The organism is Candidatus Nitrososphaera sp. 86-2, from assembly GCF_056726185.1.
Window position 1 is genome coordinate 2,039,260 of sequence record NZ_JBWZON010000001.1, and the last position, 223,265, is coordinate 2,262,524.

Annotated in this window: 254 protein-coding genes, 2 tRNA genes and 1 pseudogene (1 of these 257 running past the window's edge); 137 read left to right on the forward strand and 120 right to left on the reverse strand. The window is 52.0% G+C overall.

Annotation, left to right across the window (positions count from 1 at the left end; translation table 11 throughout):
* Positions 1-130: 130 nt before the first annotated feature.
* The gene (locus tag ACYOR7_RS12165; RefSeq protein WP_479914083.1) at positions 131-556 is read left to right on the forward strand and encodes a twin-arginine translocase TatA/TatE family subunit; all 426 of its coding nucleotides are present in this window, start codon (positions 131-133) and stop codon (positions 554-556) included.
* A gap of 96 nt (positions 557-652) precedes the next feature.
* Positions 653-1,714, forward strand: a complete 1,062-nt coding sequence (locus tag ACYOR7_RS12170; protein ID WP_294804669.1) for a V0D/AC39 family V-type ATPase subunit — start codon at positions 653-655, stop codon at positions 1,712-1,714.
* Positions 1,715-1,991: 277 nt separating this feature from the next.
* On the opposite strand, the gene ACYOR7_RS12175 is transcribed toward ACYOR7_RS12170, so the two are convergent.
* The 10 genes from ACYOR7_RS12175 to rqcH all read right to left on the reverse strand — a co-directional run bounded on the left by ACYOR7_RS12175 (position 1,992) and on the right by rqcH (position 12,520).
* The gene (locus ACYOR7_RS12175; protein WP_479914084.1) at positions 1,992-4,106 is read right to left on the reverse strand and encodes a V-type ATP synthase subunit I; all 2,115 of its coding nucleotides are present in this window, start codon (positions 4,104-4,106) and stop codon (positions 1,992-1,994) included.
* Between the two features lie 190 nt (positions 4,107-4,296).
* On the reverse strand, positions 4,297-4,638 hold the full coding sequence (locus ACYOR7_RS12180; protein WP_294804673.1) for an ATP synthase subunit C: 342 nt from the start codon (positions 4,636-4,638) through the stop codon (positions 4,297-4,299).
* A gap of 125 nt (positions 4,639-4,763) precedes the next feature.
* Complete coding sequence (locus ACYOR7_RS12185; RefSeq protein ID WP_294804675.1) at positions 4,764-4,901, reverse strand: hypothetical protein; 138 nt, start codon at positions 4,899-4,901, stop codon at positions 4,764-4,766.
* A complete protein-coding gene (locus ACYOR7_RS12190) occupies positions 4,898-5,560 on the reverse strand; it encodes a V-type ATP synthase subunit D (protein WP_294804677.1) in 663 nt (220 codons plus the stop codon). The genes ACYOR7_RS12185 and ACYOR7_RS12190 overlap by 4 nt, the downstream gene beginning before the upstream one ends.
* A gap of 4 nt (positions 5,561-5,564) precedes the next feature.
* A complete protein-coding gene (locus ACYOR7_RS12195) occupies positions 5,565-6,959 on the reverse strand; it encodes a V-type ATP synthase subunit B (RefSeq protein ID WP_294804679.1) in 1,395 nt (464 codons plus the stop codon).
* Positions 6,952-8,754, reverse strand: a complete 1,803-nt coding sequence (locus tag ACYOR7_RS12200) for a V-type ATP synthase subunit A (RefSeq protein WP_294804681.1) — start codon at positions 8,752-8,754, stop codon at positions 6,952-6,954. The genes ACYOR7_RS12195 and ACYOR7_RS12200 overlap by 8 nt, the downstream gene beginning before the upstream one ends.
* 4 nt (positions 8,755-8,758) lie before the next feature.
* Complete coding sequence (locus ACYOR7_RS12205; RefSeq protein WP_479914085.1) at positions 8,759-9,385, reverse strand: V-type ATP synthase subunit E; 627 nt, start codon at positions 9,383-9,385, stop codon at positions 8,759-8,761.
* A 29-nt stretch (positions 9,386-9,414) separates the two neighbouring features.
* The gene (locus tag ACYOR7_RS12210) at positions 9,415-9,900 is read right to left on the reverse strand and encodes a DUF5615 family PIN-like protein (protein ID WP_294804685.1); all 486 of its coding nucleotides are present in this window, start codon (positions 9,898-9,900) and stop codon (positions 9,415-9,417) included.
* Positions 9,897-10,496: a CBS domain-containing protein gene (locus ACYOR7_RS12215; protein WP_479914086.1), complete on the reverse strand. Its 600-nt coding sequence runs from the start codon at positions 10,494-10,496 to the stop codon at positions 9,897-9,899. The genes ACYOR7_RS12210 and ACYOR7_RS12215 overlap by 4 nt, the downstream gene beginning before the upstream one ends.
* Positions 10,497-10,519: 23 nt before the next feature.
* Positions 10,520-12,520, reverse strand: a complete 2,001-nt coding sequence (gene rqcH / locus ACYOR7_RS12220; protein ID WP_479914087.1) for a ribosome rescue protein RqcH — start codon at positions 12,518-12,520, stop codon at positions 10,520-10,522.
* 94 nt (positions 12,521-12,614) lie between these two features.
* On the opposite strand from rqcH, the gene ACYOR7_RS12225 reads away from it, so the two are divergent.
* The 3 genes from ACYOR7_RS12225 to ACYOR7_RS12235 are packed head-to-tail and all read left to right on the forward strand — an operon-like array spanning position 12,615 to position 14,446.
* A complete protein-coding gene (locus tag ACYOR7_RS12225; protein ID WP_294804691.1) occupies positions 12,615-12,878 on the forward strand; it encodes a hypothetical protein in 264 nt (87 codons plus the stop codon).
* Positions 12,879-12,917: 39 nt separating this feature from the next.
* On the forward strand, positions 12,918-14,117 hold the full coding sequence (locus tag ACYOR7_RS12230; RefSeq protein ID WP_479914088.1) for an MBL fold metallo-hydrolase: 1,200 nt from the start codon (positions 12,918-12,920) through the stop codon (positions 14,115-14,117).
* A gap of 44 nt (positions 14,118-14,161) precedes the next feature.
* Positions 14,162-14,446 carry a hypothetical protein gene (locus ACYOR7_RS12235; RefSeq protein WP_294804694.1) on the forward strand — a complete coding sequence of 95 codons (285 nt, stop codon included), beginning with the start codon at positions 14,162-14,164 and terminating at the stop codon, positions 14,444-14,446.
* Between the two features lie 284 nt (positions 14,447-14,730).
* Here ACYOR7_RS12235 and pyrI read toward each other — a convergent pair whose 3' ends face one another.
* Positions 14,731-15,192, reverse strand: a complete 462-nt coding sequence (pyrI, locus tag ACYOR7_RS12240) for an aspartate carbamoyltransferase regulatory subunit (protein ID WP_294804696.1) — start codon at positions 15,190-15,192, stop codon at positions 14,731-14,733.
* A gap of 152 nt (positions 15,193-15,344) precedes the next feature.
* Positions 15,345-15,902, reverse strand: coding sequence for a hypothetical protein (locus ACYOR7_RS12245; protein ID WP_479914089.1), 558 nt, complete (start codon positions 15,900-15,902; stop codon positions 15,345-15,347).
* A 171-nt stretch (positions 15,903-16,073) separates the two neighbouring features.
* Between ACYOR7_RS12245 and ACYOR7_RS12250 the strand changes: the two genes are divergently transcribed.
* From ACYOR7_RS12250 to ACYOR7_RS12260, 3 genes are all read left to right on the forward strand, one after another.
* Positions 16,074-16,634: an MEDS domain-containing protein gene (locus ACYOR7_RS12250; protein ID WP_294804700.1), complete on the forward strand. Its 561-nt coding sequence runs from the start codon at positions 16,074-16,076 to the stop codon at positions 16,632-16,634.
* A gap of 284 nt (positions 16,635-16,918) precedes the next feature.
* Positions 16,919-17,446 (forward strand): hypothetical protein, encoded by a 528-nt coding sequence (locus ACYOR7_RS12255; protein WP_294804701.1) that lies wholly within the window; start codon positions 16,919-16,921, stop codon positions 17,444-17,446.
* Positions 17,447-17,659: 213 nt separating this feature from the next.
* Entirely contained in the window at positions 17,660-17,839 is a 180-nt protein-coding gene (locus tag ACYOR7_RS12260) for a hypothetical protein (protein WP_294804703.1), read from the forward strand.
* Between the two features lie 701 nt (positions 17,840-18,540).
* On the opposite strand, the gene ACYOR7_RS12265 is transcribed toward ACYOR7_RS12260, so the two are convergent.
* The gene (locus ACYOR7_RS12265; protein ID WP_294804705.1) at positions 18,541-19,581 is read right to left on the reverse strand and encodes a cupredoxin domain-containing protein; all 1,041 of its coding nucleotides are present in this window, start codon (positions 19,579-19,581) and stop codon (positions 18,541-18,543) included.
* Positions 19,582-19,711: 130 nt separating this feature from the next.
* On the opposite strand from ACYOR7_RS12265, the gene ACYOR7_RS12270 reads away from it, so the two are divergent.
* Complete coding sequence (locus ACYOR7_RS12270; protein WP_294804707.1) at positions 19,712-20,008, forward strand: hypothetical protein; 297 nt, start codon at positions 19,712-19,714, stop codon at positions 20,006-20,008.
* Positions 20,009-20,308: 300 nt separating this feature from the next.
* Here ACYOR7_RS12270 and ACYOR7_RS12275 read toward each other — a convergent pair whose 3' ends face one another.
* The 4 genes from ACYOR7_RS12275 to ACYOR7_RS12290 all read right to left on the reverse strand — a co-directional run bounded on the left by ACYOR7_RS12275 (position 20,309) and on the right by ACYOR7_RS12290 (position 22,951).
* Positions 20,309-21,454 (reverse strand): thioredoxin family protein, encoded by a 1,146-nt coding sequence (locus tag ACYOR7_RS12275; protein WP_479914090.1) that lies wholly within the window; start codon positions 21,452-21,454, stop codon positions 20,309-20,311.
* Between the two features lie 10 nt (positions 21,455-21,464).
* The gene (locus tag ACYOR7_RS12280) at positions 21,465-22,253 is read right to left on the reverse strand and encodes a cytochrome c biogenesis CcdA family protein (RefSeq protein WP_294804710.1); all 789 of its coding nucleotides are present in this window, start codon (positions 22,251-22,253) and stop codon (positions 21,465-21,467) included.
* 64 nt (positions 22,254-22,317) lie between these two features.
* The gene (locus ACYOR7_RS12285; RefSeq protein WP_294804721.1) at positions 22,318-22,602 is read right to left on the reverse strand and encodes a DUF8036 family membrane protein; all 285 of its coding nucleotides are present in this window, start codon (positions 22,600-22,602) and stop codon (positions 22,318-22,320) included.
* Positions 22,603-22,642: 40 nt separating this feature from the next.
* The gene (locus ACYOR7_RS12290; RefSeq protein WP_294804712.1) at positions 22,643-22,951 is read right to left on the reverse strand and encodes an ArsR/SmtB family transcription factor; all 309 of its coding nucleotides are present in this window, start codon (positions 22,949-22,951) and stop codon (positions 22,643-22,645) included.
* Positions 22,952-23,034: 83 nt separating this feature from the next.
* Here ACYOR7_RS12290 and ACYOR7_RS12295 point away from each other — a divergent pair, with 83 nt between their 5' ends.
* Together ACYOR7_RS12295 and ACYOR7_RS12300 are read left to right on the forward strand one after the other, a co-directional pair.
* On the forward strand, positions 23,035-23,880 hold the full coding sequence (locus ACYOR7_RS12295) for a MinD/ParA family ATP-binding protein (protein WP_479914091.1): 846 nt from the start codon (positions 23,035-23,037) through the stop codon (positions 23,878-23,880).
* A gap of 43 nt (positions 23,881-23,923) precedes the next feature.
* Complete coding sequence (locus ACYOR7_RS12300) at positions 23,924-25,354, forward strand: DUF7504 family protein (protein WP_479914092.1); 1,431 nt, start codon at positions 23,924-23,926, stop codon at positions 25,352-25,354.
* An 8-nt stretch (positions 25,355-25,362) separates the two neighbouring features.
* Here the strand turns inward: ACYOR7_RS12300 and ACYOR7_RS12305 are convergent, their stop codons facing one another.
* Positions 25,363-25,527: a hypothetical protein gene (locus ACYOR7_RS12305; protein WP_479914093.1), complete on the reverse strand. Its 165-nt coding sequence runs from the start codon at positions 25,525-25,527 to the stop codon at positions 25,363-25,365.
* A 317-nt stretch (positions 25,528-25,844) separates the two neighbouring features.
* Between ACYOR7_RS12305 and ACYOR7_RS12310 the strand changes: the two genes are divergently transcribed.
* From ACYOR7_RS12310 to ACYOR7_RS12345, 8 genes are all read left to right on the forward strand, one after another.
* Positions 25,845-27,242 (forward strand): DEAD/DEAH box helicase, encoded by a 1,398-nt coding sequence (locus ACYOR7_RS12310; protein ID WP_294804719.1) that lies wholly within the window; start codon positions 25,845-25,847, stop codon positions 27,240-27,242.
* Between the two features lie 41 nt (positions 27,243-27,283).
* Positions 27,284-27,787: a zinc ribbon domain-containing protein gene (locus ACYOR7_RS12315; protein ID WP_294805660.1), complete on the forward strand. Its 504-nt coding sequence runs from the start codon at positions 27,284-27,286 to the stop codon at positions 27,785-27,787.
* Positions 27,788-27,817: 30 nt separating this feature from the next.
* The gene (locus tag ACYOR7_RS12320; protein ID WP_294805659.1) at positions 27,818-28,234 is read left to right on the forward strand and encodes a zinc ribbon domain-containing protein; all 417 of its coding nucleotides are present in this window, start codon (positions 27,818-27,820) and stop codon (positions 28,232-28,234) included.
* A 209-nt stretch (positions 28,235-28,443) separates the two neighbouring features.
* Positions 28,444-29,022: an adenylate kinase family protein gene (locus ACYOR7_RS12325; RefSeq protein WP_479914094.1), complete on the forward strand. Its 579-nt coding sequence runs from the start codon at positions 28,444-28,446 to the stop codon at positions 29,020-29,022.
* Complete coding sequence (locus tag ACYOR7_RS12330; protein WP_479914095.1) at positions 29,012-29,545, forward strand: hypothetical protein; 534 nt, start codon at positions 29,012-29,014, stop codon at positions 29,543-29,545. The genes ACYOR7_RS12325 and ACYOR7_RS12330 overlap by 11 nt, the downstream gene beginning before the upstream one ends.
* Positions 29,546-29,582: 37 nt before the next feature.
* Positions 29,583-29,996, forward strand: coding sequence for an Lsm family RNA-binding protein (locus ACYOR7_RS12335; protein ID WP_294805656.1), 414 nt, complete (start codon positions 29,583-29,585; stop codon positions 29,994-29,996).
* Entirely contained in the window at positions 29,996-31,513 is a 1,518-nt protein-coding gene (tgtA, locus tag ACYOR7_RS12340) for a tRNA guanosine(15) transglycosylase TgtA (RefSeq protein ID WP_479914096.1), read from the forward strand. Before ACYOR7_RS12335 ends, tgtA begins: the two co-directional genes overlap by 1 nt.
* Positions 31,500-32,117, forward strand: coding sequence for an endonuclease V (locus tag ACYOR7_RS12345; RefSeq protein ID WP_294805654.1), 618 nt, complete (start codon positions 31,500-31,502; stop codon positions 32,115-32,117). Before tgtA ends, ACYOR7_RS12345 begins: the two co-directional genes overlap by 14 nt.
* Here ACYOR7_RS12345 and ACYOR7_RS12350 read toward each other — a convergent pair.
* The 3 genes from ACYOR7_RS12350 to ACYOR7_RS12360 all read right to left on the reverse strand — a co-directional run bounded on the left by ACYOR7_RS12350 (position 32,107) and on the right by ACYOR7_RS12360 (position 32,980).
* Complete coding sequence (locus ACYOR7_RS12350) at positions 32,107-32,229, reverse strand: hypothetical protein (protein ID WP_294805653.1); 123 nt, start codon at positions 32,227-32,229, stop codon at positions 32,107-32,109. The two genes, ACYOR7_RS12345 and ACYOR7_RS12350, sit on opposite strands and share 11 nt — an antisense overlap.
* A gap of 80 nt (positions 32,230-32,309) precedes the next feature.
* Positions 32,310-32,603 (reverse strand): 4Fe-4S dicluster domain-containing protein, encoded by a 294-nt coding sequence (locus ACYOR7_RS12355; RefSeq protein WP_075055255.1) that lies wholly within the window; start codon positions 32,601-32,603, stop codon positions 32,310-32,312.
* A gap of 155 nt (positions 32,604-32,758) precedes the next feature.
* Positions 32,759-32,980, reverse strand: a complete 222-nt coding sequence (locus ACYOR7_RS12360; RefSeq protein ID WP_075055254.1) for a hypothetical protein — start codon at positions 32,978-32,980, stop codon at positions 32,759-32,761.
* 128 nt (positions 32,981-33,108) lie between these two features.
* Here ACYOR7_RS12360 and ACYOR7_RS12365 point away from each other — a divergent pair, with 128 nt between their 5' ends.
* The 4 genes from ACYOR7_RS12365 (at position 33,109) to ACYOR7_RS12380 (ending at position 36,315) form a co-directional block, all read left to right on the forward strand.
* Entirely contained in the window at positions 33,109-33,930 is an 822-nt protein-coding gene (locus ACYOR7_RS12365) for a hypothetical protein (RefSeq protein WP_479914097.1), read from the forward strand.
* 2 nt (positions 33,931-33,932) lie between these two features.
* A complete protein-coding gene (locus ACYOR7_RS12370) occupies positions 33,933-34,733 on the forward strand; it encodes a hypothetical protein (RefSeq protein WP_479914098.1) in 801 nt (266 codons plus the stop codon).
* Positions 34,734-34,849: 116 nt separating this feature from the next.
* Positions 34,850-36,112 carry an MBL fold metallo-hydrolase gene (locus ACYOR7_RS12375; protein ID WP_479914099.1) on the forward strand — a complete coding sequence of 421 codons (1,263 nt, stop codon included), beginning with the start codon at positions 34,850-34,852 and terminating at the stop codon, positions 36,110-36,112.
* Positions 36,109-36,315 carry a hypothetical protein gene (locus tag ACYOR7_RS12380; RefSeq protein WP_294805649.1) on the forward strand — a complete coding sequence of 69 codons (207 nt, stop codon included), beginning with the start codon at positions 36,109-36,111 and terminating at the stop codon, positions 36,313-36,315. The genes ACYOR7_RS12375 and ACYOR7_RS12380 overlap by 4 nt, the downstream gene beginning before the upstream one ends.
* Here ACYOR7_RS12380 and ACYOR7_RS12385 read toward each other — a convergent pair.
* From ACYOR7_RS12385 to ACYOR7_RS12395, 3 genes are all read right to left on the reverse strand, one after another.
* On the reverse strand, positions 36,312-36,647 hold the full coding sequence (locus ACYOR7_RS12385; RefSeq protein WP_294805648.1) for a hypothetical protein: 336 nt from the start codon (positions 36,645-36,647) through the stop codon (positions 36,312-36,314). The genes ACYOR7_RS12380 and ACYOR7_RS12385 overlap by 4 nt on opposite strands.
* 79 nt (positions 36,648-36,726) lie before the next feature.
* Positions 36,727-38,151, reverse strand: coding sequence for a cysteine--tRNA ligase (cysS, locus tag ACYOR7_RS12390; protein WP_479914100.1), 1,425 nt, complete (start codon positions 38,149-38,151; stop codon positions 36,727-36,729).
* A gap of 38 nt (positions 38,152-38,189) precedes the next feature.
* Positions 38,190-38,495, reverse strand: a complete 306-nt coding sequence (locus ACYOR7_RS12395; RefSeq protein ID WP_294805646.1) for a Rieske (2Fe-2S) protein — start codon at positions 38,493-38,495, stop codon at positions 38,190-38,192.
* A 102-nt stretch (positions 38,496-38,597) separates the two neighbouring features.
* On the opposite strand from ACYOR7_RS12395, the gene ACYOR7_RS12400 reads away from it, so the two are divergent.
* From ACYOR7_RS12400 to ACYOR7_RS12465, 14 genes are all read left to right on the forward strand, one after another.
* Positions 38,598-39,116, forward strand: a complete 519-nt coding sequence (locus ACYOR7_RS12400) for a hypothetical protein (RefSeq protein WP_479914101.1) — start codon at positions 38,598-38,600, stop codon at positions 39,114-39,116.
* A gap of 57 nt (positions 39,117-39,173) precedes the next feature.
* Positions 39,174-40,412 carry an adenosylhomocysteinase gene (locus tag ACYOR7_RS12405; protein WP_479914102.1) on the forward strand — a complete coding sequence of 413 codons (1,239 nt, stop codon included), beginning with the start codon at positions 39,174-39,176 and terminating at the stop codon, positions 40,410-40,412.
* A gap of 39 nt (positions 40,413-40,451) precedes the next feature.
* Positions 40,452-42,116 (forward strand): methionine--tRNA ligase, encoded by a 1,665-nt coding sequence (metG, locus tag ACYOR7_RS12410; protein ID WP_479914103.1) that lies wholly within the window; start codon positions 40,452-40,454, stop codon positions 42,114-42,116.
* Positions 42,113-42,667 carry a nicotinamide-nucleotide adenylyltransferase gene (locus ACYOR7_RS12415; protein WP_294805642.1) on the forward strand — a complete coding sequence of 185 codons (555 nt, stop codon included), beginning with the start codon at positions 42,113-42,115 and terminating at the stop codon, positions 42,665-42,667. Before metG ends, ACYOR7_RS12415 begins: the two co-directional genes overlap by 4 nt.
* A 2-nt stretch (positions 42,668-42,669) precedes the next feature.
* On the forward strand, positions 42,670-42,804 hold the full coding sequence (locus ACYOR7_RS12420; RefSeq protein WP_294805641.1) for a hypothetical protein: 135 nt from the start codon (positions 42,670-42,672) through the stop codon (positions 42,802-42,804).
* A gap of 75 nt (positions 42,805-42,879) precedes the next feature.
* Positions 42,880-43,593 (forward strand): hypothetical protein, encoded by a 714-nt coding sequence (locus tag ACYOR7_RS12425; RefSeq protein WP_479914104.1) that lies wholly within the window; start codon positions 42,880-42,882, stop codon positions 43,591-43,593.
* Positions 43,594-43,694: 101 nt separating this feature from the next.
* Positions 43,695-44,432, forward strand: coding sequence for a pirin family protein (locus tag ACYOR7_RS12430; protein ID WP_479914105.1), 738 nt, complete (start codon positions 43,695-43,697; stop codon positions 44,430-44,432).
* Positions 44,419-45,024, forward strand: coding sequence for an NADPH-dependent FMN reductase (locus tag ACYOR7_RS12435; RefSeq protein ID WP_479914106.1), 606 nt, complete (start codon positions 44,419-44,421; stop codon positions 45,022-45,024). The genes ACYOR7_RS12430 and ACYOR7_RS12435 overlap by 14 nt, the downstream gene beginning before the upstream one ends.
* Positions 45,025-45,098: 74 nt before the next feature.
* Positions 45,099-46,040: a S1C family serine protease gene (locus ACYOR7_RS12440; RefSeq protein WP_294805637.1), complete on the forward strand. Its 942-nt coding sequence runs from the start codon at positions 45,099-45,101 to the stop codon at positions 46,038-46,040.
* Between the two features lie 52 nt (positions 46,041-46,092).
* Positions 46,093-46,380, forward strand: coding sequence for an SUI1 family translation initiation factor (locus tag ACYOR7_RS12445; RefSeq protein WP_294805636.1), 288 nt, complete (start codon positions 46,093-46,095; stop codon positions 46,378-46,380).
* 58 nt (positions 46,381-46,438) lie between these two features.
* Positions 46,439-46,594, forward strand: a complete 156-nt coding sequence (locus tag ACYOR7_RS12450; protein ID WP_479914107.1) for a hypothetical protein — start codon at positions 46,439-46,441, stop codon at positions 46,592-46,594.
* 134 nt (positions 46,595-46,728) lie between these two features.
* Positions 46,729-47,445 carry a helix-turn-helix transcriptional regulator gene (locus ACYOR7_RS12455; protein ID WP_479914108.1) on the forward strand — a complete coding sequence of 239 codons (717 nt, stop codon included), beginning with the start codon at positions 46,729-46,731 and terminating at the stop codon, positions 47,443-47,445.
* A gap of 115 nt (positions 47,446-47,560) precedes the next feature.
* The gene (locus ACYOR7_RS12460) at positions 47,561-48,154 is read left to right on the forward strand and encodes an Ntn hydrolase family protein (protein ID WP_479914109.1); all 594 of its coding nucleotides are present in this window, start codon (positions 47,561-47,563) and stop codon (positions 48,152-48,154) included.
* Entirely contained in the window at positions 48,154-48,822 is a 669-nt protein-coding gene (locus ACYOR7_RS12465; protein ID WP_479914110.1) for an Ntn hydrolase family protein, read from the forward strand. The genes ACYOR7_RS12460 and ACYOR7_RS12465 overlap by 1 nt, the downstream gene beginning before the upstream one ends.
* Here ACYOR7_RS12465 and ACYOR7_RS12470 read toward each other — a convergent pair.
* Positions 48,809-49,210, reverse strand: a complete 402-nt coding sequence (locus tag ACYOR7_RS12470; RefSeq protein WP_294805631.1) for a winged helix-turn-helix transcriptional regulator — start codon at positions 49,208-49,210, stop codon at positions 48,809-48,811. The two genes, ACYOR7_RS12465 and ACYOR7_RS12470, sit on opposite strands and share 14 nt — an antisense overlap.
* Positions 49,211-49,244: 34 nt before the next feature.
* A complete protein-coding gene (locus ACYOR7_RS12475) occupies positions 49,245-49,475 on the reverse strand; it encodes a hypothetical protein (RefSeq protein ID WP_479914111.1) in 231 nt (76 codons plus the stop codon).
* A 252-nt stretch (positions 49,476-49,727) separates the two neighbouring features.
* Here ACYOR7_RS12475 and ACYOR7_RS12480 point away from each other — a divergent pair, with 252 nt between their 5' ends.
* Positions 49,728-50,768 (forward strand): hypothetical protein, encoded by a 1,041-nt coding sequence (locus tag ACYOR7_RS12480; RefSeq protein WP_479914112.1) that lies wholly within the window; start codon positions 49,728-49,730, stop codon positions 50,766-50,768.
* A gap of 5 nt (positions 50,769-50,773) precedes the next feature.
* On the opposite strand, the gene ACYOR7_RS12485 is transcribed toward ACYOR7_RS12480, so the two are convergent.
* Positions 50,774-51,226, reverse strand: coding sequence for a hypothetical protein (locus ACYOR7_RS12485; protein ID WP_479914113.1), 453 nt, complete (start codon positions 51,224-51,226; stop codon positions 50,774-50,776).
* A 154-nt stretch (positions 51,227-51,380) separates the two neighbouring features.
* Positions 51,381-52,877, reverse strand: coding sequence for an ammonium transporter (locus ACYOR7_RS12490; RefSeq protein WP_479914114.1), 1,497 nt, complete (start codon positions 52,875-52,877; stop codon positions 51,381-51,383).
* A gap of 330 nt (positions 52,878-53,207) precedes the next feature.
* Between ACYOR7_RS12490 and ACYOR7_RS12495 the strand changes: the two genes are divergently transcribed.
* The 5 genes from ACYOR7_RS12495 (at position 53,208) to ACYOR7_RS12515 (ending at position 58,738) form a co-directional block, all read left to right on the forward strand.
* Positions 53,208-53,780 (forward strand): hypothetical protein, encoded by a 573-nt coding sequence (locus tag ACYOR7_RS12495; RefSeq protein WP_479914115.1) that lies wholly within the window; start codon positions 53,208-53,210, stop codon positions 53,778-53,780.
* A 72-nt stretch (positions 53,781-53,852) separates the two neighbouring features.
* On the forward strand, positions 53,853-55,406 hold the full coding sequence (locus ACYOR7_RS12500; RefSeq protein WP_479914116.1) for a DEAD/DEAH box helicase family protein: 1,554 nt from the start codon (positions 53,853-53,855) through the stop codon (positions 55,404-55,406).
* Entirely contained in the window at positions 55,400-57,244 is a 1,845-nt protein-coding gene (locus ACYOR7_RS12505) for a DUF790 family protein (RefSeq protein ID WP_479914117.1), read from the forward strand. The genes ACYOR7_RS12500 and ACYOR7_RS12505 overlap by 7 nt, the downstream gene beginning before the upstream one ends.
* A gap of 62 nt (positions 57,245-57,306) precedes the next feature.
* Positions 57,307-57,412, forward strand: a tRNA-Asp gene (locus tag ACYOR7_RS12510).
* Between the two features lie 1,107 nt (positions 57,413-58,519).
* Positions 58,520-58,738: a hypothetical protein gene (locus ACYOR7_RS12515; protein WP_479914118.1), complete on the forward strand. Its 219-nt coding sequence runs from the start codon at positions 58,520-58,522 to the stop codon at positions 58,736-58,738.
* A gap of 17 nt (positions 58,739-58,755) precedes the next feature.
* Here ACYOR7_RS12515 and ACYOR7_RS12520 read toward each other — a convergent pair whose 3' ends face one another.
* The 6 genes from ACYOR7_RS12520 to ACYOR7_RS12545 all read right to left on the reverse strand — a co-directional run bounded on the left by ACYOR7_RS12520 (position 58,756) and on the right by ACYOR7_RS12545 (position 67,388).
* Positions 58,756-59,940, reverse strand: coding sequence for a hypothetical protein (locus ACYOR7_RS12520; protein WP_479914119.1), 1,185 nt, complete (start codon positions 59,938-59,940; stop codon positions 58,756-58,758).
* An 85-nt stretch (positions 59,941-60,025) separates the two neighbouring features.
* A complete protein-coding gene (locus ACYOR7_RS12525) occupies positions 60,026-61,354 on the reverse strand; it encodes a helicase-related protein (protein ID WP_479914120.1) in 1,329 nt (442 codons plus the stop codon).
* 41 nt (positions 61,355-61,395) lie between these two features.
* Positions 61,396-63,627 carry an argonaute/piwi family protein gene (locus tag ACYOR7_RS12530; protein WP_479914121.1) on the reverse strand — a complete coding sequence of 744 codons (2,232 nt, stop codon included), beginning with the start codon at positions 63,625-63,627 and terminating at the stop codon, positions 61,396-61,398.
* 68 nt (positions 63,628-63,695) lie between these two features.
* Positions 63,696-65,417 (reverse strand): helicase C-terminal domain-containing protein, encoded by a 1,722-nt coding sequence (locus tag ACYOR7_RS12535; protein WP_479914122.1) that lies wholly within the window; start codon positions 65,415-65,417, stop codon positions 63,696-63,698.
* A 123-nt stretch (positions 65,418-65,540) separates the two neighbouring features.
* Positions 65,541-66,332: a hypothetical protein gene (locus ACYOR7_RS12540; protein ID WP_479914123.1), complete on the reverse strand. Its 792-nt coding sequence runs from the start codon at positions 66,330-66,332 to the stop codon at positions 65,541-65,543.
* A gap of 195 nt (positions 66,333-66,527) precedes the next feature.
* Positions 66,528-67,388, reverse strand: coding sequence for a hypothetical protein (locus ACYOR7_RS12545; RefSeq protein WP_479914124.1), 861 nt, complete (start codon positions 67,386-67,388; stop codon positions 66,528-66,530).
* Positions 67,389-67,991: 603 nt separating this feature from the next.
* On the opposite strand from ACYOR7_RS12545, the gene ACYOR7_RS12550 reads away from it, so the two are divergent.
* A complete protein-coding gene (locus ACYOR7_RS12550) occupies positions 67,992-68,705 on the forward strand; it encodes a hypothetical protein (protein ID WP_479914125.1) in 714 nt (237 codons plus the stop codon).
* Positions 68,706-68,937: 232 nt separating this feature from the next.
* On the opposite strand, the gene ACYOR7_RS12555 is transcribed toward ACYOR7_RS12550, so the two are convergent.
* Both ACYOR7_RS12555 and ada read right to left on the reverse strand, forming a co-directional pair.
* A complete protein-coding gene (locus tag ACYOR7_RS12555) occupies positions 68,938-69,744 on the reverse strand; it encodes an inositol monophosphatase family protein (protein WP_479914478.1) in 807 nt (268 codons plus the stop codon).
* A gap of 757 nt (positions 69,745-70,501) precedes the next feature.
* Complete coding sequence (gene ada / locus ACYOR7_RS12560; protein WP_479914126.1) at positions 70,502-71,578, reverse strand: bifunctional DNA-binding transcriptional regulator/O6-methylguanine-DNA methyltransferase Ada; 1,077 nt, start codon at positions 71,576-71,578, stop codon at positions 70,502-70,504.
* A gap of 126 nt (positions 71,579-71,704) precedes the next feature.
* On the opposite strand from ada, the gene ACYOR7_RS12565 reads away from it, so the two are divergent.
* Positions 71,705-72,583, forward strand: coding sequence for a proline dehydrogenase family protein (locus tag ACYOR7_RS12565; protein ID WP_294807795.1), 879 nt, complete (start codon positions 71,705-71,707; stop codon positions 72,581-72,583).
* Here ACYOR7_RS12565 and ACYOR7_RS12570 read toward each other — a convergent pair whose 3' ends face one another.
* On the reverse strand, positions 72,584-74,224 hold the full coding sequence (locus tag ACYOR7_RS12570; protein WP_479914127.1) for an aldehyde dehydrogenase family protein: 1,641 nt from the start codon (positions 74,222-74,224) through the stop codon (positions 72,584-72,586).
* 37 nt (positions 74,225-74,261) lie between these two features.
* Between ACYOR7_RS12570 and ACYOR7_RS12575 the strand changes: the two genes are divergently transcribed.
* Both ACYOR7_RS12575 and ACYOR7_RS12580 read left to right on the forward strand, forming a co-directional pair.
* Positions 74,262-74,762 carry a cupredoxin domain-containing protein gene (locus ACYOR7_RS12575; RefSeq protein ID WP_294807789.1) on the forward strand — a complete coding sequence of 167 codons (501 nt, stop codon included), beginning with the start codon at positions 74,262-74,264 and terminating at the stop codon, positions 74,760-74,762.
* 33 nt (positions 74,763-74,795) lie between these two features.
* Positions 74,796-75,182: a hypothetical protein gene (locus ACYOR7_RS12580; RefSeq protein WP_294807786.1), complete on the forward strand. Its 387-nt coding sequence runs from the start codon at positions 74,796-74,798 to the stop codon at positions 75,180-75,182.
* On the opposite strand, the gene ACYOR7_RS12585 is transcribed toward ACYOR7_RS12580, so the two are convergent.
* On the reverse strand, positions 75,168-75,527 hold the full coding sequence (locus ACYOR7_RS12585; protein WP_294807783.1) for a winged helix-turn-helix domain-containing protein: 360 nt from the start codon (positions 75,525-75,527) through the stop codon (positions 75,168-75,170). The genes ACYOR7_RS12580 and ACYOR7_RS12585 overlap by 15 nt on opposite strands.
* A 72-nt stretch (positions 75,528-75,599) precedes the next feature.
* On the opposite strand from ACYOR7_RS12585, the gene ACYOR7_RS12590 reads away from it, so the two are divergent.
* On the forward strand, positions 75,600-75,824 hold the full coding sequence (locus ACYOR7_RS12590; RefSeq protein ID WP_294807780.1) for a hypothetical protein: 225 nt from the start codon (positions 75,600-75,602) through the stop codon (positions 75,822-75,824).
* Here ACYOR7_RS12590 and ACYOR7_RS12595 read toward each other — a convergent pair.
* The 7 genes from ACYOR7_RS12595 to ribE are packed head-to-tail and all read right to left on the reverse strand — an operon-like array spanning position 75,816 to position 82,913.
* Positions 75,816-78,485 carry an ATP-binding protein gene (locus tag ACYOR7_RS12595; RefSeq protein WP_479914128.1) on the reverse strand — a complete coding sequence of 890 codons (2,670 nt, stop codon included), beginning with the start codon at positions 78,483-78,485 and terminating at the stop codon, positions 75,816-75,818. The genes ACYOR7_RS12590 and ACYOR7_RS12595 overlap by 9 nt on opposite strands.
* A 33-nt stretch (positions 78,486-78,518) precedes the next feature.
* On the reverse strand, positions 78,519-79,175 hold the full coding sequence (locus ACYOR7_RS12600) for a 2,5-diamino-6-(ribosylamino)-4(3H)-pyrimidinone 5'-phosphate reductase (RefSeq protein ID WP_479914129.1): 657 nt from the start codon (positions 79,173-79,175) through the stop codon (positions 78,519-78,521).
* Entirely contained in the window at positions 79,172-80,371 is a 1,200-nt protein-coding gene (locus ACYOR7_RS12605; RefSeq protein WP_479914130.1) for an amidohydrolase family protein, read from the reverse strand. The genes ACYOR7_RS12600 and ACYOR7_RS12605 overlap by 4 nt, the downstream gene beginning before the upstream one ends.
* Positions 80,365-81,120: a GTP cyclohydrolase IIa gene (locus ACYOR7_RS12610; RefSeq protein WP_479914131.1), complete on the reverse strand. Its 756-nt coding sequence runs from the start codon at positions 81,118-81,120 to the stop codon at positions 80,365-80,367. The genes ACYOR7_RS12605 and ACYOR7_RS12610 overlap by 7 nt, the downstream gene beginning before the upstream one ends.
* Entirely contained in the window at positions 81,098-81,574 is a 477-nt protein-coding gene (gene ribH / locus ACYOR7_RS12615; protein ID WP_479914479.1) for a 6,7-dimethyl-8-ribityllumazine synthase, read from the reverse strand. The genes ACYOR7_RS12610 and ribH overlap by 23 nt, the downstream gene beginning before the upstream one ends.
* Entirely contained in the window at positions 81,571-82,260 is a 690-nt protein-coding gene (ribB, locus tag ACYOR7_RS12620) for a 3,4-dihydroxy-2-butanone-4-phosphate synthase (RefSeq protein WP_294808199.1), read from the reverse strand. The genes ribH and ribB overlap by 4 nt, the downstream gene beginning before the upstream one ends.
* A 53-nt stretch (positions 82,261-82,313) precedes the next feature.
* Complete coding sequence (gene ribE / locus ACYOR7_RS12625) at positions 82,314-82,913, reverse strand: riboflavin synthase (RefSeq protein ID WP_294808197.1); 600 nt, start codon at positions 82,911-82,913, stop codon at positions 82,314-82,316.
* A gap of 69 nt (positions 82,914-82,982) precedes the next feature.
* On the opposite strand from ribE, the gene ACYOR7_RS12630 reads away from it, so the two are divergent.
* The 6 genes from ACYOR7_RS12630 to ACYOR7_RS12655 all read left to right on the forward strand — a co-directional run bounded on the left by ACYOR7_RS12630 (position 82,983) and on the right by ACYOR7_RS12655 (position 89,193).
* Entirely contained in the window at positions 82,983-83,954 is a 972-nt protein-coding gene (locus tag ACYOR7_RS12630; protein ID WP_479914132.1) for an arginase family protein, read from the forward strand.
* Positions 83,955-83,982: 28 nt separating this feature from the next.
* Complete coding sequence (locus ACYOR7_RS12635) at positions 83,983-85,311, forward strand: serine hydroxymethyltransferase (RefSeq protein ID WP_479914133.1); 1,329 nt, start codon at positions 83,983-83,985, stop codon at positions 85,309-85,311.
* A 404-nt stretch (positions 85,312-85,715) separates the two neighbouring features.
* Positions 85,716-86,432 carry a P-loop NTPase family protein gene (locus ACYOR7_RS12640; protein ID WP_294807693.1) on the forward strand — a complete coding sequence of 239 codons (717 nt, stop codon included), beginning with the start codon at positions 85,716-85,718 and terminating at the stop codon, positions 86,430-86,432.
* 4 nt (positions 86,433-86,436) lie between these two features.
* The gene (locus ACYOR7_RS12645) at positions 86,437-86,715 is read left to right on the forward strand and encodes a DUF8156 family protein (protein WP_294807696.1); all 279 of its coding nucleotides are present in this window, start codon (positions 86,437-86,439) and stop codon (positions 86,713-86,715) included.
* A complete protein-coding gene (locus tag ACYOR7_RS12650) occupies positions 86,696-86,947 on the forward strand; it encodes a DUF8156 family protein (protein ID WP_294807698.1) in 252 nt (83 codons plus the stop codon). The genes ACYOR7_RS12645 and ACYOR7_RS12650 overlap by 20 nt, the downstream gene beginning before the upstream one ends.
* Positions 86,944-89,193 (forward strand): DNA polymerase domain-containing protein, encoded by a 2,250-nt coding sequence (locus tag ACYOR7_RS12655; RefSeq protein WP_479914134.1) that lies wholly within the window; start codon positions 86,944-86,946, stop codon positions 89,191-89,193. The genes ACYOR7_RS12650 and ACYOR7_RS12655 overlap by 4 nt, the downstream gene beginning before the upstream one ends.
* Here the strand turns inward: ACYOR7_RS12655 and pyrB are convergent.
* Genes pyrB through ACYOR7_RS12670 form a run of 3 tightly spaced genes read right to left on the reverse strand, consistent with a single transcriptional unit; the run spans position 89,188 to position 90,946 of the window.
* On the reverse strand, positions 89,188-90,123 hold the full coding sequence (gene pyrB, locus ACYOR7_RS12660) for an aspartate carbamoyltransferase (RefSeq protein ID WP_479914135.1): 936 nt from the start codon (positions 90,121-90,123) through the stop codon (positions 89,188-89,190). The genes ACYOR7_RS12655 and pyrB overlap by 6 nt on opposite strands.
* Positions 90,124-90,166: 43 nt before the next feature.
* The gene (locus ACYOR7_RS12665) at positions 90,167-90,538 is read right to left on the reverse strand and encodes a DUF1801 domain-containing protein (protein WP_479914136.1); all 372 of its coding nucleotides are present in this window, start codon (positions 90,536-90,538) and stop codon (positions 90,167-90,169) included.
* Positions 90,539-90,571: 33 nt separating this feature from the next.
* Positions 90,572-90,946: a hypothetical protein gene (locus tag ACYOR7_RS12670; RefSeq protein ID WP_294807709.1), complete on the reverse strand. Its 375-nt coding sequence runs from the start codon at positions 90,944-90,946 to the stop codon at positions 90,572-90,574.
* A 62-nt stretch (positions 90,947-91,008) separates the two neighbouring features.
* Between ACYOR7_RS12670 and ACYOR7_RS12675 the strand changes: the two genes are divergently transcribed.
* Together ACYOR7_RS12675 and ACYOR7_RS12680 are read left to right on the forward strand one after the other, a co-directional pair.
* On the forward strand, positions 91,009-91,248 hold the full coding sequence (locus tag ACYOR7_RS12675) for a hypothetical protein (protein ID WP_479914137.1): 240 nt from the start codon (positions 91,009-91,011) through the stop codon (positions 91,246-91,248).
* Positions 91,249-91,280: 32 nt separating this feature from the next.
* Positions 91,281-91,919: an NADPH-dependent F420 reductase gene (locus tag ACYOR7_RS12680; RefSeq protein ID WP_479914138.1), complete on the forward strand. Its 639-nt coding sequence runs from the start codon at positions 91,281-91,283 to the stop codon at positions 91,917-91,919.
* 51 nt (positions 91,920-91,970) lie between these two features.
* On the opposite strand, the gene ACYOR7_RS12685 is transcribed toward ACYOR7_RS12680, so the two are convergent.
* Entirely contained in the window at positions 91,971-92,222 is a 252-nt protein-coding gene (locus ACYOR7_RS12685; RefSeq protein ID WP_294807578.1) for a hypothetical protein, read from the reverse strand.
* Positions 92,223-92,327: 105 nt separating this feature from the next.
* Between ACYOR7_RS12685 and ACYOR7_RS12690 the strand changes: the two genes are divergently transcribed.
* The 3 genes from ACYOR7_RS12690 to ACYOR7_RS12700 are packed head-to-tail and all read left to right on the forward strand — an operon-like array spanning position 92,328 to position 94,079.
* Positions 92,328-92,993: a translation initiation factor IF-6 gene (locus ACYOR7_RS12690; RefSeq protein WP_294807581.1), complete on the forward strand. Its 666-nt coding sequence runs from the start codon at positions 92,328-92,330 to the stop codon at positions 92,991-92,993.
* Complete coding sequence (locus ACYOR7_RS12695; RefSeq protein ID WP_479914139.1) at positions 92,990-93,790, forward strand: competence/damage-inducible protein A; 801 nt, start codon at positions 92,990-92,992, stop codon at positions 93,788-93,790. The genes ACYOR7_RS12690 and ACYOR7_RS12695 overlap by 4 nt, the downstream gene beginning before the upstream one ends.
* A gap of 1 nt (position 93,791) precedes the next feature.
* Positions 93,792-94,079: a hypothetical protein gene (locus tag ACYOR7_RS12700; protein WP_479914140.1), complete on the forward strand. Its 288-nt coding sequence runs from the start codon at positions 93,792-93,794 to the stop codon at positions 94,077-94,079.
* Here ACYOR7_RS12700 and ACYOR7_RS12705 read toward each other — a convergent pair.
* The 5 genes from ACYOR7_RS12705 to ACYOR7_RS12725 all read right to left on the reverse strand — a co-directional run bounded on the left by ACYOR7_RS12705 (position 94,028) and on the right by ACYOR7_RS12725 (position 98,314).
* Complete coding sequence (locus ACYOR7_RS12705; protein ID WP_294807588.1) at positions 94,028-94,960, reverse strand: branched-chain amino acid transaminase; 933 nt, start codon at positions 94,958-94,960, stop codon at positions 94,028-94,030. The two genes, ACYOR7_RS12700 and ACYOR7_RS12705, sit on opposite strands and share 52 nt — an antisense overlap.
* On the reverse strand, positions 94,960-96,390 hold the full coding sequence (locus tag ACYOR7_RS12710; RefSeq protein ID WP_294807590.1) for an amino acid kinase family protein: 1,431 nt from the start codon (positions 96,388-96,390) through the stop codon (positions 94,960-94,962). Before ACYOR7_RS12710 ends, ACYOR7_RS12705 begins: the two co-directional genes overlap by 1 nt.
* Before the next feature lie 51 nt (positions 96,391-96,441).
* On the reverse strand, positions 96,442-96,675 hold the full coding sequence (locus ACYOR7_RS12715) for a hypothetical protein (protein ID WP_479914141.1): 234 nt from the start codon (positions 96,673-96,675) through the stop codon (positions 96,442-96,444).
* A gap of 231 nt (positions 96,676-96,906) precedes the next feature.
* On the reverse strand, positions 96,907-97,920 hold the full coding sequence (locus ACYOR7_RS12720) for a glycosyltransferase (RefSeq protein ID WP_479914142.1): 1,014 nt from the start codon (positions 97,918-97,920) through the stop codon (positions 96,907-96,909).
* Between the two features lie 10 nt (positions 97,921-97,930).
* Positions 97,931-98,314, reverse strand: coding sequence for a CopG family ribbon-helix-helix protein (locus ACYOR7_RS12725; protein WP_294807598.1), 384 nt, complete (start codon positions 98,312-98,314; stop codon positions 97,931-97,933).
* A gap of 97 nt (positions 98,315-98,411) precedes the next feature.
* Between ACYOR7_RS12725 and ACYOR7_RS12730 the strand changes: the two genes are divergently transcribed.
* Genes ACYOR7_RS12730 through ACYOR7_RS12740 form a run of 3 tightly spaced genes read left to right on the forward strand, consistent with a single transcriptional unit; the run spans position 98,412 to position 100,930 of the window.
* Complete coding sequence (locus ACYOR7_RS12730) at positions 98,412-99,338, forward strand: metal ABC transporter solute-binding protein, Zn/Mn family (protein WP_479914143.1); 927 nt, start codon at positions 98,412-98,414, stop codon at positions 99,336-99,338.
* Positions 99,326-100,078: a metal ABC transporter ATP-binding protein gene (locus tag ACYOR7_RS12735; protein ID WP_294807605.1), complete on the forward strand. Its 753-nt coding sequence runs from the start codon at positions 99,326-99,328 to the stop codon at positions 100,076-100,078. Before ACYOR7_RS12730 ends, ACYOR7_RS12735 begins: the two co-directional genes overlap by 13 nt.
* 12 nt (positions 100,079-100,090) lie before the next feature.
* Positions 100,091-100,930, forward strand: a complete 840-nt coding sequence (locus ACYOR7_RS12740; protein ID WP_479914144.1) for a metal ABC transporter permease — start codon at positions 100,091-100,093, stop codon at positions 100,928-100,930.
* On the opposite strand, the gene ACYOR7_RS12745 is transcribed toward ACYOR7_RS12740, so the two are convergent.
* Genes ACYOR7_RS12745 through ACYOR7_RS12755 form a run of 3 tightly spaced genes read right to left on the reverse strand, consistent with a single transcriptional unit; the run spans position 100,920 to position 102,343 of the window.
* Positions 100,920-101,525: a MarR family transcriptional regulator gene (locus ACYOR7_RS12745; RefSeq protein ID WP_479914145.1), complete on the reverse strand. Its 606-nt coding sequence runs from the start codon at positions 101,523-101,525 to the stop codon at positions 100,920-100,922. The two genes, ACYOR7_RS12740 and ACYOR7_RS12745, sit on opposite strands and share 11 nt — an antisense overlap.
* A gap of 41 nt (positions 101,526-101,566) precedes the next feature.
* Positions 101,567-102,133, reverse strand: a complete 567-nt coding sequence (locus ACYOR7_RS12750; protein ID WP_479914146.1) for an NUDIX domain-containing protein — start codon at positions 102,131-102,133, stop codon at positions 101,567-101,569.
* A 24-nt stretch (positions 102,134-102,157) separates the two neighbouring features.
* Positions 102,158-102,343 carry a hypothetical protein gene (locus tag ACYOR7_RS12755; RefSeq protein ID WP_294805567.1) on the reverse strand — a complete coding sequence of 62 codons (186 nt, stop codon included), beginning with the start codon at positions 102,341-102,343 and terminating at the stop codon, positions 102,158-102,160.
* A gap of 88 nt (positions 102,344-102,431) precedes the next feature.
* Between ACYOR7_RS12755 and ACYOR7_RS12760 the strand changes: the two genes are divergently transcribed.
* Together ACYOR7_RS12760 and ACYOR7_RS12765 are read left to right on the forward strand one after the other, a co-directional pair.
* Positions 102,432-103,610 (forward strand): DNA methyltransferase, encoded by a 1,179-nt coding sequence (locus tag ACYOR7_RS12760; protein WP_479914147.1) that lies wholly within the window; start codon positions 102,432-102,434, stop codon positions 103,608-103,610.
* Positions 103,611-103,647: 37 nt separating this feature from the next.
* Positions 103,648-104,571: a ligand-gated ion channel gene (locus tag ACYOR7_RS12765; RefSeq protein ID WP_479914148.1), complete on the forward strand. Its 924-nt coding sequence runs from the start codon at positions 103,648-103,650 to the stop codon at positions 104,569-104,571.
* A 7-nt stretch (positions 104,572-104,578) separates the two neighbouring features.
* Here the strand turns inward: ACYOR7_RS12765 and ACYOR7_RS12770 are convergent, their stop codons facing one another.
* The 6 genes from ACYOR7_RS12770 to pstS form a co-directional block, all read right to left on the reverse strand.
* On the reverse strand, positions 104,579-105,670 hold the full coding sequence (locus tag ACYOR7_RS12770) for a PhoU domain-containing protein (RefSeq protein WP_479914149.1): 1,092 nt from the start codon (positions 105,668-105,670) through the stop codon (positions 104,579-104,581).
* Positions 105,671-105,773: 103 nt separating this feature from the next.
* On the reverse strand, positions 105,774-106,436 hold the full coding sequence (locus tag ACYOR7_RS12775; protein WP_294805563.1) for a phosphate signaling complex PhoU family protein: 663 nt from the start codon (positions 106,434-106,436) through the stop codon (positions 105,774-105,776).
* 42 nt (positions 106,437-106,478) lie between these two features.
* Positions 106,479-107,309: a phosphate ABC transporter ATP-binding protein PstB gene (gene pstB / locus ACYOR7_RS12780; protein WP_294805562.1), complete on the reverse strand. Its 831-nt coding sequence runs from the start codon at positions 107,307-107,309 to the stop codon at positions 106,479-106,481.
* Between the two features lie 68 nt (positions 107,310-107,377).
* Complete coding sequence (pstA, locus tag ACYOR7_RS12785; RefSeq protein WP_479914150.1) at positions 107,378-108,286, reverse strand: phosphate ABC transporter permease PstA; 909 nt, start codon at positions 108,284-108,286, stop codon at positions 107,378-107,380.
* A gap of 4 nt (positions 108,287-108,290) precedes the next feature.
* Entirely contained in the window at positions 108,291-109,289 is a 999-nt protein-coding gene (gene pstC, locus ACYOR7_RS12790) for a phosphate ABC transporter permease subunit PstC (RefSeq protein ID WP_479914151.1), read from the reverse strand.
* 111 nt (positions 109,290-109,400) lie between these two features.
* Positions 109,401-110,855, reverse strand: a complete 1,455-nt coding sequence (gene pstS, locus ACYOR7_RS12795; protein ID WP_479914152.1) for a phosphate ABC transporter substrate-binding protein PstS — start codon at positions 110,853-110,855, stop codon at positions 109,401-109,403.
* 455 nt (positions 110,856-111,310) lie between these two features.
* On the opposite strand from pstS, the gene ACYOR7_RS12800 reads away from it, so the two are divergent.
* The 7 genes from ACYOR7_RS12800 to ACYOR7_RS12830 all read left to right on the forward strand — a co-directional run bounded on the left by ACYOR7_RS12800 (position 111,311) and on the right by ACYOR7_RS12830 (position 116,897).
* Entirely contained in the window at positions 111,311-111,559 is a 249-nt protein-coding gene (locus tag ACYOR7_RS12800; RefSeq protein ID WP_479914153.1) for a hypothetical protein, read from the forward strand.
* 141 nt (positions 111,560-111,700) lie between these two features.
* Positions 111,701-112,204: a phosphohistidine phosphatase SixA gene (gene sixA / locus ACYOR7_RS12805; RefSeq protein WP_479914154.1), complete on the forward strand. Its 504-nt coding sequence runs from the start codon at positions 111,701-111,703 to the stop codon at positions 112,202-112,204.
* 7 nt (positions 112,205-112,211) lie between these two features.
* Positions 112,212-113,762: a Ppx/GppA phosphatase family protein gene (locus ACYOR7_RS12810; protein ID WP_479914155.1), complete on the forward strand. Its 1,551-nt coding sequence runs from the start codon at positions 112,212-112,214 to the stop codon at positions 113,760-113,762.
* Between the two features lies 1 nt (position 113,763).
* Entirely contained in the window at positions 113,764-114,477 is a 714-nt protein-coding gene (locus tag ACYOR7_RS12815) for a dTMP kinase (protein WP_479914156.1), read from the forward strand.
* Entirely contained in the window at positions 114,474-115,217 is a 744-nt protein-coding gene (locus tag ACYOR7_RS12820; RefSeq protein WP_479914157.1) for a dTMP kinase, read from the forward strand. Before ACYOR7_RS12815 ends, ACYOR7_RS12820 begins: the two co-directional genes overlap by 4 nt.
* The gene (locus tag ACYOR7_RS12825) at positions 115,218-116,006 is read left to right on the forward strand and encodes a CHAD domain-containing protein (protein ID WP_294805553.1); all 789 of its coding nucleotides are present in this window, start codon (positions 115,218-115,220) and stop codon (positions 116,004-116,006) included.
* A 387-nt stretch (positions 116,007-116,393) separates the two neighbouring features.
* Positions 116,394-116,897, forward strand: coding sequence for a ribonuclease H family protein (locus ACYOR7_RS12830; protein WP_294805552.1), 504 nt, complete (start codon positions 116,394-116,396; stop codon positions 116,895-116,897).
* Here ACYOR7_RS12830 and ACYOR7_RS12835 read toward each other — a convergent pair.
* Positions 116,886-117,272 carry a winged helix-turn-helix transcriptional regulator gene (locus ACYOR7_RS12835; protein ID WP_294805551.1) on the reverse strand — a complete coding sequence of 129 codons (387 nt, stop codon included), beginning with the start codon at positions 117,270-117,272 and terminating at the stop codon, positions 116,886-116,888. The genes ACYOR7_RS12830 and ACYOR7_RS12835 overlap by 12 nt on opposite strands.
* Before the next feature lie 165 nt (positions 117,273-117,437).
* Here ACYOR7_RS12835 and ACYOR7_RS12840 point away from each other — a divergent pair, with 165 nt between their 5' ends.
* On the forward strand, positions 117,438-117,857 hold the full coding sequence (locus ACYOR7_RS12840; RefSeq protein ID WP_479914158.1) for an arsenate reductase ArsC: 420 nt from the start codon (positions 117,438-117,440) through the stop codon (positions 117,855-117,857).
* Positions 117,823-118,509 carry an MIP/aquaporin family protein gene (locus ACYOR7_RS12845; RefSeq protein ID WP_294805549.1) on the forward strand — a complete coding sequence of 229 codons (687 nt, stop codon included), beginning with the start codon at positions 117,823-117,825 and terminating at the stop codon, positions 118,507-118,509. The genes ACYOR7_RS12840 and ACYOR7_RS12845 overlap by 35 nt, the downstream gene beginning before the upstream one ends.
* Here ACYOR7_RS12845 and ACYOR7_RS12850 read toward each other — a convergent pair.
* Positions 118,506-119,771, reverse strand: coding sequence for a cation:proton antiporter (locus ACYOR7_RS12850; RefSeq protein WP_294805548.1), 1,266 nt, complete (start codon positions 119,769-119,771; stop codon positions 118,506-118,508). The two genes, ACYOR7_RS12845 and ACYOR7_RS12850, sit on opposite strands and share 4 nt — an antisense overlap.
* A 96-nt stretch (positions 119,772-119,867) precedes the next feature.
* Between ACYOR7_RS12850 and ACYOR7_RS12855 the strand changes: the two genes are divergently transcribed.
* A complete protein-coding gene (locus ACYOR7_RS12855; RefSeq protein ID WP_479914159.1) occupies positions 119,868-120,416 on the forward strand; it encodes a stage II sporulation protein M in 549 nt (182 codons plus the stop codon).
* Here the strand turns inward: ACYOR7_RS12855 and ACYOR7_RS12860 are convergent.
* Positions 120,413-120,703, reverse strand: a complete 291-nt coding sequence (locus ACYOR7_RS12860; RefSeq protein ID WP_294805546.1) for a hypothetical protein — start codon at positions 120,701-120,703, stop codon at positions 120,413-120,415. The genes ACYOR7_RS12855 and ACYOR7_RS12860 overlap by 4 nt on opposite strands.
* Before the next feature lie 88 nt (positions 120,704-120,791).
* Complete coding sequence (locus tag ACYOR7_RS12865) at positions 120,792-120,911, reverse strand: zinc-ribbon domain-containing protein (RefSeq protein WP_479914160.1); 120 nt, start codon at positions 120,909-120,911, stop codon at positions 120,792-120,794.
* Between the two features lie 134 nt (positions 120,912-121,045).
* Between ACYOR7_RS12865 and ACYOR7_RS12870 the strand changes: the two genes are divergently transcribed.
* On the forward strand, positions 121,046-121,780 hold the full coding sequence (locus ACYOR7_RS12870) for a PAC2 family protein (protein WP_479914161.1): 735 nt from the start codon (positions 121,046-121,048) through the stop codon (positions 121,778-121,780).
* A 4-nt stretch (positions 121,781-121,784) separates the two neighbouring features.
* Here the strand turns inward: ACYOR7_RS12870 and cbiE are convergent, their stop codons facing one another.
* From cbiE to ACYOR7_RS12905, 7 genes are all read right to left on the reverse strand, one after another.
* The gene (gene cbiE / locus ACYOR7_RS12875; protein WP_479914480.1) at positions 121,785-122,501 is read right to left on the reverse strand and encodes a precorrin-6y C5,15-methyltransferase (decarboxylating) subunit CbiE; all 717 of its coding nucleotides are present in this window, start codon (positions 122,499-122,501) and stop codon (positions 121,785-121,787) included.
* A gap of 43 nt (positions 122,502-122,544) precedes the next feature.
* Positions 122,545-123,327: a methyltransferase domain-containing protein gene (locus ACYOR7_RS12880; RefSeq protein WP_479914162.1), complete on the reverse strand. Its 783-nt coding sequence runs from the start codon at positions 123,325-123,327 to the stop codon at positions 122,545-122,547.
* 29 nt (positions 123,328-123,356) lie between these two features.
* Complete coding sequence (locus ACYOR7_RS12885; RefSeq protein WP_075055108.1) at positions 123,357-123,587, reverse strand: Lrp/AsnC ligand binding domain-containing protein; 231 nt, start codon at positions 123,585-123,587, stop codon at positions 123,357-123,359.
* An 86-nt stretch (positions 123,588-123,673) separates the two neighbouring features.
* Positions 123,674-124,075 carry a hypothetical protein gene (locus tag ACYOR7_RS12890; RefSeq protein WP_479914163.1) on the reverse strand — a complete coding sequence of 134 codons (402 nt, stop codon included), beginning with the start codon at positions 124,073-124,075 and terminating at the stop codon, positions 123,674-123,676.
* A gap of 59 nt (positions 124,076-124,134) precedes the next feature.
* Positions 124,135-124,617: a hypothetical protein gene (locus tag ACYOR7_RS12895; protein WP_479914164.1), complete on the reverse strand. Its 483-nt coding sequence runs from the start codon at positions 124,615-124,617 to the stop codon at positions 124,135-124,137.
* 48 nt (positions 124,618-124,665) lie between these two features.
* Positions 124,666-124,920, reverse strand: coding sequence for a hypothetical protein (locus ACYOR7_RS12900; RefSeq protein ID WP_479914165.1), 255 nt, complete (start codon positions 124,918-124,920; stop codon positions 124,666-124,668).
* Between the two features lie 100 nt (positions 124,921-125,020).
* Entirely contained in the window at positions 125,021-125,314 is a 294-nt protein-coding gene (locus tag ACYOR7_RS12905) for an NADH-quinone oxidoreductase subunit I (protein ID WP_075055106.1), read from the reverse strand.
* Between the two features lie 335 nt (positions 125,315-125,649).
* Between ACYOR7_RS12905 and ACYOR7_RS12910 the strand changes: the two genes are divergently transcribed.
* Complete coding sequence (locus ACYOR7_RS12910; RefSeq protein ID WP_479914166.1) at positions 125,650-126,969, forward strand: TiaS agmantine-binding domain-containing protein; 1,320 nt, start codon at positions 125,650-125,652, stop codon at positions 126,967-126,969.
* Here ACYOR7_RS12910 and ACYOR7_RS12915 read toward each other — a convergent pair.
* The 3 genes from ACYOR7_RS12915 to ACYOR7_RS12925 form a co-directional block, all read right to left on the reverse strand.
* A tRNA-Met gene (locus ACYOR7_RS12915) sits at positions 126,967-127,065 on the reverse strand. The genes ACYOR7_RS12910 and ACYOR7_RS12915 overlap by 3 nt on opposite strands.
* Positions 127,066-127,106: 41 nt before the next feature.
* Positions 127,107-127,298: a hypothetical protein gene (locus ACYOR7_RS12920; protein WP_479914167.1), complete on the reverse strand. Its 192-nt coding sequence runs from the start codon at positions 127,296-127,298 to the stop codon at positions 127,107-127,109.
* 14 nt (positions 127,299-127,312) lie between these two features.
* On the reverse strand, positions 127,313-127,489 hold the full coding sequence (locus tag ACYOR7_RS12925) for a hypothetical protein (protein WP_294807879.1): 177 nt from the start codon (positions 127,487-127,489) through the stop codon (positions 127,313-127,315).
* Between the two features lie 41 nt (positions 127,490-127,530).
* Here ACYOR7_RS12925 and hisI point away from each other — a divergent pair, with 41 nt between their 5' ends.
* The 4 genes from hisI to ACYOR7_RS12945 all read left to right on the forward strand — a co-directional run bounded on the left by hisI (position 127,531) and on the right by ACYOR7_RS12945 (position 131,598).
* The gene (gene hisI, locus ACYOR7_RS12930; protein WP_294807876.1) at positions 127,531-127,866 is read left to right on the forward strand and encodes a phosphoribosyl-AMP cyclohydrolase; all 336 of its coding nucleotides are present in this window, start codon (positions 127,531-127,533) and stop codon (positions 127,864-127,866) included.
* 159 nt (positions 127,867-128,025) lie between these two features.
* Positions 128,026-129,243 carry a threonine synthase gene (locus ACYOR7_RS12935; protein WP_479914168.1) on the forward strand — a complete coding sequence of 406 codons (1,218 nt, stop codon included), beginning with the start codon at positions 128,026-128,028 and terminating at the stop codon, positions 129,241-129,243.
* Between the two features lie 9 nt (positions 129,244-129,252).
* Positions 129,253-130,584: a ThiF family adenylyltransferase gene (locus ACYOR7_RS12940; RefSeq protein WP_479914169.1), complete on the forward strand. Its 1,332-nt coding sequence runs from the start codon at positions 129,253-129,255 to the stop codon at positions 130,582-130,584.
* 261 nt (positions 130,585-130,845) lie between these two features.
* The gene (locus tag ACYOR7_RS12945; protein WP_479914170.1) at positions 130,846-131,598 is read left to right on the forward strand and encodes a hypothetical protein; all 753 of its coding nucleotides are present in this window, start codon (positions 130,846-130,848) and stop codon (positions 131,596-131,598) included.
* A gap of 2 nt (positions 131,599-131,600) precedes the next feature.
* Here ACYOR7_RS12945 and ACYOR7_RS12950 read toward each other — a convergent pair whose 3' ends face one another.
* From ACYOR7_RS12950 to ACYOR7_RS12965, 4 genes are all read right to left on the reverse strand, one after another.
* Complete coding sequence (locus ACYOR7_RS12950; protein ID WP_479914171.1) at positions 131,601-132,200, reverse strand: hypothetical protein; 600 nt, start codon at positions 132,198-132,200, stop codon at positions 131,601-131,603.
* Positions 132,201-132,306: 106 nt separating this feature from the next.
* Positions 132,307-132,582, reverse strand: a complete 276-nt coding sequence (locus tag ACYOR7_RS12955) for a hypothetical protein (protein ID WP_479914172.1) — start codon at positions 132,580-132,582, stop codon at positions 132,307-132,309.
* A 61-nt stretch (positions 132,583-132,643) separates the two neighbouring features.
* The gene (locus ACYOR7_RS12960; protein WP_479914173.1) at positions 132,644-136,033 is read right to left on the reverse strand and encodes a DNA polymerase II large subunit; all 3,390 of its coding nucleotides are present in this window, start codon (positions 136,031-136,033) and stop codon (positions 132,644-132,646) included.
* A 4-nt stretch (positions 136,034-136,037) separates the two neighbouring features.
* Positions 136,038-136,790, reverse strand: a complete 753-nt coding sequence (locus ACYOR7_RS12965) for a phosphoglycerol geranylgeranyltransferase (RefSeq protein WP_479914481.1) — start codon at positions 136,788-136,790, stop codon at positions 136,038-136,040.
* A gap of 228 nt (positions 136,791-137,018) precedes the next feature.
* On the opposite strand from ACYOR7_RS12965, the gene ACYOR7_RS12970 reads away from it, so the two are divergent.
* Positions 137,019-137,267, forward strand: a complete 249-nt coding sequence (locus ACYOR7_RS12970; protein ID WP_294807748.1) for a hypothetical protein — start codon at positions 137,019-137,021, stop codon at positions 137,265-137,267.
* Positions 137,268-137,321: 54 nt separating this feature from the next.
* Positions 137,322-137,984, forward strand: a complete 663-nt coding sequence (locus ACYOR7_RS12975; RefSeq protein WP_294807746.1) for a helix-turn-helix domain-containing protein — start codon at positions 137,322-137,324, stop codon at positions 137,982-137,984.
* Here the strand turns inward: ACYOR7_RS12975 and ACYOR7_RS12980 are convergent.
* Positions 137,911-138,399: a hypothetical protein gene (locus ACYOR7_RS12980; protein ID WP_366137921.1), complete on the reverse strand. Its 489-nt coding sequence runs from the start codon at positions 138,397-138,399 to the stop codon at positions 137,911-137,913. The genes ACYOR7_RS12975 and ACYOR7_RS12980 overlap by 74 nt on opposite strands.
* Before the next feature lie 520 nt (positions 138,400-138,919).
* Here ACYOR7_RS12980 and ACYOR7_RS12985 point away from each other — a divergent pair.
* Positions 138,920-140,104 (forward strand): Cdc6/Cdc18 family protein, encoded by a 1,185-nt coding sequence (locus ACYOR7_RS12985; RefSeq protein ID WP_479914482.1) that lies wholly within the window; start codon positions 138,920-138,922, stop codon positions 140,102-140,104.
* On the opposite strand, the gene ACYOR7_RS12990 is transcribed toward ACYOR7_RS12985, so the two are convergent.
* Complete coding sequence (locus ACYOR7_RS12990; RefSeq protein ID WP_479914174.1) at positions 140,099-141,607, reverse strand: DNA-directed DNA polymerase II small subunit; 1,509 nt, start codon at positions 141,605-141,607, stop codon at positions 140,099-140,101. The two genes, ACYOR7_RS12985 and ACYOR7_RS12990, sit on opposite strands and share 6 nt — an antisense overlap.
* Positions 141,608-141,703: 96 nt before the next feature.
* A complete protein-coding gene (locus ACYOR7_RS12995) occupies positions 141,704-142,021 on the reverse strand; it encodes a hypothetical protein (protein WP_479914175.1) in 318 nt (105 codons plus the stop codon).
* Between the two features lie 158 nt (positions 142,022-142,179).
* Here ACYOR7_RS12995 and ACYOR7_RS13000 point away from each other — a divergent pair, with 158 nt between their 5' ends.
* Entirely contained in the window at positions 142,180-142,944 is a 765-nt protein-coding gene (locus tag ACYOR7_RS13000) for a hypothetical protein (RefSeq protein WP_479914176.1), read from the forward strand.
* A gap of 54 nt (positions 142,945-142,998) precedes the next feature.
* A complete protein-coding gene (locus ACYOR7_RS13005) occupies positions 142,999-143,139 on the forward strand; it encodes a hypothetical protein (protein ID WP_479914177.1) in 141 nt (46 codons plus the stop codon).
* Between the two features lie 5 nt (positions 143,140-143,144).
* On the opposite strand, the gene ACYOR7_RS13010 is transcribed toward ACYOR7_RS13005, so the two are convergent.
* The gene (locus ACYOR7_RS13010; RefSeq protein WP_294806653.1) at positions 143,145-143,618 is read right to left on the reverse strand and encodes a COX15/CtaA family protein; all 474 of its coding nucleotides are present in this window, start codon (positions 143,616-143,618) and stop codon (positions 143,145-143,147) included.
* 124 nt (positions 143,619-143,742) lie between these two features.
* Here ACYOR7_RS13010 and ACYOR7_RS13015 point away from each other — a divergent pair, with 124 nt between their 5' ends.
* Positions 143,743-144,108, forward strand: coding sequence for a response regulator (locus ACYOR7_RS13015; RefSeq protein WP_294806655.1), 366 nt, complete (start codon positions 143,743-143,745; stop codon positions 144,106-144,108).
* On the opposite strand, the gene ACYOR7_RS13020 is transcribed toward ACYOR7_RS13015, so the two are convergent.
* Positions 144,092-144,274, reverse strand: coding sequence for a hypothetical protein (locus ACYOR7_RS13020; protein ID WP_294806657.1), 183 nt, complete (start codon positions 144,272-144,274; stop codon positions 144,092-144,094). The genes ACYOR7_RS13015 and ACYOR7_RS13020 overlap by 17 nt on opposite strands.
* 93 nt (positions 144,275-144,367) lie before the next feature.
* On the opposite strand from ACYOR7_RS13020, the gene ACYOR7_RS13025 reads away from it, so the two are divergent.
* The 4 genes and pseudogenes from ACYOR7_RS13025 to ACYOR7_RS13040 all read left to right on the forward strand — a co-directional run.
* Positions 144,368-145,324 (forward strand): adenylate/guanylate cyclase domain-containing protein, encoded by a 957-nt coding sequence (locus ACYOR7_RS13025; protein WP_479914178.1) that lies wholly within the window; start codon positions 144,368-144,370, stop codon positions 145,322-145,324.
* A 112-nt stretch (positions 145,325-145,436) separates the two neighbouring features.
* A complete protein-coding gene (locus ACYOR7_RS13030; RefSeq protein WP_479914179.1) occupies positions 145,437-146,306 on the forward strand; it encodes a hypothetical protein in 870 nt (289 codons plus the stop codon).
* A gap of 123 nt (positions 146,307-146,429) precedes the next feature.
* Complete coding sequence (locus ACYOR7_RS13035; protein ID WP_479914180.1) at positions 146,430-146,864, forward strand: hypothetical protein; 435 nt, start codon at positions 146,430-146,432, stop codon at positions 146,862-146,864.
* A 161-nt stretch (positions 146,865-147,025) separates the two neighbouring features.
* Positions 147,026-147,529 (forward strand): annotated as a pseudogene (locus tag ACYOR7_RS13040) (transcription factor); the annotation flags it as partial.
* A gap of 190 nt (positions 147,530-147,719) precedes the next feature.
* On the opposite strand, the gene ACYOR7_RS13045 reads toward ACYOR7_RS13040, so the two are convergent.
* Positions 147,720-148,409 (reverse strand): uracil-DNA glycosylase, encoded by a 690-nt coding sequence (locus ACYOR7_RS13045; RefSeq protein WP_294806671.1) that lies wholly within the window; start codon positions 148,407-148,409, stop codon positions 147,720-147,722.
* 49 nt (positions 148,410-148,458) lie between these two features.
* Between ACYOR7_RS13045 and ACYOR7_RS13050 the strand changes: the two genes are divergently transcribed.
* The 4 genes from ACYOR7_RS13050 to ACYOR7_RS13065 are packed head-to-tail and all read left to right on the forward strand — an operon-like array spanning position 148,459 to position 150,480.
* Entirely contained in the window at positions 148,459-148,815 is a 357-nt protein-coding gene (locus ACYOR7_RS13050; protein ID WP_294806674.1) for a helix-turn-helix domain-containing protein, read from the forward strand.
* Positions 148,816-148,836: 21 nt separating this feature from the next.
* Positions 148,837-149,013, forward strand: coding sequence for a tautomerase family protein (locus ACYOR7_RS13055; protein ID WP_294806676.1), 177 nt, complete (start codon positions 148,837-148,839; stop codon positions 149,011-149,013).
* A gap of 40 nt (positions 149,014-149,053) precedes the next feature.
* On the forward strand, positions 149,054-149,863 hold the full coding sequence (locus ACYOR7_RS13060) for a carbon-nitrogen hydrolase family protein (RefSeq protein WP_479914483.1): 810 nt from the start codon (positions 149,054-149,056) through the stop codon (positions 149,861-149,863).
* A 35-nt stretch (positions 149,864-149,898) separates the two neighbouring features.
* Positions 149,899-150,480, forward strand: a complete 582-nt coding sequence (locus ACYOR7_RS13065) for a PH domain-containing protein (protein ID WP_294806681.1) — start codon at positions 149,899-149,901, stop codon at positions 150,478-150,480.
* Here ACYOR7_RS13065 and ACYOR7_RS13070 read toward each other — a convergent pair.
* A complete protein-coding gene (locus tag ACYOR7_RS13070; protein ID WP_294806684.1) occupies positions 150,477-150,611 on the reverse strand; it encodes a hypothetical protein in 135 nt (44 codons plus the stop codon). The genes ACYOR7_RS13065 and ACYOR7_RS13070 overlap by 4 nt on opposite strands.
* Positions 150,612-150,671: 60 nt before the next feature.
* Positions 150,672-152,744, reverse strand: coding sequence for a DNA topoisomerase I (topA, locus tag ACYOR7_RS13075; protein ID WP_479914181.1), 2,073 nt, complete (start codon positions 152,742-152,744; stop codon positions 150,672-150,674).
* Positions 152,745-152,862: 118 nt separating this feature from the next.
* Here topA and ACYOR7_RS13080 point away from each other — a divergent pair, with 118 nt between their 5' ends.
* Together ACYOR7_RS13080 and ACYOR7_RS13085 are read left to right on the forward strand one after the other, a co-directional pair.
* Positions 152,863-154,029: a thiolase domain-containing protein gene (locus tag ACYOR7_RS13080; protein ID WP_294805433.1), complete on the forward strand. Its 1,167-nt coding sequence runs from the start codon at positions 152,863-152,865 to the stop codon at positions 154,027-154,029.
* Between the two features lie 8 nt (positions 154,030-154,037).
* Positions 154,038-154,415, forward strand: a complete 378-nt coding sequence (locus tag ACYOR7_RS13085; protein WP_294805435.1) for a Zn-ribbon domain-containing OB-fold protein — start codon at positions 154,038-154,040, stop codon at positions 154,413-154,415.
* On the opposite strand, the gene ACYOR7_RS13090 is transcribed toward ACYOR7_RS13085, so the two are convergent.
* Positions 154,412-154,921, reverse strand: a complete 510-nt coding sequence (locus tag ACYOR7_RS13090; protein ID WP_479914182.1) for a hypothetical protein — start codon at positions 154,919-154,921, stop codon at positions 154,412-154,414. The genes ACYOR7_RS13085 and ACYOR7_RS13090 overlap by 4 nt on opposite strands.
* Positions 154,922-155,011: 90 nt before the next feature.
* On the opposite strand from ACYOR7_RS13090, the gene ACYOR7_RS13095 reads away from it, so the two are divergent.
* The 10 genes from ACYOR7_RS13095 to ACYOR7_RS13140 all read left to right on the forward strand — a co-directional run bounded on the left by ACYOR7_RS13095 (position 155,012) and on the right by ACYOR7_RS13140 (position 165,900).
* Complete coding sequence (locus ACYOR7_RS13095) at positions 155,012-155,176, forward strand: hypothetical protein (RefSeq protein WP_294805438.1); 165 nt, start codon at positions 155,012-155,014, stop codon at positions 155,174-155,176.
* 106 nt (positions 155,177-155,282) lie between these two features.
* A complete protein-coding gene (locus tag ACYOR7_RS13100; RefSeq protein ID WP_294805440.1) occupies positions 155,283-155,900 on the forward strand; it encodes a hypothetical protein in 618 nt (205 codons plus the stop codon).
* Between the two features lie 122 nt (positions 155,901-156,022).
* Complete coding sequence (locus tag ACYOR7_RS13105) at positions 156,023-158,161, forward strand: winged helix-turn-helix domain-containing protein (RefSeq protein WP_479914183.1); 2,139 nt, start codon at positions 156,023-156,025, stop codon at positions 158,159-158,161.
* A gap of 298 nt (positions 158,162-158,459) precedes the next feature.
* Entirely contained in the window at positions 158,460-161,204 is a 2,745-nt protein-coding gene (locus ACYOR7_RS13110; protein WP_479914484.1) for an adenosylcobalamin-dependent ribonucleoside-diphosphate reductase, read from the forward strand.
* 80 nt (positions 161,205-161,284) lie between these two features.
* Positions 161,285-162,130, forward strand: coding sequence for an SDR family oxidoreductase (locus tag ACYOR7_RS13115; RefSeq protein ID WP_294805447.1), 846 nt, complete (start codon positions 161,285-161,287; stop codon positions 162,128-162,130).
* A 59-nt stretch (positions 162,131-162,189) separates the two neighbouring features.
* Entirely contained in the window at positions 162,190-162,330 is a 141-nt protein-coding gene (locus ACYOR7_RS13120; RefSeq protein ID WP_294805448.1) for a hypothetical protein, read from the forward strand.
* 181 nt (positions 162,331-162,511) lie between these two features.
* Positions 162,512-163,636: a hypothetical protein gene (locus tag ACYOR7_RS13125; protein ID WP_479914184.1), complete on the forward strand. Its 1,125-nt coding sequence runs from the start codon at positions 162,512-162,514 to the stop codon at positions 163,634-163,636.
* A 91-nt stretch (positions 163,637-163,727) separates the two neighbouring features.
* Positions 163,728-164,753 carry a hypothetical protein gene (locus ACYOR7_RS13130; protein WP_479914185.1) on the forward strand — a complete coding sequence of 342 codons (1,026 nt, stop codon included), beginning with the start codon at positions 163,728-163,730 and terminating at the stop codon, positions 164,751-164,753.
* 40 nt (positions 164,754-164,793) lie between these two features.
* On the forward strand, positions 164,794-165,612 hold the full coding sequence (locus ACYOR7_RS13135) for an NAD+ synthase (protein WP_479914186.1): 819 nt from the start codon (positions 164,794-164,796) through the stop codon (positions 165,610-165,612).
* A gap of 36 nt (positions 165,613-165,648) precedes the next feature.
* Positions 165,649-165,900, forward strand: coding sequence for a hypothetical protein (locus ACYOR7_RS13140; RefSeq protein ID WP_294805455.1), 252 nt, complete (start codon positions 165,649-165,651; stop codon positions 165,898-165,900).
* Here ACYOR7_RS13140 and ACYOR7_RS13145 read toward each other — a convergent pair whose 3' ends face one another.
* The 4 genes from ACYOR7_RS13145 to htpX form a co-directional block, all read right to left on the reverse strand.
* Positions 165,901-166,251, reverse strand: coding sequence for a Rieske (2Fe-2S) protein (locus tag ACYOR7_RS13145; protein WP_294805457.1), 351 nt, complete (start codon positions 166,249-166,251; stop codon positions 165,901-165,903).
* 38 nt (positions 166,252-166,289) lie between these two features.
* Positions 166,290-166,898: a DNA protection during starvation protein gene (gene dps / locus ACYOR7_RS13150; protein WP_294805460.1), complete on the reverse strand. Its 609-nt coding sequence runs from the start codon at positions 166,896-166,898 to the stop codon at positions 166,290-166,292.
* 90 nt (positions 166,899-166,988) lie between these two features.
* Positions 166,989-167,357 (reverse strand): Sso10a family chromatin protein, encoded by a 369-nt coding sequence (gene sso10a, locus ACYOR7_RS13155; RefSeq protein WP_366137526.1) that lies wholly within the window; start codon positions 167,355-167,357, stop codon positions 166,989-166,991.
* A 152-nt stretch (positions 167,358-167,509) separates the two neighbouring features.
* A complete protein-coding gene (gene htpX / locus ACYOR7_RS13160) occupies positions 167,510-168,433 on the reverse strand; it encodes a zinc metalloprotease HtpX (protein WP_479914187.1) in 924 nt (307 codons plus the stop codon).
* A gap of 198 nt (positions 168,434-168,631) precedes the next feature.
* Here htpX and ACYOR7_RS13165 point away from each other — a divergent pair, with 198 nt between their 5' ends.
* Positions 168,632-168,841, forward strand: a complete 210-nt coding sequence (locus tag ACYOR7_RS13165) for a hypothetical protein (protein ID WP_294805464.1) — start codon at positions 168,632-168,634, stop codon at positions 168,839-168,841.
* A 60-nt stretch (positions 168,842-168,901) separates the two neighbouring features.
* Here the strand turns inward: ACYOR7_RS13165 and ACYOR7_RS13170 are convergent, their stop codons facing one another.
* Positions 168,902-169,192 (reverse strand): hypothetical protein, encoded by a 291-nt coding sequence (locus tag ACYOR7_RS13170; RefSeq protein ID WP_294805466.1) that lies wholly within the window; start codon positions 169,190-169,192, stop codon positions 168,902-168,904.
* 116 nt (positions 169,193-169,308) lie between these two features.
* On the opposite strand from ACYOR7_RS13170, the gene ACYOR7_RS13175 reads away from it, so the two are divergent.
* The 5 genes from ACYOR7_RS13175 (at position 169,309) to ACYOR7_RS13195 (ending at position 173,438) form a co-directional block, all read left to right on the forward strand.
* On the forward strand, positions 169,309-169,743 hold the full coding sequence (locus tag ACYOR7_RS13175) for a hypothetical protein (protein ID WP_294805468.1): 435 nt from the start codon (positions 169,309-169,311) through the stop codon (positions 169,741-169,743).
* Positions 169,744-169,824: 81 nt separating this feature from the next.
* Entirely contained in the window at positions 169,825-170,682 is an 858-nt protein-coding gene (locus ACYOR7_RS13180) for a mechanosensitive ion channel domain-containing protein (protein WP_294805470.1), read from the forward strand.
* A 204-nt stretch (positions 170,683-170,886) separates the two neighbouring features.
* Positions 170,887-171,084, forward strand: a complete 198-nt coding sequence (locus ACYOR7_RS13185) for a hypothetical protein (RefSeq protein ID WP_479914188.1) — start codon at positions 170,887-170,889, stop codon at positions 171,082-171,084.
* A 127-nt stretch (positions 171,085-171,211) separates the two neighbouring features.
* Entirely contained in the window at positions 171,212-172,855 is a 1,644-nt protein-coding gene (locus tag ACYOR7_RS13190) for a hypothetical protein (protein WP_479914189.1), read from the forward strand.
* Between the two features lie 154 nt (positions 172,856-173,009).
* On the forward strand, positions 173,010-173,438 hold the full coding sequence (locus ACYOR7_RS13195) for a hypothetical protein (protein WP_479914190.1): 429 nt from the start codon (positions 173,010-173,012) through the stop codon (positions 173,436-173,438).
* 100 nt (positions 173,439-173,538) lie between these two features.
* Here ACYOR7_RS13195 and ACYOR7_RS13200 read toward each other — a convergent pair whose 3' ends face one another.
* Positions 173,539-174,417, reverse strand: a complete 879-nt coding sequence (locus ACYOR7_RS13200) for a cupredoxin domain-containing protein (RefSeq protein ID WP_479914191.1) — start codon at positions 174,415-174,417, stop codon at positions 173,539-173,541.
* 246 nt (positions 174,418-174,663) lie between these two features.
* Between ACYOR7_RS13200 and ACYOR7_RS13205 the strand changes: the two genes are divergently transcribed.
* The 3 genes from ACYOR7_RS13205 (at position 174,664) to ACYOR7_RS13215 (ending at position 176,352) form a co-directional block, all read left to right on the forward strand.
* On the forward strand, positions 174,664-175,344 hold the full coding sequence (locus ACYOR7_RS13205; RefSeq protein ID WP_479914192.1) for a N,N-dimethylformamidase beta subunit family domain-containing protein: 681 nt from the start codon (positions 174,664-174,666) through the stop codon (positions 175,342-175,344).
* A 179-nt stretch (positions 175,345-175,523) separates the two neighbouring features.
* Positions 175,524-175,829, forward strand: a complete 306-nt coding sequence (locus ACYOR7_RS13210; protein WP_294805482.1) for a hypothetical protein — start codon at positions 175,524-175,526, stop codon at positions 175,827-175,829.
* Positions 175,830-175,956: 127 nt separating this feature from the next.
* Positions 175,957-176,352 (forward strand): DUF6766 family protein, encoded by a 396-nt coding sequence (locus ACYOR7_RS13215; protein WP_479914193.1) that lies wholly within the window; start codon positions 175,957-175,959, stop codon positions 176,350-176,352.
* 95 nt (positions 176,353-176,447) lie between these two features.
* Here ACYOR7_RS13215 and ACYOR7_RS13220 read toward each other — a convergent pair whose 3' ends face one another.
* Entirely contained in the window at positions 176,448-176,945 is a 498-nt protein-coding gene (locus ACYOR7_RS13220) for a hypothetical protein (protein ID WP_479914194.1), read from the reverse strand.
* Positions 176,946-177,079: 134 nt separating this feature from the next.
* Between ACYOR7_RS13220 and ACYOR7_RS13225 the strand changes: the two genes are divergently transcribed.
* Positions 177,080-177,319, forward strand: coding sequence for a hypothetical protein (locus ACYOR7_RS13225; RefSeq protein WP_479914195.1), 240 nt, complete (start codon positions 177,080-177,082; stop codon positions 177,317-177,319).
* Between the two features lie 134 nt (positions 177,320-177,453).
* Positions 177,454-178,380, forward strand: coding sequence for a proteasome assembly chaperone family protein (locus ACYOR7_RS13230; RefSeq protein ID WP_479914196.1), 927 nt, complete (start codon positions 177,454-177,456; stop codon positions 178,378-178,380).
* Positions 178,381-178,444: 64 nt separating this feature from the next.
* Here ACYOR7_RS13230 and ACYOR7_RS13235 read toward each other — a convergent pair whose 3' ends face one another.
* Positions 178,445-179,125, reverse strand: a complete 681-nt coding sequence (locus ACYOR7_RS13235) for a cysteine hydrolase family protein (protein WP_479914197.1) — start codon at positions 179,123-179,125, stop codon at positions 178,445-178,447.
* 141 nt (positions 179,126-179,266) lie between these two features.
* On the opposite strand from ACYOR7_RS13235, the gene ACYOR7_RS13240 reads away from it, so the two are divergent.
* Positions 179,267-180,037, forward strand: a complete 771-nt coding sequence (locus tag ACYOR7_RS13240; RefSeq protein ID WP_479914198.1) for a glycosyltransferase — start codon at positions 179,267-179,269, stop codon at positions 180,035-180,037.
* Between the two features lie 15 nt (positions 180,038-180,052).
* On the opposite strand, the gene ACYOR7_RS13245 is transcribed toward ACYOR7_RS13240, so the two are convergent.
* Both ACYOR7_RS13245 and ACYOR7_RS13250 read right to left on the reverse strand, forming a co-directional pair.
* Positions 180,053-181,345: a glycosyltransferase gene (locus ACYOR7_RS13245; RefSeq protein ID WP_479914199.1), complete on the reverse strand. Its 1,293-nt coding sequence runs from the start codon at positions 181,343-181,345 to the stop codon at positions 180,053-180,055.
* A gap of 47 nt (positions 181,346-181,392) precedes the next feature.
* Positions 181,393-182,379, reverse strand: coding sequence for a bile acid:sodium symporter family protein (locus ACYOR7_RS13250; RefSeq protein WP_294807957.1), 987 nt, complete (start codon positions 182,377-182,379; stop codon positions 181,393-181,395).
* Positions 182,380-182,656: 277 nt separating this feature from the next.
* Here ACYOR7_RS13250 and ACYOR7_RS13255 point away from each other — a divergent pair, with 277 nt between their 5' ends.
* A complete protein-coding gene (locus ACYOR7_RS13255; protein ID WP_479914200.1) occupies positions 182,657-183,748 on the forward strand; it encodes a DUF2795 domain-containing protein in 1,092 nt (363 codons plus the stop codon).
* Between the two features lie 17 nt (positions 183,749-183,765).
* Positions 183,766-184,338: a DUF2795 domain-containing protein gene (locus ACYOR7_RS13260; RefSeq protein WP_479914201.1), complete on the forward strand. Its 573-nt coding sequence runs from the start codon at positions 183,766-183,768 to the stop codon at positions 184,336-184,338.
* A gap of 85 nt (positions 184,339-184,423) precedes the next feature.
* On the opposite strand, the gene ACYOR7_RS13265 is transcribed toward ACYOR7_RS13260, so the two are convergent.
* Entirely contained in the window at positions 184,424-184,564 is a 141-nt protein-coding gene (locus ACYOR7_RS13265) for a hypothetical protein (protein ID WP_479914202.1), read from the reverse strand.
* A gap of 144 nt (positions 184,565-184,708) precedes the next feature.
* On the opposite strand from ACYOR7_RS13265, the gene ACYOR7_RS13270 reads away from it, so the two are divergent.
* A complete protein-coding gene (locus ACYOR7_RS13270; protein ID WP_479914203.1) occupies positions 184,709-184,834 on the forward strand; it encodes a hypothetical protein in 126 nt (41 codons plus the stop codon).
* A 1-nt stretch (position 184,835) separates the two neighbouring features.
* Here the strand turns inward: ACYOR7_RS13270 and ACYOR7_RS13275 are convergent, their stop codons facing one another.
* Together ACYOR7_RS13275 and ACYOR7_RS13280 are read right to left on the reverse strand one after the other, a co-directional pair.
* Complete coding sequence (locus ACYOR7_RS13275; protein ID WP_479914204.1) at positions 184,836-185,285, reverse strand: DUF6328 family protein; 450 nt, start codon at positions 185,283-185,285, stop codon at positions 184,836-184,838.
* A 109-nt stretch (positions 185,286-185,394) separates the two neighbouring features.
* Positions 185,395-185,709: a luciferase domain-containing protein gene (locus tag ACYOR7_RS13280; RefSeq protein WP_479914205.1), complete on the reverse strand. Its 315-nt coding sequence runs from the start codon at positions 185,707-185,709 to the stop codon at positions 185,395-185,397.
* Between the two features lie 92 nt (positions 185,710-185,801).
* Here ACYOR7_RS13280 and ACYOR7_RS13285 point away from each other — a divergent pair, with 92 nt between their 5' ends.
* Positions 185,802-186,080 carry an Lrp/AsnC ligand binding domain-containing protein gene (locus tag ACYOR7_RS13285; RefSeq protein ID WP_479914206.1) on the forward strand — a complete coding sequence of 93 codons (279 nt, stop codon included), beginning with the start codon at positions 185,802-185,804 and terminating at the stop codon, positions 186,078-186,080.
* A 60-nt stretch (positions 186,081-186,140) separates the two neighbouring features.
* On the opposite strand, the gene ACYOR7_RS13290 is transcribed toward ACYOR7_RS13285, so the two are convergent.
* From ACYOR7_RS13290 to ACYOR7_RS13300, 3 genes are all read right to left on the reverse strand, one after another.
* Positions 186,141-186,716, reverse strand: coding sequence for a hypothetical protein (locus ACYOR7_RS13290; RefSeq protein WP_479914207.1), 576 nt, complete (start codon positions 186,714-186,716; stop codon positions 186,141-186,143).
* A 134-nt stretch (positions 186,717-186,850) separates the two neighbouring features.
* Entirely contained in the window at positions 186,851-187,783 is a 933-nt protein-coding gene (locus tag ACYOR7_RS13295; protein ID WP_479914208.1) for a D-glucuronyl C5-epimerase family protein, read from the reverse strand.
* Between the two features lie 204 nt (positions 187,784-187,987).
* Entirely contained in the window at positions 187,988-188,449 is a 462-nt protein-coding gene (locus ACYOR7_RS13300; RefSeq protein WP_479914485.1) for a YidH family protein, read from the reverse strand.
* A gap of 141 nt (positions 188,450-188,590) precedes the next feature.
* Here ACYOR7_RS13300 and ACYOR7_RS13305 point away from each other — a divergent pair, with 141 nt between their 5' ends.
* The 3 genes from ACYOR7_RS13305 (at position 188,591) to ACYOR7_RS13315 (ending at position 192,388) form a co-directional block, all read left to right on the forward strand.
* Positions 188,591-189,079: a universal stress protein gene (locus ACYOR7_RS13305; protein WP_479914209.1), complete on the forward strand. Its 489-nt coding sequence runs from the start codon at positions 188,591-188,593 to the stop codon at positions 189,077-189,079.
* Positions 189,080-189,277: 198 nt separating this feature from the next.
* Positions 189,278-189,919 (forward strand): PepSY domain-containing protein, encoded by a 642-nt coding sequence (locus ACYOR7_RS13310; RefSeq protein WP_479914210.1) that lies wholly within the window; start codon positions 189,278-189,280, stop codon positions 189,917-189,919.
* 1,605 nt (positions 189,920-191,524) lie between these two features.
* Positions 191,525-192,388 (forward strand): ligand-gated ion channel, encoded by an 864-nt coding sequence (locus ACYOR7_RS13315; RefSeq protein WP_479914211.1) that lies wholly within the window; start codon positions 191,525-191,527, stop codon positions 192,386-192,388.
* A 322-nt stretch (positions 192,389-192,710) separates the two neighbouring features.
* On the opposite strand, the gene ACYOR7_RS13320 is transcribed toward ACYOR7_RS13315, so the two are convergent.
* The gene (locus tag ACYOR7_RS13320) at positions 192,711-194,144 is read right to left on the reverse strand and encodes an Nramp family divalent metal transporter (RefSeq protein ID WP_479914212.1); all 1,434 of its coding nucleotides are present in this window, start codon (positions 194,142-194,144) and stop codon (positions 192,711-192,713) included.
* Between the two features lie 506 nt (positions 194,145-194,650).
* Positions 194,651-195,550, reverse strand: coding sequence for a chitosanase (locus ACYOR7_RS13325; RefSeq protein WP_479914213.1), 900 nt, complete (start codon positions 195,548-195,550; stop codon positions 194,651-194,653).
* A gap of 81 nt (positions 195,551-195,631) precedes the next feature.
* On the opposite strand from ACYOR7_RS13325, the gene sso10a (ACYOR7_RS13330) reads away from it, so the two are divergent.
* On the forward strand, positions 195,632-195,925 hold the full coding sequence (gene sso10a, locus ACYOR7_RS13330; protein ID WP_479914214.1) for an Sso10a family chromatin protein: 294 nt from the start codon (positions 195,632-195,634) through the stop codon (positions 195,923-195,925).
* Between the two features lie 192 nt (positions 195,926-196,117).
* On the opposite strand, the gene ACYOR7_RS13335 is transcribed toward sso10a (ACYOR7_RS13330), so the two are convergent.
* The 6 genes from ACYOR7_RS13335 to ACYOR7_RS13360 all read right to left on the reverse strand — a co-directional run bounded on the left by ACYOR7_RS13335 (position 196,118) and on the right by ACYOR7_RS13360 (position 199,876).
* Positions 196,118-196,450, reverse strand: a complete 333-nt coding sequence (locus ACYOR7_RS13335) for a hypothetical protein (RefSeq protein ID WP_479914486.1) — start codon at positions 196,448-196,450, stop codon at positions 196,118-196,120.
* Between the two features lie 232 nt (positions 196,451-196,682).
* Positions 196,683-197,603, reverse strand: coding sequence for a zinc ribbon domain-containing protein (locus ACYOR7_RS13340; protein ID WP_479914215.1), 921 nt, complete (start codon positions 197,601-197,603; stop codon positions 196,683-196,685).
* A 504-nt stretch (positions 197,604-198,107) separates the two neighbouring features.
* Complete coding sequence (locus ACYOR7_RS13345; RefSeq protein WP_479914216.1) at positions 198,108-198,257, reverse strand: hypothetical protein; 150 nt, start codon at positions 198,255-198,257, stop codon at positions 198,108-198,110.
* Between the two features lie 207 nt (positions 198,258-198,464).
* Positions 198,465-198,968, reverse strand: coding sequence for an Lrp/AsnC ligand binding domain-containing protein (locus ACYOR7_RS13350; RefSeq protein WP_479914217.1), 504 nt, complete (start codon positions 198,966-198,968; stop codon positions 198,465-198,467).
* Complete coding sequence (locus ACYOR7_RS13355) at positions 198,937-199,191, reverse strand: hypothetical protein (protein ID WP_479914218.1); 255 nt, start codon at positions 199,189-199,191, stop codon at positions 198,937-198,939. Before ACYOR7_RS13355 ends, ACYOR7_RS13350 begins: the two co-directional genes overlap by 32 nt.
* Before the next feature lie 340 nt (positions 199,192-199,531).
* Complete coding sequence (locus ACYOR7_RS13360) at positions 199,532-199,876, reverse strand: hypothetical protein (protein WP_479914219.1); 345 nt, start codon at positions 199,874-199,876, stop codon at positions 199,532-199,534.
* Between ACYOR7_RS13360 and ACYOR7_RS13365 the strand changes: the two genes are divergently transcribed.
* The 3 genes from ACYOR7_RS13365 to ACYOR7_RS13375 all read left to right on the forward strand — a co-directional run bounded on the left by ACYOR7_RS13365 (position 199,854) and on the right by ACYOR7_RS13375 (position 204,647).
* Positions 199,854-202,238, forward strand: coding sequence for a chitobiase/beta-hexosaminidase C-terminal domain-containing protein (locus tag ACYOR7_RS13365; protein ID WP_479914220.1), 2,385 nt, complete (start codon positions 199,854-199,856; stop codon positions 202,236-202,238). The two genes, ACYOR7_RS13360 and ACYOR7_RS13365, sit on opposite strands and share 23 nt — an antisense overlap.
* A 248-nt stretch (positions 202,239-202,486) precedes the next feature.
* Positions 202,487-202,651 (forward strand): hypothetical protein, encoded by a 165-nt coding sequence (locus tag ACYOR7_RS13370; RefSeq protein WP_479914221.1) that lies wholly within the window; start codon positions 202,487-202,489, stop codon positions 202,649-202,651.
* 1,312 nt (positions 202,652-203,963) lie between these two features.
* Positions 203,964-204,647 (forward strand): winged helix-turn-helix transcriptional regulator, encoded by a 684-nt coding sequence (locus ACYOR7_RS13375; RefSeq protein WP_479914222.1) that lies wholly within the window; start codon positions 203,964-203,966, stop codon positions 204,645-204,647.
* Between the two features lie 4,500 nt (positions 204,648-209,147).
* Here the strand turns inward: ACYOR7_RS13375 and ACYOR7_RS13380 are convergent.
* Positions 209,148-209,273 (reverse strand): hypothetical protein, encoded by a 126-nt coding sequence (locus ACYOR7_RS13380; protein ID WP_479914223.1) that lies wholly within the window; start codon positions 209,271-209,273, stop codon positions 209,148-209,150.
* Positions 209,274-209,923: 650 nt separating this feature from the next.
* Here ACYOR7_RS13380 and ACYOR7_RS13385 point away from each other — a divergent pair.
* From ACYOR7_RS13385 to ACYOR7_RS13395, 3 genes are all read left to right on the forward strand, one after another.
* Positions 209,924-210,379 carry a DUF7144 family membrane protein gene (locus ACYOR7_RS13385; protein WP_479914224.1) on the forward strand — a complete coding sequence of 152 codons (456 nt, stop codon included), beginning with the start codon at positions 209,924-209,926 and terminating at the stop codon, positions 210,377-210,379.
* A 999-nt stretch (positions 210,380-211,378) separates the two neighbouring features.
* A complete protein-coding gene (locus ACYOR7_RS13390; RefSeq protein ID WP_479914225.1) occupies positions 211,379-211,561 on the forward strand; it encodes a hypothetical protein in 183 nt (60 codons plus the stop codon).
* Between the two features lie 151 nt (positions 211,562-211,712).
* Positions 211,713-212,207: a hypothetical protein gene (locus ACYOR7_RS13395; protein WP_479914226.1), complete on the forward strand. Its 495-nt coding sequence runs from the start codon at positions 211,713-211,715 to the stop codon at positions 212,205-212,207.
* A gap of 399 nt (positions 212,208-212,606) precedes the next feature.
* On the opposite strand, the gene ACYOR7_RS13400 is transcribed toward ACYOR7_RS13395, so the two are convergent.
* Both ACYOR7_RS13400 and ACYOR7_RS13405 read right to left on the reverse strand, forming a co-directional pair.
* Positions 212,607-213,089: a VOC family protein gene (locus tag ACYOR7_RS13400; protein WP_479914227.1), complete on the reverse strand. Its 483-nt coding sequence runs from the start codon at positions 213,087-213,089 to the stop codon at positions 212,607-212,609.
* Positions 213,090-213,180: 91 nt separating this feature from the next.
* Complete coding sequence (locus ACYOR7_RS13405; protein WP_479914228.1) at positions 213,181-214,005, reverse strand: serine/threonine protein kinase; 825 nt, start codon at positions 214,003-214,005, stop codon at positions 213,181-213,183.
* 468 nt (positions 214,006-214,473) lie between these two features.
* Here ACYOR7_RS13405 and ACYOR7_RS13410 point away from each other — a divergent pair, with 468 nt between their 5' ends.
* A complete protein-coding gene (locus tag ACYOR7_RS13410) occupies positions 214,474-214,806 on the forward strand; it encodes a hypothetical protein (protein WP_479914229.1) in 333 nt (110 codons plus the stop codon).
* A 421-nt stretch (positions 214,807-215,227) separates the two neighbouring features.
* Positions 215,228-215,566: a hypothetical protein gene (locus tag ACYOR7_RS13415; protein ID WP_479914230.1), complete on the forward strand. Its 339-nt coding sequence runs from the start codon at positions 215,228-215,230 to the stop codon at positions 215,564-215,566.
* 1,532 nt (positions 215,567-217,098) lie between these two features.
* On the opposite strand, the gene ACYOR7_RS13420 is transcribed toward ACYOR7_RS13415, so the two are convergent.
* Positions 217,099-218,334 carry a cation diffusion facilitator family transporter gene (locus ACYOR7_RS13420; RefSeq protein ID WP_479914231.1) on the reverse strand — a complete coding sequence of 412 codons (1,236 nt, stop codon included), beginning with the start codon at positions 218,332-218,334 and terminating at the stop codon, positions 217,099-217,101.
* Between the two features lie 185 nt (positions 218,335-218,519).
* Positions 218,520-218,702 (reverse strand): hypothetical protein, encoded by a 183-nt coding sequence (locus tag ACYOR7_RS13425; protein ID WP_479914232.1) that lies wholly within the window; start codon positions 218,700-218,702, stop codon positions 218,520-218,522.
* 2,034 nt (positions 218,703-220,736) lie between these two features.
* Here ACYOR7_RS13425 and ACYOR7_RS13430 point away from each other — a divergent pair.
* On the forward strand, positions 220,737-220,931 hold the full coding sequence (locus tag ACYOR7_RS13430) for a hypothetical protein (protein ID WP_479914233.1): 195 nt from the start codon (positions 220,737-220,739) through the stop codon (positions 220,929-220,931).
* 77 nt (positions 220,932-221,008) lie between these two features.
* On the opposite strand, the gene ACYOR7_RS13435 is transcribed toward ACYOR7_RS13430, so the two are convergent.
* Positions 221,009-221,434, reverse strand: coding sequence for a hypothetical protein (locus tag ACYOR7_RS13435; RefSeq protein ID WP_479914234.1), 426 nt, complete (start codon positions 221,432-221,434; stop codon positions 221,009-221,011).
* A 132-nt stretch (positions 221,435-221,566) separates the two neighbouring features.
* Here ACYOR7_RS13435 and ACYOR7_RS13440 point away from each other — a divergent pair, with 132 nt between their 5' ends.
* Positions 221,567-221,776 (forward strand): hypothetical protein, encoded by a 210-nt coding sequence (locus ACYOR7_RS13440; protein WP_479914235.1) that lies wholly within the window; start codon positions 221,567-221,569, stop codon positions 221,774-221,776.
* A gap of 514 nt (positions 221,777-222,290) precedes the next feature.
* Positions 222,291-223,265, forward strand: partial view of a thermosome subunit beta gene (thsB, locus tag ACYOR7_RS13445; RefSeq protein WP_479914236.1) — the 5' portion only. 687 nt of this gene lie beyond the right edge of the window; 975 of the gene's 1,662 nt are visible here — the first part of the coding sequence; its start codon is at positions 222,291-222,293; its stop codon lies beyond the right edge, outside the window.

The window sequence follows — 223,265 nt, forward strand, 5'->3', positions numbered from 1 at the left end:
TGCTCAGTTAATTTAATTGTTTGATGATCTTTTGGTGTTTTTATTCTCCTATCAGAGGCTTAGATTAACATGGATTAGTCAACGTTATTAGCCGGCGTTTCGGACGCGTTCTTGCTGCTGATATCATAGAATGGCCTATGAAAACGTGATTCTTGTTGTAATATTGATGGGAACGGTGTTTTTTGGCGCAAAAAAGCTGCCTGAACTGGCCAGATCGCTTGGACGGGCGCAAACGGAATTCGAGAAGGCCAGAATAGAAGCCCAAAGAGAGATTCGCAGCTATAATAATGAGGATGACAATACAAATGCTGCAGCAGGCCAAAGTCCCGGCGCGCCTGAAAACAAAGGCGCAGGTATGGAGGCAGATAACGTCACTGCTGCCACCACCAAAGTGTCGGAATCCAACAATAATTCATCTCTGGTTGTCACTGCAGCAGCCGCCGATATTGACAGGGTAAAGCTCCAGAATGCTGCAAAAAAGATCGGAGTCGAAAATCCTGAAAAGTTGTCCGATGACGAGCTGAGGGACGCCATACGAAACAACCTTGATCTTTGACCGGTCGTTATTTCCACAGAGACATCATGTGCAAATTCCCGCGCCGGCCGCAACCTAATGATTTTTATAAAGCGCTGGAAGCATTGAGGGCTGCGCATGGCTAACAAGGTCAGCATTCCAAGCAAGATCTTTGGCACCGTTCTTGCCCACAGCATGAGGGGCAAGATGCTTTCAAGGACTGAGCTCCAGACCCTTGCAGAATCGAGGGACATCGAGGAGCTCGTGACGAGGATGAAGAACACTATCTACCTCGATGCGCTTGCAAAACTGACCAAGCCGTACACCGCGGAAAAGGTGGAAGGCGCGCTGCGCGAGCACCTTGTAAACACGCACGCCAAGATGGTCACGCTGTCGGGCGGCGCAGGAGTGCTCAACGCGTATTTCGTTAAATACATCACTTGGAACCTGAAGATTATCCTAAAGGGCAAGGCCCTTGGCAGGACGTACGAAGAGTTGCTTCCTAAAATCAACTTGAGGGCAGAAGAGCTCGTCGGCAGGCGCGACCTCGTGGTCAAGGCGCTTGTCGCAAAAGACTTTGACGAGGCCGTCGCGTCATTGCAGGGAAGCGAGTTTGGCGAGGATGCAAGAAAAGCAGCGGCAGTCTACAAGGAGAAGGGCGATGTCAGGGCGTTTGACACTTTTCTCGACCACGCGTTCTACAAGTCGCTTGACAAGTCCATGTTTGGCGAGTCGCCGTTGCAGGACGTGCAAAAGCTAGTGTCAATAGATATCGACGCCTACAACGTGCTTGCGGTCCTGAGGGCCAAGTACTGGGGCCTGCCGGCACAAGAGACAAGCGACCTCATTGCTACCACCACGACAAAGATGGGCAGAGAAACGCTCCAGAAGATGATAAACGTGGAAAAGGTGCAGGAGGCAATCGGCGAGCTGTCAAACACCTCGTACCGCGACCTGATACCCAAGAGCGCCGAAAACGACATTGACGCGATTATGCAGCTTGAGGAAGGGTTTGAGCGAGTCTCTGTCAGGAGAATAGCGGCGTCGTACAGGACGGTATTCACGCTCGGCAACATGCTTGCTACATTGAAGCTGATGATGCTAGAGATACGCAACCTTGCGGCAATCGCAGCAGGCGTCGAGCAAAAGATACCCGTCGACAAGATAATGGCCAGCTTGGCCAAGACTACCTTGCAGTAAATAGTATAGTAGTAGTCATTTCCATCTTTTCAGTCCCGGTATAATAGCGCGGGGCGCACACACACATCTCTTTTGCTTTTTGCGCAGCAAAGACCGCGGCATATTCGTAAAATCATCATGTCATCATCATTAGCTGTAGGGAGTTATCTTGATTCCCTGCTCGTCTGTCCGGTAAAACCCGTCGCCAAGCGGCATACACGCTCTGCAGCTCTGGCACCCGTTTGAAGAAAAAATAAGGCTCTAACATGCACAGGCGAAAAAGGCAAAGAAGAAATGCTTATTGCTTCTTCTTGCCGTCTTCTTCCTTCCACACCAGGTTGGTGTAGAGCATGTTCGGCACGAGTTTCTTGAAGGTGACTCCGTCCGACTTGTACCATTTCGGGAACCATTCGTACAGGTGAAGCCTGATGGTCTGGATGTAGACTATCAGACCCTCAATCATCATGATGCCGATGTTGCCACCGATAAGGATCGCAAGCCCGCCTCCGTGCTCAAACGAGTTGTTCACGGTGACAAGGAGCGCCGAGTGCACGAGGAGCATGATGCCAAGCCGGGAGTACGAGATTGTGTTGGCGAGCATCTCTATAGTCCTTACCATCACGGTCTCGACTACGATGCCGACCATGCCACCGTGCGGCGACTCTTTGCCCTCCGCCTTCAGGTGCTTTTCCTCCTTCATGCCGCCTATGATTGTGATTGCGATGCAGGCAAAGATGATTGGGGGCGCTGCCCTTGCCACCATGCCTACCGTCACCCACGGAAAGACATCGCTTATCCAGGGGATCGGCCCGTACGTCTTGTTTGACAGGAACATGCCGATGATGTCGTACTGGGCGCCGATGGCAGTCAGTATGAGCGAGACCACCGCAAGGTACTGGATTATGGCAGGTATGTCGTGCGTGTATACCATCAGCTTGTGGCCGAGGCGCCAGTCCGCCCTGAGGCGGAGGATGAACGCCATCAGCAGGTGCGCTATGCCGATGGCTATTGATATGGAAAGTATCTTTACCACTTGTTCAAACGTCAGTTCTGCCACGGACAGCAGGCCGATGAACGGGAGTGCGTTGGCAAGGCCGGAAAGCACTGCAAGCTTGGCGAAATGGAACCCAAACATCTCGCCCGTACCAAGGCCGCCGACGGCCGCCGCAAGGCCGCTTGCCGCCACCAGCGTGCCCCACATCTTTAGCCGGCCGTTTCCGCGTATCCGGAACAACATGCCGAGGCCAAAGAGCAGGATGCCGTGCCCAAAGTCCGCAAACATCAGGCCGTAAAACACCGGCCAGACAAAGGAGATTATTTTTGTAGGATCGGTCTCGCCGTACCTCGGCAGGCCCTGCGTCTCGGTGACTACTTCAAAGTTCTTGGAATATCCCTTGTTGTAAAGGAGGGTCGGCATCGTGGGCTTGCCGGCATCTTGGAGGTCGATGGTCACGCCCGTGTCCTCGACGACAGAGACATAGTCGCTTCCGGCAAGTTTCTTGAACTTGCTTTCCATATCTGCCGGGATGTAGCCCTCTATTATAGCAAAGTTTTTCGTCCCGCCCGGCTTTCTCGTCGTTTCAAGAACATCCTTTGCCACGCCGGCGGCCTCGCGCAGCGAAAGTGCCTTTGTGACTATGGATGCTTTTAATTTTACAATCTCTTTGTCCAGCTGCTCTACCTTGGTTTCGAGCTCCTTGACCTTGGCGCTGGCTTCAGAAAAAGCCACGTTGGGATTCTGGGGCATGTTTGCCGGTATCTGGAGCGGGTTGATGCCAAAGCTGCGCATCACCTTTGCAATCCTTTCCGAGTCCTCTGCAGAGCCGACTATGGTGAGCGCCGTCTTTTTCTCTCCCAAGTTCGTAGAGTATACTGCAAGGTCTTCAAGGCTCTTTCTTATCTCGGCCTCGTCGGTAGAATCGATGACATAGATGCCGGCGTAGAATTTTGAAAGGGTGCCAAGGCGCGCCAGGTCCATGCTGAGGCTTGCCGCGTTCTCGGTGAGCGCCTTCAGGTTTGAATATTCTTCAAGCGACTTTTGCGCTATGCTGCGCTCGCCGATTATCTTGCGCGCGCCCTCCAGCTCTTTTGCGGCCCTGTCCTCAAGGTCGGCGATAAAACCCTGGATGTTGTCGACCTGGTAGTCGGTCTTGCCCTTTGGCGCACCCTTGAACATTGTCGCAAGCACGCCCGTCTCTGCGGGGATGCCGAGCGCCTTGATGACTTCGTCAATGTCCTGGTAGAGCTTTTGCGCCTTTAGGAGGAGGTCGTCGTAGTACGGGTTGATGTGCTCGGAAGCAGAAGGAGCCTGTATTGGGTGGAACCATTCAAGCTCGGCCAACTTGCTGACGGCAGCTTGCGTTTCCATCCTCGGCAAGATTATTGTTGCCTTTTTCAGCTTGGCTAGCCCCATGATACAGTTCAGCATGAAGAAAAGACGATCTCTTTAAAATCCTTTCCCTGAGATGCAAGCAATACACACAACAGATGTTATAGTAGAAAATATGAGTTTGGAGTTTGAAAATGAAAAAGGAAAGGAAAAAGAGAGAGCGTGCGCGTGTCCGACTTTTGTGTGTCGGCTGCAGCTGATGATGTTCTTCCTCTTACTGGCCGAGGATGATGAACATCATGACTATACCGTAGATGGCGATTGACTCGACCATACCTACGATAATGAACACGCTGGACTGCATCTTTGGGTTCTCGCTGATGGCCGCAAGACCTGCCGCGCCCACAAAGCCAAGACCAAAGCCAGCACCAAGTGCTGCCAGACCGAATGCTATACCCGCAGCGAGGAACTTGAACGCGTTGCCACTCGTGGCTGCAGCGGCTCCACCTGCTTCCTGCGCATAGGCAGCCGGGCTTGCAAACGCAATGCCTGCAAACACAACTGCCGCGAGAATTGTCAAAAGTGAAAGTGCGCCTCTTACCTTCAGTTGCATCATTAGGGCTTTGGCATGAAAAGCCCTATTTAATGATAACTAACGTGTGAGTGCTATAAACAATAATGTAAAATTTACATGCAAAAAACGGTACAAGAAAACACAAGTAGGAAAAGAAAGAGGTTTTGCTAGACCTTTGACAGCGCCTTGCGTTTGCTCTGGGCAATGTCTTCCTTTATCTTTTGCTCCAGAGAGTCGCGCTCGGACTTTAGCTGCGCCTTGGCCTTTTCAAAGTGGCTTGAAATGTCGTTATTATTATTGCTCATGTGCTTGTTGTCGCCCCTGCCTCTGCCAGCTTTTTCCTGTCAAGGACTACTTTAACCTTCTTGATCCTGACAAACTCTTCCCGCTCGCGCTCTTCGAGCGTCGCCTTGATGAAGTAGACTGCTTCCTGGTACTGCGGGATGATGATGTATTCCAGCGCGTTGATGAGCTTTTGCGTGCGCTCTAGCTCCTTTGCAAGGCTGAATATCGCGTTCTCGTATTCTGCGGCCTTGCACACGGACGGGAGCACGTTCTTTATCAGTTTGGACGCCTTGTCGACCGACGCGTTCGTTTCAATAAAGCCGTAAGAGAGGTGCTGGCTTCCCTCGCGCGTTTTCACGGTAAGGGTCGGTATCTTGACGTCGACTATTCTGCGCACGTTGACGTCGGTCTCCATCACGCTCGGAGTCGAGTCTGAAATCGATTCCAGTGTGGTGGTGCCAAGCGTCATGTACGCGTTGTAGACTGCAGAATAAATCTCGCCGAGGGGCGACCAGATGTCTTCTCTGGCCTTGTTGGCCTCCTCTATCATCTCGTCTATCTTTTTCAGGAGCACTTCGCGCTTGTCGTCGAGGATCTTGTGCACCATCTTGGCTACCTGCATCGAGCGCCTTATCTTGATGAGCTCGATTTTTGTTGCAGTCACCCTTCTTGACGACATGTTGTCACTTGCTGCCGCCCTTGTAGTACGCCTTGATGTGCTTTTCCTTTATCTTGGTCAGCTCTGCCTCTGGGAGCGTCGACAGCACTTCCCATGCTCTGGCAAGCGTCTCGTCGAGGTTCCTGTTCTCGTCTGCAGCCTGCTTTAAGAAGTGGTTCTCGAACATGTCGCCTGCATCTAGATATTTCAGGTCAGTGCCTGTGAGGCCGGCGCGGCCGACGATTTCTGCCAGCGCACGCACTTCCTGAGCCCTAGAGTAGAGGTCGTACATCTGGTTTCCCACCTCCGGGTGGTCGGCGCGCGTCTTGCCCTCGCCAACCCCGTCCTTCATGAGCCTCGAAAGCGACGACAGCACGTTCACCGGCGGGTAGATGCCCTTTCTGAAAAGGTCGCGTCCAAGCACTATCTGGCCCTCGGTGATGTATCCCGTAAGGTCGGGAATGGGGTGCGTGATGTCGTCTGCCGGCATCGAGAGGATCGGCACCTGTGTGACAGAACCGTTCTTGCCCTTTATCCTGCCTGCGCGCTCGTAGTTGTTTGCAAGGTCTGTGTACAGGTAGCCAGGGTAGCCCTTTCTGCCGGGCACTTCTTCCCTTGCCGCGGAAATTTCGCGCAGCGCCTCTGCATAGTTGGTCATGTCCGTCAGTATCGCAAGCACGTGCATCCCAAGGTCAAACGCGAGGTACTCTGCTACCGTCAGCGCGACTCTTGGCGTGATGATGCGCTCGATTGCCGGATCGTCTGCGAGGTTCAGGAACAATACGGAACGTCTTAGTGCGCCCGACTCTTCGAGGCTGCGCTTAAAGTATTGTGCCTCCGAGTACTGCACGCCGATTGCAGCGAAAACGACCGCAAAGTCTTCCTTGGTGCCTACGACTGACGCCTGACGCGCAATCTGCGCTGCAAGGATGTTGTGTGGCATTCCAGAGCCTGAGAATATCGGCAGCTTTTGTCCGCGTACGAGCGTGAGCATACCGTCGATAACCGACACGCCGGTCTGGATGAACGACGTTGGGTATTCTCTGCGTTCAGGGTTCATCGGCTCGCCATTGACGTCGAGGAACTTGTCGGCGATTGGCTCTGGGAGGCCGTCGTTTGGCCTTCCTAGCCCGTCAAACACCCTGCCTAGGAGCTCCTGCGACACGGGCATCTCCATGGTCTTGCCGAGGAACTTGGCCTTGGTTCCTGATACTGTAAGGCCGGTCGTCCCCTCAAAGACCTGGACCACAGCCTTGCCAAAGCCCACTTCGAGGACCTTGCCAAGCCTGCGCTCGCCTTCCGCCGTCTCGATTTCAACCAGCTCGTCAAAGGACGCCTTGGTGATGCCGTCGATGACCATAAGCGGGCCCTTGATTTCTGCTACCTTTGTATATTCAATTCCAGATGCTGTTTCAGGCAACTACTTTAACCTCCTCTGTCTTGGTCGCTGCGCCTCCCAGTTTGCGGAAGCCCTCCTCAAGGGCCTTGTCTAGGTCCGCCAGCTTTGACAGCTGGTCTTCGGGTATGTCGAACTTGGCTTTCAAGAGCTGCGGGATTATCGGCATTGCACGAATGTCTGCAAGTGAGACTTCTGCTTTCAACGCCTTTTGTGCTTCCTTGAAGAACTTGACCATCAATTTTACCAATTTGACTTGTTTCTCTGGACTGCAGTAGGTGTCTATCTTGTCAAACGAGTTCTGCTGGAGGATGCCGATTTTTATCATCCTTGCCACTTCGAGCACCAGCTTTTCCTCGTCCGGCAATGCTTCAGGCCCAAGTAGCCTGACGATTTCCTTCAGCGTGTCTTCCCTCTGCAGGATGTGATACGACTCGCCACGGAGCTCGTACCAGTCGCCGGACACGTTTTCCTTCCACCACTTTGCAACGTCCTCAAGGTATCCAGAGTACGACTGCATCCAGTTGATGGATGGGTAGTGCCTTGAATACGCAAGCCTCGTGTCAAGCGCCCAGAAGGTCTTGATGAACCTGATAGTGTGTGTCGTCACCGGCTCGGTAAAGTCTGCGCCTGAAGGCGACACTGCGCCTACCAGTGTCACAGAGCCTGCCCTGTCGGGAGAGCCAAGGGCGCGCACGCGTCCTGCTCTTTCATAGAACTCGGCAAGCCTTGACGCCAAGTATGAAGGATAGCCTTCCTCTGCCGGCATCTCTTCGAGGCGGCCCGACATTTCACGGAGCGCCTCTGCCCACCTGCTCGTAGAATCGGCCACGAGCACGACATCATAGCCCATGTCGCGATAGTATTCTGCCATGGTTACGCCGGTGTAGATGGACGCCTCTCTTGCCGCCACAGGCATGTTACTGGTATTGGCAACAAGCACGGTCCTTTCCATGAGCGACCTGCCTGACCTCGGGTCGATGAGGTGCGGGAACTCGACGAGCACTTCGGTCATCTCGTTTCCGCGCTCGCCGCAGCCGATGTAGACTACGACTTTAGAGTCGGCCCACTTGGCAATCTGGTGCAGGGTCACGGTCTTGCCCGTGCCAAAGCCTCCCGGGATTGCGCCTGTTCCGCCCTTTGCAATCGGAAAGTAAGTGTCAATGATGCGCTGGCCTGTCACGAGCGGGACGGTCGGGTCATAGCGCTCGGCATAAGGCCTTGGCTTGCGTACCGGCCACTTGTGGTACATTTTCAATTGCGCCGTCTTGCCGTCCTTTTCAGTGGTAGCGATGATGTGCTCTATGTCATAGTCGCCTTCCTGAGCAATGTCAGTGAGCTTGGCGCCCTTGGCGTGGTCTGGCGGGACCAGAATCTTGTTTACCAGAAGCGGCGTCTCCTCGACTGTGCCAAGGATAAAGCCAGGGCCTACTTCGTCGCCCTTTTTCATCACCGGCTTGAAATGATATTTCTTTTTCATGTCGACAGGAGTTGTCTGTATTCCCCTGCCGATGAACGCGCCCGATTTGGCTGCAATTTCGTCAAGCGGTCTCTGGATGCCGTCGTATATCTTGCCTATTACGCCCGGGCCCAGGAGCACGGACAATGGTTGCCCGGTGCCGACCACCGGCTCGCCTGGCTTTAACCCCGATGTTGACTCGTATACCTGGATGAATGCCACGTCGCCTGTCAGCCTGATGACTTCGCCGATGAGCTTTGAATCTCCTACTTCGACCGTTTCGTACATCTTTGCCGCGGACATGCCGTCTGCCTTGACTGCAGGACCGCTAACCCACACAATGCGTCCTTTGGCTACCATACTATTATTCCTCTCCTGCCTCTCCTCTCAACATTCGTGCAATATTTTTCCTTATTAAAGGTTTGAGTCGCTCGATCCTCGAATCAAGCGTGTTGTCAAACGACATCGTGCCGTCTGCCGATTTCACCCGGACGCCTCCTATTGCGCTTATCGGCTGGTCTGAGACCTTTACCTTGAACTGGGGGTTCTTTTTCGATAGGTCCGCGACTATTTTTTTCACCTGCTCGGCGTCATTCTTGTTGCATTCGACTATTACTTCATCAGAGCCAACAGAGGGAACGCTTTCCTCGACTAACTTGGCCAGAAGTGACCGGTAGCTTTCGTCCTTGCTAGACGACGCAAGCCACGACTTGGCGCGCTCAAATGCCTCGTTGACGTCGGTCTCTATCATGAGAAGCTCCTTGTTGCGCGCCGACAACCTGCTAGAACCCACTATCTGGCGCTTTAGGTTCTCGGCCTGCTTTTTGGCAGACTCGATTATCCTTGCGCGCTCGGCGTCAAGCTTGCTCCTTGACGCCTCAAGGTTCTTTAGCGATTCCTGGTAAGCCGAATCAACTTGCGAGATCAACTCTGTTTCTTTTTGAGATAAAACTTTGTTTATGGTTCGCTCTAGGGCAGAATTCGAACTCATACTGAGGACTCTGCCCGTTCCTCGTGATTTTAACCTTTTGATGCTGCGGCCAGGCGGTCCTCAAGGGTCTTGGCAAAGGCCCTTATCCGCCCGAGGTGGCCCCCGTCCCAGTACACCTTTCGGCAGTCCGCGCACTGCCAGAACCCCTCGTGCCGGGCAAGGACGGTCGCCGGCACCAGCCCGTCCACCTCCTCCGGCCTTTTCTGGGCTAGAGCGCCGTTGCATGAGGTGCACCTAGAGCCCATCCGGGAAAGGTCCGCAGAGATGCCCAGTTTTTCGAAAATGTGCGCCATGTCTTCAAGGTCACTTGTACCTTCCACGAGCACGCCCTGCCTGCCCTGCTTCATCATGCGCTTGAAAAGCTCCTTGTCTGCCGTGAGGATTACCCTGCCCTGCTCGGCTGCAAGGCGCAGTATCTCGTTGTCGCTTGTGTCCGGCACGTATAGCGTGTCAAAGCCGAAAATGCGCATCTTGCGGGCGACGCTACCAAGCATCGCGTCCGCAAGGAACTTCATGCAGACTCGGGGGGCGTAGCCTCGCCGCGGCACACTTCGCAGACAAAAGTGCCCTCGTCGAACTGCAAGAGGTCGGACCACTCGCCGCACTCGTCGCAATAGCCGGACACCTTGCCCGCCGGCCTCCCAAGCTCGCCTCTTATAATCCCGGCCTTTTCCGACACGACGTCGACCAGGTCAGGGGTAACGGCGATAACGTCAGAAGCGGAAATTATCCCAACCAGCCGGTTCTTGTACACCACGCCCAGGCGCTTTATCCCGTGCTTGCGCAGAAGGCGCGCGGCCTCGGTGATGCCCTCCTGGCTTTCGATGGTGTGCAGGTCCCGCATCACGTCACCTACCTTTATCGCGCTCGGCTTGGCGTCTTTTGCGACTGCCTGCGTCACGATGTCATAGTCGGTTACCAGCCCCACCGGCTTGTCGTCTTTGTCCATTATGATGATGCTGCCAATGTTTTCTGCCTTCATCTTTTTCGCGACTTCGTGCACGGTGTCTTGAGGGGATGCGCTGATGACGGGACTGTTCATGATGTCGCGTACAATCACGCGCGTAGTCATGTTTGCGTCGGCGTGCTCCCTGACTGGCTTTTTTACCACGTGAACTGTTGTGCGGCGGCATTTTAATTACTTTTGCTGCTGGTGCCGCCAGCAGCACTGCCGCCACCCTTCGCTGCAAACGAGATTTTTGATTGGCCCGTGGGAAGTGCGCGCACAAAGTCGTCCAGGCTGATGCGCTTTACCATCTCTGCAAGCTCTTCCTCCTTCCCATCGTCCGCTGCGGCAGCAGACACGAGCGCCGCCTTGGCTTTTTTTGCAGCGCTCATCGGGTCAAGCCCGCCCTGCAAGAGGACGGCGTACACCAGCGATCTCTTTTTCACCGCTTCTTCCGGCCCGCACACGAGCGCCTGCCTTTCGCTCACCAGCTCTATTCCGATTGCCAAGCGGACCTCCACTCCCTTGACATAGCTTCTCTTGCCCTCTATAACGAACGAGCCCTTGGGCAGGAACTGGCCCGTGGGCGCCCCTTTCTTTATCTGCTCGGGAAAGACCCAGTAGGCGTCGGCGCTAGAGAGGCCGTCCTTCCAGGCCCTGCTAAACGACACGGTCGCCTGCGCGACTTGCGCAAGCGACTGCTCCAGCTTTCCCTCCCTTGCCGGCGCCGCGGCGTTTTTCACGATGAAAAACGGCGAGCCGTGCACCTCGGCGTGAAAGACAATGTCGTCCTCCGTCAGATGCTTGCGCACGAGGGCCGAGTTGGACGACGCGTCGCGCCCTCCGATCGCAAGCAGGCCGTCCCCAGTCACGAACCATCGGTAGCGCTCGTACCATTCCTTTGCGGCCTGCTTTTGCACGACCATTTTCTTGTGGATGGCAGCGGTCTGGCCGCGCAGCTTTTCAATCTGCGCAAGGAGTTTTGCGCGGGCTTCCTCTATCGAGGCGTTGCCCCGCTCCATCTCTTTTGCGCGGGCAAAGAGCATGGAACTCAGTTTTGCAAGGTTCTGCTGGACCTCGATGTTTTCGCCGGCCACCTGCACGTACTTTATTCCCTTTTCTATGACGACTGCGGCCGAGTTTGCCGCAAGCACGCCCTTTATCGCGTCGTCGCCCGGATTAGAATATGAAACCGCCATCAATTCGCCGGCGAGCTTGCGTATAGCCGCCGCTTTTTGCAGCACCTCCTCCTTGGCCTTGTTCTGCTCCGCAAGGTCATGCTCTAGGACCGCAATCTGCCTGTCGATTTCCACCGTCCTTGAGCTTTTGCCGATGTCCAGTATCTCGTTGCTGAGCACTTCGTCAAGCGCCTCCATGTAGGTGGGCACCTTTTTTGCTTCCAGCTTTTTGGCTTCCTCCGTGATTATCGGCAGCGCGTCTACAGGTTTTCCGTCCTGCATGATGACCACCGGCTCGTGGTTCCTGCCGGCGCTGACATCGTCTACGAGCGACTTTATCGTGGAAAATATCCTGCCCACCTCCTCGTCTGCCAGCTGCCCTGCCTGCCTTTGCGGCTCGATGCCTGCCCTCTTGGCAACCTCCTCCACGAATTTCTTGGGCATAGAAAGCCCCCTGCCTATCCAGCGCAGCACGTCAAGGTTTTTCGCCTCGTTTCGCAGCGCAAGCATCTGCTCAAGTGACAGCGCAAAGACGTCAACTCCTCTCTGCGGAGGAAAAGCGTACCGGAGGCCAACCTTGAGCGTGCGGTGGCGCACCTCTATCGGCCGCAATATGGCAAGAATCTGCATTTCAGAGTCGCAGATGATGATGTTGCCGTCGCCAAAGAACTCGCAAACCACAATCCGCGCCTGCCCGTCCAGCCGGCGCAGCCGCAGCGTGGCGATGCGCTCGCTTCCGGCCTGCTCCACCGACTCTACGCGTGCCCTTTCCAGCTCTGCTATTGCGGCGCGCTCTAGCGAATTGTCCTCCACCGGCTTGAACTTTAGTTTCGTAACCCAGATGCCCCTTGCCGACAAAACTAACATGATGTCCTCCTGTGTCGGGTGGTGCAGGCGCAAGAGGAGCGAGTCCTTTGTCACGGCGTTTACCGCCGAAATATAGTGCCCGGAGGCCACCCTAGCGCCTATCTCGTTCACGAGGTAGCGCAATTCCACTCCGGAAAGCTCCATGCTCGGTATTAGTGAGAAGGCGACAATATTAGTCCTCGGGTGCGCTCTCTGCCGCAAGCAAGGCTTAAATTAATTTGGGACGTGGCTCTCCTCTGTGTCAGGCGGCAGTGGCGACGACGACAGCAGCAAGAACCCGGCAAACATAATCGGCAGGGTGTATGCGGTGAGCACGCTCCTTGCCGTGATAATCGCGGTGCCGGCGGTTGCAGTCGCGGTGATAACGCACTTTGTGTTCCAGGCAGAGATCGTAGTCACGCTTGCGGCTTCGCTGATCGCGCTTTTCGTGTCGATGGGTTTTGGCATCAGGCTCGCCAAGCGCTTTGCAAGGGCGCCCCAAAAAAGCGGCAGTGGCGCGTGAGACGGCTAAACTTATTTACGATGTTGCGTAATTTGTCTCATGAATAGTGGAAATGACACGTTTTTCGTGCGGATAAATGGGGTGCTGCCTGACAGCGGCAGCAGGGAAGGAGGACAAGGAGGAGGGGCGCACACCTCGATCTCGGTTTTTTCAGGAGGTTTTCACCTGCTGGTCGACGCCGGCGGCGGGGTGGCCGACAGCGTGAAAAAGGGTGCGTCGGACCTTGGCTACAAGCAAGAGCCGGACGCAATACTGCTGACGCATAGCAGGCGCGAGCACGTAAGCGACCTACCTTCTTTTCCCGGCAAAAAAATATTCTGCACGAGCGAGTGCGCGGACCAAGTTGCAAAAGAACACCAGATTGACAGGTCGCGCTTTGCGACCGTAGCTGCCGGCCAGCCGTTTGAGGCAGGCCCGTTTTCCATAGTGCCGCTTGCGGCAGACAACGCCGGCGACAGCCCGGGTTTTCCCGGCTCGCTCATCTACGTCATCAGGGCAGGCGACAGGAAGGTCGTGGCAGGATGGGACTTTATCAAATTGCAGAACGCCGACGCAGAACTGATGTGGGGCTCTGACCTCGTGGTGCTCGGCACAGAGACGTACAACGACCACCCCTCTACGGGCATGATTTCAGTCACGCAGGCGTACCACTTGGTCAAGGCGTGGAATGCCAAGGACTGCTACATCCTGCATTACAGCGGCGAAAAAGACCTCGAAGACGCCAAGAACCAGTGGCACCGCGGGCCGGCAGGGCCGCTGCCCCCGGAGGAGCTGCAAAAGGCGATAGACGATTATTTGCAAATCTCCGGACTGGAGAACAGGACCAGCATCAAAGTCGCCCGGCAGGGCATGGTGTGGAGGCCGGCCGCTACTGCCGAAAGCGCCGGGGAGGACAAGGAGCCGGTGGGAAGCAAGATCGAGATCGAGGCCTTGGAGAAATACGTGTTTGGCATCGAGAAGATGCCGGGCAACAAGCTGATGTTCATGCTTGAAGACAGCATAAGCAGGCAGGAAAACGAGTTTGTCAACCCGAAACGCATGAATAGCGACGGCAACTCGCTGCATGCCGACGGGATAAAGAGCATGATGATGAAGGGGCCCGAGCTTGATCTGGTGCTGTCCGGTACAACAGTGAAGACGAGCATCATAAAGGGCAAAAAGCCGCTGTTTGCCGGCGATATACGAGTGAGCGAGCGCGACGCAAAAAAGCTGTCAAGGTACATCCGGGAGAACTTTTAGAGATCTGGAAAAATGGTCATATAGCCGAAGGCCGAAGTTTCGCCGTGGCCACTATCAGCCTGAAACGCGTCGCGATGCAGCTGTGCACATGCACGTGGATAGAGATAATGACAGGTGCAGGCATAACGCTGTACCTCCTGTACATGCAGAACTATGCGCTTGCCGCAGTCACGGTCGCGGCGTTTGGCCCGCTCATCGGCTTTCATTTTGCAATCGACAGGATAAAGCCGGGCAAAGAAGGCAACGGGTGGAAGAAGGAGAACAGGATAGTAAAGATAAGGTCGCTTTCAGGTCAGCAAAGTTATCCTCTGTTTGAGAGTAAACATTAGGCCACAAGAAGCATCTGGGTCCCAGCCGACCTGCTCATTGGGTGGCAAGAATAGCAGCTGCCGCACCTTATGCAGGTGTGCGGAGTCCTCTTGCTGCAGTTGGTACAGGACCTGTACGAAAGGTTCTGGACAGGCAGGTATTCGTGCATGTGTGTTGATTGCAAAGAGCCTAGCGTGCAATAAAAGCAATGGAACACCGCGGGGAGAGGGGGGGGGTGGAGGGTATGCTAGAGATGACCGCGTATAGCAGAGGGGTTCCTTTCAGGAAAAAAGCCCGCGGCCTCTCAAAACACCAGTTCATCGACAGAGATTATGCGGGCACAGTAGCGGCATTTCAGCACCAGCTTTTCCTTGTCGATGACGTCTATCTTGGATTTTATCTCCTCGCCCGAGTTTGTTATGCACTTCAGGTTAGGGCACCGGAAAATGCCAGAGATGGAATCTGGAAGCTGTATCTTGCGCTTTTCCACCAGTTTGTAGTCCTTGATTATGTTGATGGTAGCCCTCGGCGCGATGAGGGCCAGCTTGTTGGTCTCGCTAGTCTCAAGGTAGCGGTTCTCGACCTTGATTATGTCCTTCTTGCCGTGCTTGCTTGAAGGCACGTTGAGAGCCACGGTCACAACGTTTCCTTCCCTGCCCGTTATCGCAAGGGCGCTAAGGACGAGGAGCGCCTTGCCGCCCTCGATGTGGTCGATGACTGTCCCGTCCTTTATCCTGCGGACGAGGAGCTGGCTTGCCTCGGACATGTGTATGGAGAAGCACTGGCTGCGGATAATATATCAGCGTATCGATATGCGCACGCGTGTGTATGGGAGGTCAATTGCAGCCAAGGAGGATGGCGGCAGCTTGGCGTATGTAGATTGCGAGCCTGAGGGACCATCAATTATTGATTACTGGTTCACCGGGCTTTCTTTTTCCTTGCGGTATGCTTTAGCTTGACCCCCACCTTTCTCGAAGCGGACTTTGCCTGTTTTGTCATTTTCTGAACATTTTTCTTTAATTTTGGGATCTCTTTCTTTGCCATTTTTCTTGCCGTGATCTGGGCCTTTTTGCTTGTCTTTGCTACTGCCTTTGCCCCCTTCTTTGCCACCCTTGTCGTTTTCGGCGCGGACCTTTTAAACTGTCCGGGAGTCTTTTTCGCTGCGCTGGCAGCCTTGGCAGCTTCGCTCACCGTTTCGTCCATGGCCTTTGCAGTCTCGCCTATCACGCCACTTTTCTGTATCTCTTCTGCAGCGCTGGCTACATTGCGCGTCGTATCTCTCGCCGCTACTGCGGCATCCCTTGATGCTTCTGCGATTTCGGTAATAGCACCGCTTTCAGTAAAAGTGCCCACTGTGTCACTGACGGCCCTAGAGACATCTTTTATCTTCTTTGCGACCTCCTTTACGGCTTCTGCAGTTTTTTCAGAGTCAAATCCTTCAGCGGAATTTGTCGTGTTGTTTTTTGTTGTGGTCAACGCGTTTTATGCGGAGTTATGATATAAAAGAGGCATGATTTTTTTCTAGGTTTCTCTAACAGTGCATTTTGAGCGTGTACTACTCTGCTTATCAGATCCGGTACGCGGCGAATAGAACTTCGTTGCTAGTGTCATCGGCAGATTCATTAGTTTGCTTGGGTAATTTTCCGTGTGTTACGCCTGACTAAACTGGATCCCGGCGCGCATGTTATGCTACTCTATGATAACGACCAAGCTCGTGACGAGATGGCAACACATTACATTAATGAAGGAATAGACAAGGGTCAGCTTGTCATCTATGCCTCCGTTGAAGCGGAGGATCCGGTGCATCTGGCCAAGCTGGCCTTGGCAGTTCCTGAGTACGAAGAAAACATTGGCCAAGGCAACCTCCTGATAGTTAGCTTGAAGCAATGCTATGAAAATGCGCTGGCAGGCAACTTGAGTCCGTTTGAAGACATCAAGGGTCTCATAGAACAGTCGGTAAGGAAAAGGCTCGCCGGTGGAAGAAACGAAGAGACGTTGGTAGTAGCGGACTGTGCAGATAAACTATCCAAGAATGAAAAGTTTGAAGAGTGCGGCGACGTGGAGAAATGGTGGAACGATACTTGTGACAAATGGGCGGAAAACGATCTAAAAATTGCGGTCATTTGTCCGCACCTGCGCCCGATGCTGGACTATAACGAACAGTGCTGGATAGCTGCCAACCACAATACGACCGTGCAGGTGCCGTAAAACGCACACACATAGAGAGATAGAGACACAGCACATTCATGCCACGGTTGCAGAGGGAGAGTCTTTTTGGCCGGATTGCTTACACACGCATTCTAGAGGCTCAAGGCCGGATTTTGTTAAAAACAAACCGTACGTGATGCGTATGTATGTTCGTATAGAAGTACCTATCAGCAGATTGTAACCTAATTTCAGTCTAGAATGTTATAGAATTCTTTCACTGAACTAATATTCGTGCATAGAGTGAAACTGATTAATAGTCGGAAACCAGACTACTAACATAATAAATGTCGGCCAAACTCGAAAACGAAAGCATCACTTTTCGGATATCAGGAGATATTTTGCTTGCCCTGCGGCAGTTATCCCAGGAGGAGGGCACGAGTCTTAATACGCTTGTCAACAATGTGCTGAGAAGCTACGTCGATTGGGAAAGCATAGCAGTGAAGGCAGGTTTTGGAGTGTTCCAGAAAGAGGTCGTCAGAGAAGCCATCGACGCTCTTGACGAGCAGACGCTCGACAGAATAGCAACAAAAACTGCGGACGCGTACAAGGACATGCTGCTTCTCATGAAAGGGTCTCTTGATCTGGACTCGTTCATAAGCGTGGTGAAAGACAGGTCAAAGAGGGCAGGGTTCAATTTCCGCGAATTTGAGGAACCCGAAGGAAAGAAAATCGTACTCCAGCACGACATGGGCGCAAACTGGTCGATTTATTCTAAAGCCTATTACGAAAGGGTCATCAACTCGATAGGCTACCCTCTAAAGGTGGAGGCTACAGACAGCTCGATCGTAATATTCATACCCAATGAAAAATAAGCGCAATAGCACATAACATGTGTGTATAGTGGCAATAGTCTGCTCGATTGATCGTTCGGATGGGCGAGGGAAGAGTGCTCCTTCTTCTCCAACGTTTTGCATTATCGTACAAAAGGCCCCGGCGTACTACTTTGCAATTATTTGTAGCAGCTCTCACCGGAAAAGTGCATTGTACTCACGTTCCTTTTTATCAATACAACCTTAACATAAAACATGATCAGACCATTTGAAACAAGGCCGGCTCAGCCCGACAAGTACAGGCTTCCCACAAAATGCTCATTTTGCGACAGAAAAGCGACAACAGAGGCGTTCTTCCAGCTTGAAAACTGCCTGCTGGTCCAAAAGTACTGCGACGAGTGTTTGCCAGATGCAGGGTACGAAATGCCGTCATAAGGGCGTCGGAAATCGACGCCAGCTTTTCCGAATTAGGACAAAAGATGCACAGTAATACGTTTTTCGTGCAGTTATAGCGCGACATAACGCAACTCATTAGTAATTTAGGGTGCAAGATAGTTCAATGCTTTGGCAAATCGTGTCCGCGCTTGTCGCGATAATCCTTATCGTGCTTCTCCTAAAGTTTCTGTTCGGCATAATCTAGCTCTGCAACGATTGCATTTTGATTGGCTAGCACGAATCTGCAAACTTTTGCTGTTCGTGCTAGATAATCATATTATTGCAATGTACTCCTGACTCTTTTATTTTATGCAGCCGAAGACGATGCAGAAGGCTTTGTTAGTTCCACACACGCACATATGCCTTCGTGCCCCAGAATAACGGATCAGGCAGCCGGTGCTTTTCATGGCATAGTGCCGGCTCCCTGACCTCCGCTTTTCGCTCCGGTCCCGTCACTGCCCTGTAGTTATGTATGATGATACATATTTTTGTGGCGGCAAAAAAACTAACAATAGTTCTCGACTAGACTTTCATGTTTTTCCTAATGGGTTGTTGAAGGTGAAAGGGCACAGTGCGCCAGCTAGCAGCTATATTTTGGCGACAAAATTTTTTCATGACAGGTGTTTTGTTTTTTCTTTGCGCAAATGCGTGTATATGCAGGCCAGTAAAAAAAGAAGAAGAGTGGGCGGACCTCCGGCAGGCTAGCCTGCCGGCAGGTTGACCTTGCCATTCTGGAAGAGCTCTTTGCCGTCCTTGTCCTTGAGCGAATCCACTACGCCGTAGATGCCAGGCGGGAAATGCCCTTCGGTAAAGTGGTTGCCCGTCGTGCCTTCATTGGTGGCGATGTATAGGGAATGCAGCTGGTTTACCATCACGCTGACAGAGACATTCGTCCAGGTCTTGTTGCCGTCTATTGAGATGTCCATCCTTCCCGGAATTGAAAGAGAGGAGTTGGCGCTTGTTATCTCCAGCGTAGGAGCCACTTTTGATCCCGTCTGGTTATGGGTCAAAGTTGTCGGAAGGGACGGCTGTGTAACTTTGAAATTGGACAATCGGTGGGTGTGAAAATCAGAGCCGTTAGCGTTGACCATAGTGATGTTCGCGTCAAACGACTTGGCAGTGCCGTTTATGACTTGGAGGCTCCACCTTCCCGAGAGGAGCTCCGGCGAGACCGTGTTGCTGGTGATGTTAGATCCAGCCGCCCATGACGCGATTGTCCCTCCTATTGTGAACGTTGTCGTCTGGGAACCATTTCCAGTCGCATTGCTGGTAGCGCTGCCGCTGCCGCCGCCACCGCTATTGTTTGAGGCTATCTGGATCGTTCCTATCAACCACGGATGGATTTTGCAAAAGTACGGGATGGCCTGGTTTGGTTGCCCCTTCACCGTGACGGTGGCGTTCTTTCCGGCGGCAATGACGCCGGAATCAAATCCCGTTGGCCCCTCCTCGGGAGAGCCCTGCACCGCGGTGTGGGTAGCGTTATCGTTGTTGACGAAGGTTATTTTTGAACCACTCTTGACGGTTATCGGATCTGGAACGATAGGGTGCTTTGCCGTCTTGTCCGCTGCTCCTTTTGATATTACGACCATGTTCTCTACGGCGCTGGCCGGCAGAGGCTCCTTTGGCCTTGAGGGATCTTGCTGCCCCCACGCATACCGGGACTCGGCTGCTATGGCAACCATGCTGACAGCGACGAGAAATACAAAGGCAAGACGCATCATCATGTTATTTGGGACATACATGGCAAAATTAGGACGACATGATATTAACGAGATACGGATACGGCTTTTCCACAGCATATATGCCGCATCTCGTGTATGCGCAGACAGGTGGCGAAATGCCATTCTAGTCCATGCCGGGACATGGATAACATTGAACAGCAAGATTGATTATTCGGAATTGTATAGAAAAGTTCCTGTGGGATTGTTCAACCGCTGGAAGCCAAAAGGCAAGATGTACAGCCTGAAATGCACGCAATGTGGTGCAGGCTTTCTCTCCAGCTACAACCTAGACGCACCGATATGCGGCAAGTGCTTGCAAAAGGCCAAGTCTCTGGACTCGACCGTCGACCACGAGAAGGTCTGCGTAAAGTGCGGCAACTCGGGCGTGATATACGGCAAGGAGTTGTGCCACGCCTGCTACTTTGGCTTTAACAAGCAGCAAGAGTAGTTCACAAAAAGGTTGCCAAAGCGTTACAGAACGGCATTAATTTTTCAAAGGGGAGAGTCGCGGCGTCGGCAACACACATACATGGTTTTCGACGCCGCGGAGGGAGAACGGGATGCTCGGGAAAGCTTCCATTCTCTCCCCTTTTGCTGTCTAGCAGGCAAAGCTGGAATTAAGGAGCGCGCTTGTCTTTGGCAGGCATGACCATTTGATGCCATTTGACGGTATCGAATGTCATAGTACCAATTTTACATAAAACGAAGAGTTTTCTTGTGGGCGGAACAAGCTTTCCTCCTTTTCCTCTTACCCGAAGGTAAAGGTGTAGATCTTGAACCCCTCTCCCGTCACGTCTATTGTAAGGGTTCGGTCGGCGTATCCCCCGTGCGTCGCAAGGCTGTAGAGGCGCTGGCCGTTGATGTCAGCCGTGCCGTCTTTGTTTACGTCGGCGCCCCGGTCGGCTCCCACTTCGTGGCCGTCTTCCGATATGTGCACCTTGCCGGTCCCGCCGGCGACGATGTTGACTGATTTTGCGGAATAGTCTAGCACTATCTTGCCCGTGTGGCTTTTCAGCTCCATGCTGTCCGCGTTGTTGAGCCAGTCGCCGGAAAGGTAGATGGCGTTTGGCCTGATGTCTCCGGGCAGCGCGTATTTCACGATCTTGCCGGGATCAAAGCCCTCTGGGTTTCCAAGGTTCTCCCGGGCGTACTGGTAGCCAAAGTAGAGCTCGGGCGTGTTTATCCGGCCAAAGTCGACGCTCTGCGCGTTCTCCGGCTTGGCCGTCGATGACGTGTCTATGGTCGCGTTCTGGCCAAGGTCCGCCGCTCGCTCCTGCAGCAATGATTGGATAACCTTCTCGGTCTCGGCGTAGTTGCCCTCGCCGATGTGGTCGTAGCGGATGAACCCCTCGTCGTCCACGAGGTACTTGTGCGGCCAGTAGCGGTTCTGGTAGGCGTTCCAAGTGCCGTGGTCGTTGTCCTGCACCACAGGGTACTTTATCCCAAACTTTTCAACCGCGGCCTGGACGTTTTGCGGGCTCTTTTCAAAGTCAAACTCGGGCGTGCTGACGCCTACGATGACCAGACCCTGGTCGGCGTACTTTTCGTACCACGCGTTCAGGTACGGGATCGTGCGGATGCAGTTGATGCAGCTGTACGTCCAGAAATCGACTAGCACCACCTTGCCCTTCAGGTCGGCAAGCTTGAACGGCTGCGGCGAGTTGATGTAGTTGGAGATGCCGACGAACTCTGGCGCCTGCTTGAATTGTGATTTGTCAATATGCGGTTTTGCAGTGAGAGTAGTGCTGTTGGCAGCCGCCGGGATTATTGTTCCGCTCTGGCCTGCCGGCGCCTTGTTGTTCAGCGCGGGGTTGTTGAAGTAAAACCCAAAGCCGGCGATGAGTACCACTACTGCGACTCCGACGGCAAGGGCGCTTGCGTTGTCCCTGTTCATATTATTATTCTCAACCTATTCCCCTTTCCATGTTGATTATCTGGTCTGCAAGTGGAAAGTTGGCAAGAGTCGCCAGCTGGTTAGTGAACACGAGTATGCCCAGCAGGATGAGGATGCCCCCCATTATAGGGTTGAAATACTTTAGGTGCTTGACCATCCTGCGGATTATGCCTGTCGCCTGCGAAAAGAACGCGCCCGTTATCAGAAACGGCACGCCAAGGCCGAGAGAGTATGCAATGAGCGAGTTGTACGCGGCTCCCGGCGAAGTCGCGGCAAGGGCAAGCGTGCTTCCGAGGATAGGCCCGACGCACGGCGTCCAGCCAGACGCAAACGCGGCGCCAAAGACGAACGACGTGATGTAGCTCGTCTTGAATCTTGGAAGGTTTGTCATGCGCTTTTCAAAGTTGAGCCTCGCAAATCTCGTGGAGAGTATCAGGTAGGCTCCAAAGGCCATGATGACTATGCCGCCGACGGTCTGCAGCGTGCCCTGAAAGCCGGTGCCGACTCCTGCCAGCACAGAGTTGAATATCACGCCGAGCACAGCAAACACGAGCGAAAAGCCCAACACGAAATACACGGTGTTGAGGAAAATGTTGAGGCGCGTCGAGCGCTTGAGCGTGATTGACGATCCCGCGCCGGCTGCTGACTGTTGTCCTTGGTTCTGGTTCTGGTTCTGCACTTCCGAGAGCGTCGAGCCGGACAGGTACGAGATGAACGCCGGCAGTATGGGCAGTATGCACGGCGAAAAGAATGACCCCGCGCCGGCAAGCGCGGACACCAAGACTCCTGTCTCTACCATCTATGCGGTGCTTGGCAGTTTTTGCTGATATACTTTTTTCCAGATCTCCACCAGATTATTCTAGTCAGAACGGCCTGACTGTGACCTTTAGCAGGGTGGCGACGCCTGCAAGCTCTGCAATGTGCACGCCTGCAAAATACGGCAACAGAGGCTCAGCGTAGAGAGGGGCCATGGCAAAGTACGCGTAGACGGCTATGGCGTTGTGGAGGACTAGCATACCTGCAAAGAACAGGAGGCCGAGCGTGAACACCGCCCTCGTGTTGAGGTATATGCGCCCGTACAGTGCAAGCAGCACGGCCAGTATCCCAATGTTTACCAGGCTCACGGCCGCGCTGACGTCCATCAGCATCACCAAGGTACTACAATGAAGCGCAGTTGATTCATCTTATTTACTTTTTTCCAGATCTTTTTTCAATCGCGGCCATTACCTCGTCAAACGCGGCGATGTTGTGTTCCAGGTACGGCGATATGAAGTACAGCACACCGTACTTTTCACCCGCCTTTGTCACCATGTTGTTCTTTTCAAGCACGTGGATGTGGTGCTGGATGGCCTTGTAGTCGAGGCCCATCGCCTCCGCAAGCTGGTTCGTGTTATATGGCCTTTCTTTGAGGAGGCTGATTATCCTTATCCGGTTCTCGCCGCCCCGGGAGCCGGCAAAGAGGAACCACAAGAGGCGCCGGGCGTCCGGGTCGGCCATATGCACCACCTTGGCGTACAAGGCAAGAGGATTTAAACTTGAAAACGGGAAATTGCTATATGATAGCCTGACGCATAGACGCCATGACCAAGTGCGTCGCCTTTCATTCCTACAAGGGAGGCACTGGCAAGACGACGATTGCGGCAAACTGCGCGGCTCTTTTGACAAAAAAAGGCTCCAAGGTGGCGCTCCTTGACCTCGACGTCTATGCTCCAAGCCTCTACACCTATTTTGAGAGCGAGCCGGAAAAGTGGCTCAACGACTACCTCCTTGGCGACGCCGCGGTGGAAGAGGTCATGACCGATGTCACGGATACCGTCCGGAAATACGACAGCGACAGAAACGTAAAGGACGGCGGCAGGCTGTGGATCGGCTTTTGCAACATGAAAAAAGAGGAGGTCTACAAGCTGGACAGCAGCACGGCGGAATCGTCAAAGTCGCAGCTGCGCCGGTTCATACTGTTGCGCGAGCAGCTCATCTCAAACTATAGCCCAGACTATATCATAATCGACACCAGTCCCGGCATTCGGTACTGGTCTATCAACGCGCTCGCAGTGGCCGACGCGCTCTTTCTCACCCTGAAGATGGGTGACATCGACATCGAGGGCACGAACAAGCTCGCGTCCGAGATTTACAGCTCGCTGACAAAGTACGGCACAAGGTCGTTCCTGCTCCTGAACAGGGTGGCAGGCTATTGCGTGCCCGATGCCCACTTTGCTGGGAGCACAGGAGGCGGAATGACGATAGAAAGTGAGGATATTGCCGGCGCGCTTGCCGGCAAGACTGGCATGGAAGTGATTTCTTCGATACCGTGCTACTGCGACATACAGTTCAACAGAAAAGAGTTCCTGACTGCCCTCGTGCAGCCGGGCCACCCGTTCACAAGGCAGGTGGAAAGGCTCATCGAGGCGGTGCAGATCAAAGTTTAAGGCTGGCGCTTTGATTTCTACTCATGTCGAGGGCACACGGCGTTTGGTAAAAACCGCGCATGATGATGATAATGGAGAACTGATTCCCGGCCTGCGCCACGTTTTCAGAGGCGCGCTCCCAAAAGGAGCTTTCTTGCTTGCCGGACCTGCCGGCTCGGGCAAGACCATGTACTGTATGCAGTTTCTGCGCGACGGGGCCGCGGAAGGGAAGCGCTGCGCGTATGTCAGTTTTGATCCGCTCCTTTCCAATGAGAGGTTCAAAAAGCTGCCCGGGAGCCAGGAGGCAATAGTATTCGTTGCGCCCACCGCTCCCTTTAGGAGCGGAAAAAAAGACATAGACGCTGGCAGGGCGGCGACGCTTCTGGAGCAGGTGTGTGGGGCCATTGTTTCTGCCGGCGCGCCGGCAAAAGTTGCCGTTGATTCCATAACCCATCTCCTCCCTTATTTTTCAGAACGGGAGGTGCTGGAGATAGTCGCCGGGCTCGCCGGCGCCTTGAGGAGCTCCGGCGCAATGGCAGTTATCACGCTCACGACCCCTCCGGCAAGGGACCTTTACGACACCGCCGCGTCGCTCCTGGACGGCACGCTCCAGCTAAAGCTGGAGGACGACGGAGAAGGGCTTGCAAGGAGCCTGCGGCTGCTTGCGGTCAGGGGAGCATACCACAACCCGGCGTGGGCAAGGTTCTCTATAGCGCAAGACGGTGCTCTTGTTTTCGGACAGAAAGAGAATGAACAGACAGAGCCAAGGTGCAAGCTGTGCGACAAGCCTATCGCCGGCAAGGTCGCCTACGATTCGGACGCCCCGTTCCATCCGCACTGCCTGGAAACGTACAGAAAGCTGAGCGACATCTACGGCGCAAGCGTAGTCTATGCCATTCCAGCCGGCGTGATAAACGCCAGCTTTTTCTTTATAGACATCGTCGGGCTTTCCGATCCCTCGCTGTCGGTTGAAAAGCAGATCAAAAAGATAGAGAACCTCAACAGGCTCATCGGCTCCTGCGACGCTGTCGCCAAGATGCCAAAGGACAAGCGGATAATCCTCCCCACAGGCGACGGCATGGCCATCGGATTTCTGACAAACCCCGAGCTCCCCCTGCAGTTGAGCATGCAGCTGCACCGCAAGCTGGGCGCTTTCAACAAGAGTGCAGGAGCCGGCGAGGCCATCGGCGTCAGGATTGGGCTGGGCGCGGGGCCCGTATTCGTAGTGTCTGACATCAATGGCAACCAGAATGTGTGGGGCCCTGGCATCGTCCTTGCGCGCAGGGTGATGGATATTGGCGACGACGGGCATGTGCTCCTGGCAGACAGCCTTGCGGAGCAGCTGGTGAACCTGAAGGACGAGTACAGGGCGATGATAAAGCTGGTGAGTGCGAAATTCACGATAAAGCACGGGCAGGCGATAAGGGTGTACTCAGCGTCGTCCACGGGTTTTGGCAACCCCGACATGCCGGCGAGGCTTTTGCCAGCCAGCTAGTTAGCTAGCTAAGCCCTAGCGAAAAACTCTTTGCCGTACAGGCTCGTGAACTTTTTGAACAAGAGCGCGCAATCCAAGGAATCAAAGGCATAGTCCAGCCTGTCAAGCGTTTCTTTCACTTTTGCAGGATGCGCAATCGCCTTTCCGCACACGGGACAGATTGTCTTGTTCATTTACTTCCCCTTGCCTGCCGCATAGTCCCCACTGACATTCATCGTCCTTTTATTCACCGCCAGGGCGACTGTCTCATGGTTGCTACTCTGCCCGGCAGACATGTACATATTATACAGGTACAGGCATGAGGCGCTACTAAAGCGTTAAAGCCGCTGTTAAGGGCACACAACGGTACTTAGCTAACCTTATATCCTTGTCAGCGGCAACAAATGGTAGACAAAGGTTTTACGGTTTAAAACGGAAACGTCCGTGCGACTTTTGTGTCAAAAAAACACACGAACACAACGAAAAAAGAGAACAAAGTGAAGAATTGAAAATGACGAAGACGTTTGCAGAATTGGGTCTGAGCGCAGAATTAAACAAGGCGCTCAGCGAGAATGGATTTGAGGCGCCGTTTCCTATACAGGAGGCAGCTATACCCCTTGTTTTACAGGGTAAGGATGTCATAGGGCAGGCGCACACAGGAACCGGCAAGACGGCAGCATTTGGACTGCCCATATTGGCCCGCGTAAGCAACGAGGGCCCCGTCCAGGCGCTGGTGCTTGTGCCGACAAGAGAATTGGCGGTCCAGGTAACTACAGAGATTAGCCGGTTGGCCAAGTACACGGGAATAAGGGCCGTAGCCATCTACGGCGGACAGAGCATAAACATCCAGAACGAGAAATTGCAGAGGGGCGTGCAGATAGTAGTAGCGACGCCCGGCAGGCTTATCGACCACATAAAGCAGGGCTCGATAATCCTTGACGACGTCAAGTTTGTCGTTATGGACGAGGCTGACAGGATGCTTGACATGGGATTCATTGACGACATCAAGTTCATCCTGTTCTACGTCAACGAGGACAGGCAGACATGCCTCTTTTCGGCGACGATGCCGCCAGAGATCCTAAGACTGGCAGAGGAGTACATGAAGGAGATAGAGCACGTCCGGCTCAACGAGGAGGAAGTGACTCTCGACACGATAGAGCAGTCGTACCTGGTGGTGGAGGAGCGTGAAAAGTTCAGGCACCTCTGCGACTTTATCAAAAAGAACAGGGACGCCAAGGCTCAGACAATCGTGTTTGCCGCTACAAAGCAGCGCGCAGACAGAGTAGCGCACCAGCTAAAGAGAGACGGCTTTTCCGCAATTGCCATCCACGGCGACCTCACGCAGAGGCAGCGCGACCAGGCTATGTTCAAGTTCCGCAAGGGAACAGAGGACATACTCGTGGCGACTGACATTGCAGCAAGGGGAATCGACGTGCCGGCAGTCGGAAACGTCATAAACTACGACATCCCTGACGACCCCAACGTATACTTCCACAGGATAGGAAGGACGGCAAGGGCTGGCGGAGAGGGCAAGGCCATCTCGCTCGTGTCAGCAGAGAGGACAGCCGACATGGATCGCATACTTGCGCAGACCACGCTTCCAATACGCAAGCTCAACGACGAGCTAGGCATCGCAGTACCTGTTGCGCAGCCACGCTCGTACGGAGGCGGAGGATACCGCGGCAGGCAGTCGTACGGCGGCGGTGGAGGTTATGGAAGCCGCGGCTATGGCGGCGGAGGATACGGTGGTGGCGGTTACGGCGGAGGCGGCTATGGTGGCAATAGAGGCTACGGTGGCAACCGCGGAGGCGGCTATGGCGGCGGAAGGCGCGGCGGTGGAGGTTATGGGCAGCGCCGGGGCGGCTATGGCGGCAACAGACGCAGCGGGTACGGCCGCAGCAGCTACTGAGCGGGAATCGTTTTTAAGTCCCGCAACTCTTTCTTTTTCTAATGTCTTTTGGCGTCGACACGCTTGGCGGCCTTGCGGAGAAGCTAAAGCAGCTGTCAAACGACACGCAGAGCATGTACGAGGCATTCATCGACGCCACACAGCTGTACAAGCAGGGCAAGATGAGCGAAAAAGAGTATTTTGCAAGGATAGGCGACTACCTTGTCGCCACTTCGGCGATGAACTTTCTTGCCATCCGAGTGATATTTGAGATCAAGGGCGCGATGGACAAGGGCACATCGCTAAAGAGCCCGACCGGCGGAGTCGCGACCACCGGCCCGCCGCAGCAGGCAGGGTTTGGCATAGGAGGCTTTGTGAACGCCGGAGGGTCTGCAGGTCCGTCGGCGGGCTACACTCTCCCGTCGCCTCAGAGCGAGCCTACTTTCAAGCCGGTCGACATCGAGCTTCCAAGGCCCAAGGCCGCCGGCACGAAAAACTGCGTTTTCTGCGGAGCGTCGATACCGCAGCACGCCAAGTTCTGCAGCAAGTGCGGCAAATCACAATAATATTAATAGAGACTTTGCGGAAAACCACTTATGGCCAAGGTCTTCAATGGCAGGTCTGCAACCGACGAGTACATGTCGACGCACTCGCTCACGTTCTCCACGCCCGAGATGACGCTCAAGAAATTTGCGCTGTGGCTCGGCGAGCAGGTGAACGCGCCCGGCAAGGGGCAGGTGCCCCGCCTCATGGTGTACGTCGAGGAAAAGGGAGAGAAAAGCGACTTTGAGGTTGCGCCGGACGTGAACGACACGTTCAGGCCGACGGGTGCCGTTGCGGACATGTACGGCGACATGCCGGCTGCGGCAACAAGTGCCGAGCATTCGACTCCGCCGCAGCTGACGCCTCTAAACCGCGAGACGCTAGAGCCAGAGAGCAAGTTCTGCGTGAGCTGCGGGCAAAGGCTCAAGGCGAACGCGAAATTCTGCAACAAGTGCGGAAGCATTCAGTAGCGATGCTTGTTTTTTTCCTGTTCTCTTTCCTTCATCTTCAGGTAACACTCGTTGCACACCGTCTTTGAAAAGAGGAAATTAAGCGAGTAGAACAGTACACGCCCGCAGGACTCGCAGGTGCGCATGTGTAGTTACTGTAACATGCCGTCGGATAAACCTAGCAGCACGAGCGAAAGGCAGAATAGCACAGGGCGTACAACAGCAGCTGGTTGAAAAAAGCAGTCAGGTTGGTCATCACTGGGAATCCCGGCGTGGGCAAGCATACAAGCGCCAGGATTGTTGCCAAGGAGCTGCAAGCGGAAATAGTCGACATCAACAAAGTCGCGCTGGACAATGGCGCTGTGCTGGAAAGCACCGGCAAGGGGATTGAAGTCGACACGAAAAAGGCTGGCAAGCTGGTTGCAAGCATCCTGAAAAAAAAGAAGGGCAGTTTTGTAATAGTGGGCCACCTTGCGCCGTACGTCATTAAACCGGCAGGAATAGACATGGTGGCAGTGCTTCGCAGGTCGCCTCCAAGGCTGGAAGAGACGCTACTTGAGCGCAAATACGTACGAGAAAAAGTCAATGAAAACGTCTCGGCCGAGATACTTGGCATCTCACTCTACGATTCGATAAAGGCGTTTGGCAAGCGCAGGGTGGCCGAGTTTGACACGACGGGTAAGACGCCGGAGCAGACTGCGGAGGAAATAATCGCGACTCTGAAAAAGGAAAAGCCCCGGCGCTCCGGCTCGGTGGACTGGCTTGCCGTGGTATCGGAGGAAGAGGTGCAAAAGTTCTTTGCCTACTAAAAGCCGCATAAGCGACGAGGCAGTCAAGGCAAGGACGGGAAAGGACTGGAAGCAGTGGTTCTCGCTCCTCGACAAGGCTAGTGCAAAGGACAAGAGTCACAAGGAGATAGCAGAATACCTTGACAGCACAGGTGTGTCGGGTTGGTGGGCACAGATGATAACAGTGACGTACGAGCAGGAGCGTGGACTGCGCCAGGTACACCAGAAAGCCGACGGCTACTCTGCAAGCGCAAGCAGGACATTCGTAGTTCCGATCAGTGTCCTTTACGGCTACTGGGCCGATGAAAAGTTGCGCAAAAAATGGCTTGACGAAAAGATCATAGTCAGAAAGGCGACAGAAGACAAATCGATGAGGATTACGTGGCCGGACGGAACCAGCGTAGAGGCCAACTTTTACGCCAAGGGCGACAAAAAGAGCATGGTTGCTGTGCAGCAGAACAAGCTCGCCAACGCCGCAGATGTTGTACGCGTCAAGGAGCTCTGGCATGGCGCTTTTGGCCGGCTGGAAACGCTTCTGGCCTAAAAATTCGTATATATACAACCGAGCAATTGAGAAAGGCATGGCAGCTGTTGTTACAAGAAAATTTGGCGAAGAAACGCTTCAATTCATCGGCAAAAAGGTGGCGGTAGAGACTTCAGATAGCAAGGTTTACAACGGGACGCTTGCCGGCCTCGACGACAAGCTCGACATCGTCCTTGACAACGTCGAGGGCCACGGCATTCTGAAGGTCATCCTGAACGGTGCGTTCGTCAAGGAGGTCCGCCTGATGGAAAAGCCATTTGACTTTAAGGCGCTTGCAGAGAGGCTGGAAAGGGCGTTTCCCGGCCTCGTCAAGATCCGCGAGGACGTCGGCGCAATCATCGTCATGGACAAGATAAAGGTGACGCAGTCAGGCGTAGAGGAAGGCTCGGGCCTCTCTGCCGACAGAGTCAGGTCCATCTTTGACTCGTTTATGAAGGAGACAAAGAAGTAGTGGTATTCGAGGTCCGCTATACGGATCTTGCGGCAAGGATAGGCAGGCTCTCGACTCCCCACGGCGAGGTGGAGACGCCGGCATTCGTCCCTGTGGTCCACCCGGTAAGGCAGACAATCAGCCCGCAGTTTCTAAAAAACATGGGCTTTACGCTCGTGATTACAAACGCGTACATCACGCTAAAGCACTACGGCGACGAGGCGAGAAAGCGCGGAATCCACGACATCATCGGCTTTGACGGCTCGGTGATGACCGACTCTGGCGGCTACCAGGTGTTAGAGTACGGGTCAGTGGAGGTAGAGCCGGCTACGATGGCGCAGTTTGAAAAAGACATCAAAAGCGACATCCCAATACCGCTCGACAAGCCCACCGGTTATGGCCTTCCGTACGGGCAGGCAAAGGAGTACGTCAGGATTACGCTTGAAAACTGCAAGCAGACGCTGGACGTCGTCGGCGACACGGACGCGGTGTGGGTCGGCCCTGTGCAGGGCGCCGAGCACTTTGATCTGGTAGAGCATTCGGCGCAAGCCCTTGACGGCATGGGGTTTCAGTTCATGGCGCTTGGAAGCCCGGTCGAACTGATGGAGGCATACGAGTTTGCGACGCTTGCGCGCATGATTGCAAGGGCGAAAAAGGCGATACCGGCAAAACCTGTGCACCTGTTTGGCGCGGGCCACCCGCTTACCATCCCGCTTGCGATTGCGCTTGGCTGCGACACGTTTGACTCGGCGTCGTACATGCTGTACGCCAAGGATGGCAGGTACATGCACGCAAACGGCACGGCGCGAATGGAAGAGATGACGTACTTGCCCTGCCAGTGCCCTGTCTGCTCGTCGTACACCCTCAAGGAGCTGCGCGCCATGCAAAAGGATCAGCGCATGATAGAGGTTGCCAAGCACAACCTGCATGTGCTAAAGGCAGAGGTCGACATGACGAAGCAGGCTATAATGGACGGCCGGCTGTGGGAGTACGTGATGCAAAAGGCAAGGGCGCACCCCAAGCTCTTGGAGGCGGTGCAGCTGCTTGGAGGAGCAGAATTTGACTTTATCGCTGACGGCACGCCGCTTTTCAAGGAAAAGGCGATCTTTTTCTTTGATCCTGTGGACCAGCACAGGCCGGAGGCGAGGCGCTTTCGGCAGGCCGTCTCAAGGTTTACAACGGCCAAGAAAAAGCTGGTCATGTTCCCCGAAGGCGAGGTCCATCCCTTTTACGCGACGAGAGGCTTCAAGGCGCTTGCCAAGAAATTCCCGGACGCGCAAATTGCGACATACAACCCGTACCTCGGAATCATCCCGGCGGAAATATCCGACGTGTTCCCTGCGTCGCACAACCTGACGCCGAGGGTAGAGAGGCGTGCAAGCGACTACCAGTCGTTTGTAGAGTCGCTTGCGGCATTTGTGAGCAAGTTTGACGAGGGGACAATCGTCGCCGACGGCTTTATGAAGCAGGCCGTGCAGGAGGCAAAGCTAAAGGCCCGCGTAGAGGATTATTCAGATCACGTGATTGACAGGCTATAGGCTTCCGTCTACCCCGGCTGCCGCAGTCCGGCAGCAAAAAGAGATTGCAAGAAAGGTCGTCGCAAGAGATGACTACAAAGACATAAGGCTCGTGTGCGGAGTCGATGTCTCGTACCGCGCAGGCGTGGCACACTGCTCGGCAGTCGTCATGGATGTCGCAGACCTGAAGATAGTAGTCGAGCAGGCAGACACGAAAAGCGAGATCAAGCACCCGTACATACCCGGCCTCTTCATGCTGCGCGAAGCTGGTCCCGTCCTGCGCACGTTAAAGCGCCTGAAGCGTTACGACCTCGTCATGGCAGATGGCCATGGGCTGTTGCACCCGCGCCGATGCGGCCTTGCGTGCTACATCGGAGTCATCATGGACAAGCCGGCGATAGGCGCGGCAAAGAGCCTGTTGTGCGGCAAAGTGAGGGACGACGATTATGTCGAGCTTGGCGGCGATGTGCTGGGCTACGTAATAGAGGGCCAGAAAAACCTTTACGTGAGTGCCGGCCATAGAGTGTCGCTTGAATCCGCCGTTGCCCTCGCCAAAAGCATGACAAAGAAAGGAGAGTGGCTGCCAGAACCTCTACGGCTGGCAGACACGAATTCTAGGCGTTGATGATTATCGGCTTCTTTTCTTCTTCTACCTGTTCCAGTTCTCGCTCTGGTTCCGGTATCTGCTTTCTGACCTTGTGCTTGCGCAACTCTTCGTAGTACATATAGTCGCACATGGCGGTATGATCGCTAAACTAGTAGATATGAGTTTAGTTTTTTGAAAAAAGGAAAAAGAGAAAAGAGTGTGGATGGACTTTTAACCTTCTTCCCAGCCCTTGCTGAACACACCGTTCTTGTGCAGCGGGACTGGCTGTCCTGGGGTGTATTCCATCGGCCTCATCCAGAATATAGCGTGTGTTGGGCACACACCGACGCACGCTCCATCGGAGATGCATCTCTCTGGATAGAAGACAAATGCCTTACCCCTCTTCCATCCTTCCACCGGCTTGACTCTGAGCACATCTGGACCGAGAGCGGTGCAGATTTCTACGCAGAGCGCGCAGCCGATGCATCTTTGCTCATCGACGTCTGGAAGTATAGCAATTGGCATCTATTAATTCACTGAACGTTGTCAGTGCTTGAAACTATTTAAACTCTATGCATATCCCAAAACGCTGTTATAACTTTCTTGCAAGTCGAGAGGACAGCAGGCGCTAATTGATGAAAAGATGAAAAAGAAAAGGAAAAAAGAGTAGTTTTTCTTGCTTACTTGCCGCCCTGTCTCAGGACGTCAACCTGGCCACTGTGCAGCCAGTCCTTCAGCTCCTCGTGGGTCGGCTTTGCATCGTGCTTGCCTGCCAAGTGAAGGTGCAGAAGAACGTAGTTAACCTGGTTGAGCAATGGCTTGTTGGACTCGTCACCCTTGCGAGCCTTTGCCTTCAAGTCAGCTGGAACTGTCTTCCACCAGTCGTCAAATTTCCTAACCATAGTGCAACTGTTGCGAATGCAACTTAATAAGCGTTATGGGGTTTTGTAAACGGTGTTATAGGGTGAAAATCCTCGCGCATGAAGCAACATATAGGGACATGCCGGTTTGAAGCACGCGCGTACAAGCCATGCCTTTCAAGCTGGAAGAACTGCATAAAGCACAACAAGCTTACCGGCAGTTTGTAGAGAATAATCCACCGGCGCACCATGCGCGCTACATATTCCCGTTTTTCACCGGATCGTATTTTTCCTACCGCAAGGTCGACGTGCTACGCGTTGTTGCGATAGCCAAGGCGATCAACGACAATAATCCAAGTTACCTTGACATCGGATGTGGCTATGGGGATTTCCTGAAAAGGGTAAAAGAGTACCTGCCAGGCGCGTCAGGCGTCGAAAAGGAAGGAGGGATATTCTACGCGCTGGGCACGGACAAGCCTGACTACATCGAGGTTGCGGCTGTTGAATCGTTGTCAAGGCCGGTGGACGTGGCGTTTGTCGGGTGGATGGAGCCGGGCACAGACTTTCGCAGGCAGGTGGCAAAGATTGCAAAGTGCGTCATTACGACGTTTGACGCAGGGGGCCAGTGCGGGATAAACGGCGGCTGCGAGTACGACGAGTTTGGCTTGCAGCAAATAGCGTGGTGGCGCACGCCTTCGTGGATAGATGTAAACGCCGAGCTGATGAACCGCTATTACACGAGGATGCCGGAAGAGAAAAAGCAGCAGCTTGCAGCTTTGCGCAGCGCGCACAACTTTTGGTACGTCTATGCAAAGCCAGAGCTTGCCGGCAAGATAAGGGAGGTGCTTGTGTCACACGTAGCAAGAGAGGACGCAAAAGAGGAGGAGCGGTACGATTTCGAGTCCGTGCTGGACGAATGCGGGTTTGGGTACAAGGAGGAGCTTGCAACGGTTACGAGCGCAAAACGCCTGTGGGAAGTGATCCTTGACTAGATATGCCGTTTGTCACCAGCGACCTGCAAAAAGCAATGGAATCATTTGCGCAGTTCCAGAATAATGCAGTATCGCCACACCACGTACGGTACAGCTTTCCGTTCTTTGCAGGCACGTATTTTTCCTACCGCAAGGTCGACGTGCTACGCGTTGTTGCGATAGCCAAGGCGGTCAATGAAAAGCCAAGTTATCTGGATGTCGGATGTGGCTATGGCGACTTTTTGAAAAGAGTGAGAGAGTATCTACCTGATGCAGAGGGGCTTGAAAAAGACATCGGCATATTCTACGGCCTCGGCATGGAAAAGCCGGAATACATCAGCATAGCCGACGCGCATTGGATTGACAGAAAATACGACGTGATTTTTGTGGGCTGGATGGAGCCGGGGCAGGACTTTCGCGACCCTATTGCCAAGAGCACGGACATCATCGTCACTACTCTTGATCAGGGCATCAGCCTTGCGGCCGAGTTTGACGGCCACGGCTTTGAGCGCGTCGCCTGGTGGCGTACGCCTTCGTGGGAGGACGTCAACGTCGAGATCATGAACCGCCACTATACGAAAATGCCGGAGGAAAAGCGTGTGCAGCTGGCAAGGATGCGCGGCGCGCACAACTTCTGGTACGTCTATGCCAAGCCAAACATGGCTGCAAAGGTAAAGGACGCCCTGGAAAAGCAAGTCGCAGTAGAGCACCTGCTAAAAGAAAGGTACGATTTCGAATCCGTGCTGGACGAATGCGGATTTGGGTACATGCAAAAGCTGGAAAATCCTGCTGTACAAGATCCGCTGTGGCAGGTGCGCTTTTAGATCAGATACAAAAGTACTAACGCCCAATGACGCGGTTCCACTGGAAGCACACCCCCTTCCCCTTTTAAATTAGCAAGCTTTAAAGCGCCTACAGACAGAATGCAGCTGTAAACAGATTGAAAGTTAAGGTAATGGGGGCCGCAAAGGAAGTCGGCCGTTCCGCTTTTCTCGCAAACTGCAACAACACGAACATACTGATGGACTATGGCGTGCTATTAAAGAGGGAGCCGGTTTTCCCGATGCACGTCAAGCCAAAGGAAGTCGACGCCGTCGTAATCACGCACGCGCACCTCGACCATTCCGGGTTTGTTCCGTCATTGTATCTTTCAGGAACCACAGACATACCAGCATTAGGCACGCTGCCGACATTTGAACTGTCCGAGCTTTTGATAGAGGACATGATAAAATTGTCGGGTTTTTACCTGCCGTTTGAATACATTGACGTCATGACCATGCTAAAGAGCTCCAAGAAACTGCAGTACAGGGAGCCGTACATGGTAAACGACGCCAAAGTGACATTATATGAATCAGGCCACGTGGTCGGAGGCTCGACTGTCACGGTGGAACACGAGGGCAAAAAGCTGTTCTACACCGGCGACATCAACACCAGAGGCTCAAAACTGCTCCGGCCGGCGGACCTCGACTTTGGGCCGATTGACATGATGATAATAGAGAGCACGTACTCGCAGAACGAGCAGACGCCCCGCGAGCAGTCAGAGCGGGAATTGATACAGTTCTGCTACGAGGTGATCGAGCGTGGAGGCACGATGTTCATCCCATCTTTCTCTGTTGAAAGGGCGCAAGAGATAGCGTGTGTTTTAGAGCACTATAACTTTAAGCACAAGGTGGTCATGGACGGCATGGCGCTCAAGGCAAACGAGATAATGGGAAGGCACCCCGCGTTCCTGCGCGACCCAGAGATGTTCAAGCGCGCAATCGGAGGCGCCGAGTGGATAACCGGCTGGGGCAGGCGCAGGAAGGTCGTCCACGAGCCGTGCGTCATAATATCGCCGGCGGGGATGCTGGTCGGCGGTTCGGCCATATTCTACACGCAGGAGATGATGGGAAGCGAAAAGAACGGCATCGCCCTCGTCTCGTACCAGGGGGAAGGCACGCCGGGTAGGATGCTTCTTGACAAGCGCGTGGCAAACTTTGACGGCAAGATGAGAAAATGCTACGCCGACGTCAAGCGCTTCGAGTTTTCTGGCCACAACAGTAGGAGCGAACTGTTCGAGATACTGGACCGCGTGAAGGGAAACCCCAAGGTGCTGACGGTGCACGGCGATGGGCCCTCGTGCGAAAAGTTCGCGCAGGAGATAAAGGAGAAATACGGCTATGACGCACGCGCGCCCGAGCAGGGCGAAGTAGTTGAAGTATGATAACGAAAAACACCGACCCGTACAAGATGAAAAAGTGCGTCACTTGCAAGAAGGACATTGCCCTCAATGAGCGCTATTTCGCGTATCCACTGTCGCTCCAGCAGATGTGTCTTGACTGCGCAGAGAAAGAGATACCGAAAACCATAGAGGCGCTGCAGAAGGACCTGGAAAAGATTAGGCAGGCAAAGACAACAACATCCTAGGCCGTCGCCGCTTTTTCTTCCTTCTTTACAGGGGCTTTTTCGACTCCACCGACTGCCGCGCCGGGGTTGACGTAGGTGTAGCCAAGCTTTGTTATCACCTTGCCGTGGACTGCGCCAAACACCTCAAGGTCTCCCTTCTCGTTCACGGCGTTTCCCTTGACGATTCCAGTCATCCTGCATGAGCCGCCCCTCACGAGCACGTTTCCGAGCACCTTGCCCTTTAGCTCTAGGTAGCCCTTGTTTACGATGACGTCGCCCAGCACTTCGCCTATGAGCATACCATCTTCCTCAAAGGTCACAGTGCCTACGCGTTTGCCGTCCAGTATCTTCATCGGCTCTTGCTACATGCCGCCTCTGTTTCACATTAGTGCTAGTGTCCACAATGATGCACCAATGTGTGAAAAACTACTACTATTGCTCCGGCCGCTCGGCCTTCTTCCAGACCGTCCGGCCCTTGTGGTCCATTAGCTCGACAGAGCGCGCAAGCAGTTTCTTGCGGATCTCGTCTGCCTCCTTGAACTTTTTCTCGGCTCGCAGCTTGTTGCGCGCTGCCACCATCTCCTCTATTTCTTTCTGCTCCTGCGCGCCCGTCTCTGCCACCTTCAGGCCCAGAATTGACATCATCCTGCCAAACGCCGGCGACGCTGCTTTTGCCATGTCGGCCGTCAATTTGTCAGAGGCGGCATACTGGTTGAGCTTTGTCACAAACTGCATAAAGGCGGTGAGCGCAAGCGACGTGTTCAGGTCGTCGTCCATCGCCGCGTCGAACGCTTTTTCTGACTCGCCGGCCAGCTTTGCCACTGCTTCTTCGGCCTCGCCACCACTACTACTATTACCTCCGCTGTTCCCGGCGGCTGCCGACGCAAGCTCAAAGGCGCACGTCTCTATCTGCCGCCAGCGTTGCGTCGACTCTTTCAACAGTTCGTCCGTATAGTCGAGAGGCTTGGCATAGTGCACGGATAGGCAGTACAGGCGCAACGTGTTCATCCCCCACTTTTCCAGCGCCTTTTCAATCGTGACAATGTTGCCAAGAGACTTGCTCATCTTTTGCGAGTTTATTGTGACCATGCCAGAGTGCATCCATATTTTTGCAAACTGCTTGCCTGTGAACGACTCGGACTGCGCGATCTCGTTTTCGTGATGCGGAAAGACGAGGTCGTGGCCGCCGCCGTGGATCTCTAGCGTGTTTCCCAAGTACTTTAGCGCCATCGCCGAGCACTCGATGTGCCAGCCGGGCCGGCCCTTGCCCCACGGGCTGTCCCAGAAAGGAGGCTCTGAGGAGAACTTCCAGAGAGCAAAGTCCATCGGGTCTTCTTTTGACGAGTCGACCTCTATCCTTGCGCCGGCCTCTAGCTCCTCCACCGGCTTTCTTGACAGCTTGCCGTACCCTTCAAATTTCCTGACGCGGAAATACACGCCGTTCAGTGTGAGGTAGGCATAGCCCTTGTCCATCAGCCCCTGTATCAGGTTTATCATCTCGGCTATGTGTTCTGTCGCCTTTGGGTGCACGTCAGCCGCAAGCACGTTCAGGCCGGCGAAATCGTGGAAATAGGCGTCGATATATCTTCTTGAAACATCCTCCGCTCTTTTTCCCTCTGCCTTTGCGCGGTTGATTATCTTGTCGTCGACATCGGTGAAATTCTGCACGAACTTTACTTCATAACCCTTTGACATCAGATAGCGTCTGAGCACGTCGAAGACAATGACGGTTCTTGCGTGGCCAATGTGCGAGCTGTCATATACCGTGACCCCGCAGACGTACATCCTGACAGTATTATTGTTATTGTCTGGCTTTAGCTCCTCGGCATTTCGCGTCAGGGTGTTGTACAGCTTCACGGCAGTTGTTAGCACTGCAAAAAGGGTCCTTTTATCTTTTAGACGTCGATGTATATGTCGTTGCCCTTGACGTCCACTTTGTATGTGGTCATCTTGACTCCTTCAAGAAAGTCGAGAAGCTCGCCAGTCCTGATGTTATAGTGCCACGAATGCCACGGGCACTCGACTACCTCGCCGTCAACCTTGCCGGGCGCAATGGGCTTGTCCTGGTGCCGGCACAGAGCCTCCAGCGCAAAATACTTGCCGTTTGAGTAAAAGAGCGCAATTCTCGTGCCGTTGACGTTTACCTCCTTGCCTCCGTTCTCTTTGACCTCTCCCTGGGAGGCCACCTTGACCAGCGTCAATTTATTCAGAAACAGGATTGCAGGCTGGTTATAAATTCCATAGGGTAGAATTTGGCTCCGCCACATCTAAATACGGCTTGGACAGCTTTACAGAGGCAAGCGATGTCTTTGTCGTACAAGGCGATCATGGCAGGCGTGGCAGCCTTGATAGTGATTGCAGCGGCCATGGGGATATTGGGTTATGGCAATACGATCTACCCCATCGACAGGGCATTGGGCAACCTTGCACGCGCCGAATCAGCCCAGACACCGGAAGACGTGGCAAAGTACGTGCTTGCCGCAAAAGTCGACCTGCCAGTCAAAGGCAACCCCGTGTGGTCGTTCCCGACACCAAGGACCGACTTTGGTCTGATACAGATGGACCTTGACGGCATAGTTTCAAGGGCAACCGCCGTGGCCAACGTTGAGCCGCATTCCAGCGCCTACAACACGGGCATGGAAGATATGCACCTGACGCTTGATTCGCTGCAGCAGAACATCATAGAGGCGCTCCCGTACATGTACGTCAGCACGACCAACATGATGATAAGCGTGGTGTGGATCGCCATCATAATTGGCCTGTTTGCGGTCATGAGGCGCGGAAGGGCCAAGTACCGCGAAGAGTACGAAAACAGCCAGTAAAAGTAGTGGTAGCAGCAGTAGCAATTCTTATACCCAAACCGCGTACCGCGTATTTTGTTGCCGGGAAAAATCGCAGATCCGGGCCTTGCGCAAAAGGGCAGGCTGTCGCACGAATGGGCGCGCTCGCGCATGTCCATCATTGAAAAAATAGTGAGCAAGAGCGACAAGGGCAAAAAGCCCCTTGAAGGTTTCACGGTCGGGTTCTGCCTGCACGTCACAAAAGAGACATCCGTGCTAGTAATGGCGGCAAAGAGGCTGGGCGCAAAAGTTGCGCTGTGCTCTGCAAACCCGCTTTCGGCGCAGGACGACATCGCAGCGTTTCTGCATAAAGAAGGGGCAAGCGTCTTTGCGTGGCGGGGCGAGACCGAGCAAGAGTACCGCGACTGCATAAGGGAGGTGCTTGCTCTTGGCCCCCAGATAATCACGGACGACGGAAGCGACATGCACGCTTTTGCTCACAGGGCAAAAACAAGGAGCATAATCGGAGGCACAGAGGAGACCACGTCGGGCGTCAAGCGCCTCCTGGCGCTAGAAAGGTCGGGCAGGCTAATGTACCCCGTCGTTGCGGTAAACAACGCCAGGACGAAATACCTCTTTGACAACCGCCACGGGACAGGCCAGAGCACCCTTGACGGCATAATGCGCGCGACAGGCATGTTCCTGCCGGGCGCGCATATAGTTGTGTGTGGCTACGGCTGGGTGGGAAAAGGGGTGGCTGCAAAGGCGCGTGGCATGGGTGCTGCGGTGACCGTCACCGAAGTCGACCCGGTGAAAGCTCTTGAAGCCAAGATGGATGGCTTTGAGGTCACGACCCTACTTGCCGCGGCGCCGCACGGCGACCTGTTTGTCACGTGCACGGGCCAGACAGGCGTGATAAGGAAGGAGCATTTTGCAAGGATGAAGGACGGCGCGATTCTGGCAAACACTGGCCACTTTGACGTCGAGATAGACGCACCCTACCTCTACTCAAGTGCAAAACCAGAGGAGGTGAGGCCCGGAGTCGAGCGGTTTGACATTACTGGCGGCAAGAAAAAGCTGTACCTGCTGGCAAAGGGCAGGGTGGTGAACCTCGTGGCCGCAGAAGGCCACCCGCCGGAGGTCATGGCGCTATCTTTTGCAAACCAGTTGATGTCCATCCTGTACGTCGCCAAGAACCACGAAAAGATGGAGAGAAAGGTCTACGGCGTGCCGGAGGAAATAGACATTGCAGTCGCAAAGGGCGCCCTTGACGCGATGGGCGTCAGGATAGACGAAATGACGGAGGAGCAGAAAAGATACCAGAATTCCTCTGGGTGATAGGTTAAAATCCTCTGGGCGGGTGGAACGGTCATACATATGCCGGAGAGCAAGAAAAGCGCGATTATCACAAGCGCCCTGCCGTACGCAAACGGCGAGATCCATCTCGGCCACATCGCCTCCACGTACCTGCCGGCAGACATTTTCACGCGCTTTTCAAGGCTGAGTGGGCGCGAGGCTTACCACGTCTGCGCGTCGGACGACTTTGGCACACCCATCCTCATAAAAGCCGAGAAAGAGGGCAAGACGCCGGGGGAGTACGTGGCGCACTGGAACAGGCGCGACTATGACGATTTTACGGCGCTTGGCATCTCGTTTGACTTTTTCTACCGCACGAGCTCGCCTGAGAACGTCAGGTTCGTGCAGTACGTCTTTGCGAAACTGCGGGAAAACGGCCACATCTACGAGCACGATGTCGTGCAGTTTTACTGCGAGTTTGACGACAAGTTCCTGCCTGACCGTTACGTCGTCGGCAAGTGCCCGTTCTGTGGCGCCGAGAACCAGTACTCCGATCTGTGTGAAAAGTGCGGGCGCGTTCCTGACGAGATACTGGACCCAAAATGCGCCATCTGCGGCCGGCCGCCGGTGAAAAAGCACAGCACGCACTATTTTTTCAAGCTCTCCAACTTTTCTGAAAAGCTAAAGGCATGGCTCCTCTCGAACCAGAACCTGCAGCCGGACGTGAAGAACTATGTCATCAACTGGATAGACGAGGGCCTGCAAGAATGGGACATTACCCGCGACCTCTCGTGGGGGGTGCCAATACCGCTTCCCGATGCCAAGGGCAAGGTGTTCTACGGCTGGTTTGACAACCACCTCTGCTACATCTCGACGATGTCCAAGTTCATCGAGGACAAGAAGGGAAGAGACGGCAAAAAGTTCTGGAACGAGTCAGAGATATACCACTTTATCGGAAAGGACATCGTCTACCACCACTATTTGTTTTTGCCGGCGATGCGCCTCGGCATGAAAGAGGAGTACAAGCTGCCGGACTGGATACCGACGCGGGGCCACCTCATGCTCCAGAACCAGAAAATATCAAAGAGCAGGAACTGGTACATAGGCCTGAGGCAGTTCCTCGACGCGTTTCCGGCAGACTACCTCCGGTTTTACATGGCGTCGATAGTGACGTACTCGCAGGACGACCTGAACTTCGACTTTGACGGCTTTGCAGAAAGGATAAACAACGAGCTCATCGCAAACGTGGGCAACTTTGTCAACCGCGCCCTCTCTTTCACGCAGAAAACGTACGGAGGCAAGGTTCCTGCACCCGGCGAGCTTGGAGAGGATGAGAGGGTTGCAAAAGGCATGATCGAGTCAACCGTCAACGAGGTAGGCAGGCTCTTGTCTGAAAACGAGACTGACAAGGCCCTCAAGAAAATAATGGAGCTTTCGACCCACTTTAACCAGTACTTTCAAAAGAAAAAGCCGTGGAGCGACAAGGAAACTGCCGGCACGACTCTCTATTTTGCGGCCAACGCGGCAAGGACGCTTGCAATCCTGCTGGAACCGTTCATACCGTTCTCGTGCGAAAAGATCTGGGCGCAGCTGAACCTGCAAGGAAGCGTGCACGAGCAGAGCTGGCAGTCGGCTGCGGAATTTGCGGTGCCGGCGGGCCACCAGCTTGGAGCGGTCGGGCCGATTTTCAAAAAGATAGAGGCAAAGGAAATAGAGCAGCAAAAGGCAAAGCTGGGTGTGAAATGAGCAAGTACAGGCGCGGCCTCGTGGCAGGCCGTTTCCAGCCGTTCCACAACGGCCACCTCGCCCTTGCAAAACAGGCGCTTGCCGAATGCGACGAGCTTGTCATAGTGATAGGAAGCGCGCAGTTCAATTTCATCGAAAAGGACCCGTTCACTGCCGGCGAGCGGGTGCTGATGATACGCGCGGCGCTTGCCGAAGCCGGCGTCGACCTGTCCAGATGCTACATCATACCGGTCGCAAACGACGAGAACAACGCCCGGTGGCTTGCATACCTCCGCTCTCAGGTCCCCCCTTTTGACGTTGTTTACTCTGGCAACGACTTCGTGGGCCACCTCGCCCGGTCGCAGGACCGGTCCCTTGCCGTGAGAACGCCGGAATTTGCCAAGAGAAAAGAGTACAACGGTACGAACATACGCTCGCTCATCATCGCAGGCAAAAAAGAAGAGTGGAAGCACCTCGTCCCGCCGGCGATAGCAAAGGCCATCGAAGATGTCGGCGGCGTCGAGAGGATGAAAGTGCTCGCAAGGTCGGATTCAGACCCGGCAAGGTGGTAGACGTGGTCAAAGGCTTGAGGGCGTGTCCCATCTGCCCGGGCTGCGGCGGCAAAAAGTTCCGGATAATAGAGCGCAACGACGATGCCGGCACGGTGACTGTCGAGTGCACCTCATGCGCAAGGCGTATAACGGTTTAACAGAATTTCATAACGTTGTTAGAAGTTTTCAAGTCGATGGCTTAACCTGATTCTGCCAAAGGATTGCCAGAGCACATGTCCGGAGAGATCCTAGACTACTGGCCGATCTTTAGCATACTCTTTAGCTCGATGGGCATATCGTTCGTGTTCAAGGACTATATCGCAGACCTGCTTGCGACCGTGGTCATAAAAAAGACCAAGGACATCAAGCCCGGCACCAGGATAAAGGTCACGGGAGCCGGCCTTGGCACCACCAAGGGCGACGTGATGGACATCGGCCTCTTGAGGACGACCGTGATGGAAGTGGGCGACGGCGAGCGCCTGCCCTCTGTCAGGACCGGCAGGCTGATAAAAGTTCCCAACTACATGCTCATAAACAACCCGGTCATGGTCTACGGTGATACCATCATAGACGAGGCAGTCGCGTACGTCCCCCGCCCGTACCCTGACACGCAGCTTTTGATAGACAGCATGAAGGACGCAATCGTTAGCAACGGCCACGGCCTTATCGAGGTCGGGCTGTACCAGAAGGACGACAGGCTCATCATCCACGGCGTGTTCGAGGTCCAGACGAGCGAGATGGGCGACGAGCGCAGCAAGATCCTCAAGGACTTTTTGATAAAGAGCAAGCAAATTAGCAACGGTGGCAGTAGTAGTAGCACTGCCGGCACCGCTGCAACAGAGGTTCCCAAGGTTGAGGCGGATATAGTGACAGTGCCGACGCAGGATGCCAAGCCGGCCGAGGAAAAGAAGGTTGTCATCCCGCTTGCAAACGCCGAGCAGGATTGAGGTTACGGTGGTAAGCCACGGCCTACTTGGAAAGGTCTTACAAACCCACTTAGTCAGAAATTGCTACCATGCTTAAATAACGCGCTTGGAATGAATATTGCGTGATAAGAATAGTCAGAGCAGGCGAGCACTTTCATCACCAAGAAGATGACTGGCTGTCAACGTACTGGCACTTTTCGTTTGACTTTTACCGCGACCCGCAGAACATGGGCTTTGGGCCGCTGCGCGTGTTCAATGACGACGTGATAAAGCCGAGCAAGGGATTCGGGTTCCACCCGCACCGCGACATGGAGATAGTCACCTATGTCATCGAGGGTGAGCTTGAGCACCGCGACGACAGAGGCAACCACGGCGTCATCTCTGCAGGCGAGATACAGAGGATGACTGCCGGCACCGGCATTGTGCACTCGGAATACAATCACTCCAAGGAAAAGCCCCTCAGGCTTTTGCAGATGTGGGTGCAGGCAGACAGGCGAGGGCTTACTCCTTCGTGGGAGCAGCAAAAGTTTGATGCAGACGAGCGCAGAGACCGGCTGATTCCGGTTGTAGTCGCGCAAGGTGCAGACAACAACGACGCCGGCAAGGCAGTCCACATACACCAGGATGCCTCGATGCACGTGTCGTCGCTTGGCGCCGGCAAGCAAGTGGAGTATGCCCTTGCGCCGGGGAGAAAGGCGTACGTCTTTGTTATAGACGGCGGTGCCACAGTCAATGGCCAGAAGATGCAAAAGCAGGACGCCGCAAGGATTGAAGACGAGAGCAGGGTAACGATAAAGGCTGATAAACGGGTAGAGCTTTTGCTCATAGACCTTCCGGGGAGATACGATGTCAACAAATAGTGATGAGCTCAAGGTGCTTGGAGTGGCCGGCAGCATGCGCGACGGCTCGTACGGCAAGCGCGCGCTCAACGTGGCGCTTGAAAGCGCCAAGAGGCATGGCGCGCAGGTGCGCCTGCTAGAGCTTGCCAAGGCGGACCTTCCGATATATGCTTCTTCAGGTGCGAGCTCGTCGCCGGCGCTTGCAAGAGTGACTGCAGACGTGGAATGGGCTGACGCGTTCATACTTGCGTCGCCTGACTACCACGGCTCGATCTCTGGCGCATTAAAGAACTTTCTCGACTATTTCTACGAAGAGTTTGCGGGAAAGGCGTTTGGCTATGTCGTAGCGTCGCACGAAAAAGGGCTGACGGTGATGGACCAGATGCGCACGGCGGTGCGTCAGTGCTACGGCTGGAGCCTGCCCTACGGCGTGTCTGTAAACGGCGAGCAGGACTTTACGTCAGGCCAGCTGTCAAATGCAAGGATAGAGCAGAGGCTGAACATGATGGGCCGCGACCTAGTCACATACGGCCGGCTCATCAGGGGCCAGTTCCTGCAGGACCTTGCGGGAAGCGACAGCGAAACGTTTGCAGCGCGCTACCGCCAGGCGTGACCGGGTTTCCGTACAGCCGGTCGATTTAGCCTCTTTTGTGCTATAGGAACGCATGAAGAAGGTGGCAAAACAACGTGTTACCAGTTGACGAAAACACACTAGTAAGCGCGGTGGACAAGGTGAGCGGGAGCGTCGTGAACATTGCAAGCGTACGCATGATGCACGACCAGCTGTTCCGCGTCTTTCCTGTGGAAGGTGTCGGCTCGGGCGTCGTGATAGACGAGAAGGGCTACATCCTGACCAACAACCACGTGATTGACGACGCAGAGCGGCTGAAGGTGACGTTTGCAGACGGCAAGGTGCTACGCGGCAAAGTAGTCGGGTCGGACGAGGCGACAGACCTTGCGGTGATTAAGGTAGAGTCGGAAGACCCGCTGCCTGCAGCCTCGCTTGGCGACTCGGCCGCGCTAAAGGCCGGCCAGATTGTGATAGCTATAGGCAACCCGTTTGGGCTGACTGGCGGGCCAGCGGTGACTGCCGGAATCGTAAGCTCGCTGAAAAGGAGCATACAGGCAAGGACCGGTGTGCTTGAGCTGATACAGACCGATGCAGCCATCAACCCGGGCAACTCGGGCGGACCACTTGTCAACACCAAGGGCGAAGTAATAGCAATAAACACTGCCAACATGCCGTACGCGCAAGGGATTGGCTTTGCAGTTCCCATCAATACCGCCAAGGCGATACTGAAGGAGCTTGTGGAGAAAGGAAAGGTGAGCAGGCCGTGGATAGGCGTTGCGTCGGTGAAGGTGACTCCGCAGCTTGCACGTCACTTTGGCCTTCCGCCAAGCTCTGCCGGCGCACTGGTCGCAGGAGTAGAGCCCTACAGCCCGGCGGACGACGCGGGGCTGAGGAGAGGCGACATCATTGAGGAGATAGACGGGAGCGCGGTTGACGACCCGTCGCAGGTGGCGTCGCACGTCAAGGGCAAAAAGCCGGGCAACAACATCGCGGTGACTGTGAACCGCTATGGGCGGCAATTCCATGTGGGCGTGGAGGTGGACGAGCGCCCCTCCTGACCCACTTTTTTTTCAAAAAGGTTTTTGAGTATAGGAGTCCTAGTTATCCTCAGTGTCTGACGATTTTTCGATGGACGAGCTCGTAAAAGAGCTTGACAAGGAGCGGGCGCGGATAATAATATCTAAAGACATCCGCAAGTGGAACAAACCTAGCACGGTAATCTCGGGGCTGCACGACCGCAAGGACGCGCCAGAGATCACGAGGAAGCTAAAGACAAAGATAGGGACTGGAGGCACATTCAAGGACGGCCAGATAATACTGCAGGGCGACCACAGAGACACCGTCAAGAACATGCTAGTCTCGATGGGCTTTGGCGAGGATTCAATCGAAGTAATGTAAAATGGAAGCAGGCAGGCAACGTAATTCTTTTAATTTTTTGTTGTGAAAAACGCGCACTATGCAAGACTATAACGGCAACATACCAAAGGATAGGGACAGGTCTGGCATACCAGTCGTCTGCAGCAAATGCAACGCGACGTTCAGCAGCGACTCGGCGTACATGTACCATTACAACCAAGAGCATGAAAAGGATGAGGGACGACAAATAAACTAGGATTTTTTATCTGCTGTACTCGCGTACCGCCCGACCTGCTCCGGTGCTTTATAAAGAAGCAGTTTTCCACGACTTACCAACTAACGATATTGCTACTTTATCATTTATATCTTCAATTTGTCTATAGACCCTAAGTGGAAAAGGACGCCGAAGTCGTGGCACAAAAGCTAGAGCAACAAGCTGACAGCAGCCAGAAGGAGGTTGCCAGCGGCAAGCAGGTGCTGGTGCAGGACGAGAATGCATTCTCGGCAGACGACCTCCACGGAAACGACACAAAGGTACTTTCGCTTCTCAACGAGGAAGAGGGCTCCAACTACTCTTTCAAGGGCATCATGCGCAAGCTCCACATACACCAGCAGAGCCTCTCAAGGGCGCTCCACAGGCTGGAAGAGATGGGCCTGGTGGAAAAGTCGCAGACAGGCTACAGGCTGAGCAAGGTCGGAGAGACTGCTGCCGCAGCGGCAAAGACAGGGAGAAGCATAATCGCTGTGCCAAAGGGCAGGGAGTACATGCAGTTGCTCCAGACGTATGTCCCGGTGAACATCAGGCCGTTAGAGATCGTGCGCGCGCTCATCGGCAAGTGGTTCCGCAACCTCCGCTGGGTCGGGCTCATTGAAAGCGGCACTGGCTTTACCTTGCAGTGGGCAAGCGACGACGGCTCGTTCCAGATAAACCTCAGAATGGTTTCCGACTATGTCGTCATCGAGACGAACGCAGCGTCGGAGAAGGAAAAATTGCAGGCAATGGTTGGCTCGTATGCGATATATGAGCAGATAACGAAAATCCTTCAGGACCGGCTTGCCCCGGCGAACGCGTACGTGCTGCGCCGCGGGCCGGCGCAGAACAACTAGCTTTTTCGCATTATATCGTGACAGAGTAGTAGAGCTGCCTGTTCAGGAATAGCAGATGTGACCACTTTATCGCATCCGCGGTCAATTAATCGCCTGCATTCCATACTATAACCAAATGACAACGATAGTCGGCATCAAGACCAGGGAAGGGGTCGTGCTCGGCTCCGACAAGAGGGCGAGCAAGGGCTTTTTCATCGGGTCCAAGATAACGCAGAAAATAGCCAAGATAGACGACACGCTGGCAGTTGCGATAGCGGGCCAGCTGTCAGATGCAGAGTACCTGATAAAGGTGGCCAAGGCCGAGCGCAAACTGATGGAGCTCCGCAGAGGCTTCCCGCTCACTGTCAAGGAATCCGCGCGGCTGATAGCCAACCTGACGTACTCGGGACTGAGAAACTACCAGCCGTATTTCGTGGAGTTGCTAGTGGCAGGGGTCGACGGAGAAGGAGGGCATGTGTACACGGCAGACATGAGCGGCGCAGTAATCGGCGAGGACTTTGCCTCATCCGGCTCGGGCTCGCCCATAGCGTACGGTGTTCTTGAGAGCTTGTACCGGAAGGACATCACAAATGAGGAGGCAAAAGAGATGGCGTCAAAGGCAGTCGCCGCGGCGATGGAGCGTGACCCGGGTTCTGGAAACGGCATCGACACTATGGTGATACCGAACGTGTTGACAGCTACAGTCAGTAGCAAGGGGGCGTCTTCATAATGGCAGAAGCTGGTGGAGCAGGAGGATTCAGCAACCGCTACCCATCGTTCTATGGGCCCGAGGGCAGGCTCGTGCTGGTGGACAGCGCGCTGGAGGCAGTAAACAGAGGCTCGACTACGATAGGCATAAAGACGCCAAACTTTGCGCTCCTTGCAAGCCACATAAAGCCCGCAAGGCCGCTGATGGAACCGACAGAAAAGGTGTTCCCCATCGATAGCCACGTAGGAGCGACGGGCTCAGGGTACATCGGCGACATCTTGCAGCTCATAGACGAGCTGAGGCTTGAGGCGCAAAAGCACAGACTCTCGTTTGAAAGCCCGATAGACATCGGCTCGCTGACAAAGCACCTCGGCGGATATCTGCACAACTACACCATCTACGCGGTGAGGCCACAGGCGGCGTCGGTGATAATCGCAGGCGCAGACCAGACAGGGGTGCACATGTACCAGGTGGATCCAAGCGGCACCTACTTCCGCGGGGCCGGCTTTGCAATAGGCCAGTCGGCAGACAGCGCGCTTGAAGTCATACAGAGAGAGTACAGCGCCGACATGACCGTGGAGCAGGCGGCGCAACTGAGCAACAGGGCAATAGAAAAGGCGCTTGGCGAACGCCCAGTAATCGAGACGGGCGTGGTAACTGCAAAGGAGGGCAAATTCAAGAAGCTGTAGGAGAGCCCGGCTCTTCTTTTTTTGTCGCCACTGCCGGCGCAGTGATGCTTTGGGGCCGCTTCCACCGACCGACCCAGCGCGCCAGCTCTTTTATTATCATTTCAAGCTCTTTTGCCTGCACAGTCAGGCTGTATTCCACCCTTGGCGGAACCTCAGGATAGATTTTTTTCGTCACGAGACCTTCCCGTTCCAGCTCCAGCAGGCGCTCTGACAGCACGGTGCTGCTTATGCCTGCAAGCGCCCTCTTTAGCTCGTTAAAACGTATCGTCTCTTTTGTGCTGAGGTTCTTTATGATAAGAAGCGACCAGCGCTTGCCTAGGACCTCCCAGATGTCGATTACCTCGCATGTAGCACCTTGCTTTGGGTCTGTTGCTGGTTTTTCGGACATACCTAGTAAGAATTACCTACCTACTAATAAAAGTTTACGGGGTGGTTATTGCCGAGCGCCGGCCTGTCTCAAACGCCACCATTATGGCTTCTCTGAAAAATTGCTCGGCGCTCTTGTCGCCAGATGAGTCTTTTATCTGCTGCGCACGCCTACCGAGCCACAGCGCGGACGCGACGGCCGCCGCAAGCTCCTCGTGGATTCTCGAAGGGCTTTCGCCGCCTGGCCAGATCTCGTGCAGCTTTTGTACGAGCTCTGTTTTTGACAACGATTCAGGGTCGCTTTCTTCTAGGTATTTTACCAGCCGCCACATTTTCTACCCTATAGGAGAGACATGAGCTCCTTGTCTACTTTTTCCTGCATCGCCTTGTAGCATGCGTAGCGGCTGTTCCAGTGCGAGAAAAAGCGACGAAGGATATGGCATCAACTTGCCCGCTTGCCTTCCTTTCCTTTCAATCATCTCTCTCAGGTGGAGTTTTTCTCCACACTGCCTATATGGAAGAAGAGTACTGAAGTATCAGTGTTGTCGAAAGTTGCGGCAGTCACCGCGGCGTCGTTATTGATGATACTTTTATCATTATCCGTGTTTTCCGTTTCTGCTCACGCGCAGGGTACCACAGTGCCTGCCGAGCTTGACAAGCCGTTCAAGCTAAAGATAGGCCAGCAGGCCGCAATCGACTCTGAAAAGATTACAATCAGCCTGCTCAACGTCACCGAGGATTCAAGATGCCCGTCAGACGTGGTGTGTATATGGCAGGGGCAGGCAAGCATCAGGGTTTCAGCCGAGGTGAACGGCACCGACGCAGGGCAGTTTGCCCTGACCATCGGCGGCAACGAGAAACCCTCCGCGGCATTTGGTGGCGGCCGGTATCTGGCCAGACTGTCAAGCTTAGAGCCGTACCCTGTGAGCACGAACCAGACAAAGCCGGAGGACTATGTGGCGACCCTGACGGTTTCCAAAGCGACGGGCGCAAACAACTCTGACAGGGTGTACGTCAGGGCGGCTGGCGGTGGAGTAGCAGCGATTTCCGGCTGGAACCTACAGAGCGGCAAGGGCACGCTTGTGGTCCTGAGCCGCGAACCAGCATTTACTCAGATGGCAATTGCGCGCTTTACGCCCACGGAGGCACAGTGCAAGAGCCCCGGTGCGAGGGAGTGCATAGATGGGCACATAGTCGACGCAAGGGGAATCGATGGCGACCTAGTTCACTTTGAGCTGTTGCCCGGCGGCAACACGCTTTACCTGGCGGCAGGCGGGAGCGAATACACGCTTGACGTAAAGCAGGTAAAAGCAAGGCCGCAGCAGGGCACTGTCATATTGTCGGAGGGGCAGCGCGACGGGCCGCTCCTCGTGCAGGAGGTGGGCGCCGACTATGTTAAGGGGCTCAACTACGTAGAATACCCACTTGCGCGGCCGGACGGCATCCCAGTCACGCTACATGTTGGCGACACTGCAAGCAACGGCTGCACCGTCATGCTCACGCTCCTAGAGACGCAACAGCAGAAGGATAGTGCCGTGTTCTCAAAGACCGTCGACTATGGCAGGCCGTGCCCGCTGTAGCGACGTCAGGTTGGGCTTTTTCGCATCGGCAGGACCGAGAGTGGGTGGTCCACCTTCCCCTGCAGATACTGCGCCGCGCCGTGCTTTAGCAGCTCCAGCGTGAACTCGGGGTACGCCTCAAGGTGCGAAAGCAATTCTCCCTTTCTGGAGTCGCGCCGCCACGACTTGTCAGAGTCAAGGTACTGCCGGAAGAGTTTCATCCTGTCCTTGATGTCGATTTCGTCTAGGCCGCAGGCAAGCAGCATGCCAAGCCCTGACAACCGAAAGCACGGCACACCATTGAGCTGGAATATGCGCGGACCCCTTGTCGCCGGGACCGCCCCGTCCTGCTCCACTATGCCGCTTGGGATGAGGCTGGCGTTGAGCTCGGTGTACGTGTGGGTGTATGCGTTGCGAAGCGACATGCCGAATTTCTTGGCTATTTGCCTTGCCAGAACCCTCTTTGTTATGCTGGACACCTGTTGGGCCATGCAGACAATTATGAACCGTTGGTAGGCTCCCCTCTTACGCAGCATTCCCCCAGTACCCGGAAAGATCCAGACGTTGCAGGGAGGAGAAGGAGGGACTGTGGCTAGCATATGCCCACCAAAAGAGGATGAAACATCCTCCTACTTACTCTGTCACGTACGCCCTCTCGCCGTGCTGCGCAAGGTCGAGTCCGACTTCCTCTTCCTTTGGAGTCACGCGAATGCCCCCAGGCCATACTGCGTCCATTATCTTGATAATGACAGCGGTGATGCCCATCGCCCACGCAAGGGCTGCAAACGCTCCAACTGCGTTCTGGTACAGCGCCGCGGGGTTGCCAAACGCAAGACCATCGTGTCCCCACGGTGTGAACCTCTTTTCTGCAAAGATTCCTGTCAGAAGGGCGCCAGCAAGGCCGCCGACACCGTGTACGCCCCAGGTGTCGAGCGCATCGTCCCACTTGCGCTTGTTCTTGAACGCGACTGCCGCATAGCAGACTATGGACGCCAGTATGCCTACGATTATCGCAGACATGGGCGACACAAAGCCGGATGCCGGCGTGATTGCCACCAAGCCTGCCACTGCGCCAGAGGCTGCGCCGATTGTAGACGGCCTTCCTGTGTGGCCCCACGATATGAGCGACCACGTGACTGCTGCCATGCCTGTTGCAATCTGGGTTGCGACAAACGCGCTTGTTGCATTCGTTGCTGCCGCTGCGGCCGAGCCGGCGTTAAAGCCAAACCAGCCAGTCCACAGCAAAGCTGCACCGAGCACTACGAGGGAGATGTTGTGCGGCTCCATCGGAATCTTGCCGTAGCCCAGCCTGCGTCCAAGCATTAATGCTATGACAAGCCCGGACCAACCAGATGTGATGTGGATGACTGTTCCGCCTGCAAAGTCTAGCGAGCCAAACGCCCCACCCCAACCAGCAGTATATCCAGGGTTCCTGCCATAGTTGTCAGGCGCAAGCTGCCACGTCCAGTGAGCGGCAAAGTCGTACACAAATGTAGCCCATATCACGATGAATATGATAAAGGCGCTAAACTTCATGCGTTCTGCGACTGCCGCCACGATAAGCGCAGGAGTGATGATGGCGAACATCATTTGGAATATCATGTAGGTCTGGTGCGGGATCGTGGTTCCGGTTATTCCCCCGTATGCGTTTGACGGGACATCGTGGAGAACGTTTTGCAATCCAGCCCAGTCAAGCGTGCCGATAAAGCCATAGCCGCCTGCGTCAGGGCCAAATGCGAGGCTGTATCCGAACAGCACGTACTGTATCGCGATTACGCCGGTTGTTATGAACACCATGTGCAGCGTGTTCACCGCGTTCTTTTGCCTTGCAAGCCCTGCGTAGAATATTGCCAATCCTGCGGGTGTCATCATGAGCACGAGCGCAGAGGATGTCAGCATCCACGCGTTGTCGCCCGTGTTGATTTCGCAGGGCACTAGGCTTGGCGCGCCAGTAGCATTATCGGTCACCGTCTTTAAGGTGCCGTCGTCGTTCTTCTGCCAGCAGTGGTATGGCACTGCAGGGTCGTTTGGTGCGTACGCAAAGGCGTATTGTTGCTGTGAAAGTCCTAAAACCACTAGGAATGCAACTATTGCTAGGATTGCATACAGACGCCATTTGGGTTCAGGCATATTTGCGCTAATTCACGTCTGGGTATATAAAAAAATGTTTAATTTTTGTGATAAACGATTGATAAAAGATCACGGCAATGGCTTTATGATAATTATTTTTACAGGAAACTGTGAAAATATCTCAATCTTGCATATATTCTGATCACTTTGTTTTTGTATGTGGAATTCTGGCATTACTTTCAAGATCAAAGAGCGATTTTACTATTTATTGCACTTGTCCAGAAATAAGCAGCGATTTTGGCGTCATGGCAGTAGTTGTTGTTCTGCCGGCCCCTTAGATATGCGCATAAAGGATTAATGCGCGACGAGGGTAAAAGATATTGACCTACCTTGCAAGCGCCGGTTGCAATACCGCGCATCAATTCTCGGTACAAGGACAATAGAATCTGTTCTAGAGGGATAAAGGAGAGGTGCATAATCAAGTCGCTGGCTAAAAGCCCGGGCCAGACCAGGAACTCGGTTGCAAGGGACATGGCGCGCGAGCTTGGCCTGCCGTTTTCCAATTCGTACGGCTATGTCTTTAAAGAGCTTGAAGGGTGCCTCGTCCCAAACGGGCTAGTGCAAGAGTCCGGCCGCAAAAAGACAAAGATGGGGCCCAGGGTTCTGCAAGAGTCTGGGATACCGTCCTTCAGCCTCACCGACGCGGGCATGATAGTCGCCGCTTCACTGGACGAACTGGAGCTTGAGAAAAGGGTAGAGATGGTGGAAAAGTGCCTCACTTCCCAGGCTATCTCGGACCCAAGTGGGTTTCCCTTTTACGAGTCCGTGCTTGCGCGGTTCAGAGGCAACCCAAAAGCCAAGTTGCAGCTGATAGAGACAGGGGTATCGGAATTCATCGAGGGCAAGATAGCGCACCCGATAATTCCGCTCCTGGAAGAGGGCAGGGAGCAGCAGGCGAGATGATGATGATTATAAAAAAAGGAAAGACGCTGGGATGCAGTAGGCTTTTAATGCTTTTTTGCTAAAATTTTCTCTGTGCTCAGAGCTGTACTGAGATATGACAGGGGCACCATAGTAATCGAGGGCCTCGCACACATACCGTTTGCGACGCTGGACCCTAGGATAAACGCGCTGCGAGCGCAGGCCATGTACTATCCAAATATTGTAGAGTATCTGAAAGAAAGCGGCATAGAATACGACGACCGCGTCTATTTTTCAGACGCTTTGACTTTCTTGCCGCTTGACCATCACTATAATAACAACGATGACTTTTCATCACCGTCGTCATCATCATTATCATCTCAACCGTCGCCACTACCGTCCCTAAGGGATTATCAGCAAAAGGCATTTGATAACTGGGTGAATGCCGGCCTGAGAGGATGCGTTGTCCTGCCGACTGGTTCCGGCAAAACCCTTGTCGGCGTCAAGGCGATAGAAAAGGCAAATGCCGCATCTCTGGTGGTCGTCCCGACGCTGGATCTGGTGGACCAGTGGACGTCCGTCCTTTCAAGATATTTTGCTGCCGACTCGAATACGACGAAAAAGATAGGAAACCTAGGAGGCGGAGTGGAAGACATTCAGCCAATCACGGTGTCGACGTACGATTCGGCGTATCTGCGCGCAGCGTTCCTTGGCAACAAATTCAAGCTCGTGGTATTTGATGAGGTGCACCATCTTGCAGCGCCCGGCTACCGGACGATAGCCGAGCAGATGGCCACTCCTTTCCGGCTGGGGCTCACCGCAACTATTGAACGGGAAGATGAACTCCACAGGGATTTGCCAAGGCTTGTGGGCGAAGTAGTCTTTCAAGTCAGCCCCGATGTTCTTGCAAGGCAGAAACACCTTGCCCAGTACGAGGTTGAAAGGAGGAGGGTGGAGCTGCTGCCGGAAGAGCTTGTCGAGTACAAGGCAAACATGCGCAAGTACCACGAGTGCCTGAACAGGCTAGGAGGAGTCGTAGGAGACTCTGCGGTAGCTCGTTATATGATTTCTCTTGAAAAGCTGATAATGATGTCAGGGAGAAACCCGCTGGCGCGAGAAGCCCTACTGGCAAGGAATAGGGCCACAAACATCGCGCTAAACAGCAAGGCCAAGCTGGAGGAGCTGAAGGAAATCCTTGCGGAGAACAAGGGTGCCAAGACGATTATCTTTACGCAGCATAACAACATGGTCTACGAGATATCCGACAGGTTCCTCATACCGTTCATCACCCACAAGACTGGCAAGGACGAAAGGCAAGACGTCTTGAAGGGATTCAAGGACGGCCGCTACACGGCCATCGTCACGTCCAAAGTCCTTGATGAAGGAGTCGACGTGCCGGACGCAGAGCTTGGCATAATCGTCAGCGGGACAGGGAGCGCAAGGGAGTTCATACAGAGGCTTGGAAGGCTGCTCCGGCCAAAGACGAGAGGGACAACAGCAAAAGACGACAATAATGGCAAAAAGGCCAAGTTAATCGAGATAATCTCCTCTGAAACCAGAGAAGAAACGATCACAAGCGCCAAGAGAAAGAGGGCCCTCAAGAGAGTCCAAGAGAATTATGATAGTAGTACCGCAAACGAGGAGGCGTACGGCAACAGCGTATGCTAGCCGCGCCTTTGCTCAGGGTCAGGACGACAAGAAGCGGGATCATCGTTCCGCTGTTTTGCACCCAGGATGTAGAAGTGAATTTGGCCAAAAGACTGATTCAAGAGTTTGAAGAAGCATGGAAAAATAGGGAAAAAAAGGCCGAACTTGACGACAGGATATCTAGAGTAGAATCAGAATACAACATGGATTTCAAGCTCGTACGTGGGATGTGCGCGCTCCTTGGAAGGAGATGCACTTTTGCAAGCGCGACCATATCATCATCTCCCATCAAGAGCAGCAACGTTGGTGTCGACACAAACGTCGCTCTTGCCGATCCTACCACAGTCAGAAAAGCATTGTTTGAAGAATCTTCAAGGCGCGGGTTTGCGTTGACCGAGCTGGAAAGAAAAGAGATTGTCGATTTGGTCGCGTCAAGGTTGCATCTTTCCGCAGACGCCGTTGCAAGCATCATGTGGGGCGATCTAGATGACAACTTGGTCCTTGAGAAATTCGACGTCATTGACGCAAAATCGCTGGTTGGATGGTACAACCTTGCGCTGGTCCAGACCTTGCTTTTCAATTGCACGAAACTAGAATTTTCCGTTTCCGGCGGCCTGAACTGGAAGCGCATTTTGAGGAGGGTGAAAAGGCTTGGCCTGATGTATTATCTGCAGCAGCAAGAGCAAGAAAGCCATGACCAGAGCAGAAAGAAGAGGATTGTCTGCTCGGTCGAGGGCCCCCTGAGCCTTTTCAGGTTGACTGACAGGTATGGAGCCGCCCTTGCCAAATTGCTTCCATCGATTGTCTTTCTTTCCAAGGGAAGGGGCGACGAATGGCAGATCAATGCATGGATCATGCGAAGGACGATGGAAGGAAAAAGGACACTGTACGAGTTTAACCTGTCAGATTCCAACGCTCCGCCGCTGCTAACAGACCCTTTCTATTATTATCACAACAACAGCAACGATGAAGGCAGCAATAGAGAAAGAGAAAGAGAAGAGCAACTACGGCTTTCTCCAGACTATTTTGACAGCGCTGTCGAAGAAAAATTTGCGCGCAGATTTGAAGCTGCCGCAACAGCAGGCTGGAAGCTGGTAAGAGAGCCTGACCCCTTGATTGTATCTGACGGCAGGGCCTTTATCCCGGACTTTATGTTTGAGAAATATGGCAGAAGAATCTATCTCGAAATCGTCGGGTTCTGGACACCAGAATATCTGGAAAGAAAGCTAAAGAAACTGGCAGACATTATCATCGGCAATCATAACGCAGCGGAAGAAGCGATAGACCTGTTTATTGCACTGAACAGGGATTTGGCGTGCTCTAGTGCAGTGTTGTCATCGCTTTCCTTCCACATTATTCCCAAAGACCGGCTGATACTTTACGGAAACGATTCAGTGCCGGTAAGACCCATACTGGATTATTTGAAATCCATCGACAAAGAAACCATGGAGCGGAGCATCAACAATCTCGATTTGAAAGCAGAGTTTGACCGCGCAAATGACGTCATCTCGATTGACGAGATTGTTATTATCAAGAGTAAGGACAGAAGCAGCGGCCATATTTCTTTGCCACCAGAAGTCGCGGTGAAAATTGCGCTGCGGGATAATGGCGACAAGTACATGGAAGTGGGAGGGACGCATCTTGTGTCAAAGGCAAAGGTAGACAGCCTGAGGCCTCTTCTGGCAGGGATTAGCAAGTTCACAGACGGGTGCGCAGTCCTTGCCCAGAACGAGATTCCAGAACCGTGCCATGCAGAGCTTGTGTCAAAGCTTGGCTATGATGTGGTGTGGCAGAGCATGGATCCAGATTCGGCGGTCATTGTAAAAAGAAACAATAGTAAAGAGAGCAATGCGGCCTGATCGCTCTTCCTAAAATGACCAAAACGTTTTAATTGCTTCCAGAAAGTGTTTGCCTTACCTGCGCCCGGGTAGTATAGAGAAGCCCGGCTATCAGCCGGCCTCGTACAGTCCGGTCCAGTATGGGGGACTGTCACTCCTCCGACCCGGGTTCGAATCCCGGCCCGGGCGCTTACAACTTCTCTGATTTTTGCTTAGAACTGGCCTATTTACTTTGTCAATATAGCGGAAACCGCTATCTACCATAACTGTAGCGTTACCACCTATAGTAACGCCGTTACTGCCCGCAGTAACGCCCAATCCTCCCATCTCAAAACCATTCTTTACTAAAAGAGGAATTTCCAAATCATTCAGGACAAGTAGTTTCCGTCTTATGCCATACCGCAACTTCCTAGCATAATCTTTTGATACGGAAATACTACCATCTAGGAACATTAATTCGGTCTTGGTCAATAGTGCAAGTTTAAAATCCTGAGCCATACTTTCGTCACTATTCTATGGCCTTTCGAGCTATTTATCTCGGAAGGCTATTCTCCCCATAAACTACTAAAAAGATAGACAGTAGTGGAGCGGGCGGATTAGACAAGGCTAATTTCTCTAACTCTCGTCTATATCTGGACTTTCTTTAACAGTAGTTGAATGTCCTGTCTAGGAGTAATAGCGACAGCTACAGCCCTGCGGAAAGCCTACTTGACTATGGACGAAAAGGAGAGGCTTATTCTTCTTATCCATCTAAAGAATCACAATGCTTCCGAAGCTAGGACAGGCGCAGACTGCAAGTATTGTGATGATAATTACAGGTCTTCTTTCTTACTAGGGCAACTGTCAGAATAGAGTTGTCCTTTTTCTTCTTTCTCCTCTTACTCTATACTTTTTACTCCTCGTAGACGTAATAAGAAGAAAAAGAAGGCTACTGCCAATCTTTAACAATTTTCCAATATCCTGATTTTACTTCTGCATGAACTTCTTTTTCTTCCCACTTGACGTATTTTATTGTCGTAAAAAACTCTAGCAAGTCCGTGTAGTTCATAGGTATTCGTTGAAGTTCGCCAAAATCAAAAAGTATCGAATGACGCTCTCTTTTTCGCTGGATTTTAACTCCGTCTCTGTTTAGCTGGTTTCGAATCTTCTCTAAGAATTCTTTTTTGACTTCATCATCAAAGTATGTTTTTCCCTACTATTACTTTTCGACCTATGATCAATCATATGACCAGTCATAGCAAAATAGAAGATTGCTCTAGGACACAATGTTAGTATACACCATTATGATATGTCATAATGAAATATCCCAATTTGAATGACGAAATAGACAAGAAGATACTGGTCTACCTCAAGAAGGAAGACTGGCCTGTGACTACCGAAATGGTCGGGAAAGCCTTAGGAATGAGCTGGAACACCGCTCAAATTCATCTTTACAAGTTGCAAGCCGATGGTCTGTTAAGAGGGAAAAGGGTAGGTAGACAGAACCAGTGGATGCTTGTAGATAGAATGAAATGATAATTCAATTGTAGAAGCTAGGGAAAATAGCAGAATGTATGCTTGTCTTTTCGCCTAAAGTGTCTCGGATCTTCCTCTGTGAGCTGCTTTGCTTTCCATGTTGAATGACCTCTTTTCCAATCCTTATTTCCAAATCCGCTAAATTCGGGAAGATTCCTGATGTGCTTATAGATTGCGTCAGTTGTTACGCAACGTTTCGTATTTCCTTTTCCCATAATGAATATTCTTACTATTTCTTTTTGAGATGATCTTGTGGATTTACCCCAATTGATTTCCTCTAGCATTGGTTTCATAGTATCCACGTAAAGCTTAAGCTTGAAAGCCAATTCATTAAGGAGAGTATCGTCAAGAGACTTTAGCTGCCCATCCCACTTAATTCTCTCATATACCTTTGTCCAATTTCTTCCCCATTTCTCAAAGTTGGCATCTGGCAGATTGGAGAGTACCTGTTTAGATTTTCTCCTGAGCGCGTTAAGGATAATCATATTCCTATTCTTACTGGCCTCTATGTGCAATCCCACCTCAATGAATTCATCTCTCGTGCTAAACCAGATCTCGAAATGAATGCTTTCGTTAGCAAAAGAATATTTTATGACTCTACCTTTGGGATCCATTCTAAACTTAGCGTTGGGAATCAAACCTTTTTGTCTAATTATTTGGTCGATTTCTTTGGCAGCATCAAAAATACTTGAATATGACGATGTAATGGGAATATCGAGCTTCTCACTAACCTTAAAGAAATTGCATTTTGATTTGTCAACTAGAATGATGCCAATTTTCTTATCCAGAAAATGCTCATGCGCCCATTCAAGGAAATCCTTCTTGTCCTCTACATCGCTTTTTCTAAAGGCGACATAAAATTCAACAGGTACTGTCCTAGATTCTATCATTCGTGTTATGGTGTTTAATGGAATGTGCCATCTGTAATGAACTGCTTCGAGGAAATCCTTTCCATTGCTTGAAATTAGAGCGATGTAAGCCAGCAGTTGACCAAAAGTTGCCCCTATGCTAGTAAGACTGCTAGTTACCTTGCATTCTACTATCCTTAGTACATTTTGTTGTTCGTCATAGGAAACTAGGTCAAAGGAAGATCTCTTGAATGGAAATTCAAGGGAGTCATTACTAAAGTATTTTGCCAGCGGTATGGCTATCTCGCTTTTTTCTCTTTGGGTAATGCTACTTTTTCGTCTAACGCTAGCCATAAGATTTAGAATCTGCTAATGTAGGGTTATTATTAAATTTGAGTAGTTATCACTTCAAAGAACCATTTCCGTGGCCTCCAAGATACTAGAGCGCCGTTTCCTTAAGTGCCAGCATAACTTTTTCTGAAAGCTTCTGCCTATCTAGGATAACCGCATTATCTGCTATATTTGGTCTAAATAGCATTAACCCTACTGCTCTATCTTTTGGATTCCTGCCAATCCTACCCAATCCTTGAATCAGTCTTCTTTTAACGGTCGTCGCATGCGTGAATTTTTTGTTGTTGTAAATATCTAATAGATGAGGCTCAGGATAAGGTGAATCTGGTATTATCAACAACTGAAGGTCACGTATTGTTATTCCTTCCCAGAAAACTGAAGATGAACTTAAAAGAATACCGTCTTTGGTACTTTTGAATTTCTCAAATATGGACCTTCTCTGGTCCCCGTTAAGACCGCTTCTTATGTTACTGACACGGTCATTCGAGATTACATGGTTAAGATATGAAAACCATTTGTCACAACCTTCGGTGTTATTCAGAAGAATTAGAGATTTTCTTTCAGCTCTTCTCAATGCATTTATTGCAATTTCAATTTTATCCTCAAATCGAATTGTCTTATTCAGAGCAAAATATGTAATTTTGCCTTTTGCACTTATTGCAGATTCCACGGGAAATGGTTGAATATCATCTACTGGAATATTGCAATAGAATTCTAATTCCTTATTATCTAACGGAGTTGCCGAGAATAGAATAAGTGCATTTCTTGGGGTAAGAGATCTTTTTGATGGATCCGCATACAGGAGCTTTATTTTGCATTCACTTTCATTTGCTATTATGAATCCAATCCAACTACTCAACTCTTTCTTGATGCGAATTGCGCTGGCTTTGAAGCGAGGATTCTTTATCAATATCTTCAAGATATCACTACAAGCTTCGATAGACAAGGTTGAAGCTACAAATTTCTTATCATTAAGGTAACGGTAAGAGATATCATTGAAGTAAGGATCATTCCTGTCTAAAAGAAAAGTCTTAACTATGTTAGGATTTAGCTCATAAGCAGAACGAAGATTATGAGCTTCATCAACCATTGCAATATCATATTGTGAATTATCTTTCAAATATTCTGCTAATGATAGAACATTGGGGTGTCTGGGAAATTTTACTTTCGTATTTTGTTCAACGAAATCTGATTTTAGTTCGTCGTTTGGTACAACAATGCAACTCTTCACTCGCTCATTGAAAAGATAATGCGCAACCAGTGAAATTACATGCGTTTTTCCTGAAGCGGGTGGTGCAGAAAAGGTAGCAACTCGCTTTGGAAGACTGTGAAGATACTGATAAAGGATGCGCAAAAGCTCTTTTTGCGGCTCCATAAAGGAACCAAACTCCTCATAGACTTTTGACTTTGATTCCATGAATGTCAACCAATCGATAACTGTTGGAGGAAGGAGCATGTCTAGATATGGAATATTTTCTTGCTCATTGCGGATTCTCTTGGTAGGCCAAATTTGTTTGCATAATATGCATACCCTTGCAGATAGTAGATTGGAGAAGGAAAGCGAGTCATATGACCACTTGCCCTTCCCATAAGGCATAGTTTAAAGACGTACGATACAATATCTTTGGAATTCCAGTCGTGATTAGATGCATCAATTATCTTTAGCTTTATAGGGGTAGGGCAGCCTCTTTTCATCGCTCCCTTTTCAATAGTTCTTCCAGTGAGCAAATAGAAGGTCTTATCATCTGCTTGCAGAGCAACTCCTTGGGGTGCGTTCTCCTGCCCTTCAATAGGGGATCTGTTTATCTGGTCCTTAGTTTGAGCCATCTTACCAAATCTAGGTAGTGATTTCGGAATCCAGGTTTCGAAAAAGCGCAACTGCTTTTCATCAATTATTTCCGTTATAGCATATTCAGAATGTTCTGATAATTTCTGAAGCTTATCCCTGAGATTAGCCGTCAGCTGTAGTCTATCAAATGAAAACATATACAGAACACGCTTTCCTTTGCCAAATTCTATTAATCTGTCCAAAAGCTGTTCCTTTTCTGCCACGGAAACTGGGCCGCGCTGCTCGATTACCTTTCCATCACCGTGCAGTATTATTGCAAAAATGAGCGATTCATCATTTTCTGGATTTGAGTATGTGTATACACCAATTACATATGGAGAAACAGGAGGATCATTTAATAACCAAGGATCTTGCCCGAATTTCAAGCTCAATTCCATTATTATCTGCATAATCGAATCCCTATTGGCATTCTTTGAAACTATCTGTTGATGAATTCTACCGTATTTATTTTGAATAATTTTCTTACATTTATCATAGAATTCCTCATCAGGCTCGCCCTCATCTGTATCTATTGCGATCATTAGCTCATGATCAGCAATTTTATTGTCATTGAAATCGATAATATCGCGAGTAAACTCTAATTCTGCCGCATTTCGTAACTTGTATTCTTCCTTTAAGTCAATTAAAAATTGTTCTATATTGTCATCTTTACTTTTAAGATGAAGGAGAGCTTTCATGTCTGGCATAGGGTTGACAAATTGGATATTCTTTCCAGAATACTTCCTATAAAAATCGAGGTCATAAGGGGGATTCACTGTCAGGCTTTTATTACCAAACTTTAGAGCTATTTCTTGAGCAGGAATAATTTGATTAGTTACGTCTAGCGCTTGGGTAGAGATTTCCAAGAAGGTTGGATAAATGTCAGGGAGGTTTTCTCTTAGGCTCAAATCTATTTCGAGTAGAGTGCTGTAAATTTTCTGAAGTTGATTCTTGCAATCTGGATGAATTGTTCCCCATACTTGTGTCCTTTGCCAAGAGGGAATCCTCCGTTCCAAATCCTTGAACGTATGTCCCACTGACAGAACTTCTGGAACATGATAGCGCAACTCCTTCTTTTCGTACCCAACTTCATAAACAACCAAAGGCTGATTATCGTCTAGTCCCGTTACTCCATAGTTCTCTCGAAGATACTGAATAGGTGATTTGTTGCTGCCTGGTGGTGCATCTTTTGCTCGATATTTCCATGTTATCTCCTTTATTTCTTTGATTGAGGGGCCAGGATAGCTTCTGCTAACCTCCGCCGCCTTTCCGCGTAGTAAGGAATTAACATAATTGATGAAATCTTGGGAAGGATTGTAAAAATCAATTTTCACTTTTCGAGTAGTTTCGAATCTCTTTTTTAGGCATTGAATCTCAACTAGTAAATTTTTGAAAGAGCGTAGCTCTGTCTCTCTATTAAGTAGCAGCGCAGGTGTATTTTGAAATTTATAGAGCGTCCTGTAATATTTTTTCGAGTCAAGAATGCCTGTTTCGTTAATCAGATTCGAATCAAAGTAGGGTTCATCTCTGATAATATAAGGAGCTAAAGGGTGAAATTTATAGTAATTCTCAGATAGAATGGTAAGCGCTACATCTACAAGTCGATTAACTAGAGCTTTATAGTTTTCAAATTCATCAGTAGTGACAATGCTGTTTCGTTCAGATTTGAGTTCAATATTGAATGTACCTACTTCTGGTATTACAACAGAGTGTCCCTTAAGGCGCTCTATTGGCTTGGCTAATGATTCTATTTGGCCTTCGACTGACACAATAGGTTTCTTTTCAAGTTTAGTTAATCTCTTAGCCAGAGATCCTAAGACCTGATAAAGCTGAGGCTTGTTAGATGGGTTAGGAGAGATCATAGGGCTGTAAATGAAGACAGGCAAGGGCTCATGTTTTATCAGTGGAAAAAGATTTGTGTGAAACATACCTACTTCTCATACTCCGAGAAGGTGCTTTTAAGATGAGAGACTACTTCAGAAGCTTGGACATACTTTATTCTCATCTTTAGTCTTTCACTGAATATCTTATTGTTAACATACTGTTTGAACCTGCTATCAACTAGGACTGCTGCTCCGAAATCATCTGGACCTCGAATAATCCTTCCTATACCTTGCTGTAATCTCATAAGCATTCTTCGTACACCATATTGATAGGAATAGACTGCCTTTGAGCCCACAGGAGGTCGAATAAAAGGCGGCGACATAATTAAGGCAAGTCTTAGCTTGTTTATGTTGATACCCTCCCAAACCGTTGACGATGCTGAAGCAAGGGAAATTTGATGATTGCTCGCATATGTTTCTAATTCATCGTTATTCTGAATTGAGCTGTCGATGAAGAAGAGTTTGTCAGAGCCAAAGGTTGCTGAAAGTATATCTCTAGCGGTTTTCTGATCCCTGTAGTTCTTAAAAAGGAGTAGTGCGCGTTTGTCAATACTCTTCAGTATTTCCATGCTTAGCTGTGCGGCTTTATTGAACTCTTCTTGCTTTCTCGTATCACAAATATCTTCTACTACAAGAATCGACAGTTTTCCAAACCAGCTGTCCACCTCAGGTATATGATTAGAGTTTCCAGGAGTCACTAGAAGATTGGAGTCATCATAATGTCTTACTGTACAAGAATGTGCATGAATTTTGGTATCTCCTGGAGTAGCCGTAGCAAAAATAACTCTAGCAGAGCTAAATCGCTTTCGAATAATGTATTCTATTGTATTTTCATCCCAACGTGATATTATTTCACTCGAATCGATGTCATCAGGAGCGTAGAAGTCCTTTCGTATATAGAATTGATAATTACTTGACTTTTTTGCCCTCTCAATGAAATAAAATATCTGCAAACATTGAGAACGTGAGGGTTCAGGAAGTGCTCTTATTGCCTCCTGAAGCTGCTCTGAATTCTTTTCTGTCAGAAGATCTTCAGCTAAATGTTTAATGTATTCTGCAGATATTACACTATCGTGTTCATCAGGATTGACAGACCTTTCAAATATCTCAGTGTAAATATTAAGGAAGTTTGCAATGAATTCGTAAAATGGAGTTTCTGATTGATTTTTCAAATAGAAGTCCTTAATGGGCCCAAATTGAATAGATACTTGATATGCCTGTTCCTTTGCATTTTCAAAACTATGGGAATCGTCAATGACTATTAGATTGTACGGTTGTTCTCTTGACGCTAAAAGGAATTTTGAGAAATTTGTAATGACTAGCGATTGCTTATTGTATTCATTTTCTGTTTTGATTACATCACAACCAATGTTTGTTGGTATGCAGAAATCCTCCTTGTTATCATTGCAACACCAAACTTGAGCTTTTCCTTTTAGTAGAGGGCAATCATATTCGCTTATGCCATAAATTAGCGAGGCACTAGAGTTCTTGGAGAATTTCTCTAAATCTCCTTTTATTCTTCTCTGTGCCTGTTTGGTCGTGGCCAAGATCGCTACCCGTAACCCAGATTCGGCTGCCTCTGTAGCAACAGGAGAATAGATGATTGTTTTGCCCATACCCGTTGGCAAATCTATCAATACATCTATACCAGAGTTAATTCCATTCACTACTGCAGTAATACTGGAAACTTGATAGCTTCGTTGTTGAGCCTTCTGATATCTTTCTAGTATAGAATCTAAAGACAACTTGCTTTCAGTAGATTTGCTCAATTAATATAGAATTCTGTTATAGATAAATAAATCACTTTTGGTCTAAGTAGGGAACTGTTCCCCCTCTAGGATATCTGTCCTATTCTTTGGAGTTATCGTAGCACTCACAAATGTCCATGTGCTCTACCTGTGGGGAATCCCTGTGACCTTGTAGAGCATGCTAGGACGGCCAGAAGTATGGTGAGGCTCCCCTTCGATTCTTTCTTGAGTGAGTAGTATATCTACAAGGGCATCAAGCGTCTTTGTATCTAACTTTGACTTCTTACTCAGCTCGCTTCTGCTTATGCCATTTGTCTTCGCCTCTGCAATGAATCTGAAAATTCTTTCAAGCGGTTCCTCAATAGAATTCATGGAAGCATGACGTGGAGCACTCATCATTGTGATTACTTCTTCAAAGGTCGCAAGCCGTTTCTTTACGTACTCTATAGCCCATACGACATCTTCCTTGTCTACTCCTAAAGTGGCATCATAGTAGGCTCTAATTTCTGAGGCGGTTAGTCTTGCTATCCTATGAATACATGATAGCCTGACTACGAAATTTGGCAGGTTGCCATAGTAGCCCTCCTTTACTCCCAGTTCTTCTTTTTCGATTTTATCTTCTACCTCTGCCTCATATGCATCGTAGAGTAGCTTGGCATCAACATGCATCATTAGAGAGACCGTATCTGTTCTCTTGGTCAAAGCGTCTAGACTATCACCGCTGGACCACTTTAGATGATAGCTCTCTTTTATCTCCTTGAATGTTGGGTAAATCCCAAGATACTTCGAGAGGCAGGCTAGCGCCTCCATGATTCCTCTTCTTTTGTGATTAGAGAAAGCGAGTAATTCGCTTGCATTCTTTGTCTGAAGGATATAGCCGTATTTCTTGGACTTTAGGAAAATCTGTTTGGCATTTCTCTTTCCAGACGCTTTCAAATAATTTTTGAAATCTTCCAAGTTAAAAAATTCTTGACTTGAGAGGCTGTCACTCCTCTGACCCGGGTTCGAGTATTCATAATAACTGTGCGTTTCTGCGCCGTAACTGAATCTATTGTCTTCTCTCTAAACCCTTTTTACCAGTAAAGAAGCCTATTTCAAAAAATATCAGGTCTCTTCCTAACTTAGCTTTGGCTAGTAAATTCCGGTTCTCATGGTGAATCCTTGGGATCGAGTACGCGCCAGCACCCGGTCTGCACAGTCAAAACATAATCCATCCTGCTTGCTCATAGCCGTAGCTATCCTTCTGCCCTCGTCGGTATAATGGGACATAATAGAGAGAACCTCTCCGCATATCCTGCAGCTCCATTTGAGCCAACCTGCAGGAGGAGCCTCTTCAGGTTTGCTCAAGAGTCTTGACACCGACTCCTTCTCGTGGTCGGCTAATGCGGCTCTCATTAATCCTATCACATCCTTATTAGTGAGATAGCCTTGTTTGTCGAATTTCACAACATATTGCTGGAGTGATGACGATGGGGAGCGGGCATCGAGGACGTCGAGGATCATAGACTGCAATGCCAGAGGATTGCACCGTCGCATCTCAAGGAACTTCTGGTAATGTTCTTGGACAAAATTTGGGTCGAGAGCGTAAAGGGCCACGACTTCGTCCGGCCGCTTGCCCTGCCCGAACGCGGTATACATTACCTTAAAGATCTCATTCGCCGGCGGTATGGCAGCCTTTATAGTATTTTCACTCTCTTCCTTGCGGCTGCCTGCACTAGCCAGTTGCTCACTTGAGTGACCATCTGTCTTTGCATCGACATCAGCACTAATGTGCTCAGTAACTGACTTGGGTGCCTGCTTCCCGCGTTCAGGTTCTGCCGCACCAAGGTACTTTGAGTCCACAGGTGCTGGAGCGCCATCAAACGTTCTTGAGGCCGCGGCCTTTGACCGTAAAACCACGCGCTTTACTGCTCTCCAGTCCATATCGAGCTCATCTGCCACCCTTTTGTATGAAGGGTCCTTGTCGTATAAGTCCATGATCTTCTTTTCCATTTCTGGCGTCAGTCTAGACATCTATGAAGTCATCACCTGCGCTTTTTCCATGTGTGTAATGTATGCAAATGCAGGCATTTGTCTATTCACGAGAAGGTTGTAGTTATCTGCCGCAAAACTGCCGACGGGCAGCGTAGAACTGGCCTGAGCCACCCTATCTCATGAAAGTCACACAAATCTTTGTAGATTATTATGTCACGGCGCCAAGCTACCTTTACGATCATTCTTTGAGCATGCTCTGGCGTGCGGCGACTCCCAAGTGCATATGCATGCCTTTCCTGCCTTCACAGAGTTACTTTTATCGACACAAGCTGGAGGTAGCGGCTGTGTCCCTTGTGCTGCAATAGGAGAAAAGAAATCGTCCTGTTTATCATATGACGTCCCCTATTGTGGGAAATTTGCCAACGAGATTGAGAAAGAGTAATGATTTTTAATGCATCCCTCACAGCAGGCATATGTCTAAAAAAGCCGGTCAGACGACCGCAAAAAACATGAATTTTCATTTAACGACATCTCGGATGCAATTTCCTACCTATGTTCTTGTCCTGACACCATCTACTACGAGCCGAGTACACGCTTTCAGACCAAGAGGTATGGGTCACCATGGCGGGTAAAAGAAAGAGAATCGAGCTCTTCACGGACGAGCCACTATCGAGTTTTCATGATAGCCTGGGCTCCTGCAATAACGTCGGCGCAACCTTTGACCTCACTCGAAAAACTATTGACTCTATCAATTATTGGAACAGAGAGATGATTCGAGTAGTGGTCAAAGATGCAGCAGAACATCTCGAGAAAATGGGCATAGAACCCCACACCATATCCAGCAGGTTGACTCGTGAGCTAAGGGGCGCCGTCAAAGGCCGTACTATCCGAAATGCACTCGACGAAAAGTACAAAGATCCATCTAAAAGGCGCAATCGCCCATTGATATCCAGCCTTGAAATGCACGAGATTGAACAAAAGGATGCGGTATTTGCGGCGCTAATGCCGCAAAATGCAACTAGCCAAACTGCCCATGCTCCGGTAATGAGCGTTCCTTCTCGAGCAGCTACTATTGCCTCAATCTCGGGCGCGGTCGCTCTATCATGGACCATACAATCTGAATCAATTATACAGTGGCCGTCCTCTATGCCATTGCCAGAAGAAATCCCGAGCTCTGCTCCTGCAGCATCTACTGTTGTCGATGGTCAAGTCTTTGTGCCGAGAGAACTAGCAAGGCGACTGAACGAGACCTCGCTCCCTATCATATCTGGCTATGTTGTCACTGTTTCCAAGGGCGTTGCAGTGGATGTAAGGTCTGATTATCCTGCTGGTTAGATCAACCAATATCCATCGGCGAAGATGCAGCTCGTTGCGATAGTGGAGCTCCAACTAACCTAGAGAATGTGGCGCACCTGAAAGAGATTTCCAATAAGTGTCCGTAGTCGCATTGAGAACATCTAAACGATCTCCTTTTCACTCAAGCTCATGAGCCACTCCTAAGTCGCTCTCCAGCGAGTCAGATGTGAGGAATAATGAGCATGTAGCAAGGTTCCCAACAAATTATTCACTAACTATTCTTGAAAATTGATTCAGAAAGACTGTATAATATGCCGTTGGTATTGTCCTCGGCAAGTGCTACAAACGACATGCGTGTCCTGGTGTCAAGGCCTGCATCAAGTTCCTTGCCATCCTCAGAGTAGAGTTTTCCACCTGCCTCTTTTATGATTAGATAAGCAGCTGCAATGTCTGTCGGCCGTATCTTGCCACGAAGGTCAAGAGATGCATCAAGCCATCCGCGCGCAAGAAAGCACATCTCTAAGGCAACTGCGCCAAAGAGCCGTACATGTTTTGCTTTACTCATTACAGGCGACAGCCTTCTAATTATGTCATCATCAATACCGGACACATTCATTGAAACAACAGTGTCCTCGCCGGCCTCCCTTACCTTGATCCTTTTTCCATTGCAAAATGCACCCCTGCCCTTTGACGCGTAGTAGAGGTCTCCGCTGACAAGGTCTATCACAGCAGCGTGCGTAACAGTGGAAAGCCGAAAATCAGTCGCATACGCTAACGAACAGCAGTAAAAGGGGATCCGTCGCGACGCATTAGTTGTTCCGTCGATTGCGTCCATTATTACGACGCCGGTCTTTTTTCCTTCAATCCTTCCGCATTCTTCGCCAATAATCGTAGAATCGATGCCTCGTCTTCTCAAGACCTCGATGGCTGTTTTTTCAGCCAAGATGTCGATTCGCCGCGAAATGTCACCTCCTGCCCCTCTTCCTACCTGCCTGTTGCCCTGCACAGTCCCGGCGATGCCTCGCGTGTGGGCATGAACCTCCCGGCAGGCATCCTTTAGGGCGCTTATTATCGTCATCACCACGGCACTTGCCGCACCTTGATAATTATACGTTCATTTTTGCGTACGAGCCTACAAAGGCTAGGTACTTACTGTTATCACAGCTGTTGATAGCCGCCAATCCATCATGAAATAATGGCGTTCAAGAAAGAAAAAAGGAGGATCTCGTCGATACATGCTAACTTGCGAAGATTTTCTTTCAAAGTGAAGGGACGTCGTATTCTGCCTTGGACAAACAGCTGTCACAATATCTCCGCATTACAATCACATCTTTTTCTTGAAAGAATGCCTTTGTTGTAGCAATTTCTGAACAGGTATGGCAATAGAAAGGGTTGGGTTTACTTTTCCTTTGTTCTACGGGACTTGTCACAAAATGCTTGAACATTCATAAAATACTGAAAAAGTAAATATTTAAGTTAATATGCGGACACTAATCGAAAAAATCAGATAGAACTTACATTCCTGATCATAATACATATAGAAATTATAAGCTGCTCAATACGGTTTTTCTTCGTGCTTTTATTCTCTTATTTCCCTTCTTTCGCAAATGTCAACACAACATACCGCAACAATAGGACGGCGGCAGGAGAGACAATCCGAAGTGACTTGCGTTACTGAGAAACATTCCGGGCGGCAATACCCTTGGTTCCGTAGAAGCTGACCGCTTTCGCAAGATATGGCATTAGCCCATCCATGCGATCTGCAATCCAGCACCGAATTAACCGCAGCATGTATTTGGTTATACTGACATGCCGAAATCGGCCGCGAGATTCTCTTAATCCCTGCGCCTTTCTCTTTTCAAGAGCGCACGCTTTCGCTTCACGCCCCAGCGATAGCCCGACAGCGCGCCGTCGTTTCTTATGACACGGTGGCACGGGATTGCCACCGCAAGAGAATTTTTAGCGCACGCCTGGGCCACAGCTCTGACCGCTTTTGGAGAGCCGATGCGGTTTGCGATGTCGGCATAGCTTGCAGTCGAGCCGGCCGGGATTTCGCATAATGCTTGCCAGACGCGCTGCTGGAACGCAGTCCCGCGGATGTCCAGCGGCAGGTCAAGCCCGAGCGCCGGCGCCTCGATAAAGCCGACCACCTTTGCGATGACCTGCTCGAATTTTGCGTCGCCGCCGATGAGATTTGCGCGGGGAAACATGTCCTGCAGGTCGCGCGCCAGTTCGTCTGGATCGTCGCCCAGAAGGATTGCGCAGACGCCCCGTTCGGTCTGCGCGACGAGGATAGACCCGAGTGAGCATTCGCCCACTGCAAAGCGTATATCTGTTCTTGCGCCGCCGGCGCGGTAGCTTGAAGGCGTCATGCCCAGCACCTTATTAGAAGTTTCGTAGAACCGCCCGTTAGATCTGTATCCTGCGCCGTAGATGGCCTCTGCCACCGTGCCGGTGCGACCAAGTTCATCCCGGACGCGCTTTGCGCGGTGTGCCATCGCGTACTCTCTCGGCGTGAGGCCGGTTACTGCCTTGAACACGCGGTGAAAATGGTGCGTGCTCATTTTTGCATTCTTTGCCAGCTCTTTGAGGCTGGGCGCGCTCTCTGACTCCTCGATGAGCCGGCAGGCTAGAGCGACTTTGGCCGCATGTTGTTCTGCCAGCATGGGCTGGTCGGGCTTGCAGCGTCTGCAGGGGCGCAGGCCGGCCTTCTCGGCGTCCTGACGCGTCGCATGAAAGCGGACGTTCTCCGGCTTTGCCAGGCGGGAGGGGCATGAAGGACGGCAGTACACGCCAGTGGTCTTGACAGAGTAGTAAAACGCGCCGTCTGCTCCATGGTCGCGGGTGACGACTGACGCCCAGCGAGGGTCGCCTTGTGTCGTGGCTGCAAATTGCGCGTTTTTCAGGGTCATGTTTTACAATTATCTACAAAACAGATTTAAGATTATTGACGGCTTTTTGCTTTCAAATCCATGCGCTGATGCACGTCTCCACTCCTTCTGACGAATAATTATATCGATGAAACGGGTAGGTGTACCATGACTGCGCAGACGCTCCATTCGCACAGCTACGACTCTACCCTCATGGAGAGGCTGCTGTTCCGTGTCGCAAAAAAATGGGTCGCCGGCTACTCTGCCAACGATGCAATAGGCGCGGCCCAAGATGCCAACAGGCGGGGCATGTCGGCGATACTCAACTTTCTCGGCGAGGACGCTGGCGACAAAACACAAGTCGAGCTTGCAGTCAGAGAATACCTCTCGCTGATGGACCTGATGAAAACAAAGAACATCAGGGGCTGCGTGTCTGCCAAACCGACACAGCTTGGGCTTGCAGTCGACTATGACACGTGCCTGCGAAACTTTTTCCTGCTTGCGAAAAAGGCGAGCGAGCTGGGCCAGTTTCTGTGGATTGATATGGAGTCGGCGAAATTCACAGAGGACACGATAACCATCTACCTGGAGGTATTGAAGGACCATCCCATGACGGGCGTGGCGATACAGGCGTACCTACGCAGGAGCGGCGCGGACATCCTGCACATAATAGAGCACGGGGGCAAGGTCAGGCTGGTCAAGGGCGCGTACCACGAGCCGGAGGAGCACGCCTTTGCCACTATAGAAGAGGTCGACCGCAACTACTCGCACCTGCTAAAGATGCTTGCAGAAGGCGGTAGATTTTTCGCAGTCGCCACCCACGACGACAGACTTGTGAATGAAGCTATCAATCTTCATGCAGACAATTGCGAATTCCAGATGCTCATGGGAATCCGCGACGAGCTAAAGTCGCGGCTGATCGCAAGGGGCCTGCCGGTCTCGGAATACATCCCGTACGGAAGCCAGTGGCTTCCCTATTCTGTACGGAGGCTAAGGGAGCGTAAGCGCAACCTGCTCCTTCTTGCAAGGTCGCTTGTACAAAGCTAGCTAATCTGCTATGGTCTGGCTCTGCTCGCGCATGAATTGAGTGAGGTAGTGCGGGCCTCCTGTGTTCTTGCCTGTTGTGCCGGAATCCTTCCAGCCGCCAAAAGGCTGGCATCCCACCATCGCGCCCGTAGTCGCGCTTGCCTGCCTGTTCACATACACGACTCCGGCCTCGATGAGGTCGAGGAACTTTTTGACCTCGCCCTGGTTGCCAGTAAAGATGCCGGCGGTAAGGCCATAGTCCACGTCGTTTGCCATGCGTAGCGCGTCGTCGAATTTCTCATAGTCGGTGACGCACAATATCGGCACAAACATCTCCTCCTGAAAGAGCCGGTGCTTTTTCGGCAGGCCCGTGACTATGGTCGGCGTTACGTAGTAACCGTGCTTTAGCTCGCCGTCCTTCCGTACGTGGCCTCCCGCAAGAACCTTGCCGTCTCTGCCGGCTAACCGGGCGTACTGCTGGTACTTTTTGTAGGCGCCCTCGTTTACGACCGGCCCCATGAATGTGTTCTGCTCCAGCGGGTTTCCAACCGGCAGGCCCTCTGTCTTTTCCACCAGCCGGCGCAAAAATTCGTCTTTGACCTTCTTGTGCACAAAGACGCGCGAGCACGCGCTGCATTTCTGGCCAGAATAGCCAAACGCTGCCTTTAGAACGCCGTCCACCGCCTTGCCAAGATCCGCCGTTTCCGTGATGATGGCAGGATTCTTGCCCCCTAGCTCTGCTATCAGCGGCCTAGGCTTTTTGCTGCTGAACTGCCTGCCCATCGAATAGCCCACATCGCGAGAGCCAGTGAACACTATCCCAGAGACATCCTTGCTCTTGACAATCTCGGCGCCCACAGTGCCGCCAGGGCCGAATATCATGTTGAGGGCGCCGTCCGGCAGGCCCGCCTCTTGGAAAATCTGAATTATCTGGAATGCGGTTATCGGCGCGTCGCTTGACGGCTTGACCACCACGGTATTGCCCGTGACAAGCGCCGCGGTAGTCATGCCGGTCAGTATCGCTGCCGGAAAGTTGAACGGAGCTATAACACCCCACACGCCATAGGGCTTCATGACGCTCTTGCTCTTTTCGTTTGGCTGGGCGCTTTTCATAGGCGCCTCAAAGCCGTTGTTACGCTCCACCTCCTCGGCGTAGTAGCGCACAAAGTCTATCGCCTCATCCACATCGCCTATGGCCTCGTAGCGGTTCTTGCCGTTCTCGTACGAGACCCATGCGGCAAGCTCGAACTTGCGCTCGCTCATAAGGTCTGCCGCCTTTCGGAATATCTTTACCCGCTCTTGCCAATGGCTTTTGCCCCAACCTTCTTCTTCAAACGCCTTTTTGGCAGATGCAATTGCCTGCCTTGCATGGGCCGCAGTCCCCGCCGGCATGTGCCCGAGCACTACCCTCGTGTCTATTGGCGAGGCGTGGGGCGCGGTCTTGGCTGTCAGTACCTGCTTGCCCCCTATCACCATCGAGTATTTCTTGCCAAACTCTGACCTTGCGGCTTCAAGCGCCCGCTCGTATCTGTCGTGGAACTGGCCTTCCGCCTTTTCGGCCAGAAACCGGCGCAGGGTATGCTCGTTTTCAAACATTCCTGCCGGAAATACCGCAGGCGACCTTAAAAACGATGACTTGGGTTGGTTAACTATGTTCATCATGGCCTAAATACCGATTTGCGGAAACAGAGACACATACATGAAAAAGCAAAAGGAGCGCCCCAAGCCTAGGTTTACGAGAAACAGGGTTATGGTATATGGCGCGATTGCAGCAATAATTTCGATTGTAGGGTTTTTTGGCTATCGCGCCCTCGTGCCGGCTAATAGCACCGCGCCGGTGCTGGCATTTCCCCAGAACGACTATATCAAGGCCACCCACAGCCAGAGCGGCTTCTATTACCTCAGCCAGACATCGGGCGCCGTCAAGGGCATAAGGAACACTGGCAACAGCGGCACGCAGATTAACCCCAATTATGTATATTCAAAGGGCGACCTAGTTTCGTTCCACTTTATCAACGAGGACTATGACACGCACTCGAAGCACAACTTTAACATCGACGCGTTCAACGTCCACACCCAGGATCTTGGCTATTTTGGATCCGAGACGGTGAGCTTTGTGGCAGACAAAGTGGGCAACTTTGACTATTATTGCACAATCCACCCTGAAATGAAGGGCACCATAACAGTGGAAGGAGGATAAGTTAATGAGTCAGCATGACGGGATGTGGTTTGCTTGAGCAGCGACGACGACCTGAGCGCGCCGAGAAAGAGCATCCTGAACCTGCTGGACGACTTTATCGAGCAGATACAACGCATAAGAAAGGTAATGCTTGGAGTCTCTGTCTCTGCTATTGTCCTTGCGCCGCTGGCAATAGCGCTTTCCGCATACCTCTTCCTCCACCCTTCGTTCTTTGCAGTACTTGAGATAGAGAACGACTTTGGGTTGGTGCTGAGTGTGTTTCTTGGCGCGGTAAATGCAATTTCGCTCATTTGGCTTGCGACAGGAATACGCCAGTACTACTCCATTAGCGCATGGAAAAAACACTATGCAGAGTACCAGAAGGAAAAGGAAGAAATGGACAAAAAGATAGCGTCCAAGTTCGGCCTAGAGCAGGATTAGCATCGACATCATCGACATAGTATTAGTATCAGCTGAGCCGGAGCCTTTATCGTCCTTTCTCCGGGGGAACATGCGCTCGTACGGCTCCAGTATGTCCCTGCAAAACTGCAGGCCCTTTTGCGTGGGCCGGTAGATGGTCACGGTGCGCTTGCCTGCGGTGGACTCTTGCCTCTCGATGAGGTCGTTTGCCTCAAGCTCCTCTAGTATTGGCTTGTGTTTTTTCAGGTTCAACCCGCAAAAGCTGACAAGCGCCGTCTGATTAAGCTCGCCGTATTCTATCAGTTTCAGTATGATGTCCTTGACAATGTATATCCTGTCACGGTACGAGCTAGGCGAGCCGGACATTGAGCGCTATCACGAGTGGCTGCAATATAAGCCCATAGAAAAGATTACTAATTGCTTTCGCCAAGTGTACGTGTGAGCGCCACCAGCAACAAGTCGAGGATGCTCCTGCTCCTCATGATAGCCATATCGCTCGTGTTTTTCATGGCAAGCTTTGTGGCGGCCGCGATCTCAAACGAGCAGCAGCCTGCCCCTTCTTCAACGGCAGCGATGACGCCAACTCCTGAGCAGGCCGCCGCGCTCAAAGGCTGCATGGCGGTGCGCACGGGCGAGAACATGCTTACCGACTGCTCACCCTGATAACGATGATGATGACGAGCACGAGCGGCAAATGGTTTCCCTTTTTATCAGGCCCTTCTTTTGCGAGCAGTTGTTGCACGCTTTTCTGCTGCACACGCTGCACGTGCCGCTGTGGCTCGTGCAGGCGAGCCGGCCGCATATTTCGCATCTAATGCTGTGGCGTGCGCAAAAGGTGGAGTTGCAGATGTAGCATAGCGCGCGGTGGTCCATACACGCTGGCTCCAAGCACGCCTTGCAGTAGGCAAGATGGAGGTTGCACATCAGGCTTCCGCAGCTGCACGCCGAGCCGGACTCTAGTGGAATGGAGCAGGCAGAGCAGCGGCCCCACGTGCCCCTGCCGGTGTACGAGCTCCACCGCACGTCGCCTGCATGCTCTTTTTTATCGTTTACAATCATCCTTGCGCGGTACACTGTTTCGACGAGCCAGCCGGCGACCGCAAAGCCAGACTTGCTCTTGACCTGCGCAAGCGCGTCGTGAAATTTTTCGTTCTCCTCTTGCTCCATCTCGGCGAGCTTATCCTCAAGGGCCTGCCTGTCCGTGTGCAGCTGTTCTATCTTGCGCCTCGTGGTGACTGCCTTTTGCTTTTTCGTCTCTATCCGGTTCTCTATCGATATCAGCCTCGATTTTTTGGCCTTTTCCTTCTTTAGCTGCCTATGCAACCTTTCCTGTTCCTTTACCGAGTCAAGCTCGGCATTTAGCGCCTCCTGCAGCCGAGCAATGCCTGCGTCGATGTCAGCCATCTTCGCCTTCGGCCTTGACTGCTTTTCTGCAAGGTGCTCTATCCGCTTTTCCTCCATGATGACGTCGAACTTAGCCTGAAGGTCCGCCCTGAGAGTTGCTGTCCTCTTTTCAAGCTCGTCCTTCCATTTTTCCGCCTCGCGCCTTGCCTCTGTAGGAACCACCCTCTGCGGTACGAGCGTGTGCGCCGGGAGCGGAACAAGCTGGCCGTCAAACGCGGCAAGCTCCTGCAACTTGTCAAGCGAATGCTTGGCAAAGCCCTTTTCAAAGACGGAAGCGCTCAGCTCAAAGACAGGGTGAAAGACCTCCTCCTGCTCTACCGATAGGACCTTCATTGACCTGACATTGTTGCCGAGCTTGGCAAAGCTTTGCAGGTTCTTTGGCTCGAATTTTTTCTCCAGCTGCATAAACGTAGAATGCTCGCCTGATGCTGTCAGGACATCGTTGCGGGTTGTTTCTTGCTCTGGCATTGCAGCGGAAAGCTGAACTTCTTCTTTTTCTTCTGCCGCTGGCCCTTCTGTTGATATTTCAACTTTAGTCTCGGCCTCCTCTACTGCTGTTTCTTGCACTGCTGGCCTAGCCTCCTCTTTCATTTCCTCCATAAGCTCGGCTATCTCGCCATTCTCAAGGGGCCCGCGGTGGTAGGTGAGCGTCCACCTTGACTTTATCACGCCCCGGAACTTGGGGTCAAACGTGTTGCAGAAAAACTCGCCGGCCTTTAGTCGCGAGATCTCTTTTTCTGCAAACGAGTCCAGCTCCAGCCCGACACTCACGCGCTGTATGTCACGCTGCGCGCCAAGCCTGCCTATGAACCGCACGTTGGCGTTTGAAATCACCTTGTAGTCGAGGTCGACCGCGTTCTGGCTTGCAAGCAATAGCCCGAGGCCAAACGCCCTTGCCTGCTTTATCAGCAAGAGGAGCAGTTTTTTGGACGGAGGCTCCCTGACGGGCGGGCAATAGCCTGCTATCTCGTCAAAATACAGGAGGTAGCGCAGCGTCTGGGCGCTTCCTTGCTTTATCAGCCACTGGAACAGCTGCTGGAGCACAAGCTCTACAAACAGGTGCTTTTCCTGCTCTGACTGGATGTTGCGCAGGTCAAGCACGTTTATCGACGGGCCCTTCATCAGCTTGGAAAAGTCAAGAGAATCTGCCGCGGACCACGAGCGCAGCTTGGGGTCTGAGATCAGCAGGTTTATCCGGGTAGCAAGCTTGCGCCGGTCCTTGTCGCCAAGGACGTCAGATACGTGAAGTGAGCCCACCGTGCTGATTGGTGGGCTCTCTATTCTCCTTATCAGGTCCTTTACCGTAATTGACTGGCCGGACTTCCAGGCATCTTCCAAGAGGGCAGAAACGAAAGTTATCTCTTTTCTGTCGCCCTCGCTATAGCCAGCAAGCCTGAGCAGGTTGTGCGAGGTGAGGTCGAGAATGTCGGCAGCTGCCGACACGTCATTTTGCAAAAGCCTAGAAAAATCCTTTGGGCCAGAGAGGTCCGGCGAGATGCCGACCGGCAGGCCGGCAGATGACTTGGGTGTGAATATCCGTACCGTGACGGTTCTTGCAAATTCCGCCGGTGCGTCTGGCCTGACTGCAAATTCTTTCATCCGGTCAGAGTATGCCTTTTGCAGGCTCTTGGTGTACTCTGTCCTGTCTATTTTCAGCGCGTCGGCCTCTTTTTCAGACCATTCTGAGAAATCAAAAGTCGAGGACTTGAACGCAAGGTTGCCGATGTCGCCCTTGGGGTCGATGGCAAAAGTCGGGATGCCCTGCAATGCGGCTTCCTCTACGAGCACCTTTGAGAGCACGGTCTTGCCAGAGCCGGTGGCGCCAAGGATGATGGCATGCCTTGTGAGCGACGCTACATCGATCTCGAACTTGCTGCTGTTGTTGTCGTCGCCGGCCTTTCCTACATGGAATCTGGGCATCCGGTTTTCAGTGCGGGCGCATGTTAAAAAGTGCTATGGATTTTTACCCATCCTGTAAAAGAGGACGAGCTCGCCGGCTCCCGTCTTTTGCACGCGCACAAGACGGAATTTCGGGCCTTGCGATATGGCGTCATAGCCGTCGCCTTCGACGAGCGTGGTGGCAAGCCGGCCGCCGGCGACCCTTGGCGCTATAGTTAGTATCAGTTCGTCTGCAAGGCCGAGACTCAGAACAGACCAGTTGAGCTCGCCCCCACCTTCGACCAGGATTTTCTTGAATCCCATCTTCTTTTCAAGTTTAGAAAAGAGTGCCTTGATATCGACTGCTTTGTCGCCCGCCACTGTGACCTCGGCGCCGGTTTCCCTTATCCTCTCGATGTCGGCTGCGCTTGCCTGCTTGCTTGCGGCAACCAGTGTCCTTATTTCGCGCGCGGTGCGCAATAGCTGCGAGTCGCTTGGTATTCTGCCCCTGCTGTCTACAATCACGCGTACCGGGTTTCTGCCCCTGACAAGCCGGACTGTCAGCTGCGGGTCGTCGACAAGCACCGTCGATATTCCCACCACCACCGCGTCAGAGCCGGCGCGAAGCCTGTGGACCCTTTTCAGGTCTTCCTTTGACGAGATTGTAGAGTCGCCTGAGGCCGTCGCTATCTTGCCGTCAATCGTCATCGCGGCATTTACCGTAACTTTCATGATAACAGCTCTCCTGAAACGAGCCTGCCGGCGGCCATCACGGCGCGCACTGTGTCCTTGCTAGCCCTGTGTACGATGGCCGCGTAAGGGTCATGCATGGGATAGAGGTCGGCGTGCCTCTTGTCTATGAACAGAAGGTCCGCTACTCTGCCGGGTGCTACCCAGCCGGTGTCAAGGCCAAGCATCTTGGCCGCATTTGCAGTCGCCATCTTGATCAGTTCCCGAGGCTCAATAAAGTCGCCCTGCGCGTGCGATGCCTTCCATATGTAGTCCATCTCGCGGAACATATCCGGCGAGTTGAGCATCACGTTGTCCGTGCCTATAGCGACGAGGCAGCCGCGCCTTGACATCTCTGCGACGCGGGGCAGGCCGGCGCCAAGGATGCCATTTGCACGCGGGCACACCACGATGCCGGCCTTGCCTGCTGCAAGCGACATCTCGTCGCCGGTGGCGTGTGTCATGTGCACCAGTATGTCTGGCTTTAGATGGCGCATTATGCGCTCGACTTCGCTCTTGCCGGTGTTTTCTCGGGAAAACTGGACCGTCTCGGCCGACTCGGCCGCGTGTATTGCAACTAGCTTTGCAGCCGCAATCTCGCCGTACTGCTCAAGAGCAGCATCAGTGTTCTCGTTTGCGCCGCTGATGCCGAGGCCGTCGGCGTTTTCCAGCACCTGCTTTGCGGTGGCAACTGCGTTTTCTGGCAGCCCCTCTGTTCCCGCGGGGTTGGCATAATAGTGGTCGACCCTGCCGAGCGCGACGCACTTTATCGGCAGGCCGGCTATCGCGCTTTTCAAGAGCTTGATGCCTTCGGGCCCGCCCTCGCGGAAATCAGCAAACGTCGTTATCCCTTTCTGCAGCATAGAGACGGCCGAGCTTTTTATCATCGCGGCAAGGTGCGCTGGCGGGCTCTTTTCGAGGATCTTTTTCTTTGCCCCAAACACAGGGTGCACCCTCGCGTCAAGCTTGTTTCCTGCCGAGATGTCCTTGCCAATCGAGTCGGCAATGTGGGTGTGCGCATTGATAAAGCCGGGCATAACGAGAAAGCCGCCGGCGTCCAGCACCTTTTTTCCCCGAACAGAAGAGCGGCCTTCTCCCGCGCTCTTGATGATTCCTTTTTCGATCTCGATGTAGCCGCGCTCTATGTGCTCTAGGTTTTCGCCAAGGAGAATGCTTGCGTTTTCAATTACTACTAGCATCGTATTTCATAGATCGTCTGGATCTTGCCTTCGTCGCGCATGTCGCGGATCGTGTCGAGGGCCTTTGTAGCCGCTTCTGCGGCCCTTCGGCCGTTTCTGCCGATGCCGATTCCGCAGTTGAACTTGACGTCAAGCCCTGCCGTCACCTTCTTTATCACGCTGTCGGCCTGCGCCCCTGTCACGCCGTTAGAGATTACCATAAAGTTGTCGCCTCCTAGAAAGAACGTCAGCGCATCGAGTTTCAGAAACTCCTCTGCCAGCCTCCCGTACAGCTTCATAACAAGCGCCGTTACTTCGTACGGCGACAGCCGGCCGGTCAGTTTCGTCGAGCTGTCGACATCGATGTGCATTATCTGCGCCGACATCTCATCGCCGGCTGCTGCTACGGAGCCGAATATCCTTGCCTTTACGTCGGCAAGCCTGTTCTCCTTCCTTGCGCTGTACGCGGTCATGCTGGCTTCAAGCGCGGTCTTGCCTGCCCCGATTGCCATCGACATCTTTAGGTCCTTGTAAAGGATCGCAAGTGCGTGCGCGATTTCCGCGTGTTCTGCGACCGACATGCCGTTTGTGATTGCGAAATACTCGTCAAAGCGGTTGAAATAGACGAGGGAATCTTTTTCATGGAAGAGGCGCTGCATATCGTGGTAGATTCTTGCCTGCAGCATCTGCAGCTGCGCCTCCCTGTCGTAGCCCAGCGTGAGCGTCCAGGGGCCATAGCCCTCTATCCTAATGATTGTAAGCTGAATCATCTATTACCACCACAGTTCCCCGGCCTGCCGTTTTTTCTAGCTTTGCAAGGCGCATCGCCATGTTGACTGCCGCATTCACAGCACGAGCAGGCACAATATCTTGGCGTTCCCTTGCCTGCTCTGCAGTCATGCCAGGACCGGTTATTCCTAGCGCGACCGGCTTGGCGTACTTTAGCGAAAGATCTGCAATGAGGCGCGATGCGTTTTCCGCGACAATATCGTCGTGGCGCGTGTCGCCCTTTATTACGGCGCCCAGCGTGACAACTGCGTCGACGCTGCGCTTTTTCAGCAATTTCTCGACTGCAAGCGGCATGTCAAAGGCGCCGGGCACGTACACGACGAAAGAGACCTTGGCGCCGAGCCTCTTGGCCTGCTCTTTTGCCTTTTCCAGCATGTGGAGCGTTATCTTGCTGTTGAACTCTGATACCACTATTGCAAGCTGCAAACTTTCTATGCCACCTTGGCTCTCTGGTGAGCTTCCTTAAGTTCGCTTGCCTCTACAAGAGGAATGCCGGATTTCTTGGCGTACACCAAGGCTTTCTCTATCGATAGCGCCCCGTGGGTCTGTGAGTCCATCATCTCGCATATTGCCACCGCCGGCGTCATGTTTGCCAATTTCATTAGGTAGACGCACAGCTCCGTGTGGCCGTTCCTGTCGGAAAGAAGGTTCTTTGCGGCTATCAATATGGGCACATGGCCGGGCGCCCTGAAGTTTCTGGCAAAATCCTCTATGCCGCCATTGTCTATTCTCTTGCAGACCTTGGCCATCTCGGATATTGTGAGGGCCCTGTCACGGTCGGTTATGCCTGTGAATGTGTCGCGGTGGTTCACAGAGATTGAGAACGAGGGCTTGTCGCCGTACGCCGCCCTGCCCTCCACCAACCTTGAAAAGACAGGATTGACCTTGCCCATGCTTGCTATCATGTCGTGCATATAGACGAGGCCCAGCTTGCTTGTCACTTCGTTTGCGATTGCAAGGCAGAGAAGACCACCGGCGTCCTGCCTCATTGCGGCAACATGCGCAGGGGTGGCGTGCTCTGCGGCTACTACCATGTCAATCTCGTTTTCGCGCCCCTTGTCGTCGTGGACCAGCACAAACCTGCCGGCCTTGAGCGCCTCTATGGCTTCGGTCAGTGGCAACAGTGAGGCTTGGCAGCATAGTTATTAATACATTACTAAAAGAATGGTAACTACTAGTGTTTTGGTAGGCTCTTGCTTACGTACTTGCTAAGGACGTCCGTCTCGATATTTACCTTGTCGCCCTTTTTCTTTAATCCAAGCGACGTCATATCCAGCGTATGAGGTATCAGCGAAACAGAGAACTTTGCCCCATCGACATCGACCACGGTGAGGCTGATGCCGTCCACCGCTATCGACCCCTTTGGCACGAGCGCGCTTGCGAGCGCCTTGCTGTCGAGCTTGAACCACATCGTAGTTTCTGACGGTTTTTCGATTTTCTCAACAATGGCCGCGGTGCCGTCCACGTGGCCTAACACGAAATGCCCTTCCAACCTGTCGCCGACTCTCATACTGCGCTCGATGTTCACCTTGTCGCCCGGCTTTATCCCGCCAAGCGACGTGCGGCGCACAGTCTCGGCGACCATTTCAAACAGCGCCTCGCCTTGTTGCAGCTTCGTCACCGTGAGGCAGGCGCCGTTTATGCAAACGCTGTCGCCCACCTTGAGGCCTTTTGCCATCCTGCCAAGTTTGATGCTGATGGCAGTGTCGGCGCCCTTTGTCGCCCGTGCAACAGACCTTACCTCTGCAAGGCCCTCCACGATGCCGGTGAACATGTACTATCAGCTGTGCAGCGAACAGGGGATAAAAAGATTGATTTGCCATAGCCGCAAACCATCTGTGGCATGTGCAACACTGCCGTGTTTTTCGGCGATGAGCTGGCCCGCTACGGGTTTGGCGGGTCGCATCCGTGGGGTACAGACCGCATCTACGCGTTCTGGTCGAAACTGCAAAATGAGAATATTGCAAACATTGTTGTCGAGCAGCCGGAAACGACGACAGAGGAAGCCGTGCTTTTGTTTCACGAGCGCGACTATGTTGAATTGGTAAAAATGGCATCGAAACAATGCAGGAGCATCCCCCTTGACAGGGGCGACACTCCGTCTTTTCGCGGAATCTTTGAAACAACGCTGTACGTCGTCGGGTCGGCGCTTGCGGCACTTGACATGGTAATGCAGGGAAGGGACAGGGTAGGAAGGAAGATAGAGCACGCGTTCGTGCCGATAGCCGGTCTGCATCACGCAAGGCGCGACTCTGCCGGCGGCTTTTGCGTCTTTAACGACGTCGGAGTCGCAATAATTCAGGCGCGCAAAAAGTACGGGATAAAGAGGATAGCGTACGTCGACATTGACGCGCATCACGGCGACGGCATTTTCTACGAGTTTGAAAGTGATCCGCTGCTGTTCTTTGCAGACGTGCACGAGCACGGCATCTATCCGGGCACCGGTTCTGCCAGCGAGACAGGGAAAGGCGAGGCAACACGAACGAAATTGAACATACCGCTTGAACCCGGCTCCGGCGACAGCGAGTTTTTCAAGGCGTTTGCAAAAGTGGAAGAGTTTGTCGACTCGTGCAGGCCAGAGTTGATATTCCTAAACTGCGGCGCAGACAGCCTTGCCGGCGACCCGATAACTGACCTGCGCTACAGCGCACGCGCGCACGGCCACGCGGCGCAAGTGCTGCACGACTTGGCGCACAAGCACTGCAACGGCAGAATAATCGCTGTCGGCGGCGGGGGCTACAACCGAGCAAACATTGGCGCCGCGTGGACAGAGGTGGTCAGGGCGTTCGCGGCCAAAGAAGCGATATACTATTAAGGACATTCCGGCCCACAAAAAGCCAACTATGAGTGCGCGTAAAGCCTACAGCGAAGTCCTTAGTCTGATGCGCGAGCATCACAAGTGGTTCAACAGGTCAATCCCGCTTATCGCAAGCGAGAACATCCCAAGCCCCGCCGTGAGGGAGGCTGTAATATCCGACTTTGGCAACCGCTATGCTGAAGGCTGGCCCGGCGAGCGCGTTTATGCAGGGTGTGTGTACATCGACCAGGTAGAGGTTATCTGCAACGAACTTGCGAGAAAGGTGTTCAGGGCCGAGTTTGCCGACTGCCGCGCGACTTCGGGCGTCGTCGCAAACCTTGCAATTTATGCCGCGTTTTCAAGCCCGGGCGACTGGATGATGGCAGCGTCCATTCCGTCAGGAGGGCACATTTCCCACGGCAAGAAGGAGCATGCCGGGACCGCCGGCCTCGTGCACGGCCTCAACATCGAGCACTATCCGTTTTCAAAGGAAGAGATGACAATCGACGTCGACGCCACAAAGAAAAAGATAGAGGAAATGGCCCGCGACGGCAGGGCGCCGAGGATGGGCATGTTCGGCGGTTCATTGTTCCTGTTTCCGCACCCGGTAAAAGAGCTTGCCGGTTTCATGCACGACCACGGCATGTACATCAACTATGACGGCGCGCACGTGGCGGGATTGATTGCAGGGGGCGAGTTCCAAGACCCGCTGCAGGAAGGCGCCGACTCGATGACGATGAGCTCGCACAAGACGCTGTGGGGGCCGCAAGGTGGCATCATTGTATCATATGAAAAGCACGCAGAGGCGATAAAGAAGGGGATATTCCCGGGCAACACGTCGAGCCACCACCTGCACCATGTCGCAGGCAAGGCGATTGCGCTGGCAGAATCGCTGCAGTTTGGCAAGCAATATGCAAAACAAGTGATAAAGAATGCAAAAGCTCTTGCAGAGGCGCTTGCAGGGTACGGCTTTGGCGTACTGGGGGAGAAACGCGGCTACACGATGTCGCACCAGATAGCAGTTGATGTGACAAAGTTTGGCGACGGCGGCACCATCGAAAAGGATCTGGAAAAGGCAGGCATCATACTCAACAGGCAATTATTGCCGGGCGACATCAAGGCCGGCAGGCACTATATGCATCCGGGAGGCGTGAGGATAGGCGTGCCGGAGGTAACTAGGCTCGGAATGAAGGCCGGCGAGATGAAGGACATTGCCAAGTTCATAAAGCGCGTCGTCGTTGACAAGGAGGACACAAAGAAGGTTAACAAGGACGTTGCATCATTCCGCAAAGAGTTCCAGAAGGTACAGTACGCCTTTGACAATGCAGTGGGCGCCTATGAGTACATCAGCCTGGTAAGCGGCAAACGCAAATAACTAGAGTGGCAGGCTCTCATTGAGCATCAGCGTCAAGAGCGCCGCTCTCAGCTCCTTACCATACGCCGCCTGCTTGGAGTAGACCGCGTTCTTGCAATTCATACCAATTCTCTGCGGCCTATAGTCACATTTAGTTCAGCTTTTTCTCTGAAGAAGAGGTGTTCAAATGAAATGTCACATAATGACATTACATGTGTTAACATGTTACAACATACCCCCTCCCCCTAAGGTGCTAGCTGGGTTATAGGCAAAGCGGCAGGTTCAGCTGTATGCTCAATCGCAACCAAACCTTGCAATATTTCTGCTCAAAATGCAATTCATTGCTAAAATGCACAACGACAAACGTCGATCCTAGTAAGATTATCGAAGCTTGTCCCCATTGCGGAAACCTGCTGTCTGAGACCTTGGAGGTCCGCCAGTCCAAACAAAAAGAGGTGCTGTTACCAGAATTCCAGATAGCACAATCAATCCCGGTCCTCACTTTCGGCCTGAAACAACTGGATGCTTTCTTTCTAGGGTCAAGGATAGGCGATATCCTCTGCATCATAGGGCCAAAGGAAACAACTTTGCTTGCAAGCAGGCTGTCCGTACGAGCCTTGCTTCCAAGGCGACTGGGCGGCCTTGAATCGTCTGTTTTGTTCATCGACGGCGGGAACAATTCCGACATTTACCAGTGCGTGAATTTTGCCAGACAGTACGGCCTTGATATTAAAAAAGTCCTCGAAGGAATAGTGGTCAGCAGGGCTTTTACCATCCACCAGCTGGCGTGGCTCATCATTTACGAGCTCCCAAAAGCCATAGAGCGGTTTGGCTCCAAGCTTGTCATCATTTCCGGTATCCTGACCCTGTTTACCCAAGATCCGCAGGTGGATCAAAAGGAGGCAAGACGTTTGTTTAGGGAAGTTATGACAGCAATAAAGAGGGTTTCAGACAGGGCGCTCATAGTCATCACGACGGACAACATGCTAGGGTACAAAGACATGTTTGCCAAGCTCAAAAACAGGATCGAAATCCACTATGATGATGCAGAAAGCGACATCAGACTTGTCTCCTCAAATTCGTACAGATCCAAAGAAATCATCCTGCCAGAAAAGGCCCTGAGGCTTGTCAAGGTGGAATAAAAAAATGGGACGCACCATACCCGCATTCCGGCTTGCACAGATGTACGAAGAGGCAGAATGGAAGCCGTTCAGGAGCGCCCTTTCCAAGGCAGAAAGGAAAGAGTTTGACAGGATGTTTGCCACTTCCCGGCTTTACATCTCTGCCTGTTCCTACGCTGCAAAGCCGGTAAGGATACAACCGATCTTCATGGCCATCATCTTCCACCATTACAAGCAACTTGTCAAGATCAGCGAAAAATTAGGCACAGAGGAGGTCAGGGTCAGTGAGCCTATTTCCAGATAAGGACGTACTGCCCAGAGAAATCGAGTCTTGGAAGGGCTTTGCTGACAGCCTCCGGGCAGAGGACAGAAAGCTGTTCACGACAATGCTGGCCAACTGTCGCATCTATGCAACTGCCATCAATGCCAAAGGAGAGCCATTTCCCACAGAAGCCCTGCTGATGGCTCTGGTATTCCAGCAGCAGCGGATGATAAACTGGCTCATAGAGCAGGTAAGAGCAAGGAAAAGCGCATGACGGTCAGAGGATGGCTGCTTGATGCGTATCCGTCAAAAGACAAGATGGTCTTTTGGTTCAAGGAGGAAAAAAACGGCAGGACGCTCAGGCTTGAAAGTAGCTGGACACCTTCGATATACGTTGCCACTGATGACAAGGCTGACCTCTTGTCAGTCCTGCGGAACATCGACCTGCCGTCCGCAGTCAGGGCGCATGAAATAGTCTCCAGGTACGAGCGGGTGACGGACAGGGAAAAGTCGCAAGTCCTGCGGCTGGAGTTAAGCCGAGCAGACGTGGCGACGCGGCTTGCAGAGAGGATAGAGCTTCTCGGCCCGTTTGGCAAGTTCAGACTGTACAACGTCGACCTTTTGCCGGCACAGTCATACTTTTACGAGCACGAACTTTTTCCGCTGGCGTATTGCGAGGTCGACCCCTCCAGCCCTATCTTCAAGTGGGATGTATTGGATGATGTCTGGTACACCACCTATGCGGTGCCTGCACTAAAAATCCTGACCCTTGACGTCAGCCCAAGAAAGGAAGCCAAGCTTCCAAGGTTCAGCGACAGGATAGCGTCGGTCACTCTCAATGTAAAAGGCGGCGAAAAAATCATAATCGAGGCCGAATCCGAAATAGAGATCTTTCAAGAGCTGGAGAGGGAAGTCGCAAGAATTGACCCCGACTTTATACTTGTACAAGACGGCGACTCTTTTGTCTTTCCGTACCTCATCCACAGGGCGACAGAAAACGGCATTTCTCTTTCACTGAGCAGAGAGGCCACGCAGCTGAGAAAGCCAAGGAAAGAAGGGACATCGTACTTTTCGTACGGCAGGATACAGTTCAAGCCCACTGCCGTCAAGTTGAGGGGCAGAATCCACATCGACACCCGCAACTCGTTCACGCTGGATGAGACAGGGCTGCACGGCCTGTACGAGATAGCGAGGATATGCCACATGCCCCTCCACACTGCTTCCAGGGCCTCGATAGGCAAGTGCCTAAGCGGCCTGCAGTTCTACCACGCACACAAACGAGGGCTGCTTGTACCGTGGAAACCGGTCTTGGCGGAACATTTCAAGACCTACGGGGAATTGCTGGTTGCAGACAGGGGAGGTTTCGTCTTTGAGCCGAGAACGGGTGTCTACGAGCAGGCGGCAGAATTTGACTTTGCTTCCCTCTACCCCTCCGTAATGTACTGGAAAAACATCTCTGCCGAGACGGTCAGGTGTCCCTGCTGCCCCGACTCCAAGGAGAGAGTTCCAGAGCTCGGCTATAATATCTGTCAAAAAAGAAGAGGGATCGTCCCGGAGGCGCTTGAAATAGTCATTAGGAAACGAGCCCAGTACAAGGAACTGAAAAAGAACACAGCAAACGACGCGCTAAAGGCAGCTTACGACGAGAGGCAGTCCGTGCTGAAATGGATCAACGTCACGTCCTTTGGATACCTTGGATTCAATAACGCAAAATTTGGCAGGATAGACGCCCATATTGCGGTCTGCGCTTTTGACAGGCAGCTTTTCCTCCAGGCTAGCAGGACAGCTGAAAGGATGGGCTTTAGGGTCCTGCACGGCATAGTCGATTCGCTATGGCTGCAGAAGCAAGACGCGACTACGGACGATTACGCCGCATTGAAGAATGCGATAGAGCAAGAGACGGGCTTTCCAATTTCCTTTGAGGGCGTCTACAAGTGGATAGTATTTCTCCAGTCCAAGGAAAGCGACATGCTCCCTGCGGCCAACCGGTATTTCGGAGCTTTCCAGGACGGAAGCCTGAAGATCAGGGGGATAGAGGCCAGACGGCATGACACCCCTCCTCTTTTCGTAAAGTTCCAGCACGACATCCTGGAGATAATGGCAAGGGGCAACAGCATCGCGGATGTGCGATTGCTGATGACGGAGGTCCAGCGGGTTTTTGACGACTATGCCGGCGCCATCAGAAACGGCAAGGTTCCTGCGGATGACATGGTGTTTACCAAGCAATTGTCAAAAGACGCCGGCCAGTACCAAAGGCGGAACACGATTGAAAATAATTCGATTTCCCAGCTTGACAAAGAAGGCAAGAGCCTGAAGGCTGGACAGATATTGAGATACGTGATTACCGACTATTATCACGGCAGATATACCACTCCTGCAGAATTCTTGGATGAAAAGACGCGAATTGATCGAGAGAGATATGTCGAGATTCTTGCAGAAATGTGCAATTCTGTAACCGAACCGTTCGGCCTACGGGTAAAACCCACTGATGGCAAAAAAGGGTGCCAGCTGCAACTATAGCGGTGGGCTTTCGTTGAGCATCAGCGCCAAGAGCGCTGCGCGCAACTCTTTTCCGTACGCCGCCTGCTTGAAGTAGACCGCGTTCTTTGTATGGTCAATAGAATGCGAAATTTCATCTAGCCTCGGAAGCGGGTGCATAACCGCGACATCCTGCTTTGCCTTTTTCAGAGTCGCGCTGTCAATCGTGTACGAGCCCTTCACTTTCTCGTACTCTTGCACGTCGGGAAAGCGCTCGCGCTGGATCCTTGTCACGTACAGCACGTCGGCGTGCTCAAGCACGTCGTCAAGGTCATTATGCTCTTTTATCTTTAGCTTGCCCCGGATGTCGTATATCGACTCTTTTCTCACTGCAAGCGACGGCGGCGACACGAGGTGCACGTCGACGCGATAGTTGGCAAGGCCGTACAGCAATGAATACACGGTCCGGCCATACTTCAAGTCGCCCACGATTGCAATCGATAGCCCGTCGATTCCGCCCTTTTCCTTCATGATTGTGTACAAATCGAGCAGCGCCTGCGTCGGGTGCTCCTCGCTTCCGCTCCCCGCGTTTATTATCGGGTTTGTCGACAGCTCGGCAGCAAACCTGCTAGAGCCGTCCATCGGGTGCCTAAGCACAATGACGTCAGAGTAAAGGTCGATGACCCTGATGGTGTCGGCTAGGCTCTCGCCCTTTTCCACTGACGACGACTTTAACTCTGAAATGCCTATGAAACTACCCCCAAGCGACGCCATCGCCGCCTCGAAACTCATCCTTGTTCTGGTGCTCGGCTCGTAGAATATGTAGCCAAGCGTCCTTCCCCTCCCAAGCTCCCCGCGCTCGCCCGGCTTCATCGTCCTAATCTTGTCAGTCGCCGAAAAGACGTACTCGAGGTCGGCCTTGGAGAAGTCCTTTATCGAGACGATGTCGCGGTCGTAAAAGTGGTTGGGCATTTCTTATTCTTTTGAAAAGAATGGCTCGTAATAAACCCTTTAGTCACAGGCCTTTCATGACGATCGCGTCTACCAGGAACCTGCTCAGCGCGCCTGCATTGATCTCCTTTTCGCTTACAAATTCCAAGTACCTGACCTGCATCTTGGGCCCGCCGAGCAAAAGCCCATCCGGGTCCGGCAGGTGGAAGCCGTGCTCAAAGTACAGTTTCACTTTGTCTTTTGCCGGAAAGATGCCGCAGAAATAGCCGACGGCAGGATGCCTGTGGCCTATTGCGTGCCAGCCGGGATAGCCTGTCTCCGAGGCGCCCTCGACAGTTTTCTTGATTATAGTGCGCAGCCGATTTGCTATTGCCCTCACCTCCGACGTGTGGCCCTCAAGCTCTTCCTCGGGCGAAATGGTGCGCTTTGGCGGCAACGACACCTGCTGCAGTGAAGCGGAGGATAAAGCTTACTTGTCAAACGCGCCTGCGACGCGCTGGAACTCTGAGAGGAATTTCTTGGCCTCCATGTCATCCTTGTAGTACAGAGCAAAGCTGGAGACGTACTTGCCGATGACAAGACAGTACTCGCCGTTCTCGTTGTCCTTCTCAAACTCCAAGTAATCCAAATCTTTGGGCCCGCCCTTGTACCCGTCGTCATAGAGCACCGCCTGCATGAGGTTCACAATGTCGTAGAACTCGCCGTACTTCATGGCAAAGTCGATGGAGAGGCCAAAATCCGACGACTCGACGTGGAGCGAGAACTCGCGGTTGTTCTTCATCAGCGAGAACGAAAAATAGTTCAGCTCCACAAGCTCCGGCAGGCTTTCGTCTGCTTGCTCCATATTTTATACGCCCCCTTGGTAAGGGAACAGTTTATTTTAACTGTTGTTCATGGCTCACCTCAATGCCCGCGTCCTTTGTTTATGGCCAAGTCTCGCTAGAGTTCCAGGTAGAGGCAGGCAGGAAAGCGAGGGCGATAGTGAGGTACCGCTATTACGCGCAAGAAAACAGAGTTGAATATATCTCAATAGACTACACCGACTCAAAGTTGAAAGAGAAGGTCGAAGGCGACCCGGCGATAAGGGAGAAGATAAACGAGTATGTAAGAAAACTGCTCTCAAAGAGGAATGAGGGCCTCTCTTAGTGCTTAAATGCACATCTTGGCTAGGGACTCTTATGAAAATTGGAATCATCGGCTCCGGCGAGGTGGGGCAGAGGCTTGGCGACGGCTTTATCGAGCTTGGGCACACTGTAAAGATAGGCACGCGCGACCCGCAAAAGGTGGCTGCGTGGGTCGAAAAACACGGCGACAAAGCTTCTGCAGGCAGCTTTTCCGAGGCCGCCGCGTTTGGTGAAGACATGGTTGCCATAGCGACACTGTGGACCGGGACGCAGAGCGCGATTGAAATGGCCGGCCCGGCCAATTTTGCAGGCAAGGTCGTGATGGACGTTACAAACCCGCTCGACTTTTCCTCGACTCCGCCAAAGCTTGCAATCGGCCACACCGACTCGGCCGGCGAGACCGTCCAGCGCCTGCTTCCCGATGCCAGAGTTGTCAAGGCGTTCAACACTGTCGGAAACCCGCTCATGCTGCACCCTGACTTTGCCGGCGGCAGGCCGACCATGTTTGTGTGTGGAAACGACGACAGCGCCAAAGATCTGGTGCGCGACATTGCGTTTTCGCTCGGCTGGGAGACCTTGGACGTCGGGGGCATTGAAGGGTCGCGGTTGCTAGAACCGCTTGCGATGCTGTGGGTGGTCCACTATTTCCGCACGAAAAACGGCAACCACGCGTTCAAGCTGCTTAGAAAATAATAGCGGCATGGCCTGCACTGGCGCCGGGGTATGCCCGCGCAAATTCCGGCTCTAGTGCAGCATTTCTTCCCTGTCGTGTCGCTCCTTTTGCGTCCGGGCCTCTTCTTCGGCCCTGCGCCACTCGGCGACGTGCCAGTCGTATTCCTTCTTTCTCCTGTAGCTGGCGTGCGCCACGAGCGCCATCAGCGCAAGGAATATGGCTGACCCGGCGACGACGGAGGCCATCGCCACCGGCGACATGGGATGAGGCGGCGCGCCTGACGATGCTGCCCCTGACACTATCATTGCAACGAGGTCCAGCAATTTGCCTCATAGTATTATCCACCGCGGAATAGATAAAGCTGTGCGTGCGTGTGTGTGCGCAATAGGTTCATATCCCCTGCACCCATCGCGAGCATGTTACAGTAATTGGCGATCTACCGTTACACCGTCTACAAGAGCCCCAACATAGGGATTTTCGTCAGGGCCAACGACAAGGTGATGCTCATCCCGCACGGCTTTGCCGAGACAAAGACGGAAAAGCTCTCCGAGTACCTGCAGGTGGAGGAGGTCTACGCGTCGGTCGCCGGCACGCGCCTCCTTGGCCCCATGACGGTGATGAACAACAACGGGATACTGCTCCCGCCCATCGCCGAGGAGGACGAGGTGCAGTTTTTGCGCGAGCGCACGCGCTTGAAAGTTGAAAGGGTAAGGAGCAAGTTCACCGCTGTCGGCAACCTGATTGCGGCAAACGACAACGGCGCGATTGTCTCGCCGCTGCTTGAAAGCGAGGTGGACGAGCAGGTGCGCGACGTGCTCGGCGTGCCGGCCGCAAGGATGGAGGTAGGTGGCTTTGTACAGACCGGCTCGATGATAGTGGCCACGAACGCCGGCGCTGGCGTGCACCCAAAGGCTACAGAGGAAGAGGTAAAGGCGGTGTCGGAGGCGCTGCAGGTGCCGGCCGAGCCATTGACGATTAACGGCGGGGTCCCGTTCCTGTCTTCCGGGATAGTCGCAAACACGAGAGCGGTAGTGGTGGGAAGCCTGACCAGCGGACCGGAACTTGTCATGCTGAGCAGGATTTTCCAGGCATGATAGTTGAAGTCCTGTGCGTCGGAAACGAGCTATTGTCAGGAATCACGCTCAACACCAACGCGCACTGGATAGCAGGGCAGGTCGCGAAGGCAGGCGGCACGGTCAGCAGGGTGACGGTAGTCAGAGACGAGCTGGGCGCCATTTCAGATGCGGTGAAGGAGGCGCTTTTGCGCCGGCCTGACATACTGGTGACGACGGGCGGCCTCGGCGCAACCTATGACGACATGACCCTTGAAGGAGTCGCGCGGGCGCTGGGCAGAAAAGTGATGCTCGACGATACCGCGGTGGAGATGCTGAAAAACAGCTACAAGAGGCGTCACCTGCACTACAGGATAAACAAGGTCAGGCTAAAGATGGCCACAATACCTGAAGGATCGGAGCCGATTGAAAACCCGGTGGGTAGCGCGCCTTCTGTAGTGATAGAAGACGCAGGCATACAGGTGTTCTGCGTGCCGGGCGTGCCGGTGGAAATGAAGGCCGTTTTCAAAAAGCACATCCTGCCACTCGTGAAAAAAGGCGTCGGCAGCTTTATTTCAAAAGAAGTGAATTATTTCGTCACGGGAGTATCGGAGGGCATGATAGCGCCGGCGCTCGTAAAGATAGTGGATTCAAACCCGCGCGACGCTGTATATTTGAAGACGCACCCGCGGGGCTATTACAGAAAAACGACTCCGAGGATAAGGGTGCACCTTGTGTGCAAGGGCGCCGAGGAAAAGGAGGTGGCGGGGATGCTTGCGCGCATTTCAAAGCAGATATTGAAAGACATTTCAAGGCTGGGCGGCAAGGTGGAAAAATGATATGATCATCAAATACGCGCTGGCAGGCATAGCGGCTGGTGCGGCAAGCGCGACATACCTCGTGTTCTACTACCAGCCGATACTGCTCAACGGCGCAATACACGCGGCGATTTTCGTGTCCGGCCTTGTCGTCATGTACATCACAAAATCGCTGACTGCAAAAAAGGCCGGCGCTTACGTAGCCGGCGCGCTTCCGGTGCACCTTGCGATACACTTTGTCGTGATAAGAGACCTCACTCAGCTTATCGGCGCAAGCCACTTTTTGCTGAACTTGTCGTCCTTGCCGTGAACCACGGCTTCAAATAGCGTCTTCAGTTGCTTGGTGACTCTGCCGGGCCTGCCGCCGTCCCTGCCAATAGTGCGGTTGTCTATCTCGCCCACCGGCTTTACCTCGGCCGCGGTCCCCGTGAGGAACACCTCGTCTGCGACGTACAGCTCGTCGCGGGAGATGTTGCGCTCCTCGCACTGGATGCCGTTCTCTCTTGCGATTGCGATTATGCTTTCCCGGGTTATGCCGGCGAGCGCGCCTGACGACGTCGGCGGCGTTGCAAGCGACCCGTCCTTGTTCACTATAAAGACGTTCTCGGCGCTTGCCTCCACCACCATGCCCTGCGGGTTGAGCATTATCGCCTCGTCAAAGCCTGCCTTTATTGCCTCGACGCGGGCAAGGGCAGAATTGGCATAGTTTGCCGTTGCCTTGGCGTGCATCGGCATCGTCCTTGGGTCAAGGCGCGCCCACGAGGACACCATGAGCCGGGCGCCCTTTTCCTCGCCACCGCCCTTGATGTACTCGTCCCATTTCCAGACTGCTATTGCCACTGACACCTTGTTTGGCATCGGGTTAACTCCCATCTTGCCATAGCTGTAGAATGCAATCGGCCTGATGTAGCACTCGTCCATGTTGTTTGCCTTCACGGTGTCAACCGCCGCCTGCTCCAGCTGCTTGCGGGTAAAGCCGAGGTCCATGAAATAGATCCTGCCGCTGTCGATGAGCCTCTGCATGTGGTCCTGCAGGCGGAATATGGCGCTGCCGCCGTTTTCTGTCTTGTAGCAGCGTATGCCTTCAAAGACGCCGGTGCCGTAGTGGAGGCCGTGCGTCAGTACGTGGATTTTCGCGTCGCCGTGGTCGACCAGCGCGCCGTTAAACCAGATCTTGCCCTCTTCTGTCATTATTTCGACACACTCCCATGCATCCTGACCCGGGTGTGGTGTATCGCCTTTACCGCCTCTGCCACGCTGTTTGCCTTGTCCTCAACCACTATCAGTATCCTCGACGTCTCTTCCTGCGCGTCGAGGTTGAGTATGTTGATGTCGTGCTCGCTGACGTTGCTCGACGCAGTCGACGCAATTTTCGGCACGCGCCACATCTCGTCGCCTATCAGCGTGACTACGGCCCTGCCGTACACTATCTCGGCCTTTTGGTAGTACGCTCGGAAATGCCGCTCGTGTCTGCGCACATAGTCGGCGTCGAGAAACAAGAGGCGCGTCATCTCTGTGTCGTCCTTGACGTACGGCGACAGCTTTACAAACTCGTGGTACTGCTTGTCGCTTTCCAATGAAGCAATCAGGTGCGACGCCGCTATGGTCTCCATCCTTACAATCGCGCAGTTCTTCTTGCCCGTCACTATCTTTATCGGGTTTGACGCGTCGTCGGACGGCGGCGTGCGCTTTATGACAGTCACGCTGTCCGGCTTGGTCATGTTCGTCACGACAAGCGGTATGTCGAGGTCATTGTCGTCTATTTCCTTTATCGCAATTGGGTCGAGGATCTTCATCCCAAACATGCCGGCGATCCTCGCCTCGTTGTACGAGAGGTACGGCACAAAGTCGAGGCCGTCCTTTACTATCTTGGGGTCAGCACTGAGCACCGCGCTGTCCTTTTCAAACGATATTTTCGTGTCGTACTTGTCGCTCAGGATTATCGCAATGTCCGCCGCGGTCCTGTCAGAGCCTCCGCGCTCGTACGTGGTCTCCAGACCGTCGGCAGTCTTGCCGATGAACCCGCCCATCGACACCACGTCGTTTTCCTCTATCAATTCTATCAACCGGTCGGCACTCTGCCTCGACTCGTCTGCCATAAAGTTTGCAGCCTCAAAGTTGTCGTCGGTAATAATGGGCCAGTGCTCTATGGGAACGTGCGCCGCCTTTATCCCGTTTGCCTGCATCACGTAGGCCATAAGATAGGACATCGTCACCTCGCCGCTGTACGCAAGCGTGCGGGAGCGTATCACGTCCACAAAGCGCCTGTTTTCAGCAGCGCCCTTTAGCGAAATTATCACCTGCCGGTAAAACTTGTCAAGCTGGTCGAGGAACTCTTTTTTGCGCGCCTCGTCGAGGTGGCGTGCCGCGATGCGCTCGTACACCTCCCTCAGCACTTCTATCTCTACGGGATTTGAGGAGGCGTAGTTCCTGCCCACCTTTATGGCGACGTCGGTCATCGAGCTGACCTTGCCTTCGTACTCTATCAAAGGGGCAGAGAAAACGGCCACGGCCTTGGACTCTTTCATTATCTGCTTGAGCCGGTCCATTATCCGAGGGATGAGCACCCCGTCGGCGCCGAGCGCGCTACCGCCAAACTTGGCAACCGTTATCGCGGTCAATTGCAGAGGCTAAAGTGCCAGCTTCCCTATATTAAAGATGAGTGCCAACAGTCATCTAAGAAAAGAGCGCATCCTGCTTACCACGAGGTCTGACGCGGGGCCCGCTATGTCAAACAGCGCGGCCTCTATCTCTTCCACTGACGAGCACGGCGGCTCGAAGCGGATGTGGTATTTTTCTGCGAGGTGATATAGCAGAACCCGGACGGCCGGCGCTTCAAAAGTGTCCAGCGTCCTTTTCAGCGCATCTTCTATCTTTTTGCAGTCGCCTGCATCAGAGATAGACACACTGACCGGGGAAAGGCATCTTGATATAAATAGATTCTAAAAAGGCAAATTTTCGGGGCTCATATCACTGATAAATATACGGGCGTCGCCAATGCCGGGCGTGCAAGAAGAAGAAGAGGACCTTTGCATAAGGTGCGGTGGCGAGATGGTCCACATAGGGTTCAAGATCTACCGCTGCCGGGTGTGCGGCCACGAGGAAAAGCCAGAGGACGTCATGTGATCTTGATAATTTTACTTGGAAAGATTGGAAATGATTTTTGCGGCTTTTTGCGCGCCCGACGCGTCAGTCCTGTCGTTATTGCGCCGGCCCAGTTTTTCTTCAATCAATGATTCAAGCCTGTTAATGTCTTCGTACGTGTAGCCGAGGCGCTTGGCTCCCTCTTCCTGCTCGAAATGACCCTTTATCGGGATGAATATCCCCGGCGTGCCGTACGCAATCGACTCGTCCATCGTTGACCGGCCGGCAAGGGAAACCACGAGGTCGGCCGCGTATATCAGCTCATGCAGGTTGTCCACAAAGCCTAGGTTGCGATAGTCCGGCGACTCTTGGACCTGCAATGACGGCCCGGGTACAACAACCAAATCAACATCCAGCTTTTCCCGCAATTTCCTGTGTGCGGCAAGCGACCTTTCAACCAGGTAGCGGCCCGCATCCGTGCCCCCGACGCTTACCACGATTGTCTTCCTTGAAAAATTGAAGCGCTTGCGCAGCGTGTCGCGGTCGGCAGTCGCCTCGCGCACTATGGGTCCGACGTACGAGACGTTGTCCCGGTCGTCGCCTACGTCCGGGATTATTACGCGGTCGCACTTTTTCATCATTTCCTTCATGGCGCCGTTCATCTTTTTTTCAACGAGCGATGCCGCGCCCTTTGTGAAATGCGTCTCGGTGATGTCGGTTATCAGGATGCGCTTTTTCTTTGCCTCTTCTGCCACTGCTATCGACGCAAAATCCTCGTCGCTCACGACCAGCCCTTCGTGCTCTGCAAGCACGTCTTTTGCAACCTCTTTGCATTTCTTGTAATAGGAATAGTAGCTCATCAGCCATCGAAAAGAATGCTGGAGCTGGCCGTCCTGCACGATAAACTTTTCCGGCCTGTAAGCGTCAACCACCCTGTAGCCCTTTTTCTCTATGAGCCGGGCGGCACCTACACCAGATATGAAGAGGATTTTGTCGCCCTGCAACTTGTCGGCAACAGCGATGTCGCGCGTGGCGTGCCCAAGGCCGATTGGACTTGCAAAAAACAAAAGCATGTCGTTACATTGAGATGAGTTTCACGTGGTCCATCTTTTTGTTGGACTGGAACTCTTTGGTCATGCGCTTGACTCCTTCCGCCTCGCCCTTTAGCAGGAACACCTCCAGGCACCTGTCGCCGTGGATCTTGCTGTGCAGGTGCGTCTGTATCAGGTCGTCATAGTCGTGCTTCATGTCAGTCACCTGCTTTTCCGACTCTTCGTTGTGCACCACCATGAGAAGCGCGTTGATAAAGCCCACGAGGTTCTGCCTGTCCTTCTCCTCCGCCGCAAGCTGGCGGATGCCTGCCCTTACTATCTCTGACCTCCCGGAAAAGCCGAGGGCTTTTTGCAGGATGTCCATCTCGGCCAGTATGTCGTTGTTAAGCGATACGCTTACTATGGGCAACGGATACATTTGTTATTAACAACTTTATAAATACTTCCATAGCAATTATTAACAAAAGTATATATTCTTAATAACCATAGAGAAGGCGTAAAATAACATGAAGCAGGGCAGGGTCGCGCTTGCAGCAATCGCGGTTGTCATACCGCTTGCGATGGTTGCCACGCTGTACACCGGCGCGCAGCAAGCAAGCGCGCCTGCTTCCCAAGAGGAAAAATTGAAGGTGGTGACCTCCTTCTACCCGCTGTACGACTTTGCCTCTCACGTCGCCGGGGACCGGGCGGAGGTGTCGAGCCTTATCCCTCCGGGCATCGAGCCTCACGACTGGGAGCCAACCCTCGGCGACGTGACAAAGGCAAGGAACGCCGACGTGTTGGTAATAAACGGCGCCGGCTTTGAAAGCTGGGCCGCAGGCATTGGCGCAAAGACACTCGTCAACACGACAGAGGGCCTTTCTCTCGGGCCTGTGCAGAAAGATGTGGAGGGCCACATGGGCGTGAACCCCCACGTATGGCTTGACCCCGTCCTTGCCAAGCACCAGGTCGAAGTCATACGGGCTGCGTTTGCCAAGGCGGATCCGGCAAATGCAGGCTATTACGATGACAACGCCAGAAAATTCTCATCCGAGCTGGACGCGCTCGACTCTACAATAAGGCAGGAGCTTGCGTCCTGCAAAAGGTCGGACTTTATCTCGTTCCATGACGCGTTCAAGTGGTTTGCAGAGAGGTACGGGCTCGTCCAGCACAGCATTCAGGGAGTGTCGCCGGAGGGCGAAGTGCTGCCGCAAAAGATACAGGAAACAATTCAGCTTGCCAAGTCTCTTGGAATCAAGGTCGTCTATTCCGAGGACCTCGTGGACAGCAGGCTGTCCGACGTAATAGCAGGCGAGATCCCGGGCGCAAAGGTCCTGGTGCTGAGCCCCGTCGAGGGCATCAGCAGCGCCGAGAGGGCGGCCGGGATAGGGTATATGGAAAAGATGAAGGAAAACTTGGCAAACCTGAAGGAGGGGCTTGAATGCACAACGTAGTGGAGCTTAACGGCGTCTCGTTCTCGTACGGGGGCACGCTCGTGCTTGACAACATCACCTTTGCGGTGGAAAAGGGCGACCTGCTCGGCATGATAGGCCCAAACGGCGCCGGCAAGACGACGCTTTTTTCCTGCATGTTGGGCCTGCTTGGAGGCTACAGGGGGACCATCAGGATATTTGGCGAAGACATCAAGGGCAACAGGAAGGTGTTCCAGCGGATAGGCTACATACCGCAGAGAAAGAGCATCGACTCGAACTTTCCAGCCACACTGGAAGAGATAGTGTCGCTTGGCATTACAAAATCAAAGAAGGAAAGGAGCGACAAGGAGCGCATTGCGGCGGCGCTTGACACGGTGGGGCTCCTTGCCCTCAGGGAGAGGAGAATAGGCGAGCTTTCCGGCGGCCAGCAGCAGCGCGTGCTCATCGCAAAGGCCATAGTGAACGAGCCGGAGCTTCTGATACTGGACGAGCCGGCGACCGGCATCGACCTTGAAACGCAGAACCGCTTTTATGCGCTTTTGAAAAAGCTGAACCAGGAGCAAAATATAACGATAATCTGGTCGTCGCACGACCTCGACGCCGTGAACAAGCTTGCGTCGCGGGTGGCGTGCGTCAACAGGAGCATGTTCTTCCACGGCAAGACGCACGAGTTCTTTGAAAACCCGGACCTGCTAAAGGCGTACTCGGAGTCGAGTATGCAGGCTCACATGCACATGCACGATCACGACCACAATCATTAGGTGAGAAAAAATATGGTTCTAGAAATCCTCGAATTTGGCTTTATGCAACGCGCGCTCATCGCCGGCGTCGCGGTCGCCATAACGACATCTGTGATAGGGCTCTTTTTGGTGCTCAGGCGCAACTCGCTCTTTGGCGACGCGCTGTCGCACGTGGCGTTTGGCGGGATTGCAATCGGGCTCGTGGCCGGCATATACCCGCTGTGGACCGGCCTTGCGCTTTCCGTCGCCGGCGCGCTCGGCATAACAAAGCTGAGGCAGTCGGCCAAGATACCGGCAGACGCGACGGTGGCGATACTCTTGTCGTCCGGTCTTGCGCTTGGCATCCTGCTTGTCAGCGCGTCTGGAGGCTTTACGCTCGACCTGTTCAGCTTTTTGTTCGGGAGCATCCTGCTTGTCAGCGTCAACGACACGCTCGCCATCCTCGCCCTTGCTGGCGCCATACTTGCCATCGTGATAACGCTGCACAAGAAATTCATGTACATCACGTTTGACGAAGAGCAGGCAAAGGTGGGCGGCCTGCCGATTTCAAAACTGAACTACCTATTTGTCGTGCTTGCAAGCGTCGCGGCGGTTGCGTCGATGCGCCTCGTGGGCATACTGCTCGTGTCTGCGCTGATAGTGATACCGAACGTCACGGCACTCCTGTTCGGAAAAGGCTTCAAGAAAACCGCGCTGATTTCAGTCGCCGTGTCTGTGTTTTCGGTGCTTACGGGCATCGCAGTCTCGTACGCGTTCAACCTGGCGCCGGCAGGCACGATAGTGCTCGTGTCAGCCGCGGTGTTTGTCACGGCCCTTGCCGGCAAGCAGTTAACGAAAAAAAGGCAGGCAGAGGAAGAGCTGGCTAGAAGCTAAAGTCCCCGCCGCCACCAAAGTCGCCGCCACCGTAATCTGCGCCTCCGCCGCTGTCCATCCCGCCGCCGTGATCACTGCCACTACCAGCATCCGCCCCTGCTCCGGCGTCAGCACCGGCACCTGCACCAGGGTCGACACCCTGGTCGCCGGCAAGCGCCGTCTCGGTCGGGGTCAGCGCGGCACCCATGAAAGACATCATGGACATGAAGAACATGGCGTTCATTATGCCGGAGAAAAGCATGAACGGGAGCCACATCCTGTCGTTCTGCATCGAGTTCTGCAGCTGCTGCGTCTGGCCGTTAGAGTACCACTGCTGGAACTCTTGGAACTTGCGCTCTAGCTCCTGCTTTTTGGCCACGAGCACGCGCGTTCCGGTCTCTGTCACTGCCAGCTCCTCCTTCTTGCCCCCAAAAAAGCCCTTTTTCTCGGTCTTTGTCACTAGGCGCTGGGCCACTAGGTCGTTTACTATCATCTCCACGAGTGCCTTGTCAAGCTTTGTGACCTTGGCTATCTTGCCCACCGATTTCACTCCCCTTGAGATCGCGTCAAGGACCATGAAGTGGTTGGGGCTTTCGTTTACCGATGATGATGACATATTATATCCTCTTCCTGGTATTATCTTCGCTGCCAGCTGATTTAAATTATTTCCCCGGATCTTGCTTCGTTATAATGGATGGCGCGGTACAGCGCCACTATGGACGCCGCGTTCAGCACCTTGCCCTCAAGTAGCATCTTTTTCACTTTTTGCAGCGGAACAAAGCGCACCTGCGAAATCTTTTCCATGCTGCCCAGCTTTTTTTCGCCGGTGTTTTTCAGGCCGTAGGCGGCAAACACGTTGCCCGTCTGCTGAAACATGGAATAGTCAAGTGTGTACGAGCCCACCTTGGCCATCTTTGTTGCGACATAACCTGTTTCCTCTTGCAGCTCGCGCCTTGCGGCCGCCAGCGGCGTTTCGCCCTTTTCGATATAGCCGGACGGCACCTCTAGCTGATACGAGTCCACGAGGTGCCTGTAGCTCTTTATAGTGAGAATGCTGCCGTCATCCGCAAAGGGCACGATTGTGGAATAGTCGAGGCGCCGGCCGCGTATGTAGGTCTTTTTTCTGCCGGCAAGGTCCAGCTCGTCCTCGTACACGGACAGGTAGCGGTGGCCGTACACCTGTTTCGACGACAGAACCTTCCAGCCTTCCGGGGCGTTTTTCACGCACCCAGTGCCGCGTCATCGGGATTAAAAGATCTCGCCCGTGTCCTTTCTTATCCCACCAAGGCCCGTCTTGGCCTTCTGGGCGCATTCAAGGCAGACTCCCGGGGAGAAGGGAAAGTCCCGGGTGCAGTTCTTGCACACCGGCCTCTTGCAGTCGGCGCAGTCAAGCGTGGCCGTCCTCGCGTTGCAGATGTAGCACAGAGTCGTCATGCCATTGTTTCGCAAGAGTTGCGTAAAAGGTTGTTGCTGCTGGCAGGGGCGATACCGTTAAATCCTGTGGCACTTTCCAGATTTTCGAATGGCTGCCGCTGTCGCTGCAGGAAGGCAAGGTCGCATTTTCGCCTGCACCAGCAAGACGGAAAAAGAGTGCCTCGACAGGATGTTGTTTGCCACCGGCAGGCTGTACGGCGAAGGGGTACTTGCGATAAAAAAGGGCGACCCGCTCTTTCTATTGAACCTTGACACCGACGTGCTGTATGGCACTTTTGCGGCGGTCTCTGCCGGAAAAAAGGACATAGAGCCTGCGGCTTGGGCCGGCAGGTACCCGTACCAGGTGAGGGTGGAAAAGATGCAGGACGGCAAGGTGCTCTCGGTAAAGGGCGCAAAAAAAATCCTTTTGCAGATGGGCCTTTCTTGGCGCGACGCGCTGCCGCCCGCTGCCGCAGAGGCTCTTTCCAGCTATCTGAAAAACCCAAACGGCAATCTTGTCTCGTTTGAGAAGGACGAGGAAGACGAAAAGCCCCGGCTGGAATCGACTACGCTGTGGGACTATCCCCGGCAGAGCTACGGCAGGACGCCCAAGGGGAGCAACAAGTACGCCGGAGTCACGCCGGCTTTTGCGATATACAACATGGTCAAGCGCTACACCGACCCGGGCGATCTCGTGCTCGACCCGATGGCAGGAAGCGGCACTACGCTTGACGTCTGCAAGGAGGAGGGCAGAAAGTGCAGGGCGTTTGACATTTCGCCGGTCAGGCCAGAGATAGTCCAGAATGACGCGCGCAAAATCCCGTTGCCGGACGAAAGCGTAGACATGGTGTTCATCGACTCGCCGTACGGCGACAACATCGACTACAACGACCAGCCCGGCAACATCGGCAAGATCTCTGCGGAAACTGACGAGTTTTACGACGAGCTGGAAAAGGTGATGGCAGAATGCCACAGGGTGATGAAGCCCGGCAAGGCCATAGGCTGGGTGATTGGCGATCAGTGGGTACACAAGAAATTCACGCCCGTCGGATTCAAGGTGTACGAGCGCCTGTGCAGGCATTTTGAAACTGTCGACATAATCTGCCTTGCCAGGCGCGGCCAGACGTCAAACACCGGTGTTTGGCACAATCGGGCATTGCGGTTCAACTTTTACCTGCGGGGCTTCAAGTACCTCTTCATAATGAAAAAGCTGGACGGAAGCAGCGGCCTGCCGTCTGACAAGAAAAAGAAAAAGGTCAGCTGGACCCAGTATTCGAGAAAAAAATAGCCATAATGCAAATAGTCTCTGTCCAAGCAATGAAGGGTTGTACAAAATAGCAGCGGCGCTGTCGCTTGCAGCGCTTGCGGCCTTGATCCCTGCCACAACAAATCTGGCGTTTGCAGAAGAGAAGCCGGAAAGCCGCACGGTAGGAGTGTACCTCGTCAACGTCGGCAAGACTGACCTGCAGGCCGGCTCGTACGACATTGACTTTTACATCTGGTTTGCCTCGGACAACCCTAATGCCAACTTTACAAAAAACGCCCCGCGCTTTGATTTCATGAACGCGCTCAACGCCAACGTCACGCCCTCGCTGGTGGAGACGAACTATTACGAGGCGCGGGTAAAGGGCACGTTTGTCAAGAACATGGATTTCAGGAACTACCCGTTTGACACGCAAAAGCTAACAGTTGAGGTCGAGGGCTTTGAGCCGGTGGAAAAGCTGGTGTTAAAGCCGGACACTGCGTCAAGCGGCTTTGACGACCTGATAAACGTGCCTGGGTGGACGCTAGGTGGCAGCAGCTCACAAGTCGTCGACCACCACTACCGCGAAGGCACGTTCTCGCGCTATGTCTTTACGTTCGCGCTAGAGCGCACTCCTCTGTCGTCTTTTCTAAAGACGGTTTTTCCCATTCTGATAATAACCACGATAGCGATGCTGGCCTTCTGGATGAGCCCTGCCCATTTTGGGGCAAGAATCGGCCTTGCATCGTCGACGCTCCTTGCGGCCGTGGCCGCGCACCTGAGCGCGGCAAGCCAGCTTCCGCCGATAGGCTATCTCACTCTCATGGACAAGGTGATGATAGTAGCCTATGCTTTGTTCCTGAACAACCTGCTGTCGCTGGTGCTGCAGACGAGGCTTGTCGACCAAAAGAAAGAGCAGGAGGCAATGAAGGCGAACGTCAGGATGCGCAGGCTGATGCCAGTGATAATAATAGTGATACTGGCAGTCCTCGTCCCATTTGCCTGATTGACTGTCACTTGCGGGCGGTGCTACTCTTCTCTATTACTTCTTCAATCGTCTCATTGAGCGCAGCCTCTGCAATGTCGCTTGCGTATTCCGCGGTGCGCCTGATGTCCTCAAACACAAGTTTCAGGCTCGCCGGGTCGCGGGACTTTTCCACGGACACCAGCGCGTCCTCCTCAAGCGGGTGCACGCCTTCCACTTGGTCGACAGTCTTGTCTGCCAGCTGATAGTCCCGGCGCAGGAGCGCCTCGACGGAATCGCCGAGCACGGTCAGTGCAAGGTAGCTCATCTTTTCTATCTTTTGCAGAGTCTCTTTCGGTATCTTGTCCTTCAGTTTCGTGGCCATCTCTGCGATGCCGCACGCGTGGTCGGCCACGCGCTCGATGCTCTTTACGGCCACGCGGTAGCTCAGGCAGTCCGACGGGTTCTTTAGTCCCATCTCTCGCAGCACGCGGCCGTTCTGCGTCGCCATCACCAGGTTCCGCAAGACGTAGAGGCTGAACCGGTCGACTTCGTCGTCGGATTTTATCACCTCCCTTGCAAGCTCTAGGTTCAGCTCTGAAAGCGCGGTCATGGCATCTCGGTGCATCGACGAGGCGATGAGGTACATGCGCCTGATGGCCGTGTTGACCGAAAGCTCGGGCAATGACAACAATACTTGTAATGTAATAATGTCAGAGGCGTCGGCTATCATCTCGGTGCCGACTAGGTTGCGCCTCACCACATCCCGGACGGCGTCGCGCAGCGTGGGGTTTATCCGGCCCGCCTTTAGCTTCAGATGGATGATGTTGTAGCCGGCGAGGTACATCGACACCACCTTGCGCCGGAGTGAGCTTTCGCCCTCGCTTGAAACTATTATCGCCGTCGCCTCGGCAAGCGACTCTGCCGGGCCGGTGTTCGTTGGGACTATGGAAAGCGAGTTGTCAGTCTCGCGCACAAGCGTCACCTGGTCGCCGGCGTGCAGGTGCATCTCCTCTATCCACCTCTTTGGCAGGGAAAGCACGTAGGTGGACCTGCCGGTGAACTGCACCTTGCGGACTTCTTTATGGTCTGCTGCTGCCGTCGTGCCGGCGGCAGTAGTAGCAGTTGCTGCTGTTCTCAATATGTGTTGAGGATCGAGAAGTTGTGGATAAACGGTTTACGAGAATAGACTATGGCGTGCTATACGCGGCCACGTGTTCTATAGACACTATATAGTAGTGCCCTTACCGGCGCGGACTCGAAGTTCCGGTCACGATGTAGTATACGGAATCGCCGATGTAGCACGCATGGTCCGCTATCCTCTCCAGGTAGCGCAGGATGAGCAGGCTGGAAACGTAGCAGCGTGGGTCCTTCACCAAGTCGTTAGAGCCCTTTTTCGTGCTTGGCGTTATCGCCTCGCGCACGTATTTCCTGTACAGGGCGTCGACCGTGTCATCCATCTCGTACAGCTTTTGTGCAGCTTCCCTGTCCCTTAGCTTTAGCGCCTCCACGCTTGCGTGTATCATCTTGCGGGCGGTGTCGGCCATCTCCATCACGGGGCCCTTGTCGCAATGCGACACCGAGCCCATCATCCCCATCACGTCGACGATGTCGTAGGCGTAGCGCCCAAAGCGCGAAAAGCCGTACGAGATCTCGATGCACGAGCGGATAAAGCGCAGGTCGGTGGCCACCGGCTGGTACCTGGCGATAAGCTCCACAGCAAGCTCAGTCACCTCGTCCTGCAGCACCCGCAATTGCTCCGACCACTCGAATATCTTTTGCGACTTGTCGCCGTCGCCCTTTTCATACAGCTCGATGGCGGTGTCGACAGAGCGCACGGAAAGCTCGGCCATGTCCATTATCAGGTTGCTCATGCTGCGCAGGCCATAGTCGAGGAGCCGGGTCATGATGTGAAAATACCTTTGTGGTGTATATGCTTCTTCTTGCTATTACCCGAACTTGCCAGAGATGTACCGCTCGGTCAGCTCCTTGTCCGGGTTTTCAAATATCTGCTTGGTCGGGCCGTATTCGACGAGCTCGCCCAAGTACATGAAGGCGGTGTAATCGGAGACGCGGGCGGCCTGCTGCATGTTGTGCGTGACAATTATCACGGTCAGGTCTTTTTTCAGTTCGTGAATCAGTTCCTCTATTTTCGAGGACGCTATCGGGTCGAGGGCGGACGTCGGCTCGTCCATCAGGAGCACTTCGGGCTGCATCGCGAGGGCGCGGGCTATGCAGAGGCGCTGCTGCTGGCCGCCGGAGAGGCTGATGCCTGGCTTGCCCAGCTCGTTTTTCACCTCTTCCCACAGCGCGGCCCCCTTTAGGCTCTCCTCCACTATCTCGGAGAGCATCTTTTTGTCCCTAATGCCGTTCAGTTTCAGCCCTGCAGCCACATTGTCAAAGATGCTCATCGTGGGAAACGGGTTTGGCTTTTGGAACACCATGCCAATCCTGCGCTTTATCAAGACAGGGTCGGTGCCCCTGCCGTAAATGTCAGTGCTGTCGAGAAAGACGCTCCCTTCCACCCGGGCGCCGAGGGTCATCTCGTTCATGCGGTTGAGCGAGCGTATGAGGGTGGTCTTGCCGCAGCCGGACGGGCCGATGAGCGCAGTAGCCGTGTTCTCCTTGACATCAAGGTTGATAGACTTTAGCGCCTGCTTGTCAAAGAACCAGGAATTGAGGCGCTGGACCGAGACCTTGTAGCCCGGCTTTGGCGACGCTTTTTTTTGTGAAACCTGATAATCTGGATTAGTACTACTGACATACTCCTCACTCGTCATTAAAGTCCTTTTGGCTTTTGGCTAATTATCGATTGCCTAAATAGATCACATAGCGCACTATAGAGCCCTTAGAGCTTGAGGGTTGGGGCTCTTCCGCCCGTGCGCCTCAATACAAAGAACCTGAGCGCGAAGGAGAGCGACAGCACTATCAGTATCAGTATGAGCGCGGCGCCCCAGCCGAACGAGTGCGCGTGCTCGTACGGAAGCGAGGCGAGGCGCCATATCCTGAGCGGGAGCGCGTCGACGGGCCCGGAAAAGCCCTGGAAGAACAAGCTTGTGCCTAGAATAGTCATGATGAGAGGCGCAGTCTCGCCGGCTATTCTGGAAATTGCAAGGACAATGCCTGTCAAAACGCCGCTTTTTGCGGCCATCAGCGTGATAAAGAGGGTCACCTTCCACTTTGGTATGCCAAGCGAGTGGCCGGCCTCGCGGACAGAGTTTGGCACGAGCTTCAGCGTCTCCTCCGTCACGCCGACCACGATGGGTATCATGATTATGGATAATGCAACGGCGCCGGCGGTGATGTTGAACGACCCTATCGTGAGCACGATCACGATGTAGCCCACTATGCCGATGACTATAGACGGCAGGCCGGTCATGACGTTGTTAAAGAACCGCACCGCGCGGGCGAACTTGTTGTTCTGGGCGTACTCGGAAAGGTAGATTCCCGCAAGGACGCCCACCGGAACTCCTATGAGCGACGTCAGCGCGACCACGAGGAGCGTGCCCTGTATCGCCGGCGCTATCCCGCCGTCTCCCTCTATTATGGAGCCCTGCGGCTGCGTCAGGAATTCCGCAGTGATGGCGCCCATGCCGTTTTTGACAACCTCGACAAGGATGCTCCCAAGCGGGATCATCGCCGCCGCTATGCAGCCGATCGTAACTATTGTGAACAATTTGTTCACGAGCTGGCGCCGGGCGTTTGTGCGGACCACTGCGTCCTGAACTATCTTTTTGCGATCCTGCCTGGAGTGCATGTTATCACTCTTTGGCCCCCGGGGCTACCTTGACCATCCTCGATACGAGGATCTGCGCGCCGATGTTTATGGCCATCGTGAGTATGAACAGCGTCGCGCCGAGCCCGATGAGCGCGGAGGCGTGCAGCGGCGACGCGGCCTCGTTGAACTCGTTGGCTATCAGGCTGGAAAGCGTCTGGCTGGGAGCGAACAGGCCGTCCGGGATTGCCGCAAGCCCCACGGTGTTTCCGATGACCATGGTGACGAGCATCGTCTCGCCTACGGCCCTGCCCAGCCCGAGGATTGCCGCGCCGAGGATTCCGGCCTTGGCGTACGGAAAGATAAAGTGCCAGACGGTCTCCCAGTGCGTGGCGCCGAGGCTGTACGCGGCTTCCCGCTGCGAGTTTGGCACGGCCCGGAGCACCTCGCGCGAGATCGCTGAAACGATGGGAATTATCATGATGGCAAGAACGATTCCGGCAGTAAAGATGTCAAGCCCGAACGGGCCGGGGCCAAAGAACGACAGGGACTGGCCGAACGTGTCGTACAGTGGATTCTCGATGTAGTCGAGTATCCAGAACCGGAATACGAAAAGCGCCCACAGGCCGTAGACGATGCTCGGTATTGCCGCCAGGATTTCAACTACAAAGCCTATCGGCGTGCCAACTTTAGAGGGCGCGATTTCGGTGATAAACACCGCGATTCCGAGGCTTATGGGCACGCCTATCGCCATGGCGATGCCCGAGCTTGCAAGCGTGCCGATGACGTACGGAAGTGCCCCGTACGACTCCCTGCCTTCCACGGGGTTCCAGCTGGTGCCCGTAAAGAACCCGAGGCCCTGGTAGAGAAGCACGGGGAGCGAGCCGTCGGCCACCGCAAAGACCACCAGGACGAGCATACACAGGGTGTACGCGGCGCCTCCTATCACTACCCACTTGAAAAGGCCGTCGCCCCTGCGCTTTTTGCCCAGAAAAAACGAAGAGAGGAACTCCTTGCGCTCCTTTCTGGACTCTGAAAAAGTCATGTTATGATGAGGTTAGGTAAGGCCGGAGCGTATTTGACGGTTCCCAACGGAAAAACCGTAGCTGAAGGTGATCTATATAGCGGAAAAAGAAAAAGAAAGAGCAAAGGAGGGCTAGAGCCTGCCCAATCCAAAAGCCTGTCCCTTGAAGCGCGCTATGCCTATCACCGCCACGAGCGACGCTGCAAGCACGAGTGCCGCAACCACGCCAAACTCTGGGACGACCGACGCGGCCTTGATGCTGACCGGCCCTGTGCTTCCGTCGGGCACGGTGAACTTTATCGTCGTGTCAGTTGCAGTCGAGCCCACCTGCTGGAAGGTCACTTCCTGACCCCCTGCTGAAACTACCTGTATGCCGTCTATCATGGCCTTTGGCAGCGTCAGCTCCACGTCGCCGGGCTTGTCAAAGCCGACATCGATTGACTGGCCAGCGTTTACCACAATGTTTGTGATCTTGGCCGTTGCCGAGCTGAACATGACAGGATAGCTCTTGCCTTCAAACGTGGCAGACACGGTGGAGGAAGAAGAGGACTGCTGCGCCGCCGGCACGGGCTGGCCTTTGTACGTTAGCGATGCAAGGGTCTGCTTGTTCGCCTGAACTACGTTGTCAGGCAGTGGCACGTACGAGAGCTGCTCGGCGTACTTTTGGCCGTCTGGCCCTATGGCCCACGAGACAAAATCAACGATAGCCTTGGCCTTTTGCGGGCTGTCCACCTTTGGAGTCGTGCTCATCTCCTTGTACAGCAGTATGTAGGAGAAGCTTGCAATCGGGTACGAGTTGTCGCCCGGTGCATCGAGGAGCGAGACATTGGCCCACGAGGCGTCGCCTACCGGGAGCGAGGTTGCCGCCGCTCCCACGGCCGCCTTGGTCGACGCAAGGGTCGGCTCGACAAAGTTGCCCGCCTTGTTCTTTATGTCGGCATAGGTCATCTCTGTCGTGAGCGCGTATGAGAGCTCTACGTAGCCTAGCGAATAAGGCGTCTGCTTTATCGTGTTTGAAACGCCTTCGTTTCCGGGAGCGCCTACGCCCGTAGGCCACTCGACGGACTTGCCGGCGCCTACTTTGTCCTTCCACTCTTGGCTCACAGTCGCAAGGTAGCTTGTCCAGACAAACGTCGAGCCGGAACCGTCCGCCCTGCGCACGACTACAATGTCGCGGTTTGGAAGGTTGACTCCCTGGTTATCGGAGACTATCTGCGGGTCGTTCCACTTCTTTATCTTGCCTAGGTAAATGTCTGCAATGACAGGGCCGGTGAGCTTTAGCCCCTTTGCGACTCCCGGCACGTTGTACGCGGCCACCACGGAGCCGATAGTCTCGGGTATGTGGACCGCCGGGCCCGGAAGCGCACTCCTCTCGCTTTCAGAGAGAGGCGCGTCGGATGCGCCAAAGTCGACTGTTTTTTCGGTGAACTGCTTTACTCCCCCGCCGCTTCCTATCGATTGGTAGTTCAAGCTGACATCAGAGTCTATCTTCTGGTATTGCACCCGCCAAGTGTCTATCAGCGGGAATGGAAATGTCGCGCCAGCGCCGTCTATAGTTATCTGTCCTTGCGCATAGACCGACAACATCGGTAGGGCAAGAACGGCGGCGAAAAATCCGGCAATAATCGTTTTTTCAAGTCTGTGCATATGACGCAAGTGGAACAGCCTCCTTCTAATGGGTGCCCGACGTAATTCACATAATTCATGTAGTTTTTGATTACCGGCAGCTGCGCCTGCGTGTGTGTATATGCTGCAAAAAGCATTTCTGTAATCTTGTTCGTGCCGGCGCAGAAAATTATTTCACAAAAACGATTAAGCCGAGGTTGATGGCATTACCCGCGCGGGCACCTTTGTTGGGATGAGGGGAGGGTTTGGCTGTCCGGGGTGCCATTCAACCTCAACATCGTCTCCTGACATACTATCTGGAAAAGACAAAAAGCTACCCAATATAGAACACGGGTAAGCTGTAGGCGCTCTTTGATCTATGTGTTGACCATCGGCAAGGAATATGAGCACATTGCACTAAACAACTGGCGGCTACTATGCAGCAAGCAGTAACTACTACTACATCTACAACAGCAATAATAGATTCAGAGAGGCATTTTGCGCTTTGCGAGTCGTGCTTTTGGTGCGCGACCGTGTTATTTGGCAAGGACGCGCCGGCGTGCCCGTCGTGCAGAACAAAGGGAAACGTTTCGATGATACCGCTTGCAAGGGACGAGGAGTACCGCGTCAAGCTGTCGCCTCGCGCCGGCATAGAGATGTCCTTTTCAAGGACGAAAAAGGTTTGACCCTAATACTGACGCAGATTCTAGAATGTCTGCCACTTGTAACAAGATAGAAATCACTTCAGGGAAAGGGAGTAAGGTTATACACCAAGAAATGAATCTATATAGACAAGTTTGATATACGCGCCGGCTTTATCAGCTGCCGTGGAGCTTTACATCCTGCGCCACGGCGAGGCGGGCAAGAGGCTTGCCGCCGGGGGCAAGGATTCCGAACGCCCGCTCACCGTCACAGGCGAAGAGGATGTAAAAGAGATAGCCGGCGCGCTCGCCAGCCTCGGGGTGAAACTCGACTTTGTGGTGTCAAGCCCGCTTGTAAGGGCGAGCCGGACCGCCGAGATTGTCGCCAAGAAACTAAAGATCAAGAAGAGCAAATTTGAGCTCTGGGACGAGCTAAAGCCGGAGGGAAGCAGGCAGGCCCTGTACGGCAGGCTTGCGCGGTTCAAACCCGGCGATTCCGTAATGGTCGTGGGTCACGAGCCGCACCTCTCAAGCCTCATCTGCGACCTGGTGCTTGACGGCCAAGGAAGCGGGCGCATAGCCTTGAAAAAGGCCGGCCTTGCCAGGGTCGGCGTGACTACGCTTCGGCCAAAGGCCAAGGGAGAGCTGCGGTGGCTCTTGACGCCCCGGCACATGAAGAGGATGGTATGACATCATCATGAAAGTCTCTGTCGTCGACCTGGGCTTTAACTCGGTCAAGATGGTCAACTATGACGTCAAGCGCGACGGCACCTTCAAGGCGTACAGGCAGGAAGGCGTCAAGGTAAAGCTGGGAGAGGGGCTTGGCAGGGGAGGATATCTTTCCGGCGAGCCGGTGGAGCGCACTATTGAAGCATTAAAGCTGTTCCGCGACGTCATCAATTTCGATTCAATACGGCACGTGCTTCCGGTGACTACCAGCGCAGTGAGGGACGCTTCAAACCGCGACTCTTTTCTCAAGCAGATCCGCGAGGAGACGGGTTTCCAGTTCAAAGTGCTCTCTGGCCGCGAGGAGGGGTTCTACTCGTACGTGGGCGCGCTGGAATCGACCTGCATACCTACGTCGCTCTTTTTTGATCTGGGAGGCGGGAGCCTGGAGCTGGTCTACACTGAAAATTACGGGATAAAAAAGGTCGAGTCGTACCCGCTTGGCGCGCTGCGCCTGTCAAAGATGTACGGCGACAAAGATGATGACGGCTCGTTTTCAAAAAAGGCGTACGGCAAGATGGAGGAGCGCATACTGGACACGCTGCCGGACAGAAAGGAGCTTGGCGCAACAAGCGTCGACACCACGCTGGTGGGAGTCGGAGGCACCTTGCGGGCAATTGCGCGCTATGAGCAAGAGCTTGCCGGCTATGAGCTTGACAAGATCCACAACTACCGCATGGACCACTCTTCCGTCTCTGCGATAGCAGGCGAGCTGTACGAGATGGACAAGGGCGACTTGGAGGAGGTAAAGGCGATAGGGAGCAACAGGGTCGACACGATTGTCGCCGGCGCGGCGGTGATCTCGCTACTCATGCAAAAGCTCGGTTTTGACAAGGTGGTAGTCAGCGCAAGGGGCCTGCGCGAAGGGATACTATCTGTGTTTTTGCGCGACCCAAAGGCGTTCTACAACAGCGGCGGGATGACTGCCGAGCGGGCCAAGGCGCACGTCACGTTTGCGTGCCAGCAGGAGGCGCTCCCGCAGTACGCGTTTTCGCTTGTCAAGCCGCTCGTGTCTGCGGGCCTGCTCAGGGAAAAAGAGCGGGCGATACTGGGCCACGCGCTCAAGGAGATGGCCACCCTTCCAACCGTCACCAACCTGAGCAACCTCTTTTACCTGCTGATGGACGAGGACAGCGCGTTTCTCACGCACAGGGAGCAGCTGATCCTCGCGCTTGCAATAATCCACACCAAGAAGGAAAAGACGGTGGACTGGCTGTTTTCAAGGTACGGCTCTATCCTGGACCCGCAAAACAAAAAGTCGATTGAAAAAATCGCGGCGTGCATCGCGCTCTCGGAGATCTTGGAGAGGACAAAGGTGATGGCGCGCGTGTCGACAAGCGGCAAAAAGGTCGCGATAAAGATCTTGCAGGGCGGCAAACAGGCAGTCCCGGCGACGCTGCTTGCAAGCGCGCTGCGCAATTTCGAGCGCGCTTTCGACGTCAACGCAAGCTGCCAGGTCGCGACAACAAACGGCTCCTCCGCATCAAAAAAGCATCGTCAGGAGGTCAGGGTGATCGCATGATATGACTGTTAGCAACAAAAACCGCGAAATACCGGGCAGGCTGATAATAGTGGAAGGCGTGGACGGGTCCGGCAAGTCCACGCAGATACGCCTGCTTGAAAAGTGGTTCAGGTACATGGGTCTGCCGGTGTTCTTTACCGAGTGGAACTCGTCAGAGACGGTGAAGGAGATAACGTCCAAGGGCAAGAAGAAGGCCCTGCTGACGCCGGTGACGTTCAGCCTCCTGCACGCCACCGACTTTGCCGACAGGTACGAGCGCCACATCCTGCCTCTCCTGCGCGCGGGGTACATTGTGCTTGCTGACCGGTACATCTACACGGCGTTTGCCCGCGACGTTGTCAGGGGCTGCCACCCGCGCTGGGTGCGCCACATGTACGACTTTGCGGTCAAGCCGGACATCTCGTTCTATTTCCGCGTGCCGGTGGACGTGGCGTTTGACAGGATAGTTAAGAGCAGGCCAAAGCTGAAATACTATGAGGCAGGCATGGACCTGAACCTGAGCAACGACCCTTATGAAAGCTACAGGATATTCCAGAGCAGGATTGTGGAGCAGTACGACTCGATGGTCGGGCCGGAGAACTTTGTCGTTATTGACGGCACGGCTGACATCGAGGAACAGCAGAAGGTCATGCGGCAAAAGGTGACGGAGCTTTTGCCGAGGCAGTTTTTCCGGGGCAAGCAGCAACAACAACAGCAGGAGGTGCCCGCAGAGTGAGGCGCAGCAGGGCGACAACTCCGGCGGCAGCAAGGACGCTCCAGTTCTACGGCCACGGCATACCCTACATCGGCGACACCGAAGTCAAGGGCAGGCTCATAGTGATAGAGGGGCCTGATGCGTCCGGCAGGAGCACCCAGATAGGGCTGATAACGGCCAAGCTAGAAGCTGCCGGCCATGCCGTCTTGAATACTGGATTAAAGCGCTCAGAATTGATAAGCGAGGGGATACTGGAGGCCAAGACTAATTTTGCCGGCAGAAAGACGCTCTCGCTCTTTTACGCGGCCGACTTTGCGGACCAGCTTGAAAACAAGATAATCCCGGCGCTGCGCGCAGGGTACATCGTGCTTGCCGACCGCTATATTTACACGCTGCTTGCAAGGGAGGCGGTGAGGGGCATCAGCAGGCGCTGGTCGCACAACCTGTTCTCGTTTGCGATAGTTCCCGACCTCGTGTTCTACCTCGACGTCACGCCGGAGGAGCTTGTCCACCGCGTCTTTCAAAAGAACGCGTACCTTGACTATTACGAGTCGGGTGCCGACATGGGGCTTGCTGACGACATGTTCGAGTCTTTCATGAAATACCAGGCCATGATAGCCAAAGAGTTCCGCAGGATGCAAAAACGCTACAACCTGGTGATAATAGACGGCAACAGGTCGATACCGGAGACAAACGCCGACCTGCAAAAGCGCATAGACGCTTTTCTGGAATCGGCGCGTCCAAGCAGGGCGCTTCTTTAGATGCCTGACGACGATGGAGGTACGCAGTTTGCAAAAAATCTCAAAACAAGCGCGGCGCGCGTAAAAAAGAGGCTTGCCGCGTACCTGGACGACCCCGGCGACGAGGAGAACGTGCACGCCATGAGGACATCCCTCCGGCGCCTGGAGGCGGCGCTTTCTCTCCTGCCGAAAAAAGAGCGCAAGAGGAACAGGAAACGGGCAGACGCGTGCAAGGCGTTTTTCCGCGCCAACAGCCGCGTGCGCGACCTTGACATAGTCAGGGCGAGGGTCACAGCGCTGGGAGGCGAGCAGCAGTTTGTTTCCGCGGTTGCAGGCAGGAGAAAGGCCGCTCTTGGCTGGGCGCTTGCGCTGGCGCGGTCCGTGGAGAAAAACAAGACGGTAGCAGCAAAGAACATCGACGGGGACGAGCTTGCCGCAAGGATGGACAAGGTCGCCGGGAGGCTGACCCTCTCGATAAAAGAGCGCCTGCCGGTGGTAGCCGGCGACGGCAGCAAAAAGGAGGAGCTCCACGAGCTGCGCAAGGACATGAAAAAGCTGCGCTACGTGCTGGAGATCCTCCCTGCCGGCCGCAGGAAAAAGCACGGCAGGCAAGTGGCACAGGCCGTCGGCGGCAACAGCAAGAGCGCCGTCGCAAGGCTCAAGGAGCTGCAGGCCATGCTCGGGCAGATACACGACTGCGACATCACCATAGAATACCTACAAGGCGTCAAGGGCGCGGAGGCGATGCTGCAGAAGGAAAAGAGTGAAAGAGATGCGCTTTATGAAAAATTTACAAAGACGATAAGCTAGGCACTTGCGCATCTTGCGTGCATTATGCTGTCCAGCATTGTTGGGCCGAGCGCATGTCCGTCCGTGCAGCTTTTCCTCGCCGGAGCTCAGCTCTGCACGCGTTGCATGTAGATCTACAGCCCGAACGTGTTCTATGTCGGGCAGGCTTTTCTTTTGCGCCCCCTCAAGTGTCCCTGCTATCCTGTGCGTATGAGGTTGACTGGAAACCCCGAAAGCAGAAGCGCACGCGCCATAATGACGCTGCGGGGCCACACCATCAACCTCTTTTTCCCCCATGTTTCTTCTATGTTTCTTCTATATGATCCCCGTTGTCAATATTGCTTCTACCTGCGGCAAATCCTCTCTAGGGAATATGCTCATATACTATCCGCAACCCATAGAGAGTACGTGAGGCAGCACTCAATCATCATAGATGCTGACGCCTCCCCGTCCGGCTACATAGCCTGGTACAACCATCATACCGAGAAGGGTACGATAAAGCCCGTCCGCCCCTCGCCAAGGAACGAGCGGTTTGGCGTGCAGCGGATGGAACTTTTGGCAATCTATTTTGCGCTCAGGGACAACCTTGCGCACATACGCAGGGCCTTCAGGCGCTCAAGCAAGAGGCGCATAGTGGTCGAGGTGAGAAGCGACTCTAAAACAACAGTGGACCAGCTGCGCGGGACGACGGAGATAAGGGACTCGCTCATGCGCAGGATTGTTTCTGTCATCGGCAGGCTCCTTGCGGGCATGGACTGCTGCACGACCATAGTGTTTGACCACCTTGAGCGGTCAAGGAACATAGCCGGGCTGATGCTTGAGCAGAGGAGGCGCAAGGAGCGCGAGCACATGATGGCCATGCTCTCCTCGTACGACATGACGGGGTTTGTGCCGTTGCCGCTATGCGCCTGAAGACGACGATGATGACCACTTTTTCATCCACTGGAGCAGGCGGATGACGGACTCGACCAGCTCCTGACCCTTTGCGGTCAGCCTGTACTCTACGCGGGGCGGGATCTCGCCGTATGCCCTACGCTCCAGTATCCCGCCTTTTTCCAGCTCTTTGAGCCGGACTGCAAGGGTCTTGCTGCTAATCCCCTTTATCGTCTCCCGGAACTGCTTGTAGCGCACCGGCTCTGTGGTGCAGCATAGCGGTATCAGGATCTCAAGCGTGCCCCTTTTCGTTATTATCCTGCGCAGCTGTGCGGTTTCCGACATGAGAGAGGCAGCGTCATAGCCGTCAAAGCTGCAGCCGTTGACCATCGGCAGTTTATTCTTGGTTTCCATCTCTACACCAGCTGTATTTGTTTCCTCTTTACAGCTTAAATAGTTTCTCTAGTAAAGCATTAGCATGGAAAAACAACAGGATGAAAAAAGCTGCTGCTGCAGCAAGTGCGAATGCGACGACGATTGCGAATGTTGCTGTTATTGCTGCAGCTGCTGAGCATATACATGAAGGAAAAGATCGTGCTCTTTGTGTGCGTCGAAAACGCCGGCAGGAGCCAGATGGCAGAGGGCTTTTTCCGGAAATACGCGCCAAAAGGCTACAGGGCGATAAGCGCCGGGACGCGGCCGGCGCAAGAGATAAACCCGCTTGCGGTGCAGGCCATGAGGGAGGCAGGAGTCGACATCAGCGAACAAAAAAGCAAGGTGATAGACGACGACACGATACACAGGTCGGTCAAGGCGATAAACATGGGCTGCATGGACAGATCGGAATGCCCTCTCCTGCTCCTGAACAACAACCCCATCGACTGGAGCGTGGAGGACCCAAAGGGCAAGCCGATTGAAAGCGTGCGCCAGATCCGCGACGACATCGAGAGAAGAGTAAAAGAGCTTGTCAGAGACCTCGAAAACAACAACAGCAGCTAGGCTGGCCTCGAACAAAAAGAGGTTCCTTGCCGAGCTGGCCGGCACGTTTGTAGTGGTTGTCCTTGCCACCGGCTCTGTAGTTATTGATGCCAAGCTCGGCGGCATCCTCGGCACGCCCTTTGCCGCAGTGTGCCCCGCGATAGCAGTCGCGCTGATGGTGTACGCCTTTGGCAAGATATCGATGGCGCATTTCAACCCCGCCGTGACGCTTGGCTTTCTGATAACAGGACACATAACCCTGCGCCAGTTCCCGGTGTATTTTGCGGCAGAGGTAGCAGGCGCTCTCTTGGCAAGCGCGTTTGTCGCACTTGCGATAGGCACGGAGGCGCACCTAGGGGCAAACGCGCCCGACTATTCGTTTCCGCTCCCGCTCATAATAGCGGTTGAGGTCCTTGCCACCGCGCTCTTGATGGCAGTCATCTATGTCGTTGTGCACACAAAAGGTTTGAAAGGTTTCAGCGGAGTCGCCATCGGCGGCATCGTGGGGCTGGACATACTGTTCCTGTCTTTTGTTTCCGGCGCATCCATGAACCCGGCAAGGTCGCTTGCGCCGGCGCTTCTCTCCGGGTCTGTCTCGGATTTGTGGCTGTACTGGACGGCGACATTTGCCGGCTCTGCCATGGTCGCGGCGCTTGCGCGAAAATTCCGCTAGCCGGCCTTTTCTTCAGTCTTGCTACTGCTGTCGTCGCTCTGCATCCTTATCCTGCTACCGAACCTGATGATGTAAGGCGCAAGGAACGTCGTGACTATCGTGATGACGCCGAGCAGCGGCAGTATGGTGGAACTGATGGCTCCTACGTCCTGCCCTCCCTTGACTACCACGAGCGACAGCTCGCCCTTTGCAGCAGACATGCCAAAGCCTGTCCGAAGCGCCGTGACGCTGTCGTATTTCGCCCGGGTCAGTATGCCAGTCACTATGAGAAACTTGGCTCCAAATGAGGTGAATATCAGTATGGCGGCAGGCAGGATGTAGGCGGGAAGCGTCCTGATGTCCATGAGCGCGCCGATGGAGACAAAGAATATGGCGGCAAACATGTCGCGCAGAGGCAGGGTGAGTATCCTTGCAACTGCCGCGCTGTTTGACTCTGCCACGAGCACGCCGGCGAGAAATGCGCCCGTCGCCACCGACAGCCCGATTCCGTTTGCGATGAAAGAGAGCCCGAACGCGAGGCCGAGGATAACAATCAATAAAAGGGCGTAGTCGTTCGTCTTGCCGGCCCTGTCGATTATCTTTGGGAAAAAGCGCGACCCAAGGGCCAGAACGCCTCCTATGAACGCGGCCACTATGCCGATTGAAATTGCAAGGTTCAGGGGCTCCACGTGGCCGCCGTTTGCCGCGACTGATTGCAGGATTGCAAGGATGCTGATGGCCAGAATATCCTCCACCACCGTTATTCCGAGGAGCAGTATGGACGACTTGTCCTTTATCATGCCCAGCTCCTCAAGTATCCTTACGGTCACGACGGTGCTGGTGATTGAAAGCGCGAGGCCGAGGAACAGCGAATCATAGAACGCAAAGCCAAGGTACTGCGCGATAAAGAACACCAGAAAGAGCGTGCCAAGCGTCTCTGCTATCGCCACCACGAATGACACCTTCCCAACCGACCGCAATTTTGCCATCGGAAATTCCGTTCCCACCACAAATAGAAGCATGATGATGCCGAGCTCCGCCAGCACGTTAATTGTGCTGACATCTCTCACCAGGCTGAAGGGCGGAGTGTAGGGACCGATTAGTATGCCGGCAAGTATGTAGCCTATCACCATCGGCTGCTTTAGCTTGTACGTGATGGCAATCATGATGGCCGCGACTACCATCACCACCGCAAAGTCCTGGACGATGAAATCCGTCGGGCCGTTTCCGGGCGCGAAGAAATGCGGGAAAATCGCGGTTCCGATTGCGGCGGTCTGGTTCACCGCACTACCTAAGCTTGCCAAGAATAAAAACAAGCTTGTGCGTATGTGCACGTGTGTGCGTGTGTTCGTTTTTAGGTGGGTAGGTTTCATAGCAATATGGCATTGCGTTTTAACATAAGGCGCCGGCTGCTCTTTTTGGCGATTGGCGCCATCGTCTTTTTCGCGGCATACTCGGCCGGCGCGGGCGTAAAGATGACGCCGGAGGAGGCCAAGGAGGTCCGCGACTCGTTTTCATCGCAGATAGAAGACATCAACGATGTCGGCATATTTGCAAACAATGTCAAGATAGCGCTCGGCATGTTCGTGCCGGGGCTCGGAATCGGCCTCGGCGTATTCTCCGGCTACGCCACGGGCAACGTCTTTGCCGCCCTTGCGCAGAACTCGCCGGCGCTGCAGGGAATACCTCCCCAGCTCATACTCGTCACCCCGTTTGGCGTGATGGAGGTAATCACGTACGGCCTTGCGATGTCAAGGAGCGGGATTCTCGTCTATTATTTCGTGAAAAAGAGGCCGTGGCGCGAATATGTTGTTCCGACTCTGATAGAGCTTGGAATCGCTGCCGCTATCCTGCTTGCAGCTGCAGCAATAGAATGGTGGATGATACAGGATCTTGGTGGGCAAAACCTAAAGCTGGAAGGGTTCTAGTCCTCCGCCGGTTCGGGGCCTGCCGCGCTTCCGCCCTTTAGGCCGTACTTCTCGATAAACTCGGCTGCCTTGGCCGCCACTTCGGCCCACTTCCACCTCTTGACGCTCATCCTGCACAGGTCGACCTTCCACTGCTCCTTGCGCTTCATCCATCTGTACAGCCGGAGGTCCCTTCCGTACTGGCTTTCGACCACCACCAGCGCGACTATCAGGTTGTCGCTTCTGTACAGGTCGTAGCCGTCGAGCACCTTGAACGTGGCGGAAACTGGGTAGCGGGATTCGCTCATATGTGTGCAGGCTTTGTCGCCGCCGGCTTTAAGCGTTGGCGAGATAAGAACAACAAAAAGAGAGAGAGGGAAAGGCCCTGATGATTAATTACTGGCCCTCGCCACATGCAGGGCAGGTCTTTTGCGCCTTGGGCATCTTGGCCCCGCACTCGGCGCAGTATTTCATTGAAGCCTTGTCCTGTTGAGCCATGCCAACAGACTTTTCCATTGACATTACGGCTTTTACAAGCCGTTTTTAATATATAAATACAGTTTACAAACGCGTTGGACTGTTATGCAAGTATCAATATTTTCGCACAGCATGATTGATATTTATTGTGGCAAAAGGCGCAGGAATGCATCATGATAGGCTCCAAGGTGCACAGGACGCCCCGGCTTGCCGGCCCGCCCAGAATAGTCGCGGCTCTTCCGGACATGGGAAACGTCGCCGGGATCGGCCTTGCGTACCTTGCGAAAAAGCTCGACGCCAAGGTCTTTGCCGAGCTGTACTCGTTCTGGCCCCCCTTTGTGAGCTACAAGGATGGAATCGTCGATTACCAGCAGGCCAGCTACCGCTTTTACGCCGTTGACGAAAGCGACCTTTTGATATTCACCGGCGACTTTAACCCTGCAGACCCTAGGCGCCTGTACGAAGTGTGTTATGAAGTATTGGGGATGGCGCAGCGCATGAACGCAAGCGTGCTCTACTCTATCGGCGCCGCGCTCAGGCAGCCGGGCGTTGGAGGAAAGGTGCTTGCGGCCGCCAACAACCCCGCGCTCATGCAGCCGTTAAAGGACGCCGGCGCCGAGATGTTGCAGGGCGAGGGCCAGATCTCCGGCTTTAACGGCCTCGTGCTCGGCCTTGCCAAAGAGCGCGGGATAGACGCGGCGTGTATGCTGGGGGAAATAGACAACCCGAACATCATACAGCCAAAGGCAGCGCAATCGATTTTGCACGTTTTGCTCAAGCTGCTGGGCCTAGAGTCGTTTGACATGGCGCAGCTCGACGAGGAAGAAAAGAGGAAGAACTTTATGGAGCAGCAGATCGGCTACCTTGAAAAAGTGATTGAAAGGGGCGAGCCTCCAGGTGTCGCCTGATCTGTCAAAACTCTAGGTACGTCTGCCTCTTTACCTGGTCGATGACCATCGCCGACAGGTCAGAGAACTCTTTTCCCTCAAGGTCGCTTGCGACGCCCTTGAACGTCGTCTCCTTGTCGGTCGTCAGATGCTCAAACACCCACACCTTTAGCTTTTGCGTGTCGATGCCGTTTGCCTTTAGGAATTTTGCAATTTCGGACTGCATGAAGTGCTTTGACAAATCGCGCGGCCACGGCCTCGGCAAGAGTATCACGCTTTTTCCGTCCTTGACGGCCTGTACTAGGTCCTTCTTTTTCTGCTCAATGTCGCCCGTCACATGGAAGGTGACGATGAACGCCTTGTCGGTAGGCACGCGGGATTTTGCGGCTGCGACCTGGATGGAGCTAATGCCGGGGATTATCTGCACGTTGTCGTCGCCAAATATTTCCAGCAGGCGGTCGACCACTTCTGATTCAGAGAAATTGACGTCGCCGGTGAAAGGCACGGTGCAGTACTCGCCGTCCTTCATCCTCGCATAGACGCCCTGGTACACGTCCTCCTGCGATTTCATCGTGACTTCAAGCACTTCCTGCCTGCTGCGGTCGATAAAGCCCTCTATCGTGGCAAGCGTGTACTTGTAGCCGACGACGTATCTTGATTTCCTGACGGCCTCTTTTGCCGCATCGGTCACGTACAGGGGCGAGCCGGGCCCAACGCCTACCACGAACAGCTTTTTTGGCAACAAGAGTGGGAAGGAAAAATGCCTTCTTTAATTATTGCTATTTTTATTTTTCTGCCATGATGTTCAGGCGCATGTAATCAAGCAGCCATTTCTTCTGCAGCGATTGCCTCTCGTATTCATCAAGGTACGCCTCAAGGAATCTGTCCTGATGGACTGCAGGCAGGCGCGCCAGGTGAGCCCTGACGACTGCGGTCTTGACAAACGTCGAGAACTGCCCGCGGCTGGCAAAGGTCACCGGTGCCGCAGAAAGTCCGGCTTTGGCATTTCTGAACCCGGCCTCGTACAGCAGCTTTTCCGTGTCGCCCGGCGCCGCAAAATTCCACGGATTTTTCCACCCTGCAAAATACCGCTGGAACGGATCGCTCGACGCGACCCTGTCAAGGATTGCGATGGCGTTTTCCAGGTTGCCCTGCCCGCCGCACTGGGCCAAGAGCTCGCCTCCATCCTTTATCAACCCGGCAAAATTGGCAAACACCGCTCTATGATCGGCTATCCAGTGCAGGACGGCGTTAGAGAAAACCACGTCCACCTTTGCAGGCAGTTTTACGCTTGCAATGTCTGACTGCATAACCTGCACGTTATTGCAGTCGCGCAGGTTAGCCTGCGCCTGCCGGACCATGTTCGGGTCCATGTCCACCGCGTAGACTATCCCTTTGGGCACCCTGGCGGCAAGGGCTCTAGTCGGCCGGCCAGAGCCGCAGCCGGCGTCAAGCACAACCTCGTCGCCCCTCCATTTTTTCCTGCGCTGCAAAACGCCGAGGGCCCACCCTTCCTGCACGCTGGAAACCTTGTCGTACGTCTGGGCGTCCCACGAATCATCGTCCATATAGAAGAGGCTACTGCTCTACGGCCTTATTATCTTGCGACGACCATCGTGTTTGTGCTGCGTACGCCCTTTATCTTGCGCAGCTCCCACGAGACGACGCGCTGGACTTCTTTTTCGTCCGGCTCCTCCACTACTGCCATGATGTCATATTCGCCGTACAGCTCGTAAACCTCCTTCACCCCGTCGAGTGCTTTGATCTCTTCGTGCAAAAGGCCCTCAACGCCGGTGTCGGCATTGATTAAAACGAATGCTTTGGTCATTTATCGGTCTTTATTGGTTATATGCGGCTCCAAAGCTGCACATATAACGCTTTTGCTTGGACAGGTCTTTTATCGATAAACCGTTTTTACCTTTGGACAGTTCTTGAGAAGAAATGTCTCGCAGGCAGCAGCAATCCCAGAACCGACAGAACAATGAAAACAACTTGATGAACATGATCGTTTCCCGGCGGCAATCCGCCTGCCAGATGCAATGCCCAGAAGACAGGGTAGTACCAGAGGGTAAACCACGCCCATTTTTCGCCCCTTCTAAAAGCATAGAGAGTGATCATGACACCAAATATGCCGGTTCCGGTCGTCGCGACGCCAAGGGCCCGCAGCAGCAAACCCTCTTCTTCACCGGGGCCTGCAGCCTGAGGATATGCGGCAACTATTATTCCAAAGCCAAGGGTCGCAATGCCAGTGGCAAGAAGCAATATCCAGCTAGACTTTAGCAACCGCGTCTCTTGCTGCATCGCCTTTGGGCTCATGCCATCTCAAGCTCGACAACAAACGATTTAAAATGATCCATGGAACGGCAAAGCCGCTACTATGCCGCCGTTTTCACAAGGTTGATGAGAGGAGTCCAGTCCATGCGCTGGAACTCCAGCGGGTCCTTGGCGGGGTACGTGACCCAGCCCTTGACTATCGAGAATTTCACAGTTTTCGTGGTGTCGCCGAGGTTGAGCTTTACCTTGAGGAGCGTGCCCCACCTCTTTTCTTCCGAGGTGACGTCCATTATCTGCCGGAACGGCACCTCGAAATTGTCCGGGCTCTTGTCGAGGTCCTTCTCAAGGTCCTTTGTGCTATACCCTTCCGCCGGCCGGAAAACGTTCTCGCCTTCCTTGAAGCGGTTCAGCTGCCGGTGGGAATGCGCATCGTGCGCCCGGTACGTCATCTCTGTCTTGGATATGAACGCAAGGCGCCGGTCGGTTATCACCAACATCCCCTCCCTGCCGCGCTTTAGCAGGCCCTCCTCTTCTTTCCAGATCCAGAAGAGGTGCGCCTTTATCTGCTCGTCCCACTCGACCAAGTCATTCTAACAAAGCAAAAGTGTGCTAATTAAAAGTAATTGTGTGGATTAACTGCCTACTATTACCAATTTGGCCAGTTTCTTTTTCAAGCCATGCAGGTCTTTTTGGAAGTCGTATTCTTCCAGCGAAACCTCGGTGGCGATCCCCTTTTTGTTGAAGTGAATTTTTGCCCAGAGGTTGCGGCCGACAGTTTCAAACAAGGTCTGGGCTATTTCTTTTGGGAGTTTTTTGCCTTTGGATGTGCCGGTAGTGGAATAGTAAATTGTTGCATCCTTGTCCTTGTCGTAAAAGCCGATTTCCATGTTGTTGCGGCATATCTCCTGTTATGATATAAAGCGTTTCTCAGAGAGATAATGTCTGGTAAAATCTAAAAAAGAAAGAAAAGAGAAGAGAAAGAAGGACTTAACCTTCTTCCCAGCCCTTCACGAAGAGGCCGTGCTTCTTCAGTGGGACTGGCTGTCCTGGGGTGTAATCCATCGGCCTCATCCAGAAGATTGCCTTTGTCGGGCAAACGCCGATGCACGCTCCATCGGAGATGCATCTCTCTGGATAGAAGACAAATGCCTTACCCCTCTTCCATCCTTCCACCGGCTTGACTCTGAGCACATCTGGACCGAGAGCGGTGCAGATTTCTACGCAGAGCGCGCAGCCGATGCAGTGCTGTTCAGAAACATCAGGAAGTATTGCGACTGGCATCTAGTTCACTGAACGTTGTCAGTGCTTGAAACTATTTAAACTCTGTGCCGTCTGTATAACAGCGATATATGATTCGCGGTGAAAAGAGAGGCTGATCAATGCAGGCGTTGCGGGGCACCGAGGGATATGTAGCGGAGTAAACCGCCACCAATGGTCGTGGCTCTGTTCATTTGGCACAACGCAGGGGGCCTGCATCTTTTCAGCCAGTCTAGCTGGGCAGATAGACTAGGCATACATCGACATTTGTATAATATATAGAGTTCTCATGTACGCTTGGTATTCTTCCGGTCCCGGCCATACACTATTAAGCCAATTTCTGCCATCCTGCAAACATCATGACGCTCCTCCACATCGCCTTTGACGACACCGATTCTAGGGCGGGTCGGTGCACGACCCACCTTGCGTTCCGGGTCGCAGAGGAGCTGAAAAAGACGATGGGGACAGAGCTTGTCGATTATCCGTTGCTAATACGGCTCAACCCCAACATCCCCTGGAAGACTCGTGGCAACGGGGCAGTCTGCCTGCGGGCAAGAGTAAATGACGTAGGCAGGGCAGTCGATTATGTCAGGCAGGCGGTGGAGGAAGGCTCTGCAATCGGCAGCGGGGCAAACCCGGGCGTGGCGTTTATGGAAGGCGAGGTTTTGCCGGAAAAATTGAAGCAGTTCAGCGCCTTTGCCATGTGCGACGTGTCCAGCCGGCAGCAGGCCGAAAAGGTGGCAAGAGAATGCGGGATAAGGTTCTGGACGTTTGGCAACGGGCAGGGGCTCGTGGGCTCGCTTGGGGCGATGGGCTGCGCCCTCGACGGCGACCACACGTTTGAGCTCATTGCGTACCGCACGCCGGAAAACTGCGGCACGCCACGGGTCGTGGACAATGACAGTATAATCAGGTTCAGCAAGGAAACATTCCCGTACACGTTCAACAACTATGACCAGAACCACGAAAGGGTGCTTATTGCGCCGCACGGGCCCGACCCTGTGTTCTTTGGCGTCCGGGGCGAAAGCCCGGAGGTGGTGCAGTCGGCCATGTCCAGGATTGCGCCGTCAGAAGAGCTGGAGGGCCACATGGTGTTCCGCTCAAACCAGGGCACCAACATGCACCTGCAGAACGAGCTTGATTTGCGCGCGGCCAAGGCGTACACGGCAGGGTACGTCAGGTGCAGGGTAAAGGGCAGGCCGAACGCGATAGAGGGAGGGCACGTGATGTTTTCGGTGGAACAGGCCGGCGCCGAGATGCCGGCGGCAATATACGAGCCGACCGGCCTTGCAAACGTCGCAGTCGCGCTCGCGCCGGGCGACCTCATCGAGATAGGAGTAGGTGTGCGCAAGGGCACGACTCTACATCCCAAGATACTGAACGTCGAATACTTGCTGGTAAAAGAGCTGGCGCCCGTCTACGACATCGCAAACCCGCTGTGCAAAATGTGCGGAAAGCGCATGAAGTCGGAGGGCAAAAACAAGGGCTACCAGTGCGAAAAATGCAAGTTCCGCGACCAAAAGGCGCAGAAAATAATGGTGCAAAAAGAGCGGGCGATAAAGCCTGGGCTGTACGTGCCTACGCCCAAGGCGCACCGGCATCTGACCAAGCCGCTGCACAGGTACGGCATGGAAAAAAAATCAGGATTACAACAGCAACATACAATGCATACAAAGTAGCGGGGGGTGGATTTTCCGGAAAAAGATGTTTTCCTGTTGAACCACCGATCTGCGGGTTATGAGCCCGCCGGGATGACCTGGCTTCCCCACCCCGCTGACAGCATTTCTACGGCGGGGGCATATATCTCTGCCTAAAGTCAGCGCAGGGAGCGATTGGAAATGCGCCTGCGCACAAACGCGATGACCGCGACTATTGCCGCAGTCACTATTACCGCGTACGCGATTTTTATCGCGGCGTCGTACGCGTTGCTGCAAGCCGGCTGCTCGCACAGCTGCTGCAAAAGAAGCAGCATGTCCGGCATCATGCCCATCATAGCAATTGCGTGCACCTAAAGGTTGCTAGCTAGGGTTCCCCCTCTTCCCCTTGCCGCTCTTGTTCTTGTTCTTCTTCCTGTTGCTGGCGCGCTCTTGCCTTTTCCCGCATCTCTGCAAGGCGCGACGCAAGCCACGCCTTCCAGTACGCGTCAAAATCAAGCGACGACTCGGCGGCCAAGGCAAAGATGCTTCGCAGGACAAACAATATAGGTTTATTTCTCCGCCTTGCGCGCTACGAACTGTCACATGAACGTCAAGTCTGCCGGCGACGTCGACTTTGCCAAGCGCGGGGGCGTGCTCCCCGTGATAGTGCAGGACCGCAGGACAAAGGACGTGCTGACGCTCGTCTACGCCAACAGGGAGGCGCTTGAAAACACGATAAAGACAGGGAACGCCTGGTTCTGGAGCACGTCGAGGAACAAGCTCTGGATGAAGGGCGAAGAGTCAGGAAACGTCCAGCCGGTGCACGAGATCCTGATTGACTGCGATTCGGACGCGCTCTTGTACATCGTGGACTCGGACAAGCCGATGTGCCACACCGGCGAGCGCACTTGCTTCCATAACATGCTGGAAAAGCCTTGATTTTTTCATGTTTCCTGCATCTGGTGCGGCAAAAGCCTAAAAAATTGCAGGAAATTTTCTGTTAAGCATTACAATATCAATGCACTAGAAAGTTAAGCAATACTTAAAATGTGCTTAGAGATGTTCTAATAACAAGCATTCAGAGAAAGGGCGTAAATCATGGGAAGTATCAAGTCATTAAGGTGCAGAGAATGCGGCAGGGAATACGAGCCGCAATTCCGGTACGTTTGCGAGGATTGTTTCGGCCCTCTGGACGTGACGTACAAAGACGTGTCGATAAACAGGCACACGTTTGACCTCAGGGAAAAGACCTACTGGCGATATTTCGAGCTCCTTCCCGTCGCGGACAGGGCGAACGTGGTCAGCCTCAACGCGGGGCTGACTCCGCTGCAGCATGCGGACAAGCTGGGCGGGCGCCTAGGATTGAAGAACCTTTACATCAAGAACGACTCGGTCAACCCGACGTTCTCGTTCAAGGACAGGCCCGCCGGAGTCGCGGTTTCAAGGGCCAAAGAGACGAAACTAAAGGCAGTAGGGTGCGCGTCGACTGGCAACCTTGCGTCTGCGACAGCTGCGCACGCTGCAAAGGCAGACCTGCCGTGCTACATTTTCGCTCCTTCTGATATTGAACATGTCAAGATAGCGCAAGCGCTTTCGTACGGCGCCGAGTTTGTCGCAGTGGAGGGCACGTACGACGACGCAAACAGAGTCGCCTCGATAATCGGCGACTCCAAGGGCTACGGCATCGTCAACATCAACATGAGGCCCTACTACGTGGAAGGGTCAAAGACGCTCGCGTACGAAGTGGCGGAGCAGCTTGGCTGGGAGGTGCCTGACAGGCTGATAGTGCCTGTAGGCTCGGGCGCGATGCTCAACGCGATTTGCAAGGGTTTTGAAGAGCTGCACGCCCTTGGACTGATTGGAAGCGTCAAGAACCTGAAAATAGTGGCGGCGCAGCCGCACGGGTGCGCGCCGGTGGTAGACGCGTTCAAGCGCAACTCTGACGAAGTGATACCAGTAGAAAGGCCGGAGACGATAGCCAAGAGCCTCGCAATCGGAGACCCGGGTGACGGCATCTATGTGCTGAAGCGATTGAAGCAGTACGGCGGCCTTGCGGAGGAAGTCGGCGACGACGAGATAAGGGACGGGATAATGATGCTTGCGCAGTCTGAGGGCATATTCACAGAGCCGGCCGGCGGCGTTTCAGTGGGCGTGCTGAAAAAGCTGGTGGAAGAAGGCAGCATAGAGAAGGACGAAAAGGTGGTCTGCTATGTCACCGGCAACGGGCTCAAGGCCACAGAAGCAATTATAGGGGTGCTGCCGAAACTTGTCGCTGTCAAGCCGGACGCAGCCGCTGTCTCGGCGATGATCGGGTGATATTATAAGATGGCAAAAGTGGAATTTACAGTACCGTCGGTATTGAACAAGGGCCAGGGAGAGAAAAAGCTCCCCATAGAGGCTCTGGATCTGCAAGACGCGTTCAACAAGGTGTCGGAGCAGATGGGCGACGACTTTAAGCGCCGCGTATTTGACCATAACGGCAAGCCCCGCTCGCTCATCAACATCTACGTGAACGGCAAGAACATGCGATTTTCTGGCGGCATGACGACCGCGCTCAAGGACGGCGACAACGTCTACATACTGCCGGCAGTGGCAGGAGGCGCCGAGCTGACAAGCGAGGAGCTGCAGCGCTATTCGAGGCAGGTGATGCTTGAAGAGATAGGCTTTGAGGGGATGGAAAAGCTCCGCGCGGCCAAGGTGTGCGTCGTCGGTGCCGGAGGGATAGGAAACCCGGTGGTGACGCAGCTGGTGGCGATGGGAGTCGGCAAGCTGCGCATCGTCGACAGGGACGTCATTGAGATAACAAATCTGCACAGACAGCACCTCTACACGGAGGACGACATCGGCAGGGTAAAGGTCGAAGCCGCCGCTGACCGCTTGCGCAAGATGAATCCTACCGTCGAGATCGAGCCTGTGCCAACGTCAGTTACGAAATACACGGCGGAGAGCATCGTCAAGGGCTTTGACCTGATAATAGACGCGCTGGACAGCGTCGACGCGCGCTATGCGCTCAACGACGCGTGCATCAAGCACAATATCCCGCTCATCTACGCGGGCGCTATCGGGATGCTCGGCTCTGTGACTACAATAATCCCGAACAAGACTGCGTGCCTGCGGTGCCTGTTCCCGGCGCTCAACGAAGACGAGATGCCGGCATGCAGCACAGAAGGCGTACATCCGTCGATACTGTACCTGGTGGGCGGAATCCAGGTGTCAGAGGCGGTCAAGATAATAACGGGCCAGCAGCCGACGCTTGTGAACAAGCTGCTGTACGTCGACCTCAACGAGCTGTCGTTTGAAAAGGTCCAGATAGCAAGGCAGGACGAGTGCCCGGCCTGCGGGACGGCGCGGACTATAAACGGCCAGCAGGTGACAGCAAAGGAGCTGATAATCGAGGAGTTGTGCGGCAGGGACCGGGGCAAGAGGACATGGACCATCACGCCGGCAAACCCCGTGCCGGTCAACCTTGGCGGCATCAGCAAGACAGCCGAGACGCTCGGCTACCAGGTCAGGACGCGAGGGACGCTCGGCATCACGGCGACAAACGCGGGCAAGATGTCTGTAAGCTTTTTGTCGAGCGGCGCGGCGACCATAGTTGGCGCAAAGGATGAAGAGGAAGCGGTAGCTGTTTACAACAATTTCATAAAAAGCGGCTAAAGCTACTAAAATAAGCGCCATCCTTGCATATTTTTTTGGTATGCATTCAATAGTTAAATAGTTCCGACAATTCCGGAAACATCCTCTGTAAGAGGATCAAATATGGCAAATCGTGGATTGGATCTTTGGGCTAGAATTCTTGCCGCTAGCGTGGTTGTGTTACTGGTTGGGGCGCCTGCATTGACAGCGGCCGCTAGCGCAGATAATAATAATAATTTTTCAGCGCATTTGCAAGGCAAGGGTGAGTCTTCGCCCGTTTATTTGGCCGATAAGAACGACAAGGGTGGCGGTGACGGGGAAGGCGATCACGGCAAAAGTGGAGATAATAAACACAGTGGTAGCAGCAGCGGTAGTGGTAGCAGCAGCGGTAGTGGTAGCAGCAGCGGTAGTGGTAGCAGCAGCGGTGAAGGCGACACGAGCAACGATACTACTACGAGCAACAACAGCAGTAGCAGCAGTAATAGCGGAAGCGACGACTCTGGCGACGGCGCTACAGACAGCCACGAGGGTGAAGGAACAACCGACAATGCCGAAGATAATAGCACTTCGCAGGTGACGCCTGTTGCGCAGAAAGCGCAGCAAAACGACGAGCAACCACAGAGTCCTCCGGAAAATCAAACCTACCCTGAAGACACCTACCCAGACTCGTATTTTTACGGCAACCCGTTGAAAAAGATGGAATTGCAGAGGTACTTGATCCTAGACCAAGAAGGCAATGCTGTCTCTAGTGCCAAGCCCGGCGACAGCATCAAGATAGCGGCGAGCTACAAGAATCTGCAGCAGAAAGAACAGAGGTACGCGCTGATAACGCAGATCATAGACCAGAACGGCATCACAGTGGATGTAAGCTGGTCCATAGACACGATCGAGGGCGGAGGGTACGCCGACTGGTCCAAGTTGTGGAAGCCAGACAGCCCGGCTGAATATACGATAAAGACCATCGTCTGGAGCGGGGTCGGCGAAAATCCGATGCCGCTTTCAGATATTAACGTGATGGCAGTCGTGGTGCAGTAAGCTTACTGGCCTGTTCGTTCTGTAAAATAATAAAATGCAGTCTTGCCGGGCACGAAATAGGTCTGATTCTGTATTATTCCTGCGGTCTCGGAGTCAGGGTCAAACCATCTCGTTTCCCACCTCTTTTGCAGACCGGTAGGCACTCCATGCACGAAATAGATAGAGTCCTGCATCATTCCTGCGGTCTTTGTTGGCGGGTTGTCAGATATTATGACCGGGGTGTAAGGTAATGGCCAGCAGGTATCCATGCTTACTTTTGTCCCGTTTTTCAAAATGGCACTGAAATGTTTGATTTCATTGAAAGGATAAAGCTCGTTAAAGGGTTTTAGATCCGCGGGCGGGCACTGGTCTGCGTCCGCGGTGTCGTTCCCTAGATATGTAAATGAAATACCGTGAAACGCGTACTGCTGGTTGGGCACGAACGGGATTTCTGCTTCATCATAGGTGTGGTTTCCTTGGGTAAATGTCTGACTCGCCTGCAACCTTGGCGGGCCGGCAGTAGGGTGTAGCGGCCTGTTGAGCGTGGTTTCAAAATAGAGGCGCATAACAAGAGCGAATAGCCCTATTCCCGCGGCCATAGCCACGCTTGTGCGGCTTTTCAATATGATTTCTCTATGATTTTACGAAAATTAAACTTCAGGAACTTTGTTAACTGACATTTAATTATTGCAATACTATAGAAGGCGCTGCTTTACCTCGAAGAATTTCTCAACTCAACTTATTAGAAGTTGCCGGAAGATTATTTTTATGCAGTGCAGTTAGGATGCCGCCAGCGGATATAGCAACGATACCCACAATTAACAAAACATTTACTATTTCTGGATCTATGTTTCGATATGTCGGAGGCGATTTGCATTCGATGCAAGCCTTGAAAAATGCGTCAGACTCTTCCTTTGATAAAGGAATGTGTAATTGAGATAATCCAACGCCTAACAATATTGCTGCAATTTTCGAAATGAAAAGCAGTTTCGGAAGACGGTTCACCGCGTGACTAGATGCAGTATTGTGATATTTATTCCAGAGTTTGCGGGCAACAAAAATTGAGTCATGCCATAAACTCTGTCAGGCTCGACTGCACCTTCTTTTCCTCCTGGAATATCAGCTTCAACTCTGTCGATATGGACTCCACCCTGCTCTTCAGGTACTCGTTTATCTTGTACTCCTGACAAAAGCCGGTCGCAATGCCGAGGTACTTTTCGACGGCGCCCCTCGTCACTGTCTGCGTCAGCTTGTTGCCACATTCCGTGCACTTGCCCACAAGCGGCATCCTGCGGAACTTTTCGCCGCAGTTTGTGCACCGGAACGTCTGCGAGGAGTACGAGCGCATGTTGCCCATTATGTCCGGCAGTATGTGCGTCGTCAGCACCATCGCGGCGACCTCGTCGGCGTCCACCGCGCTGATGAGCTTTGCTGTGTCAAACTGCATCTTTAGCTTCTCGTCCATCGTGTTCAGCGTGGAATAGGCGCTCCTCTGCTCCTTCGTGGTCAGCCCGGCGGTGGGGTGCGTAAAGCCGTAGCCGAAAAACTGCGTCTCCTCTCCAATTCTGCCCTTCACTATCTCTATCATGCTTGCCACGTCTGCCGCCTTGGCCTGCTTCCACGTCGCCTCGTAGAATTCCAGCGGGTACGATGAGGCGATGTCGACGTTGTGGGCCTGACGCTGCACCTCGTGCGGCAACACAACGGGCTGTATCAAAAGTGGCGCGTCCATGAGCCCGCCTATCTTGTCCGGCAGAAAATCAAACGAAAAGTTCAGAAATGCATCCATGAGGAGCATTATAGAGTCGGCGTCGCCGTCGCAGTCGCGGCGTTTGGCCGAGTGCCATATCGGCGAGCCGAGACACACCTGCGAGTCGGTAAACCCGATAATCCGACCCATGATGCCCACCGACGTGTGCGGCGCAAGGCCCACCACTAAATGTCCGACAAGGTCGCTGACGGCGTCGACGTTGTAGAACGGCTCTTGTTCGTACAGCTTTTCCAGCTCTTCATCGATGAATTTCGCCGCGTTCACGAGGTGCCTGGCCGAGTCGCGGGGAATGATGACGTCCTGCATCATCAATTCCACCAGCTGGTCAGATGAAATGAGCTCGCGGCCTAGGTAATCGCGGTTATAGCCAAGCTCCTTCAGCTTGTCGACGCTTACTCCTATCCACGCCGGGACAAAGTGGGTCAACGGCTCGTTGGTTGCGTCAAAGCGGATTGTGCCGTCCTTGAAGGCATGGAGCTCGTGTTTTTGGCGCAAGATGCCCTTTTCCAGTGGCTCGGCGGCCCTGTCGCGGCTCATCATGGATTTCACTCCCTTGAGCGGCTGCTGCGCCCTGACGCCCAGCTTTTTCTCGGCCATCTGGAGCGCCGCTTTTAGCGGGAAATTCATCGAGGCGTACGTCCTGGCGTCTCTGTTGCAGCGCGGGCATTTTTCGCCTTCCTCCACGTCGCCCTTGCAGATGGGACACTGGCTGCGTAGCATCGTCGACGCGCCGCAGGTGCGGCAGTGGGTTCCAAGCGACGGCAGGCGGCAAGTTTCGCAGTAGCGGTTTGCTATCTGCGTAAAGAGCGACTCTTCCTCGCCGCATGCCTTGATGATGTCCCGCATCGCGCCGCCCTTGGTGCCTATCGGGAACAGCACGTGCACAGGGGGCTTCATCTTGCGCTCGGCGGCCTTTTCCGGCCTGCCCACCCTGACTGCTATCGACGACGCGAACTTTTGCATCACGGCGACGCCGGACGATTTTGTGACATAATCAATAGGGTCCTTGGCGTCGTCAATGACAGGCCCGGACAGCAGGATAGAAAGCGACTTTGCCTGTTCCGGATCGTCAAGCACTAGTCTATTATTTGAAACAACAGAGTGGCTTGTACCCAGCTTTTCAAGGATCGCCTTGAGCGCGGAGTCGTTTGGCAGCTCTTGCAGCCTCTCCTTCAGGTAGAGCAGTTCCGGTAATGCAAGAACGTCAAAGTAGAACGAGTGGTGCGGGTGCAGAGGTATGCCGAGTTTTTTGCTTATCTCAAACGCTTCGTCGACTGTCGGTGTTATCGTCAGCGGATGCTCGACTAGCTGTATCAGCCTGTCGCGCTCGATGCCAATTGAAACGTCGGAGGCGAGTTTTGCGCGCAGCTGGAGCGCCCATATCTCCTCCACATAGCTGGCGGGAGGAAGCTGCGCGTTGTTTTCCAAAAAGTCGCCATAGCTTATCAGCATGTCGCCCATGTACAGGATCTTTTGCACTTTTGTCCGAATCTTTTCGGCCTGCTCCACCGAGCGCACGGCAAGCACGCGGCCGTCGTCCATCCTTACCACCGGCGGCTCGACCGTGTCTACGAGCGCTATCGTCGACGCCTTGCCGGGTATGTCCATCTTGATCTGCGTGCCGGCGACGATTGCATAGTTCAGAAGCACGGGCACCGCGGGGTGTATTCCCACTGTCGCAAAGCCGGTGTTGGGCGACCGGCCGTAGCGCAGGCGGAACCCCCCCACCTTTTTCACCATGGAAAGCACCGGCCTGCCGGTGATGACCTCCGACATCCTGTGGTGCGCCGCGTCGTCGTCGCCCGTCTGGATTGCGCCTTTCAGCTCCTTGAGCCACTGCCAGCCGTCCAGCTTGAGCGTCTCGACAAGTTTCAGCAGTTTTCGGCTCCTACCGATGAGCCCATCATTCATCACCCTCAGCGCGCCCCCGCGCACCCTGTCGGTGGCTATCCTCCTCATGCCCTTGTGGCCGACCACGTCCACGGGGTCGGTGTCGACACCGTCGAGCTCCACCGGAAGGCTTGCTATGCACTTTATGACGTCCTCGTCGAGCACCTTGAACTGAAAGCCCATGACCTCCCTTTCGTATATCCTCAACTCTTCTACGAACCGGCCGGTTTCGTCGTCAAACGAGTTTGCCTTGTACGTGTCAAGGCCGGCCACCTTGCGCGCGTGGTCCGCAATCAGCATCGTCAGTGCAGCTTCCGTGCCGCCTGCGGAGCGGATTGGCCCGGCAAAAGACACCGACAGGTACTGCGACCCGTCGGCGTTGTTCTTTATCGTGACGTCGGATATCCCCTGCAGCGGGGCGACAGTCACGCCCTCTGTCACCACCGCAAGCGAGACCCTGACCGCGTTGTCAAGCCGCGTGCGCAGGTCGCCAGTGCCATACTCCCCCTTGGCGATCTCCTCCGCTATCTTTAGCGCCGCCTTTTCCTTCGTGGTCTGGCCGAGGAGCGCGCGCAGCCGCTCGGCGATCTCGATGTTGTGCATCTTGGCGACTCTGTCCGACAGGTCGAACGCTATCTTGGGTTCCACGACGTCGGCGACGTCGATTCCCTTTCTGCGCGCCTTTAGCGCGTGCTCGTAGTATTTCTGCACGCTTGCCAGAATGTCGTGCTGGTAGCGCCGGTAATAAGCCGGCATCCTGATGTCGCTGAGCCGGGCCTCGCCTTCGGAGATCATAATCTCAATGCGCCTGACGCATAGCCTTTACCATGGAAGATAACTTTTGCTGCCAGTCGCCGTCCTTCTCTATCATCGTGCCCACCACGATGATGTCGGCGCCTGCCTTGGCTATCTGGCCCGCCGTTTCCGGGCTCTTTATGCCGCCCCCGACGATGAGAATCCCCTCGTAGTACTTTCTCACCGCGGCTACCATCTCGGGCGTGACGTTCTGAGACGCACCCGAACCTGCCTCAAGGTAGACGAACCTCATGCCCATGTACTGCGCCGCCAAAGAGTACATGACTGCGAGATTTGGCTTGTGAAACGGTATGCCCCTTGCCCTGCCGACGAACCAGGCCGCCGTCCCCTCCCCTACTATCACGTACGCAGTAGGCAAGGGCTCGATGCCGTGCTTTTTGACCGCAAGGGCGCCAAGCGCCTGTGCCCCGGTGATAAAGTACGGGTCTTCAGAGTTTAACAGCGAGCTAAAAAGTATCGCGTCGGCCTTGGGTGACACGCCCGTGACATTTCCGGGGAACAATATCACGGGTATCTTGATTGCGCCCTTGATGTCACTTACCACCTTGGCTAGCTCCATCTGGTCAATTGCCGAAGATCCGCCGACCAGTATCGCAGAAGCGCCGGCCTCCTCTACCTTCCTTGCAATAGATGCCGCATCTGTCGAATTATTTTCAGAGTCAATTAATGGAAAACAGATCGTCCCGTGCTTCTTTATCTCTTCCCTGAGATAATTCTCTATCTTTCCTACTGCCACCGTTGTTCCAGCCACGCCTCCATTTGAAAGTGGCCAGCCATTTTAAAGTTTGACATGGTTGCAAAGTTTAATAGCATATACGCTATACAAATCTGTATAGCAGACATGGCCGAGCGTGATTCCAAATCTAGCAAACTTTTGATGGAAATTATAGCAAATTCTTTATTTACACCCAGACAAGTTTCCATAATTTCTAAAAGGCTGCAGGGTGGGGGGAGGCCGCCAAACATGACTTCGGGTGCGTACTACAGGCAGGTAAAGCAGTGCCGGGACAAGGCAATAGCCGTCCTTTACAGCGCAATACTTCTGCAATCGTCGGGGGCCTTGCAGCCGGAGGCGTTGAGCGCGATGGCCCGCCTTGCGGACCAGCTGAGCGTGATATTTGCTTCAGAAGGCAGTGACATTTTCGATCAGGCACGCTTGGAAGACGTGATGTCCGTGATGGATGCGCTGGTAAAAAGAGTGTGCAAGTTGTAAAACAAGTTTGGTCCGTAACATTAAATCACGGTTTCTGCACGCAAATGTTGTGACATGATCCTGGATCTTCCCCTTAACATCACTGTCGACCTTGGAGTCGTGATATTGGGCGTGCTCTTTTATGCAGGCGGCCTTGTGACCGTGATGGCTCTGCGCAGGTTTAGGGAAAGCGCAAAGCGTGACAACAGCAATAACAACAATTATCACGCCGACGATGCGGTGGTGGAGGCTGTCGTCCTCGAATACACCCGCCGGCTGAGAGACTATGACCGTGTGATAGCCGAGATGCGCACGAAACTTGACATAGTTGAGGTAAAGACGCAGGCGCTCGTACAGCCTCCTTCTCACATCATCGTACAGCAGCCAACAGTATCACAGCAGCAAGCGCCTCACGCGCAACCCGTGAGTGAGCCTGTAACAGTCACGCAGCATCCGCCGGACATCACTACGGCACAAGTCGAGAGCAGTCAGAACGGCACGGTCGACTATATCCTCAAATTATTGGCGGACAGGCCCCGCACCTCAAGGGAGGTCCAGCACGCAATAGGTAGGACGAGAGAGCACACCGCCCGCCTCATGAAAAAGCTGCACGAGAGTGGCCTAGTCAGCAGGGATGTCAACAGCAAGCCGTTTCGCTACAATATCACTGAAGCCGGTCGTACGAGATTGGCGAAGGACGAGAAGCCTGCGGTTCAGGCGCCCGAGATCCGGCAGTAACAGCAGTAGTAGCAGGCTTAGCTGTCCTGTAGACCCACTCTTTTCCCTGGCGGTTCCTCACGAGCCGGCCTCGCTCGGCGTACCGCGAGAGGTAGGTAGAGACGATGCTGAGTTTTATGGGCTCGTTGTATGTGTCCTCATACAGCTCTAGAATGTCAGACGAGGTAAAACTGCCGTACGGGAACTTGCCCTCTACAAGCGCCCATATCCTGTCGCCCACCGAGGCGGGCGGTGCCCTGAACTCGTTCTCAGGATTACGGTTGTTGGCGCCCTCGCTATTCTCGATGTTGAGAAGGTCCATGAACTCTACTATCTTCAATATCTTGTCCTTCGAGATGTTGCCTTCCAGGGAGAGGTTGTACTTGCTCCCTTCGGCGTCCTCCAGCTCGATTCGGAACTTTTTCCTTCCCGGCAAAGGTTGTAGCTCAGCTGTTAACACCTTGACACTTAACAGAGCTTGTGTTACTGTTGATAACAATCAGCTTAGCTGTTGTTAGCTTGACATGAGACGCGAGCCTTTTTCGTTAACAAATCCTATCAGTTAACCAATTTTCTTGTTGCCAAGCGCCCTTTTCCAGTTCCAGTGGAAACAAAGGGGTCCCCTTTGCCAGTGTTAACAGCGCTAACCGACACCTTAACGCTCCAGTGGAAACAAAGGGGTCGTTTCTGGCTCCTTTTCCACCTTTTCGATCAGTAGTGTTAACCGAATGTTATAATCGACTATTGCCTGCACAACAGCCACCCCTATCTTTCCTGTCCACACCTCCTTCTCATCAACTCCATCTTGCCATCTGTACAAGCTGATACGATAACTAGTACAAGTTGATTTGAGGGTTTAAAACGGCCCTGTTAACGTAACTGTTAAGACAACCTTAACAAACCTGCATTCTGGAAAGGAAAGGTAGGGGTGCGGGTGTACGAGCGACATCGACAACATATTTGACAGGGCTGCAAGCGGCAAGTCGCTCGTCAAAAAGAGGGAGACGCTCACCATCGACTATGTGCCGGAAAAACTGCCGTTTCGCGACCAAGAAGCGGCGGCGCTTGCGCAGGTACTGTCGACCGTGTTCAAAGGGGCACGCCCGTCAAATTTGCTCCTGTTTGGAAAACCAGGGACCGGAAAAACTGCGGTCGTGAAAACCGTGGTCGACAGGCTGGTCAAAAAATCCGGCGAGCTTGGGATCACCGTCAACGTCCCTATAATCAACGCAAAACTTGCCAACAGCGCGTACAAACTGCTCTTTGAAATCGCGGAAAACCTCGGCCTGAACAAGGAGGAAAAGAAGGTCCACTTTACCGGGCTTTCGATGGGCGAAGCCACTGACAGGATACTGCAGTTCATACAAAAGAAAAAGATGCATGTCATACTTGTCATCGACGAAATAGATTCACTGGTGGACAGAAACGGCGACGACGTGCTCTATTCCTTCACGAGGGCCAACGAACGCATGGGCAAAGGAGGCTTTGTCAGCCTGATAGGCATTTCAAACAGCCTGACCTTCAAGGACAAGCTGGACCCACGCGTGAGAAGCAGTCTCTCCGAGGAAGAGACCGTGTTCAACCCGTACACCGTGGAGCAGCTGAGGCAGATACTGTCAGAGCGCGCAAAACTGGCGTTTACTGAAGGCGCAATAACGGAAGCGGCAATCAACCTGTGCGCGGCCATGGCCGGCAGGGAGCACGGTGATGCGCGCAAGGCAATCGACCTTTTGCGCGTGGCGGCAGAGCTTGCCGAGCGGGAACACTCTGCCAAGGTGGAGGAAAAGCACGTGCGGGCCGCGCAGGAAAAGATAGAGAAGGACACCAACCTCGAAGTCATAAAAAACGCCACGACTCACACCAAGTTCGTGGTGCTTGCCATCACAAAGTCAAAGAACGGCAACACCGGCGAGGTGTACGAGGTCTATTCGTCGCTGTGCCGGCAGGCCGAGCAGGAGCCTCTCACCCAGCGCAGGGTCACCCAGATAATAAGCGAGCTTGACCAGCTGGGCCTGGTTTCGACGGATGTGGTGAGCCAAGGGCGCTATGGCCGGTCGCAAAAGATCAAAGTCGCCGTGCCGCTTGCGACGGTAAGGGACGCGCTTAAGGACGACCCGACGTTTTCAGACCTCTTGTCATAATAAAAGATTATTGAAATCCTGCTTGAACGGCTGCATCGTCGCTAAATTAACGACGATTGCGATGCCTGGCGACGGCGTGATGCCCATCGTCTGCTGGAACTTTGTCTGCGCCTGCCAAGCGCCGGAATTCACGACGAGCGTCCCGCGGTAACTATCAACATCTGTCACATGCACGTGCCCCGCGTGGAATATGTCGGGGATCTCTGTCATAACCATCATGTCCTCGCTTTCAGGCGCGACCGGCGTGCGCCCGCCGTACGTTGGCGACAAATGGCGCGCTTTCAGCAAAACTTTCATTGCCTCCGCCGGCCGCTGGTAGCTCATGCCCGGCGTGGTCGCAATCACGTCGTCGAGGCTCTGACCGTGGAACATCAGCACCTTGACCCCGTTGAGTTCCACGTACGCCGGGTTGCCAAGCATCGTGCAGTTCTCCAGGCCGTACAGGCCGCCGGACGTCGCCTCGGGAAATATCGGCTGCGGCAGCGCCCTTCGGCCGGGGTCGTGGTTGCCCGGGATTATGAAGGTCTTGATGCTTTTTGGGATCTTTGAAAGCAGTTTCGTGGTATGCGCCATCTGGGCCTCTGCGTTCATCATGAGAAGCTCCTTGTCTTGGTTTGGGAATATGCCGATGCCGTCTATCAGGTCGCCACCGATGCAGAGGAACTTTATCTTGCGGACGATTTCATCGTCGTCATCAGAAGCCAGCCAGTCGAGGAAGCGCAGGAACTCTTGCTGCATGAAATACTTGCTTCCGACGTGCAGGTCCGATATCAAAACCGCGTATGCCTCCGACCTGCTCTTGTTAGGCAGGTGGTCCGGTATGTCCGGCGAAAAGACGTTTTTTATGGCAAGGCCAGGCGTCCCCTTTGCGTTTTCCAGTTCCAGCATGACCACCTGGTCGAGAGCGAGGTTTGCCGCCTGCTTTTTTGCGTCCTCCGACATGGCAGTCACCGGCATCCTGCCAGTGTAGTCGTCAATCTCTAGCTCTATGCCGTTTTTCTTGGTGCGCCTTGACATCAAGAGGCCCGACACGACGTACGTGCCAGCGCTTCCGAGGCTGCGTTCGCCAGCAGCCGCCGCCTGCTTTGGGCCTCCGCTGCCACCCCCCCCTCTTTCCATCTGCTTGACGGTGGAAATCTTGGTCATCCTCTTGCTGTCCGGCCTCTGCGCAAGGATGCGCATCGTCTTCTCGAACCTGCTCTTGAACAGAGACGCATAGCCGTCGACTCCCTCGCCGGTGTTGACGTTGGCAGTCGGGTCGACTAGCACCTTGGCGACCTGCTCGGCCGGCGCAAGCTCCTGCTGCCTCCCTGGGTTGACGATGCTCTTGATGTCGTCTACAACTATCATCTTGGTCTGCTTTTTCTGCTTGATTATCTCCTGGATTGCCTTGAGCGCGTCCGTCTCTAGCCCCTTTAGCATGGCAAACGCGTCGGGGTGGATCTGGTAGCCCTTGCTGGTGGCATACGACAGGGCGCTTTTAATCTCACTTTGCAGTACCAAGAAACCGTTTTCCTTTCAGCCCCGGTCCTTAATTACATTTCTCTCTCCTCTTTCCTGCGGGTCAGGCACGCACACACACAGCAACAGAGGACTCGCTCAGGAATTCCGTACCAGCAAAGCCACGCACCTTGAAAGGTCGCCCATCTTTGAATAGGAAAAATCCTTTCTGATGTGGAATTGCGCCCTCGTACCTTCCAGCACGATTGCAAGAACCACCAGGCCCTCTGGCCCCAGTATAGTTTCTAGCGCCCTTTCAAACAGCTCCGGCCTGCTCGCTATGGCATCCTGCAGGGACAGCTCATTGCCCAGATAGTTTGCCTCCAGCTCATCTTGGAAAATGGCAAACGTACTCTCTCCAAAAACCTCCCTTAGGCGCAAAATGATGTCCTGTGCAACGTCTTTGGCGGCTACCAAAGATTCCCTTAATAGGGGAGAAATAGAATAAAAGGTTTTACACAGACATGCAAATATTACAAAATTTTCTCTGACGAGCTGTTAATATCACATGCAACCTGAACGATAGGAGATCGCCCCTATAAAATTTAAATATACATATGAATATACGTCAGCGCTTGTCCTCGTCCTCCTCCTCTTTTCAAGAAAGGCAGAACGATGTTGTCTGCCCGCCTAGGCAGCAGCAGGATAACAGTCCCGAGATTGAATCAATCTCCTCTTCTTCCCGGCGCGGGCTTTTGCAGGCGATGGAAAAGCTGGGCATTAACACCAAGTCGCTGGAGCCACTCACGCTCGAACAGCTACACGACCTCTTTGGCAGGTTGAACAAGCTGACTTCTTCCAACAACAACAATAATTCCTCCTCCGACGACCAGAAGGAAAGATATCATCATCCTTTGCACATGGACGGCGACTCTGCTGCCGTTCTGTCACCCATCGACAAGCAGATGCTAAAGCTCCTGCTTGCGTCAAACGGCGAGGTCTCGTCGATGACTTTGTCCAAAGAGCTGGGAGTCCCGCTCACGACTATCCAGAGAAGGCGCAAGCGGCTCGCAGGGTTCCTGGACATCTCTTTCTCCCTTGCATTAAAGAGATTCGACCTGCGCTCGATCACTTTCTTTATCGCGGCCGAAAACGGGTCGTCGTCAAACGTCGCCAAGGAAATCCTGACTTGGCCGAGCGTAATGTCGGTGGCAAGGACGCTGAGCAACAACAACATCGACATAAGGGCGGACGTGGTCCTAAAGACGAACAAGGAGATCATCGATTTTTCCGAGAAGGTGAAAATGATGCCCGGGGTCAGAGAGGTCTTTTGGACAGAGTCGATAGAATTGATAGGAAAGAACGACGACATGCTTTATTCCAAAATCGACGCCGCCTGACAGCGCCACCGCAACAAGTTTTTTATGCAATGCCACCGGATAAAAAACAAGGCGATGAAAAAGTTCTGCGGCAGGTGCAGAAAAGAGCTCCCTGCAGACTCGAAATACCTACTTTGCGGCGACTGCCACAAAAAAGTCGCGCTGGCAGAGGACGACAGGGAGTTTTTTGAAAATTCGCGCGTGCACTGGCGCTAGAGTTGCTAGCTCTGCTTTCTCCATACCCCGACCCACAGGAACGTCAGCAGGGCAAACGCAAACACACTGATGCCGGTCGAAAGGTGGCTTGCCACTGCTATCGGGTACAGGTGGGTCGCCACAGTGATAAAGCCAAGCGCAATCTGCCATGAGACGATGCCTGCCGCGATTATTGCCGCCTTTTTGGCCCTCTTTACTCCTGAAGGGACGATTATTGCAGTCGCGTAGATAAAGCCGGCGGTGATGACCGCAACCAGCCTGTGCACGTACTCTACAAGGTAGCGATCTTCAGGTGCGCCAAAGAACCCGTTTGGGCACAGCGGCCAGTCGGTGCAGGCAAGGCCCTTTTCAGTTATGGGGCCGGAGCTCAAAAACACGCCTATGAGCATGACCGAATAGACAAGACCTAGCGAGATGAACGCAAGGACGATGACCGACCTCTTTAGCCGGGGTTCCTCGGCCGCTGTTTTTTCTGTCACTGCTGCGGCGTTTTTGGCCCCTGTCCAATTATTAACCTTGCCACCACGCACGCACACACACGTACCTGCGCTCTAGATCTTTTGACCTGAATGCTTAAAGGAAAATTATGCGAAAATATGTCGAATGAGGTCGGTCCTCCTCGTCGACCAGAAGCAGTCGACTGCCGGGCTGGTCAAGACATACCTGTCGGCCGACGGCTATGAGGTCGACCACACGCCCGACCCTTCAGAGGCGCTGGAATACGCAAGCAGGTCGCAGTACGGAGTCGTGGTGACTGACCTTGTCATGAGAGGGATGTCTGGCATCGACCTGTACCAAAAGATAAGGTCCCGCGACGTGCAGGTGCGCTTTGTGTTCATGCTGGTCCTGTCAGCCGACGTCCTCCGGCTCATGGGGTCACTGGAGAGAAGCGACGTCATAAAGAAAGAGCCGCTGTCGATGAACGAGGTGATACGCAAGGTGCGCGCCGCGTTCACGAATAGTCGCTAAAGATGCTGTTCACGTACGAAGCCAGATCGTCGCGCAGCTTTATCACCTTGGCGCGCTTTTCGCCGTCCAAGTCCGTCATCAAAAGCGCCTCCAAGCCCTCCACCAGGTACTTTATGTTCGGAAGCGTCAAAAGCACACGCTCTTCCTCCTTTTGTTTTCCGCCCATCCCGCCGGTATATGCGTGGCACTCGTTATTAATCATCACGCCCGTACAAATGAGTTTAATAGCCGCACTGCGCTCCAAATGCGGCATAAATACATGTCTTCTTCTGACCCGCCCGCGCCAAACTCGCAGCGGCAGATAATAATCAACCTCCACAGCTCCGGGATAGAGCCGGACATAATCGCCCTGCAGCTTGACATCGACAGGGAGCAGGTGGACAGGACGATAGCCGAGTTTGTAGCAGAGGAGGAAAGAAAGCGCAGTGCTGCAAGCGCGACTGCCGGGGCGCCGTCGTTTTCGTCGTTTGAGCTTGCCCAAGTGGTGGACACCGAACAGGCAATCAAGCTCGCACAGGAGCGGGTGTGGCGCGCGCTGCGCTTTGAGTCGCAGTTCAACCTCTCGACGGAGGAGACAAACAGCATCCTGGAAAGGTTCGCCAAGTCCAAGGTCGGATTCGTAATCCTGCACATCGACATCGTGGGGTCGACGAAACTTTCGATGACCACCCCGGCGGACAGGCTTGCCACCATAGTGCAGGCGTTCACGCAGGAAATGTCCATGCTTGTTTCCGCCTACGGCGGGTACGTGCTGAAATACGTGGGCGATGCTATCTTGGCGTTCTTTCTTGCCGACTGGAGCAACCTGCGCGTGCCGTGCGCAAACGCGGTGTCGTGCGCGCAGGCGATGATAAAGGTGATGCGGCAGGGCATAAACCCGATCCTCAACCAGTACGATTATCCCGAGCTGAAGGTGCGCGTCGGAATTGACGTGGGTGACAACGTCGTGGTGCAGTACGGGTGGGACACCATGACGCTTGAGGACGGCCGGCAGGTCAGGCACCCGCACTTTGACATCCTCGGCTACACGATAAACGTGACAACCAAGATGACCGGGATTGCCAAGCCGGACCAGATAGTGATAGGCCAGTTCGTGTACGAGGCGCTGTGCGACGAGACAAAGGAGGCGTTTTTCCCGGTGCAAGTGGACCCGGACAAGTGGGACTATGTCAGCGACTATACCGGCAAGATCTACAAGCTGTACGGGAGCAAGTAACCTGAGCACAGTCAGCTGAGCAGCGAAAAAGCGCACCTGTCAAGTTTATAGAGTGGCAAGCAAGCGCCCTTATGTACAATTCCGGCTTTACAACAGCTGCGCAACACGCCGTATGAGATCAAGCATCATCATCGTCTTCTTTTTTGCAGCAGCTCTGCTGGCAGTAAGCAGCGTGTTTCTGAGTTTTATCGGTAGTGGCGGCAGCAGCGCATCCGCGTACCCGCATCCCTTGCTAGGAAACCCGCACAACGCAGGCATGGGAATAGTGGGCATGTCCATGCTCTCGACATCGTACAGCAACTGCAACATCGAGCTTCCCGCGGCAAGCCCCGACAAGTGGGGCGAGTCCGTGACGTTCAAGGTCCCGCCGGGAGTGGCCGATGTCGTGCGCGCCGGCGAGCCGGATAAGCCTGCCAACTACCACATCGCGTTCGAGGGGGACGACGGCCTGTACTACGAGGTGGGGATCTATTACGGCGACTGGTCGAGGGACTCTGGCATTGGGTACAATGCCACCCGGTTCCAGATGGCGTGGGGTATAGGCGGGATTCTGAGGGGGACTTCAAGTGCCCCGGTGGTCGCCGGCCACACGCTAGAGCTCTCGATACTGTACGGACCGGACAAAAAGTGGCAGGTGCGTATGGACGACCTTGACGATTCCAGGCCGGCCCAGACGGTGGACATTGGGCGTCCGTCGATGAAGGTCAAGAGCGACTACTTTACGTTCGTCGAGGCGGGAAGCTTTGCTCCCAACACCAACACGCAGAGGCTGGGGCTGGTGGAGGTGCTGAACATCCAGTACGCCACCAAGGCAACCGGCAGCGACAGCAAGGTTGAGCTGAGCGCCTGGACAGGCGGGTATCTGCTCATGAACTGCTCGCCGGCCAACAGCAACTACGGCGTAACGTACCTGGGCAGCACCGGCAGATTCAAGATCGGGTATGAAGGGGCTACCACGAAAAACGGGCACCAGTTCTGGTAAAAAGAATATTTGATAGATCAAAAGTCCACCTTGTTTATTATTTGCGCGTTCGTGCCGCAAAAAATGGGCAGCACGATACGACATAGTAGTAGTGGTAGTTTAGCCTGCTGCCTGCTGGCAGCAATGGCAATAGCATGTGTGGCATATCTGCCTTCTAATTTCTCTGCGGCCGGCGAGATGCCGCAGGATAGCATCAAGCTCGCGTCTCTGTCCGCGTATGATTCCAACCACGATTATCTGGGCAAAGTCGATGGCATTGTTTTCAAGGCCGGGGAGCCGGTGTTCATCGAGGCAAACTTTACAAATCAGGGAGACCCAGCCGGTGATTATTATCAGGTTGTCATCGAGGTGCGCAATGACGACACTTCTGAAACTGCGGCTCTTTCCAGTGTCAAGACAAATTTTGCAGGTCAGGCCGGCAACATGACGGTTGAAACGTACTGGAAGCCGGACCATAAAGCCGATTATACCGTACTGGTTTTCCTGCAAAAACTTGAGGATCTAGGAAAAACGCCGGTTCTGCCTCCAGTGGCCTCTGTGCGAGTCCAAGCAGTGTGAATTGCACGGCTTTTGTTTAAAAAGCGGCTGCCCGGCTAGTTTTTCAGCAAGCCGTCTGCCTATATATCCTGCTTTCGCGGTAGAATAACAACCGAAAACCACGCCAATCTCAATAAATTTCAGAAACTATATATCAGAAATTTGCGCAATTATTCCTCTAAATGCACGCGATGGATTACGAGGACTCTTTCGTCAAGATAGCCGGCCTCATAGGGGGCGAGGAATACGTCAAGGTGTCACGCGCCCTACTCAACACCGAGGACGTCACCGACGAGGAGATAGCAAGCGCAACGGGTCTAAAGATAAACATCGTGCGCAAGGTCCTGTACGACCTGTTTGGAAAGGCGCTGATAACCGGCATCAGAGTCAAGGACGAAAAGAAGGGCTGGTTCGTCTACCGCTGGCGCGCCAAGCAGGACCACGTCGACAATTTCATTGAAAACCAAAAGAAAAAGATCCTCGACAGGCTGCACAAGCGCCTGGAGCACGAGGACTCGACCGAGTTCTACCACTGCGGCAACCACGACTGCCCGCGTGTGAAATTCGACGTGGCAGTCGAGCTGTTCTTCAAGTGCCCCAACTGCAAGGGCCCGCTCAACATGGTCGACAACAGCAGGGTCAAGGAGGCCTTGCGCTACAAGATAGACCAGATAACCACCGACATCATCAACTGCCGGGCCAACGCTGCTGCAAACAAGGAAGCGGAGGAAGCAGCCAAAGAGGAACAAGAGGCGCAGGAAAAGGCAGCCGCTGCAAAGGCAAAAAAGAGCAACAGCAAGACAAAGGCCAAGGCGCCTGTCGCCAGCGATAGCAAAAAGGCCGCCGCGCCAAAACCAAAAAAGAAAAAGTAAGTGACTAGACGAGCAACGACCTTGCGGTCGCAAATATTTCTGCCCACATCTCCCAAGTGAGCCTGCCTGTGTTGGTGTTCTGCCTGCTTGGGTGGTACGAGGCAAGAAGCACTCTGCCTGCGACCCTGTGCTGGGCACCGTGCGAAAACGCTAGACCCCTTGCGCCAACCGTCCTGCAGTAGGCATCAAACGCTATCCTGCCAAGCGCAAGTACCACCTTCACGTTTTTCAAAACAGCAAGCTCTGCCTCCAGATACGATGCACAATTTGACAGCTCTTGCGGCGTGGGCTTGTTGTCCGGCGGCGCGCACCTTGCAGCGGCGGTGATGTATGCGCCAGTGAGTACCAGCCCGTCGTCCAGCGCACGGCTTGTCGGCTTGCTTGCAAACCCCGCTCCGTGCATCGCCTTTGCGAGCCAGTCGCCCGAGCTGTCGCCGGTGAACATCCTGCCGGTCCTGTTGCCGCCGTGCGCGGCCGGCGCAAGGCCGACTATCAGGAGCCTTGCGTCAGGGTCGCCCCAGCTTGGAAGCGGCCTTGCCCAGTAGGTTTCGCCAGAAAATCGCTTTACTTTTTCGCTGCCGACCTTGCGGATGTATTTCGCAAGCCTCGGGCATTTTTTGCAGGCAACGACCCTGCTGTTCAAAAGCTCAAGCTCGTCACCAGCGGCGTTATTATTCACAGAGACCGGTTGCAAACAACCCCCGAATAATCTTTTTATCACCCATCGAAACCTTCGTTCACGTTTGTCCAGTTCCGATAACGGCATTGCCAACGGAAGAAGCGAACTGACGTGGATCGCCGGCGCGGTGGTCCTGAGCGACAACCCGCCGCAGCAGCTAAAGTTCTGGCGCAAAAAGTTTGGAGTAAAGCAGGCCGACCTTGCAAAAAGGATGGCCATCACCCCCTCGGTCCTGAGCGACTACGAGAAGGGCAGGAGGCCGTCGCCCGGCGCCAACTTCATCAAGCGCTACCTTCAGGCGCTGTACGAGCTGGCGCAGTCCGGCGCAAGACCTGTGCAGGAAGAGGCAACAACAACAACAGCAGCAGCGACTCAATCGCCAATGACGGCAGACGCCGCTGTAACTATAAATCAGCCGTAGGCTATTTTTCTTGCCGTAGATATGCCCCTCATCCAGGTGTCAATGTACCCCGGCAGGACAAAAGAGCAGAAAGACGAGTTTGCCAAGGCGATAACCGACGCGGCAGTCAGCATCCTAAAGACGAAAGCAGAGCACGTCATCGTGGTGTATGAAGACAACCCGAGAGAAAACTGGTTCCAGGCCGGCAAGCAGCTCTAGCCTTTTATCCCCCGCAGCGCGAGTGTAAGCAAAATTGATGATATCGGTTGCCGTAGTGCAGATGAAGTCATCGGAGGACAAGCAGGACAACCTGCGCCGGTCAGTCGCGTACATCGAGCAGGCCGCGGCCGGCAAGGCACACATGGTGTGCTTTCCCGAGTTCCAGATGGCATTTTCGCCCGGCACCCAGACCGCGGCCGAGCTGTCAAGACTCGCAGAGACAGTGCAGGGCAACTTTGTCACTACCTTGAGAAAGGCTGCAAAGGCCGGCAAGATAGAGGTGGTGGCCGCGATGTACGAAAAGGGCGCCGGCAACAGGGTCTATGATACGGCAGCCGTGATTGGCAGAGACGGCGCAGTAGCATCAGTGTACCGCAAATTGCACCTGTACGACGCGCTAGGGTTCAAGGAATCGAAAAAGCTCATGCCCGGCAAAAAGCTTGTCAGTCCGGCCAAGACTGCGGCAGGCAAAATCGGCGTCATGATATGCTACGACATCAGGTTTCCAGAGCTGTCGAGGCTCCTTACGATAAAGGGGGCAAGCGTACTCGTCGCGCCCTCGGGGTGGGTGCAGGGTCCGATGAAGGAAGAGCACTGGCAGACGATGCTAAAGGCCCGCGCGATTGAAAACGGCTCGTACGTGGTTGCGCCCGACCAGGTGGGCAACATCTACGCCGGCAGGAGCATGGTCGTCGACCCGTTTGGAACAGTACTCTTGGACATGGGCCAGCGCGAGGGCATGGAGATAGTAGAGCTTGACATGGCCAAGGTGGCACAGGTAAGGCAGTCGCTCCCGCTGTTGAAGAACCGCAGGACCGACGTCTATTCCCTCTCTAGCAAGAAAGGTTAAGAGGCATTTTCTGCAATAATATGCTGTCGTTGTAAATGTTTGGCAAGGACAAAAAGTTCAACACGGTCCTGACAGACAAGGGTGAACTGGACGAAATAAAGAAAATAGCGGATCATCTTGACAAAGACGAGACGGTTCTGGTGGTCGCAAGGCAGTCACGGATAAAACCAGGCGGTTCGCTGACCACGCCGAACATAATATTCGCGACCGATAGGAGGCTGATAATCCGCGACCCGAGCTCACTGGGGTTCAGGCAGAGCATCGAGGACATCAGCTACGACAGGATAACGAGCGCAAGGCTCGATCAGGGCGTGCTTTCGTCGAGCATCATCCTGCGCGCCCCCGGGCTCAGCACGATTGCCGAGAAAAAGATTGACGGGGTCGTAATGGGCAGAGACAGCAACGAAGGGCAGATAGAGGCTATACCGAAGGACAAGGCCGAAAAAATAGTCGAGGCGATAAACAAGGGGATACAGAGATCCCGGGCTCCAACTACCATAGTCAACGAAGCTTCGGTCGCCGACGAACTTGCCAAGCTTGCAAAACTGAAGGAGCAAGGCGTATTGTCGGAAGAGGAATTCCTGCGGATGAAAGAGGAGCTCTTGAAAAAGGGTTAGCAGCTCAGCGCAAGGTAGTGGTCGTTATGGCTCGTGCGCCATTCTATCTTGCAGTCGTGCTTTTCGACAGGACATGAAAAGCGCTCGCCGCAGTGCTCGCACATGTGTGAATGGTCGCTTGCAAAGCTCATGCGTGTAAAAAGCTCTGTTTTTCTTATCAAGGCTGCGCAATGCGTCTAGCGAGGCTCGCTCTATCCCTTTTTTCTTTCTTCCTTGTAGGGGCACTGCATGTTGACGCAGGTGTTCCACCGCCTGCCCCTCCTGCCAAACGCGACAGAAATTATCGGCCAGCCGCATTTGCAGGTTTTTGAAACCCTGATTCCGCCACGCTGCGGAAGCGGCGCGCTCGCCCTACAGCCTGATGCATAGTCTGAGCAGCCTACAAACCGTTTTTTTGTCGTCCTTGACTTTATGATGCGCAGCTGGCCCTTTTTGCATACGGGGCAGCCGCCAATGACGACGACGTTAGACTGCGCAGCCGCAGCTGCGCTTCCAATCTGCTTTCCAATCGTAGCACCCTGCTCCCGGAACGTCGCAAGCGACTCGACCAGCCTTTCCACCGCGTACCCTATCACGTCGGCAGGCTCTTTTTCCCCTCGCTCCACGCCTTCCAGCTGCTCCTCCATCGAGCGCGTCAGTTCCGTCGACACTATCGCCGGCGCGTGCTCCCTCATCGACTCGACCACGGCAAAGCCAAGGTCGGTCGCTTCGATTCCCCCGCCCTTTTTTGCAGCTGCGATGTAGTTGCGCTTGAACAGCGTTGCGATGGTGTCAGCCCTTGTCGCCTTTGTCCCTATCTTTTCCTCCTCCATCTTGGCAAGGAGCGATGCCTGGCTGTAGCGCCACGGCGGCTGCATGAATTTCTCCTCCATCATGACCTGACTGTTTGCAAGGACGTCGCCTTGTTGCAGCGCTGGCAGCGCCGACTGCTCCAGGCTGACGTACGGCCTGTACAGCGCCGTCCAGCCGTCGTAGATGGTCGTCCTGCCCTCTGCAAGGAACACGTGGCTGTTGACATTTATGGAAACGTCCGTGCGCTCTGTAACTGCCGGGTCGCCAAAGGTCGCAAGGAACCTTTTTGCAATCAGGTCGTATACCTTGAATTCCAGGCCAGAAAGCCGGGGCACGACGCCGGTGGGATAAATCGCCGGGTGCGCAGGGTCCGACATCAACCCCTCGCTTGGCACAAGCCGGCCCCTTGAGAGGAGCATCGACGCCGGTTGGCTATACAGGGAGATCCCTGCAAGCCCGGAGAGTATCTTGGCATAGTTTATGGACGGCGGAAGTTTCTGGCTCGACGTCCTGGGGTACGAGATGAGGGCGCGCAGGTACAGCTTTTCTGCAATGGCAAGGGTATATCCCGGCGAGAGCCGGAACAGCCTGTATGCCTCGCGCTGCAGGTCGCCGGTGTTAAACGGTGTTGGGGGCCTGAGCGTAGATTTTCTCGCAGATATTTTGTCAACGGTGCCGTCTCTGCCGGTGCACGCGTCAACTATTACGCGCGCCTCTGCAAGCTTTTCTACCCTTGGCTTTTCATAGCGGGCGTGCACAACCTGCCCGTTTTTCTCAAAATCCGCAGTCAGCACCCAGTAGGGGTCAGGCACGTGCAGCCGGATTTCCGTCTCTCTGTCGGCCGCAAACGCAAGCGTGGGTCCCTGCACCCTGCCTATCGACAGATTCCTGTAACCTTTGTTATTGCTGCCGGCTTTGAACGACTGCGCAAGCGCCCTTGACAAATTGACGCCGTAGATAAAGTCGAGCATGTGCCGCGACCGGCCGGCCTCCGCAAGCCCTCTGCTCGGCCTTGCAAGCGCCGCAAACGCCTCTTTCACTTCGTCGTCAGTGAGGGTCGAGAACTTGGCCCTCAATGATTTTTCATATTTGCCGCCGCACGCGTATTCCAGTATGCTGTGGCCTATCACCTCGCCCTCCTGGTCATAGTCGCACGCGTGGATGAACGAATCGGCGTTTCTGGCAAGCGAGGATATCGCACTGATGAATCTTGCAGCCCTTACACCCTTGCCCTTTTTTTCATCTATGGGCGCCCATTCCAAGTCGAGCACGGGATAGATGCTCCTGTTCTTTGTCCTGTCGGAAACCCCGTACAGGTGGCCGGACGCAGAGCACACCCTGTAGTCCCTGCCCGCGTACACGACCTCAAAGACTGAAATGCCGCCGGCAGCTCTGGTCTCCCTTGCGCCGCCGAGAGCCGACGCGATGCGCCGGGCAGCGTCAGGCTTTTCGCAGACCACCAGCGTGTACAACGAGACACGATCTGCCACAGCGTGTGTATAAAGATTATACACGCCGGCGTTGATTCCTGCCCAAAAAAAGTAATCAAGATATTTATAGTGCAAAACGGGTAGTTTCTCTTACATACCCATGACAAACAAGGTTTGCGTTCTCGGAGCCGGCAGCACGAAATACGGGAAATTGAACGAAAGCATCATCGAAATTGCCATGTCTGCAGCCAAAGACGCCATCGAGTCTGCAGGGATAACCCCCAAGGAGATCCAGGCCGGCTACATTTCCAACGTTTTCGGAGTCGCCGACAAGCAGGTGCACATGGCTCCTGTCATCATGAGCAACCTTGGCATATCGCACGTCCCCGGCCTCACGATAGAGTCGGCGTGCGGTTCCGGCTCGGTCATGTTCAGGGAAGCCTACGCCAACGTCGCGGCGGGCTTTTACGACTGCGTCCTTGCGCTCGGCGTCGAAAAGGTGACGCACACGGGCACGACGCAGAGCACCACTCTGTTTTCGTATTGCTCTGACTTTTTCTACGAGGGTGGAAACGGCGCCTCGTTCCCCGGGCTCTTTGCTTCTATGGCAAGGGCCTACATGACGACCCACAAGGCCACGGAGGAGGACCTTGCGCACGTGGCAGTCAAGAACCACGAAAACGGCGTTCTGAACCCAAAGGCGCACGTGAGGAAAAAGATCACAGTCGACGATGTGTTGAAATCGCCGGTGGTCGCATCGCCATTGAAACTTTTGGACTGCTGCCCGTTCTCTGACGGCGCATCAGCAACCATCCTCTGCTCCGAGGACTTTGCGAAAAAATCAGGCAGGCCGTACGTCGAGATAATTGGCTCTGGCCGTGGCGCCTCTCCCGCTGCCGTACAGGGCAGAGAAGACATTACCACAATCCCGAGCACTGTCGCCGCGGCAAAAGCGGCATACAAGATGGCCGGCATCACCCCGAAGGACATTGACTTTGCAGAGGTGCACGACTGCTTTACAATCGCTGAAATAATCGACATCGAGGACCTTGGCTTTTTCCCAAAGGGCAAGGCGGCCCACGCAGTGAGGGACGGCGCAACCAGGCTCACAGGCGAGATCCCGGTAAACCCGTCGGGCGGGCTGAAATCAAAGGGCCACCCAATTGGCGCGACCGGCGTCGGGCAGGTAGTCGAGGTGTTTGACCAGTTCACCGGCAGGGCAGGCGAGCGCACCGTGAAGGACGCAGAGATTGCGCTGACGCACAACTTTGGCGCCACAGGTGCAAGCGCGGCCGTGCACCTATTCAGAAAAGTGGACAGGAAGTAGAGAGGCATATGGACGCACACGGAGTCCGCGAAAAGTTCATCGAGGTAGCGAACAGGAAAAAGATACTGGCACACAGATGCGCCAAGTGCGGCCACACGATGCTAGAGACGGTCATGTTCTGCGAAAAGTGCTCGGCAGGCAAGTTCGAGGACGTCGAGCTGGAAGGCGCCGGCACCGTAGTGACTTACACAATCCAGGCAGTAGCGCCGGCGGGCTTTGAGGACGCCGGCTCGTACGCGTGGGTGGTGTTCAAGATAGACAACGCAAGCATCCGCGCGTCAGGATTCCTGCCAGGCGTCAAGGAGCCGAAGGACCTGCCCGTTGGCGCAAAGGTGAGGGTGGCAGGCTTTGACCAGCACCACGGCCTGCTGCTGGAGAAAGCCTAGCTATCGGTCACGGTAAATTCCTTTTGTATTACGAGGTGCATGTTCCTGGCTACCACCGCATAGGTACCTGTCTGGTTTAGGGACAGCGATTCTGCAAAGTCCTTGGAATGCCAAGTCATAGTAAATTCTGACGGGTTTGTCACGATAGGGCAGAACAGCAGCGCACCTGCATACGTGCCGTTAAACTCCAACACTGTCGTGCCGCTTCTCAGGTTTACAATCGAGATGCTCTCAGGATAGGCACAGCCTCCTGCTATCTGGACAACAGAAAAGTCGAGGTTTTCGCCAATCCTGTAGGCTTGCTTCAGTCCGTCGACCCTCATCTGCAAAAGCGGCGTATAATCATCCTGATTGGGCAGCGGCGTTTCAAACATCGGTACTATTGGTACGTGAAAAATCGCAAAAACCAGCAGGAATTCTATTCCAACAGCAAGGCCAGCCGCCGCAGCGGCACCACTACCAGCAGACATCACCCGGCATTTTTCAAAAAGCCACCATTTGAGCATATCCAGCCGAAAAGTCTAGTTTATTCATATCAATGGTAAAAAAACGTCAAGGGAACTTTTCTTATTTCTCTTTTCTTTAAGAACAACGGAATGATGTCTGCTGACGTAGTGTGCGGCAAGTGCGGCTCTGTAATCTACACGATGCGAATGCTAAAATCGGTAAAGGACGCGCTGCGCGCCACCAACAACCGCTGTCCCGTCTGCGGGGCGGCGCTCAACCCTGCCGACTTTTCAGTGGCCGCGACAAAGCGGTAAACCACCCTTTTTGTTGTAGCTTAGCTGTTTTGGCAGCTTTTTGTGCACATCCTTCAACCCTGTGCCTTAACCTGAAAACCCGCCGCAAAAAGCGCAGAGTAGGCCGATGGTAGAGCGCCAGCAGTTAGTGAACCAGCTAAACAATGCCACTGCGGTTGTCTACAACCAGCTGGGCAGGCTAAAGACGCTTGACAAGAGGTTCGCCTCGATGGAGTCGCTGTATCTGCAGCAGATAACGGCAAGCATCAAGACGGGCAACAACCCGCGGGCAAGGATCCTGGCAAACGAGCTCTCTAACGTGAAAAAGCTGCGCAGGACGACGCAGCACACCGGCATGGCGCTTGAGGCGCTCGTGATACGGTTCTCGACCATGAACGAGTTTGCCATGATACTGGACACAATCGACCCGACGGTCGACATGATAAAGGGCATCCAGGCAGAACTCTCCAAAGCTATCCCGGCGGCAAACGACGCGCTCTCGGAGGTCTCGTCCGTGACTTCTGACGTGCTGGCAAGTGCAAACGTGCGCGCCTCTGACACGAAAATCTCGACGCCCATGGACGCTGACGCCCTGAGCATCCTCAACGAGATAGAGGGCGCGCTAGAGACCGAGGCAAAGGCCAAGCTCCCCGAGATACCGGCCAACATGCCGGTGGTGCACCGCGAAGGAGAAGCGGAAGGGAAAACAGAACAAGAAAGGCAGCAGGAAGAAGTGCTGGCGTAACAAAAAAGAAGGCTGAAAAGGTTGACCTTTTGGTCTAAAAGGCCCACGTAGGGCCAGTAGTACTGTTAGTAAAAAATATTTTACAAAGGAGTTTTAATCATTTATGTTGGTTATGAGGCGCAATGGAAACGGAACCGAGTTTTGACTATTCTCAACAGCAAAAAGAGCCCCGCAAGGGCGGCGTGCTGGAATCAGCCTCCAAGCGCGTCAGGATGATATTTTCCGTCATGGCAAGCCCGAACAGGATAGACATCCTCCGCATCCTGAACACCAAGGGCCCACTGACATACTCTGAGCTCAAGGCTCTGGCAGGTTTCAAGTCAAAGAAAGAGTCGGGCAAGTTTGCGTACCATCTTAGAAAGCTTTTGAGGCAGCTGCTGGTCGCGCTGAACAAGGCCGAGCGCCGCTACACTATTACCAATTTAGGCAAGCTTGTGCTGTCTCTTGCCCGGCAAATAGAAGAGCGCTCGATAATAGAGAGCGGCAAGATGTACGTGAGGACGGGCAGGCAGACGATAGAGGAGTTCAACTCGCACAAGATAATACAGTCGCTGGTGAGGGAGGCCAACCTGCCCCTTGAACAGGCGCACAAGATTACCGAGGAGGTCGAGAACAAGATCTACAAGTTCCAGACGGCCTACCTCACGTCGTCGCTCATCCGCGAGACGGTCAACTCTGTATTGATAGAGCACGGCCACGAGGAATACAGGAACAAGCTTGCGCGCCTCGGCCTGCCGCCGTCAGACATCTCTGAGATGCTGGCAAGCGAGGAAGCGACTAGGAGCGGCGCGGCAGGAGTGATGGCCAGAACCGCAAGTTCCGTGTTCTCTGAATACCTCATTTTTAACACGCTGCCAAAGGACATTGCCGACATGCACCTTGCCGGCGAGATACACATAGCCCAGCCGGGCTCGTGGGGGCTCTTGCCTGACACGCTGTTTGTAGACCTCTCTGACGTGGACGGTGGGCTGGACCTTGCCGGCAGGTATCCTGCCGTGGCGAGGCTTGCGTCCATAAAGACGGCCGACGACATGCTTGCGGCCCTTCCCGTCCTCATCGCGCTCTTGTCGAGGGAGGCTTCTGCAGAGATAGTCATTGACGGGGTCGCGCCGGCGCTTGCCAAGACAAAGGACGCCGACGACCTTGCAGCAAAATTCGCAAGGGCGCTTGCAGCGGCATCTGCTACTGCAGCAGCCGTCGCAGGCCAGCAGCAACAGCAACAGCAGCCGCTTGCGACGCTGGTTGTGCCCGGCGACACGGACACCAAACAGCTGAACGCCCTGCTCGACGGCTACCGCCGGTACGTTGACGCGACGCCCGTTCCCCGCGCCGGCCTTGCGATAACCCATGGTACCAAACTGAAGGACAGCTTGGACCACGTCACGGCGGCGGTGAGAAGCGGAGGCATCGTAACCATCGGGAGCACTGCCAGGTCGTCAGGAGGGATACGCAAGACGACAGCCGGCGGCAAGGGCTCATCTTCTTCACCTGCAATGTCTCTCCAGGCGCTTTCGATAAACCTGCCCCGGCTCGCCTACGAGTCAAACAGGGACGAGACCTATTTCCGGGCGAAACTGGCGCTTGCGATAAAGCCGTCGCTTGCGGCCATGGCGATGAGGAAAAAGGCTGTCATGGAAAACGCAAGGCGCGGGCTCCTACCCGCATTCTCTGCGGCCACCCAGTCGATGCAGCGCGCCACTTCAAGCATAGTCATAAACCTGACTGGCGCCCGCGAGTCGGTGTTCAGCATACTTGGCCACGACGAGGCCAACAGCGGCGAAGAGGTGATGCAGAAGGTGCTAAAGACGGCAGTCGAAGTGGCTGCGGCGCAGGGCAAGCAGCTGGGCGAGGATTCCTGCGGCATCGCAATGGTAGTGGACGACTCTGCAGCCCGCTTTGCCGCCCTTGACTCGGAAAAGTACGGCAAGGTCTCGCTCCTCCAGTCGCAGAACACCACCAGCTATTCCCAAGGAATGACGCTAAATGGTAGTGGTGGCAACAAGGAGCTTGACAAAAAGCTGGTCGCCGAGTGCTCTGCAATCGACAGGATACTGAACGGCGGGCTTGCGGCCACTGTGGACGTCACTGACCTTGGCGCCGGAGATGCCAGGGGCGCAATCGAGGCTGCCGCGATGGAGCTTGCGTTCTTCCGCCCGAGGGTCCGGCTTGCCGTGTGCGCGACGTGTGGCAGGAAATGCAAGATATCTGCAGAAAAGTGCGAGTCCTGCAAGTCGCCGCACCGGCTGCTGACTACGGCATAGCTGCACACGCCTCCTTCCGCCGCACCTTGGAAGGCAGCGCAGCTGCGCTGCCCGCCGTATCTTTTTTCCATAATTTTATGATAGAAGCAGGGGCGGTGGCTTTGCGACTGCGGCAGCCGGCAGGCGCGGAAAATTGCCGGAAGGTTTCCTGAATTTTCTTGGAAATATCATACGATTCTGTTCGATTTCGTCGCCGCGGCCCGAATTAATAGACAATTGTGCATTTTCGCTGATACACGAGATAGTAAAAATAGCACAAAAGAGTATAAGTACGAGTGGTTGCGTGGTAAGAAACGGGATGGCGGGAGTTACTGAATTTAATAATTCACAGGGAAACCTGATCTCGAAAATCAGAAAGCGGGACGGACGCATAGTCAGCTTTGAACAGTCCAAGATTTCAAATGCGATTTACAAGGCGCTAGTGGCAACCGGAAAGCCGGACTACCCACTGGCGGAAAGGCTCGGCGTAAGGGTATTCCAAAAGATGGCGCAGCAGGGCTATGGCTCTGAAAAGGCAGTCGCCACCGTGGAAGACGTGCAGGACATGGTCGAGTCCATACTGATAGAGGAAGGGCTGTCTGAAACGGCAAAGTCGTACATACTCTACAGGCACGAGCGCAGGAAGGTGAGGGACGAAAAGATGAAGGTCCTGAACAAGAAGGACCTCGACGAGGTCGACAAGGCGTTTGACATCAACTCGCTGCGCGTGCTTGCGGCGCGCTACCTTTTGCGCGACGAGAACAACGAGATAACCGAGAGCCCCAAGCAGATGTTCGAGAGGGTCGCAATACTGGTCGGCATCGCAGACGTGATGCACGACTCGCAGGTGTTCAACCTTGCAGGCGGCCACGTGCAGGACGCGGAGGAGGCCGAGAAATACTGCCACAAGCTTGCCGACTTTGACATGAAGCTAAAGATAGGCGAATACTGGCTCAACCGCTACCATTTTGAGGCGATGGTGCGCTCGTACATACACGGCGCAAAGCAGGGCCAGATGAAGGTCAGCTTTAAAGAACTGCTGAGGCTGGTGGCAGAGGGCAAGATGGCGGCGTACGGCGACCGCATAAGGGAATACTATAACCTCATGATATCGCGCGACTTTTTGCCAAACACGCCGACGCTCATGAACGCCGGCGCAAGGCTTGGGCAGCTGTCTGCGTGCTTTGTGCTCGACATGCCTGACGACATGAACAGGATAATGAAGTCGTCGACTGACGCGGCAATGATATTCAAGTCGGGAGGCGGAGTGGGCATCAACTACTCTGACCTGAGGCCGGAGGGCGACATCGTCGCTTCGACGTCCGGCGTCGCTTCCGGTCCGACGTCTTTCATGAGGATAATCGACACAATCACCGACGTGGTAAAGCAGGGCGGCAAGCGCAGGGGCGCCAACATGGGCATCCTGGAGGCGTGGCACCCCGACGTCGAGAAATTCGTGACGGCCAAGACAAAGCCGGGCGTCTTTGAGAATTTCAACGTCTCTGTCGGCATCTGGGAAGATTTCTGGAAGGCACTTGTCAGCAAGGACGGGAACCACAAGTACACGTTGAGAAACCCACGCACCCACGAGCCGATGAGGCAGATTGACGCGCAGCAGCTGATAGACCTAATCGCGCTTTCCGCGTGGAAGAGCGCCGAGCCGGGAATCATATTCTTTGACAACATCAACAAGTACAACCCGTGCATAGACGCCAAGGGCGGGCCGCTTCGCGCCACGAACCCGTGCGGCGAGCAGTCATTATATCCATACGAATCGTGCAACCTAGGCTCAATCAACCTTGCAAACTTTGTAAAGCGCAAGGCAGACGGCATGTACGAGTTTGACTGGCAGCGCTACGAGCAGGCGGTAAGGCTCTCCACGAGGTTCCTCGACAACATCATCGACATGAACAAGTATCCAGTCGAAGAAATCGAGGTGAACACCCGCGCGACTAGGAGAATCGGCCTTGGCATCATGGGCATTGCAGACCTGCTGTTCCTTCTCCACATCCCATACAACTCGAAGGACGGCTATGAGTTCATGAACAAGCTCGCCGAGGCTGTGTCATATTTGAGCATGGACGAGTCCGTGGCGATTGCAAAATCGAGGGGCCCGTTCCCGATGTTCAAGGACACCGACTATGTCAAGGGCAAAATCCCGGTCGCAGGCTATTACGAGCTGCCAAAGGAGACGCACACCTACGAATGGACTACGCTCATTGAAAAGATAAAGAAGAGCGGCATCCGCAACTCGTGGACGTCGACCATTGCGCCCACAGGCACGCTCTCCATGATAGCCGATACCGCAAACGGCGTCGAGCCGGTGTTTGCGCTCGTCTACGAAAAGCGCGTGACGGTTGGCCGGTTCTTTTACACCGACAAGGTGTTCGAGAACGTGCTAAAGGAAAACGGCCTGTACTCTGACGAGATACTGACCAAGATAGCGAACAACTATGGTTCTGTGCGCGGCATCTCCGAGATCCCAGAGTGGATGCAGAGGACGTTTGTCACCGCAATCGACATCCACTGGATGGACCACATCATGGCGCAGGCGGTGTGGCAGAAATGGATCTCCAACGCGATTGCCAAGACGATAAACATGCCCGGCGACGTGACTGCAGAGGATGTGAAGTGCTCGTACCTGCTGTCACACGAGCTTGGGTTAAAGGGCGTCACTGTGTTCCGCGACGGCTCGCGCCCGGAGCAGGTATTGCACATCACCGGCAAGAACACCGGCGAAAAGCAGTTTGCAGTCAGGCCGAGCAGGTACATCGCCGACTATGTCAAGAACAACATCGGCGAGCCCTACGTGCTGGAGCAGATGCAAAAGATCCTGAAGGAGCAGGGAGTCGACGACGGCGCGATCCCGCAAGCGGCAACAGCGATGGCAGCAGCGGCGCCGGCGCCTGCCGAGGTGCCCAAGAAGGCGACCCAGCCGGCCGCGATGCAGGTCATGTCTTCAAACGAGGACACCACCTGCCCATCGTGCAAGGCCCGGCTCGTCATCACCGAAGGGTGCAACATCTGCATCGAGTGCGGCTTTAGCAGCTGCGCTTCGGGGTAAACTTCCCCTCCTCTCTTTTCTCTCTTCTCTCTTTTTAACAAGACTATTATCCTGCAAACTGCAAATGTACAAAATATATTATGACGATAATGGAAGGCAGGGTCTGCCTTGTCACGGGAAGCACGTCCGGCATCGGAAAAGAGATAGCGGCCGGCCTTGCCGGGATGGGCGCCACAGTTGTGCTTGCAGGCAGAAGCAGGGAAAAATGCGAGGCCGCGGTGCAAGAGATCGCTGCGCGCGGCGTTCCAGCAAGCCAGCTTTCCTATTTCGTGGCGGACCTCTCCTCGCAAGAGTCGGTGCGCCAGCTGGCAAAAGAGTTTATCGACAATTACGACAGGCTGCACGTGCTCGTGAACAACGCCGGCGTATTTGTGCAAAAGAGGGAACTGACGGCCGACGTCATCGAGCGCACATTTGCGGTGAACCACTTGGCGCCGTTTCTGCTCACAAACCTGCTGCTTGACAGGCTCAAGGCGGGAGCCCCTTCAAGAATAGTCACCACAAGCTCTATCGCCCACAGGGGAGCCAAGATGGACTTTGCCGACCTGCAGATGAGCAAAAGCTATGGGAGCATACGCGCCTACGGCCAGTCCAAGCTGGCAAACATCCTGTTCACCCGGGAGCTGGCAAGGCGTTTGCAGGGAACGGGCGTGACTGCAAACTGCTTCCATCCCGGGGCGGTCAGGACGAACCTCGTGCGGGGCTCCGGATACGGCCTTGTCTGGGGGGCTGCAAGCGTGTTTTTCACAAGCCCAGAAAAGGGTGCAGACACCGCAGTCTACCTTGCCTCGTCACGCGAGGTAGAAGGCGTCAGCGGCGAGTATTTCGTAAAGAGAAAGCAGGCCAGGGCGTCCGACCCTGCGTACGACAGCGATGCTGCAGAAAGGCTGTGGGAGGCAAGCGAGAAGCTCACCGGCCTAGCTTAATGACGATGCTGCTGCTAATGCCATTCCTTATATGCCATATCGTACATCTACACATTGTAATGGGATTTCTGGACAAGCTACGCAAGAAAAAGGATGACCAGATGCCGCAACAGGCCGCGCAGGGCTCGGATGGTACTGCAAGCGAGCAGCCAAAGCGCGTCAAGAGGTACACGTCCGACGGCAAGCCCGTGTATGAATAGGAAAATAGTAGACGATACAATACACAAACAAAAACGACACGTCAGGGGTTTTCCAAATTTCTCAGGGCAAACCCTGCGTTTTGACGTGTGATTGCGCGTGCAGAACAAAACCGCTGCTCTTATGCCTAGAACAAGATTACAGAAAGACTTTAAAATTTAAACTATAACTGTTGCCATCAAAGTGATAAGGGAATTGGCAGGTGCGCTGTTCCTTTTCGCACTTTTCTCCGGGAACGTTGCATCTGCACATGCGCAAAGCCAGACCCCAACCCAGACGGCGACGAATATCAGCGGGAGTTACAGCAGCGCCGGCTTTACGATAGAGTTCCCAAGCGGCTGGAACGGCACGCTTGAAAAAGACGGAAGATACCCCGTGGTCAGCCCGCCGGCGCAGGCCAACACATCGATGAGTGTCGTCGCGGTAAACAGGCTCGAAGTGAAGAACCTGATAATGTCGGGGATTTCCGCCGTCCTGCCGCCACAGGAACCGACGAACATAGCCGGTGACGAAAAAGGAGAAGGAGCGGGAGAAGAAGGACAATGCCAGAGAACGCTTGCCGAGCTTGTGCCGGTAAACGGCATCAACGTGTTTCATACTATTGTGGAATGCCCCACTACTACCGCCGGCGGCAGTGGAGGAGGGATAACCGACAGCTATATCTTTTTCACGCTGACCAAGTCGGTTGCAGTCGGCTATTTTGCCCCGTCCAAAGACGCGTACGAAAAGTACCTGCCCAACTTTACGAGCTCGCTGCATACGGTCAGGGTGGACGAGCCGGCCAACCTCCGGTCAGGACTTGAAATCGTCCTTGGCATCACGAAATTCTACAAAGAATCCATAGACATCCAGGCTTCCGCCAGCAACAATAGCAGCAGGGTCAACATGGTCATAGGAGCCTCATCAAACAACATCAACGCCGCGTTCGACGAGGCTGGCAAGCGCTTCGTGATAAGAGTCAACAACGTGCAGGCAGCAGAGCAGGGCGGCCGGCTGCTGGTGCCCGTAGACAAGACTCTGCGCGGGCCATACCAGGTGTACGTGGACGGCGCGCCCACGCCCGACCCGCTCGTGATAGAGGATGCCCAGACAAAAGAAAAGCTCGTCCTTGTAGAGTACGGTGAAGAGGCACGCCAGATAGTGATCGCCGGGACGCAGGTGGTCCCGGAATTCCCCCTGCACGCTATAGGCATACTTGCAGCAGCCCTTGCCGCTTTAATCCTGTACCAGCGCAAAAAACAACAACAGCGGCCTGAGATCCAAGAAAACATACGCGTTTCTGCCCGGCCTGACCCGTCTCCCGGGTAGGCTAGGATATATAGTAGTAGTTTTTCTTTCTTAATCCTGCAGCAGCCGGACGGGTCGCACACTATATTTCTTGCAGGCTGTTCTGGACGCATTGATTAAATACAAAATTGAATCCACAATGCCCGGCGGCCACATACACACGCACATGATAATAATGCAGCTAAAGTCGACCCAGCAGGAAGAGGCGTTCGCAAACATTTCAGCTATAATCGACGAGCTGCACAAAAGCCACGGATACAGAATAAGGGGGCACGAGGTACACCAGACCCGGGAAGTTATGGCCAAGACGACGCTTGCCGAGAGGGCGGAAATGGTCTCGCGCTTTTGCGCGCAAAACGATATGCAATACCTTGCGTACCACTCGCCGATACTCGGCGGGAGCCAGAACGTCTGGGAGGACAGATGGCGCAAGAAGGTCAGAGAATCCGTCGCGCTCACAATCCAAGAGGCGCAGGCAGTCCGAAAAGAGGCCGGCCTCCAACCAGACAAGAAGGTGGTAATAGTGTTCCACCTAGCAAGCTATGTGCCTTTGAAAGAGATGCCAAGGACGCACAAAGAAAAGCTAGCGCTCTATCATGCCGCGGAGCAAGAGTTTCTGGGATTATTCGCCGAGCAGGAGACGGACGGCTGTGTACTGGCTGTCGAAAACACGTACCCGAGGCGCAGCGGAGACTCGTCAAGCGTCGGGCCGTTCCACCCGCTGGAACTGGGCCGGACGATGGAAAAGCATGGCGTCAGGACGGCCCTCGACCTTGCCCACTACCAGCTGTATTCGAACTACCTGAGTCGCGGCGGCAGCGGCAACGTTGCCGGCGACCTTGACAGGGAAAGGTACGGACGCGCCCCCTCGTGGGAAAGGTGCATAGAGGCACTTGCAGGCTCGCTTGCGCTCCTGCACATCAGCGACGCAAGAGGGTTTGAAGTCAAAGGCGAGGGTCTCCCGGTCGGAGCCGGCGAGATACCCTTTGCACAAGTGCTTGGCGCCTGCAACTCGCTTGGCAGGGACCTGCAGGGCACTATTGAACTGAACCGCGGCCACCTGCAAAAAGGCCGGCTCCAGTTTGAAAGCGCCAGGTGGCTTTTGGAAAACGTCCCCGGCGTGTTCAAAGAAACCTGAGAGAGAACATACATTAATACGAGAACACTCGTAACTGGCCTTGTCATTGAATTCTGACTCGCGCGTGCTTGCCAGGCTGACCGGCAGCGGCCTTGACCGCGCCAAGACCGCAAAAAGCATCGAGAAGTTTATCGCCAGCTGTATCAGGTCCGCGAGGGCAAAAGGGGGAATAGTGGTGGGTCTCTCTGGCGGCCTCGACTCTGCCGTGGTGGCTGCGCTGTGTACGAGGGCGCTTGGCGGGAGCAGGGTGCTCGGCCTCATCCTTCCCGGCGCCTCGACCCCAAACGAGGACGTGGAGGATGCGGCTGCGCACGCCAAAGAGCTTGGCATCAAGCACCAGACAATCAACATAGAGCCGATAGTCGAAAGATACATGCAGGTGCTCCCGAATGACAACAAGGTCGCGCGGGGCAACCTGACTGCAAGGGTGCGCATGTCAATACTCTACTACCACGCGTACATGGACGGAAGGCTGGTCGCAGGCACGAGCGACAAAAGCGAGATGAGCATCGGCTATTTCACAAAGTTCGGCGACGGAGGGGCGGATATGACTCCTATAGCCGGCCTGTACAAGACGCAGGTTAGGGAGCTAGGCAAGTACCTGGGCGTTCCTGCTGCAATACTGCAAAAAAAGAGCAGCCCTAGGCTCTGGGCCGACCACACCGCGGAAGACGAGATAGGGATGAGCTACGAAGAAATTGATCCCATTCTCTACATGCTGCTGGACAGGAAAAAAACCGCAAAGGAAGCGGCGGCAGCACTCGGCGCGCCAGCTGACAGGGTGAAAAGGGTGCAGGAGATGGTCGCCAAGAGCGCGCACAAGCGCGCATTGCCGGCCGCGCCGGCAAAAAAACTGTAACAACCATTTTATTTTCTTGCATGTGTAATCTAATGCGTGCGCAAGCCGGTGCTTTTGATAGACGACGCAAACGAGTCGATTGAAGCAATCAGGCTGTTTCAGGAATCCGGACAGCAATACATCGAGTACCACATCAGAAAATTCGAGGAGAGCTGCTGCGGCGAGCTTCCGACCACCCGCGCCCCGTCGGTCTTTGCCCCCGAGGGGATATTCAAGGGACTGGAAGGCGTCAGGGAATATCTGTCGGTTGAAAAGCAGCCGGACACGGGCGAGAGCGCGTACTGGTAACTACAGGTCCACGTACACAGAGCCGTCTTTTTCGGCCACCGGATACAGCACGAGGTCGCCGGACTTTCTCCACTCGGGCGACTGCTCGACCCACGTGGCCTCCTTCTTCCACGACTTCATGTTCTCCAGCCTGCCGGTGAACACGTTGTACTCGTAGCCGTGCATATGGCAGACGATGTTGTCGCCGTTAAAGTCGCCCTTTGCAAGCGACGCGCCCCTGTGCGGGCAAGAGTTGTTGCAGGCAAACAGCCTGCCGCGCCTTTTTCCGACCAGCACTTCAACGCTGTCGACGGCAAAAACTTTCCAGCAGTCGTCAGGTATCTCGCCGCTTGAGCACACCCTGTGAAGCATCGTGACAAAAAAAGAGAAAACGGAGCGGCCGTATTAACCTAGAGGTGTATCAGGCTTCCCTGCGACCCCGTGTGCGGAGACTGTCCTGCGAACTTTCTCCTGAAATGCCCTGACGGCCTCTTTGAGAGAAGCTCTATGAACCACGCCTCGTGCTCGACTTCTTCCTGCATTATCCTCTGAGCAATGTCGTACGTCCTTGGGTCCTTGCCTGCCGTCATGTCGCAGACCTCGCCCCACGACCTTATGGCGCACTGCTCGGCTTCCAACAATACTTTTAGAATGGAGTTGATGTCCTCCCAGTTGTCGGGAAGAAATGCGTCCGGGCAGCCTGCTTGGTCTGCAAACTTGCGTATGTCCCTTGGAAGCGAGCCTCCAAGCTCGTACAGCCTTGGGACCATCGCCTCAAAGTGGTTCCTGTCCTCTATCCTTGCGTCCTCAACTATCTCCTTGATGCCTTCGCCTTCAAGGCCCGTGCAGTGCATCCTCAAGATGGTGTAGTAATAGTACGTCGTGAACTCGGCGCCGACTCCTTTGCGGATAAGGTCCTTCAACTTGTCTACGTTGACGCCATTTTTCTTCAGGACTTCGAGCGCGACGATGTTCGGTACTGGCTTTGTCGTTTTGGCATAATCCTCAGCATCAGACATTAAGAGGAATAATGTCGAAAATAATTAAAGAGTTGCGAACTTTTGCGCTCTTTTTGGCATTTCTACTCATGCGTGTTTTTTTGTTTTCTTCTAGGTGTAGCTGTTGACCACCTGCGATGCTGCCGCAGCGGCTGCTGAGCGCTCCTCCTCTTCAGAAACACCGCTGCTGCCGTTAAGCTTTAGCATCTTTTCCGCACTTGTAAAGTGCGCCAGGTACTCCCTTCCCTTTTCGGTTATCAACAGGGACCTGTCCGGCAGCTCTTCCAAGAGCCCGCTCTGCCAAGCCAGCTCCACGTAGCCTTGCAGCATAGAGTGGGACAGGTTGGCCTTGTATATCACGTGCGTCCTCTTTGTCTTTTGCACGCAAACTTGAAGTATTTCTGCAATTATTGCGTGCATACTCCGCGGTTTCATTAAACTCCTTCTATGGGAAAACACTGTTGAAACTTCCTTTAACATGGCACTATAGTTACGATACAGAAGTTATTATAGTTATTGGGCATAAGCTCTATAGCTGACACTTGTTATTAAATTTAATTGAAAAGTTGGGTATTTACGTTACAATCACTGCGCTAATAGAACATATTGCTCACATGACACGCCAAAAGTTACTATAGCAGAGATTGCATCTCCATGAGCCTCCTTACGCGCTCTTCGACGGGCGGGTGCGTTGAAAAGAGGTTCGAGAGCGAGCTCCTTGACAGGGCGGGCATAATGAAAAATGTGTTGAGGTTCGCAGCCTGCTCTAGCTCCCTCTGAGGGACTGCCTTCATCTTGCCGCTTATCTTTAACAGCGCGTTTGCAAGCTTTTCAGGCTTGCCCGTCATCTGGGCCGAACCTTTGTCCGCGGCAAACTCTCTGTACCGCGATATCGCCCGTATGACCAAAAAGCTCACAAACCACGTTACTGCGGCAACTGCGATTACTATCAACATTGCGCCTGCGCCGTTGTTGCCTCCTCTGCCTCCTCCACCACCGCCGTATCCGTAACCGTAGCCGCCATATCCTCCGAACATGGCGCTGAAAAGCCCAAACCGCATGAGGGTGAACGCGACTATGGAGAAGAGGCTTGCAAGCGTGATGACAAGCACGTCCCTGTTCCTTACGTGCGTAAGCTCGTGGGCAAGAACGCCTTCAAGCTCTTCGTCGTCGAGCGCGCTCATGATGCCGGTGGTCACCGCGACCACGGCGCTCTTGGGGCTCTTGCCAGTAGCGAAGGCGTTTGGCACCTGCGTGTTCATGATTGCGACCTTGGGCATCGGCAGGCCGTTTTCTGCGGACAGTTTCTCCACTATTGCGTACACCCTTGGCTGCTGCTCCTTTGAAACGACCTTGGCGCCAGAGCTCCACATGACTATCTTGTCGGAAAAGTACCACTGCGCAAGGACCATCAGCCCCCCGATTATGGCGATGGGTATGTAGCCGACGCCGAGGTAGGCAAGCACGCCCAGAAACACCAAGTAGAGCACTGTCAGGATCGCAAAGCTCAGGATCATCCTGGCTGTGAGGCCGGTATCCCTTTGGAATTGAGCCATACGTCTACGTGTTACCTTGCACATTTGGACAAATAAGGCTACTGCCGCAAACACGCGCGCACCAGCAAATTCACTTGGAAGCAAAAAGTTATAGATCTTTGAGCTAGAGGAGAACGTCATTAGCGCAAGCTCGGTTTTTGATCAAGCATTTCGAGCTAGGATTTCTTTAAAGCTGGCCTGCCAGTTCATAGCGAAAGCATGTTCAAGATAATGTCGCTGATAGTTGGCGGGATTGTGCTCATGGCAATGGGCGTTTACGTGCTAGGCACTGCCGGCATACAGTTCCCGAACATCCAGTGGCCGCAAATCCAGCTGCCAGACGTGAACTGGGTGATAGTTGGCTGGGTCGTGCTGGTTGGCGGGGTGGTGTCTGCCGGTACGGGGCTTGTCGCGTCGCGCCTGACATGAGAATTTTTTTCTGCCTAGGCTGGAAAGGATATGTTTTAGAAACTCCGTCAATTTTTGTTATCAAAAATACTTTTCCCTTATCCTGCGCCTTTCTAGCTCTTCTGCATACTGCTTGAGCGTCTTTACGTCTGGCGTGAGCACCATGTCCTTGTGCGTGGCAGGAGGATGCGAGATGCGCAGCACCGTCGCTTTCAGATACTTGTTGTGCTCGCTTTCCTGCGCGCAATCGCGGGAGCAGAAAAAGCCAAACATGTAGCTGTTCCGCGCAATCGTGTAAAAGAAAGTGTCTGGAAGGTCGGCGTCGCACCGCAGGCACCTTGTCGCATCCATCTGTGCCTTTGCAAGATGCATCGCACAAATATCAGCATTGTGAAGTTTTGCTGTTTTTTAGCGGCTGCTCGCTGTTCTCCCGATAGAGAAACAAGACTACACTAAAATCCTCAAAATCTCTCGGATGTCATCGAGAAATGGACAGAAAATTCTTGACAGGATTATTCTTCGGGCTGGTTATAGCTACTACCGCGATATACGCATGGGAAGCAAAATCGCACATCATCGATAATCCAAACATCGAAGGGCCGTTCTTCTTGATAGTGGCCGTCCTGCACATTCCAGTCGGATACTGGGTCGTGAAAAACAACTCCAACCTTGCCTGGGCGACGATGCTTGTCGGGACGATTGCGATAATCGTAATTTTCGGCATAAGCAGGTCCGACGCCGCCTTTCTGGTAGGAAGAGACGGCCCCGGGGGTTTTGGAAGCCTGAGCGTGATCTCAAAGGTGCTCCAGGCCGGCATAGTCGCAATATCCTTCTGGGCAATAATTGACAACAGAAAGAAAGATGGCAGTCTAATTCAGGCTCAAAGGCCGAGCCCGGGCCTGGCGAATCAAAAGAAGGACTAACTAGCAGCATAGCGGCCGAATAATCTTACAGAACCTCGCACGCTGGCTGTTTATTACTCGCAGCGCTCCTTGAAAGCACATATGGCAGCAGCTGCCGCAAGCCAAGATGCCGTCGGGCACTCCGGCAATCCAAGCGTCGTACGGCAGCTGACCCGGCTAGTCCTGACGACGCTCTTGATAACCGGCGCGACGTGGCTTGGCCTCTACCTTTTTGAGCAGCTTCTTGCGCCCGACCTTGGGATACAGCACGTCCACATGCAGCTGACGGGAAGTGCAATCACCGCGGCCGTGTCGTTCGTCCTCATCTATGCCGTCAGGCGGATTGTGCACCAGAACGTTGCAAGGCTCAACCCGCACTTTTCCAACATTTTTTCGTTCTTTGTGATCATCATCATCTCGCTTATTGCGGCAGTAGTCCTGATGCACCAGTGGGGCATAAACCCGCAGGTGATACTGGTAAGCGGCGGGCTGACAGCGGTCATAACGGGCATCGCTCTGTCTGCCATAATGGGCAACATCTTGGCAGGCGGGCTTGTGCTGACTGCCTTTCCGGCAAAGGTGAGCGACCGCGTCTTTATGGTGGGGGACAACATCCACGGTGTAATCGACGACGTGCGCCTGATGTACACAAAGATAATCACGGACGAGGGCACGGAATACTATATACCAAACAGCGCTATAGTGCAGGGATCCGTCAGGATAGTCAAGGAAAGGCCGCTGAAATACCTGCTGCCGATCAGGGAAGGGGAGCACATACAGGTGATCGCATCTGCTGAAAGATATTCTGGAACCGTGTCCAGGATAATGCCCAAGTTCTTTTTTCTGGCAAGCGATGGTGATGCGGACAAGGAGATAGTGCTGGCAATCGCAAACCTTCTGTCGGGCCAGTATGTGATAATAAAGGACAGGGCCGGAGGAAAACAGGCACTCGATTTATAGCTATATTATTTCCCTGTGGGAATGTGTCACAGCAAAAAACACACAAGGGAGAGGTCTTGCGCCTGAATGTCAAGTCTAACAGGAATGCACGCAGACGCTAGACCTCAATAGAATATAGGTACAAGCAGGCTAATAATCTCATCTAATCTGATATATCGACGCTACGAATATTCTCTTTTATAGAAGAACATTCGTCTATATGCTATGGGCCTGCTGACGTGGATCTTGATTGCCGTGGTTATAATAGTGATAATCGGAATAGGCGTCGAGGCGTTCTTTTCTGGCCTCATATCCGGGGCAGAAAAGCTAGGCAACAACCCCGTCATCAAAAACGCGACGGACGAGGGCAAGGATTTTGCCAAGGGTGCCATCCAGAACGCCACCAGTGGGATAGTAAAGTGACTTTTTCCGCCTTGAATGCACGCTGACCTGCAAAAATCACACGTCAAACGCAAATTATGCAATTTGGTGCATAAAAACGGCCATAGCTAAGACTAACTCGTAAATACTCTGTACAAAATAATTCTTCATGGCAGGGGATATCGGTAGTAGTAGCAGCCAGCATGGAACTGCCGGCATTAATGATGATAATAATATTGCAGGCCGTCCTGCACAAGGACATTTCCTATACGCAGACTATACTCCGCTGGAGGATGATAGGAACCTTATCGGGATGTTAAAGAGCTTTGTCTCTCTGACTTCGCAGGTAATACAGCGTCACGAGGTAGACGTGAAATGCATGTCCCTGCTTGACGGTTCCGAGCTGTTGCGGAAGGAAATCGTCTCGGCCATAAGGAACGCCCGGGCCGCAGCCACGGACATTATAGACAGGTTCTATGAAAAAAATTCTGGCATCTTTTCGTCCGTTGCAGGCTTGCAGTCTGCAGGCGGCAACACGTTTCTGACCGACGCCAAGACCTCAATCGCCAGGATGCTGACCGACGTCGAGACAAGCTCTTCACAGCAGCAAGAGAAATACAAGGAGAACATACGGTCGGTGATAAACGCAAACCGCACCGCGGCAATAACTGCCGTGCAGAACTGGCTGTCCGCCGAGAACCGCAATTTTCCCCGGCCAGTCCTCGATAGTCTCTCAGTCGAGCTGGCGGCGCACATCGACCCGGCAACAAACAACAATAGCTACAAGGTTGTCCGCACCGCATCGGCGTCTATTGCAAATATCGCAAGCAACAAAAAAGAAGAAGGAGAGGAAAAAAAGAAAGGCAACGAAAAGGTGACAGCAGCCGCCACTGCTGCATCCACTCTACCAACACAGTTTTCGTACGTGTTCGAGTTTGCATCCACAGGCATAGAGTTCTGGAACTATCGCAAGAAGGTTTTTGATTTTGGAACAAGAGACCTGATGCTTCCCGTCGGCATGAAGCTTCCAATGTCGGAAAAGGTCAAGAGCACTTTTCGGTTTTCTAAAAAGGAAGAGCAGACGGCCAAGGAGGAGCCGCAGTTTGCAAAGGCAGACGACCTGTACATATCCTCCGTGGCCTTGCGCGGCGAGAAAACCTTCGAGGTGGGTCTGGCATCCGACATCGCTTCCGGGTCTGCGGGAGAGGGAGGCGGCAAGGGCGAGTTTTTTACCGTCGCCTTTGATATGGCAAGCTTGGCAAGTGATTCTTATACGCGTACTGTCAATCTTGCTTCTCCGACAATCCGCCCAAGGATATACTATACAAACAACAAGGAGCAGGCTACTGCGGCAGCAGCAGAAACGGATCTGCTTCAGACAAGGGAGATCGAACAGGCGACCGACCTGTACAAGCTGGTGGCGTTTGGCAGGGCAGTCCTTGAAAAGATGCGGCTCTTGCAGGAACCTGGCATCTTGGCTTCAAAAGGCAGGCTGAAGCTGCTTGCGGTCGAAGAAAAAGACGCGATAGCTGCTGCCGCGCCGGGGCACAGCGCCGGCGCGGCAGGCTCTGGCGTCATGGTTTTCGTCGAATACTCTCTCCTTTTCGACCTCCTTGAAGCTCTGGCCCGGTCATTTGGTCCCGCGGTTGGCAAGCTGAAAGACAAGACGCCCGTGAAAGAAGAGCTGATACTGCGGCAGGAGCTGGAAGGAGGGCAGAGAAAGGAATTTGCCGCCAAGCTTGACGACCTCAGAGCGCAGCTGGGAGAAACACCCTACGGCAAGTTGATGTTCCGTACCGTCCTCGGCGCGTAATGGTTTTGCATATGCAAGCTTGCAAATGACACGTACGGGCCTGCCTCGCGCCGCATGCCTATAGGAATATGGCAAATATCTCCGATTTCCTATAGATATTCAATCCGCCTGTTTTTATAGCAATTTTTGTGAATGTTGTCATAAGAAGAAGCATATGGTCAAGGTAACAAGGTCCGTCTCTATAGAGATAGAAAAAAACGGACAAAAAATAATCCTGGGCCCGGACGAGATTGATGACATCAAGAGGCAGCTTGACGCTGCCATAAGAGAAAAGGGCCGGGAGTTTAGGGCAAACGGGATAAAGATGGTAAAGGTCAAGCGAAAAGCAAGCAAGAAGCAGGCGCCTTCCTCTTCGGGACGCGCAGCAGCAGTAGTATACCACATGAGCGACATGAAAAAGAAAGAGATAATGGACAACGCGAACAAAAAGCTGTCTGACACGCCAAAAACCCTCTCGGCGCTCCTGGACGGCGTCTCTTATGTTCCCAATTATCTGCCCGTGATAAGAAAGATGGTAGAAAGCCAGCACAATGTTGCAAAAAAGCAGGTGGGCAAGAGGACGCTGTACTACCTAAAGAAATAGCAAAATATGCGTGTACGGCCGCAAGTGTAAAAACAAAAAGGTGGAGCCTGCAACGCGGAAGCTGCAGGCCGCCGCAGAATATCCTCTGCATTTTATTATTTTATTGCGCTCCAACCGGAGGCAGCGCGAACGTATCAGAGACAGGGGCAGGCAGGTCGGCATCGTTTACTGCGACTATTGAAACTCGGATGTTGTATGTATCATCGTTTATTAGCACGGGGCCTTGGATGTGATACGCGCCGTCGCTTGCGACCCCTTCGTTGTCCGTTAGGTCAGGCCCCCAGCTGACAAACTGGTCGGTGCTGTTCGTTGTTGATATGGCGGGCACAAGCTCCAAGTCCAGTATGCCGTCTGAATCGTCAAACTGGTCGCTGTAAAGGGTCGATGTTGAATTCGAAATGGTCACGTTGTACGTGAGACTCAGATCTGGCGGGATTACGGCGGCGCTCTCGTGCGGCACGAACGACAGCGTCACCCTTGCCAGCTTGCTCGGGCTAAACGGCAGCGCGTTTCCGCCAATCAGCATATCCATGTTGCTTCCCTGCTCGAAACCACTTCCCACTTTTATCCTACCCTTTGACGACGGGTTTGTGCTGTCGTGGTAATCGTAGGTTCCCGGCACACTGAACGTGTGCGTGAAAAAGCCTCCGGGGGCTATCAATCCCGAGTCAAACGCGGCCCCTTGCGGGGCGGAGCTTTCCACAGTAACAGAATGCTCTGACTGGTCGTCGTTGAACCATACGACGGTCATGCCGGTTGGTATTGAAATCGTTGTAGGCTGGAATGGCGCAACGCCTAGGTCCGTGAACGGAATCCTGACCGCATACGAGGGGTCTTCTCTTGCCTGGGAGTAGCCCGGCTGGGGGTTGAACGTTGTTGTTTGCGAGAACGCGCTCTGGACTGGCGCCGCGGACAGCGTCGTAACAAGAATCGCAGCGACTACAACAGCAACTGCGCTACTGTACCTGAGATCGAACATGAACAGTAAAGCACCGTATCGCCTATAAGCATGAGAGGAGCGACGTACTGGTGGCTGCCTACCAGCAAAAGCAAAGTTCGCTCGTCATAGACTGTACGTCGCCTCTTTGTGTACCGTAAAAATCCAAGCTAACTTATCACCAACCGGGCAAGTACATGCAGGTTGTCTTGGTTTTTTTCAGTTAACGAAGTTAAGGCAGGCATTAATTGGCTCCAAGCGTAGTTAACGTAGATGATGCGCTGATCCATGGAGAAAAGATTCCTGTTTGGTCTTGGCGCCGTCTGCTGCGCCTTGGTAATTTTCCTCGTGCTGGTGCCATTTTCGTCTCATCACCCTCACCGGCTCATCGCGGTTATCAGGCCGACATTCACTTTTGCAGCCTACCAGCCCCACGGGTTCTACGATTATTACCGGGGAAACTGCAAGGCACGCTGCCTGACGGTGCCGCTGAACCCAAGAGAGCGCACGGGCACGATGGAATACGCAGGAAGCAACAACGCCCTAAAGAAGATAGAGTCGCTTGGAATCAGCGATGTGCTGACCGACGAGCAGGTCGCCAAAAACCCCTCGATTCTGACAAACTACTCAAAGATCATAGTCCTTCACAACGAGTACGTGACTCAGGCAGAGTTTGACGCGATAACCCGCCACCCTAACGTCCTATACCTGTACCCAAACGCCCTCTATGCGCTGATTTCGTACAATCCGACAGCCGGAACGATAACCTTGGAAAGAGGCCACGGCTATGGCGGCATAAACGAAGCCTTTGGCTGGAAGCCATCGATGAGCACGAAAGACGAGTACAACACCAGCTGCAAGAACTGGAAGCTTGAAAAGGCGGTAAACGGCGTCGTCCTGAACTGCTATCCCGAGTCTGACATACTGCACGACGCAAAACTGTGGCTCGTGATTGCGAACAAGAACTAGCCGTTGGTGCAGTTGCGCATCTCAGAAATCAAAATTTCATCGGCTGGACATAAGCGGCTGCAGTCGGCCCGGATAACCTCTATGGTGCGTCTATACTATAGACTTGTACATTTCAATTTATTGGAATCTGTGTTGCAAATCTTGCTAACTCGTTAATACTATGGCTTCCAAGTCACCACATGTCAGAAGAAAAAAGACAATATGAAGAAGGTGCTGCAGGAACTGACACAGCAAAAAAGAAAAGTGATCCGCTAAAAGATTCCCAAGGCAAAGAGCCGATGACTCCTGCCAAGATACAGGAGCACGAGCCCACTGCCGTGCAGCGAGATTCCTCTGACCAAAAGATCGTTGAAAAGGGTCAGGAAGGGACCGACCCGGAGCGGGCAAAGGAAATAGCCCGGAGCAAGGGAATGGCAAAGGGAACGGCGGGCGCATGGAAGACCGGCGACGAATACGAGCAGGGCTCCGCTGGTACGAGCTCGTAAAATAAATAAAATCAGTCAAGCGGTGCAGAGCTCCCGGTGCGACCGGTAGCTTTGCATATTTTTCTGTCTCTTGCGCTTTTCAAAAAAACTACGCGACTCATTATATTCAGAATTGCATAACTACTTCATGTTAGACATTTTCAAAAAGAACAAGCGAGGGTACCTATGGGTCACACTCGGCTTTTTCCTTGTCAGTCTAGCCGTTCACTGGACTTTTGCATGGTTTGCGTACGTCCAAGCGCAGCGGGAGCACAATCAGCCTATAGAGACAAGCGGCTACATTTACGAGACTGTGCGCGACACGATGGAAAATTGGCAATCTGAATTCCTGCAGCTGATATGGCAGGTCGCGGGCCTTTCGTTTCTATTGTACGTTGGATCTCCGCAATCCAAGGAATCAAGCGACAGAATGGAAGCAAAGATCGACCTGCTTGCCAAGAGCCTAAAAGATCTTGCAGAGAATCCAGAGAAAGTGAGGAAAACGCTAAACGAAATCGACGAAAAGTATTACAAAAACAAATGACTGGCTGACCGACCGGCCTGAACCGATTTGCCAGACGCGGCAAGAGCCTGCATATCCCCGCCGTGCCCCTTTTTCCTGACTTCCCGTGAGGTTGTCTAGCGTGTTACTGCCCAGTGGTACGCATCTTCTGAATCAAAGTGGGCGGTACAGTTGCTTCCGTCGTCTAACGTGTACGTGATCTCTAGCGCAAACAAGTTTCTCTTGCTCTTTGGATGCCACGATCCCGACCTCTCGTAATCGATGGTTCCCCCTTCCACCCAAGTGACAGGAATCCCTATTACTCCTGCCCACCAGCCTGAATGATCACCGTCGCGTGCAAGGCTAGCCAAAAGCGAGGTCTTGCGCTTCAGTTTGCTTGACCCTTCCACGTTGTCCAAGTGTTCTTGCTTTGCCTTGTTGACAAGTTTCACTACGACTGCCCTGACCTCTTTTTCTCTCTTCTCGTCGCCGCCCAGTTTTATCGTCAGCACCAGCCTTCCAGATTCAAGCGAATTGAGTGACTCTGCAGGGGCCGGTGTGCACTCAAAGTCGACGCGGTACGGGCACGAAGCCGTGTCGCTGGAATCAGTACCGTTCCATTGCGCGTCTTTCATATGCTAAGATAGGTTGTTTGAACCTTAAAGACAATCGAAAACTGACCCCGACCGTTGCCAAGGCTTGCTTTCTACAAGGCGCTCGCGCCTTTTTGTTCACAACTGTTTTAGATTATAATTGGCATATTAAGGACATGATGGCCAAGCACGAAACTACCAAGCTTACAAACTCTACATACGACATAATAAGAGCTCTCGAAAAGGATGCAGATTTTCTCTATTCTACCGTCGACAAGTACATTGATGATGCTAACAAGGATAACCGCTCCGATCTCATCGAAGTATGGAACACGATGAAGCAGGACAAGGAAAGGCACGTACAGATGCTAAGAGAAGCACTTGCCAAGGAAGCAAAAGAAGAGCGCCTAAAGTAAGCAGGTGAAAAGATACTCTCAACAACGACAAAATTTTTTTGTACAACCTTACAATATTAAAAAAAGCTTGTCGGGTTAATTGGCGATGCGGCTAACAGAGAAATACTTTGTCTTCCTAGATCATACACACGGATATGGCTAAAAGAGGATTTGCAAGCGAGACAACCGTTCACGAATCTTATGACGGCAAGACCAGAATAAAGCAGTTCTTGCGCGTCAGGGCTACTGCTAATAATAATACTGCAAATTCAAAAAGGCGCGTCTCTTTACGTCCTTCGCTCATTGCAGGCTTTCCCGGCACGGGGCTTGTGGGTTCTATATCGGCCAACTTTATAATTGAAAGAGCTGACATGCACCAGATAGCGTCTGTCGACTCGGAATTCATATTGCCTACCGTTACCTACATCGGCGACAAACTGAGACACCCCTTCCGCATTTATGCCGATGAAAAGGGTTCGCTATACGTCATAGTTTGCGAAGCCCCGCTGATGCCGGATGGAATTCACAGTATCATGGACCTAGTGGTGTCGTGGGCAATCAACAACGGGATTAGCGAGGTGATAACCCTTGACGGCATACCCGTCAACGGATGGCCTGCGAAAAACCGGGAATCTATGGTTCTGACCAGCCATTCTGATAACCAGCGGCAGCAGCAATCATCATTACCATCCGCTCCAGCATCATCAGGTGATGACAATAACAATGATGATGACAATAATGAATTAAAATCCTCATTCTCTCCTTCCTACCATCACAAAAAGACCACTCTGATAACAGGCATGTCAGCAGGGCTGCTATCGTCATGCCTGTCACGCGATATGGCCTGCAGCGCAGTTCTTGTCCCGACAGCCAGTGGCGTGCCTGACCCCGAGGGAGCGGCGCTATTGCTCCAAACGATAAGTGAAATGCCAAATATTCCACTTGAGTTAGACGTCAATCCTCTTTTGAAGGAGGGCAAAGAGATCAAACGCAGGCTGACAGAAACCATAGCAAGCCTTAGGCAGCAGGAAGAAGCACAAACGACGCCATATCCAGCGGGAAGATCGATGATGTACGGCTAGCAGCTGGCATATACATATGATCTTCTCTCCTGACGCAAAACTCGCTGGCAACACACGCTGCCTGCTATTTTTCGTAAAGATGATGATAGTAGTAGTCCTTTTCTGGCACCTGCTGTCCAATTTCCTTGAGAAGACTTTTGCTGTCTAGGACTAGACCAAAGAAATTCTGGACATCTTCCAAAGTACATTTGTACCTCCTGGCCTCCATTGACGCAGTTGCGTCAGAAACAAGTATCACATCGTAACCTAAATTGAAAGCATCTCTCAGGCTAGTTTCAACGCATATCGACGTATCTACTCCGCAGATGAAGACGGTGTCGATTTTTAAATCACGGAGTTTCTTGTCAAGATCCGTGCCGAAAAAGGCTGAATCCCTTCGTTTTATTATTACGTTTGGCGATGACGTATCTATGGATTTTTTGATGCTGTCGATAATGTCGGCATCCCATGTGTCTTTCACGGATATCGGAGCGCTATTGATTCTCTCTTCTCTCGGTTTAGGCAGAAACTTGTGCGTTTTTGTAAGCAGGTCGACGCCGGATGGCTCTCTTACGGCCATCATGTAAAAGACAGGAACCTCTTTGTCTCTACACAGATCGATCATGTTGCGGATATTTGGCAACGCGCGGTTATAATCAGAGATATTTATCCCTAGAATATCATACGAGCCTCCTTCTGACACGAAACAGTTCTGAACGTCTATCACTAGCAGCGCCGGATGGATTTCTTGCCCTTTCAGCAGCATCTGTTGGTACTTTTTCAATCATCAGTTATACGGGTTATCCTGCCGTCATTCTATCCTTGGTTTGATCGTTGTTGCATCCATTCTCTTTCTGTATTGCAGCATCCTTAACGCTTAACTGTGATGGTGCTCATAGGATCTCATGTGTCAAAGGCTGAATCTTTTTCCAACAACGGCAACAATAAAAAAGTGGCAGTAATTTTTTGTACCAAAAATTCCGCACGCACTATTGAAAATGCGATAGCGAATGTAAAGCAGAGTTCGTACGCTCCAAGCATTATCGTCATAGACGGTTTCTCAAACGACAACACCGTAGAGCTGGCCAAAAAAGCGGGCGCGACTGTTGCAATAGAGCAGCCCGAGCGCAAATTCCCCGGCAAAGGCATAGCAATGAAGGCAGGCTTGCAGGAAGCTGACAAGATGGGAGCGCGTGCGGCGCTTTTTTTGGACGCAGACATAAAAAATCTTACAAGCGAATGGGTAGACACACTCGTAGAGCCTGTAGTGGAGCAAGGATACGATATGACAAGAGGCTTTTATGAGCGGCATCCAAAAGACGCAGCCGTAACAAAACTGATAGCAAGGCCCATGATTTCGATTTTTTTCCCAGAGCTGTCCAATTTTGAGCAGCCGCTTAGCGGCGAAGTCTGTGCCAACATGCGAGTCTGGGCAGATCTACTAAAAAGAAACCCTCCTGACGGCTGGGGAATAGACGTCTGGTTTCTTATCGAAGTGGCAGTATTGGGACATAAGGTAAAGGAGATATTCATGGGCAAAAAAGAGCATACCTCATTTGACGCTTACAGGGAAGATGTTGGCAAGCTAAGCAAGATGTCGGAGCAGGTCTTGTTTATGATATTGCAGGAAGCAGCAAAGCACAACCGGCTTGAGGCATACAGAAAAGTAAGCACCTAGGTCGCAAGGTGATCATCAAGCTGATTCCGCACGCCTTTTTCCTTCTTCTTCCTTTGGTGCCGCGGCGGCAGAAGAAGCAGCCAAGAAAGCGCTTATCACGCTTTTTAGATTCCTGTTAAAGTTGCTGACAGAGAATCTTGAAGCAATCTCTCCCATCCTTGACCTTTCCTGTGGAGAATCAGACGACGCCAGCGCTCTTTTGGCAATTATGTCGGCAGCCTCTTCAAGATTGTGAAACTGATATTCGCTTGGCACGAATTCAGTGTTGCCGCCTACGCGAGGCACTACCGGGATGAGCCCCGCGCTCATTGCCTCCACTATGGCTATCCCAAAGGGCTCGCCGGCCAACGGATGCAGAAATACCCTTGACTGCTTCATCAATTCAAGTAGGCGCGGAAAACTCACGTCTACTTCAATGTGGACATTATCTTGTAGGTTGCTGTCATCTATCATTTGCTTTAGCGTCTCCAGGTATTGCTGGTCGTCCTTCGAAATGTTTCCTGCAAGTGTCATTTTGACATTGATGGTTTCTCTGTCTTTCTTCAGTATGCCAGCAACCTTGATTGCATTTTCAACTTGTTTGTCAGGACTGAATCTCGATAGCACGAGTATCGAATTTTCCTCCCTCTTGCCAGAATGGGTAAAGACCTCATGAAACTTTTTCACGTCCACTGGAGGGTACACAACTACCGGCTTGACTTGTGTGTACCGGTGCTCTATTGCCTCTCCGCTAAATTGAGAGTTTGTAAGGACGACGGTTGCATGCCGCATCATCTCGTCGTACATCCTGCGGGCATTTGCCAGCATCTTGCGCCCCGGGTCTTTGTCTGCAGTCAGGTGGTCTTGCGATGTCCACTTGTTTATGAATTTCATATAACCGCCACCATCATCATTACCCTCGTCTACAAGTTGCGGCAAAAGCGGAAAGTGGCAGTATGTAATGAAATTTTTTCTTCTTCTTGAATCTGTCCTTCTCCTACTACTGTCGTCGCTATTATTATAGTACGGCAAGAGGTCGCCATGCGTGTTTATTACTAGATCATACCCGCTGTCGTCGCCGTATACCTTTGCGGCTGCTTTGCTGTGCGAGTCTGCCTGCAAAAGGGAAAATATGTCAATCCTCTCTACGTTTCTAATCGACAGGTCCGAGATTCCAAAATCTTTCTTTATCTCGTTGATGTTGGGTTGTGTAAAAGATGCAAGATCAACCTGAAAACCCATCTCGTTTAGCGTATTGATGGTGCAGAGCGCCAGATACTCGCTTCCTCCGCCTGCGTTCAAATCGTCATGGACAAGTTTTGCATTCATAAGATGTGCATCGCTACAATACTTTTCGTCATCATGCGCTATATGCATTATGAGACGCTCTTTGCCTGTTGTTCTGCAATGATCAGTTTCTTGAGTAGCAGTATCAGTCCATAATATGGCAGGTTATAAAATGCGGCAAGAGCTGCATAGTTCGGGCCAAAGAATTGAGAGGCAAAAACAACCACCAAGACATTATTCACATAACTCATTACAACTATGCCTGTTGCAATCAATTCTTTCCTGTTCCCTTTTTTGCCACCGGCAATACGACCGGTAAAGTAGCCTATCGCACTATATGCTGCAAAGAGGATAAACGAAGCAGTAATCTCGACAAACAAAAACTCGGGTTTTTTGAAAAAGTAATTTGAAAATTCTCCAAAGATGCCGAAATTGATGAGGGCGATAAATATGATGGACGCTGGCAACGATCTTTTGTCAACTTTCTTGGCGACTGTAGGCCACCGTTTCTTTACAAACCAGCCAGCAGCAATTGGTGTAAAGAGCGCGGTGACTAGCATGAAAATCATCTGCAGTATTGGTATCTTGAACTGCGAGTTGCCAAGCAATGAATACACGATGGCGGGAAGCACAAACGGGACTGCAAGAGACGTAACAATTACCATTGCAACGACCAAAGACAGTTGCCGCTTGTTTTTTTCTCCCTCCAGAGTAACATTAATCACAAACGGTGCTCCAAGACCGGTTGAAACGCCTGACAATAATAGCACCGGAATTGCTAACGGCTCGTAGACGATTTTTGTAATAGTATACATCAAAAATGGCAATACCAATAGCTTGGTTATCGATAGAATGGCAAGCGTTTTGGGGGCCTTGAATGTTGAGGCAAGCTCACCAAGATCCATGCGTATGAGGTTTAGAAACAAAAGGCCGCCAAGCCATACGAGCAGGTAGGGTTGAAAAATGCGCCCCACAGAAGGTACAAGGACGCCGGCAGACATTGACGCCACGATTGCTACAAAAAGCAAGATGTCGTTCTTGTCAAACTCGCTTTTTGGAGCATGTTTTTCAACCATGATACCAAGTAGTCAGATCATCGGCATGATATATCAGCACGATAGATCATTTTATTATAGGATAGTTTGGCGAGACGGGAGAAAGAAGAGATGGAAAAAGAAGGCGTAGCCTGGCCGCAACAATAATGCGCTTTTTGTCACATGCATGAGAGCTGCTATATTGCTGTGGATTGTTAATCGCACGAGTTAGCGACAAAAACTGCTTCCGTACAGACTGCTAAGTCAAAATGATGCAGAGAGAAGATACTCATTTATTCTATTTTTACTAACCTTTAGAATGGCCGAGAAGGAACGATCTCAGGTTATAGAGCAAGGAGACATTTTCTTTTTTTACAGGCCAAAGGTCGGCAAGGAGGAAGTGAGAGGAATAGAGGACACGCAGAGGTTCTACATGGTCACCTCGCCGGAAGAAGGAAAACAGAGGCTCTTTGTTCTGGGTCAAAAGCAGCTGCCAGAAATAGTTGAAGGCAAGTCTACTTCAGAGGAAAGAAACTGGGCGCTCAACGTGCTTACCACCTCAAACGCAGAAGACATACGAAAGGAGCTGCTCCCAGTGCAGTACGAAACGGAAACAAAGGGCAAAAGGACCGTAGGGCCTGCAACGCCGGCCGGCGAAGGCAAGTATTCCATAGTGAAGCATGACAATCACACCGAGCTTGCATACGTCCTGGAACTGCCCTCGGTGCCCGGCCCGACGCAGAGCGAGTTTGCGATAAGGAAAGAGGCAAGCTATATCATTTCAGTCAAGAACCCGGACGTACAGGTGCCCGGCTTCAAGGCATTTGAGGAGAGAAAGCCGGAGTATTCTCAGCGCATGAAAGAAAAGTTCGGAGACAGGCGGTGGATAAATGTGGATGACCCCGGCCTGCTGAACTACGAAAACACTCAAGTGCTGCTTATCGGCGCAAGGAAAGGAGATGTCGAAGAAGAGCTGGGCATCGACTTTAACGAGGAAAAAGAGACGGCCAACACTGCCGAGCTGTTCAACGAGCTGAAGATCAGAAAGGACCAGGTCCCGCTAAAGTCCCTGCTGAAAGGCGAGTTTCCCGGCAAAGAAGAGATGCAGTCGTCGTCATCAAAGGAAATGGAAGTCAAGCATTTGTCGGCTAAAAAAGCGCCTGGGAGGAAAGGAGGAAAGGCAGGAGGGCGCAAGGCTGCGGCAAGAGCGCCGTCTGCCGCAGCGCTATCAAAGATACTCGCCGGCATGGATTTTCCAAAGGGAAAAGATGAGCTCGTCAGGATTGCCGAGGCAAACGCGGAAAGGATGGAGGATGCGCAAGGCGTTATAGAGACAATACGCGAGCTGCCGGAAAAGAAGAAGTACAACAGCATGGCAGACGTGGAAAAAGCCCTTGGGAAGATAAGGTGAGGGGATAGTAGATAGAAATGTCACAGTTCAAGTGCGAAATATGTGGAGATGGCTTTGAGCAAAAGTCCCGGCTTGAAAGGCACATGGAAACGGCGCACCCTGCAAGGGCGCCGTCCGCCGCGGACTTGGAAAAAGCGCTGTCCGGCATACAATATCCCAGCACAAAAGAAGAGCTTGCGGCCCACGCATCGCGGCGGCAAGAACCGCTCGATGACGAGCTTCAAAAACTCGTAGAATCGCTTCCGAGCCGCACATACCGAGACGCCGCAGAAGTTGCAATCGCGCTGGGAGAGGTAAAGAAAAGGCAGGGAATCAGGAGCGCAGAGGAAGTTGCCGAAAGCGAGGCGCCAAGTAAAAGGGGTGGGAGGGCTGCGGCAACAAGCGCCACGTCGGCTGCGGCCGTTGCAAAAGCCCTCGCCGGCGTGGATTTTCCAAAGAAAAAGGGCGATCTAAAAGAGTATGCTCAGAGGCGTGTCCTAGAGTCCGGCCTTGATGATCCGAAAGCCATAGTGGACATGATAGGCACGCTGCCAGACAGGGAATACCGCAGCATGTCCGATGTAGAGAAATCTCTGTTTGCAGAGGCATGACGGCAAAAAGCCCAAGCAGGCTTTTGTCGCGGTTTGAAAGAAGAAGAATATGCGCAGACACACACATTTGTACCGCATATGTAATTTACACGTGCCATGCCAGCCTTGTTTTGGAGAGCAAGGCCGCAAACGGCGACAGCACAAACATCAGCAGCGCGTACAGGAACACTCCGTTGTCGTCATAAATGATCTCTGGAAACTCGTCTTTAGAGTACCTTGTCAACATTGTCCGCCTACCACTCTGCACAGAGAACAAGTCTCTATAAAAGCACATCGCATGTAGAATTACCAAATATTAGATACAAAAAAAGTTTGCATGACTGTTGAGGTCCAGCTTCCTTTACATATCCATAATGTCTATAGCTGAAGCGTGACTTTTTGCGAATTTTACTGCTTTAACTGCAATCAGCCGGCAGACGAACACAGGGACGGAAGCTGCCGCAACTGCGGCAAGCCTGTTACCCGGCTGGTGGAAAAGAACCCTGCAAAGACGTGATTCACTTTCTTTTCCGGAAAAAGATGTAGACCAGCACGTACGGTATCGCCGCAAGAAGAAATGAAAGGTCTCCCACCATAGGCAAGAGAGCTAACACGAGGCCGAGGTACAGCGTGACTATCGCGGGGACCACACCAAACAGCATAAACCTGTGGCTCCTTTTCTTGAATTTTTCAAAGTCGGTATAGGGGTACTCTAGGTGATGATAAATCACCGGCATAATGAACAGAAATACGGCCACAGTTATGGAATAAAGCGCGACGAGGAGAATAATCCTGTCTACGACATCAAAGTCTGAGGGGACGTTTATTGAGATGTTTAGGAGAAAACCAAAGAGGATGCCTGAAAACGTGGTCAAAAGCGCGCTTTCGCGCAGTACCGTATCATAGTCTCTCAGGAGACGGTCAGTAGTCTTGCCGTCGTCTTTATCATCTTCATCGGGTTCATCCACTATGCGGTTTACTCACCACTCGTATTTCTGCACTCGCCTGCATCCGCGCGGTTTTACTTATGTATATCTGCGCAAAGCGCAGAAGCTGTTTCGCCAGGACTTGAAGATCTCATTTCTTCCTCTTTATCAGGCGCTTGTGCTGCAAAGAAAAGAGGTCTATTACCGCCTTTACGTCTTCGGGCTTTTGGATTTCATGGCTCACCCACCCGGATTTTGGAATAACGTGGTGGGGCATCACCTTTCCCTCGGATACGAGCTTCTTGCTGATTCTGGCTGGGAATTCCAAGTCGGCTATTTCATCGCCGTGTATGTGGCCCATTTCCATGTCGTATACGTAAAATCTGGTGGTCGCAAAATCGTGCTCGTGCATCGTAACTCCCTCCCAGCCAAGAAGCTCTTGCTTTATGGCTTCACTTGGTGACACTGTCTTCTTTCATCCCTATACTTTTGTACCGCACTGCAATTATTACCCCTTTCGTACACAGTTTAATATTCGGCTAGAGTAACTCTTTACCAGTGTCTGGAGCCTACATACTCGTCAATACGCGTCCTGGCGTGGAGAAGCAGGTGATAGACGAGCTGTCGCAGATACCCGGCGTCGTCCATGTCGAGGGCGTCTATGGAGGTTTTGACATAATCGTCAGAGTCGAGTTTTCCGCGGATGGCATGATGACAAGGACGCTGGACAGGGTCAGGAGGATAGACGGAATAAAGTCTACCCTGACGATGTCATTTATTCCCGGGCAGCAAAAGAAGAGGCTGGATGCAGACCACTTGGGCCCTCCATCTGATTAGGGCGGCAAGGCGTCAAGACAAAAAAATCTATTGTATCTTGCCAGAACAAAAGGATGATGATCACCCTTCCTGTCTTGCAGTTTCTTTTTCGTTCATTATTGCACGGAAACGGTGCACTATTCTTGCGTTTCTTCCGACCAGCAGCCCCACGCCGACCATCAGCAGGCCGTCAACGATAGTCGCTGCCAGTATGGCGTTAGGTGAAGCCTCCACCTGCAGCGCTTGTATGGAACCAGAGAATCCTTCCTGCCCGCCTCCTCCAATTGTGGCGCTTATCGCTATGCGAGCTACTAAGGCTGCAATGTAAAAGGCAAGCACCATGCCTCCGCCTTTCACATATATCGAGCCGTCCGGAGTGCGCCAAAAGTCGAGAACCCTGTTCGAATAATGGTAAGAGCCGTATGCCACCCCCACGAAAACTGCGCCGTACACTAGGGCGTACAACTGCGGCACGCCGATAGAAAATGAATTCACTATTACAAAAGCCGAAAACCCAAGGAGGATTGCAGAAAATGCAATCGATTTCCGTACGTCAATTTTTGTTCCATTTCGCATTCTTCTCATGCGGAGGAAGAGGATGGGAGCCATGATGGCAAAGGTGAAAATCAAGGGAAGCAAGGGTGGATTTGTTGCCATGTATGCGGATACTGTATTGCAGAAATGCCATATAAGGTGACGGCGGCAGGCTCTCTAGACTGCCAAGAATCCGTCAGACTGTGCAATTGTGAGATAAAAGATGATCCGACGATAATTTGACAGCGCCTAACTCTCTATGCCTTTTGTGGAGCATCGCTGCCGTTATTGTTGTTTTTGTTATCGCTGCATGTCAAGTAATCATGCTCCCATTTGTCCAGCGTATTTTTCAGCGTGTCGCTTCCTGTCATCAAATACAACCTTTCCAGCATCTTCATGTATTCAGGATGCTGTTGGTGCGGTACAAACCTATCTTTAGACAAAGAGTAGTAGGTTCCACAATGCACCGTTAGGTCGTCGATGTTCTTCTCCAGTACGTCTACACCCTTCTTGAACAGTGCCAGCGCTTGCTCGTCTCCCGTGTATTGATAATAGGTCATCAGGTTTGCAACACAGAACAACTGGCTGTTCAGTATGGCGGCATTGTTATTCTCTGCGGCCACTCCCAAAAGCCATCCATCCTGGTTTAGGACGGGAGAATTAAAGCCGTTGAATACTTTTTTTGAAAATTCCAAGTATTTGGGGTTCCCTGTCTCATTATATGCTTTAGCCATCACAAGCATTGCCTTGCTTTGAGCTTCGCAACCGTACCATGGAGCCGATATATTAGAGTAAAAGTGCCAGTTGTAGTTGTAAGGTATCAGATAGTAATCCCCATGGTCTTCGTAGTTTCCAAGGAACCAGTCAGGGCTGTCGACAAAGTTGGGATTGTAGACTTTGCCAATATTCAGTCCAAAGAGGTTTTTGTAGTTCACCATCGTGATGTTATTCAAGTCACGAGTATACTCGATATCATCCCAGCCGGTCTTTATTTTGGCGCCAGAGTTGTTGTTATTGCTACCGCCATCACCAGAATCATCGACGGCTGCAAACGCAACCACATTTTCCATCGATAGAATCGACAATCCCGCAAGGCCTACAATGACAAGTGATATGACCCTTAGTGGCAAAACCAAACTTGGTAGCTTCTCTGCGATATTTACCAGTATTTTCCAAGTTCGCTGCGACACTTTCTTTTAGTTACGCGGCTGTTATGTTAAAAGAGTTTAGAAATCTGTTTAGGTAAAGACAGGAGACATAACACCTGCTCTGGGCAGTTCTGCATATTAGCGTTCGACCTATTTTTAAGAAGACCGACGGGTAAAACTAAACTGCTCCAATACTCTGATGCAGCTTTAGCTAGCACATTAGACGATAACGTTATGGTACTATCATTAGACTGATACCACAAGCAAGTATGCTATTACTATGACTCCAAAAACGATCAAACCGAGAGTCGCTACATACATTATAGAATGCTTTGACACGTATATAGCCCCGCTTTCTATAATGCGATGCGCGTTTCTGTAGTTGTAAAAGGCATATGCTGCAAGAATAATTCCAAGTGCGACCATGGCCAACCCCAGCATAGATGAAGGAGAATGGACGGACGCCAAGTCTTGGGGGGTGGAACTGCTGCTCTCCGTTGTCATTGTTATCAATCCAAATTCGCGCAAAAAGAGGCTAAACCTTGCAACTACAAAACCCAATCCAATAACTGCAATGCATGTCCTAAGCCACGCAAGAAAGGTCCTTTCATTGGCCAGAAATTGTGTGGAGCGGTCACCGTCATTGTCGTCTGTATTATTGTGGTTCTTGGCGACTCGTGCTTCATCATCTTCCTTTTTTCCTCTAATTGTTAGTCACCATGTGAGTCAATTGTAGCCCATACAAAGTAAGGATATCGCCCTTGGAGCCTCGCCGCCACCGCTAAAAATAGAATCTGATGCAGCAGGAATAATTAATGGTCCATCCCATGTTAAGAATGAGAATAATAAATGGGAGGAAGCCGAGAAATAAAAGAAAACGCGGCGCCGTTCTCAAGAATCCTTGTCGCGGTTGATAATTCTGAATACTCTACTAGGGCTTTTGATTATACCTTGCGATTATCAAAGGTAGTGGCAACAATAACAGACATTGTCATTTCAGTCGTGCATGTGCTCCCACCTCCTGTTGCCGGCGAAGAGGGTGTACCAGCCGCGCAATTGACCGAGTCGTTGCGAAAGGAAGGGGAGCAGTTAATTGCGCAACTAAAATCTCGCGTTCAACAACAGTTTGCGGTAAGAACTGGAGCGACAACACTGATGGATTATATAATTAAGGAAGGAAACCCTTCCAAGGTTATTCTTGCTTCTGCGAAGGAGATCGGCGCTGACCTAATTGTAATGGGAATTAGTGGAACTGGAGGATTCAAGGAATTGCTGCTAGGTAGCGTGTCTCATGCGGTTTCCAATCATGCTGCATGTCCTGTCCTCATAGTAAAATGAGGCCTCCATACCATAGTATTCAGACCAGATAAGAAATCTTGTTAAGAAAATACTCTGCATATTCAATATGAAATTGTCCTTGGCTCTTTTTACTGAAGGCTTAAGAGCGTTTTCTGCCGATTTTTGACGATGTCAAGTCTTATAGAAAAAAGAAAAAGAAAAATGTTTTCAAGCCCTTCCTTATGGGTTGTTGTCGGCTTGGCGGTCGCATCCGTATTAGCGACAACAGCACTGTCATCTCCGATGCTTGCCTTCGCGCAGGCTACGCCAAATCCGGCAGCAACGGCTATAGACCAGACCGGAGGAACAATAAGCCTCGTACAAGCAGCAAAGGATTTTCTAAATGATAATCTGAACGCAACATTGATCGATGCCGCAAGTGCCGCAGAAAACCAGGTGCCAAACTCGGCAACTATGGCAGCACACTTTGGAACATTGCAGGGCAGCCTGGTCTACAACGTAACTGTAGCGGACACCAATACCGACACCGCAGTCAATGTCTTTGTTGATCCGGCAAGCGGCCAAGTCCTCTCGAAATCCGCAGCATTTCCAATTGACACACTTGGATTGCCTACCGGGTTTGACAACGCAACCAAAACTCTAATTGACGCTGCAGATGTGGCAGAAAACCAAGTCCAGAATGGAATGGCAGTTGCCGGCTCTATTACGGCAGCGCAACAACAAGGAGGAAGTAGTGGTACATTTGTGTACGAAATCACCGTGGCCGACATTGACAACGGTACTCTCCACAAGATAATGGTGGACCCGACTACCGGAAGCATAGTCTCTTCGCCCGAAGTTGTACCTCTCGGCGATCTACACATTGGAAATCTCTTCTGACATATGCCCACATATAGGCAACATCTACTGAAAAGGCGAAAAACAAACGTGCGTAGGGAGGAAAAGCATCTCATCGTGGGCGCCTTTTCCTCTCCTTTTCATTTTTTTAGAGAGACCCTCGCAGGAAAATACAATGGATTTGCGGACAAAGACCCGGTAAATGCACCCGCACCCCCTGATCTCCAATTCTTTTACCTATTCGCGCGCGCACGCTGTTCAAGGCCGTGTCATCTAAATGATGAAAAGACGCCCGCACCCGCCCCTGTTGTACGGACAAAATGCAGTTCGACGAGCGCGGGCAGAGAGACTAACCGTCATCTATTATCAATTATTATCAATAATAAAATCAGTGCATTAACATCTGTACGTCGCTTATATAGAATTAGCAGCTTTAGAGCATTTATTATAGAGTTTTTGGCACACTTTCGTAAATATCTGCAAAGCAACCGAATGATGTGACGTACCGGTTTGTTAGATGCATCTGTGGAAAGAAGGAGCTTGTGAAGCTTAAGCCGGGACAAACATTGGACAGATTGATGCTTCAAAAACTATGCATCTATTGCCGGAGAAGAGGCGAGTGGCATGGGTTAACTTTGAGAGAGGCCACGCAAAACCCGCCCTAACTGTATCATCATTACCTTATAAAACAATTGCATATGTTTCGCAAACTACAACGAATATGGGCGACCTCAATTGAATCCTATGAGAATAGAAGAGAATCTGGAAAAACAGCTAACGTTGATAGAATGAGTCGATTGAAAGAGAGGATAGTGGAGCAGGTTTCGCGTTAAACCGTCCGTCTCGATGTGGTTAGTATCTATTCTGATACTCCTTAAATAGAGTTAATTTCTATTCTAATCTACGTCGAGCTCGGCTGATTGCAGAAAACTGCGTAAAGCGTTTGAAGATGTTTTGGATAAAATCGGTCCGACATTTAGGCAAGTCATTTTTGAAGAATTAGAGAAGGCAGGAATATCACTGCAATATCCGTGCTCTTCGCTTAATGAAATCGAGAAAGCACTCCAGAGGCATTTTGGTCCTGATGGCGCAGTGTTGCTAATGCAGGCCATAAGAAGACACATGGAGATTGAATAGTCTGCTCACAATGGGCTCAGGCCGGAATAATTCTCCGCCGTAGCTTTGCACCTGTTTGCTATGTGTACCTTACTGTTATAAGGAATAGCGATAAGCAGAAACCACTCGAATCGTGGCAGGCTCCGCCGGACATTCTCCCAAGACTGAAGCCATCCGGCGGGGCCATTATTAAGAAGGTGGTATATGTAACTGAACATTTGATATTCTTTTTCCGTTGAAACCTTCGTAACTCTCTCATCCACGTCGCGTATGCGACTTTCTTTTCAAACAGATATAACTATTTTCTGGTTCTAACGTAGATTAATATTATGTAGAATTACCGTAAAGGAAGAACAGGTGCATCCACATCTGAAATTGCAATCCTTTCTTGTAATGGTACTAGTAGCAGTATCAGCGTCATCCATGCCGCTGATGAGCCTGGCATTTCCGAATTCTCCTTATCCTGTGAAACAAGCATTTGGACAAACAAGTCTTGATGCTAATAGTAGCAGTAGCAACAATACTTCCTCTTTGACCACCGAGCCGGAGCGCCTCACCACCGGCGTGTATCTTCTCAACATCGGAAAAGTTGATCTTCAGACAGGCTCATACGATTTGGATTTTTACTTTTGGCTATCTGCAATGCCTGATTCTACTGTAGATTTTACAAAGCAAAAGCCAATGTTTGATTTCATGAACTCTATGAACGCAAAGATAGAGCCAAGCCGTACAGAGCCCCATTACTACGAAGTCCGGGTGAAGGGGACCTTCCTAAAGAATATGGATTTCAGAAACTACCCGTTTGATACGCAGCAGGTCACTGTCGAAGTTGAAGGGTTTGAAACTGTCGACAAACAAGTGTTTGTTCCAGATACAATTGCAAGTGGATACGACAGCCTGATAAATGTGCCAGGATGGAGCCTTGGCAAGACAGAGCAGAGCGTCATAGTCCACCAATATCCAGACCAAAGTTTTTCAAGGTACATCTTTTCATTTGATATACAGAGGGCCGCGCTGTCTGCGTTTCTAAAGACGATATTTCCCGTAATCATAATCACGACCATAGCGATGCTTGCCTTCTGGATGAGCCCAACCAATTTTCCACCACGGATTGGCCTTGCCGCATCGACTCTGCTTGCGGCAGTAGCGGCGCACTTGGCTGCCGCAAGCCAGCTTCCGCCTATAGGCTATCTCACTCTCCTGGACAAGGTGATGATAGTCGCCTATGCGCTCTTTTTGAACAACCTCGTCTCTATGGTGCTTCAGATGCGGTTGGTGGATCACAAGAAGGAAGAGCAGGCAGCAAAAGTGAACGCTAGAATGCGCAAGTTGATGCCGGTGATCATTGGCGCCATACTGGCAGTTCTTGTGCCGTTTGACTTGAGAGTCGTGTAGATATACATATACAGGTTGTAAAAAGATGAGTCCAAAAAATGGGTGCTAAAAAGGAATCAACGTCAATCGGTCAGAGCCAGTCCATGTACTAATCATCAAGGATATACCATGGGAACTTCTTTACAGATCTCGTAAGAGCAAAGTTCCCACAATGGAGCATTCAGATATAGCGCCAATACCAATGCCATTAAAGCTGCGAAGATGCTCGATGAAATCCAAACTGCGAGCGTTTTCTGTCTGAAGTTTCCGAGCATAAGTCTAGTGGCACTTCACATTGGATAATTTATTCTCGTGCCGAGGATTGCAACACAAAAAAAGACAATCAGCTATTCCATGTAGCAAACATCACAACAACGGAGACAGCTATTACTACAAAGGCCGCCCATCCTAAAATATTTGATACTCTGCCATTAGTCCTGCTTCCCAAAATATTCTTGTCATTTGAGATTCTCATTATCACAAAAAGAAGTGGAACTGATACGACACCATTGATAACAGCAGTATATACCAACGCCTTGATTGGGTCTATGTTGGTAAAGTTTATCCAGAGACCTACAATTGTAGACGCCGCTATGACCAAATAGAAGTACTTAGCCTGTCTGAATTTCTTACTTAATCCCTGCTTCCAACCAAAGGCATCTGCCAACGCATATCCAGATGACCCTGCCAAGACCGGGACTGCCAAGAGTCCAGTGCCAATGATGCCAAGTGCAAATATCGTCTTTGCAATTACGCCAGCGTTTGGGAATGACTTTACAAGTGGTTCTAGAGCCTTGGCGGCTTGATCTGCGGTCTGTATGTCAGTTATGTTGTGAGCGTGTAGACTACCCGCTGTTGCCACAATTATGGCCCACATTATCAACTGAGAGAAGGCCATTCCTATCGCAACGTCTGCCCTCATCAGTTTTACATCTTTTTTTAAGACTTTTGGCTTACCTTTGCCGATATCTTTTATCTTCTTCTCAGCCACGTTTTCTTCTGCTTCCTCTGATGCTTGCCAAAAAAACAGGTAAGGCGAAATGGTTGTGCCAACAATTGCAACGAACAGCAGTGCAAAGTCTGAACTGAATTCTATATGAGGGATAAAGGTCGCGGTCAAAACTTGTTCTAGATTTCCGCCAACAATGATGGTTGTAGCAACATAGGCAAATAACGACAAAGTGAGATACTTTAGTATCTTTACGTACCTTTCATAAGGTACCAAAATCTCAGATAGTAGAATAAATGCAGCAAAAGCAAGGCTAGCTGCAACAAACGGCACTTGAGGAAATATCAGTCTGACAGATGCGGACATGGCGCCAATGTCCGCGCCAATGTTTATCGTATTTGCAATAAGCAAGAGACTCGCAATCGGGTAGACTGCTTTTCTTGAATACTTCTTTTTTATGATGTCCGCTAGTCCGCTACCCGTTAGAAGACCTATGCGTGCACACATTTCTTGTACGACGGTCATCAAAGGGTACAGAAACAGAACCATCCACAGCATACCAAAGCCAAACTGTGCACCCACTTGGGAATAGGTAGCTATTCCAGAAGGGTCGTCATCTGATGCGCCCGTGATTATGCCTGGACCAAAAATCGCGAAAATTGATTTTAATTTGGACGATACCTGTTTTTTTGCAGAAGGAGAAATAAAGGCAGGCGTTGTGTCCTTATTGTGAATCCTTGTAGGATCTTCTTTTCGATTTGTTCCTTTTGTATTATCAGCAGCATCCGTTGACTGTTCTTTTTGAGGCTCTTCATCTTTGTTATTCAACAGTAAAATAATCTCCCCGCAACTTTGGACCGTAGAATGAAACCATTGCTCCCAACCGTGTGATTAATTTTATTTCACCTAGTGTTCCGGCATAACATGCCTGCTCAATAGGTCTTGCATTTCAAGCAATTTTCTGGGCAACACACATCCGTACTCCCGTGAAATATCAGAAGCCACATGAACCAACAGGCTGATCGTGCCTTGGGATCCCATCTCCTTACGAGGGTCATTTGATGATAAAAAGTAAGAAGATTTCTGGCCGCAACTAAGCGTCATAGAAAAGCTTGCTCAAGAAGATATTAACGAGTTTCCACGCTCTGCTTCAATGTCGGGTGGTCCCTAATCAAACGTTGTTCATGACCAACTGCAAACGAAGTAGAAATATATCATCATCGGAGCAGTGGGCCGCGAATAGACAAATTTTGAAGGTGTGCATGTGCGTCTGTGCACTTGTAGGGGATAATTTTGAACGAAAGTAAGCCCCTGTCAGAATGAAATCTTCTCATCTATTGCAAAATTGCATAATCGGCGCCGGATACTTTCCAAACAAGAGGGGGATCGAGAGCCAAGTTGCCCTGCTGCAAGAACACGCGTTGTTCCGTATCGATGCGTGATGTATTCCAGCGAGCAGCCTCCATCGCCATGGCGGCTTTTCTGGCATCGAGAAATGCGTTGAGATACTCGGTTTCGTCGCCTCCCTGAGCAGGTGTCTTGGCCTTTGCCATGGCCGCTGCACGAATTCCACCAAAACTTACAGGGTCGTCGCCTGGACCGTGCATAACCATTGCGTCGTAGTAGATAAATTGGCCAAGCGCTCCCAGTCCGTCGGCTTGCGCTTGCGTCACTGAAGGATTAAAGTAAACAGTGTCACGTTCGTGATCCTGCGCCTGTCTAAAGATGGGATCATTTTTTGCAGCCGTCTTCCAGTCAGCAACAAAGGTTGGGTCGAGTCCTTCATGGGATGCAGTGCCTACTACTTTCTTTAGCGCAGGGATGTACTTGGCCAGGATGTTGTCCGGCTTGAGTTGCGTATAGTATTGAACCACTTTTAGCATGTCCGAAGTGCCAGAAGTAAAGCCAATGATTCCGCCAGTATAGCCTCTGTTGTCGCCAATGTCTTCAATGTATGCGTACTGCGCCTGCCAATCGGTGGATGAGTTTTCAGCACTAGAGACTAGCTTCATCGCTATTTCTTTTTTGTCGGGGTCAAACAATGTCGGAGGATGACGGTCAGGGATATCACGGGTAACATCGACTTTGGAATATGTAATTGCTGCCGCTACTGCTGCTGTCAGCACTATGATGCCTGCCGCGACTGAACATAAGATAATGATGATGTTCCGTTTGCGGCTGTTGTTACGGATGCGCAACCTATGGCCTCTCTTCTCCTGCTTTTCATTTTCCAAGGTAGTAGAAAAAGCTCCTGTCCGTATAGGGCGAGCCCATGATAGCAAAAACCCGTTAAAGTTTTCTTGCGAAAGCTGCATATGAGGAAGTACCGGAGCAGGATGGATATTGCAGCGGAGATTCTTGAGGTAGCACAGACCAGAGGCGGAGTCTACAAGACAAAGATAATGTACCAAGCATTTCTGTCATTTCTGCAGCTAAAGGAATATCTTGCATTGCTAATGGAGAATCAACTTTTGGAACATATCTCAGAAGACAAGAACCTTTACCGTACGACAGAAAAGGGGAAGCGATTTTTGATTAACTATCGAGAGATGAACCGCATGTTGTTTCCTGAAAGAGAAAAGAAGGCAGTTACGGATGTGGAAGCATAATAGGAGCCACTGCCAACGCCTGCATACTTTGGCAGTAGAGATATACATACACATACTAACAAGCAAGGAGAAGAGATATGGGACAGCGTTCCAATGGATTCGCACTCCTATGCTGTGGCAGCCGGGTCGCTCTGAATAAACCCCATGCACCGTCCCTTTGAAACGGCAATATCTGCCCAATCTTTGTCGCTGCTAATACTGCCTCTTGCTCTTGATGATAATTGCAATGCACTTTGCCAAGTCGCCGGTTTTTGAATACGAAAAGCCTCCAAGCGTGGTCACTGCAAGGGATTGCCTAAGCAAAATCTTTCCCGCGTGACCCAGCAGGTCTATCATTGCACTTTCAAAAATGTCAGGCCGTTTCATAATTGCCGTGTAGATGTCTTCTTGTGCTCTTGATCCCAAGTACTCATCTATTATGTGTCTCATGACAGCAGCATATGCACGTTTTCCTAATATTGCCTTGAGATTAAGCAAAAGTGCCTCACAGAAGCTCCTCAATTCGACGTCGGACCCCGTAGGCATTTCCACTTTTGGATAAATAGCTAGGAATTATATAACGATATTGTTAGCAGACTCTACTTTTTATTTTGAGGAAAGCAAAAAGCAGCCAATGCGGTCAGGGATAGAAAAAGGACGCCAACAACACTAGTAAAAAGCCTATGCCCTAGGAATACCAAAAGTTACAAGGGCCTTGAAACACGGCTCACACAAAATGATGAGCCGAGTTTTCCTAAAAAAAAGATTGAGGATTTTTTTATTGCTTTACGCCGCACGCTGAGCAGAACTTGGCTTCCTTTGATATCTGCACGCCACAGCTTGTGCAGTACTTTGTTTCTGTCATCACGTTTACCTGCTCAAAGCTCCTCAACACCTTGTCCTCTCCCACGAGCTCGTTGATGCCTGCCAGGGCGCCCCGTATGATGTCGTCGTTGAGGTTGAGCACCGGCTTGACGGTCTTGCCGCTGCTTGCATCCTTGCACGTCAGCTGTATCATCAGGTCGTCTTCGTTCAACCCTTTCTTTCTTGCGATTATGCTGGCTTCAACGACGTTGTCTGCCGGTATCGTAATCTCTTTAGAATCAGGCGCCTTGAACGCAAGCCTGTTCTTGCCGCCTTTTTCTCTAAAAAGGACCAACTTGCCTCCAACGACTTGCTCGTTCCATCCCGGCCAGCCTTCGACATAATCGCAGTCGTACGCCCTGCTGTCCACGTTGACGACGGCAGCAGCAGAAGATGATGACGACGGCTTGGCCTCGCCGGAGGTGCGAATGGCGCTGTCTGCAAGGAACTTTGACTGATCCTTGATGTATTTCCAGAGGTTGTCCTCAAACTTTTTGGCCGTGTACAATTTTACCAGGGTGGCGCTTATCCCGATGACTGGCACTATGAACAGCGGCGCAGACGTTACGAGGTTCTTGCCCCATTCGCCTGTACCGATTGACACCTCGAAATTGCTCGGGGAGCCCTTTAGCGTTATGTCGGTGCTCCTTCTTGCTCCTGCGACTGTGCGCAGCGCGCTGGCCTTCCTTGCCTGAATAAAGAACCACGATGCAGGCTCTGTCGGGTCTTTTGAGAACGCCACCTCAAACCCGTTTTCCTGTAGATATACATGCACCCTGTTGGCTAGCCTTTCCAAGTCCGTGTTTAATCCGGTAAATTTTTCTGTCTTCCCCATAGCTAAAGTCAGCAGCTGATTTTATTTTAATATTGCTCATATAGGATGCGAAAGTTCATCATTCGTAGCTGCTGCCTCGCCGGCGGCCGGCCAAAGAGATACCGACTTCGTCGCTGAACTAAATGGTTAGTTTTTCCTCGATATGTTCGTGCACGTATCTCATCCATGCCATATTTTCATGCCGCTCCGTCAAACCTATGGGAAAATAGCATAGACCAATGCAATGCAAAGTAATCCAAATAGACGATTATCCGCATAAGTTCGAGAAAGGAAGAAAAATAATTGTGTCAGAACAGGCAAGACTGGCAATACCATTAGTTGCAATTTGGGATTGACGTGAGCAACACAAGCTTCCAGAGAGGTGCTGTCCAGCCAAGCCCTACCCACGCATATCCTGCCCTGACACCTCAAAATATGCGAGAGAAGCTTATGAAAATTCTGGAGACTTTGTACAAAGCTTTAGCCAGGAAGCAAATATCATTGACTAAATAGCGCCAGAGCGGGCTAGGTCGACGATGATGACGAGGGCGACGCATTCTGGGCAACCACAAGGACTACTACACTGCCACTGGAGCAACAGCAGCCGCCATACTGTGTCAAGACTGTCAATGGAACTGCTGCATCGCCGATGTCGTCATCATCATTTTCCGCCATCCCATTATTGTTATCCCGCTCTGGCGCCCTGTCCTATCCAAGTTGCTTTAAAGTCGTTGCGGAGCTCTTTACCAGAGGATTGCCCACTAACATCTGGAATGATTCTGGAAAAGCCTGTGGACGGATAGACATCTGGCAGACTAAATCAGAGTCGATAAGGTCTTTTGCAGAGTTTTTCTACTGGCCACTTGGTCGCTGAAAAATAAATTATTTGACGCCCATTACAATACTCGTCACAATACCAATCACGCCTGCGACAGTTGCGACGTTTCTGATAACTCTTCCTAACTCGGTTTCGTTGCTTACATTAACCTTCAGTACTGCGTCGTACAGACCGTTTGTGGCGTTCGTTTCTATGACTCCCTTTACTTTTCGCAGCGCGCTTATTGTCGCTGACAAGGTCCTATAGTCACAGTTTACAAACACGAGAGCCTTAGTCATCGCAAGCCTGTCGCCGTTTGAGCATAAAGGTGTTTGCAAAGCTGCTCCCAAGAGCAGAAAAATAAAGAAATCCTTCCTTCTTCTTTGGAAGTTTGAATGATTCAACTTGCAGACTTCTCCGGTACCTCTTGGAAGCTTGATGGGATCAGAGCCAGCAGAAGTAGGTAAATCTCTACTAGAATAGTCGGTACTGTTAACAATGCAACTGATCACGTTCATTTTGTTTGAAGGAATTAATTTAATCTGACGATGAATCGACAGTATCTCCATTCGAGAGGCCCCTCTGCGCAACGTCGAATGTTTTTAGCTCAAGACCAAGATCGGATGCAAGCGCAACAAAAACTGAGTCGTACAGAGCGCACTTTTTCCGTAGAGCCAGCTGGTACGCCTCGTCAAAAGCCTTGGCAGACTCGTCCTTCCTGTAGCCAGCCTTTCTTTTTGAGAGGATCTGAAAATCCCTCTCTTTTCTCGACGTGACTGAGTCGCGGTCCACCGAACATCTGTGGACAGACAACGCGCTGACTGCGATACCCGCGGGATGAAGGGAGTGGAAGATATGCGTCTCTGTTCCAGAGATGATGATTATTCGGGTAACAATAACAACGCGATGATAGGCTAGAAGAAAATTATGAGTAAATGCTAGGTAAATTTGTAGGTGTGTCAATATACTATTTGAGTTGTACCATGACGACCATCAAAAATTGTTACTACGGGAATTTGGCTCTAGTGATTTTCCGGGTGCACTTCCTCCTTCCATCTCTCTATAGAGGACCTAGATTTTGCAGCCCACTGACTCTTGACGTCATGTTAAATCTAATACGCTTGTGTACAATTCATCTGAGGCAGCTCTGGACTGAAAATCCTTCGGAAAAAAGCAGAAAGATGAACTTTTCTCGTATATAGAAAATCCTGTGATTTTGTTCTGTGAAAATTCGATCAGCAGCATCTAGAGCATTATCGTCATCATCAAATTCTGCTCGAGGTGGCCATAGTGGCGGCAGCAGTAAATCTACACAGCAGAAGGCAATCATCTCTTCTTTTCCTTCTGCCGCTAGTACTTTGCCTGCAATAGCAGCTTCGTTCTTGATTGTATTCGGCATGATTTCTGCACCGTTGTCTGCTCGAGCCGCGACAATTCCGGGTGCATGCAACTGCGTGATCTTTAGGCTTGATGACATTCAAGATTACTGGATTAACAGCGTCCAAATTGCGCTCATGGACCACTTTATGGAAAAAGGCGAGAGACTTACCGTTGGAACAATTATGAACTTTATCGGAAATGACCCTTCAGTGGTAGACAAGGTAAGGGCAGGCCTGAATTCCGGAACATTCGAACTTGCAAGCCATGCGTGGAGCCACGTCGATTATAGAACTCTGACTCCTCAAGAACAACGTGATACACTTCAACAGGCCAACCAAAAGATGACCTCTCTTTGGGGGAGCAGTGCAATAGTATTCATTCCTCCTTACAATGCCTATAATGATGACACTCTCGCCGCGCTCCAAGCACTGAATATGAAGATAATAAGTGCGGAATTTGACCAAGAGCTCCCAAGCATATACGATCCAGACAACCCGGACAGCGCAAGCAACAAAGTGTACAAGGCAATACCAAACTCAGACATCAAAGACTCTCATGGCATCTATCACCTTCCACAGGTAATAGGATTCTACACATACGATTCAGAGCCTCCAACAAAGACTTCAATGAATACATTGACAAATCGCATCGATTCGACAATATCTTCATACGGGTATGCGGTTGTAACACTGCACCCTCAGGACTTTGCTGTAAAGGATTCAAGCCAGAACCCTACAAACCAGATTTCAAGCAGCGAACTTGCGGATCTGGACACTCTCATAAAAAATATTAAGTCAAATGGGTATGTGATAGGGACGTACTCGCAGGCAACGGGCAGTGCTGATAATAATAATGATGGTGGCGCTGATGGTGGTTCTCCTTCGCCCTCGCCACCACCTTCCGAACCGCCTGCCAATGGTAATGACAATAATAATAACAATAGTGCTGATACAACTGCTCCTGAGATAATAACCGCACCGGCAGATATCACAATGGAAGCTACAGGCGTTCTTACGCCTGTTTCATTACAGCCGCCAGCGGTGCACGACGACAAGGATCCATCTCCGGATATCTCCAATGACGCGCCTGGCGGAGGATCCGAATCTGGAGGAAATAGGGGCAGAGGTTTTACCGTTGGGACTACCATCGTCACTTGGAATGTAACTGACGCTTCCGGCAACACCAAGACTGTAACACAAAAGGTTACCATAACAGATACTACGGCCCCGTCAATTCCTAGGCTGCAGTCTCCAGATAACAACTCCAAGATCGTAAATAATGGCGGCGCAGTGATGTTTGAATGGACAAAGGCAACCGACCTGGCTTCGCCATCAGTAAGGTATGATCTGGCCGTCGCAGACAATCCTGACTTTGAAAATCCTGCCGTTATATCGCAAACAGGACTTGACGCACTAACCTATACTCTTCCTAGCTCAGAGCCATTGGCTGATGGGGCATATTACTGGAAGGTAAGGGCATCTGATTCATACGGGAACAAGAGTCCCTACAGTGGGGTGAGCACGTTTACTGTCAGCAGCAATAGTAGTGATAGCAGCAGCAACAATAATGGCAGCAGCGGTAGTAATAGTACCGGCAAAAATATCTCGGTGACAGCCTCGCCTCCAGCTGGCACATACGCTTCTGCTCAGACCGTCACTCTGACATCCACCGAATCTGCAGTAGACATTTACTATACAACAGACGGCACAAATCCCGCCACATCGGCAAGCACCAAATACTCTGGACCTATATCGCTAAGCTCCTCTGCGGTACTAAAGTTCGTCGCAAAGGACAGCGCTGGCAACTATGGAGATGTCGTCATGCAGGACTATGTCATTAACAGAATTGTCGGTAGTAGCGGTGGCAGCGGCGGCGGTGGCGGAGGAGGCGGCAGCTTTGTTGGTGGTGGTAGCGGCGGGGGTGGGGGCGGTGGAGGAGGCTCCGCTTCTGGCGGCAGCTTCACTGCCGATGGCCAGACGTCTACGTATGCGGACTCGCACTTTGTACAACATCCGCTGGACCGGATTCGGTTTGTAACCTATGGTGCGATGAATTTGCTGCAGAACAACATAGTCATGACATCTGTCAGCTCTGGGCAGCAGGTAAACATCTCGGCTACATTCAAGAACTATCAGAGCAGCCCACAGAACTATGTCTTTATAACGCAGGTTGAAAAAGACGGCGTTACTTTTAGCATTGACTGGGCAGCAGGCACGGTAAACGCTGGGCAGACAGATACTGCTTCACGCCTTTGGGCGCCCGCAGGCGACTATGAGCCTGGCGACTATACTATCAAAGTCTTTGTATGGGACAAACTAGGTGGTGGGCCGTCGTCATCATCATCTCCTTCTGCGCTGTCCGAAGTAGGAGTATCCAAAATATCTGTTGTCGCGCCAACGCCCGGACTCTTACCCCCATCGCCATCACTACAACAACAGAGCGAGTTGCCGCAAATATGAGAGCAAGAACCAGTACACTAGCATTTTGAGCATGTAGGTAGGTGCACGTCGTGGAGAGCCACATACGCGAGTGGCTTTCACCGGAGTGCAAGAATCCTGTGTATGCAAGAAATGCAAGAAAACGGAAGAAAGTTGTAGGATGAGTTCGCAACGGAAGTGATGCAAAAATATCAAGAGAGCCTGGCAGACGAATAATGAAGCCTCATTTTTTAGGAAAGTCATTTTTAGGATAAAGACGATAATTACACATGAATAGAACAAATGAGTTTGAAAAGCTAAATGACAGAAAGGCAACTTATCTTACTGTAGACGATGAAACCATCCGCCAGCTGAAAAACTACTACAGATTGGAAGACCATGGTGAATTATTGCAATTCATCAAAGACATTGTCATTGTTGGCGACGAAGAATAGTCGCGGCAAGGGCCGCGCGGAATTTTTTCAGAAGAGAAGAACGCGCTAAACCTACACTCGACTTAAAACTAATGGATGCGCGATTAAACAAGGAAGGAATGCGAGCATATGGAAATTCAAAATGACAACATTTCAGCGTTACCACAAGAACCAAAACAATTTGTTATTTGCGATGATTGCCATTGGTGCGCAACTGCAATAAATACGCGAATGTTTGACCCATCGGGATGCCCTTCATGTCATAAGCCATTAAGCGCGATACCTATAGGCAACGACGAACGATTTGCCTACAACTATAGCGAAAAACGCGGTGTAGAGCTGGCATTTTCACGCATAGACGGCAATATGCAGGCTAATAGTTCTAAACTTATTTCCTATGCATAATAGAACACACACATCTTTTCTCCTCTTCAACCAAGCTAGTTCTGAAGCTGCGAGAAGCGCTATTGGTGCAGAAGAAGAGATTCTGGTTAGTTAGGCTTGAGCCCAGATTGTTTAAAGATACCGCAGAGAGGGGCTTGTTGTTTCCTTTTGCTTTTGAATATCCTTCAATCTCTTCTTCAAGACGCGATTATGCGGTCTAAGTCGGAATTTACACCCGCAACAAGGACAATGAATTGACGGAAATGCCATAAAGATATCGCATGTCTGACAGCGTTTGTTACCGGTTTGGTAATGCCCTAATGCTGTCCTTTGCACCTTAAACTGCTCGCATACGCCTTTGCAGCGGTAGGTCAATATTCTGCAAGTTCTTTTGATACGATAATAGTAGAGAGTCTGATTTTTGCGGATTTAATGACAACATGAAACTACTGAATGGGCCAAAAAATGATTTGATCTCATCATTTTTGTGCAGACCGTTGCCTTAGTGGTCAGTTTCAAACTCTGCCTCTGGTAAACATTTGTTACAATACTTCCTGACAAAAACTGCTCCTTCTATCCTAAAGAGGGCTTCAACTGTAGCAGTTTTGACAGTACAATGAGAGCAAACTGATATTTTCTTTCTAAGAGCTTTTGTTGCGGGCCGGACTGCAAAAGGACGTACCACGATGTTCACCCCTGAAAATTCAATAGATAAATTTTAACATCACGATGTAACTGTGAAATGAACAGTGATAATAAATAGTAAAAGAAACAGGTAATTTTCTTACCTGAGAGTTTCTCTAACAATCTAGATTTTTTTGGCGCATTTTTAAGATTATGGAATGATCTGGTGAATGGAATAAAGATCCTGGATTTGCTTTTCGACCTTTTGTATCCTATAGTAGATTTAAAGATAGATTTAAATCCTACCGGTATTATAGCACACTAAATGTCGGCAGAAACTACCCCAATCGTCGAATCTAAAGCTACAACTCAAAACACTTCCAGACAGGCATTAGAAGGAGAACTACAGAGAATCGGTGTCAATGCGGACTTCTTCAAGACCCTAACAGTAGACCAGCTGGCGGATTTGCTATTTGGCCTTAACCGGGCTGTCAGTGCAAATGCCAGTTCGGTTGCCGCAAAACAACTAGGAAAAAAGATCGGCGGGGTAGGGCTTTCTGCAATTGACAAGAAAATATTGAGGGCAATATTGGAATCAAAAGGGAATCCCTCTTCGCTGCAATTATCAAGAGCGTTGGATATACCAATAAGTACCGTTCAACGAAGGCGAAGACGACTTGAAGAGGAATTTGTACATGAATCATATGGTTTGAGATACGAGAAATTCGGCAAGAGGCTTGTCACGTTCATTGTTTCGTATGGCGCAGGTAACAAGAATTCGGTTGCAGACGAGATTCTTGGTCTTGAAAAAGTGGTCGCAGTCTCTCGTGTATTTGGAGATAACGCAGATCTGAAGGTTGAAGCGCTTCTAGAAGGCAATCGTGAATTTATGGAAATGTCAGAAAAAATCAGGGCGATTCACGGAATTCAAAAAATAAGCTGGTTTGAATCACTTGAAGAGCTGGGCAGGAAAAAAGAGATTGACTTTTCGATAATAGAATCCTGTTGATCATTAGTGAATAATCTGGCGCAGGCGCACCTATCTATTCGTGGTCCATCGCTTTTTTCAAAGACTCAATATCATAAAGCTCGTTGCAGGTTTTGCATATCCACCACCACACCGTTTTCTTCCCGTCGATAATTTCTGAATCTAACCGTTTGCCGCATTTTGGGCAGGATATCGTAGGTTAGAACAATTCCCTATAATACTTACATATACAACTCAAATTTAACCCAAGAAGTGGAGTATTTGGGCTGACGCATCATAGTACAATAGACCTAGTTAGACATGATGACTTTCTTCAATACATAAAAGTCAAAAATTGTCTGGCAGGATTTGCATCGCCACCACAATGCCGTTCGCTGCTCATTCAGGGCTTCGACTGAGAGCAAGCTCTTGCAAATAGGGCACGTTAGCATTGGTGGTGGCGTTTTCTACAAGCAATCCTCGCTAGATATCCAAACGCTCCACTTTCAGGGCTGGAAATGAATTGCTCGTCACGCTAGCTTCTTTCAAACCTACTGCTGCTATGGGCTAACCAGGATGGAAACCAGAAGACAGAGTGATCTGGCCCAGCCATAACCATTGAACGGTGCGTATTTTCAACTTGGTATTGCAAGACTGCTAGCAAAAGCGCGGCTCTAGAATATTGTAACAGCAGATTCTATATCGTCTTGTAGCTAAGATTAGTCACCTGTTGAAGATACTTTTCCACTGATCAGCCGATAAGCAAGCCTTAACAATTACATTTGTTGATAAGCGACAAACGGGCAAGACACCACCAGATATGAGCAATCCGAGCGCACTGTGACGCCGGTCTTCGTCGGTCGTGCCCTATTGGTGCTGTGGCTGGTATCAATAGGGTCTCTGCGTGTGTGGTTTGCCCCTGCCGCGATTAGATACTTGGGGTATTTGTAGCAGCGGCAGGGGCTTGCCATGTTGTTCATCAGGTCGTTCGTGCTTCATGACAGGTCGGGCGTTACACCACCATGCCCGGCACGAACAGTTGCAAGCGCCGTTAATTATTATTTTCGTTCAAATATGATTTTTCGATGCGCTTTACCATGATATATTGCGTGTATGTTATCTACTGCGTGCTACAATGATTTATTGTATTACTTTATACGGTTCGCAAATAGACAAAAATTGCTGTCATAAGAAAAATCGGGTTGCCGACGAGTTTATTATCAAGCCTGCCCCTACCGCGATTGTGCTCCTGGCCGCGACAGGGGCGGGGGTATTAGGTTGTGTTATATTCGACTTGCTCAGGCACGGTTGTGCCAGTGCCTGATAGTAAACTATCAACTAGTATCGTTCTTAAGACTTGCTCATCGGCTGATAAGTGTACATTGTAACACAACTGCAATTGAGAATGTCCGCGAAAATTGCGAATAGAAAAATTATGCTAGCTCAGAATACTAGCTGAAGCTGCATTTTAGAGCTGATTTTCGTACAATATCGATTCAAGATTGCAAACTCATTTTATTTCGACGATCGTATAATATTGTACACCGCGCTATGGCGGCCGGCTTGCTCAGGGGCATGCGCGCACAAATGTGCGCCCCTACTTGTTGGCTTTGCAAGTAGGGGCTTGTTTCTTCTAACATATGTTTGAAAAATGGTGTTCGACAAATTAACAATCTCTATTGATTCGCATCTTCATAACTGAAGAAAACAAGACAAATGTTATGCATGACATTTAGATAGAATGCGGACACTTTACCGAGTTAATCAAGCAATAATACTCTACTCGCAATATTGTCATTATCAGGTATAAGTGCAAACGTGCCTGAGCAAGTAGAAACACTATGACCCCAAGACATAGCGACCGGCCCCTGCCGCCTTGTTCATGCTTTTTGGCAGGGGCTTTTTAATGACAGAAAGTCTCTTCGTCCTGTCTCATATTGACCGGTTAATTATTATGTTAATTCTTTGCAGAAGATTCTGTCAAGTGTGCGCCCTAACACACCTGACAAATCAGAACTACTATCGCCCTCGCCGCGTTTAGCGGCGTGGCGAGGGTATTCTGGTTTTTATTTATATATCTCGTTTACCTGGTTGGCTGCCAATTAACCTTAATTCTTTTTCTGTCAGAATTACGCGCCTTCATTTTATTGGCTAGATATGACCTGTGAAACTAAATAATCAGATGAGATTAAAGAACTATTGTAGTAAATCATAAAGTAAGCGTAGGCTGCAGATAGTCTTTACCTTCATACCGATTCTAACCTCTGGGCGTTTTATTGCATCAGAAAATTAACCAAATTTGTATTGTATGTGATAATACCTGCTTTGACCGTGTCTACTAGTTTTAGTAGTATTCTTTTTGTCTATTTTACTTTTAATCCGACGTTTGTTAGTTCAACAGTCGACACCGCCGATTTGGTAGTTGATGGTCATGCTAATTCGCACCGAATAAACGGTCCTTTTCCCCTTGTCGAACGGAGATAGAAACATCCCGCGTCCTCTAATGGCACAGCGCAAGGGCGCGGGACGTAATGAACTCTTTCCACGGCTCTAACTCGGGTGATCAGGGGAGCAGAGAGTGGGCTTGATGGTGGTGTGGGAGGGGTCTGGTCATGTAGCTTATGTCTCTGACTCTGCTCAGCCTGTCACCGTTGTTGCCAATACTAATGACTACTTAGTATATCAGATAATAGAACAAAATTCCACAATTAAATGGGCCATCATATCATCTAATGCAACTTGCACCATATAGTGCAAGATATATAGATAGATAGAGATGGAGATGAAGAAAGAGAGAGAGTGAGACCACACTCTAGTTTCGAGCATGCTGGTCGTTACACATGGCGGCGTCTAGGCATCAGCAATTCGTTGTTTCACCTGGTCCAACTTGAACTCCATCTGTGACATGAATCGCATTTCCAGAAATATGTTAGATCTTCAGCGTCCAATGAGAGCCTTTTTCCAAAAGTAAGCCACAATCAGGGCATGAGAGCATATAGATTTAGCGAGAGAGACCTCGCCGTCAAAAAAATAATAATGAGCTTCGGCATTTTCCAGAAGATGAACAACTAGGCGAGACTAAAAACGAAAACCTTTCAGCCTGCAAGAGAAGAGAAGAATTCATCAGTGCCGCCTATCTGAAGAAGATTAAAAACGCATGATAGGAAGGATCCGCCCTGCCGGAGGATTAGGATACGGACTTGGCGACAGGGCGGGGAATGAACAGGGTACCTTTGATACCCTGGAATTTTCTTCCAATCATCGCATAAACAGGTATCGAAACTGCTTAAAGTTCCTGTCACGTTCGTATGGATGCGTCTCATTGTGCCGGACGAATATCCCTCGACGTGAGCCAACAGGGGGAGAGGGGGGTCAGGCTTGGGCTGGCTTGCAGCAGGTAAGGACTTGAGCAATTTGTGCCAGTCACCCCTGACCTTTTCCTTATTGAGGACCGAAGAAGAATCAAAGATAAGAAAAAAGACTGACGATTGACCAATTGAATTCTTTTTGAAAATAGGTTGCTGTATTTAGCATAAGCGATAATTTTATACCCCTGATTGTTGTTTGTCAAATCATAATCAATCTACCCCGCAAACCAGCGTGAACAAGCCCGCGGGGTAGGATGAAATCACCGGCCAACACCTATTGGCACAACGTTGGCCGGTACTTTCACTTTCATCTCCTGATAATAAAGAGTATCTCGCTAAATCAAGAATATGCAGATTAGTCATTCATGTAATCAAGAATGACGTAAAATTGTACCATTTAACCATCAAATACAGAATTGTGCACCCATAAATCAGGATTGACAAAGAATAGAGCGAGATCATCAATAATCTGACTTTTTCATAATATTCTTGGCTCGGCAATTCTGAACCGGGTAAACATCCTCTGCTAGGTTAGATTAACAAATGGATATTCGAGGTCCTACTCCGGAAGTCGTTCCTTTAAGATAATCGCTGCTCTTTAGATGCGTGTCAAATTCAGCCTTCGACAAACATTCATCGCAGTATCTCTGCATAACGGTAAATTCTTGGGTATTGAACAGTACATCGTTGGTTGCTGGCTTTGAGCACAAGTGACAGTAAGAAGGTAAGGCATTTTTGTGTCGGGAGGATCGTCTAATTTCGTACTTATGTGACATAAATCATTACAGTAGAACTATTATTAAGGACTTTTTTGCATTTAAGATGCACTTTCGTTCAATGTACACTCAACCCTTATAGTCTTGAGCGACATCCAGATCAATGCAGATGGTTTCCCTTTCCATCTTGCCTAAGACGGGGTCAGATGAGGGCTCTGTGTGGCTAATAGCACCAGCGCCTCCTGACCTTTTCTTATTTTTCTCCCCGAGTCACTAAACGTTGCAAGTGCGGCGGGCGAAAACACTGACCCGTCAGAAGGCGCAAAGGACATTCGTCTTGTGACACGATGAGCAGGTCTTTTGGCGTATGCTTGGATTGCGGGTTGAACGAGGCCCAATCTGATGTAATATTTTGCTTCATTGGAAAGAGTCTATCATTATGTAACATTATTGGCATTCTATGTTTTTGGCTCTTCGCTCTTCATGAGGGAGGTGGCCAGGCTTATATCTGTCAGCTCCAGATCTTGGTGGTCGCTAGCCGTCATCGATTCCTTTGTGACGTTCTTCAATCTCTTGTCTTTCATTTTTCACGTGGTCTTCCAACGCCTCTAGAGTATCAAATACCATACCGCATTCCTTGCAGCGGAGGATATCTGAAGACATCTTGAGATGTATTCTCGACGCAATATCTTAAAACACTTGCCAAAGAAGTAGTCAGATTCTTTGCCTATTCCTTCACTCTCACCTTCCTCTAGTGTGAATGACGCTATGCTGATGTCTTGAGGATTTCTTTGGCTATTGCTATTTTGCCGCTATCGAAAAAATAAAATATTGAATTTCGCATTAGCATATTCGCTCGTAAGCTACAAGAAGGCGGGCCGTCGCTTACGTATACGCTAGGTAGAGACTTAACGTCCGTATCCGTTTGCCCGCACCTTCATGGCTTGCGGCTACCCATGTGCACGAAGTCCGTATGTGTGTGTGTCCTTGACTAGTGAGGTCTGTATGCCCCGTCCTCCATCTTTGGGTGTGCAGCGCGGCTCGGGCGGGCGGGGCCCGTCTAGGCTGGATTTTTTTTATGTAATATCTTTAACTCCCCATATCCATCACGCCGCTACCGCTCGCCCGACGGCGCCTACTAGCTACGTATCGAGGAGCTCCTTATCCCGCCTATCGAAGAACTTTTTCTGGAACAAAGCCAATCTCATTAATATCATAAAATCGTTATAACGTCATGAGAACGACAACTGGAACGGGAACAAGACCGTTGGGCGTTAGCATAATCGCCATCCTAAATGTCATCAGCGGCATCATCATGCTGATAGGCGGTGTAGGATTGGCAGCGGTAGGTTCTGCGCTGCCGACCATGACTACTGTCAATCCAAACGCAGGTGGACAGATGGCCCTTGTAGGACTCTTGGGTGGAGGCGCTGCAGCAGTAGGAGCTGTTCTCATCGTGCTTGGCATAGTGTCCTTCATAGTGGCATGGGGCCTATTCAAGGGAAAAGGATGGGCTTGGACGGTCACTATTATCCTCTCAGGCATCAGCGTCATCATGGGCATCGTCTCACTAGTAGGCGGAAACTTTGGAGCGATAGTCAACATCATCATTGCAGGTGTAGTTATCTATTATCTGTACCGGCCACATGTCAAGGCGTACTTTGGAAAAAGTGCTACCAGCGTGGTGTAAGAAGTACTAGGAAGTAAGGAATAACAGCGGCAAGCTTGAGGAGTAGATTGATCGTCCAAATCTGCTCATTCCTTTCTTTTATTTTTTATTCGGACCATCATTGCTCGCACTATGCATGGTCAAAAATCTTTAATTATTTATTTTCCAATATTTTCTCATCGGGTGTCTCGCACCTCAACACACACCTGAAAACCTAAATCCAAGTTCCCATCCTCGTCGTCGTTTCGGTCATGCCGGCGGGGATGCGGTAAATATTCAGGTCCACTTCCCTTTTGAATTCCGGCATCAAGCATAGCCGTGACCGATCAAGTTAGTGGACTAAGATATTGGCCAATGTGTCTCCTTACGCCAAAGCCTCTGATGTAGCTGGGAAGATCCTTTGGACGCACTGGCAGAGGCCGTGAAGTTGGAAATGTTGAAGTATTCAGAGAGAATCCATGCCCAAGTTGAATGCAGAGCCACAAGCACTCTGCCGCATACACACCTTCGTCTTTTTTTGACTAAAGCTTGCTGCTGATCCATACTTAAATAATTCCACTTTCTAGTATTGTAAAAACTCGGCCCGCACCAATTCATTCCTCATGAACCGAGCGGGCCAAGGATTAGACGCGTGTGTTGTTGTCGGCCATGTTCATTGGTTGCTGGCTGCTACGCCAAGTTGAACCGTGGCCGACGACCTTCTAATTTGATGCTCCGATATTAAGAATATAGCTTCAATTGAATCAGTGTAGGCAGTTTCCAGCGTTGTTCTATTGATTTTCCTGTCCAGAGTTAAACTCATTTTGGGTATTTTTCCAGCGTTTCGTTTGAAGGTAACGCAGACCTCGCATCGAATTACGAGCCTGCCCATATCTAGTTTCTTTATGAAAAGTTCTCGCAGTGACAAGTGTTATTGGAGCCGTCATCTTGATTGGAAAACACAAAAATATTCAAGCTCCATTAGTGATATCCGTCGCCTTTTGACGAATCTCCTTAATTTTCGTATTGAGTAATATCAACATGACCGCAAACTCGAATATTGATAAAAAGGACAAGAAACCGAAGATAGCAGACGTTGATGGAACCAAAGTAGACCTCACAAAGGAGGCGTTAAAGCCAATTACCAAGGCAAAATCAAAAGAGGATAAGGAGTTTCAAGAGTTAGAAGTTGAATCGACGAAAGGTGGAAAGAATGCTGAATAACTTGAACCGTTGATTCTACTATGCCCGCCCCAAAGCGCCCTTCCTTTTTTCACAACATCTTGTACATTATTATCATAAGTGGTTTGGTCAAATGCGGCCTGTTGATAATTGGATAGTATCAAAAAAATAACGCTTGTGCACATCAGATTTTGTGGGAGCGAAAGAATCTGCAGACGCAAAGGCAAAAGGGTTCCAAGACGAGCGGGAAATGTCGGAAGCCGATGCCTTTTTTCTTCAGGTACTCTACGAAAAGAGAAAAATCTCAAAGAACCAAGCAAGATATTCAGTGGAAGAAACAAGGCATGGCCAGTCTTGTTGTGTCAAATGCAAATTCAATCTGGGTGACGAGGGTAGATGTCACATTGTACGAGGCAGAATCAATAATGAAGAGGGCATGTCAAGATTCTTTTCACCGAAGGGTCATGGGATGCTTCCTGGTGATATTGTTTGGTTGTATGTGAAGGAGGCGGGAAGGAAATTGAAGTACAAAGAAGGCCATGTCATAAACAAAGGCGCAGCCGGCTTTCAATGCAAGGATTGCAAGTATTACCTCTATTCCAAATATTGCTTGTTAATTGAAGGCAAGTTCAAGCCAGAGATGAGTTGTGGATTCATCGTTAAGGTAGGGCACGGAACGGACGTCTGATCTCTTTGCCCTCAGGATGTTGCAGTCCTTACCTCTGGTGGCCATTACTCAGTGTGGGCATCGCTTGCCGCCCCTGATGGGCGACTCGCAACTAACATTTGCCGCTATCGAAAAAATAAAATATTGTATTTTACGCTAGAATACTACTCGTAAGCTGAATGAGCGGGTCGTCGCTTACGTATGCGCTAGGTAGAGACTTACTGTGTCCGTATCCGTTTGCCCGCTCCTTAGTTTACGGGTGCCCAAATCCGAACGTGCGACGCATGTCAGCAACTCCTATCCTCGATGGGCGTCGCTGCATATATGCCCCGCCCTCTGCATTTCCGGGAGGTCACCGTTTTGAAAGAGAGGGCGGGGCCCGTCTTGGTCGTGAAGACCAGACCAGTTACAGTCTTACCTTTACCGCTTGAGAGGCTGAGCAAAGGACAATTGGTAACCATCTGGGTCTCTAATGTGAAAGAATCTTTCGCCCCAGGGAGCTTCGGCGGGCTCGGTTTCAAATATTGCATGCTTTGAGAGAAAATCCTCTTTCTTCATGTACCTGTAGAGGTCGTCGACATTTTCCGTATGAAATATTATTCTCCCAAAATCGGTTCTTCTGCTATCGCTGCTGCCGGTTCCCTGCTCCCTTTCTTCTTCTTTTTCTTGTTCTAGGTCTGCTTGCGTCATCATAATCCCAACCTTTCTCTCGGTCATTTCTTCTGCTAGCTCTAAATTGAGGTATGCTTTCCTTTCACCTTCACTAATCTCGAACGTCGAAAAGGTATCGTCAGGGGCGCCCCCATAGACCACCCGAAAGCCCGGTATCTTTGAATAAAACCGGCACGAGCTTTCCATCTCGTTTACTTTGAGTGTGATGGCAGAAATACGGTGGACTCTCATATTATATCTGCATCCAAATATACCATATCCACTCTCTCCTTTTTTCCTTCTTCTTCTTTTTTTGCGTGTCCTGCAAAGGCTTTCTTTCTCCCTAGTAGTAGTATCTGGCGTCAGGCAAATTCTCTATCTCTGACATCAGCTCCCAGACCGACCGGGGCCTATCTTCCTGGTGCATGCTGAGCATCTTCAGTATTAGCCTGTCCATCTGAGGCGATATGCTTGGATGGAACTTTGACGCTGGCTCGATGGCAGGCCTGCCCATACGGTTGTCATAGTGCGCCGGCCTTCTGCCAGTCATCATCTCATACAGCATCACCCCCATCGAGAAAATGTCGGCCCTTCCGTCAAGGTTTTCGCTGGAAAACCATTGTTCGGGCGCGCAATAGCCCGGGTCGCCTCCGACTTGGCCTATCTCCGCAGTTAGCATCAACGACTTTTTGTTGATATCCCTGCCGAGTCCCCAGTCCGTTATCTTGATTGCGGTCCTGTCGTCATCCACGTACATGATGTTGTCTGGCTTTAAATCGCGGTGGTATATGCCCCGGCTGTGGGCCTGCGCAAGCGCGTTGCATATTGGCAGGATTATCGAGTTTAAGGACTTGTTGCGCTGAAATACGTACCTGTCATGGAACTTTTCGTCCATGTGCTCTCGAAGCGAGCCACCGCGCAGGTACTCCATGACATACCATGGGCTAAAGTCTGGCGGGTCGCCCCCGAGGTTCCATTGGTATATCCTAACTACGTTGGGGTGATCAAGGGTAGCCAGTATCTTGATCTCGCGCTCAAAGCGCTTCTTGTTCACCACGTCGGCGCTTTTCAGGAGCTTCATGGCGTAAGTGTTGCCGTCTTCTCCTTCGACTTGGTAGACGTTTCCAAAGCCGCCGGACCCAAGGCGTTTGACTGTCCTGTACTGCATTCAAAAAAGACCTGTGACTGTAATATCGCGCTTTTTTGCTATAATTATTACGCCGTCTTGGCGCAGAAACAAAATTAGCAGTGCTTCTTTTTGGACTGTTTTAATAATTACGTTTTTAGATTTTTTGATGCATGACAGGACGCAGTTAGACTACGGGCAATTGTACATGCAATAATAAAAGACAAAAAGAATGCTGCCTATTCGCAATTCAAATCATGCCAGATGCACACAGTAACGCAAGGAAAGCGTCTCGATTGGCAGTCAGATACACCTTTTATCCTGTTACACTGGAGCCATTTTCCTACTGGCAGTTTGGCCGGATAGAATGGGCCCTTCCATGCTGAGTAAGGCCAGCCAGAGCAACCTATCCGATACTCCGACAATACAGATATCCACGCCGAGAGTTAAGACTCTTTTTACCTAAAAATCCTTAATAGCGCCGCAAAGTATTCGGATTTGAGACCCTAATTGGTCTGGGACCCGCCAAAGCAGCAAGTAAATGTCCGGCGCATGATTATCTACTCTTTCATCCCCATTCTCTCAATTTATGCAGGATGGAGGATACAAAAATTCTGGCTGTTGTTCATAATAAATTTCATCCTCGGTGTGTCTTTTGGATTTTTGACACGCCCGCTGGAGGAAGCTAGCCCTCCTTACGCTGGAGTACTTGTAGGTCTGGCAGTGCAGATACCTGTCTCCATCTTCTTGGTAAGAAAGTTTGCGATGGAATATAACGAAAAAATCACAAGGGAAACAACATTTGACAGTAGTAGCGGAGGCAACAGTCCTCCGTCTCCGTGAAGCGATGATGCTGCTCTTCTCTTCCTCTCTCTCTATTTGATATTCAAGGATTGCCACTTTGGTACTAAGTTCAAGAATCTAGTCACCATATTAGATAAATTATAGTAGAAAATATACTAGAATCGGGGAGGAGGAAACGGGGGAGAGAGCACATGAGCAATTCAATTTACGCCACCAACACATTTTGCAGCACCTGCCATGAACGTCGACCGTTGGGAATTACCCACTGTCCAGAGTGCGGCAGAAAAGTACGAACGCATCGTATGACCAGTCGAAAACAAAAGGACAAGCCGAAAGCCGCGGCCTAGGCTTCTTCTTTCTTTTTCTTTACATGATTCAAGATGTTACAACATATAGATACACACCCCCTCCCCCTAAAGTGCCAGCTTTGTTAAATCAGCTTGCAAGTTTTCCGGAAAATATGGACGACTTCCTAGACACATACATACAAGTCCATCTCGAGCATGAGAGAAAACATCTTGTTTCAATACATCATCATCCTCCTCCTTCTTCCTCGTCGTCGTCGGCTGCAACGGATGACAGAGTTCAAGCATGGATATCAACAATAGAAAATGCTCCGCGCTCCATCGAGGCCATACAAACGCTCATGGATACAAAAGAGGTAGAAATGAACAAAACAGCCGATGTTTCAGAGCTGCAGCAACTCGACAGAGAATGGTCTGCTCTGGAATGGTTGCAGGGCATAATACGACAGGCGCAAAAAGAGGAGCAGCAGCAGAATCTGCTCCAGTCCAAATAGGAGCAGAACGTTTTTGCCAGCCCCTTGTACTGGAAAATGCCGTGACATTGGCATCAAAGGACACAACACAAGCCTGTACGACGTAGGCATGAAATACTGCTCTGGCTGCGAGAAATTCTTCTACAGCGAAAGGAGCAGGTGCCTATGCTGCGGTCGACAGTTTAGGAGTCGGCTGTCAAATAGGAACAGAAGAGTGAACGCAAGCGCGGATGTTCAGTGATAATACTGATGAAAATACAACTTGCAACTACTACGAATACTCTGCTGCTTTTCTTGTAATCGCTAGACAGGCGAACACCGATAAGGAAGCTGCCATAGATGCGGATGGGAAACTTCTCGCGCAGACAAAAGCAACAAATTACTAGCGGAGTCAAAAGATGTCAAGAAATAGGAACTCTTACGACTTTGAATTTCAATTCAATCCAACGCTTGTTGGCGCTAGAATTTCAATAAAATAATTTTTGTGTGACTCTTGCGGCGATAAAAGCGAAAATGCTGGCTTGTCCCTGCAGGTTGCATGCTTTAGACAAATTCGTTCAACGTCTTTGAATTCCTGAACAATTTCCGCGGTTCCGCATGAAACACAGGTTACCTTTACCCTGTAGTAATGATTCATTCCATAACATTACCTCACAATATGATATACAGCATCATTAATGACCGTATATGGTCAAGAATAGTTAACTTAACTTGGGTACAGTGATCGCAACTCATCGTACGTCTTTAGGTATTCAGCCTCCGCAAGCAGGTAACATCTCCTCGTACTCACGATAGGTGAGTGGCCCGAATTGCGCGAGAATCCCGTCAACCCGAATATTCTTGCAGTGCTAATGCTCTGATATTATCATACTTTTGTAACTTTCTCTAGCGAATTCCTATAAACGGGGATGATGGGTATAATGCAACTTCCAAACCTGTTACGACTTGACACCAGTACGTCATCATGACCACTGCAAATGCTTCTGTGTTCATAGGCCCGAAAGCCTTCTGGAAGCGGGCGAGTAGGGCCTTTTCACATATCCCTCAATCAATCCAACTAGAATTTTCAAACCCCAAGATGAGCAACTAAAATACGCAGCTGCGGCTATACCTCACACGATTCAACTCTCAATATACAAGCCCGAGAAACCCCGGGCATGCTTTGTATTTCAAGCCCCATATCAAAATAAAGGAAACGTTGCTGTGCACCTCTTTGGCACTTCTTGTCACTTGTGCTCTCTCCTCTTCTCAACTAACTCTAATACGGCCTGCCTTCGCAGACGGTCTCTTCCAAGAGAATCTTCCTCCAGCGAGTATAGGAGACAGGCAGCGTGCAATTAGTGCGATATGGGTTAGGGACGAGCGGCTGCCACTTTTCCGTACAGGTACATTTAATCCTCAGGGCTTGATTCGCTCTTCGATATGGCATGATAGTGCTGAACCCAATATCCGTCTGTGTTTAAATCCTCCTGGCTCCGCTTACGTTATAGGTTCACTTGATAATCAGTAAAAGCGTGTTTCTACGCTGGTTTTATCAAAAGTCCCTTTTTCAATCATTTTCCCTTTTCCGGCTTTTTGAAATCGGTCGGACAACTGTCCTGTTCTAACTCGACGTAGATTTTTGAGGGGTTGATGTATGGAATGGTTGCTTTTACCTGCTTCTCTATCCTATCTATCACCAATTCTATCTTGTCGGTATCCAAGCCATCCTTTAGGTTGACCTCCATTGCAACAAGCACGTCCTTGGGGGCAAAGTGCATCGTCCGCAGGGAGACTACTCTGTTAACCTCGGGAATCTGCAGCACAGAATCGACTATTCTCTTTCTTTCTTTCTTGGATATTGCCTCGCCTATCAAAAGAGCCTTGTTTTCCTTTGCCAAGAATGAAGCAAAGACCATTAGAATCACTCCTATGGCAAGCGAGCTGATGGCATCATAGATTGTGTTGCCGGTACTTTCTGAGAGAAATAACCCTAGTGCAGCAATGGCGATGCCGAGAAGAGCGGCGCAATCCTCGACCATGACTGTCAGAATAGAGGGGTCCTTGCTTTCCCTAAACTCGTTGTAGAGAGTGTGAAGACTGACCTTTTCTCCCCTTGCCTCAATCGCTTGTTTGAACAACATGAATGTGATCCTCAAAGCATTTCCTTCAAATACCGCAGATACTGCCAGAATTATGTAGCTGATGCCGACGTTTTGGATATGGTGCGGCGCGACCAACAACGACGTGGCACCCTGCTCCAAGGAAAGCACGCCGGAAATCCCAAAAAGCATTGTGGCGACTAGAAAGGACCAGAAAAATTGCTCTTTTCCGTATCCAAATGGATGCCGCTCGGTAGCGGCCTTGGTACTAGTCTTTATTCCAACGAGTAATAGTATCTGGTTAAATGTGTCCGAGAAAGAATGAAAGGTCTCTGCCCACATTGCCGTGCTGCCGGTAAATATAGCAGCAATGAGTTTGGCTATGGCTATTCCAAGATTTCCAAACAGTGCGGCGTAAATCGCTTTCTTTGAGCCGCCGGCCAATGCTGGTACAATATCGTCCTTTCCTAATATGTGATAAAGACAATGCGCAACCAACGTGGTTTGTCTAGTATTGTGGTAATAAAGTGGGCAATCTACCCATTTAATTGACCACTCTTGTTCTATTCTCTGATATAGTACGCAGCTTCTAGTGTTTATAACAACGGGGTCAGGCTGAGCAGAGTCTCCATCGCAATATGCCCCAAATCCGACACAACAACGACTGTCCACTTCTGCTCCCCTGATCTCCCAAGGTTCTCTAGCCAAAATAACTGCTCATCGTATTGGAGTTAATCTTTCCATTGCCTTTGCACCTTTCGCAAGTCGCAGTGGATGTACCGGTCAGCACATATCCCCGGCCATTGCATGTTTTGCATTTCTCTTTTTCCATAGGGCGGCTAGAGAAATGGGAGAGTTATTCGAATTTGACGAAGCTGAATTTCACTGCCATATTAATTGCCATGCTGATACCAATTAGGATCAATGCCAACTAGCTCGCTGATTTTCCGATAAAACTCTTGAAGGTCAGACAGAGAAAGATTGAGCTCTTTTACAGCTCCAACATTCACTCCAAGTGCCTTGAGTTTGGAATAAACTTCGTCCTTTAATTCCTTTTCCTCGTCGTCCGTCACCACTTTATTCCGGCCTTCATTGGATATTTTTTACCGTCTCGCGTCTAAACGTATGAGGTACGGCGCGCATAAAAAGAAAGCAAGATTATGCCGTCGCACTCACAAAACGAAAGTGGTTATTCATTACAATTGTTTGCAGTCTCGTGGATTATTAGTATCACCGTAACTGCGCTTGCTGAATATTGCATTGAAAAAGAGGGTATATTTCCTGCAAAATCGATTTGGGAGCTCGCCACTAATGATAGAAGTGCAGAAAAAAGAGTATCCTGTATTCTGTTTACGCACAAAAACCTGACAGGCCGTTGTAAAGCTCTGTAGCTGGCATTACTTGTGAGCTGGCAGGCGTGACGCTTAAGGGAATCAGGAACCACTACAACGCGAAACCGATTATTGTGATCATACATCAGAAAAACCGCAAAATGCAAAGTCATTTTTATTATTTCTGCGAACTAGTACTGTTGGGCGCATAACTATGTGCTGGCTCTTGCGCCTGATACCCTACCTAGAAACACCGTAGTGGCCCCTACTCGCTTGTTCATACTTTGTGGTAGGGGTTTTTCGCTGACAAAAAGTCTCTCTATGCTCTTTATTTTTCACTTTGCTAAAATCTGCCTATGCGAATAAATCAAGCGAAGCGCAAATTTTGACCTGTTAGTTGTTATGAAAATACTTTTTGCACAAGATTCCGTCATTCGCTCGCCAAGACGCTAAACCTCGTGGTAGACGATAAAAAATTATTACTTTGAAACTTGTGAAAGAAAAAGAGTGAGATGGAAAAGGCAAAAAAAAGCCGCTGACGCCTAACGACGCCGCATCTGACTGCTAGGCTGTAGATATCAGATAGCCCAAAAAGTCAGGCTTGGCTCTCGTTTTTACCTCGAGTTTCTTGGCTGCTATCTCGATGTCTTGCTGCCGTTCGATTTTGTCGAACGCCTCGCGCCCAAGCCCGCATCTACGACACGAACCTAGCGAATATTCGTTCGGCATACCACAATCAGGGCAGTCGATTTCTCTAGGTGTTATCATGAATTCAGTACGAATTCATATTAGAAAAGATTATCGAATTGCTACCAAGTATTTGGTTAAAGTACGAAAATCATTTTTATCATGAGAGGGTACGAACATTGTCGGGCGTGCAGTTGTGCCGATTAGCGCCCGATAGACAGGCCGTGACAGCCCCTACCTTCTAGCTCGCGTCTGATCATGGTAGGGGCTTGACCATGACAAAAATCATCCTTGTATTGTTCATTTTTGACCAGCTGGTTGTTATTGTAGAAATCTTCTATAATGTTTTGTTAGGCTTGCACCTAACGTGCTTCAAACATCTCTTGACCCCGCCCTCGCCGAGTTTTGGCTTGTTCTCGGCGAGGGTACTTGTACTGGATGACATGGGTGTCTGTAGCTACTTCTAACGCTACTCTCTAGATACACGGCCAGCGCCACCTCCTAAGCCTCGACCTCCTATAACAGACAACAAGGTTATTGCGGATGCCCGTGGTGGTGATGATGACGATACTTTTTCACGCATGAGACAATTGTCAGGTCATGGAGCGACAATAGCCTGGAATTCCAGTTATGTCACTACATCATCCACCATAGAATCTCTGCATGCGGTTTATCAGCATTGACACTATTTTGCCCGCTCGACCTTTTGGAGCTCAACACTTATCTAAGGATCTATTTTAGAGGCCATAAAAAGCGGCACAGCCCTGAGCACAAAAGAGGGTGGGGGAGGTTGTCATCTTACTCTTTGTAGATAAAAACACGATCCACTCTTTTCCTTAGAGGATTTGTATGCATAACGTGAGTAATGATCAAGGTGTGAGGCAGCTGTTGCCTTGCCTCTTTTATGCAGAAGATTGTGCCGCTTTTTACACTGCCTAAAAGAGGTTATTGTCCTTCTGTACCTTTGCTTTCATGTAAAATTTTCTCGTATAGAATCTAGTTAGAAGTATACCATTATAATTCGATTTAAAAAAACAATAAAAGCCGCTTGCATGATGGATATTAACAATAAAATAGTTTCAATGCGCAAAAATGATTGCGGCTAACAATTCCGCAGCAACAGTTCTATCCAACAATGCAAAAACTGATCCTCAGTATGACCGGTACAAATTGACTGAACTTGGCGTAAAATCAGAGTTTTTGAATTTTATGAATGATGAGCAGAGACTAGAATTATTGAAATCTTTGCTCTACCTCATAGTGAAAATTCAAGATGGATATGCATGAGAGCAAGGAAAAGGTAGCCAAACGGTTGATGACTGATAGGTCGATAGACAGCATTCTCGTATGCAAACTAGTTTCTTTTAGTGCTTCCGGCTAGCCATTGCAGGAACTTGCTGCTTTCTGATATATCTTGCAAAGTCGCCAGATTTTGAATAATGCTGACCACCGATGGTTTCGGCTGAAATTTCATCTAACGATTTCGCCAAAAGGATCTTACCCATTTCTCCTAGCAAGGATAGAAGCGCGCTTTCAAATAATTCTGGGTCTTCCGCCAAGGCTGTGCGGACGTTAATCGCTTTTCCAAAGTAACAACTGATTATCCTTGACATAACTACATCATATACCTCATCCCCTAGAATGTCTCTCAAATTTTGCAAAATGGAATCAATAATGTTGCTGGAACTTGTTTTGAAAATCAATCTGTCCCCCAATATGGTAAAATATATCAGGGAATTTAAAATTATTGGTATTTGAGCCCTAATAAAAGATATGGTTGAATCGTACATACGCTTTATGATATGAGAAGGTCGAGCCGTTAGCATTTAAGTGATATTTTGATTCTGAAAATAATCTTTGACGAAAATCATGGCAAGATTTATCATTGATGCTTTCCTATTCACTATAACGGGTGAAAAAAGTTGGATGGGATCCGACTAGGCGATATTATCACCGAACTGCGGTCTTTAGGAATCGATCCGAGGCGGATGTCGGATTTGAACGATATCAACGAGCTGCTGGGTTTGGCCGAGATACTAAAACAATCCCTGATCGAAGAATTCAAACTTGCTTATAGTAATCAAGGTCACAAGTTTCAGGAAGAGGCAAAAGCAACAACTACAAAGTTTTAGCCACATCTGTATGAATTTTCGGAGCCGCCTTTACATGTCCTTGTCGACTTTTAACGGTAGACCGACGACATTCATGTCATGTTCTTTAAAGCCTTTTAGCTCGTTGCTTACCGTCATACTTGCCTTTCTCCAGACACAGCCGCTCGCACATAAGCAGGTATAGCTTTATCTCAATACTATGCTTTGCCGCAGTCTTTACAACTTTCTCAATGACCGCAGGTGTTATTGGCGGCGGCTGAAACGACGATTTCTTTTCTCCATCTTTTACATTATTCCAATTTCTTCAAAGAACTTTTCAGACTGCGGGGTAGCAATGGCTGTTTTTCGTCGGTTGTTACGAGCATGCTTTTCTGCTACAACTGTGCTCAAGCAATTCACATAATGAATTTATCTCCACACAATATGAACAAACGCCTGATAGATTCCTTTTTGTAAGCATCTATGGAGAATGTAAAAACAAGAATTAAATATCCCGTTACACACTAGGTGTTACTAACATAGGTGAACAAAATCTATGTCAGCACAACAAGTTCCTATAGTAGTTTTGAAGGAAGGTACGTCAGAAACAAAAGGCAACCAAGCACAGAGAAACAACATCACTGCCGCAAAGGCAATCGCTGAAATTGTTCGCACATCACTGGGACCCCGTGGAATGGACAAGATGCTCGTCGATACGCTTGGCGACGTGACCATAACAAACGACGGCGCCACAATCTTGAAAGAGATAGACGTGCAGCATCCGGCGGCAAAGATGATGGTCGAGATTAGCAAGGCGACGGACAACGAGGTCGGCGACGGAACGACATCTACAGTTGTCCTTGCAGGGTCACTCTTGGAAAAGGCGGAGGAACTGATCACAAAGAATGTCCATCCTACCGTAGTTGTCGAAGGCTTCAAGAAAGCTTCGCACAAGGCCATCGAGACACTACGCGAAATTGCCACCAAGGTGGATCCCGCCGACAAGGCATTTTTGAACAAGATCGCCCACACATCAATGGCTTCAAAGATAGTTTCAGCAGATTCCAAAGAGCTCTCTGAAATGGTAGTTGATGCAGTCCTTGCTGTTGCGGAGCGGGGTGGCAACGACAACGACCAGTATAAGGTAGATATTGACAACATCAAGGTAGAAAAGAAGGCCGGCGGAAGCATCCAGGACACCAAACTCATCCATGGCGTCGTGCTTGACAAGGAAGTAGTACACGGCGGGATGCCAAAACGAATCGAAAATGCAAAGATAGCCGTTATCAACTCGGCCCTTGAAATTGAAAAGACCGAGTTTGACGCCAAGATAAACATCAATTCGCCGGACCAGATGCAGCAGTTCATAGAGGAAGAAAACAGGATGCTAAAGGCGATGGTTGACAAGGTATCTTCCGCAGGGGCCAACGTCCTCCTTTGCCAGAAGGGAATTGACGATATCGCCCAGCACTACCTTGCCAAGGCCGGCATCATGGCAATTCGCAGAATAAAGGAAAGCGACATGTCCAAG

What these genes read in the sequence shown, in the direction of transcription:
- ACYOR7_RS12255 (WP_294804701.1), top strand. Translation starts at nt 16,919, where the DNA reads ATGTCGGCCAAACTCGAAAACGAAAGCATCACTTTTCGGATATCAGGA.
- ACYOR7_RS12370 (WP_479914098.1), top strand. Translation starts at nt 33,933, where the DNA reads ATGCCGTTTGTCACCAGCGACCTGCAAAAAGCAATGGAATCATTTGCG.
- ACYOR7_RS12520 (WP_479914119.1), bottom strand. Translation starts at nt 59,940, where the DNA reads ATGGCTAGCGTTAGACGAAAAAGTAGCATTACCCAAAGAGAAAAAAGC.
- ACYOR7_RS12295 (WP_479914091.1), top strand. Translation starts at nt 23,035, where the DNA reads ATGACCAAGTGCGTCGCCTTTCATTCCTACAAGGGAGGCACTGGCAAG.
- ACYOR7_RS12855 (WP_479914159.1), top strand. Translation starts at nt 119,868, where the DNA reads ATGGCATTGCGTTTTAACATAAGGCGCCGGCTGCTCTTTTTGGCGATT.
- ACYOR7_RS13255 (WP_479914200.1), top strand. Translation starts at nt 182,657, where the DNA reads ATGGCCGAGAAGGAACGATCTCAGGTTATAGAGCAAGGAGACATTTTC.
- ACYOR7_RS12180 (WP_294804673.1), bottom strand. Translation starts at nt 4,638, where the DNA reads ATGATGCAACTGAAGGTAAGAGGCGCACTTTCACTTTTGACAATTCTC.
- ACYOR7_RS13360 (WP_479914219.1), bottom strand. Translation starts at nt 199,876, where the DNA reads ATGTCATCAAGCCTAAAGATCACGCAGTTGCATGCACCCGGAATTGTC.
- ACYOR7_RS12740 (WP_479914144.1), top strand. Translation starts at nt 100,091, where the DNA reads ATGGTTCTAGAAATCCTCGAATTTGGCTTTATGCAACGCGCGCTCATC.
- ACYOR7_RS12630 (WP_479914132.1), top strand. Translation starts at nt 82,983, where the DNA reads ATGTGCAACACTGCCGTGTTTTTCGGCGATGAGCTGGCCCGCTACGGG.
- ACYOR7_RS13105 (WP_479914183.1), top strand. Translation starts at nt 156,023, where the DNA reads ATGGAAACGGAACCGAGTTTTGACTATTCTCAACAGCAAAAAGAGCCC.
- ACYOR7_RS12185 (WP_294804675.1), bottom strand. Translation starts at nt 4,901, where the DNA reads ATGAGCAATAATAATAACGACATTTCAAGCCACTTTGAAAAGGCCAAG.
- pyrI (WP_294804696.1), bottom strand. Translation starts at nt 15,192, where the DNA reads ATGTCCGAGGCAAGCCAGCTCCTCGTCCGCAGGATAAAGGACGGGACA.
- ACYOR7_RS13405 (WP_479914228.1), bottom strand. Translation starts at nt 214,005, where the DNA reads ATGCAGTACAGGACAGTCAAACGCCTTGGGTCCGGCGGCTTTGGAAAC.
- ACYOR7_RS12165 (WP_479914083.1), top strand. Translation starts at nt 131, where the DNA reads ATGGCCTATGAAAACGTGATTCTTGTTGTAATATTGATGGGAACGGTG.
- ACYOR7_RS13345 (WP_479914216.1), bottom strand. Translation starts at nt 198,257, where the DNA reads ATGGCGGAAAATGATGATGACGACATCGGCGATGCAGCAGTTCCATTG.
- ACYOR7_RS12940 (WP_479914169.1), top strand. Translation starts at nt 129,253, where the DNA reads ATGGCAAAAGTGGAATTTACAGTACCGTCGGTATTGAACAAGGGCCAG.
- ACYOR7_RS12900 (WP_479914165.1), bottom strand. Translation starts at nt 124,920, where the DNA reads ATGGAAATCGGCTTTTACGACAAGGACAAGGATGCAACAATTTACTAT.
- ACYOR7_RS12290 (WP_294804712.1), bottom strand. Translation starts at nt 22,951, where the DNA reads ATGGCCGACCCGGACGCCCGGCGCCTCTTGTGGTTCCTCTTTGCCGGC.
- ACYOR7_RS12910 (WP_479914166.1), top strand. Translation starts at nt 125,650, where the DNA reads ATGACGCTCCTCCACATCGCCTTTGACGACACCGATTCTAGGGCGGGT.
- ACYOR7_RS12305 (WP_479914093.1), bottom strand. Translation starts at nt 25,527, where the DNA reads ATGAACAAGACAATCTGTCCCGTGTGCGGAAAGGCGATTGCGCATCCT.
- ACYOR7_RS12310 (WP_294804719.1), top strand. Translation starts at nt 25,845, where the DNA reads ATGACGAAGACGTTTGCAGAATTGGGTCTGAGCGCAGAATTAAACAAG.
- ACYOR7_RS12460 (WP_479914109.1), top strand. Translation starts at nt 47,561, where the DNA reads ATGACAACGATAGTCGGCATCAAGACCAGGGAAGGGGTCGTGCTCGGC.
- sso10a (WP_479914214.1), top strand. Translation starts at nt 195,632, where the DNA reads ATGAGGAAGTACCGGAGCAGGATGGATATTGCAGCGGAGATTCTTGAG.
- ACYOR7_RS12975 (WP_294807746.1), top strand. Translation starts at nt 137,322, where the DNA reads ATGATCCTGGATCTTCCCCTTAACATCACTGTCGACCTTGGAGTCGTG.
- ACYOR7_RS12170 (WP_294804669.1), top strand. Translation starts at nt 653, where the DNA reads ATGGCTAACAAGGTCAGCATTCCAAGCAAGATCTTTGGCACCGTTCTT.
- ACYOR7_RS13020 (WP_294806657.1), bottom strand. Translation starts at nt 144,274, where the DNA reads ATGGGCGGAAAACAAAAGGAGGAAGAGCGTGTGCTTTTGACGCTTCCG.
- ACYOR7_RS12400 (WP_479914101.1), top strand. Translation starts at nt 38,598, where the DNA reads ATGTCTTTGTCGTACAAGGCGATCATGGCAGGCGTGGCAGCCTTGATA.
- sso10a (WP_366137526.1), bottom strand. Translation starts at nt 167,357, where the DNA reads ATGTTAAAGGAAGTTTCAACAGTGTTTTCCCATAGAAGGAGTTTAATG.
- ACYOR7_RS12885 (WP_075055108.1), bottom strand. Translation starts at nt 123,587, where the DNA reads ATGACCAAAGCATTCGTTTTAATCAATGCCGACACCGGCGTTGAGGGC.
- ACYOR7_RS12545 (WP_479914124.1), bottom strand. Translation starts at nt 67,388, where the DNA reads ATGGAAAAGAAGATCATGGACTTATACGACAAGGACCCTTCATACAAA.
- ACYOR7_RS13190 (WP_479914189.1), top strand. Translation starts at nt 171,212, where the DNA reads ATGGCAGGGGATATCGGTAGTAGTAGCAGCCAGCATGGAACTGCCGGC.
- ACYOR7_RS13175 (WP_294805468.1), top strand. Translation starts at nt 169,309, where the DNA reads ATGGACAGAAAATTCTTGACAGGATTATTCTTCGGGCTGGTTATAGCT.
- ACYOR7_RS12350 (WP_294805653.1), bottom strand. Translation starts at nt 32,229, where the DNA reads ATGTGCGACTATATGTACTACGAAGAGTTGCGCAAGCACAAGGTCAGA.
- ACYOR7_RS12320 (WP_294805659.1), top strand. Translation starts at nt 27,818, where the DNA reads ATGGCCAAGGTCTTCAATGGCAGGTCTGCAACCGACGAGTACATGTCG.
- hisI (WP_294807876.1), top strand. Translation starts at nt 127,531, where the DNA reads ATGAACGTCAAGTCTGCCGGCGACGTCGACTTTGCCAAGCGCGGGGGC.
- ACYOR7_RS13085 (WP_294805435.1), top strand. Translation starts at nt 154,038, where the DNA reads ATGGACGCACACGGAGTCCGCGAAAAGTTCATCGAGGTAGCGAACAGG.
- ACYOR7_RS12530 (WP_479914121.1), bottom strand. Translation starts at nt 63,627, where the DNA reads ATGATCTCTCCTAACCCATCTAACAAGCCTCAGCTTTATCAGGTCTTA.
- ACYOR7_RS13115 (WP_294805447.1), top strand. Translation starts at nt 161,285, where the DNA reads ATGACGATAATGGAAGGCAGGGTCTGCCTTGTCACGGGAAGCACGTCC.
- ACYOR7_RS13165 (WP_294805464.1), top strand. Translation starts at nt 168,632, where the DNA reads ATGTTCAAGATAATGTCGCTGATAGTTGGCGGGATTGTGCTCATGGCA.
- ACYOR7_RS12260 (WP_294804703.1), top strand. Translation starts at nt 17,660, where the DNA reads ATGATCAGACCATTTGAAACAAGGCCGGCTCAGCCCGACAAGTACAGG.
- ACYOR7_RS12505 (WP_479914117.1), top strand. Translation starts at nt 55,400, where the DNA reads ATGCTAGCCGCGCCTTTGCTCAGGGTCAGGACGACAAGAAGCGGGATC.
- ACYOR7_RS12435 (WP_479914106.1), top strand. Translation starts at nt 44,419, where the DNA reads ATGTCAACAAATAGTGATGAGCTCAAGGTGCTTGGAGTGGCCGGCAGC.
- ACYOR7_RS13380 (WP_479914223.1), bottom strand. Translation starts at nt 209,273, where the DNA reads ATGAAAGACAAGAGATTGAAGAACGTCACAAAGGAATCGATGACGGCT.
- ACYOR7_RS13210 (WP_294805482.1), top strand. Translation starts at nt 175,524, where the DNA reads ATGTCAGAAGAAAAAAGACAATATGAAGAAGGTGCTGCAGGAACTGAC.
- ACYOR7_RS12600 (WP_479914129.1), bottom strand. Translation starts at nt 79,175, where the DNA reads ATGAAAGTTACGGTAAATGCCGCGATGACGATTGACGGCAAGATAGCG.
- ACYOR7_RS12285 (WP_294804721.1), bottom strand. Translation starts at nt 22,602, where the DNA reads ATGCTGATGGACGTCAGCGCGGCCGTGAGCCTGGTAAACATTGGGATA.
- ACYOR7_RS13435 (WP_479914234.1), bottom strand. Translation starts at nt 221,434, where the DNA reads ATGTACGATTCAACCATATCTTTTATTAGGGCTCAAATACCAATAATT.
- ACYOR7_RS12865 (WP_479914160.1), bottom strand. Translation starts at nt 120,911, where the DNA reads ATGGAAAAGTCTGTTGGCATGGCTCAACAGGACAAGGCTTCAATGAAA.
- ACYOR7_RS13205 (WP_479914192.1), top strand. Translation starts at nt 174,664, where the DNA reads ATGGAGAAAAGATTCCTGTTTGGTCTTGGCGCCGTCTGCTGCGCCTTG.
- dps (WP_294805460.1), bottom strand. Translation starts at nt 166,898, where the DNA reads ATGTCTGATGCTGAGGATTATGCCAAAACGACAAAGCCAGTACCGAAC.
- ACYOR7_RS13225 (WP_479914195.1), top strand. Translation starts at nt 177,080, where the DNA reads ATGATGGCCAAGCACGAAACTACCAAGCTTACAAACTCTACATACGAC.
- ACYOR7_RS12450 (WP_479914107.1), top strand. Translation starts at nt 46,439, where the DNA reads ATGCAAGACTATAACGGCAACATACCAAAGGATAGGGACAGGTCTGGC.
- ACYOR7_RS12705 (WP_294807588.1), bottom strand. Translation starts at nt 94,960, where the DNA reads ATGACAGAAGAGGGCAAGATCTGGTTTAACGGCGCGCTGGTCGACCAC.
- ACYOR7_RS12555 (WP_479914478.1), bottom strand. Translation starts at nt 69,744, where the DNA reads ATGACGATAATAAGCGCCCTAAAGGATGCCTGCCGGGAGGTTCATGCC.
- ACYOR7_RS12680 (WP_479914138.1), top strand. Translation starts at nt 91,281, where the DNA reads ATGAAAATTGGAATCATCGGCTCCGGCGAGGTGGGGCAGAGGCTTGGC.
- ACYOR7_RS12190 (WP_294804677.1), bottom strand. Translation starts at nt 5,560, where the DNA reads ATGTCGTCAAGAAGGGTGACTGCAACAAAAATCGAGCTCATCAAGATA.
- ACYOR7_RS13030 (WP_479914179.1), top strand. Translation starts at nt 145,437, where the DNA reads ATGAGATCAAGCATCATCATCGTCTTCTTTTTTGCAGCAGCTCTGCTG.
- ACYOR7_RS12595 (WP_479914128.1), bottom strand. Translation starts at nt 78,485, where the DNA reads ATGCCCAGATTCCATGTAGGAAAGGCCGGCGACGACAACAACAGCAGC.
- ACYOR7_RS12280 (WP_294804710.1), bottom strand. Translation starts at nt 22,253, where the DNA reads ATGGTAGAGACAGGAGTCTTGGTGTCCGCGCTTGCCGGCGCGGGGTCA.
- ACYOR7_RS13220 (WP_479914194.1), bottom strand. Translation starts at nt 176,945, where the DNA reads ATGAAAGACGCGCAATGGAACGGTACTGATTCCAGCGACACGGCTTCG.
- ACYOR7_RS13260 (WP_479914201.1), top strand. Translation starts at nt 183,766, where the DNA reads ATGTCACAGTTCAAGTGCGAAATATGTGGAGATGGCTTTGAGCAAAAG.
- ada (WP_479914126.1), bottom strand. Translation starts at nt 71,578, where the DNA reads ATGACCCTGAAAAACGCGCAATTTGCAGCCACGACACAAGGCGACCCT.
- ACYOR7_RS12825 (WP_294805553.1), top strand. Translation starts at nt 115,218, where the DNA reads ATGCCTGACGACGATGGAGGTACGCAGTTTGCAAAAAATCTCAAAACA.
- ACYOR7_RS13245 (WP_479914199.1), bottom strand. Translation starts at nt 181,345, where the DNA reads ATGAATGCAAAACTTGTCCATGACGATTTGAACGCAGGCGGAGGAAGC.
- ACYOR7_RS12265 (WP_294804705.1), bottom strand. Translation starts at nt 19,581, where the DNA reads ATGTATGTCCCAAATAACATGATGATGCGTCTTGCCTTTGTATTTCTC.
- ACYOR7_RS13385 (WP_479914224.1), top strand. Translation starts at nt 209,924, where the DNA reads ATGAGAACGACAACTGGAACGGGAACAAGACCGTTGGGCGTTAGCATA.
- ACYOR7_RS12570 (WP_479914127.1), bottom strand. Translation starts at nt 74,224, where the DNA reads ATGATGAACATAGTTAACCAACCCAAGTCATCGTTTTTAAGGTCGCCT.
- ACYOR7_RS12655 (WP_479914134.1), top strand. Translation starts at nt 86,944, where the DNA reads ATGACGGTCAGAGGATGGCTGCTTGATGCGTATCCGTCAAAAGACAAG.
- ACYOR7_RS13070 (WP_294806684.1), bottom strand. Translation starts at nt 150,611, where the DNA reads ATGAGCTTTGCAAGCGACCATTCACACATGTGCGAGCACTGCGGCGAG.
- ACYOR7_RS13180 (WP_294805470.1), top strand. Translation starts at nt 169,825, where the DNA reads ATGGCAGCAGCTGCCGCAAGCCAAGATGCCGTCGGGCACTCCGGCAAT.
- ACYOR7_RS12730 (WP_479914143.1), top strand. Translation starts at nt 98,412, where the DNA reads ATGAAGCAGGGCAGGGTCGCGCTTGCAGCAATCGCGGTTGTCATACCG.
- ACYOR7_RS12175 (WP_479914084.1), bottom strand. Translation starts at nt 4,106, where the DNA reads ATGGGGCTAGCCAAGCTGAAAAAGGCAACAATAATCTTGCCGAGGATG.
- ACYOR7_RS12700 (WP_479914140.1), top strand. Translation starts at nt 93,792, where the DNA reads ATGATCATCAAATACGCGCTGGCAGGCATAGCGGCTGGTGCGGCAAGC.
- ACYOR7_RS13110 (WP_479914484.1), top strand. Translation starts at nt 158,460, where the DNA reads ATGGCGGGAGTTACTGAATTTAATAATTCACAGGGAAACCTGATCTCG.
- ACYOR7_RS12605 (WP_479914130.1), bottom strand. Translation starts at nt 80,371, where the DNA reads ATGCTAGTAGTAATTGAAAACGCAAGCATTCTCCTTGGCGAAAACCTA.
- ACYOR7_RS12585 (WP_294807783.1), bottom strand. Translation starts at nt 75,527, where the DNA reads ATGTCCGGCTCGCCTAGCTCGTACCGTGACAGGATATACATTGTCAAG.
- ribE (WP_294808197.1), bottom strand. Translation starts at nt 82,913, where the DNA reads ATGTTCACCGGCATCGTGGAGGGCCTTGCAGAGGTAAGGTCTGTTGCA.
- ACYOR7_RS12230 (WP_479914088.1), top strand. Translation starts at nt 12,918, where the DNA reads ATGAATAGTGGAAATGACACGTTTTTCGTGCGGATAAATGGGGTGCTG.
- ACYOR7_RS12365 (WP_479914097.1), top strand. Translation starts at nt 33,109, where the DNA reads ATGCCTTTCAAGCTGGAAGAACTGCATAAAGCACAACAAGCTTACCGG.
- ACYOR7_RS12525 (WP_479914120.1), bottom strand. Translation starts at nt 61,354, where the DNA reads ATGGAATCAAAGTCAAAAGTCTATGAGGAGTTTGGTTCCTTTATGGAG.
- ACYOR7_RS12385 (WP_294805648.1), bottom strand. Translation starts at nt 36,647, where the DNA reads ATGAAGATACTGGACGGCAAACGCGTAGGCACTGTGACCTTTGAGGAA.
- ACYOR7_RS12610 (WP_479914131.1), bottom strand. Translation starts at nt 81,120, where the DNA reads ATGATTCAGCTTACAATCATTAGGATAGAGGGCTATGGCCCCTGGACG.
- ACYOR7_RS12380 (WP_294805649.1), top strand. Translation starts at nt 36,109, where the DNA reads ATGATAACGAAAAACACCGACCCGTACAAGATGAAAAAGTGCGTCACT.
- ACYOR7_RS12565 (WP_294807795.1), top strand. Translation starts at nt 71,705, where the DNA reads ATGACTGCGCAGACGCTCCATTCGCACAGCTACGACTCTACCCTCATG.
- ACYOR7_RS12840 (WP_479914158.1), top strand. Translation starts at nt 117,438, where the DNA reads ATGAAGGAAAAGATCGTGCTCTTTGTGTGCGTCGAAAACGCCGGCAGG.
- ACYOR7_RS13305 (WP_479914209.1), top strand. Translation starts at nt 188,591, where the DNA reads ATGGGAGGAAGCCGAGAAATAAAAGAAAACGCGGCGCCGTTCTCAAGA.
- ACYOR7_RS13400 (WP_479914227.1), bottom strand. Translation starts at nt 213,089, where the DNA reads ATGAGAGTCCACCGTATTTCTGCCATCACACTCAAAGTAAACGAGATG.
- ACYOR7_RS12775 (WP_294805563.1), bottom strand. Translation starts at nt 106,436, where the DNA reads ATGACCCGGCTCCTCGACTATGGCCTGCGCAGCATGAGCAACCTGATA.
- ACYOR7_RS13290 (WP_479914207.1), bottom strand. Translation starts at nt 186,716, where the DNA reads ATGGCAACAAATCCACCCTTGCTTCCCTTGATTTTCACCTTTGCCATC.
- ACYOR7_RS12835 (WP_294805551.1), bottom strand. Translation starts at nt 117,272, where the DNA reads ATGGAAACCAAGAATAAACTGCCGATGGTCAACGGCTGCAGCTTTGAC.
- ACYOR7_RS13005 (WP_479914177.1), top strand. Translation starts at nt 142,999, where the DNA reads ATGAAAAAGTTCTGCGGCAGGTGCAGAAAAGAGCTCCCTGCAGACTCG.
- htpX (WP_479914187.1), bottom strand. Translation starts at nt 168,433, where the DNA reads ATGGCTCAATTCCAAAGGGATACCGGCCTCACAGCCAGGATGATCCTG.
- ACYOR7_RS13200 (WP_479914191.1), bottom strand. Translation starts at nt 174,417, where the DNA reads ATGTTCGATCTCAGGTACAGTAGCGCAGTTGCTGTTGTAGTCGCTGCG.
- ACYOR7_RS13185 (WP_479914188.1), top strand. Translation starts at nt 170,887, where the DNA reads ATGGGCCTGCTGACGTGGATCTTGATTGCCGTGGTTATAATAGTGATA.
- ACYOR7_RS13370 (WP_479914221.1), top strand. Translation starts at nt 202,487, where the DNA reads ATGAATAGAACAAATGAGTTTGAAAAGCTAAATGACAGAAAGGCAACT.
- ACYOR7_RS12575 (WP_294807789.1), top strand. Translation starts at nt 74,262, where the DNA reads ATGAAAAAGCAAAAGGAGCGCCCCAAGCCTAGGTTTACGAGAAACAGG.
- ACYOR7_RS12275 (WP_479914090.1), bottom strand. Translation starts at nt 21,454, where the DNA reads ATGAACAGGGACAACGCAAGCGCCCTTGCCGTCGGAGTCGCAGTAGTG.
- ACYOR7_RS13095 (WP_294805438.1), top strand. Translation starts at nt 155,012, where the DNA reads ATGATGTCTGCTGACGTAGTGTGCGGCAAGTGCGGCTCTGTAATCTAC.
- ACYOR7_RS13100 (WP_294805440.1), top strand. Translation starts at nt 155,283, where the DNA reads ATGGTAGAGCGCCAGCAGTTAGTGAACCAGCTAAACAATGCCACTGCG.
- ACYOR7_RS12360 (WP_075055254.1), bottom strand. Translation starts at nt 32,980, where the DNA reads ATGGTTAGGAAATTTGACGACTGGTGGAAGACAGTTCCAGCTGACTTG.
- ACYOR7_RS12870 (WP_479914161.1), top strand. Translation starts at nt 121,046, where the DNA reads ATGATAGGCTCCAAGGTGCACAGGACGCCCCGGCTTGCCGGCCCGCCC.
- ACYOR7_RS12415 (WP_294805642.1), top strand. Translation starts at nt 42,113, where the DNA reads ATGAGCAAGTACAGGCGCGGCCTCGTGGCAGGCCGTTTCCAGCCGTTC.
- ACYOR7_RS12200 (WP_294804681.1), bottom strand. Translation starts at nt 8,754, where the DNA reads ATGGTAGCCAAAGGACGCATTGTGTGGGTTAGCGGTCCTGCAGTCAAG.
- ACYOR7_RS12755 (WP_294805567.1), bottom strand. Translation starts at nt 102,343, where the DNA reads ATGACGACTCTGTGCTACATCTGCAACGCGAGGACGGCCACGCTTGAC.
- ACYOR7_RS13015 (WP_294806655.1), top strand. Translation starts at nt 143,743, where the DNA reads ATGAGGTCGGTCCTCCTCGTCGACCAGAAGCAGTCGACTGCCGGGCTG.
- rqcH (WP_479914087.1), bottom strand. Translation starts at nt 12,520, where the DNA reads ATGGAGCTTTCCGGAGTGGAATTGCGCTACCTCGTGAACGAGATAGGC.
- ACYOR7_RS12905 (WP_075055106.1), bottom strand. Translation starts at nt 125,314, where the DNA reads ATGCCAGTCGCAATACTTCCTGATGTTTCTGAACAGCACTGCATCGGC.
- ACYOR7_RS12760 (WP_479914147.1), top strand. Translation starts at nt 102,432, where the DNA reads ATGGCTGCCGCTGTCGCTGCAGGAAGGCAAGGTCGCATTTTCGCCTGC.
- ACYOR7_RS13230 (WP_479914196.1), top strand. Translation starts at nt 177,454, where the DNA reads ATGGCTAAAAGAGGATTTGCAAGCGAGACAACCGTTCACGAATCTTAT.
- ACYOR7_RS12635 (WP_479914133.1), top strand. Translation starts at nt 83,983, where the DNA reads ATGAGTGCGCGTAAAGCCTACAGCGAAGTCCTTAGTCTGATGCGCGAG.
- ACYOR7_RS12515 (WP_479914118.1), top strand. Translation starts at nt 58,520, where the DNA reads ATGAAATATCCCAATTTGAATGACGAAATAGACAAGAAGATACTGGTC.
- ACYOR7_RS12645 (WP_294807696.1), top strand. Translation starts at nt 86,437, where the DNA reads ATGGGACGCACCATACCCGCATTCCGGCTTGCACAGATGTACGAAGAG.
- ACYOR7_RS12335 (WP_294805656.1), top strand. Translation starts at nt 29,583, where the DNA reads ATGGCAGCTGTTGTTACAAGAAAATTTGGCGAAGAAACGCTTCAATTC.
- ACYOR7_RS12465 (WP_479914110.1), top strand. Translation starts at nt 48,154, where the DNA reads ATGGCAGAAGCTGGTGGAGCAGGAGGATTCAGCAACCGCTACCCATCG.
- ACYOR7_RS12425 (WP_479914104.1), top strand. Translation starts at nt 42,880, where the DNA reads ATGTCCGGAGAGATCCTAGACTACTGGCCGATCTTTAGCATACTCTTT.
- ACYOR7_RS13265 (WP_479914202.1), bottom strand. Translation starts at nt 184,564, where the DNA reads ATGTTGACAAGGTACTCTAAAGACGAGTTTCCAGAGATCATTTATGAC.
- ACYOR7_RS12800 (WP_479914153.1), top strand. Translation starts at nt 111,311, where the DNA reads ATGCAGCAAGCAGTAACTACTACTACATCTACAACAGCAATAATAGAT.
- ACYOR7_RS12745 (WP_479914145.1), bottom strand. Translation starts at nt 101,525, where the DNA reads ATGTCATCATCATCGGTAAACGAAAGCCCCAACCACTTCATGGTCCTT.
- ACYOR7_RS13170 (WP_294805466.1), bottom strand. Translation starts at nt 169,192, where the DNA reads ATGCATCTTGCAAAGGCACAGATGGATGCGACAAGGTGCCTGCGGTGC.
- ACYOR7_RS12670 (WP_294807709.1), bottom strand. Translation starts at nt 90,946, where the DNA reads ATGGAGCAAGCAGACGAAAGCCTGCCGGAGCTTGTGGAGCTGAACTAT.
- ACYOR7_RS12695 (WP_479914139.1), top strand. Translation starts at nt 92,990, where the DNA reads ATGATAGTTGAAGTCCTGTGCGTCGGAAACGAGCTATTGTCAGGAATC.
- ACYOR7_RS12315 (WP_294805660.1), top strand. Translation starts at nt 27,284, where the DNA reads ATGTCTTTTGGCGTCGACACGCTTGGCGGCCTTGCGGAGAAGCTAAAG.
- ACYOR7_RS12735 (WP_294807605.1), top strand. Translation starts at nt 99,326, where the DNA reads ATGCACAACGTAGTGGAGCTTAACGGCGTCTCGTTCTCGTACGGGGGC.
- ACYOR7_RS12860 (WP_294805546.1), bottom strand. Translation starts at nt 120,703, where the DNA reads ATGAGCGAATCCCGCTACCCAGTTTCCGCCACGTTCAAGGTGCTCGAC.
- ACYOR7_RS13250 (WP_294807957.1), bottom strand. Translation starts at nt 182,379, where the DNA reads ATGGTTGAAAAACATGCTCCAAAAAGCGAGTTTGACAAGAACGACATC.
- ACYOR7_RS12890 (WP_479914163.1), bottom strand. Translation starts at nt 124,075, where the DNA reads ATGAGCCCAAAGGCGATGCAGCAAGAGACGCGGTTGCTAAAGTCTAGC.
- pstB (WP_294805562.1), bottom strand. Translation starts at nt 107,309, where the DNA reads ATGACGAGTGAGGAGTATGTCAGTAGTACTAATCCAGATTATCAGGTT.
- ACYOR7_RS13065 (WP_294806681.1), top strand. Translation starts at nt 149,899, where the DNA reads ATGTTTGGCAAGGACAAAAAGTTCAACACGGTCCTGACAGACAAGGGT.
- ACYOR7_RS12550 (WP_479914125.1), top strand. Translation starts at nt 67,992, where the DNA reads ATGGCGGGTAAAAGAAAGAGAATCGAGCTCTTCACGGACGAGCCACTA.
- ACYOR7_RS13390 (WP_479914225.1), top strand. Translation starts at nt 211,379, where the DNA reads ATGACCGCAAACTCGAATATTGATAAAAAGGACAAGAAACCGAAGATA.
- ACYOR7_RS13335 (WP_479914486.1), bottom strand. Translation starts at nt 196,450, where the DNA reads ATGCCTACGGGGTCCGACGTCGAATTGAGGAGCTTCTGTGAGGCACTT.
- pstA (WP_479914150.1), bottom strand. Translation starts at nt 108,286, where the DNA reads ATGCACTCCAGGCAGGATCGCAAAAAGATAGTTCAGGACGCAGTGGTC.
- ACYOR7_RS13415 (WP_479914230.1), top strand. Translation starts at nt 215,228, where the DNA reads ATGGACGACTTCCTAGACACATACATACAAGTCCATCTCGAGCATGAG.
- ACYOR7_RS12205 (WP_479914085.1), bottom strand. Translation starts at nt 9,385, where the DNA reads ATGAGTTCGAATTCTGCCCTAGAGCGAACCATAAACAAAGTTTTATCT.
- ACYOR7_RS13080 (WP_294805433.1), top strand. Translation starts at nt 152,863, where the DNA reads ATGACAAACAAGGTTTGCGTTCTCGGAGCCGGCAGCACGAAATACGGG.
- ACYOR7_RS13055 (WP_294806676.1), top strand. Translation starts at nt 148,837, where the DNA reads ATGCCCCTCATCCAGGTGTCAATGTACCCCGGCAGGACAAAAGAGCAG.
- ACYOR7_RS13215 (WP_479914193.1), top strand. Translation starts at nt 175,957, where the DNA reads ATGTTAGACATTTTCAAAAAGAACAAGCGAGGGTACCTATGGGTCACA.
- ACYOR7_RS13340 (WP_479914215.1), bottom strand. Translation starts at nt 197,603, where the DNA reads ATGGGGAAGACAGAAAAATTTACCGGATTAAACACGGACTTGGAAAGG.
- ACYOR7_RS12470 (WP_294805631.1), bottom strand. Translation starts at nt 49,210, where the DNA reads ATGTCCGAAAAACCAGCAACAGACCCAAAGCAAGGTGCTACATGCGAG.
- ACYOR7_RS12970 (WP_294807748.1), top strand. Translation starts at nt 137,019, where the DNA reads ATGACTTCGGGTGCGTACTACAGGCAGGTAAAGCAGTGCCGGGACAAG.
- ACYOR7_RS12815 (WP_479914156.1), top strand. Translation starts at nt 113,764, where the DNA reads ATGACTGTTAGCAACAAAAACCGCGAAATACCGGGCAGGCTGATAATA.
- ACYOR7_RS12210 (WP_294804685.1), bottom strand. Translation starts at nt 9,900, where the DNA reads ATGAAGTTCCTTGCGGACGCGATGCTTGGTAGCGTCGCCCGCAAGATG.
- metG (WP_479914103.1), top strand. Translation starts at nt 40,452, where the DNA reads ATGCCGGAGAGCAAGAAAAGCGCGATTATCACAAGCGCCCTGCCGTAC.
- ACYOR7_RS13035 (WP_479914180.1), top strand. Translation starts at nt 146,430, where the DNA reads ATGGCAATAGCATGTGTGGCATATCTGCCTTCTAATTTCTCTGCGGCC.
- ACYOR7_RS12810 (WP_479914155.1), top strand. Translation starts at nt 112,212, where the DNA reads ATGAAAGTCTCTGTCGTCGACCTGGGCTTTAACTCGGTCAAGATGGTC.
- ACYOR7_RS12675 (WP_479914137.1), top strand. Translation starts at nt 91,009, where the DNA reads ATGCCCGCGTCCTTTGTTTATGGCCAAGTCTCGCTAGAGTTCCAGGTA.
- ACYOR7_RS13375 (WP_479914222.1), top strand. Translation starts at nt 203,964, where the DNA reads ATGTCGGCAGAAACTACCCCAATCGTCGAATCTAAAGCTACAACTCAA.
- ACYOR7_RS12880 (WP_479914162.1), bottom strand. Translation starts at nt 123,327, where the DNA reads ATGGACGATGATTCGTGGGACGCCCAGACGTACGACAAGGTTTCCAGC.
- pyrB (WP_479914135.1), bottom strand. Translation starts at nt 90,123, where the DNA reads ATGCCCAACCACTTTTACGACCGCGACATCGTCTCGATAAAGGACTTC.
- ACYOR7_RS13350 (WP_479914217.1), bottom strand. Translation starts at nt 198,968, where the DNA reads ATGGAGATACTGTCGATTCATCGTCAGATTAAATTAATTCCTTCAAAC.
- ACYOR7_RS12490 (WP_479914114.1), bottom strand. Translation starts at nt 52,877, where the DNA reads ATGCCTGAACCCAAATGGCGTCTGTATGCAATCCTAGCAATAGTTGCA.
- pstC (WP_479914151.1), bottom strand. Translation starts at nt 109,289, where the DNA reads ATGACTTTTTCAGAGTCCAGAAAGGAGCGCAAGGAGTTCCTCTCTTCG.
- pstS (WP_479914152.1), bottom strand. Translation starts at nt 110,855, where the DNA reads ATGTTGTCGGTCTATGCGCAAGGACAGATAACTATAGACGGCGCTGGC.
- ACYOR7_RS12935 (WP_479914168.1), top strand. Translation starts at nt 128,026, where the DNA reads ATGGGAAGTATCAAGTCATTAAGGTGCAGAGAATGCGGCAGGGAATAC.
- ACYOR7_RS13235 (WP_479914197.1), bottom strand. Translation starts at nt 179,125, where the DNA reads ATGCTGCTGAAAGGGCAAGAAATCCATCCGGCGCTGCTAGTGATAGAC.
- ACYOR7_RS13025 (WP_479914178.1), top strand. Translation starts at nt 144,368, where the DNA reads ATGTCTTCTTCTGACCCGCCCGCGCCAAACTCGCAGCGGCAGATAATA.
- ACYOR7_RS13090 (WP_479914182.1), bottom strand. Translation starts at nt 154,921, where the DNA reads ATGCTCAAATGGTGGCTTTTTGAAAAATGCCGGGTGATGTCTGCTGGT.
- ACYOR7_RS12960 (WP_479914173.1), bottom strand. Translation starts at nt 136,033, where the DNA reads ATGATCTCCGAAGGCGAGGCCCGGCTCAGCGACATCAGGATGCCGGCT.
- ACYOR7_RS13430 (WP_479914233.1), top strand. Translation starts at nt 220,737, where the DNA reads ATGATTGCGGCTAACAATTCCGCAGCAACAGTTCTATCCAACAATGCA.
- ACYOR7_RS13120 (WP_294805448.1), top strand. Translation starts at nt 162,190, where the DNA reads ATGGGATTTCTGGACAAGCTACGCAAGAAAAAGGATGACCAGATGCCG.
- ACYOR7_RS13145 (WP_294805457.1), bottom strand. Translation starts at nt 166,251, where the DNA reads ATGCTTCACAGGGTGTGCTCAAGCGGCGAGATACCTGACGACTGCTGG.
- ACYOR7_RS13195 (WP_479914190.1), top strand. Translation starts at nt 173,010, where the DNA reads ATGGTCAAGGTAACAAGGTCCGTCTCTATAGAGATAGAAAAAAACGGA.
- ACYOR7_RS12355 (WP_075055255.1), bottom strand. Translation starts at nt 32,603, where the DNA reads ATGCCAATTGCTATACTTCCAGACGTCGATGAGCAAAGATGCATCGGC.